The 216,687-nt window shown below is 46.3% G+C and carries 162 protein-coding genes, 1 rRNA gene, 1 pseudogene and 2 riboswitches; of the genes and pseudogenes, 34 read left to right on the top strand and 130 right to left on the bottom strand.

What is annotated here, in order from left to right; translation table 11 throughout:
- Together BQ7364_RS18235 and BQ7364_RS17470 are read right to left on the bottom strand one after the other, a co-directional pair.
- Positions 1-91, bottom strand: a 16S ribosomal RNA gene (locus BQ7364_RS18235); the annotation flags it as partial.
- A gap of 495 nt (positions 92-586) precedes the next feature.
- A complete protein-coding gene (locus BQ7364_RS17470) occupies positions 587-1,147 on the bottom strand; it encodes a DUF402 domain-containing protein (RefSeq protein ID WP_072686118.1) in 561 nt (186 codons plus the stop codon).
- A 158-nt stretch (positions 1,148-1,305) separates the two neighbouring features.
- On the opposite strand from BQ7364_RS17470, the gene BQ7364_RS17465 reads away from it, so the two are divergent.
- Both BQ7364_RS17465 and BQ7364_RS17460 read left to right on the top strand, forming a co-directional pair.
- Complete coding sequence (locus BQ7364_RS17465) at positions 1,306-1,518, top strand: hypothetical protein (RefSeq protein WP_072686116.1); 213 nt, start codon at positions 1,306-1,308, stop codon at positions 1,516-1,518.
- Positions 1,515-1,832: a spore coat protein gene (locus BQ7364_RS17460; RefSeq protein WP_072686114.1), complete on the top strand. Its 318-nt coding sequence runs from the start codon at positions 1,515-1,517 to the stop codon at positions 1,830-1,832. The genes BQ7364_RS17465 and BQ7364_RS17460 overlap by 4 nt, the downstream gene beginning before the upstream one ends.
- Before the next feature lie 141 nt (positions 1,833-1,973).
- Here BQ7364_RS17460 and BQ7364_RS17455 read toward each other — a convergent pair whose 3' ends face one another.
- Positions 1,974-2,483, bottom strand: a complete 510-nt coding sequence (locus BQ7364_RS17455; protein WP_072686111.1) for an energy-coupled thiamine transporter ThiT — start codon at positions 2,481-2,483, stop codon at positions 1,974-1,976.
- Positions 2,484-2,511: 28 nt separating this feature from the next.
- Positions 2,512-2,611: riboswitch (TPP riboswitch) on the bottom strand.
- A gap of 80 nt (positions 2,612-2,691) precedes the next feature.
- Between BQ7364_RS17455 and BQ7364_RS17450 the strand changes: the two genes are divergently transcribed.
- On the top strand, positions 2,692-3,174 hold the full coding sequence (locus tag BQ7364_RS17450; RefSeq protein WP_072686109.1) for a GAF domain-containing protein: 483 nt from the start codon (positions 2,692-2,694) through the stop codon (positions 3,172-3,174).
- 205 nt (positions 3,175-3,379) lie between these two features.
- Here BQ7364_RS17450 and BQ7364_RS17445 read toward each other — a convergent pair whose 3' ends face one another.
- The 5 genes from BQ7364_RS17445 to BQ7364_RS17425 form a co-directional block, all read right to left on the bottom strand.
- Positions 3,380-4,210 (bottom strand): AAC(3) family N-acetyltransferase, encoded by an 831-nt coding sequence (locus BQ7364_RS17445; protein WP_072686107.1) that lies wholly within the window; start codon positions 4,208-4,210, stop codon positions 3,380-3,382.
- A 136-nt stretch (positions 4,211-4,346) separates the two neighbouring features.
- The gene (locus BQ7364_RS17440) at positions 4,347-5,183 is read right to left on the bottom strand and encodes a YjjW family glycine radical enzyme activase (protein ID WP_072686105.1); all 837 of its coding nucleotides are present in this window, start codon (positions 5,181-5,183) and stop codon (positions 4,347-4,349) included.
- The gene (locus BQ7364_RS17435; RefSeq protein ID WP_072686103.1) at positions 5,180-6,688 is read right to left on the bottom strand and encodes a YjjI family glycine radical enzyme; all 1,509 of its coding nucleotides are present in this window, start codon (positions 6,686-6,688) and stop codon (positions 5,180-5,182) included. The genes BQ7364_RS17440 and BQ7364_RS17435 overlap by 4 nt, the downstream gene beginning before the upstream one ends.
- A gap of 75 nt (positions 6,689-6,763) precedes the next feature.
- Positions 6,764-7,708 carry a carbohydrate kinase family protein gene (locus tag BQ7364_RS17430; RefSeq protein WP_072686101.1) on the bottom strand — a complete coding sequence of 315 codons (945 nt, stop codon included), beginning with the start codon at positions 7,706-7,708 and terminating at the stop codon, positions 6,764-6,766.
- Positions 7,705-8,286: a DUF1836 domain-containing protein gene (locus BQ7364_RS17425; protein WP_072686099.1), complete on the bottom strand. Its 582-nt coding sequence runs from the start codon at positions 8,284-8,286 to the stop codon at positions 7,705-7,707. Before BQ7364_RS17425 ends, BQ7364_RS17430 begins: the two co-directional genes overlap by 4 nt.
- Positions 8,287-8,552: 266 nt before the next feature.
- Between BQ7364_RS17425 and BQ7364_RS17420 the strand changes: the two genes are divergently transcribed.
- On the top strand, positions 8,553-9,473 hold the full coding sequence (locus BQ7364_RS17420) for a carbohydrate kinase family protein (protein ID WP_083538690.1): 921 nt from the start codon (positions 8,553-8,555) through the stop codon (positions 9,471-9,473).
- A gap of 106 nt (positions 9,474-9,579) precedes the next feature.
- Complete coding sequence (locus BQ7364_RS17415; RefSeq protein WP_072686095.1) at positions 9,580-9,855, top strand: helix-turn-helix domain-containing protein; 276 nt, start codon at positions 9,580-9,582, stop codon at positions 9,853-9,855.
- Positions 9,856-10,019: 164 nt separating this feature from the next.
- Here BQ7364_RS17415 and aroF read toward each other — a convergent pair whose 3' ends face one another.
- The 14 genes from aroF to BQ7364_RS17345 form a co-directional block, all read right to left on the bottom strand.
- Positions 10,020-11,036, bottom strand: a complete 1,017-nt coding sequence (gene aroF, locus BQ7364_RS17410) for a 3-deoxy-7-phosphoheptulonate synthase (RefSeq protein ID WP_072686093.1) — start codon at positions 11,034-11,036, stop codon at positions 10,020-10,022.
- A gap of 338 nt (positions 11,037-11,374) precedes the next feature.
- On the bottom strand, positions 11,375-12,121 hold the full coding sequence (locus tag BQ7364_RS17405) for a 4Fe-4S binding protein (protein WP_072686091.1): 747 nt from the start codon (positions 12,119-12,121) through the stop codon (positions 11,375-11,377).
- Between the two features lie 79 nt (positions 12,122-12,200).
- The gene (locus tag BQ7364_RS17400; protein ID WP_072686089.1) at positions 12,201-12,908 is read right to left on the bottom strand and encodes a hypothetical protein; all 708 of its coding nucleotides are present in this window, start codon (positions 12,906-12,908) and stop codon (positions 12,201-12,203) included.
- 236 nt (positions 12,909-13,144) lie between these two features.
- Positions 13,145-13,408 carry a helix-turn-helix domain-containing protein gene (locus BQ7364_RS17395; protein ID WP_072686087.1) on the bottom strand — a complete coding sequence of 88 codons (264 nt, stop codon included), beginning with the start codon at positions 13,406-13,408 and terminating at the stop codon, positions 13,145-13,147.
- A gap of 152 nt (positions 13,409-13,560) precedes the next feature.
- On the bottom strand, positions 13,561-15,516 hold the full coding sequence (locus BQ7364_RS17390) for an alpha/beta hydrolase family protein (RefSeq protein WP_072686085.1): 1,956 nt from the start codon (positions 15,514-15,516) through the stop codon (positions 13,561-13,563).
- Positions 15,517-15,614: 98 nt separating this feature from the next.
- A complete protein-coding gene (locus BQ7364_RS17385; protein WP_072686083.1) occupies positions 15,615-16,187 on the bottom strand; it encodes an HD-GYP domain-containing protein in 573 nt (190 codons plus the stop codon).
- Between the two features lie 452 nt (positions 16,188-16,639).
- A complete protein-coding gene (locus BQ7364_RS17380) occupies positions 16,640-17,815 on the bottom strand; it encodes a MalY/PatB family protein (RefSeq protein WP_072686081.1) in 1,176 nt (391 codons plus the stop codon).
- 96 nt (positions 17,816-17,911) lie between these two features.
- Complete coding sequence (locus BQ7364_RS17375; protein WP_072686079.1) at positions 17,912-18,454, bottom strand: DUF3783 domain-containing protein; 543 nt, start codon at positions 18,452-18,454, stop codon at positions 17,912-17,914.
- Between the two features lie 134 nt (positions 18,455-18,588).
- Positions 18,589-19,755, bottom strand: coding sequence for an N-acetylglucosamine-6-phosphate deacetylase (gene nagA / locus BQ7364_RS17370; RefSeq protein WP_072686077.1), 1,167 nt, complete (start codon positions 19,753-19,755; stop codon positions 18,589-18,591).
- Positions 19,752-20,459 carry a deoxyribose-phosphate aldolase gene (deoC, locus tag BQ7364_RS17365; RefSeq protein WP_072686075.1) on the bottom strand — a complete coding sequence of 236 codons (708 nt, stop codon included), beginning with the start codon at positions 20,457-20,459 and terminating at the stop codon, positions 19,752-19,754. The genes nagA (BQ7364_RS17370) and deoC overlap by 4 nt, the downstream gene beginning before the upstream one ends.
- Positions 20,460-20,609: 150 nt before the next feature.
- Complete coding sequence (locus tag BQ7364_RS17360) at positions 20,610-22,997, bottom strand: ribonucleoside triphosphate reductase (protein ID WP_072686073.1); 2,388 nt, start codon at positions 22,995-22,997, stop codon at positions 20,610-20,612.
- Between the two features lie 21 nt (positions 22,998-23,018).
- Positions 23,019-24,164 carry an anaerobic ribonucleoside-triphosphate reductase activating protein gene (locus BQ7364_RS17355; protein WP_072686071.1) on the bottom strand — a complete coding sequence of 382 codons (1,146 nt, stop codon included), beginning with the start codon at positions 24,162-24,164 and terminating at the stop codon, positions 23,019-23,021.
- A 304-nt stretch (positions 24,165-24,468) separates the two neighbouring features.
- On the bottom strand, positions 24,469-29,784 hold the full coding sequence (locus BQ7364_RS17350) for an InlB B-repeat-containing protein (protein WP_072686069.1): 5,316 nt from the start codon (positions 29,782-29,784) through the stop codon (positions 24,469-24,471).
- The gene (locus BQ7364_RS17345) at positions 29,774-30,304 is read right to left on the bottom strand and encodes a hypothetical protein (protein WP_072686067.1); all 531 of its coding nucleotides are present in this window, start codon (positions 30,302-30,304) and stop codon (positions 29,774-29,776) included. Before BQ7364_RS17345 ends, BQ7364_RS17350 begins: the two co-directional genes overlap by 11 nt.
- A gap of 202 nt (positions 30,305-30,506) precedes the next feature.
- Between BQ7364_RS17345 and BQ7364_RS17340 the strand changes: the two genes are divergently transcribed.
- Both BQ7364_RS17340 and BQ7364_RS17335 read left to right on the top strand, forming a co-directional pair.
- Complete coding sequence (locus BQ7364_RS17340; RefSeq protein WP_083538689.1) at positions 30,507-31,220, top strand: acetate and sugar kinases/Hsc70/actin family protein; 714 nt, start codon at positions 30,507-30,509, stop codon at positions 31,218-31,220.
- Positions 31,221-31,445: 225 nt separating this feature from the next.
- A complete protein-coding gene (locus tag BQ7364_RS17335; RefSeq protein WP_072686065.1) occupies positions 31,446-32,804 on the top strand; it encodes a M14 family zinc carboxypeptidase in 1,359 nt (452 codons plus the stop codon).
- 322 nt (positions 32,805-33,126) lie between these two features.
- Here BQ7364_RS17335 and BQ7364_RS17330 read toward each other — a convergent pair whose 3' ends face one another.
- Positions 33,127-34,806 carry an FMN-binding protein gene (locus BQ7364_RS17330; protein WP_072686063.1) on the bottom strand — a complete coding sequence of 560 codons (1,680 nt, stop codon included), beginning with the start codon at positions 34,804-34,806 and terminating at the stop codon, positions 33,127-33,129.
- A gap of 429 nt (positions 34,807-35,235) precedes the next feature.
- Between BQ7364_RS17330 and BQ7364_RS17325 the strand changes: the two genes are divergently transcribed.
- A complete protein-coding gene (locus BQ7364_RS17325) occupies positions 35,236-36,840 on the top strand; it encodes a sensor domain-containing diguanylate cyclase (protein WP_072686061.1) in 1,605 nt (534 codons plus the stop codon).
- Positions 36,841-37,192: 352 nt separating this feature from the next.
- On the opposite strand, the gene BQ7364_RS17320 is transcribed toward BQ7364_RS17325, so the two are convergent.
- Together BQ7364_RS17320 and BQ7364_RS17315 are read right to left on the bottom strand one after the other, a co-directional pair.
- Complete coding sequence (locus BQ7364_RS17320; protein ID WP_072686059.1) at positions 37,193-39,064, bottom strand: serine hydrolase domain-containing protein; 1,872 nt, start codon at positions 39,062-39,064, stop codon at positions 37,193-37,195.
- 154 nt (positions 39,065-39,218) lie between these two features.
- A complete protein-coding gene (locus tag BQ7364_RS17315) occupies positions 39,219-40,007 on the bottom strand; it encodes a ZIP family metal transporter (RefSeq protein WP_072686057.1) in 789 nt (262 codons plus the stop codon).
- 195 nt (positions 40,008-40,202) lie between these two features.
- On the opposite strand from BQ7364_RS17315, the gene BQ7364_RS17310 reads away from it, so the two are divergent.
- From BQ7364_RS17310 to BQ7364_RS17300, 3 genes are all read left to right on the top strand, one after another.
- Positions 40,203-41,210: an acyltransferase family protein gene (locus BQ7364_RS17310; RefSeq protein ID WP_072686055.1), complete on the top strand. Its 1,008-nt coding sequence runs from the start codon at positions 40,203-40,205 to the stop codon at positions 41,208-41,210.
- A 171-nt stretch (positions 41,211-41,381) separates the two neighbouring features.
- Positions 41,382-42,386 (top strand): phosphodiester glycosidase family protein, encoded by a 1,005-nt coding sequence (locus BQ7364_RS17305; protein WP_234973205.1) that lies wholly within the window; start codon positions 41,382-41,384, stop codon positions 42,384-42,386.
- Between the two features lie 12 nt (positions 42,387-42,398).
- Positions 42,399-43,754, top strand: a complete 1,356-nt coding sequence (locus BQ7364_RS17300; protein ID WP_072686054.1) for a hypothetical protein — start codon at positions 42,399-42,401, stop codon at positions 43,752-43,754.
- Between the two features lie 239 nt (positions 43,755-43,993).
- On the opposite strand, the gene pduL is transcribed toward BQ7364_RS17300, so the two are convergent.
- Both pduL and BQ7364_RS17290 read right to left on the bottom strand, forming a co-directional pair.
- The gene (pduL, locus tag BQ7364_RS17295) at positions 43,994-44,569 is read right to left on the bottom strand and encodes a phosphate propanoyltransferase (RefSeq protein WP_072686052.1); all 576 of its coding nucleotides are present in this window, start codon (positions 44,567-44,569) and stop codon (positions 43,994-43,996) included.
- Between the two features lie 67 nt (positions 44,570-44,636).
- Positions 44,637-46,019 (bottom strand): NAD(P)/FAD-dependent oxidoreductase, encoded by a 1,383-nt coding sequence (locus BQ7364_RS17290; RefSeq protein ID WP_072686050.1) that lies wholly within the window; start codon positions 46,017-46,019, stop codon positions 44,637-44,639.
- A gap of 111 nt (positions 46,020-46,130) precedes the next feature.
- Here BQ7364_RS17290 and BQ7364_RS17285 point away from each other — a divergent pair, with 111 nt between their 5' ends.
- Entirely contained in the window at positions 46,131-46,877 is a 747-nt protein-coding gene (locus tag BQ7364_RS17285; RefSeq protein WP_072686049.1) for an alpha/beta hydrolase, read from the top strand.
- A 164-nt stretch (positions 46,878-47,041) separates the two neighbouring features.
- On the top strand, positions 47,042-48,562 hold the full coding sequence (locus tag BQ7364_RS17280; RefSeq protein WP_072686047.1) for an arylsulfotransferase family protein: 1,521 nt from the start codon (positions 47,042-47,044) through the stop codon (positions 48,560-48,562).
- Positions 48,563-48,678: 116 nt separating this feature from the next.
- On the opposite strand, the gene BQ7364_RS17275 is transcribed toward BQ7364_RS17280, so the two are convergent.
- The 23 genes from BQ7364_RS17275 to BQ7364_RS17165 form a co-directional block, all read right to left on the bottom strand.
- Positions 48,679-50,736: a LamG-like jellyroll fold domain-containing protein gene (locus BQ7364_RS17275; protein WP_072686045.1), complete on the bottom strand. Its 2,058-nt coding sequence runs from the start codon at positions 50,734-50,736 to the stop codon at positions 48,679-48,681.
- On the bottom strand, positions 50,733-52,277 hold the full coding sequence (locus BQ7364_RS17270; protein WP_072686044.1) for a polysaccharide biosynthesis protein: 1,545 nt from the start codon (positions 52,275-52,277) through the stop codon (positions 50,733-50,735). Before BQ7364_RS17270 ends, BQ7364_RS17275 begins: the two co-directional genes overlap by 4 nt.
- Positions 52,278-52,292: 15 nt before the next feature.
- Entirely contained in the window at positions 52,293-53,252 is a 960-nt protein-coding gene (locus BQ7364_RS17265; protein ID WP_072686042.1) for a glycosyltransferase family 2 protein, read from the bottom strand.
- Between the two features lie 31 nt (positions 53,253-53,283).
- Positions 53,284-55,809 (bottom strand): YfhO family protein, encoded by a 2,526-nt coding sequence (locus BQ7364_RS17260; RefSeq protein WP_072686041.1) that lies wholly within the window; start codon positions 55,807-55,809, stop codon positions 53,284-53,286.
- Between the two features lie 4 nt (positions 55,810-55,813).
- Positions 55,814-56,836: a glycosyltransferase family 2 protein gene (locus BQ7364_RS17255; protein WP_072686040.1), complete on the bottom strand. Its 1,023-nt coding sequence runs from the start codon at positions 56,834-56,836 to the stop codon at positions 55,814-55,816.
- Between the two features lie 32 nt (positions 56,837-56,868).
- Positions 56,869-57,846 (bottom strand): glycosyltransferase family 2 protein, encoded by a 978-nt coding sequence (locus BQ7364_RS17250; RefSeq protein ID WP_072686039.1) that lies wholly within the window; start codon positions 57,844-57,846, stop codon positions 56,869-56,871.
- Positions 57,839-59,293, bottom strand: a complete 1,455-nt coding sequence (locus tag BQ7364_RS17245; protein WP_072686038.1) for an oligosaccharide flippase family protein — start codon at positions 59,291-59,293, stop codon at positions 57,839-57,841. Before BQ7364_RS17245 ends, BQ7364_RS17250 begins: the two co-directional genes overlap by 8 nt.
- A gap of 235 nt (positions 59,294-59,528) precedes the next feature.
- Positions 59,529-60,713, bottom strand: a complete 1,185-nt coding sequence (glf, locus tag BQ7364_RS17240) for a UDP-galactopyranose mutase (RefSeq protein ID WP_072686036.1) — start codon at positions 60,711-60,713, stop codon at positions 59,529-59,531.
- Positions 60,714-60,725: 12 nt separating this feature from the next.
- Entirely contained in the window at positions 60,726-61,748 is a 1,023-nt protein-coding gene (gene rfbB, locus BQ7364_RS17235; RefSeq protein WP_072686035.1) for a dTDP-glucose 4,6-dehydratase, read from the bottom strand.
- Positions 61,745-62,647: an NAD-dependent epimerase/dehydratase family protein gene (locus tag BQ7364_RS17230; protein ID WP_072686033.1), complete on the bottom strand. Its 903-nt coding sequence runs from the start codon at positions 62,645-62,647 to the stop codon at positions 61,745-61,747. Before BQ7364_RS17230 ends, rfbB begins: the two co-directional genes overlap by 4 nt.
- Positions 62,648-62,657: 10 nt before the next feature.
- Positions 62,658-63,548, bottom strand: coding sequence for a glucose-1-phosphate thymidylyltransferase RfbA (rfbA, locus tag BQ7364_RS17225; protein WP_072686031.1), 891 nt, complete (start codon positions 63,546-63,548; stop codon positions 62,658-62,660).
- Positions 63,549-63,703: 155 nt separating this feature from the next.
- The gene (locus BQ7364_RS17220; protein ID WP_072686030.1) at positions 63,704-66,199 is read right to left on the bottom strand and encodes an LCP family glycopolymer transferase; all 2,496 of its coding nucleotides are present in this window, start codon (positions 66,197-66,199) and stop codon (positions 63,704-63,706) included.
- A gap of 11 nt (positions 66,200-66,210) precedes the next feature.
- Positions 66,211-66,897, bottom strand: a complete 687-nt coding sequence (locus tag BQ7364_RS17215) for a hypothetical protein (protein WP_072686028.1) — start codon at positions 66,895-66,897, stop codon at positions 66,211-66,213.
- A 17-nt stretch (positions 66,898-66,914) separates the two neighbouring features.
- The gene (locus BQ7364_RS17210; protein ID WP_039864845.1) at positions 66,915-67,844 is read right to left on the bottom strand and encodes a glycosyltransferase family 2 protein; all 930 of its coding nucleotides are present in this window, start codon (positions 67,842-67,844) and stop codon (positions 66,915-66,917) included.
- A gap of 105 nt (positions 67,845-67,949) precedes the next feature.
- On the bottom strand, positions 67,950-68,912 hold the full coding sequence (locus BQ7364_RS17205; protein WP_072686026.1) for a glycosyltransferase: 963 nt from the start codon (positions 68,910-68,912) through the stop codon (positions 67,950-67,952).
- Positions 68,913-69,049: 137 nt separating this feature from the next.
- A complete protein-coding gene (locus BQ7364_RS17200) occupies positions 69,050-70,630 on the bottom strand; it encodes an O-antigen ligase family protein (RefSeq protein WP_072686025.1) in 1,581 nt (526 codons plus the stop codon).
- On the bottom strand, positions 70,627-72,240 hold the full coding sequence (locus BQ7364_RS17195) for an O-antigen ligase family protein (RefSeq protein ID WP_072686023.1): 1,614 nt from the start codon (positions 72,238-72,240) through the stop codon (positions 70,627-70,629). Before BQ7364_RS17195 ends, BQ7364_RS17200 begins: the two co-directional genes overlap by 4 nt.
- An 82-nt stretch (positions 72,241-72,322) precedes the next feature.
- Positions 72,323-73,846 carry a DUF6056 family protein gene (locus tag BQ7364_RS17190; protein ID WP_072686021.1) on the bottom strand — a complete coding sequence of 508 codons (1,524 nt, stop codon included), beginning with the start codon at positions 73,844-73,846 and terminating at the stop codon, positions 72,323-72,325.
- A 13-nt stretch (positions 73,847-73,859) separates the two neighbouring features.
- A complete protein-coding gene (locus BQ7364_RS17185) occupies positions 73,860-75,032 on the bottom strand; it encodes a glycosyltransferase (protein ID WP_072686020.1) in 1,173 nt (390 codons plus the stop codon).
- Positions 75,010-75,996 carry a glycosyltransferase family 2 protein gene (locus tag BQ7364_RS17180; RefSeq protein ID WP_072686018.1) on the bottom strand — a complete coding sequence of 329 codons (987 nt, stop codon included), beginning with the start codon at positions 75,994-75,996 and terminating at the stop codon, positions 75,010-75,012. Before BQ7364_RS17180 ends, BQ7364_RS17185 begins: the two co-directional genes overlap by 23 nt.
- Positions 75,997-76,072: 76 nt before the next feature.
- Positions 76,073-77,296: a hypothetical protein gene (locus BQ7364_RS17175; RefSeq protein WP_234973204.1), complete on the bottom strand. Its 1,224-nt coding sequence runs from the start codon at positions 77,294-77,296 to the stop codon at positions 76,073-76,075.
- Positions 77,297-77,387: 91 nt separating this feature from the next.
- Complete coding sequence (locus BQ7364_RS17170; RefSeq protein ID WP_072686014.1) at positions 77,388-79,685, bottom strand: YfhO family protein; 2,298 nt, start codon at positions 79,683-79,685, stop codon at positions 77,388-77,390.
- A 23-nt stretch (positions 79,686-79,708) separates the two neighbouring features.
- Entirely contained in the window at positions 79,709-81,502 is a 1,794-nt protein-coding gene (locus BQ7364_RS17165; protein ID WP_072686012.1) for a hypothetical protein, read from the bottom strand.
- Positions 81,503-81,652: 150 nt separating this feature from the next.
- Between BQ7364_RS17165 and BQ7364_RS17160 the strand changes: the two genes are divergently transcribed.
- Complete coding sequence (locus BQ7364_RS17160; RefSeq protein WP_072686011.1) at positions 81,653-82,711, top strand: NAD-dependent epimerase/dehydratase family protein; 1,059 nt, start codon at positions 81,653-81,655, stop codon at positions 82,709-82,711.
- Between the two features lie 8 nt (positions 82,712-82,719).
- Here BQ7364_RS17160 and BQ7364_RS17155 read toward each other — a convergent pair whose 3' ends face one another.
- The 16 genes from BQ7364_RS17155 to BQ7364_RS17080 all read right to left on the bottom strand — a co-directional run bounded on the left by BQ7364_RS17155 (position 82,720) and on the right by BQ7364_RS17080 (position 109,400).
- Entirely contained in the window at positions 82,720-85,008 is a 2,289-nt protein-coding gene (locus BQ7364_RS17155; RefSeq protein WP_072686009.1) for a YfhO family protein, read from the bottom strand.
- A complete protein-coding gene (locus tag BQ7364_RS17150; RefSeq protein ID WP_072686007.1) occupies positions 84,992-87,307 on the bottom strand; it encodes a YfhO family protein in 2,316 nt (771 codons plus the stop codon). Before BQ7364_RS17150 ends, BQ7364_RS17155 begins: the two co-directional genes overlap by 17 nt.
- Positions 87,308-87,351: 44 nt before the next feature.
- Positions 87,352-89,178, bottom strand: coding sequence for a DUF6020 family protein (locus BQ7364_RS17145; protein ID WP_072686005.1), 1,827 nt, complete (start codon positions 89,176-89,178; stop codon positions 87,352-87,354).
- Positions 89,175-91,469: a YfhO family protein gene (locus BQ7364_RS17140; RefSeq protein ID WP_072686003.1), complete on the bottom strand. Its 2,295-nt coding sequence runs from the start codon at positions 91,467-91,469 to the stop codon at positions 89,175-89,177. Before BQ7364_RS17140 ends, BQ7364_RS17145 begins: the two co-directional genes overlap by 4 nt.
- Positions 91,441-94,005 (bottom strand): YfhO family protein, encoded by a 2,565-nt coding sequence (locus tag BQ7364_RS17135; protein ID WP_072686001.1) that lies wholly within the window; start codon positions 94,003-94,005, stop codon positions 91,441-91,443. The genes BQ7364_RS17140 and BQ7364_RS17135 overlap by 29 nt, the downstream gene beginning before the upstream one ends.
- Before the next feature lie 11 nt (positions 94,006-94,016).
- Positions 94,017-94,949: a glycosyltransferase family 2 protein gene (locus tag BQ7364_RS17130; RefSeq protein WP_072685999.1), complete on the bottom strand. Its 933-nt coding sequence runs from the start codon at positions 94,947-94,949 to the stop codon at positions 94,017-94,019.
- Positions 94,950-95,007: 58 nt separating this feature from the next.
- On the bottom strand, positions 95,008-97,563 hold the full coding sequence (locus BQ7364_RS17125; protein ID WP_072685997.1) for a YfhO family protein: 2,556 nt from the start codon (positions 97,561-97,563) through the stop codon (positions 95,008-95,010).
- Positions 97,560-99,263: a thiamine pyrophosphate-binding protein gene (locus tag BQ7364_RS17120; RefSeq protein WP_072685996.1), complete on the bottom strand. Its 1,704-nt coding sequence runs from the start codon at positions 99,261-99,263 to the stop codon at positions 97,560-97,562. Before BQ7364_RS17120 ends, BQ7364_RS17125 begins: the two co-directional genes overlap by 4 nt.
- Positions 99,264-99,346: 83 nt before the next feature.
- Entirely contained in the window at positions 99,347-100,690 is a 1,344-nt protein-coding gene (gene rfbH / locus BQ7364_RS17115) for a lipopolysaccharide biosynthesis protein RfbH (RefSeq protein ID WP_139248680.1), read from the bottom strand.
- A gap of 2 nt (positions 100,691-100,692) precedes the next feature.
- The gene (gene rfbG, locus BQ7364_RS17110; RefSeq protein WP_072685992.1) at positions 100,693-101,757 is read right to left on the bottom strand and encodes a CDP-glucose 4,6-dehydratase; all 1,065 of its coding nucleotides are present in this window, start codon (positions 101,755-101,757) and stop codon (positions 100,693-100,695) included.
- Complete coding sequence (rfbF, locus tag BQ7364_RS17105; protein WP_006059955.1) at positions 101,739-102,512, bottom strand: glucose-1-phosphate cytidylyltransferase; 774 nt, start codon at positions 102,510-102,512, stop codon at positions 101,739-101,741. The genes rfbG and rfbF overlap by 19 nt, the downstream gene beginning before the upstream one ends.
- A 5-nt stretch (positions 102,513-102,517) precedes the next feature.
- A complete protein-coding gene (locus BQ7364_RS17100) occupies positions 102,518-104,434 on the bottom strand; it encodes an MFS transporter (protein WP_139248679.1) in 1,917 nt (638 codons plus the stop codon).
- 182 nt (positions 104,435-104,616) lie between these two features.
- Positions 104,617-105,711, bottom strand: a complete 1,095-nt coding sequence (locus BQ7364_RS17095; protein ID WP_072685988.1) for a DegT/DnrJ/EryC1/StrS family aminotransferase — start codon at positions 105,709-105,711, stop codon at positions 104,617-104,619.
- Positions 105,708-106,118, bottom strand: coding sequence for a sugar 3,4-ketoisomerase (locus BQ7364_RS17090; protein WP_072685986.1), 411 nt, complete (start codon positions 106,116-106,118; stop codon positions 105,708-105,710). Before BQ7364_RS17090 ends, BQ7364_RS17095 begins: the two co-directional genes overlap by 4 nt.
- Entirely contained in the window at positions 106,118-107,053 is a 936-nt protein-coding gene (locus tag BQ7364_RS17085; protein ID WP_072685984.1) for a glycosyltransferase family 2 protein, read from the bottom strand. The genes BQ7364_RS17090 and BQ7364_RS17085 overlap by 1 nt, the downstream gene beginning before the upstream one ends.
- A 46-nt stretch (positions 107,054-107,099) precedes the next feature.
- Positions 107,100-109,400, bottom strand: a complete 2,301-nt coding sequence (locus tag BQ7364_RS17080) for a YfhO family protein (RefSeq protein WP_072685982.1) — start codon at positions 109,398-109,400, stop codon at positions 107,100-107,102.
- Positions 109,401-109,763: 363 nt separating this feature from the next.
- Between BQ7364_RS17080 and BQ7364_RS17075 the strand changes: the two genes are divergently transcribed.
- The gene (locus BQ7364_RS17075) at positions 109,764-111,635 is read left to right on the top strand and encodes an LTA synthase family protein (protein WP_072685980.1); all 1,872 of its coding nucleotides are present in this window, start codon (positions 109,764-109,766) and stop codon (positions 111,633-111,635) included.
- 222 nt (positions 111,636-111,857) lie between these two features.
- On the opposite strand, the gene BQ7364_RS17070 is transcribed toward BQ7364_RS17075, so the two are convergent.
- The 8 genes from BQ7364_RS17070 to BQ7364_RS17035 all read right to left on the bottom strand — a co-directional run bounded on the left by BQ7364_RS17070 (position 111,858) and on the right by BQ7364_RS17035 (position 122,314).
- Positions 111,858-112,838: a glycerophosphodiester phosphodiesterase family protein gene (locus tag BQ7364_RS17070; RefSeq protein WP_072685978.1), complete on the bottom strand. Its 981-nt coding sequence runs from the start codon at positions 112,836-112,838 to the stop codon at positions 111,858-111,860.
- Positions 112,839-112,840: 2 nt separating this feature from the next.
- Positions 112,841-113,782: a glycosyltransferase family 2 protein gene (locus tag BQ7364_RS17065; RefSeq protein WP_072685976.1), complete on the bottom strand. Its 942-nt coding sequence runs from the start codon at positions 113,780-113,782 to the stop codon at positions 112,841-112,843.
- Positions 113,779-115,458, bottom strand: a complete 1,680-nt coding sequence (locus BQ7364_RS17060) for a 6-pyruvoyl-tetrahydropterin synthase-related protein (RefSeq protein WP_072685974.1) — start codon at positions 115,456-115,458, stop codon at positions 113,779-113,781. Before BQ7364_RS17060 ends, BQ7364_RS17065 begins: the two co-directional genes overlap by 4 nt.
- Positions 115,451-117,526, bottom strand: a complete 2,076-nt coding sequence (locus BQ7364_RS17055; protein WP_072685972.1) for a DUF6077 domain-containing protein — start codon at positions 117,524-117,526, stop codon at positions 115,451-115,453. Before BQ7364_RS17055 ends, BQ7364_RS17060 begins: the two co-directional genes overlap by 8 nt.
- Positions 117,527-117,615: 89 nt before the next feature.
- Positions 117,616-118,026: a GtrA family protein gene (locus BQ7364_RS17050; protein WP_072685970.1), complete on the bottom strand. Its 411-nt coding sequence runs from the start codon at positions 118,024-118,026 to the stop codon at positions 117,616-117,618.
- Positions 118,027-118,163: 137 nt separating this feature from the next.
- Entirely contained in the window at positions 118,164-118,616 is a 453-nt protein-coding gene (locus BQ7364_RS17045; protein ID WP_072685968.1) for a DUF2383 domain-containing protein, read from the bottom strand.
- A 33-nt stretch (positions 118,617-118,649) separates the two neighbouring features.
- Positions 118,650-120,368: a hypothetical protein gene (locus BQ7364_RS17040; RefSeq protein WP_072685965.1), complete on the bottom strand. Its 1,719-nt coding sequence runs from the start codon at positions 120,366-120,368 to the stop codon at positions 118,650-118,652.
- Positions 120,369-120,382: 14 nt separating this feature from the next.
- Positions 120,383-122,314 carry a phospholipid carrier-dependent glycosyltransferase gene (locus BQ7364_RS17035; protein ID WP_072685963.1) on the bottom strand — a complete coding sequence of 644 codons (1,932 nt, stop codon included), beginning with the start codon at positions 122,312-122,314 and terminating at the stop codon, positions 120,383-120,385.
- Between the two features lie 172 nt (positions 122,315-122,486).
- On the opposite strand from BQ7364_RS17035, the gene BQ7364_RS17030 reads away from it, so the two are divergent.
- The 4 genes from BQ7364_RS17030 (at position 122,487) to BQ7364_RS17015 (ending at position 127,749) form a co-directional block, all read left to right on the top strand.
- On the top strand, positions 122,487-124,490 hold the full coding sequence (locus tag BQ7364_RS17030; RefSeq protein WP_072685961.1) for a hypothetical protein: 2,004 nt from the start codon (positions 122,487-122,489) through the stop codon (positions 124,488-124,490).
- Between the two features lie 155 nt (positions 124,491-124,645).
- Positions 124,646-125,893, top strand: a complete 1,248-nt coding sequence (locus BQ7364_RS17025) for an MBOAT family O-acyltransferase (RefSeq protein WP_159432841.1) — start codon at positions 124,646-124,648, stop codon at positions 125,891-125,893.
- An 18-nt stretch (positions 125,894-125,911) separates the two neighbouring features.
- Positions 125,912-127,348 carry a hypothetical protein gene (locus BQ7364_RS17020; RefSeq protein ID WP_072685957.1) on the top strand — a complete coding sequence of 479 codons (1,437 nt, stop codon included), beginning with the start codon at positions 125,912-125,914 and terminating at the stop codon, positions 127,346-127,348.
- A gap of 71 nt (positions 127,349-127,419) precedes the next feature.
- Positions 127,420-127,749: a glycosyltransferase family 2 protein gene (locus tag BQ7364_RS17015; protein ID WP_072685955.1), complete on the top strand. Its 330-nt coding sequence runs from the start codon at positions 127,420-127,422 to the stop codon at positions 127,747-127,749.
- Between the two features lie 163 nt (positions 127,750-127,912).
- Here BQ7364_RS17015 and BQ7364_RS17005 read toward each other — a convergent pair whose 3' ends face one another.
- Entirely contained in the window at positions 127,913-129,004 is a 1,092-nt protein-coding gene (locus BQ7364_RS17005; protein ID WP_072685953.1) for a glycosyltransferase, read from the bottom strand.
- A gap of 157 nt (positions 129,005-129,161) precedes the next feature.
- On the opposite strand from BQ7364_RS17005, the gene BQ7364_RS17000 reads away from it, so the two are divergent.
- On the top strand, positions 129,162-131,348 hold the full coding sequence (locus BQ7364_RS17000) for a glycoside hydrolase family 9 protein (protein WP_072685951.1): 2,187 nt from the start codon (positions 129,162-129,164) through the stop codon (positions 131,346-131,348).
- A 192-nt stretch (positions 131,349-131,540) separates the two neighbouring features.
- Here BQ7364_RS17000 and BQ7364_RS16995 read toward each other — a convergent pair whose 3' ends face one another.
- From BQ7364_RS16995 to BQ7364_RS16970, 6 genes are all read right to left on the bottom strand, one after another.
- Positions 131,541-132,083 (bottom strand): hypothetical protein, encoded by a 543-nt coding sequence (locus tag BQ7364_RS16995; RefSeq protein WP_072685949.1) that lies wholly within the window; start codon positions 132,081-132,083, stop codon positions 131,541-131,543.
- A 235-nt stretch (positions 132,084-132,318) separates the two neighbouring features.
- A complete protein-coding gene (pheT, locus tag BQ7364_RS16990; RefSeq protein WP_072685948.1) occupies positions 132,319-134,712 on the bottom strand; it encodes a phenylalanine--tRNA ligase subunit beta in 2,394 nt (797 codons plus the stop codon).
- Between the two features lie 23 nt (positions 134,713-134,735).
- Positions 134,736-135,770 carry a phenylalanine--tRNA ligase subunit alpha gene (pheS, locus tag BQ7364_RS16985; protein WP_072685946.1) on the bottom strand — a complete coding sequence of 345 codons (1,035 nt, stop codon included), beginning with the start codon at positions 135,768-135,770 and terminating at the stop codon, positions 134,736-134,738.
- A 427-nt stretch (positions 135,771-136,197) separates the two neighbouring features.
- Complete coding sequence (locus BQ7364_RS16980) at positions 136,198-137,361, bottom strand: phosphoglycerate dehydrogenase (RefSeq protein WP_072685944.1); 1,164 nt, start codon at positions 137,359-137,361, stop codon at positions 136,198-136,200.
- Positions 137,355-138,437: a 3-phosphoserine/phosphohydroxythreonine transaminase gene (serC, locus tag BQ7364_RS16975; protein WP_072685942.1), complete on the bottom strand. Its 1,083-nt coding sequence runs from the start codon at positions 138,435-138,437 to the stop codon at positions 137,355-137,357. The genes BQ7364_RS16980 and serC overlap by 7 nt, the downstream gene beginning before the upstream one ends.
- A gap of 269 nt (positions 138,438-138,706) precedes the next feature.
- Positions 138,707-141,319 carry a calcium-translocating P-type ATPase, PMCA-type gene (locus BQ7364_RS16970; protein WP_072685940.1) on the bottom strand — a complete coding sequence of 871 codons (2,613 nt, stop codon included), beginning with the start codon at positions 141,317-141,319 and terminating at the stop codon, positions 138,707-138,709.
- A 506-nt stretch (positions 141,320-141,825) separates the two neighbouring features.
- On the opposite strand from BQ7364_RS16970, the gene BQ7364_RS16965 reads away from it, so the two are divergent.
- Positions 141,826-142,098 carry an acylphosphatase gene (locus BQ7364_RS16965; RefSeq protein WP_083538686.1) on the top strand — a complete coding sequence of 91 codons (273 nt, stop codon included), beginning with the start codon at positions 141,826-141,828 and terminating at the stop codon, positions 142,096-142,098.
- A 233-nt stretch (positions 142,099-142,331) separates the two neighbouring features.
- On the opposite strand, the gene BQ7364_RS16960 is transcribed toward BQ7364_RS16965, so the two are convergent.
- Positions 142,332-144,371: a peptidoglycan-binding domain-containing protein gene (locus BQ7364_RS16960; protein ID WP_072685938.1), complete on the bottom strand. Its 2,040-nt coding sequence runs from the start codon at positions 144,369-144,371 to the stop codon at positions 142,332-142,334.
- A 116-nt stretch (positions 144,372-144,487) separates the two neighbouring features.
- Between BQ7364_RS16960 and adhE the strand changes: the two genes are divergently transcribed.
- On the top strand, positions 144,488-147,115 hold the full coding sequence (adhE, locus tag BQ7364_RS16955) for a bifunctional acetaldehyde-CoA/alcohol dehydrogenase (protein WP_072685936.1): 2,628 nt from the start codon (positions 144,488-144,490) through the stop codon (positions 147,113-147,115).
- A 393-nt stretch (positions 147,116-147,508) separates the two neighbouring features.
- On the top strand, positions 147,509-148,207 hold the full coding sequence (locus tag BQ7364_RS16950) for a GntR family transcriptional regulator (protein WP_229056778.1): 699 nt from the start codon (positions 147,509-147,511) through the stop codon (positions 148,205-148,207).
- Positions 148,208-148,394: 187 nt separating this feature from the next.
- On the opposite strand, the gene BQ7364_RS16945 is transcribed toward BQ7364_RS16950, so the two are convergent.
- From BQ7364_RS16945 to BQ7364_RS16885, 12 genes are all read right to left on the bottom strand, one after another.
- A complete protein-coding gene (locus BQ7364_RS16945) occupies positions 148,395-148,814 on the bottom strand; it encodes a PTS sugar transporter subunit IIA (RefSeq protein ID WP_072685932.1) in 420 nt (139 codons plus the stop codon).
- The gene (locus tag BQ7364_RS16940) at positions 148,807-149,604 is read right to left on the bottom strand and encodes a BtpA/SgcQ family protein (protein WP_072686156.1); all 798 of its coding nucleotides are present in this window, start codon (positions 149,602-149,604) and stop codon (positions 148,807-148,809) included. Before BQ7364_RS16940 ends, BQ7364_RS16945 begins: the two co-directional genes overlap by 8 nt.
- Complete coding sequence (locus tag BQ7364_RS16935) at positions 149,604-150,575, bottom strand: IF-2B domain-containing protein (RefSeq protein WP_072685930.1); 972 nt, start codon at positions 150,573-150,575, stop codon at positions 149,604-149,606. The genes BQ7364_RS16940 and BQ7364_RS16935 overlap by 1 nt, the downstream gene beginning before the upstream one ends.
- Positions 150,566-151,327 (bottom strand): amidohydrolase family protein, encoded by a 762-nt coding sequence (locus BQ7364_RS16930; RefSeq protein WP_072685928.1) that lies wholly within the window; start codon positions 151,325-151,327, stop codon positions 150,566-150,568. The genes BQ7364_RS16935 and BQ7364_RS16930 overlap by 10 nt, the downstream gene beginning before the upstream one ends.
- A gap of 12 nt (positions 151,328-151,339) precedes the next feature.
- A complete protein-coding gene (locus BQ7364_RS17575) occupies positions 151,340-152,923 on the bottom strand; it encodes a PTS system mannose/fructose/sorbose family transporter subunit IID (RefSeq protein WP_083538685.1) in 1,584 nt (527 codons plus the stop codon).
- A 21-nt stretch (positions 152,924-152,944) separates the two neighbouring features.
- A complete protein-coding gene (locus BQ7364_RS16915; RefSeq protein WP_072685926.1) occupies positions 152,945-153,436 on the bottom strand; it encodes a PTS sugar transporter subunit IIB in 492 nt (163 codons plus the stop codon).
- Between the two features lie 2 nt (positions 153,437-153,438).
- On the bottom strand, positions 153,439-154,170 hold the full coding sequence (locus BQ7364_RS16910; RefSeq protein ID WP_234973209.1) for an amidohydrolase family protein: 732 nt from the start codon (positions 154,168-154,170) through the stop codon (positions 153,439-153,441).
- Positions 154,171-154,415: 245 nt separating this feature from the next.
- Entirely contained in the window at positions 154,416-156,476 is a 2,061-nt protein-coding gene (locus BQ7364_RS16905; protein ID WP_072685922.1) for a PTS sugar transporter subunit IIC/EAL domain-containing protein, read from the bottom strand.
- Positions 156,477-156,543: 67 nt separating this feature from the next.
- Positions 156,544-157,284, bottom strand: a complete 741-nt coding sequence (locus BQ7364_RS16900) for an alpha/beta hydrolase (protein ID WP_072685920.1) — start codon at positions 157,282-157,284, stop codon at positions 156,544-156,546.
- Positions 157,281-158,018, bottom strand: a complete 738-nt coding sequence (locus tag BQ7364_RS16895; protein ID WP_072685918.1) for a TrmH family RNA methyltransferase — start codon at positions 158,016-158,018, stop codon at positions 157,281-157,283. The genes BQ7364_RS16900 and BQ7364_RS16895 overlap by 4 nt, the downstream gene beginning before the upstream one ends.
- A gap of 84 nt (positions 158,019-158,102) precedes the next feature.
- Positions 158,103-159,497, bottom strand: coding sequence for a polysaccharide deacetylase family protein (locus BQ7364_RS16890; RefSeq protein WP_072685916.1), 1,395 nt, complete (start codon positions 159,495-159,497; stop codon positions 158,103-158,105).
- Positions 159,498-159,853: 356 nt separating this feature from the next.
- Positions 159,854-160,666 (bottom strand): MerR family transcriptional regulator, encoded by an 813-nt coding sequence (locus BQ7364_RS16885; RefSeq protein ID WP_072685914.1) that lies wholly within the window; start codon positions 160,664-160,666, stop codon positions 159,854-159,856.
- 238 nt (positions 160,667-160,904) lie between these two features.
- On the opposite strand from BQ7364_RS16885, the gene BQ7364_RS16880 reads away from it, so the two are divergent.
- The 3 genes from BQ7364_RS16880 to BQ7364_RS16870 are packed head-to-tail and all read left to right on the top strand — an operon-like array spanning position 160,905 to position 163,046.
- Complete coding sequence (locus BQ7364_RS16880; protein ID WP_234973203.1) at positions 160,905-161,231, top strand: rhodanese-like domain-containing protein; 327 nt, start codon at positions 160,905-160,907, stop codon at positions 161,229-161,231.
- The gene (locus BQ7364_RS16875; protein ID WP_229056775.1) at positions 161,195-161,698 is read left to right on the top strand and encodes an RrF2 family transcriptional regulator; all 504 of its coding nucleotides are present in this window, start codon (positions 161,195-161,197) and stop codon (positions 161,696-161,698) included. The genes BQ7364_RS16880 and BQ7364_RS16875 overlap by 37 nt, the downstream gene beginning before the upstream one ends.
- On the top strand, positions 161,682-163,046 hold the full coding sequence (locus BQ7364_RS16870) for an FAD-dependent oxidoreductase (RefSeq protein WP_072685907.1): 1,365 nt from the start codon (positions 161,682-161,684) through the stop codon (positions 163,044-163,046). The genes BQ7364_RS16875 and BQ7364_RS16870 overlap by 17 nt, the downstream gene beginning before the upstream one ends.
- A 125-nt stretch (positions 163,047-163,171) precedes the next feature.
- On the opposite strand, the gene BQ7364_RS16865 is transcribed toward BQ7364_RS16870, so the two are convergent.
- From BQ7364_RS16865 to BQ7364_RS16850, 4 genes are all read right to left on the bottom strand, one after another.
- Positions 163,172-164,875 carry a phosphoenolpyruvate carboxykinase (ATP) gene (locus BQ7364_RS16865; protein ID WP_072685905.1) on the bottom strand — a complete coding sequence of 568 codons (1,704 nt, stop codon included), beginning with the start codon at positions 164,873-164,875 and terminating at the stop codon, positions 163,172-163,174.
- A gap of 361 nt (positions 164,876-165,236) precedes the next feature.
- Positions 165,237-165,956: a TrmH family RNA methyltransferase gene (locus tag BQ7364_RS16860; RefSeq protein WP_072685903.1), complete on the bottom strand. Its 720-nt coding sequence runs from the start codon at positions 165,954-165,956 to the stop codon at positions 165,237-165,239.
- Complete coding sequence (locus BQ7364_RS16855; RefSeq protein ID WP_072685901.1) at positions 165,953-167,170, bottom strand: peptidase U32 family protein; 1,218 nt, start codon at positions 167,168-167,170, stop codon at positions 165,953-165,955. Before BQ7364_RS16855 ends, BQ7364_RS16860 begins: the two co-directional genes overlap by 4 nt.
- Positions 167,167-168,081 carry a peptidase U32 family protein gene (locus tag BQ7364_RS16850; RefSeq protein WP_072685899.1) on the bottom strand — a complete coding sequence of 305 codons (915 nt, stop codon included), beginning with the start codon at positions 168,079-168,081 and terminating at the stop codon, positions 167,167-167,169. The genes BQ7364_RS16855 and BQ7364_RS16850 overlap by 4 nt, the downstream gene beginning before the upstream one ends.
- Before the next feature lie 326 nt (positions 168,082-168,407).
- On the opposite strand from BQ7364_RS16850, the gene BQ7364_RS16845 reads away from it, so the two are divergent.
- Both BQ7364_RS16845 and BQ7364_RS16840 read left to right on the top strand, forming a co-directional pair.
- Positions 168,408-169,346, top strand: coding sequence for a calcium/sodium antiporter (locus BQ7364_RS16845; protein ID WP_072685897.1), 939 nt, complete (start codon positions 168,408-168,410; stop codon positions 169,344-169,346).
- Between the two features lie 43 nt (positions 169,347-169,389).
- Positions 169,390-169,486: riboswitch (THF riboswitch) on the top strand.
- A gap of 61 nt (positions 169,487-169,547) precedes the next feature.
- The gene (locus BQ7364_RS16840) at positions 169,548-170,159 is read left to right on the top strand and encodes a folate family ECF transporter S component (RefSeq protein ID WP_072685895.1); all 612 of its coding nucleotides are present in this window, start codon (positions 169,548-169,550) and stop codon (positions 170,157-170,159) included.
- 227 nt (positions 170,160-170,386) lie between these two features.
- Here BQ7364_RS16840 and BQ7364_RS16835 read toward each other — a convergent pair whose 3' ends face one another.
- The 12 genes from BQ7364_RS16835 to BQ7364_RS16780 form a co-directional block, all read right to left on the bottom strand.
- Positions 170,387-171,427, bottom strand: coding sequence for an Rpn family recombination-promoting nuclease/putative transposase (locus BQ7364_RS16835; RefSeq protein WP_159432840.1), 1,041 nt, complete (start codon positions 171,425-171,427; stop codon positions 170,387-170,389).
- Positions 171,428-171,786: 359 nt separating this feature from the next.
- The gene (locus BQ7364_RS16830) at positions 171,787-172,350 is read right to left on the bottom strand and encodes a VanZ family protein (protein ID WP_072685891.1); all 564 of its coding nucleotides are present in this window, start codon (positions 172,348-172,350) and stop codon (positions 171,787-171,789) included.
- Between the two features lie 144 nt (positions 172,351-172,494).
- Complete coding sequence (locus tag BQ7364_RS16825; protein WP_139248675.1) at positions 172,495-173,667, bottom strand: CapA family protein; 1,173 nt, start codon at positions 173,665-173,667, stop codon at positions 172,495-172,497.
- Between the two features lie 87 nt (positions 173,668-173,754).
- Positions 173,755-174,864 carry a DUF362 domain-containing protein gene (locus tag BQ7364_RS16820; protein ID WP_072685889.1) on the bottom strand — a complete coding sequence of 370 codons (1,110 nt, stop codon included), beginning with the start codon at positions 174,862-174,864 and terminating at the stop codon, positions 173,755-173,757.
- A gap of 25 nt (positions 174,865-174,889) precedes the next feature.
- Entirely contained in the window at positions 174,890-176,056 is a 1,167-nt protein-coding gene (locus BQ7364_RS16815) for an amidohydrolase family protein (protein ID WP_072685887.1), read from the bottom strand.
- Complete coding sequence (locus BQ7364_RS16810; RefSeq protein WP_072685885.1) at positions 176,056-177,192, bottom strand: amidohydrolase family protein; 1,137 nt, start codon at positions 177,190-177,192, stop codon at positions 176,056-176,058. The genes BQ7364_RS16815 and BQ7364_RS16810 overlap by 1 nt, the downstream gene beginning before the upstream one ends.
- A gap of 188 nt (positions 177,193-177,380) precedes the next feature.
- Complete coding sequence (locus tag BQ7364_RS16805; RefSeq protein WP_139248673.1) at positions 177,381-178,154, bottom strand: hypothetical protein; 774 nt, start codon at positions 178,152-178,154, stop codon at positions 177,381-177,383.
- Between the two features lie 11 nt (positions 178,155-178,165).
- Positions 178,166-178,645 carry a PTS sugar transporter subunit IIA gene (locus BQ7364_RS16800; RefSeq protein ID WP_234973202.1) on the bottom strand — a complete coding sequence of 160 codons (480 nt, stop codon included), beginning with the start codon at positions 178,643-178,645 and terminating at the stop codon, positions 178,166-178,168.
- 5 nt (positions 178,646-178,650) lie between these two features.
- Positions 178,651-179,853: an N-acetylglucosamine-6-phosphate deacetylase gene (nagA, locus tag BQ7364_RS16795; protein WP_072685879.1), complete on the bottom strand. Its 1,203-nt coding sequence runs from the start codon at positions 179,851-179,853 to the stop codon at positions 178,651-178,653.
- A gap of 3 nt (positions 179,854-179,856) precedes the next feature.
- Positions 179,857-181,191, bottom strand: coding sequence for a family 4 glycosyl hydrolase (locus BQ7364_RS16790; RefSeq protein ID WP_072685877.1), 1,335 nt, complete (start codon positions 181,189-181,191; stop codon positions 179,857-179,859).
- Positions 181,188-182,747 carry a PTS transporter subunit EIIC gene (locus tag BQ7364_RS16785; RefSeq protein ID WP_072685875.1) on the bottom strand — a complete coding sequence of 520 codons (1,560 nt, stop codon included), beginning with the start codon at positions 182,745-182,747 and terminating at the stop codon, positions 181,188-181,190. Before BQ7364_RS16785 ends, BQ7364_RS16790 begins: the two co-directional genes overlap by 4 nt.
- Before the next feature lie 210 nt (positions 182,748-182,957).
- Positions 182,958-183,716 (bottom strand): MurR/RpiR family transcriptional regulator, encoded by a 759-nt coding sequence (locus tag BQ7364_RS16780; RefSeq protein ID WP_072685873.1) that lies wholly within the window; start codon positions 183,714-183,716, stop codon positions 182,958-182,960.
- A gap of 195 nt (positions 183,717-183,911) precedes the next feature.
- Between BQ7364_RS16780 and BQ7364_RS16775 the strand changes: the two genes are divergently transcribed.
- Positions 183,912-185,897, top strand: a complete 1,986-nt coding sequence (locus tag BQ7364_RS16775) for an alpha/beta hydrolase family protein (RefSeq protein WP_072685871.1) — start codon at positions 183,912-183,914, stop codon at positions 185,895-185,897.
- Between the two features lie 109 nt (positions 185,898-186,006).
- Complete coding sequence (locus tag BQ7364_RS16770; protein WP_072685869.1) at positions 186,007-186,186, top strand: hypothetical protein; 180 nt, start codon at positions 186,007-186,009, stop codon at positions 186,184-186,186.
- 20 nt (positions 186,187-186,206) lie between these two features.
- Here the strand turns inward: BQ7364_RS16770 and BQ7364_RS18465 are convergent.
- The 14 genes and pseudogenes from BQ7364_RS18465 to BQ7364_RS16695 form a co-directional block, all read right to left on the bottom strand.
- A pseudogene (locus BQ7364_RS18465) lies at positions 186,207-186,761 on the bottom strand (GNAT family N-acetyltransferase).
- A gap of 66 nt (positions 186,762-186,827) precedes the next feature.
- On the bottom strand, positions 186,828-188,417 hold the full coding sequence (locus tag BQ7364_RS16755; RefSeq protein WP_072685863.1) for an ABC transporter substrate-binding protein: 1,590 nt from the start codon (positions 188,415-188,417) through the stop codon (positions 186,828-186,830).
- 222 nt (positions 188,418-188,639) lie between these two features.
- Positions 188,640-190,220 (bottom strand): ABC transporter substrate-binding protein, encoded by a 1,581-nt coding sequence (locus tag BQ7364_RS16750; RefSeq protein ID WP_072685861.1) that lies wholly within the window; start codon positions 190,218-190,220, stop codon positions 188,640-188,642.
- Between the two features lie 199 nt (positions 190,221-190,419).
- Positions 190,420-191,988 carry an ABC transporter substrate-binding protein gene (locus tag BQ7364_RS16745; protein WP_072685859.1) on the bottom strand — a complete coding sequence of 523 codons (1,569 nt, stop codon included), beginning with the start codon at positions 191,986-191,988 and terminating at the stop codon, positions 190,420-190,422.
- Positions 191,989-192,092: 104 nt separating this feature from the next.
- On the bottom strand, positions 192,093-193,685 hold the full coding sequence (locus tag BQ7364_RS16740) for an ABC transporter substrate-binding protein (protein ID WP_072685857.1): 1,593 nt from the start codon (positions 193,683-193,685) through the stop codon (positions 192,093-192,095).
- A gap of 236 nt (positions 193,686-193,921) precedes the next feature.
- Positions 193,922-195,517, bottom strand: a complete 1,596-nt coding sequence (locus tag BQ7364_RS16735) for an ABC transporter substrate-binding protein (RefSeq protein WP_072685855.1) — start codon at positions 195,515-195,517, stop codon at positions 193,922-193,924.
- Between the two features lie 192 nt (positions 195,518-195,709).
- Positions 195,710-197,092 carry a M14 family zinc carboxypeptidase gene (locus BQ7364_RS16730; RefSeq protein WP_072685853.1) on the bottom strand — a complete coding sequence of 461 codons (1,383 nt, stop codon included), beginning with the start codon at positions 197,090-197,092 and terminating at the stop codon, positions 195,710-195,712.
- Positions 197,093-197,182: 90 nt separating this feature from the next.
- Positions 197,183-198,790: an ABC transporter substrate-binding protein gene (locus BQ7364_RS16725; RefSeq protein WP_072685852.1), complete on the bottom strand. Its 1,608-nt coding sequence runs from the start codon at positions 198,788-198,790 to the stop codon at positions 197,183-197,185.
- 164 nt (positions 198,791-198,954) lie between these two features.
- Entirely contained in the window at positions 198,955-200,550 is a 1,596-nt protein-coding gene (locus tag BQ7364_RS16720) for an ABC transporter substrate-binding protein (RefSeq protein ID WP_072685850.1), read from the bottom strand.
- Positions 200,551-200,705: 155 nt separating this feature from the next.
- Positions 200,706-201,725, bottom strand: a complete 1,020-nt coding sequence (locus BQ7364_RS16715) for an oligopeptide/dipeptide ABC transporter ATP-binding protein (RefSeq protein ID WP_072685848.1) — start codon at positions 201,723-201,725, stop codon at positions 200,706-200,708.
- A gap of 3 nt (positions 201,726-201,728) precedes the next feature.
- Positions 201,729-202,697 (bottom strand): ABC transporter ATP-binding protein, encoded by a 969-nt coding sequence (locus BQ7364_RS16710; protein ID WP_072685846.1) that lies wholly within the window; start codon positions 202,695-202,697, stop codon positions 201,729-201,731.
- Positions 202,698-202,711: 14 nt separating this feature from the next.
- The gene (locus BQ7364_RS16705) at positions 202,712-203,563 is read right to left on the bottom strand and encodes an ABC transporter permease (RefSeq protein WP_072685844.1); all 852 of its coding nucleotides are present in this window, start codon (positions 203,561-203,563) and stop codon (positions 202,712-202,714) included.
- Between the two features lie 13 nt (positions 203,564-203,576).
- Positions 203,577-204,542 (bottom strand): ABC transporter permease, encoded by a 966-nt coding sequence (locus BQ7364_RS16700; protein WP_006059835.1) that lies wholly within the window; start codon positions 204,540-204,542, stop codon positions 203,577-203,579.
- A gap of 302 nt (positions 204,543-204,844) precedes the next feature.
- Positions 204,845-205,732, bottom strand: a complete 888-nt coding sequence (locus tag BQ7364_RS16695; RefSeq protein WP_072685842.1) for a PHP domain-containing protein — start codon at positions 205,730-205,732, stop codon at positions 204,845-204,847.
- Between the two features lie 52 nt (positions 205,733-205,784).
- Here BQ7364_RS16695 and BQ7364_RS16690 point away from each other — a divergent pair, with 52 nt between their 5' ends.
- Complete coding sequence (locus tag BQ7364_RS16690) at positions 205,785-206,426, top strand: YggS family pyridoxal phosphate-dependent enzyme (RefSeq protein ID WP_072685840.1); 642 nt, start codon at positions 205,785-205,787, stop codon at positions 206,424-206,426.
- A gap of 58 nt (positions 206,427-206,484) precedes the next feature.
- Here BQ7364_RS16690 and BQ7364_RS16685 read toward each other — a convergent pair whose 3' ends face one another.
- The gene (locus BQ7364_RS16685) at positions 206,485-206,835 is read right to left on the bottom strand and encodes a hypothetical protein (RefSeq protein WP_072685838.1); all 351 of its coding nucleotides are present in this window, start codon (positions 206,833-206,835) and stop codon (positions 206,485-206,487) included.
- 131 nt (positions 206,836-206,966) lie between these two features.
- On the opposite strand from BQ7364_RS16685, the gene BQ7364_RS16680 reads away from it, so the two are divergent.
- Positions 206,967-207,548 (top strand): manganese efflux pump, encoded by a 582-nt coding sequence (locus tag BQ7364_RS16680; RefSeq protein ID WP_072685836.1) that lies wholly within the window; start codon positions 206,967-206,969, stop codon positions 207,546-207,548.
- Here the strand turns inward: BQ7364_RS16680 and BQ7364_RS16675 are convergent.
- The gene (locus BQ7364_RS16675) at positions 207,532-208,662 is read right to left on the bottom strand and encodes a pyridoxal phosphate-dependent aminotransferase (protein WP_159432838.1); all 1,131 of its coding nucleotides are present in this window, start codon (positions 208,660-208,662) and stop codon (positions 207,532-207,534) included. The genes BQ7364_RS16680 and BQ7364_RS16675 overlap by 17 nt on opposite strands.
- A gap of 97 nt (positions 208,663-208,759) precedes the next feature.
- On the opposite strand from BQ7364_RS16675, the gene BQ7364_RS16670 reads away from it, so the two are divergent.
- Both BQ7364_RS16670 and BQ7364_RS16665 read left to right on the top strand, forming a co-directional pair.
- Complete coding sequence (locus BQ7364_RS16670) at positions 208,760-209,995, top strand: pyridoxal phosphate-dependent aminotransferase (protein ID WP_072686148.1); 1,236 nt, start codon at positions 208,760-208,762, stop codon at positions 209,993-209,995.
- A gap of 244 nt (positions 209,996-210,239) precedes the next feature.
- Positions 210,240-211,484, top strand: coding sequence for an MFS transporter (locus BQ7364_RS16665; protein WP_072685834.1), 1,245 nt, complete (start codon positions 210,240-210,242; stop codon positions 211,482-211,484).
- A gap of 135 nt (positions 211,485-211,619) precedes the next feature.
- Here the strand turns inward: BQ7364_RS16665 and BQ7364_RS16660 are convergent, their stop codons facing one another.
- The 4 genes from BQ7364_RS16660 to BQ7364_RS16645 form a co-directional block, all read right to left on the bottom strand.
- The gene (locus BQ7364_RS16660) at positions 211,620-212,198 is read right to left on the bottom strand and encodes an ECF transporter S component (protein WP_072685832.1); all 579 of its coding nucleotides are present in this window, start codon (positions 212,196-212,198) and stop codon (positions 211,620-211,622) included.
- Between the two features lie 272 nt (positions 212,199-212,470).
- A complete protein-coding gene (locus BQ7364_RS16655; protein WP_072685830.1) occupies positions 212,471-213,835 on the bottom strand; it encodes a radical SAM/SPASM domain-containing protein in 1,365 nt (454 codons plus the stop codon).
- Positions 213,836-213,930: 95 nt separating this feature from the next.
- Complete coding sequence (locus tag BQ7364_RS16650; protein WP_159432837.1) at positions 213,931-214,494, bottom strand: TetR/AcrR family transcriptional regulator; 564 nt, start codon at positions 214,492-214,494, stop codon at positions 213,931-213,933.
- Between the two features lie 91 nt (positions 214,495-214,585).
- On the bottom strand, positions 214,586-216,178 hold the full coding sequence (locus BQ7364_RS16645; RefSeq protein ID WP_072686146.1) for an ABC transporter substrate-binding protein: 1,593 nt from the start codon (positions 216,176-216,178) through the stop codon (positions 214,586-214,588).
- Positions 216,179-216,687 lie beyond the last annotated feature (509 nt).

The raw sequence follows: 216,687 nt of genomic DNA, 5'->3' as shown, positions 1-216,687 counted from the left end.
TTGAAGACAAGTCCTCAAGCAAGCGTTCGACTTGCATGTATTAGGCACGCCGCCAGCGTTCATCCTGAGCCAGGATCAAACTCTCCATTTGTCAGAGTTTGTTAGCTCTTTGTTTTATCTTCACTATTCCTTAGAATAGCTGCTTTATGAATTGACGTTGTATTTGTGCTTTTCTTCCTGTTTAGTTTTCAAAGATCGACGCCCTCTCGCGAGGTGCTCATTAATATTACCAAATCACCCCTTTTCTGTCAACATCTTTTTTTATTTTTTTTGCATTTTCTCCCCTCACTTTGTTTCCCCCTTATTTTAAAGGCTTTTTAAGCTTTTCCCTCTCTGCTCATTTCCAACGTACCCGTTTTTTTCAGTTATATACAGTCTTCTTAAAACTTCGATTCTTTTTTCATTGCCCAACGATTTAATCCATTCCGCTTCATAAGATTTGACTTTTCCATCTTTTCCTGTTTTCTGATTTCCTCATATTCATTCTGATCATTTCAGCGGCGTTCCGTGAAAGCAGTTCATCCTAACTGCCCTCTTGTCAGAAACTGTCCCGACAAACAAAAAAACTCTGACCGATTTTATCAAGTCAAAGTTTCTCACGTTCTGAATCCTGCAGTGCCGTGTGCAGCAATTCCAGATATTCGTGGTACAGACATTCAATTTCTTTTTGATTGAACGGCGATTCTTTTCGTTTGATCTTGCCGATCAGCACGTCCATCTCTTTTTCTACGGCATGCTTCAGCGGTTCGCTGTATCCCATTTCACGGCCATGCTGCTCATATTCATCTTCATCCAGAATCTCAATGCGTCCATCCGGAAACAGCTTGACATCCAAATCATAATCAATATTCTTGATTGCCTCACCGTCATACAAACTTGGAGAAGCAAGATTACAGTAATAATAGATGCCGGTCTTCCGAATCATCGTGATCACATTATACCAGTGATCAGGATAGAAGAAGCAAATCGCCGGTTCCCGTGTAAACCAGCGGCGGCCATCCGCCTCGGTGACCCATGTTTTATTGGTAACGGCAATCACCCGGCGCACCCCAGCCTCAATAACGAAGCCTTTAGCCCATGTCCGATGCAGCGAACCGTCATGCTTGAAACTCTGAATGTAGACCTGCGATCCCACTTCAGGCAGCATGGAGATTCACCTCATTTCTTCTTTTTTACAAAATCTTATTTATTATACCTCTTTTTAGTCTGAACGAAAAGAGGGGAATCCAGTCGTTTGATTCGCCAGGAAAATACGCATAAACCCATCCTGTCTGACCATACTGTCAGAAGAAAGGAGGCTGGATGATGAAAACACCGCCAAAAATGCTTTCCCCGAAGGATTGTTCTTATCTGGCAGATATGCTGGAAACGCTGCTGACCACAGCGAAAAAAGCGGAGAATTACAGCCGGAAAATCGAAGATAAACAAGTCAGCGACTTCGCCGCTCATTACTACGAAACTCTGAAAAGTCAGTATTCCATTCTGACTGACGAATTGAAAGGAAGTGTCAACGAATGAACAGTCCGGAAGTTATGAATCCGAAGTCTGAAATTTTACCGGATGAGAAACGTTTTAACGACCGCGACCGGCTGAATGATTTACTGATCTCGATCAAACATATCACCTATATGTATTCCTTAGCCTGTCAGGAAGCCAGCAACAACGAGTTATATACCAAACTGTTCGGTCTGTTTCAGGAAAGCAGCCAGCTGCAGCGGAAGAACTACGACCTGATGTTTGAAAAGGGTTGGTACAAGCTGGAAAATGAACAGGCGCAAAAGATCGACACGAAGCACCAAACCTTCAAATCAGAAGAAAGTCAGCTGAGCTGAATTCCGCCAGTCTCTCCCTTATTGAAATAAAAAAACGCCGATCCAAAAGTCTTCTGAAAGGCTCCTGGAATCTGCGTCTTTTTGTAATTAAAGCGGCTGATTGCTGAGTTTTTCGATTCTGATCTAATTGCAGACAGGACTTTATTTCTTGTTCATCAACGGTTTGATGCGCGGCATGACTAACGGCAGCAGAACCAGGCACAGGATCGTTGTCGGAATCATGTAAGTGGCATTGTAGACCAGCGAGGCCCACGGCGCCGTTTCCCAGACGAGAATACCGGACAGCGTACTGGAGATCAGCCGGACAAGGTTGGTGATCAGCACGCCGGAGTAAAACCATTTGTAGTTAGGAAACAGACTCGCCAGTCCGTAAACGGAAAAGGCGAAGAAATAGTCGAGCAGAAAGCCGATCAGGTCCGGAGTATACATCGGACCGGTGACATACTGCAGCAGAATCGAAAGTACGGCGACGACCGTGCCTTCCTGCCAGCCCAGATGATAGCTGGCCATTAACAGCGGAATCACCGAGACGCCAAGCGAACCGCCGTTGGGCATCTGTAAAATTCCGAGGGTGTTGACGGCGACGTCGAGTACGATGAATAATGCAGCGTACAGCGCCATGTAGACGAGATCTTTGGTTGTCCATTTCATAAAAAAACACCTCCAAGTGTGAGGCGTAAGGAAAAATCAGTAAACTCCCTACGCTAGTTTTACCTAGATCAGGTGATAAGGGTTTGTTCCATCGTTGGATCTCAGCATTTGCTCCCCTGTTCACGAGAAATATTATAGCACATTCTTTCAGGATGCGTTCCTTTTTTCTGTCGATTCCGTTAAAATAGAGAAAAGCGGAGGAAAAAGGATGGAAGAAAAATTAACAATGCGCATGGAAACGCTGCTGGATAACGCGAAAGCCTTGTGTTTTGAGGAAACGGACCTGATCTGCTGCCTGGCCAATCTCAGCGCGCTGATCATGCAGAGCGTTCCCAATATCAACTGGGCAGGATTTTATCTGATGAAGCAGGGTGAATTGATCCTGGGTCCGTTTCAGGGAAAACCGGCGTGTACGCATATCGCCTTAGGGCAAGGCGTGTGCGGAACAGCGGCGCAGAAAAATACATGCTTAGTCGTCATGGATGTTCATCAGTTTCCCGGCCATATCGCCTGCGATCAGACCAGCCGCAGTGAAATCGTCGTCCCGCTGGTCTATCAGTCCGAAGTTGTCGGCGTGCTGGATATCGACGCCCCGATCCCGGATCGGTTCAAACCGGCAGATGAAGCTGTCCTGTGCGAACTTGGCGCCTGGATTGGCGAGTTATTTGCACTGAACCCGCATGAGCGCTGATCTGACTTTGGCGGATCCGTGCCGCAAAGCCTTGTTTCAAAAGAAATTGAATCGCTGTTTCAAAATAACATCTCGTAAAAAAGCAACGGCATAAGACATCCGCTGCTTTTTTCATTCTTGTCATCGTCGTTTTCCAATTCACCCTTGCCAAAGTGTTCTGTTATCACAGAGTTATGAAAACGGGACTGCCGCTTTTTGTTTACCTTCAAAAAAGCGCAGGTTGAAGATATCGGGCATACGGGTGTTCCTTGGCCAGATAGCGCATGGCTTCATCAATCGCGGCGTCCGCTTTGAACAGCCGCAATTCAGCCATACCGGCCTTGCCTCTTTTGACAAAGCCTTTTTCCTCCAGGCGTTTGCCTATTTTATTAAAGATCTCACTGTCGATATCCAGATCCAGATATTTCTTCCACATCCGCTTGCCTTCCAGCTCGACCGCCGCACCGCGCAGGATCACCGGCCGGATTTCACTGCGGTATTCCGCTAAATGCATTGCCGTACAGCGGGTATAATCGACGCCCATTAACAGCACCGAGCCTTTCAGCTCATACAACCGGGCGGCCGGGGATTCCTCAGACAGCGGAAAATGCAGCGACTGATGGTTGCAAAGCAGCTTGGCATATTTACCCCAGGCGACATAAGCGCAGTTGGGATGATGAGAAACGACGATCCCATCGCGCCGCCGCAGATTCTCGACGATCGCCCCCATTGCCCGGGTATCCGATTCTTTTTTATTAAACGCCGGCATCTGTTCGCGCACGGCTTTGATCAAATGACGTTCGATCGGCGGATTTTCCCAGGCCGAGGGTTCAGTGTTGTCCGAACATTGCATCGCCATCAGCAGCGTACCAGAGTAGCCGACCGCTTCAATCAACGCGTTAACGACCGTTTGGGCGCCCCCGCAGACATATCCGAACGCGCTGAGCGACGCATGAACTTCAAGGATCATGCCGGCGCCGACGCCGAGTTCTTTAAGCTGTTCTAAAATTTCCTTCTGCGTTATCAGCTGCGATATCGCTTTTTGTGGTGTTTTCATCCCGCCCGATCTCCTTTGTTGACTTGCTTTCTTATTATATCACGCGCGCGTTGGTTTTATAAAGAGGACAGCCGACAAAAAGGAAGCCCTTACGGACTTCCTCTTACAAATTCATCTAATTGCACCCTGATTTTGTTCAGATAACGACACAGTTATGAAAACCGCGGTCGCTTTCAGCCTGCGCCAGACGCTCGGCTTCTTCCAACGGCGTGATCGTCCGGCCGCAGAACCGCAGTCCTTCCTCGCACACCCCAAACGGCCGATAGCGCAGCAGCTTATAACGAATTTTTCCCTGCAGCCTTTCATTTACCGCACGGACCGTCTTCTGATTTTGTTTGGGAAACTGTGGCAGCAGCACCGTACGGACTTCTTCCAGCTTCCCAGCCTCCAGCAGCAGTGTCAGATTATCCAGTACCTGTCGATTGGACGCGCCGGTGAGCTGGCGGTGAAAGTCGTCGTCGATGGCTTTCATATCAAGCATCACGCCGTCGCACAAAGCGAGCAGTTGGGGATATTGCCCAAAATCAATGACGCCGTTGGAATCGATCAGACAGGTTTTCCCGGCCGCCTTGACACGGCGAAACAGCGCCGTCAGAAAATCAGCGTAAAGCATACATTCCCCGCCGCTGACCGTAATTCCCTGAATAAACGGAAAGGTTTCCGCAATCTTCTCAAACAAGGCCTCGGGCGTCAGCTCGCTGACTTTGCAGGAAGCGTGATGGGGACAGACATGGATGCATTGATCGCAGCCTGCGCAGCGGGTTTCATCCCAAACCACTTTTCCTTTACGCAAAGCCAGCGCCCCGGCTGGGCAGCCGGCGACGCATTGACCGCAATGATCGCAGACCTGCCAGGTTTCCGGATTGTGGCAGTATGCGCAATGCAGCGGGCAGCCCTGGAAAAAAATCGCGCAGCGGTTACCGGGTCCGTCAACGTTGGAAAAGGGAATGATCCGGTTGATCAACGCCTTCATTGTCCGCGCTTTTCCACCCGGCGGTCAAGCGCATTGCCTTTGTCGCGGGCGCCCTGGCCGAAGATGCTGACGTTGTTGAGCGACTGCTTATGCTGATCGAGCTTCGCCAGTTCGCTTTTCTTGACTAAATAGCCGGTCACGCGGACGACATCGTTGTTCTCGAGATAGCCGGAGAAATAGCGCATTCTGCTGGCCATTGCGCCCTTGATGATATCGCCCAAAGCTTCCGGCGTGTTCAGCCAGGTTTCCTCAAACTTAAAGATATCGCCGATCCCGGTCGGGAAAAAGCCGTGCATCCGCGCCGCATGCTGAATCTGCTTCAGCATGCCCGGTTCTGCGCCGACTGGAATCCGTGCGCCCGGAGAGTTCTCGCGGCCGTCGGAATCAATCCCAACCTGCGCGTGCAGACGGAAGTGGTGATTCGTACAATCGCAATAGGCCGAAGTAAAACCCGCGACCAGATCGCTTAAGCGTTGTAAAATTCTGACGCCCAGATCATCCGCAGCAGCGTTGTTGCCATAACCCCGCCGCGGATCCTCAATCCCCAGCAGGTGGTTGACGCACTCCGCCAGGCCGACCATGCCGAACATGCCGGTGAAGTTCTCAAGCTTGACAAACCCTTCCGTGACCAGGAAATTGGCCTTGAAGAACGCGCTGGTTTCAACGATGAAGCGGATTCGGTCTTCCATCATTTCCAGCATGATCTGCACATAGTGCGGCAGCACGTTGTCCAGGAAATCCTGCGGATCCTTCGCTTTCAGCGAGCATTCGTACAGCCGGATCCGCGGCAGCGTGAAGCCGCCTCCGCCAACTTTCAAGCCATTGTAACAGGAAGCGATCGCATAGTTCTCGCCCCACTCGCGGGTGAACATCGCGTGGTTGGCAAACGAGGGCTTGGCGGTCTTTAACATGCACAGCGCGCAGCGCTTCAGAAAATCATCACTGGTAAGCAGCGGATCATATTTCAGCGTCAGGTTCGGCATCGCGCACTGCATTTCCTCGCTCAGCTGCAGAATCAGCTCGCCAGTGCGAGTCGCCTCTGGGCCAAGGTCGGCATGCACGAACGAATCGGTCAGCGTGCGGTCGATATGCAGCAGAAACATTTTCAGGATCTGCTTCGCCCGCTGCGGTGTTTCCTTCAGGACAAACGGTTCCAGCAGCTGGTCGAGATTGCCCAGATAGACTGGAAACGAGGTAATCGAAGGTACGTGATGATACATGATCAGCAGGGCGTTGGTCGCTTCCAGCAGATCCTGCGGCGGCGTCAGATCGAGAAATCGGGATCCTTTTTCCATCAACTGCGTATAATCCGGGCAGATATAGCGCGGCCGATACGGCGCCAGCCCCTCGCCCAGGTCGCAGAAAATGCCGTCTTTCTGTCCTTGCCGATATTCCGGGGAACGCTGCAGCGTGTCGTCCATATTCTCCGCCAGACGGGCTAAGGCAAGCAGCTGTTGTTGGTAGGTCAGCGTTTCATCGCGAATAATATTCAATACTTCTTCCATAATCATGCTCCTTTTTCTTTCTTCATCGGGAGTTAGGTTTCGATTGCGGCTACGCGCGAATATCGAAAGAGAAGGTTAAATTTGGTTCAGGTCAAACCAGCGGCAAGACTGCCGTCCGCGCCGCAGCGCAAGCGACTGCCGGCTCAGCAAAGGGCTGACGGACAAGGGATCGCTTAAGGTCAGCGCCGCCCCGGCCGCCGCGGATTCAATCGCGTCTTCAACCGCCGCACCCTGCGCGCGAAAGCTTAGATACACCGCAAAGAAGCAGTCGCCCGCGCCGGTAGTGTTGACGGGGGTCAGCGGATCCACCGTCATCAAAAGCCGCCGCTGTCCGACTGCTACTGCAGTTCCCTGCGCCCCCAGGGAAAGCACGGTTTCCTTAACCCCCTGATTAACAAACCAGTCCAGAGCGGCACGGATTTTTGCGGGCGTCTGAATCGGAAATCCGCACAGCCGTTCCGCTTCCGCCCGATTTGGTTTGAAATATGTCAGCCGATTTAAAATCGGCCGCGCTTTCTCACTTTTGGATGCGCTGAGCGGATCCATCGCCAGCGGGCAGGGAGCTTCCGTCACAATCCAGCGGATCAGTTCGGGATCCAGATTGGTATCGCAGATTAACAGATCCCCCCGCTTCAGTGAGTTCAGCACCGGCTGCAGGGAGGCTTGATCCAGCTGATGAAGAATGCTCATGTCCGCAATCGCGCTGTGCAAATCGTGATCAGGATCAAGGATGGCCAGAAATGCCGATGTCCGCTGTCCCGGAAGCGATCGGACCCAGCGCATATCCACGCCGCATTCGCGGCCTTGTTTCAAAATCCAGCGGCCGAAGCTGTCGTCCCCAACCACGCTGACCAGACTGACCGCCTCGTCTAACCGCGCCAGATTTTCCGCGATGTTGCGGCCGACTCCGCCCAGCGTCGTGCGGATCGTTCCGGGATTGGAATCCTGCGAACGCAGCGCCTGATCGGCAATTCCCATGATATCGACGTTCGCTCCGCCGATGACGACGAAGCGGCTCATTTCTGCAGGCTGCGGCTGTGCTCTTCCTGCATCTGCTTCAATTCCCGCTCCTGCAGCGCAACCGCTTTTTCAGCGACAATCTTCTGCGCGAACGCCCCGGACGCCATTTTCAGCGCCAGATTATCAAAAGAAATCGGTTCTGACTGAGCCTTGGACACCAGCTGCGGATCGATTTGGGCCGCGACCTTCTTCAATTCGTATTCCTGCTGCGAACAGAACAGATTATACGCGTTGCGGGTGCCGCTTAAATGGGCCTGATACAATATGCCGACGCGAACCTCCTTGATCGTCACAACCTGTTTTAAAATTGTAATCGCCACCAGATATGCCAGATGGACACGATTGTATTGTTTCTTATGCGGGGCGGGGATCAGGTTCAGCTTGACATAATTGTTGACCATCGCCGGTGTGATGATCTTTTCATGGTTCTGACCTAAAAGCAGATCAAGATACCGGTCCATCAGCGTCATGACCTGATCCATATACAAGTCAATATCCGGCAGCTCCTCCCACCGCGGCAGATGGACGGCGTTAAGCTGCTGCGCCCATTCTTTCATTTCCTGTTCAGATTGTTTCATTTTATGACCTCGCTTTAGTTTTGTCTCCCACCTTTTTCCCTGAAAAAAGCGGCGAAACCGGAAAGGTGGAAATCCCTGACAGCGGCTTGACCGGAAGAAAAAAGCAAGCCGGAAAGGCCGCGGGTTTTCGACATCTTCATTTTATCATAGAACGTTGGCGCAATGGTACCAAATTTCGTCGTTTTCCGCTCGGGTTCAATGGACTTTCATGCCTGAGTTCACTATAATATATCCGTTATGGTAAAAATAAAGCGAGGAAATCAACCATGGAGAACCCTGTATTAATGCTGGGCGGACTGTGTCTGGACCGGTATTGCCTGCTGAGTCAGTTTCCTGTCAAGGGCCAGGACACGTTGATTCAGGATACGTTTGAACGGATCGGCGGCTGTCCGATCAACGCCGCGTTCACCCTGAAAAAATTCGGACTGGATCCGGTTTTATATTCTGCGGTCGGAGCGGAGTCGATCGAAAAGGTCCGGGCTTTCTTCCACCGCAACGCCTTGGCGATGGACGGTTTGTTTGTGATCGAGGATCAGAAGACCGGTTTCTGCATGATCCTGCTCGATGATCAGAAGGAACGGACATTCATGACCTACCGCGGCTGTGAAGGAGTATTTGATCCGGCGCGGATTCCGGCGTTGAATTACCGGGCCTGCTGCCTGACGGGTCTGTATCTGATCTATGGCGCGGACAGTGAAAACGCTGTTGCCTATCTGCATCAGTTCTGCCGCGGCGGGCGGGATTTGTTTTTTGATCCGGGGCCGCTGTGCGATCAGATCGATCCGGAGTTGTTGGAAAAGACGATGCGGTTATGCACGCATCTGAAGGTCAACGAAGAGGAGCGTCAGCTTTTAGAACACGTGCTGGGCCAGCCGCTGACTACTTATTTTCAACATCGCCTGCAGGCGATCGTCGTGACCTGCGGTTCACGGGGAGCGCAGCTGATCCAACCGGAACAAACGCAAGGCTTTGCCGCCCTGCCGATCAAACTGGCCGATTCCAACGGCGCCGGCGACGCCTTTTTCGCCGGTTACGCCGCATCAGTGCTGCAGGGAAAAACGCTCAAGGAGTGTATGCGGCTCGCCTCCGCCTGCGGCGCCCTGACGGCAATGACGCTGGGTCCGCATGCCGAAGGGGGCTTAAAAGAGATCCTGCAGCTGGCGGATGACGGCGCCATTTCCTGTTGATTGAGGATTTCCGGGTAATTTCGCATGAGAAAAGCTGTCCACCGTGCGGCTTTTCTGGTAAAATAAAAACGGAAGAATTAATGATAGGAAAAAAGGAGAGATGAAGATGAGCAACGAGCTTTCCCATACGATCAAGCTCAGAATTCAGGCGTTGGCCAAAGAACAGGGAATGTCCCTCTACCAGCTGTCCCAGATCAGCGGTATGACCCAGTCGACGGTCAATAATCTGATGAACCGGGAAACGAGTTCCCCGACGATCGCCACGATTAAACGGTTGTGCGACGGATTGGGAATCACCCTGGCAGAGTTCTTCGACACGGATGATTTCACCGAATTGAAAACCAAGCCGACGCCGAAGGAAAAGAATAAAGATAAGAAATAAAAAAAGCTGCTTCCCTGCGGGATTTGGAAAACCCGATGGGAAACAGCTTTTTGTCTGGTTTTGACGCCGCTGTGAAGTCCTGCAGGTCTATACTTTCACAGCTTGCGAATATCAACGCCCCCGCTTCTTGCGGCAGCGCTTTGCAGATATTTGTGAATTCCGGCTTACAGCTCGCGTCCGATGACCTTGGCAATCGCGCGGCCCTTTTCGATCAGGGAGGCAAACTTCGCCGGCTTCAGCGACTGCGCCCCATCGCTCCAAGCACATTCCGGACAGGTATGGACTTCGATGATCAGACCGTCCGCTCCGGCCGCAATCGCCGCCAGGGACATCGCTTCCACCAGCTTCCAATCCCCGGTCGCATGCGACGGGTCGATGATGATCGGCAGATGCGTGCGTTCCTTGATGATCGGCACGACGCTCAAATCCAGCGTGTTGCGCGTGTATTTCTCAAACGTCCGAATGCCGCGTTCGCACAGGATCACGTTCTTGTTGCCCCCGGCCATGATGTACTCCGCCGCCATGATCCACTCCTCGATCGTATTCGCCAGCCCGCGCTTCAACAGCACCGGCTTGTCAATCTTGCCCAGCGCTTTCAACAGATCGAAGTTCTGCATGTTGCGCGCTCCGACCTGAATCAGATCGACATGCTCGACAAATTCGTCGATCTTATCTGCACTCATCAATTCGCTGACGATCGGCAGACCGGTCTTTTCCCGCGCCTTGACCATCGCGAGAATCCCTTCGGTGCCCATCCCCTGAAAAGCGTAAGGTGAGGTTCTCGGCTTGTACGCGCCGCCTCGTAACATCACGCCGCCGGCGTCTTTGACCTGTTGGGCGATGTCGCAGATCATTGCCTCGCCCTCGACTGAGCAGGGGCCGCCGATCACGGCGATCTTTTCATGACCGCCGACCTTGACGCCGCTGACGTCGATCACGGAATCTTCCGGATGGAACAGCCGGTTGGCTTTTTTATAAGGAGCCTGAACGCGGGTTACCTCCTTGACGCAGGTGAAGCTTTTCAGCCAGTCGACGTCCAGCGCGGTTGTATCGCCGACCAATCCCAGAACGATATAGTTGGCGCCTTCGCTGAAATTGAGTTCCAGCCCCTTTTTCTCCAGCTGATTCATCAGCCGCTGCAGTTCATTGCGATCACAATCTTTTTTTACGGTTAAAATCATACGTTTTCTCCTCTTTTCCGTTAAAAAATAAAAAACATCAAATCCGCTTTGATGTTTTCTTGAACCAATATAACGCGAAAATTCCAAGGAATCTTGGGTTACATTGGTCTATCAATAATAATAATAAGAGTGGTTCAATTTGATTTTTAACATGGAATATCACTCCCTGCTTCTTAGTTTACATGACTTTCAAATTGAAAGCAATACTTTCATTTATTTTTTGCAAGAATTTTACATTTTCAGGTTTCCCTTTCTTCCATCTCCAGGAAACCGGTAAGCGGATATTCCGCCTCTTCAGCGTATCCCCAAGGTTCTACATCCTCCATTTAAAAGCGTGCTTACAGGAACCACTCCGGCTGACGGCGTTGTTTCATCTTCTGCCGGAAAACAAGCTGCGCTGGGTAATAGAGCGCCGGCGGAAACTGACGTGCACCGGCAGGACAGACATGGATGCAGGCTGTACAGGACACGCAGCGCGCCTTATCCGTGATGTGCGGTTGGGCCGGGTCAATGGCCTGAACCGGACAGACCACAGCGCAACGACCGCAGCGAAGACAACGAGAATTCGTCTGGGGCTTCAGCGGCAGCGCCGTAATTTTCCGGTAAGGGCGCTGACCGGGAATCGAGGAAATCATCGGGTGCGCGGCATCCAGCCCCTTTTCAAGCAAAGCTCGGGCAAAGTGGGCAATTCCAGCGAAATCAGCGGCATCCGGACGGCCATTTGCGACCGTCGGAAAAATCGAATGCTGTGCGACGACCGCAGCGGCGCCGACCACGGTGAACCCGGCGGCACTCAGAGCATCGCTCAGTTCCAATAGCGCGTCCTCATACGCTCGGTTGCCGTAAACGACGACCGCAACCGCAGGCGTGTTTCGTCCCTGAATCTGATTCATCCAGGCTTGGAAAAACGCCGGCAGCCTTCCGCTGAATACCGGAAATGCCGCAATCAGGCAATCCTGCGGCCCCAGACTGACGCCCTCGTTCAGATTCAGATCTTTCCGCGGCAGTCTTAACCCGGCGCACAGCTGATCAACGACCCTTGCCGTAGTTTGAGAAGCGCTGAATTTCATCGTGACTAAACGCATCGAACTTCCTCCTTTATCCGCAGCCGGATTTATAAAAAAGACGGAGATGGATTTCCCCGTCGATGGATTGTCGTTATGGTTAGCGATATTCTTTCACTTTTCCCTGATGATTCACAAAAATCAACGAAATGCCCAGGCGGCTTTTCATATAATCGCTCAACTGTTTCCATTCCTGCTTGGAGGAAATCTTAGACTCCATCAGGATCGAATATTTGGCGATCGCCGGATCCATCCTTTTGATCAGCGAGTACATTTTCGAATTAAACGTCTGCTTTTTGCCGCGCTTTTCATAATCCACCTCGATCAGCCATTTTCCTTCCGGAGTATCGACGAGGTACGCGTCTTCCAATTCTTTATAAGTCAGCTTTTTCTTATCCAGCCAGTTCTGCAGGGACAGGGTCATATAGGCCTTGTTAAACTTTGCTTCCAGCTTGCCCGTCTTCGGGTTACGCTTGAGACCTGGAGTTTTCTTCAATGTGGATCCGGCTTTGCGGCCGCGTTTTTTCGGAATATACGCGCTTTCGCGGCTGTCCAGATCATTCAGGTAATAACGAATCTTCATCTTGGTGCTGACGTTCTTCTTGCCGGTCGGCGCAACGATCATTTCGTCGCCGCTGAGCATGCACTGGCGCATCGCGCTGCAGCAGGTAATCAGCGTCGCATTGCCTTCATTCAGCTTGCCCATTAGTTCTTTCGCCGAGCATTCCAAATAAGAATCGCCGGTCTGAGCCGCCTCGGTTTTCAGGTTCTCAATCAGCGATTTGTAATCTGTGATTTTAGCTCCCATTCCATTACTCCTTTAATTATAATTAACGCCAGATAAATTATATCAGCAACCCCTGAGAATGAAAATAACAAATTACGGTAATTGTTTTGTTTTTACAGCGAGAAAAGACTAAAAAAGTGACAGCCGTCACTTTTTCAGCCTGTCAGATCAGATTAAAAAGTCGTTTTTCAAACCTCGTATTCTTTTTCTGGAAGTTTCGATCGTTTTTTAATCCTTTAAGCTTGCGGAAATAAATACTATTTCATCATTTGACAAGTTTTATTCCGTTCATCTTCATCAAATCGGATAAAAAATTCATGTAAAGACAGGTCCAGAGCGCTCGCCAGAGCGAAACAATCCTGCAGCGTCGCTTCCTCCTCCTTCCGTTTCAGCCGGCCCATCCAGCCGGGTGATTGCCGGGCTTTGCGGCACAGCTCGTCTTCATCCATGCCGGTCTGACGCATGACCTCCTTGAGCAGCTTGATCGTCCAATCCTTTTCCACCGTGTTTTTTTCGTGCATGTTTAATCCCTACCTTTCTTTGGAATTCATATCTCCATTATTAATATTGCGGAAAATTCCAAAATGCCTGCCAAAAAGGTTAAAAAAGTTCAAAATTTTTATTTCTGACGCGAAAAAGCCGCACAGTTTGACGTGTGCGGCCGGTGTGCTGCTTATTTCAGATGGCTGTCCATCCAGTTGAGCGTTTCAGAATAGGAGCGTTCGCGGTGCGACGGCTTGCCGAAATGATTCAGTCCATGATGATCGCCGTCAAAGCAGACGACACGGGTCTCCACACCCTTGTCCATCAGTGCCGTGATCATCTGCAGGCCGTCGGAAAGATGGCAGCGGAAATCCGCCAGCGGCTGGATAAACAGCGTCGGCGTCACCGCGTTGCACGCGTATTTCAGCGGCGAGCGGTCCCAATACGTCTGCGTTTTCTCAAAGATCGAGCCGCCCATCTGATCCGGAACGAATTCCATACTGATGTCGGACACGCCGTACATCGAAACCCAGTTGACAACCGAGCACTGGCTGGAGGCCGCCTTAAACCGGTCGGTATGGCCGATGATCCAGTTGGTCATGTAGCCGCCATAGGAAATGCCGGTGACGCCCATCCGCTGCGGGTCGATTTGCGGATAGCGCTTGAGCACTTCGTCGGTGAAGTTCATGATGTCTTCATAATCAATGGTGCCGTGTTTTTCCCGGATTTCCGCAAACTTGTTGCCGCGGCCGTCAGAGCCGATCGGATTGCAGAAGAAGACGAAGTAACCGGCGGAAGCCCAGGTCTGCATATCGACCCCAAACGTGCCGTGATAGGCGCCCTTCGGCCCACCATGGATCGTCAGAATCGCCGGATAGGTCTTTTCCGGATCAAAGTCGGCCGGCTTCATGACCCAGCCGTCGACGTCCCAATCGTGACTGGCAATCGTCAGCGGTTCGCATTTGCTGACCTGTCTGGTCTGTAAGAATGAACGGTTGAAGTCGCTGAGGCAGCAGGCTTTCTGCGTTTTCAGATCAATCGTCCAGACCTCGTCAAAATCGGTTCCCTGCTTGCCGGCGATGACAGCCTGATCGCCAAAGATATCGAAGCTGCCGATATCGCCGCTCCAGTCGGACATCTTTTTCAACTCATTGTCCCCGCCGAAGCAGAACAGATTATTCGAAATCCGGTCGCTGCCGTTGATCCACAGCGCGCCTTCTTTGGGTTTGGCAAGATAGTAGGACAGATCCGCTTCCGCCAACAGCGCCAGCGTTCCTGATGCCGGATCGAGTTCGTAGAAATTCGGATGCTCGTTTTGTCCCCAGGTTTCGCCCTTGGCAGCGCAGAACAGCACCCTTGTGCCGTCGGTCGCAACGTTCTGACTGCGGTTGCCGAAGCCTTCGTTGACGTAGACCTGCCGGTTTTCACCGGTATCCAGATCGTAACACCAGACGTCCTTCTGCAGCTTGGTGCGCAATGTGTACGCGCAGCCGGAATAATAGATCTTCCGGCCCACGACAGCGCTGGCTTCGACCTGAAACAGCGGTTCGCTGCATGGGGTCAGCTCGGCTTTTTTCTCGTCGTAAACAAATAAGCGCGTGCGCATTTTGCTCGTAAAGCCCGGCGTGCCGTTAGACCAGAACGGAGTTTCATCCAATACGTGAAACTCGGCGTTCTTTTTCTTATCCTCGGCAACCTGCTTGCGCTCCTCGGCGTTCATCTTATAATAATCCGGCACGTTCGCATCGCAGCGGGCCGTGACCAGATACAGGCCATTCTTCAGCTTTTCCAGCTTTCCCGCCTGTATCGGCAGCGTAAACGCCTTGATCGCCTCGCCGCCCTCCAGGCTCAGGCGGTAAACGCCGGTCAATTCCTCGCCGGCCTCAGCGCGCTTTTGATCCGCCGGATCGCGCAGCGATAAAAACATCATTGTTTTCGCATCGTCCCACAGATAGCTGCTTTCCTTGCCGAAGCTGGTCAGCTGGCGGAATTCCCCATCCTCAGGGCGCGCCCAGATCGTAAAATCATACCCGTCCTGCTCGTTGCAGGCTTTGACGACGACGGCAATGTGCCGGCCGTCGGGGGAGAAAGTTACGTCGCTCAACTCGCGAAGTTTTCTAAAGTCGTTCAGTTCAAATTTTTCCATTCGATATTCTCCTTCTGATCCTCAGTTTACAATGGGATGAAAGCGATGTCAAACTGAATCAGCCGACTTTCATTTTTATTCATTTACTTTTCAAAAGATCAGCGCAGAAGCCGATGCAGCGACAAAAAGGAATCGGTCAGCTCCGGATCAAATTGCGTTCCCCGGCCCTCTTCAATCCGGCGCAGAACCTCCCGCTGCGGCAGCGGGTCATGATAGCGGCGGCGGCAAATCATCGCGTCATACGCGTCGGCCAGCGCCAGCACGCGGGCTTCCTCACAGATCTCAGAAGCTTTTAATCCATAAGGATATCCCCCGCCGTCCCAACGTTCATGATGCTGCAGGATGATCGGCGTCAGATCGTTCAGCAGCGTTACGCTGATCAGACGCGCGCCTTCAGCGGGATGTTTTTGCATCTGCCGCCATTCCCCCTGGTCTAAACGATCTGGTTTTAACAGCACGGCGTCGGGCGTTGCCAGCTTGCCCAAGTCGTGCAGCAGCGCTCCTTCTTTCAGCTTGCGGCAGCGATCCTCGGACCACGCCAGTTCCTGCGCCATTTCGTAAGCCAGCCGGCTGACGCGCAGACTGTGGCGGCAAGTCTCCAAATCCCGCAAACGCAGCGCCGACAAATACGCTTCCATGGCGGCCTGCCGCGGCGTCAGTTTATTTTTCATGTGTGATCCCGCCCTTCTTTTTTAGCAGTATGGGCGAAAAACACGCTATTTAAACAAGCGCAGATGAACCGAACCAACACATTTTTGACAGGGGCTGAAAAACTCTCCCATTCCGCCAAGCACGATGGAAACAGACGCAAAAAAAGATATGCCCTCAGAGAAAGGGAGGAGACTCTGACTGCATATCCTTTGGATGACAATTCCATTTTATCATAACGCTTTTGCTTTTCGAGGCAATGTTTTTCCTGATTGAAAAGGAAAAAAGTGCGTGGAAACCTTCGGATCGCAAATCCACCGCAGCGCCTGCCTTTTTCGCCATCACCAGCTCAGCCCCTGCTTTGGCATCGCGCCGCACAGTGCTCTTTATTGTTTATTCCATACAGTGTCCGCAGACAAACTTTATATGAAAGAAACAAAAAAAAGCGGCGTTCACCGCTTTCGTTGTAAGGTTGTTATTTCTGATGCGCCAGCACCATTTTTTCCAACTTTTCCAAACCCGTCTGCAGCTGGGCGCGCGGACTGGCCAGGTTCAGCCGCTCAAAGCCCAGATAGTCTTCGCCGAAGAATTTGCCTTCGGACAGATAGACATGCCCTTCCTCGATGCAGGTCTGGTTCAGCTTGTCCCACGCAATGCCGCAATTCCGCATGTCGAGCCAGAAGAAATACGTTCCTTCCGGTTTGCGCGTCTTGATCATCGGCAGCCGTGTGCGGAAGAAGTCATCAGCGTAATCCCGGTTGGCCTTGATGTATTCCAGCAGCTGATCCATCCAGTCTTCGGAATACTGATACGCCGCTTTCATCGCTTCCAGTGCGAAGATGTTGATGCTCGCGATGCCGACGTTGACCGCCTCGGCCTTAAACGCTTTGAACAGCTCCGGATTTTTGATGATCACGCCGGAAATTTTCAAGCCGGCCAGATTGAACGACTTCGTGCAGGAGACACAGGCGATCGTGTTCTGACGGGTGTAGTCGTTGATATTGATGATCGGCGTAAATTGACCGTCAAAGATGAAATCGGCATGGATTTCATCGGCGATGATCTTCAGCTGGTGCTTCTCGCAGAACGCGGCGATCTGTTCCAGTTCCCTCTTCGTATAAACGCGGCCGGTCGGATTCTGCGGATTGCACAGAATGAAAATCTTCGTCTGCTCGTCAATTTTCTTCTCCATGTCCTCAAAGTCCAGCGTATAATACCCATCCTCTTCGTGCATCGGACACAGCGTCGGCACGCGGCGGTTGGACAGCGTCTTGTCGACAAACGGCTCATACGCCGGAGTCGGAATCAGGATCTTATCGCCTTCCTGGCTGAACAGCCGGATCGCGGCGGACACTGAGTACATGACGCCGGTCGACATCATCATCATTTCCGGATCCGCGCCGTATTGATAGCGGCGGTTGAACCAGTCGGCCATGACCTGCGTATAAATCGGACCGCGTTCCGTATATCCGTAAGCCGGGCACTCCATGCGCTTTTTCAGCGCGGCCTGGATCGGATCGGAAACCGCGAAATCCATATCCGCGATCCACAACGGCGTCACATCCGGGATATCCAGCGTTTCCTGTACAACAAACCACTTCGTGGCGTCGGTATGGCTGCGGTCGGTCACTTGATCAAAATTATATTTCATATTTATTCACCTCTGCTCTCCCAGTTTAGCATAATTTATTCAAGATTGGTAGCTTGCCTGCGAGTTTTTAAGTCAAATTAAAAGGGAGAATGAAATTCACTCCCCCATCGCCTGCGTCAGTTCGCTCAGCGTCTGATCGAGCTGCGCCTCGTCAAACCGGCCGCTCTTTAACAACATATAGCCTTTCATCAGCGCGATGTTCAGGCGTTCCGCCTGCTCAGACGGCCAGCTTTTCAAATCCAGCTGATCCGCACGGCGCAGAATCGCAGCCACCTGCTCGGCTTTGGCAAACAGGTGATGTTCCTTCATCACTTCGCCAAACAGCGTTTCCAGCGTCCACGAACGATTGTGCTCAGTCACGAACATTTTGATCGGATCAAAGTGCCAGTGCGCCTGTTCGCCAGCGCTTAGAATCTGCTTCATCTCTTCGTCGCTCAGCTCATCCATCAGCATAAACGAAATATCGAACCGCGTGCAGTCCTGATTGCTGGCAGGCTGCCGCTGCAGGATTTCCTCGACCGTCAGCTTCAGCATGCCGTCGTCCAACAAGCCCAGCTCAATGTTCATCGGGGCTGTAATCGTCTCTAAAATATGCTGATCGACGTCGTCGATGTTATAACAATAAATCGCTTTTTTCATAGTTTTATGCCTCCAGTGGTTTGTATTATACCCGAAGCTGGAAAGAATATCCAATCTTAAACCCGAAATTTTAATTTTTTACCAAGGGAAGCACTTTCTTTGGACACGGAGTTCGCCAGACTGTTCCGCTGTGATCAAGGGCGGTAAACCCAACGCCCTTCCACCAGGGTTCCCCGACATTGCCACTGCTTGTCAAACAGCGCCAGATCGGCGTCCATACCGGCTGCCAGACGGCCTTTACGATTTCCGACCTGGGCTAAGGAAGCCGGGTTGACGCAGGCCATCTGAACCAGCTCGCACGGCGTGCAGCCGCACATCTCACCCATCATCCGCACCGCGTCGTTCATGCCGATCGCCGATCCCGCGCGCCGGCCGGTTTCCACTACCTGAACATGCTGGCCGTGCTTGCGGCAATGCAGCCCGCTGAATTCGAAGTCGCCGTCCGGCATCCCTTTGCCCAGCATCGCGTCGGTGATCAGCACCAGCCGCTGTGAACCGAAATGTTTCCACGTCATCCGGACAACCTCGGGATCGACATGGAAGCCGTCCGCGATCAGCTCCGCCTTCATGCCTTCCTCTAAAAACGCGCCCGTGACCGTGCCGGGATCGCGGTGCAGATGCTGGCTCATCGCGTTGTATAAATGGGTGAAGCCGGCAGCCCCGGCGAGACTGGCGCGGTGAACGTCGGCGCTGGTCGCGTTGGTATGGCCGACCATCACCGTGATTCCCGCCTGCACCGCGGCCTGAATAAAGCCATCCATGCCCGCCCGCTCTGGCGCGACGGTCATCACTTTCAAGCGTCCCTGCGCCGCTTCAACCATGTCCCGCAGTTCCTTTAACGACGGATCGCGCAGGTAGCGTTCATCCATCAGCGCCTTATAATCCGGGCTTAAATACGGGCCTTCCGAATGAATGCCCAGCATCGCGGCCCCCGGCAAGTCCGCCACCGATGCCAGGCCGCGCAGAATTTCCAACAATCGTTCATGCGAAACGACCGTCAGCGAAGCCATGAACGCCGTACAGCCGTCCATCGCGACGTTGCGGCTCACCGCTTCCGCCGCCTCAGCCTTCCCGCTGATCAGATCTTCCCCGGCCGCCCCGTGGATGTGAATGTCGATCAAGCCCGGCGTCAGCATCAACCCTTCCGCGTCGATGACCTCGTCCGCGTTCTCCGCCTGCGCAGACCAATCCGCTTCCGGCATCAACGCGGCGATCTTTCCCTCCTCGACCAGCACCGCGCCGCAGGGAATCTCGCGAAACCCGTCGGCGATCACATGCGCGTTATGGATCAGCGTTTTCACAGCGTACCACCTTCTTCCAGCAGCTTCCGGGCTTCTTCCATGATCTTGATCGACGAGGAGGTGCCGAAACGTGTCGCTCCCGCCTTCTTCATTTCCAGCAGCGCCGCTAAGGAACGGATGCCCCCGGCCGCCTTGACCTGGACGTCCTCGCCCGCTTCATGCTTCATGATAAACACGTCCTTGGCTGTCGCTCCAGCCGGACCGAAACCCGTCGAGGTCTTGATGAAGTCCGGCTTCACCTCGCGCGCAATCTGCGCCAGGCGAATGATTTCTTCCTCGCTCAGATAACATGTTTCAAAGATGACCTTGCAGATCTTGCCATATTGGTGACACAGCCGCGTGATCCGATCCATCTCCTTGCGCACAAGATCCCAGTTGCCGCTTTTCAGCTCCGTCAGGTTGACGACATAATCGATCTCGTCTGCGCCCTGGCGGATGGCATGCTCCGTTTCCAGCAGCTTGACGTTCAGTTCAGTCTGGCCCAGCGGAAAGCTGATCGCCGCTCCGACATGCACGCCGCTGCCCTTTAAGGCATGGTGACACAACGTCACCTGACAGGAGTTGATCGCGATCATCTTGAAATGATAATCCCGGCACTCCTGGCAAACCTCCAGCACTTTCTGTTTTGTCGCGTCCGGCTTGAGTATCGTATGGTCGATCATCCCGGCCAATTCGCGCAGCTGCGCTTCCAACTTTTCTTCCATCTTCCTGTTCCTCGCTTTCTTTTCAATCTCCGTTCTGTCTGCTTTCATTATAACGAAGCGCTTTCACGAATGCCAGTATTATTCATAGATTGACTCAATTTTCAGAATAAAAAATCCCATCCTCCTGACATTGGAAAATGGGATTGTTCCTCAGCGCTGCCGCGTGATATATTCCTGGACGTTATTCGTCTTGTAGACGCAGTTGGAATTCTGATCTACGACGACCAGCGTCGGCGCTTGCATAATCGAGAAGCGTTCGCTGAGCTGCGCCTGTTCCTGGGCGTCGATCAGCTCATAGGCGATCCCGGCTTTCTCCAGCAGCCGGCCGGCCATCTTGCAATTCGGGCAGGTCTTCGTCGTAAACAACAGGACACGGCCTTCCGCGGAAGAGGACGGCACACTCTTTTCCTCGCGGCTTTCCGGCTGGACCGGGGCTTCTTTCAGCGCCTGACGGCCTTTCAGGACGGAATGACCGATATCATAGACCTTACGTTCCTTGTATTCCTGCGTCTTGCCGGCATTCCAGTTCTGAACCGGCCGGTAGTAACCCGTGATCCGGCTGTAAACCTCAGTTGTACGGCCGCAGATCGGGCAGACATACTGCTCTCCCGCGATATAACCGTGGTCTTTGCAGATCGAATATGTCGGAGACAATGTATAATAAGGCAGTTTATAATTCTGGGAAATCTTGCGGACGAGGGAAGCGGCGGCTTTCCAGTCCGGCAGCTTTTCGCCTAAGAAAGCATGGAAGACGGTACCGGAAGTATACAGCGTCTGCAGCTCGTCCTGAACGTCCAGCGCCTCAAAGATATCCTCGGTATAACCAACTGGCAAATGCGAGCTGTTGGTGTAATACGGCGTGTTGCCGTCCTCCGTCGCGGTGATGATGTCGGGATACAGCTGCTTGTCATGCTTGGCCAGGCGATAGGTCGTCGATTCCGCCGGCGTGGCTTCCAGGTTATACAGATCGCCGTATTCTTCCTGGTACACGACTAACCGTTCGCGCATGTGGTTCAGCACTTCCCTGGCGAATTCCTGCGTTTCCTTATGCGTCAGATCGGCGCGCAGCCAGGCCGCGTTCAGTCCGACCTCGTTCATGCCGATCAGTCCGATCGTTGAGAAATGGTTATCAAACGATCCAAGATAGCGCTTGGTATAAGGATAAAGCCCTTCATTGAGCAGCTTGGTGATGATCTGACGCTTGACCTTCAGCGACCGCGCGGAAATATCCATTAAACGATCCAGCCGGGCATAAAAATCATCTTTGTCCTTGGCCAGGTAAGCGATCCGCGGCAGGTTGATCGTCACGACGCCAACCGAACCGGTGCTTTCGCCGCTGCCGAAAAAGCCGCCGGACTTCCGCCGCAGTTCGCGCAGATCCAGCCGCAGCCGGCAGCACATGCTGCGGACGTCGCTGGGCTGCATGTCGCTGTTGACGTAATTGGAGAAATACGGCGTGCCATACTTCGAGGTCATCTCAAACAACAATTTATTATTTTCCGTGTCCGACCAGTCGAAATCTTTCGTGATCGAATACGTCGGGATCGGATACTGGAAGCCGCGGCCGTTGGCGTCGCCCTCGATCATAACTTCAATAAACGCCTTATTGACCAGATCCATTTCTTTCTGGCAGTCGCCATAGGTGAAATCCTGCGGCTGACCACCGATAATCGCCGGCTGCTGCGCTAAATCCGCCGGCACAACCCAATCCAGAGTGATGTTGGAAAACGGCGCCTGCGTGCCCCAGCGGCTCGGTGTGTTGACGCCATAGACAAACGACTCGACGCATTTCTTGACTTCGTCATAGCTCAGCTGATCGACCTTGACAAACGGCGCCAGATACGTATCAAACGAGGAGAACGCCTGTGCGCCCGCCCATTCGTTCTGCATGATGCCCAGGAAGTTGACCATCTGATTGCACAGCGAAGCCAGATGTTTCGCCGGTTTGGAGGTAATTTTGCCCGGTACGCCGCCTAAGCCTTCCAGAATCAGCTGCTTCAGCGACCAGCCGGCGCAGTAGCCCGTCAGCATCGAAAGATCGTGCAGATGGATATCGCCGCTGCGGTGTGCGTTGGCGATTTCCTCGTCATAGATCTCCGAAAGCCAGTAGTTGGCGGTGATCGCACCGCTGTTGTTCAGAATCAAACCGCCGACCGAATAAGTCACGGTTGAATTTTCTTTCACGCGCCAGTCCGTCGCTTTGACGTAGCTGTCGACCAGTTCTTTATAATCGAGAATCGTCGATTTCATATTGCGGATTTTTTCCCGCTGTTTGCGGTATAGAATGTATGCCTTGGCGACGTCGGAATATCCGGATTGGATCAGAATTGATTCCACGCTGTCCTGAATATCTTCCACCTGGATCAGATCGTCTTTGATTTTGCTTTCAAAATCCGCGGTTACCCGCAGCGCCAGCATATCAATCACGCTGGAATGGTATTGTTTCTGCTGAGCCTCAAAGGCTTTGGTGATCGCCAGTGAAATCTTGCTGATATCAAATTCCGTAATCATGCCGTCGCGTTTAACTACTTTATACATACGTCTCTACCTTTCTTTCCTCTATAACCCCCGGAGCTCGGTGTCCGGTACCCACGAAAGCAGAATCTTCCGAAACGCTTCCATTTCTTCTTTGGTGCAGGCGTGCAAGCCGGGCTGAATCACCCGCTCGCTGTCGACAAACTGCTGCAGAACCAGCTTGCGGGCGCCCTTGATCCACTCGCCCAGACGCCGCATATCCTCAGCGGTATGCAGCTCCTTGACTACTGTCGTTCGAAATTCATACGGAATCTTCTCCTGCATTAACAGCGCGACACTTTTTTCAACAGCCGCAAGATCCAGCTTTGTCAAACCGACCGTTTCGCTGTAGCGTTCACGGCAGTTTTTCAGGTCCATCGCCACGTAATCAATCAATCCCTCGTCGATCAGATGCTCCAGCTGATCTGGGAAACTGCCGTTGGTATCCAATTTGATCGGATAACCCAATTCCTTAATCCGGCGTAAGAAAGCTTCGATCCCCGGCTGCAGCAGCGGTTCCCCGCCGCTGATACAAATTCCTTCCAGAATTCCCTGACGGCGGGTTAAAAAGTCGAACAGTTCTTCCCTGGGAATCTGTGCCATATTCTCCGCCAGAAACACCAGATCAGAGTTCTGGCAGAACGGACAGCGGAAATTACAGCCACCGGTAAACAGCGTGCATGCGATCTTGCCGGGATAATCGAGCAGCGTCATTTTCTGAATGCCGAAAATTCCCACCCGCTGCGATTCCTGTTCTTCTTCCGCCAGATAATCTAATGCGTTGGCAACCGCCTTACTTTGCAGCTTTTCAAACAGCGCCGCTTCATCCTCGCTCATATTCTGCGTGATCTGATCCCACCACTGTTGGCGAATCAAATAGATCTGACCGATAATCTCTTTCGCTTTCGCCGTCGTTCGCAGCGTGCGCACGCGTTTATCCGTTGGACTGACCTCGATCGTGACATATCCGACTTCTTCCAGCCGCTGAACGCCTTTGGTTACGGTTCCTTTGTCATAACAGCCCAGCTGCGCCAGACCGTTCATCGTAATGCCTTCGTTCTCATAAATGAAAATTAAAAACGGAAGCTGTCCGGAACCCAGCTGATAGGCGTCCAGCACTTTATCGTAGTATTTTTGCGAACAGCGATACAAAATAGACGAGTCCGTCAACAGCCGTCCTGTCTTTTTCATCCCCTCACCTCAATTAGTTGGAAACTCAACTATTGAAATGATAGCACGTATAACCTGCTCCATCAAGCCTTGTTCTCCTGAATTTTTTATTCAGATTTCGACTGAGTTCACTCAAAAGAGCTAAGTCCTTTAACCAGGCGGATTTTGACAGGTTAGCCCCTTCTAATCTTGAAATCATTTTCAGTTTTCCATAAACCGGATTGATGACTGACATGCGTTTTCATTTTAATGATGGTTATTCCAAGCTTGAAAAGCAAAAGAAAAGCCGAGCGTATGCTCGACCTTTCCGTTAACTTTGTGATAATTACGCCTGTGTTTGTTCTTCGTCATCCTCATCTTCATGCCATTTTCTGCCTAAGTACAGCGTTACGGCATTGATCAGGAAGAAGACGACCATCAACAGCGTCCACTTATCTACCAAGACCATCGGCAGCCGCATGTTTTCGGTCAGAACGAAGACGATGACTGAGATGACAGCCGTTAAGCCCGAGATCCACTTGTAGATTCTCTTGCGCTTCAGCTGTTCCGGATCTTCTTCTTCATTCATCGCTGCGGTCTGATTCTGATCATCCTCGTCGTCATCCTCTTTCGAGTGCTTCGCGAAAATCAGGAACAGCGCCGCTAACAAGCCAAGCAAGCTGGCGATCAGGTTGATCAGAGCCCAAGAACCCTTGTGGCTGACCTGCGGCTGTTCCGGTTCTTCGATCTCTTCAACTTCCGGCGTCGGTGTTGGCGTTACTTCTCCGCCGCCTTCCGGTGTTGTCGGTTCAACAATGACTTCTTCTTCCGGTTCAGGATTATTTGGACCTGGTCCCGGAGGTACAACTGGTGCTGGCGGAACGACTGGCGCTAAGCAAGCCTGGGCTTCTTCGTTCCATTCCGTTCCTGCCGGACAGCCTGGGTTAACAGGATCCGGATCGACTGGATTTGCTGTAAAGGTAATCGTGAAAGTAATGTCCTCTGTCAGATCCAGTGCAGTCGTCGGAGCCATTGGACTCCAAGTACCACCCCGATATCCGTTATTCGGACTTGCCTTCGCAATTTGATCGTCGCTCAGATGAGCGATGCCATCAACCGCATATTCGCCTTTCTCGTTGACCTTATTCAAGGTAAACGGACCCTGGTTAGCAGTGATCGTACCATTCACCGCATTGTAGTATACGTGAATCTGATACTTATCCGGAATCTCGTCATGATTTTTATCTGCGCTGTAATAAACGTTGACAATCATTCCGTCTTCCGTGATTTCCTTGCTTTCCGCATAGGTATAAACGTAATCTTCGATGTTGATCTTATGATCCGCACCATTGATCGTTTCCCCATGCTTCGCTGTGACTTCCTTCGCTGTCCCGATTTCTTCCTTTGTATCTTCATCAACGTACTTCACTGTCGCTTGGTATTCATTAATGACGAATGTCGCTACGAATTCCGTATCTTTATTCAATGCGATTTCTGTTGTCGGTTCTTCTGGTGCCCAACTTGCCAGATGATAACCTGAATAAGGTTCAACTGTTGCGATCTGATTTTCAGCCAGATAAGCGACTCCATCCATTGCATATTCATGATTGGCATTGTATTTCGTCAATACAAATGGCCCCTGATTAGCAACAACTTTGCCGTTTACAGCGTCATACGTAACCGTGATTTGATATTTATCTGCGATTCCATCTCCTTCTTCAGGATCTTTCTCACCGATATTATCTGCATCATAGTAGAACGTGATTGTCAGATTTTCAGCTGGCATGGTTCCCGTAATATTGCCTTCTTCATCTGCCTGCAATGTCGATTCATCAACACTGTCAACTTCGATATTCGACAGAACGAAATTGCCATTTGCATTTTCTGGACCTCTTGGAGATTCAGAAATAGCAGACAGGTAATCACGTTTCTCGTCAGCTGCCGTCGTTGTCAGTTCTTCAACAACATTGTTATCAGCATCACGGTAGACATGGGAAACTTTGTAGTTATAGGAGTTGACAGCAAAGTTTGCAGTGTACGTTGCCGCTACATTCAATCCATCAACTTTTTCTGGTGTAAAGTGAGCGTCTGTGCTGACTTCTGTGCCTTCCGCATTCGTCCAATTCACGAAATGGTATCCTGCGCTTGCTGTTGCTGTCGAGCCCTGAGCTTCGCCCGTTGCCGGTGCTAAGCTTTCACTTGAACGATCCACGCTTCCACCTGTTGTTGCTGCGTAGTTGATCGTTACGTTCGCATCTTCCGCAAAGTTTGCAGTGTACGTTGCCGCTACATTCAATCCATCAACTTTTTCTGGTGTAAAGTGAGCGTCTGTGCTGACTTCTGTGCCTTCCGCATTCGTCCAATTCACGAAATGGTATCCTGCGCTTGCTGTTGCTGTCGAGCCCTGAGCTTCGCCCGTTGCCGGTGCTAAGCTTTCACTTGAACGATCCACGCTTCCACCTGTTGTTGCTGCGTAGTTGATCGTTACGTTCGCATCTTCCGCAAAGTTTGCAGTGTACGTTGCCGCTACATTCAATCCATCAACTTTTTCTGGTGTAAAGTGAGCGTCTGTGCTGACTTCTGTGCCTTCCGCATTCGTCCAATTCACGAAATGGTATCCTGCGCTTGCTGTTGCCGTCGAGCCCTGAGCTTCGCCCGTTGCCGGTGCTAAGCTTTCACTTGAACGATCCACACTTCCACCTGTTGTTGCTGCGTAGTTGATCGTTATTTTTGCAGCTTCTGCATAAACGATATTAATGACATTATTTGCGGCAATATTAGTTATCTTTTCCGGTCCTGTTACAGTTCCTGGAGCAACATATCCTTTAGGTAAATACTTGCCGTTTTCATAAGGAATGGTTGTTCCTATTCTCCCAGTTCCTGTTTCAGATTTGAGTAAATTTGATTCATCTGTCGAATCTTTGTAATAATTCACAGTATAACCAACATTGCGTTTTACATAATTAAATGTTACAACATTTTCTGTTTCGTTATCAGAAACAACTAATGTTTTTCGAGCAGTCTCTCCATCAGCAAGAATATAATCATTAATTGAAGGGGCATCAATTACTACTGCAGCACGATCTGTTTTGTTATCTCCGTTACGAATTAACTCAACTGGTTTTTCAGGATCACTTACATCCATCGCAATGATCGTATATCCTCTTTCTTTTGCCTGAGAGTAATAGAATATAATTTCATTATCTGTCTGTTTTAAAGTTAAGCTTTGACTTGACAATAAAGGAATATAATTTTCAATACTCTTTGCAAAAACAGTAATTGTTTTACCTACTCTTTGATTATCAACTTTTATCGAATCAGCAAGTTCCGTATCAGTACCTTCTAATAAATAACGAATATTATAAGAGGTATAATTCTTAGCCTGCCAATGAGCATAAAGTGTGATGTTATCTTTTATTGGTGTCCCAAAATCATACTTAACCAAAGTGTCAGATTTGATTGACCAACCTAAGAAAGTATATCCATCACGTTCTGGAGTATCAGGAATTTTGACAGGAGTATTATAATTAGCATTTACAGCAAAACCTGTTCCGCCTTCATAATTCACGTCAAATTCAACTTGATAAGTTTTAACTGTCCACCCTGCATACAATACTGTATTATGAGCTGGCATTTTATCTTTATCAAAATTAACTTTTTCTTGAGCTCCTGGATCATAATACCAGCCTGTGAACTCATAGCCTTCTTTAACTGGTTGTTTTACCGGAACTTTAAGGATACTTTCAAATTTTTTAGTTTCTGGTGATGGAATATCAGATCCGCCATTTGCATTATAACTTAGAGTATAGTTATTTCTTGTATAATACAATGTTTTATATCGCGTATCCATTCTTTCATAAGAGAAACCTTCTATTTGAATAATATCTCCCTCATTTATAGTCCAACCATCAGGTAATACCCCTTCCATATAAGTGGAATAGCCGCTACCAGATAAGTTCTGTGTTAGGTATTTAATCTTCGTTGTATTAACTTTATTACCATAACGCGATAAGTTTTCAGCGGGCATGGTTTTCATTGCACCTACACTCGTTTTACAACTTGATGATGTATACCACATGTATTCTTTATGATCTACATCATTCCAAACTGAAGAAACATCCGCACCATATTTTGCCGTTATAGTTAATTTGGGTTGAATTTTCCAATTAGAATACCAAGATTCTTTTACATAAAAGGTAACTGTAAAAATTTTTCTGTTTAATCTAACATTTAAAACAGTACTGCCATCTAGCGCAACTGTTTTACCAGATTCCATGTCAGGCTTTTCAAATCCAGCTTCATCTAATCCAATATCTGAAAGTTTAGTACTATCAAATGTAGGATAGTTCTTAATTTCACTGCCTACAATTGCATCATGAATGGTCTGACTATATAAGAAATCATATTCATTAGATTCTGCTTTTTCTACCCAGAAAATAACTTGATAATCAGCTTTCTGATTTGCTTTTAATGTCCAATGAGCAGTTAAAGTTATATTTTCCGTCAAACTAACAGATCCTTCAACTTTAGAATCTCCATTATACCATCCAGCAAAATCGTAGCCTGCTTTCGTCGGTACTTTCGTTGATAAATCAACTACTGTTTCGAAAGGTGCTTCCACAGCGCTGATATAGTTACCTCCATCAGAGTCAAATCGCACTGTATAATTGATTCGTGTATACTCAATTTCAACAACTGTGTTCGCCGAAATTAGAGTGTTTTCGATTACACCAGCTTCAAAGCCATTGACTTGCCGGGCAACTGCCTGAGTTTCTGTTCCAAATTTGCCATACAAAGTTTCTGACTCCGTAATAAATGAACCATCAAGTTGTATGAATTTATGATTAACAGTATACGCAGTCTCAGTAGGATGATACGTAACGGTAATCGTCAGATCTTCCGACGGCATTATTCCACTTACAAGGCTTTGACTTGCCTCATATCCTTGAATTTCTTTAGAAGTAACTTTGTATTCATTTCCAGCAATTACATCTGCATAATACGTTGCTTGCGCTGCCGTGTTCGCAATTTCTGGAGCTGCATCTTCCCCATAAACATAGTATATAGTGAGAAGATATACATCATCACCTTCAATATTTTGAATAATGGCGTTACTTGTTGGAGGAATAAATTCCGTTGGTCCTTCCGTTACCTTCGGTGTTTCCGTAACCACTGGAGTTTCCGTGGTCTTTGGCTCCTCACTCGCCTCTGGTGTTGGATCAGGAGTAATCGTCGGTGTTGGTTCCACCGTCGGATCCGGCTGTTGGTTTTCTTTAGATTTATCAATCTGAGAAGTTGTTGTGTGAGCCGTGATGTTAAGAGAATGTTCCCCCGATTGAACGTCTGTGGATTCGCTAAATTCCACGCCGTCCAAAATCATTGAATCAATTTCAAAACCATCGTTGGCCCTTACGGTCAGAGTACCCGATGCGACTGATTTTTGCGCTGTTGCTGTCTGACCATTGACAGTAACGCTTACAGCTAAGCTCGCTTCGCTATCATTCACATCGGTCTCGTTGTTGTGTGATTCAATGCTGATTACAGAATCGACGTCAAAGCTTTCCGCTACAACCCGAATCGGCATGTCCACAAAGCAGGACATCGTCATCGCGAAGACGGTCAACATCTTTAATACTCTGTCAAACCTGTTTTTAATCTTCATTCTCGTTCCTCCCTTCTATTTTGATCATTCTTCCATTAACGCCGACCTTCTGATTTCCCGCAATCCATTCGATTTCAGTTTCGTCGTTAATGACCGTAATGATAGCGTCTTTGTGGATACCTGGTTCAAATTCTGTCGGCTCTGCTTTTTTCAGGACGATCGCAGTGCCTCGTTTTATTTTCAAACCGGCTTCATCCTTGTCGTATTTGATCTTGGAATGCTTGGGATTCTTATAACCCCAGGTGACTGTATAACTGCCGTCTCCATTGGAATCCACTTGATTGACAAACAAACTCAGATTCTGATTTTTTGTTTTCCAGGCTGCGGCAATCACAACGATGCCGGCGCCAAGGAAAGCAAAGAGGAGCGCAGAGTCCTGATTTCTGCGGGCAGCCCGCGGTGTTTCTTCATCGTCAATTTGTTCAGTTTCCGGCTCCGGTGTCGCAGAATCCGCTAAAATTTGTATCGGACTCATTACCAACATCGCTGCCATTAACCCAAGAACTAACTTTTTCCGCATACGCTACACCTCCAAGACATTTTCATTCTATCAGCAGGCGGTTATAAAATGGTTAGATATCTGGTTTTGCAGGGAGAAAGATTGAAAAAATAAAATAAATTAATTTCTCCTTTAGTGGATAATCAGTTATTCACGCTTGCGAAATTTTACAGTCCACGATATAACTAACTTATTATAAGAGAACAGAAACGGGGGATAACCTATGACTATCAGAATCGGAATTGACCTTGGTGGTTCCACAACAAAACTGATCGCTGTTCACCCCGGCAGTCAAATTGTGGCCGAAACGCAGCTGACCGCATTGCGCAGTCCGGTAAAACTGGATGCTGCGCTCAGTCATTTTCTGGCGTCACACTGCGGCAATCAGACGGTATCCGGAATTGCTTTAACAGGAGTCGGCAGCTCATTTATCGAAGATCGGCCAGGCTGGCTGAAAATCGACGAAATGCAGGCAGTGGGCCGGGGTGCGCAGGCTTTGGCAAAGCAGCGGGACATTCTGGCCGTCAGTATGGGCACAGGGACAGCGCTGGTTCGGGCTGATCATGAAAAGATCAGCCACATCGGCGGAACCGGCGTCGGCGGAGGAACCCTGGCGGGATTGGCGCTGCGGTTAAACGGAACTGCCGTGCTGGCCGATTTTATTGAGCTGGCCGGGTCCGGTAATTTGAAAAATGTCGATCTGAAGGTGGGCGATCTGACCCGCGATGAAACACAGTCGCTGACCGCCGATCTGACGGCCGCCAATTTGGGAAAGCTGAACTCCATCGGCAGTCCCGCAGATCAGGCAGCGGGCGTGATCAATATGATTCTGGAGACCATCGGCGTCATGGATTCTGGCTTTGCGCCGGGACACCACTCAGACGATCGTGCTGACCGGTGCTCTGACGGCTTTGCCGCAGGCCAAACCGCTTTATGAAAGAATGAGCCAGATTTACAATGTGAACTTTCTGATTCCCACACATGCCGTCTATGCCGCGGCGTTGGGCGCAGTGCTAGCAATTCCTTAACACTTCAGATTGAAAATTGTTACAGATGAAAAAGGAGAATTTTCGTTTTTTCGTCTTTCTTTTTTCAGAAAGCGCCGCCCAAACTGAATGACCCATGATAAAATGAATCTACTTGCTGAAAGGAGAAACAAAGTATGGACTTTAAAAAACTCATCGACGAAATCCCGGCCTACGATCATTTTCTGACCGTGGATGAAATGGATGCCAGCACCCTGAAGCTGGCCGAAGAATATCCGGATCTGGTCACGGTCACAAAGGAGGGGACTTCCCGCGGCGGCCATCCGATCTATTGTCTGAAGATCGGCGACGGCCCGAAGAACGCCTTTATGTTCGGTTGTCCGCATCCGAACGAACCAATGGGCGCGATGATGCTGGAATATTTCTCACGCCGCTTATGCGAGGATGAAGCGCTGCGCAGTGAACTGGGGTATACCTGGTATCTGATCAAAAGCATCGACGTCGACGGCACAAAGCTGAATGAAGGATGGTTCAAGGGACCGTTTACGATTACCAATTACGCCCGGAATTTCTTCCGTCCGGTCGGTTCGGAACAGGCAGAATGGACATTCCCGTTCACTTACAAAAATTACAGCTGGACGACGCCGATCCCGGAAACTCAGGTGCTGATGAACATCATCGACCGTGTCAAACCGGAATTCATGTACTCGCTGCACAATGCCGGCTTCGGCGGCGCATATTGGTATGTATCCGGCGATGAGCCAAGCTTATGGGACGGCTTCTACAAGGCGGCGGAAAAGCAGAATGTACCGCTGAATCTGGGCGAACCGGAAATGGTTTACGTCACCCAATACGCCCCGGCCTGCTACAAAATGACCGGCTCCAAGGATTCCTACGACTATTATGAGAAAAGCATGGAACATCCGGAAGCGATGATGAGCTGCGGCACCAGCTCCGACGATTATGCTTCGCAATACGGCACTTACACGCTGGTCGCCGAGCTGCCGTATTTCTTCTCCCGCAAAATTGTATCCGATACGATCATGCCGTTCACCCGGGCGGAAGCGGCGATCCAGGGCGAACAGGTCAAACATGATCAGATCGAACAGATCGGCAAGATCCTAAAACCGGTTAAACCATGGTTGACCGAGGATAATCCGTTCCCGAAGATCGTTTTGCTTTCCGTCGATAAAAACGACGCGTCCACGCAGGCGCAGATTGATTATTATAAAAAGACGGAAGCTTACCAGCAGCCGTGCAAGGAATCGGAAGCCTTCGACTGTCTGGACATCACCCGTTTCTACACACTGTTAAGCTGGGGGCTGAGCGTCCGCGCAATCAATTACGCAATCGAGCACACCGACATTGATCCGCACCTGGCCAAGACCGCGCTGGATCAGGCACAGGCCGGCTTTGACACTCTGGCGGCGGCACTTGAAAACGACATCGACTATTCTGTCGTTCCGATCCGCAGCCTGATCGGCGTGCAGCTGGAAAGTGGTATGCTCGTTGCCGATCTCCTTCGTTCTAAATAAAGGAAAAAAGGAAAATCGTGTTTCAGATTTTCCTTTTTTATATTTTTCTTTTTTATCCACCGCTGTTTATGCGGCGGCAGTCCCGATCAAACGTCATTGCGCCTAAGGCTGCCTGAACTCGCATCGCCGCCACACTCATTCCATTCTCACTCTTCATTGCGGGATAGAATTTCGATCCTTAGTTTTGATCAAACCTCGGGCTGGTCAGGACAGAAGTAAAAAAGACGAAGAAATTGAAGTTCGTCTTTTTGCGCCAATAACCATCATACCCGTGTTTAAAAGGGGTGATTTGAAACTTCCAGCTGATGATTCCCGTTGGTTGTTATTCGCTTTTCAATGTGATCGGACGACGGTTTTCGTAAGCGTTTTTAATCGCCTGGATGAAGTCGCCATGACCGTCTTTTAAGGAAATCGTCGCGCCGGTGCGGACGTCTTCCAGCATCTTCTTTTCCTCATCGCTCAATGCGCTGAATTTTGCCTTGTCCTCGTCGCTCTTGGCTTCCGCCTGCAATGGCCGGCCGTTGGCGTCGGTATACTTGGCAAACCAGTCTTCCACTTCCGCGACCGTCTTGCCGACAAACAACTTCTCAAACACATCGGCTTCGCTGGCCCAGGTGCCGCTGTTGAGCTTATAGCTCTCGCCGCGTTCGCGCTTGGTCTTCCAGGTATCAAACTCAGCCAAGAACTGTTCCTCACTGTCGGCTGTCTTGCCTTCGACCTTGCCGTCGTGATTTTCATCATTGTTGTATCCGCCCTGACCCGGGAATCCGGAGAACTGCGGCATATCCGCACCGTCGTAATTCGGCGTCGCGACTTCCAGTTCATCCAGCTTCAACGATACGATCCGGCCTTCCGCATCAAACAACGCGCTGGCCACCAGCGTATTAAAGCTGTAAACCTGAACCTCCTGATCATCCTTGCCCGGTCCGACACGGCCGTTGGAAGCGACGCCCAGCCCTTCCGCCGCGGCTTCCCTGACGTCTAACGGCTGGCGCAGTTCATACGCTTTTTTCAATGCCGTAATAAAATCGCCGTGCGCATCTTTTAAAGAGATCGTCGCGCCGGTGCGGACGTCTTCCAGCATCTTCTTTTCCTCATCGCTCAACGCGCTGAATTTTGCCTTGTCCTCATCGCTCTTGGCTTCCGCCTGCAATGGCCGGCCGTTGGCATCGGTGTACTTGGCAAACCAGTCTTCCACTTCCGCGACCGTCTTACCGACAAACAGCTGTTCAAAAACATCCATCTCACTCGCCCAGGTACCGCTGTTGAGCTTATAGCTCTCGCCGCGTTCGCGCTTGGTCTTCCAGGTATCAAACTCAGCCAAGAACTGTTCCTCGCTGTCAGCTGTCTTACCTTCGACCTTGCCATCGTGATTTTCATCATAGTTATAGCCACCCTGACCCGGGAAACCGGAGAACTGCGGCATATCCGCACCGTCATAATTCGGCGTTGCAACTTCCAGCTCGTCGATATTCAGATCCAGAATCTTGCCGTCCTTATCAAATAAAGCGTTCAGCACCACTTCGTTGAAGCTGTAAACGGAGACTTCCTGATCATCCTTGCCCGGACCTAACCGGCCGTTGGATACGATCGCAAGTCCCTGATTCAGATCGGATGCCACGACTTCCTTCGGCTGTTCTTCTTTTTCCGCCTTTGCCACATACGGATAGGCCTGCGGATCCAGCGCGTTGTTGACTGCGTCTTTAATTCCCTGACTGGAGAACGTCGCTCCGCTGACATTATCGACGTCGGTGGAGTTCGCCTTGACGATCGCCTGCGGCAGCTGTTCGATCGCCTGGGAGCCGATTCCCTGCGTCTCCTGATCGCCCACCGCCTTGACGTCTGTGATCTTGCCATCTTTGCGCGTTACAGTGACGGTGATCAAACCACCGAACCCGTTGCCTTTGCCTTCCAACGTTTCGGTTTTGGCTTCCGGAGTGCTGCACGCCGCTGCGGATATCAACAGTACGGCTGCGGCCAGAAGCCGAGTCCATTTTTTCATAATTTTTCCTCCCTGTGATGTTTTTAGCATAGCATGTCGAAGCGGGGCGGGACAGCCGTTTGCTTCACACAGTATGGATTAACATAGAACTATTATGGATAAACACTAGATGAGGAAGGGTTAGATATAGGGAATAGAAGAAAGCGTTTACTTTTTTCTTTGCGGGGACCGGGGATTTTGTAATCCAGTCTCTTTGACTTCCTTAAAAAAGCTAAATTGTGCTCGTAATCGAACAAATTTCAAATAACGTAAGAATAAATTGGCTTTTTTTCTAACAAAGGTCTATGATTAAATTATCTTGATCCCTTCGATTTTTATACAATATCTCATCTTCTGTTTTTCTGCCGTCCGGATGTCGATGGCTGTCGTTTTCCTGCATCGCCTCGCGAACCGGGCCGTTTCTGTGTTTTATAATAAGGGGGAGTTTCATTGAAAGCGTCAAAAAGCAAAGTACAGCACCGCCAGCTTGTTCTCGTTCTGTTTTTCCTCGGCGTGAATCTGATCGCCGGCAGTTTAATCGCCGTTCAGGAATCACGCCACGTTCAGCAAGTCTTAACGCATCATGGGGAGCAGGCTCAGGAAAAACTCGGCAGCGTCATGGCAGATTACACTCATTCATTCCAGTTGTTTGCGCAGCTGCTTCAGCAAACCGTAAGCGATCATCCGGATCCTGATTTCATCTGGGACCATCTGAAAACGTTGGACCGGCCGCTGGCGGCGATTGAGGGCGACACCTTCGACGGTGTTTACATGGTGTATCAGGACCGCTATCTTTACAGCTGGGATACGCCGTATTCGCAATATGAGAGCACCGGTTACCGGCCGCAGGACAGGCCCTGGTATCAGAATGCCGTCAAGGGTCAGGGCGCGATCGTCTTCACGCCACCCTACATGAGCTATGCCAACCATTATATTCTTTCGACGATCTCGCAGCTGCAGCCGGATCAGAAAACGGTCTTCGCCTACGATATCAAAATGGGCAATATCCAGCGGTTAGTCAGCGAGCTAGGCAGCTATGCGCACGAACAGCTGTTGGTCTACGACGCCAATGGCACGATTATCGGGAGTACGGAAGAAACATATCTGGGCAGCACACTGAGTCCAAACGCCGCTCTTGCCCCCGCTGCCCTGCAGCAGGCGCAGGCTGCGGTCAAAACGTTGGAAGAAGGCACTGAAGCGTGGCAGAAAGCCAAAGAACAAGCCGACGCCGCCGAAGCCTTCGCCCACTTCCGCCAACAAGGGGACGCCGGTTTCCAAAAGCTGCTCGCCCGGCCGCAGCAGGCCATGTTGATCAAGCTGGGTTCCCAACAGGTTTATGGTTATCTGAGTCCCGGGAAAGATTATCAGATCCTGATTCTGGTCCCGCTGGGCGCGATGCTCGCCGCAACCGCGCAGGTCTGGCTGCTTCCGTTCTTATTGCTGGAACTGGTGCTGGTTTACGGATTGAGCCGCATCCGCAAGGAATGGAACACCCGCGAGCTGCAGCAGGCCTACGTCGAGCTGGGCCAGACGCAGAAACGTCTGGAAATCGCCTTGAAAGCCGCGCAGAAAGCGGCGGCCATCGACGACTTGACCGGCATGATGAATTTTAAATCGTTCCGGCAGAACGTGACAGATCAGATTCAGAGCATGCAGGAAACCGACAGCGGTATTCTGATCCTGTTGGATGGCGATCACTTCAAGACGATCAATGACAATTACGGGCATCAGATGGGCGACGAGGTAATCAAGCTGGCCGCGCAGATGATCATCGGCCGTATTCGAACCGTGGACTCTGCGTCGCGTCTGCATGGCGATGAATTTGCAATCTTTATCGCGAATACGCAGGATTACACCGTTGCCGAAAAGATCGTCGGCGATATCAACGCGACGTTGATAGCAGAATCCGCCCGCCGGCACATGCCGAACATCACCTTATCCGCCGGTGCGGTGATCGCACGCCGGGGAAGCAATTACGCTCAGCTGGCGAAAACCGCGGACGCCGCCTTGTACCAAGCCAAAACAACTCACGACGGCGGCTTTGCGCACGCTTAAGACTCAGAATTTGATGTGAGACGGATGGTGCAAGTTTCCAACCAGTTTATCTGCCGCAAGCAGACAGCGAGCCGCCTGATGGTCAGGCGAATGCCTTCAAATTTCAAGACCGCCTTATATAAAGCAGATCATAAAAAACAAGTATTTTAATGAGAAGAAGGCATATCGTCTGTTTTTCATAAGAATTTAAAAAATCTCACTCGCTAAAAAACAATGCAAAAAGCGCTGAACGGCTGGAATGAACCTTGCCGCTCAGCGTTTTACTTTCCTTTCTCACCGCCAGCCTCACATGGCTGACAAAATCCTCCGCCTGTCCTTTTACGTAAAAAGAAAATTGTGAAAATTCTGAGCATCAGATCAAAAGCAGGTAGCCCGCCTCTGCCGGCTGGATCTTTTCATCGCTTAAGGTATCCCCGATTACGTTGAGATCGTTATCCAGCACCATCAGACGCCGGCCTTCCGGAACGCTCAGCGTACCATCAAAGCGATGATCCAGACGGAACGTCTGCGGCTGATCGGCAAAGCCCTGCCCTTCATAGACCGGCAGCGTGTCTGCCCGCTGATAGCGGTAGGACGCGACATCGCAGAATTCCGCCTCTTTCTGCGTGAAGAAATACGGATCGATCAGATCCCGGCTGCCGTTGCATGGGGTGCGCAGGAAACCCCGGCCATGATTTTCGTCCGCCGGTATAAAGCTGCCGTCAAAGCCGCCGCTGTACACATCACTGCCCTGCCGTCCGCTGAATGAAGCGACGAGGACGCCGTCGAAGTCCGGCAGCGCCTGCAGACGAAAACCGGTCATGATCTCCCCGATGACTAAATCCTCCGGCGTCGGATTGACAACGACATACGGATGATCCAGCCGTTGTTTCCATGTTTCGCTTAACGGGCTGAAGGCTTTCGCCTTCATTGCGACCGGATAGGTCTGACCGTTCATCCCGCTCATCAGATACAGGTCGCCCTGCGCTTCGGCAAAGAAATAATTCACCTTTTCACTGGCGATCCAGCGGCTTCCGTCATAGCGTAAGTAGGTTTCCCACGGATAGGCCTGAGCTTTTAACGGCGTGTCCTGAAAGTGAGCGATGGCGCCCCGCATCGCGACCTTGGCAATCGCGCTGGGCATCAGATACGTTCCGCTGAAGGCGTCGGAAATTGCCTGCGGAATTGCCTGTGCCCGGCGGTAAATCGAAATTCCCCGTTTTTCCAGCAGCCACTGCGCTAAAATATGCAGCGCGGCCTGCGTGACGTCGATCTTGCAGTCATGCGTTTCGCTGATTGCCAGCACGGCGTTGTACTTCGGGATGACGATCAGCTGGGAGGTAAACTGAAAGCTGTTGCCGCCCTTGCGCAGCACGCCTTCGCCCAGGTCAAAATCCGGATCGCTGAAACACACCGTATCCCAGCCTAAGCCATAAGATGGGCTTTTCTGATCCTGCGGCAGAAAGGAAACGCCCTGTTTCTTTGCCATTTCCTGCTTGGACGTTTCCGTCAGAATAGGATTTTCAGAGAGGAACAGCTGACCGAACTTGCACAAATCGATCATCGACGTCGTCAATCCGCCCGCGCCTTCGACTAACAACAGCTCGGCCGGTTTCTTCTTTTCATGGACCAACGGATATTCCGGATTGCGGTCTTCAATCGTGCGGGTTGATTCGGCGCCGATTAAAGCGGTGATGTTCTCACGCAGAAAATCGCAGTAGCGCTGATTGCTGACGCGTGCCACGACAATTTCCGCCAACGTGAAGCCGTCATTGCAGTAAACCGAATATTCGCCCGGCTGCGCTTTCAGATGACTGACCGCCAGATAGTCGAGCACTTCTTTATAATAATCCCGCTCTGTCTGCGCGGTGACGGAAAAGCCCTTCCACTGCGTTCCCGGCAGACCGCTGGCATGGTTTAACAAATGCCGCACCGTGATTTTCTTATAATCGTCATCGAGCATTTTAAAATCCGGCACATACTGAACGACCGGCGTATCCAGATCCACCAGACCCCGCTGGACTAATACCATCACCGCCGCCGTGCAGTAAATCTTCGATACCGAAGCCACGTTGTAAGTGCAGCGCGTGTCCGCCTTCACGTTTTCCGGCTGATCCTGCCAACCCAGGGCGTCCGCAGCGACCAGTTCGCCATTGACCTGCAAAGCATACGAAACCGACGTATAGTCCTTCGCCAGCGTCATGCTTAAAAAATCCGAGGTTCTTTTACTCCATTCGCAATCCATATCTTTTCACTCCTTATTTTTTTCCATTATACCGCAAACAAAAAAGAAAAGACAGGACGGACGGCATCATCAGCCGCCGGGGTTGTCCTGCCGGTTATTTCTGCAATGAAAAAGTCAGCGTTCCTGCCTTGTCGAGCATTCTTTATTTCTTCGCTCAGCCCAGCGCGACGTCGAGAATCATCATGATCAGAAAGCCAAGCATGAAGCCGAGCGTGCCAATATGAGTATGCTCGCTCAGGTGGGCTTCAGGAACCAGTTCCTCGACGACGACAAAGATCATCGCCCCAGCCGCAAACGAAAGCAGCCACGGCATCAATCCGGCGATCTGCGAAGCTGCCAGCACTGTCAAAATCCCGAAGATCGGTTCGACAATCCCCGACAAGCTCCCGTACAGAAATGCTTTAAAACGGCTGAAGCCTTCCTGCCGCAGCGGCAGCGAAATCGCCGCGCCCTCGGGAAAATTCTGAATCCCGATGCCGATCGCCAGCGCCATCGCCGCCGACATCATCGCCGGATCCTGATGCTGGGCCGCCATCGCGAACGCCAGACCGACGGCCATGCCTTCGGGGATGTTGTGCAGCGTCACCGCGGAAACCAGCAACGTCGTCTTCTTCCAGCTGCTGCTCAGCCCTTCCGGCTGTTTCTCTTCCAGATGCAGATGCGGAAGCAGATGATCCAGAGCATACAGGAACACGCCGCCTGCGACAAAGCCGATCGCCGCCGGAACCCAGCCGATCAAGCCCATCGCCTCCGCCTCGCTGATCGCCGGGATTAAAAGCGACCACACCGAAGCCGCGACCATCACGCCCGCCGCGAAGCCAAGAAATCCCTTCTGGATATTCCCGCCTACCTGATTTTTGAAAAAGAAGACGACCGCCGCGCCGGCCGAAGTCAGAAGAAACGTAAATCCGGTGCCCAGGGCCGCATAAGCTATTGCATTCATCTTCACTCCTCCTTGAGTTTGTTAGATTTATTTAACTTTATGAATTCATTGTAAAGAAAGCGGCGCAGAAAGTCAATTCAGACGCTTTCCGGCTTTAATTCTTTCATCTTTCTTTCAGAGCTGAAGGTTTTATTCCCACCGGTTTCCTAAATGTGGTATCCTAATGAAAACAGAGTAGATTAAAGGAGCGATACCATGACCTCTGCCAAAACCCGTCAGTATCCTGCCGTCGACATGATGAAATTTATCTGTGCTTTCCTCGTCATCGTCGTTCACACTTATCCCTTCTATGAAGTCTGGCCGGATCTCGGCTTTGTGACAAGCAATATATTAGGAAGAATCGTCATTCCGTTTTTCTTTATTTCGGCCGGATATTTCATGCAGATCGGCCGCTGCCACAAGGATGAGAATTACTTCCGCAGCTATATCAAGCGGTTAGTCAAGCTGTATCTGATCTGGAGTGTGATTTACATCCCCTTCGGCATGCACAAGCTGGGCACCATGATGGAAATCAGCGGCGCGCTGTGGCTGGCGGCCTTGCCGATCGCGCTGTTCAACATCGGCACCTACTTTCATCTGTGGTATATGTCGGCGCTGATCTTCGCGATGGTGTTCTGTCATCTGTTTTTAAAAAAATTTTCAATGAAGGCTTTATTGATCACCGGCGGCGTGTTGTTTTTATTCGGTTTGATCGAAACCTACCACGGACTGATCACTAATGAAATCCTGCTGCAGTCAGTCAACACGTACTTTCTGTTGATGTTCACGACCCGCAACGGCCTGTTCTTCGGTGTGCTGTTTGTCGCGCTGGGCATGGCGCTGGCTGATCAGAACCGGGTAGAAGCGATCCGCCATCCGTTTGCCAAGGCGGCCGCGGCGTTTGGGCTGCTGGTGATCGAGGCGTTTACCGTGCGGCATTTTCACTGGGCGCTGGATTACAACATGTATTTCATGACAGTGCCGTTTACGTTATACTGGTTCGCGGGATTATTACGGATCCCACTGAACTGGAAACTGAACTTCAAAGCTTTGCGCGAGTCGAGCACCGTCATTTATTTTTGTCATGCGATGTTTCTGGAGCTGGGCGAAATCTTGCTGGGTTCCTTGTATTTAACCAACGGCGCGGTGCGGTTTTGCTTTGTTTTCCCCTTGACGATGATCATGACGGCGATCATCCGCAAATGGCTGCCGTTTCTGAAATAGCCCGATCCTTACAAAAGTGTTCGCGGAATGAAAGCTTTTTCCTATGACAATTTCTCTCTTTTATACTATAATGATACACGAATCTGTTAAAAAGCCTGATCTGAGCCGGAATGTAAACTTTCGCCGGATCAATTAATCTAAAAGTTCCAACAGATAGAAAGGTGGGATTGGGTGGCAAAGCGAAAGCGAAACCGCACGCGGAAAATCAAACCCTTTACGATTTTACAGAAAACATATATGATCGCCGGTGTTTTTGTCCTGGCCGGCATGATCACGGTTTACGGCTCGGCTATGATCGTGCTGAAAGGGCCGTCAGTCACCGTCAGCAACCTGCTGACGAGCACGATGATGGAAACCCGGACGTTAAAGAGTATCGCCCGGCTGTTTTTCTCGGAAGAGGAAATGGAAACGATCATGAACCGCAACTCCGTCAGCGACACGGATGAAATCACCGATTCGGAAACGGATTTCGTGATTGACGAAAGCAAGAAAGATAAAATTGAAATTATTGATATCAAGGGTCCGACCTATGAGGGGAAGCTGATGATCGTCTACGATCCTTCGCGAATCCATCTGGCGGTCAATTCCGACCTGGGCAATGGCAACGAGGGGTACTTCGTGGAGGAATACGTCAAGGCGAACGACGCGATCGCCGGCATCAACGCCGGAGGCTTCGACGATCCCAACGGTCAGGGAACCGGCGGAATTCCTTACGGCATCGTCATTCAGGACGGCGAGCTGGTCAGCGGCAGTCTGGATGATTACAATTCGGTCATCGGCTTCAATGAACAGAACAAACTGATCGTGGGCAACATGACAGGGCGGCAGGCGCTGGAATACGGCCTGCGCGACGCCGTTACTTTTAAACCGATCTTCATCGTCAACTATGTTCCGGTTGAAGTTACCGGCACCGGCGGCGGCGTGAATCCGCGCACTGTCATCGGCCAGCGGGAAGACGGCGCGGTGCTGTTGTTAGTCATCGACGGACGGCAGACGACCAGTCTGGGCGCTTCCTATTCCGACTGCATCGACATCATGACCCAATACGGCGCAATGAATGCGGCGAACCTGGACGGCGGTTCTTCGTCCGTCATGGTCTACGACGGTCAGATTATCAACAACGTGGTTTCCATGAACGGCGACCGCAAAGTGCCGACCGCCTTTATCGTGAAATAACAGGAGGGCCTCATGAGCAACAACGACGAACAAAAAAAACCCGCGGCCGCGCCGAAAAAGACAAGACCCGCAGGCAGCCCGACCGCCAAGCGGCCGGCAAAACCGGCTAAAGCGGCCGATCAGCCGGTTAAGAAAAAAAAGAAGAAAACCGAAACCGTCCTGCATCACAGTCCCGAAGGCCATATCGGCGGGAAACAGGAAACCACCGATCTGTGGCATTTATCGGTCGAGCGGATTCGCGAAGCTTCCGAGCGTGAGCGCAGGAAGATCAATTCTTCAAACCAGCAGTTCCTCTACTTTCTGCTCAAACTGTTTTTAGCCTTGATGATTCTGGGCAGCGCGATCATGTTTCTGACGTGGAAGGTATTGGAAAACTACGAAAAAAGTACGCCCAACGGCGCGATGAGCGCTTACGTTCACCTGCTTCAGGCAAACAACTATGATAAGATTTATGAAAACTCAACCGTGATCTTCACGCAGTTCAATGAGAAAGAGCCCTATATCGAGTATCTGAAGTCGATCTATGAGGACGTCAATCTGAAAAAGGCGGTATTCTCCAAAAAGGCTTACTCCAATGATACCTTCCTCTATTACGACATGATCGTCGACAAGCAGAAAATCTCGACGCTGGAGCTGATCTACAATGAAGAGGCCCGGCAATGGAATGTGCGGACGGTCATCGACGCGCGCAATTTCTACATCGAGGTCTTCGGCGATGCGCAGGTTTATGTCAACGGAATCCGGCTGAATGAGCATTACATCAGTGAGCGCAACGTCAGCTCCGACGCCTATTCCAATTTATTCGATCTGAATCAGGCGCCGCTGGTTACCCGTTATCACATCGACAATCTGGTCACCGTCCCGGCCGTTACGACTCAGGACGATACAAAATACAGCGTCGTCAAGGACGCGCTGCAGGATCGCTTCTATATCGCCGAAAAACCGGGCGGAGCGATGGAAGAGATTATGCGGACACGCATCCGCGACACCGCGATGACCTATGCGAAGTACATTTCCGAGGACACCCGCTTCTCTGATCTGCAGCAGTATTTATACCGCCGCACAGATTATTACAAAGCGATCTCCAGCTTTGTCAACCGGTACTTCTCCACCCATGATTCGTATCGTTTCGATAACATGCATATCAGCGATCTGATCAGCTATGGCGAGGACGTCGGTTTCACCGGCACGATCTCATTCGACTACGTCGTCACGATTGAAGGCGAGAAGTCACAGACTTATTCCAACACGTATCAGATGACGTTCTTAAACGTCAGCGGCAAATGGCTTTGCAGCAATCTAGTGATCGCCAATCAAAGCCAGCCGGAAACAGAGACAGAGACAGAGACGGAGATGGAGACGGAATAAGCAAAGCTCAACCATCCCAGTAAAACAATCCTCCTCATGGAAAACCGGAAATCCCGGTTTTCTTTTTTTGCTTCGCCGCACTTTATGGGAATTGTCTGTGCAGAACCTTGTTTGGCAGAGCAGGCGGCGCTGCTGCGGAGGGAACGCGCAAGCTCAGGATCAGACAAACATCCAATCACACAAAAAAAAGCGGACTCGCCGCTTTTTCAAGGGATAGACAAAATTGAAATCCTGATGCCTTATTTGATGATTTCGCCCATGGCGGAACCGGAAATCGCCGCTGCATTGGCTTCGTCGGTATCAATATGCATCGCCAGCGCGTACTTTTCAGAAACGCGGACAACCGTATCGCCGAAGGTCAGGCTGCGGCCGTCGGTATCAATCTTAACGGAAACGATCTGACCGTTGGTTACGCCGTACTTTTCAGCATCGGCCGGAGTCATGTGGATATGCCGCTTCGCCGCGATCACGCCTTTGGAAACCTCGATCGAGCCGGCCGGACCGATGATCGTGATGCCCTGTGTGCCTTCGATATCGCCGGATTCGCGGATCATCGCTTTCACACCGACCGTGCGCGCATCCGTCAACGACAGCTCAACCTGCGTTTCAGGACGGGTTGGTCCCAGAACGGACAGCTTCATTTCGCCGCGCTCACCCTTGATCGTTACCTTCTCATTGGAAGCGAACTGACCTGGCTGAGACAGCTCTTTCTTGACCGTTAATTTGTATCCTGGACCGAACAAAGCTTCAACGTCGGCATCGGTCAGGTGGATGTGCCGTGCGGAAACTTCAACTAATACTTTTTCTTCTGACATAATTTTACTCCCTCTTTCTTTCATGTTCATTATAGTCAATTTATGGGCCTTCGGCAATGGAATTGATTTATTTTTTAGTCAAAATTTCGCCGATGATCAGCCCGTTGGCCGCCGCCTGGGACAGCGAGCGGGTAAAGCCTGCGCCGTCGCCTAAAGCGTAAATTCCCGGACAGTCTTTGATCTCAAAGTCAACGCAGTCCGGACGGGCGGAGTAATACTTGCATTCCACGCCGTACAGCAGCGTATCATAGTTTGCGGTACCCGGTGCAACTTTATCGAGCGCGTGCAGCGTTTCAATGATGTTGTCAAGCTGGCGCTTCGGCATGCACAGGCTCAGATCGCCCGGCACGGCGTTCAGCGTCGGTCTGACCGTCGACTGCTTCAAGCGTTTCTCATCCGTACGCCGGCCGCTTTCCAGATCGCCCAAGCGCTGCACGAGCACGCTGCCGCCGGAAATCTTATTCGCCAGTGAGGCGACGTAGCGGGCATAATCAATCGGATCATTAAACGGTTCGGTAAACCGGATCGTGCAGAGCAGAGCGAAGTTGGAATTGTCCGTCTTGCGGTCGAGCTCCTTGTATGCATGGCCGTTGACCGTCAGCACGCCGTCGGTATTCTCCGTAACGACCAAGCCACGCTCATTGAAGCAGAACATCCGCGTCGTATCGCCATATGCTTTCGAGCGGTACAGGATCTTCGGCTCATAAATTTTCCTGGAGAAGTGTTCCCACACCATCGCCGGCAATTCGACGCGCACGCCGATATCGACCTGATTGTTCGCGCAGGCCACGCCGTTGCGCTTGCACCAGTCCAGGAAAACCCGGCTGCCCGCCCGGCCAACCGCAAAGACCACTTTATCGCCGACGACGCTGTATTGCTTGCCGCGGTGGGTAAAGAAGACCTCGTGGGTTTCCTTGTTGACATCCGTGACGGTGCACAGCGTTTCAATCTGAACGCGCTGCTTCAGATCGTCGACTAAGCGCTGCATCGTCTTCAGGTTGGCGTCCGTTCCCAAATGCTTCAGCTGCGCCTGCTGCATGTGCAGATCGTAGCGCAGGCAAAGCTGCTTTAATTCATCGTTCGGCACAAATCGTTCCTTCTGCGCCCCAAAGCGCATCAGCACCTGATCCGCCTGTTCGATATAATCCATGACCTTGGCCGGTTCCATGAAATCCGGCAGCCATCCGCCGTATTCCGTTGAAATGATATACTTGCCATCGGAAAACGCGCCGGCCCCGGCGATGCCTTCCATTACGGCGCAAGGCTCGCATTTCAGGCATTTATCCGCCTTTCCTGAAATGATCGGACACTGGCGATGCTCTAAATCCAATCCTCGCTCCAGAAGCAAAACCGACGCCTTTGGATCCCGCTCGGCAATGCGATAAGCGCACATCAGTCCGCCGATGCCGCCGCCGATGATGACGACATCATACTTGTTGTTACAATTCAACCCTCATTCCTGCCTTTCTGTTAAGACCTTTTCCCGACCTTCATTTTAGCACAAAAAAGAGGGATTCCCAATGTTTGTATGATATAATAGGACAAAATTGGAGGAAACAAAATGATTCTTGAAAAACAGCTGAAAGGAACGCGCGCCAAACGGCCGGTCATCATCTTCCTGCATGGCTTTGGAAGAAAACGGACAGGCGAGCTGGAGGCGTTTCAAAAAGCGTTTGAACATGATTACGATATTCTCATGCCCGAGCTTTTCGATCCCGAAGATCCCAGGGATTCCAACGGAATCCTGTGGGCCAACCGGGCGCTGCACGTCGTTGAGAAGGAACTGTTAAAACAACGTCAGGTCATCCTGGGCGGATTTTCGATGGGCGGCGTGATCGCCAGCTGGATCGCCTCGATGCTTCCGGTGGAAAAGCTGATTCTGGTCGCGCCAGCCTTCGATCTGATCAATCTGAAAAATACCGGAAATATTCTGGCGTCGCTGATCACGCATTTCACGCATCTGGATTCGCCGCAGGAGATCGCCAACTTCAACGGCCTGCCTGCGAATTTCTTTCAGACGCTGATCGACGTGGTCGTTCAATTCCGGCCTTATGCTTCACGGCTCACCTGCCCGGTGTTGTTAATTCATGGTTCTCAAGATGGGATTGTCTCCCCGCAGAGTTCCAAAATCGCGTTTTCACGGATGCCGGCAACGCAGAAACAGATGTTTATCATTGAAAATGGTCATCATGTGATGTTTGAGGATGAAGGTGTCTGTCAGGAAGCGCTCGCCTTGATTCAGTTGTATCTGAACGATCAGATCGTGATTCGTAAAGCGACGCCAGCGGCAGAAACCGTTGAAGATTAAAATTACCCGTATGAAATATGAAATTGGTTTATCCCAGTCTTTTCTCAGGCTGCGGATAGCCAATTTCTTTTTTAACATTTATTTCGAAATTATTACATTTTTATGACATATTTCACACGAAATTCATGATTGTTTTTTATAATAATTTCATGAGGTGAACAGACATGAAATTGGATCGATCCCTTCTGCTTCGAATTTTACCCTGGGGGTTATTCGGCGCTGCTTTGTTTTTTTTCGCTGTTGTGGGCTTTTCGTCCAAGGAAGCTGCGGGCTGTGTTGTCAGCATCAGCGCTGACGGCAGCCATCTCGGCGACCTGTTGACGACCAGCGATCTGGAAATTCAGATCAATGGTCTGCCGCTCTCGCTGGATCTCTCCCAAACCGCACCGATCGCCGCGCCAGTGTCCTTAAGCTGTGAGACGGCGAACATCCTGACCTGGACGACAAGCGACCGGAATCTTCAGCTCAGCTGGAATGGTCAGAAGCTGTCATCCCCGGCCATGATCGAAGTGGATCAGCTCAGTCCGCAGACAACCGCCACGCTGACGATCCGCAAAGGAGACTGCCAACGCAGCGTCACCATTCAAACGCTGCCGGACAGCTTTCCGACCGTGCAGTTTACGGGTCACAGCCGCAGCGAAGGGGATTTCTATGGGGATCTGATGAATGATGACGGCGATTCCTACATCTTTAAAATGGATAATGACGGACAGCTGTTGTATTACTACCGCGGATTCTATAATAAGAGCGGCTCGGTCATGAACTTTCAAAAACATGAAATTGACGGCGTTATCTATTACTCCTTCTTTGAACCAACGGCAGATGTCTCCAATCATCTGTTATACAGGGGCGTGCAAGTGGGTCACATCAACATTCTGGATAATCAATATCAGCCGGTTAAACAAGTTGAACTTCTGCCTTCCAAGGCGCTGCCATCAGGCGGAATGTGTGAAAATCATGAATTTCTGATGCTGGGAGAAAATCATTATCTGATCACCGGTTCTGTGGATCAGAATATATGGATGTCCAGTGAACGGCGGTATGTCCGGATCAAGGCGGCGCTGATTCAGGAAATTCAGGATGACGAGGTCATCTTTGAGTGGTGCAGCAGCGATCATCCGGCCTTGTTGAAACAATCTGTGGAAAACAACGACTATACCAATACCAACGATACTTATTATGCCGCGGATTACGCGCATATCAACAGCCTGTGCGTCGACCCAAGCGACGGCCATGTGATCGCTTCGTTCCGCAATCTGGACGAGGTATTAAAGATCGACCGGAAGACCGGCGAGATTCTCTGGACTTTAGGCGGTTTGGGCGATGATTTCGGGTTAACCGAGGACCAGCGGTTCTCCCGTCAGCATTACGCCAAGCTGACGGATGCGGGAACACTGCTTCTGTTTGATAACGGCAACGCCAACGAACAGACGCGGATTCTGGAATTCAAGCTGAATGAAAAGAATCAGTCCGTGACATCGTTTCAGGAAAGGATCGTTGCGGGAAAATATTCGTTTGCGACCGGCTCGGTGATGAAGACCGAAGCGGACACCTATGTGATCGGCTGGGGCACGGGCAGCGTCCATTCCTTAATGAGCGAGATCGACTTTGAGAACCGGGAGGTCATTGCGGAAATGATTCCGGCGTATGGACAATACAGCTACCGGGTTGTGAAGTTCAAGTAGAAATGCGTTTTTACATCCACAGGAAAGAACTGGAATTCTCGTACTTTGCTTCCATTTTTTTCATATTAAAAAGCCAGGCAAAGAAGTGGTTTTTTCTCTTCCTGACTTTTTTCATTTTAATCGATCAGAGCTGGCGGATAGGCTTGAAGCAGCCGCTGCAATTCCTGCTCCGTCACCGGCGTGGCCGATCCATGTCGGACATCCTCATTCGGCAGCGTATATTCCGATTCTTCCAGCCAGCGCAGATCACTGTCTTCGCCCAGCGTTGAGAACTGCGCGACATGGAAGGTTCCGTACGGGTAATAGTCCTCGTACAGGTAATATTGATCTTCGCCGTTGACTGGGAAGACGAACGGACCTTCCATAAACCGCAGCGGAAACAGGAATTCCTGATCATAGGCTTCGCCGAACAGCTTGGACAGCGCGTCCGTCGACGCGTAATAAATCGTCTGCGCCGCTTTTCGTTCATCCTTATAGAACAGCCAGTATTTTCCCTGTGTCTGCAGCACCGTTCCGTCGATCACGGTATAGCCCGGTTTAAAGAAATTGCCCGGATAGCTGTAATGTTCGAAATCCCGCGTCGTCACATAATACAGCGCGCTTTCATCCTTTTCCGTCGGATCAGAGAAATAAATGTAATACAGATCCTGCTGCGGGTCGTAGCTCATTTCCGGAGCCCAGGCACGGGTCCCGCTCATCTTTAAAAACGGATCCCACAGTGAAACCGGCACCAGTTGATGATCGGTAAACGTCACTAAATCCGAACTGCGCCAGAGATAAATATCCGGATTGTCAAAGCCCTCCGTTGCCAGCAGCACAAAATTTCCATCTCGATCCCGGCCGATAAACGGATCGCGGATCCGGCCATTGCCCAGCTCAGAGCTCAGCACGGCTTCCCCCTGATTCAGATCAGTCCAATGCAGCCCGTCGCGGCTGTAAGCCAGCTTGCCGCGCTCCTCGCCCAGCTCGCCGTTAAAATAGGAAAGCACATACCCGGTAAACGCGTCAAGCACGACGACATCACGTTCGATTGTTTCGCTCAGCTCTCCCTGCCGGATTGTAACCCGCAGCCGGGCGTTAACCTTTTCCGAAGCCGCGGTTTTAACAATCCGGTTTTCCTGCAGCTCAATCCCGCCGGACAGCACTGTCCATTCGAGCAGTGAACCATTTTCCGCCGCAGCCGGCAGCACATCGTTTTCGTTCATCAGCGGCTGGAAGTCGTTATTCACGGCGATCCGGTCACGCTTTAAACGCGTCTTCGGCGAATCCGCCAGCACCGCGAATTTGAAGTCCTTGGTAAAGATCTGCCCTTTATGTTCCACCTTCGCGGTGATCGTTACTTCCTGATCGCCCTGCGCCGCCGTCGGTTTCGTCAGCTTGCCTTGATCAGTAATGATCTTGGGCTTATCGCTGGACCAGCTGAAATACAGATCACGCACCGGATTCTCGGCAAACCAGAGATTGCCGGTCAGATCGTCCTGATTGCTGAAATGGAACGTATCCAGCACAGCTTTCGGATAGAAACGGTCAAACTCCGCCAGGACCTCCTCGGCGGTCCAAGCCTGATTGATAATCTGGAAATCCTGAAACGTGCCTTCCGCCTGCGGGTCGTTGTAGATCAAACTCTTGCCGATGATCAGCTCGTCTGTCCGCAGTTGTTTCACCTGCCTGGCCACATTGCCCGACGCGGTTTCCTCGCCGTTGAGATACAAGGTGACCGTGTTGCCCTCCTGGGTCAGCACGATATGGTTATAGATGCCGGTTTCAACCGTCGCTTCCTTCGCAGAGATAACCCGGTACGCTTTGTTTCCCGACTGAATCGAATAATTCAGTCCGCAGCGCTCGCCGGTTGGATTGCCGGAAGTCGCCAGCTGCATCACATGCCGGTCGTCGCGGCCCATCGAAAGCAGCGTCGTCCACTCAAAGTTCGCTTCCGTTTTAAACCAGAACGAAATCGTAAAGCTCTTGGAACTGCGCAGAATCTGCGATTGAACCCGGTGTTCGGTCTGGGCATCCAGACGATAGCCCTGCGCGTCGATTCCCGCGATGCTGAACAGCTCCGGATCCTCCGGTGCGTAGATCTCCACCTGATCCTGAATAAACTTGGTATGACAGCCGCTCAGCAATCCCGCTAACAGACAAAAGCCGCACAGCCATTGAATCATTTTTTTCATGCCTGCACCTCTTTGTTCTTGTTCATCTTATGCCGGATCAAACGCCAGCCGCGCTGGATCAGTTTGCGGAAGGAGGCGTAGGAGAACCAGTAAACAATCGTAAAGACAACAAACACGATCAATCCCAAGGCAACGCATCCCATCAAAAAATGCAGGGTCGAAGACGTCACGAACGCCTGTTGGGTCTGCCAGCCGGCATACGCCGCAGCGCCGATCAGGATCGCTACGCCCAGCCGGGTAAACACCATCTTGTAATAGCGCAGCGGATTCAGATGGAACACTTTTTTATAGACCAGAACCGGATTGTATAAGAAATCAACAGTCCAGTTCGTCAGCATCGTCGCCGCCAGCACGCCCGCGATCCCCAACGGCTGGATCAGCGCAATCGACAGGACGACCTTGGAAATCGCCAGTAAATAAGCATTGTTTTTCGCGTCTTTGAACAAGCCGTTGGCGTCACGGCAGATGATGATCGGCTCGCGCATCGTCATGTAGAAAATATTGATCGCAAACAGGAAGGCAATCAGAATCGTCACCGAATACTCCGGCCGCATCTTCATCCAGATCAAAACGAACCGTCCGATCACAACGAAGATGCACACGCCGATGATCGATGCGATATACACGGCGAAGTTAAAGAACTCCGTAAAGACGCTGTACGAATCCGCGCCGGAATCGTTGAACAGGTTGCCGAAGCTGTTAATCGGCGAGGTGATCGCGGAGTTGATGATCTTGGATACCGACTCGGTCAGATAGCTGTAAGAGCCATAGACGCTGGTCATCGTATAGCCCATGAAAAAGGTAATCACCAGGTTGTCCGTATTGTTGGTGGCCAGCGTCGAGAGGCGCTGGATAATCGTATACTTGGCGTTTTTCTGGAACGCGTCGTCATAGGGCAGCTGCTTGTTTTCCTTCAGCCACGGATAGTTTTTCAAAGCGATCCGGCGGGCGATGAAGTTGGCGATGAACACCTGCAAGCCTTCGATCAAGAAGATATAAATATACGGCAGCTTCAGCAGGATGACGCCGACCATCAGCACCATCCGCAAAATGGCGATCGTCTGGATCCAGATGTTGATTTTGTACTCCTTTTGATCGGCGATGATGACAAAATTCGGTCCCATCAGGAAATAAGACAAACCAAAAGGAACACAAAGGATTAAAAACATCGTCACCGTTTCGCCATAGCCCAGCGGCGATTCGGCGAACATCGGGAACAACAGCGCGGTCAGCGCGCCGACAGCCAAGACCGCCATGCCGGTAAAACGGAACACCTTGACGGCGCCGTTATAGATCGACAGCACCCGATCCCGGTCGTTCTCGGCCAGCGGCTTAAACAACAGCTGGCGGAAAGCCAGCGAATAGCTCAGCTCAAAGACATTCAGAAAGGTGATGACGTTCATGATCGTCAGCTGCAGACCATTGAGGTCGCTGCCGTACAAGTCGATGAACATCCGCACCTTGATAAATCCGAAAATCGGAAGAGCGACGCTGGTGATCAGGCTCACCAAAAAATTGTAAAACGAATATTTTGTGCGCATAAGCTCCTCCTAATCTTAATGAATCACGTATTTGTAGAGCGGCAGCGTCAGACTGCCGAAGGTTTTCAAAAACAGCTGATCCTTCCAGCCTAAATTGCGGATGTAGGGATTCTTTTTCCAGTTTGGGTAAAACTCCGCCATCACGGCGTCGCTCATCGCTTTCAGCTCGCTGGTTAGCGGCGAGCGCAGAAAGCGGAACATGCCGTACAGACGCAGATGCTCAATATGTAAATATTCCAGCTCATCGTGATACCGTTCGCTGAGGCCCATTTCCGCAAACTGATCGCGGACCTGCTTCATGACCGGAAAGATTTCCTTCAGCCGCTCGCTCTTGGTGACGGACATGATCGAACCTTCCCGCTGGCGGTAATGAATCCGCGCCTCGTGCTGAATTCCGATCGTTTGGGATTGCGCGAAGATCGGCATCGTGACCGGGATATCCTCATACCAGGTGCCCAGCGGATAGCGATAATGCTTCCGGGTGAAAAAGTCCGCGCGGTAGAGCTTGTTCCATGCGAACATCGGCGATAGAAACGCCTCCTTTATTGGGCTGTCGAAGACATGCGGATTCAGCCCCGGCATGATCCAGGACGGCTGGCCGTTTTCATAAAAATATTCGATATCGCTGACCACGACGTCCGCGCCCCGCGCCATGACTTCCGCCATTTTCGCGTAATACTCAGGATCGGCCCAGTCGTCGCTGTCAAGGAAGGCAATCCATTCGCCCTCGGCCTTGCCGATCGCGAAATTGCGGGCGTCCGACAACCCGCCGTTGGGTTTATTCAACTGCGCGAAACGATCCGGAAACCGACGCACATAGTCTTCAATAATCTGCGGGGAGGAATCGGTCGAACCATCGTTGACCACCAGCACCTGCAAGTTTTTATAGGTCTGGCCGGCTAACGAATCGAGACATTCCGGCAAGTATTTTTCCACGTTGTAAACGGGCACAATCACAGTAATTTTGGGTTCCACAGCGTTCCTCCTGTCTGATGAAATAAGTATATCATAATCGTGACTTCACAGTTCGTTTTTTTCGTTCTGCCCCCGCGCAGGCCAGCGCTGTCAGGATGCCGCCGGCGGTGATCACCAGCCCCAGCGTCAGTCCGCGGGGACGGAAAACAAGCTTGATTTCATGGGTGCCCTCACTCAGCGGCAGTTCGATGAACGTGTTCTGAAACGGCGTGACCGCCGCCGGCTGCCCGTCGATTTCCGCATGCCAGCCTTTATCATAGGGGACCGTTGTCAGCAGCCGCTGCCCCGCTTCCGCCTGAACGTGCATCGTAATCGTTGAGCCGTGAATCTGAATATCCTGTGCCGCCTGTTTCTGCAGCTTCTGTGTCCATTGCGCTAACGCCGAGATATCCAGGGAATAAACCTCGGCCCGGGTTAAGCGCAGCAGCTGATCGCGCACGACCAGCTGAATCAGGATATCCTGTCCCGGCGGATAGGCGCCCAGATACAGTGCGCCGGCGTTGATTCCGGTATGATCGTCTTGGGCATAGTTCTGATTGATCCACAGCTGAAACCATGTTTCATCCGTTTCAAAAGGCAGCTGAAGATAGAGCGGATCTTCCTCATTCAAGGACTGGGTGTAAATCGCGACCGAGGTTTCCGCCTCCGGCCGCTTCGCCACAATCAGCGGCGAGCGGCTCAATTCATCCCCATCCCACACAAACAGGTCGGGATCATCCAGCCGCGTGATCAGCGGTTCGCCGCCGCACAGCCGAATTAGCTCGTTTTGCGCGGCAATCGAATAGGTCTGAGGCACCGGCGTCTCATCATGATCGTCAATGACAAATCCCAGCGGCAGCGCGTAGGGATTTTCCAGCACCTCGAAGGTTTCAGTCTCCGCAATTTTCCGGTAATGATCGGTCTGGACCTGAACGTGAACGGCGCCTTTTTCCCGCAGCACATAGCGAATGCCCAGAAATGCGTCGAGCGCCAGCGTCGTGCCGTGATAGGTGCTGCCGAACATCCGGTGGCTGACGCCGTAATGTTCCAGGAAATCGCTGACCTTCTTATCGTAGGTTGACGAGTAATGTGAGATGCTCGGGTAGTTATAGCCCAGCCCTTCGTTTTGATTGCGCGCTGACAGATTTTCAATCCGGTAGCCCGGCTCAGACGCAAAGCTTGCCAGGGCGGTCCGCACTTCGTTTTGATAGTCCAGCACTGCCTGGGCCGAGGCATAGCCGTCATAGACGTTATCCCGATCCAGTGAAATGAATGTGGCAGCGCCCGCGAAAGTCAGCTCGGCTGCGACGGTGACCGCCAGCGCTTTCTGAAACCCCAGACACAGCAGCGCCGTGATCCCGGCGATGAACCCGGCGGCGATCAGCTTGGCCGGCAGCGTCATCGTTCCATTCGCGACCAACAGAAGCAAGACACCAAGTGCCCCGCAGGCTAGCGACTTCTTGTCGCGCGTGTCCCACGCGTCCGCCGCCGCGGCGATCAGCCAGAACACGATCACAAAGCTGAACCGCGTTGGGAAACCATAGGGCATCGACAGAAAATGCCAGAGCTTATACAACGGCGTGAAGAACACCGACGCCGCAAAGAAAAGCAGCGTCAGACCATCGACGAGCTTCTTCCGGTTTGATCGCAGCCGCTGGAAAAATGAAGAAAAGACGAGGATCAGACACAACAATCCGGCGTAATCAAACGTGATCTCCTGCCCCAGCGTCACAGCCGGCACACCTGGAAACGCATTGTTCAATCCTGCCAGCCGGGCGAAGCTGAAAAGCGGCAGCGCCTCTGCGGGCTGGGCAAGCCGGTTGTTGATCACAGATAAGAAGCTGGGCATCAGCAGCCAGCCGTTGCAAGCCAGGCCGATCGCCATGCCGAGTATGCCCTTCTTCAAGACTGTCCAAAATGAAACCGCGTGTTGGTCCTCACTGAAATAGCGCGTCAACGCCATCAGACAGGCGAACATCAGACCCATGATCGCCGTGTAGTAATTGGAAAACACGCTGGCCGCTACCGCCAGCGTAAATCCCTTGGCCGATTTCCCCCGCAGGATCTGTTCAACACCACTCAGCACCATCGGCAGCCAGATTAAACCGTCCAGCCACATTAAACATTGAGAATACGCCAGCGCTGCGCCGCTCAGTGCGTAACTCAGCGCGAACAAGCCATGAACCCGGCGCGGACCAAAACGATCCTCCAGATAGAACATCATTGTCCCGCAGCTCAGGCTCAGCTTCAGAAGGGTCGCCAGACTGACGGAAAGCAAAATGGCATCGTTAGGCAGCAAGGCCAGAAGCAGCTGCAGCGGACTGGAGCAGTAGTAGGAAAAAATCGGGATGAAGCTGCCGCCCATGCCCGCCGCCTGCGCATAAGTCAGGCTGTTCTGCCCGGTGACGACCGTATGCAGATATTTCAAATATTCGACATATTGAATGTTCAGGTCGTTGATCAAAAGCGAACGGCCGCCAAATGGAACGAAGCCCAGCGCCGCGAAAATTCCGCAAAGCAGGACGGCTGCGCCCAGAAACGCGAAAAACGGCCGGCGGATGGATCTCAGTCGGCGCATTCCGTTACTCCTTAACGAAGGATTTCACCCAGCGGCGGTAAACCGGATGCGAAATCCCCGCCGTCAGAACCAGCTTATCCTTCATCCGCTCGCGGCTGCCGGTGTAGCCGAAGCGCGCCATCCCTTCCAGGATCGCGGCCCGGTGAGGCATCAGCTTTTCAACCAGCCGGTACAGAACTTCGGCATGTTCCAGTTTTTCCGCCGGTGTGCCCTTGATCCGGCGCAGCTGATAAAATGAGAATTTATAGGCTTCAAAAATCCGGTAATAAAACAACGCTGGAACCGCAGCGCAGCGCTCCGCCTGATCCAGAATCGTGGAGAACACCTGGGCGTGCGCGTCGATCACCTGCGGCTTCAGATCGGTCATCGTGTTGCCGGCCCGGTCGATCAGATAATACGCCAGCGCTTTGTCGGTATAGACGACTTTCTCAGCGTTTAACAGACTGATGTAAAACAACAGGTTATCGGTGTAGCCGATTTTATGCGGAAACTGAATGTTCGCCGCCAGGGATCGCCGGTACAGCTTGGCGTGCGGCGAGGGATCCACAAAGAACAGATTCTCAAATTCCGGCGTGCCCTTTACATACCCCTGGCCCGGCTGCAGCGTCGCAAATTTTGTGTTGTAGGCCGGATCGTACTTCTGTTCGTCGCTGTCGGAATAAATAAAATTCTTCGCGCCGATCACCAGATCCGCCTGGTTGGCATCCGCCAAGCCGACCAGGGTTTCCAGCGCGTCGTCCGCTAAGTAATCATCCGGATCGCAGACGAGGAAATATTCCGAATCCAGCCGTGCGATTGCCATTTCCAAAACAGAACCATAGCCGCCGTTTTCCTTGCGGATGGCGACGACTTTCTCCGGATACGCCGCAGCGTAGCGGTCGATGATCGGCTGTTCATTTTTCGGTGATCCGTCGTTGACGGCATAGATCACATAGTCGGAATAGGTTTGCCGCAGCAAGGAATCCAGACACTTGGCGACGTATTCCTCAACATTGTAAATTGGCACGATAATCGTAACTTTACTCATGGTCAGTTTCTCCTTTACTTCACGATCCAGCTTTACCGGCGGATCCAATTGCGGGTGCACAGATAGCCCTTCAGCACCTGTGGGCGCATGTAGATCCAGTCGTTTTTCTGGCGGTTGATCGGGTATTTGCACTCCGGATAGTCCGGAAAATTCTTATGAATGAACGCGAAACACGCGTCGATGTATTCGTTGACCAGCTTCCGGTCTTTGACCGTGCGGGTCTTCTTCAGGTTTTCGATGATGTTAACGCAGGCCAGATACTTCAGTTCTTCATAGTATTGGTCGTAGACGCCTTCCTGCCGGTAGTAATTCATCGTTTCCTCAGCCATTGTCAGAATGTGATAAGCCTTCTGATTAAAGGATTGGGTGATATTGCCCGGCCGGTCGGCGAGGTAGTTGTACAGCGGCTCATTGACAAACGCAATCGATTTGGCTTTCAACAGGAGCTTATAGGTTGTGCCCAGATCCTCGTACAGATAACCGAACGGGTAAGTGATGCCGTTGTCCTCAAACAGCGAGCGCCGGTACATCTTGTTCCAGGCGGCGTTAAGGATGCGCGTGATCATTTCGGGATTTTCTTTCAGCGTATAGACGCGGTCGCCGGAATAGCGGTTGGCAATCACTTCCTTGGTCTGCGTTTTCATAAAATATTGATAAACATCGAAAATCACGAGATCCGCACCGGTTTCATCCAGCTTCGCCGCCGCTTTTTCAAGTGCCTGCGGTTCAAGGAAATCATCGGAATCCACAAACAGGATATACGGCGCGGTGGCAAATTTCATGCCATAGTTGCGCGCGTCGGACAATCCGCCATTAGGTTTTTCCAGCACCTGAATCCGCGGATCACGGTTCTTATAGATGTAGAGCAGTTCATTGGAATGATCGGTCGATCCATCGTCGACGCACAGAATCTCAATCTCTTCGAGTGTCTGATGAATTAAGGAATCCAGGCATTTTTCCAGATAATCTTCGACGTTATAAACCGGAACGACAACGCTGACTTTACTCATGGGCGGCTTCTCCTTTACGATGGTTTAACACTTTATGAATCAGATTCATGTGGAAATCATCTTTCATCAGCGTCAGCAGACCAAAATACACGATGACGCCGGCTGCGATCTGAATGAGGTTGGTCGTAAATCGCGGACCCATCGCTTCCCCGATGAAATGGACGGGAAGCATCATGACGAGCGAAGCGATGACATACTTCGTCACTTCTCTTACGCGAAAACCCAGATCCAGCTGACCGCGGATTGACAGCCATTGCGTGAACGTCACCATCAACTCGGCGATGACTGACCCGGTGATCGCGCCGAAAGCGCCGAACTTCGGCATCAGTAAGGCATTCAGGCAGAAATTCGTCAAGGCGCCGAGGATCACCGAGCGGGTATATTCCTTCGTCCGGCCGATCGGCAGAAGGTATTGCGTACCAAAGACGTTGCTGAGGGAAATAAACAGGATGATCGGCGTCGTAAAGATGATCAGCGGCGTCACGATCTGATAAGTGTCGTCGAGGAACCAGCCGATAAAATAAGGAATCAGCGAGATGATTCCGGCGATCATCGGAATGGCCAGATACAGCGCCATCCTTAACGTCGTGCGCAAAAACCGCAGCACTTCCTCATCCTGCCCCTTGGCGTGGATGTTGGCGATGCGCGGCAGCATGACGCTGCCGATCGACGTGATGAAAAACAGGAACATCTTAATGAACCGCTGGGCCTGGTTATAAAAGCTGACGTGACTGACGTCGGCGTATAAGTAGCCTAACATCGAAACATCCAGCATTGTATAAACGCTGGTCGCAATCTGCGGGATGAAAAGCATGAGATTGGGTTTGAAATGCTTGAGCACATCTTTGAAATGAATCGGCGTCCACTTGACATATTGCTTCAGCTGGGTCCACATGATCAACTGGCCCAGCACGCCGGAGCCGGCGTTGATCACGATGAACAGTGCCAGATCAGAAGGTTTCTTCACGAACGCAAAGATCAGGATAATCCCCAGGATCTTGATGATCATGTTGCGGATCGAAGCCGTTTTGAAATCCTCGACGCCATAGAAAAACCAGGTGATATCCAGGGCAACTGACAACAGCGAAATCGTCTGGATCGTCGCGTACAAGCGCACGCTGTCCTGCACGGTAAACAAGTAGAGGAAATAAACGAGCGTGGAGGCGCACATGCTCAAAAACTGCATTGTGAAGATCTCAAAGAACGTCTTTGACATCTTGGTCTGGTCGTCGCGGACGCGCGCGATCTCCCGGTTGCCGTAGATCGAAACGCCCATGATTCCAAACAGCACGAACCACTGAACATTGCTGCCGGTCCAGTCACTGATGCCCAGCATCGTCGCGCCCAGCGTCCGGGTCACATACGGCACCGTAATCATCGGCGCCAAAACGACTAACAGTTGATATAAAATATTATAGAAATAGTTTTGCAGTATCTTTTTATCCATAAAATCACCTTTATTTAGTATAGCATGAATAGAAGAAAACTGCGAATTGTTAACGCAGTTTCCCTGTTTCTTTCTTTTTTTCCAAGCTTCTGGTTAGGGGATTGATCACGCATCAGGACAGGCCAATGTTGCTGCTTAGATTTCCGTTTAGCGAATTCGATTGACCACCTATCCCTGGGAAAATCCGTGCTTGGCGTTTTCGTTCAGCTTGTTTCCGTGATCAAATCGCTCTCGATTAAGAGTGCGAGGTTTCGTTTAATTTGTTGAACATTTGCAAGGCTTTCGCAACGATCGCATCCATGTTGTAGTATTGATATTCTGCCAGTCGGCCTAAGAGATGAAGATTGTCGATCCCGCGGATCAGCTCGCAATACGCCTGATACTGCCGGCGGCATTCTTCTTTGGCGATCGGGTAGTACGGGATGTTCCCGGTTTCCCCATCATGATGGTAAGTCAGCGGGTATTCGACAGCGATGGTCGTCGCTTCCGGCTGCTGATCCGCCTGCATCAGGAGTTTGTATTCCGTGATGCGGGTAAACGCGTTCTGCTGGGCCGGGGTCGGATAGTTAACAGTCGCCGCTTCCTGATAGGTATGCGGATGGCTCTGAATATCGAATTCCAGCGAACGGTATGGCAGCTCGCCTAACGGATAGTCAAGCAGATCGTCGATCGCACCGGTGAAGATCACCGGCCCCTGGAAGACTTCGCCTTCAAACAGAATCTGCTTGTTTTCCAAATCGACCTTCAGACATGACTTCGCGTCGGTCTTCAGGCGGACTTCGATCTTTTCATTTTTCAGCATGTTTTCAAAGATTCCGGTAAATCCATGCGCCGGCATCATCTGATAGGTATCCTGGAAATAGCGGTCGTCATAGGAAATATGAACGGGAACGCGGCCGGTGACCGCCGGATCGATTTCTACCGGCGTCTGTCCCCATTGTTTCATCGTGTAGTATTTGAAGACATGTTCGTAGATGTATTCCGCCAGCTCGTTAATTTCCGGATTGGCATTGGCGCGCAGCTGCAGGATCGGCACCTTCTTTTCCATCCCATATTCGTTGATCAGCAATGTTTTTAAACGCTCAGCTTTTTCTTTGGGGAACGAGCGTTCAATCGTTGTCAGATTGAATGGAATCGGTGCAACGACGCCGTTAATGTGGCCGAGTACGCGATGCTGATAAGGATACCAGTCTGTAAACTGGGAGAGGTAATCGACGACCTCGCGGGAATGGGTATGGAAGATATGCGGGCCGTATTCGTGACGGCGCACGCCGTTTTCATCGATATAGTCGTACATGTTGCCGCCGACATGGGCGCGTTTTTCCAGGACGAGCACACGTTTGCCCGCAACATGGGCAAAGCGTTCCGCGATGACGCTGCCGGCAAAGCCCGCGCCGATAACAATAACTTCTGGTTTCATTCCGATCTCCTTTTACAGTCTGTCCTTATACATGGTTTTGTAGTAGTTCTGATAGTCGCCCTGCAGGATGTGCTCCCACCAGTCGCGGTGCGTCAGATACCAGTCGATGGTCTGCGGAATCCCGGTCTCAAACGTATATTTAGGCTTCCAGCCGAGTTCCGTTTCAATTTTAGTCGGATCCATCGCATAGCGCAGATCATGACCCGGGCGGTCCTTGACGAAGTGGATCAGTGATTCCGGCTTATTCAAAGCGGCGAGAATCGTCTTCACAACTTCCAGATTGGTCTTTTCATTATGGCCGCCGATGTTGTAGACTTCGCCTACGCGGCCCTTGCGCAGAATCAGATCAATCGCCGTGCAGTGATCGTAGACGTGCAGCCAGTCGCGCACGTTCATTCCATCGCCATACACCGGCAGACTTTCATCGGCCAGCGCGCGGCTGATCATTAAGGGGATCAGCTTTTCAGGAAAATGATAAGGGCCATAGTTGTTAGAGCAGCGGGAAATCGTTACCGGCAGCTTAAATGTGCGGTGATAGGCCTGAACTAACAGATCGGCGCCGGCCTTGGCCGCACTGTAAGGGCTGGAGGTATGGATCGGCGTTTCCTCGGTGAAGAACAGATCCGGACGATCTAACGGCAGATCGCCGTAGACTTCGTCGGTCGAGACCTGATGGTAACGCTGGATGCCGTATTTGCGGCAGGCGTCCATCAAGACCTGAGTGCCGAGAATATTGGTCGTGATGAAGACCTCTGGATCCTCTACAGAACGGTCGACATGAGTTTCCGCAGCAAAGTTGACGACCATGTCGAATTTTTCTTCGGCAAACAAGTGATCAATCAACTCGCGGTCGCGGATATCGCCTTTGACAAATTTAAAATTCGGCTTTTCCATGATCGGCTCCAGGGTTTCCAGATTGCCCGCATAAGTCAGAAGGTCTAATACGACGATCTGGTCTTCCGGATAGGTGTTGACCATGTAGTGAGCGAAATTGCCGCCGATAAAACCGGCTCCGCCTGTAACTAAAAACTTCATTTACGAATTCCCCCTTGTTCTTTTTTTATCCGTTTGATTTCTTTGGCAATGCCTTCCTGAATCGTCGTCTGAATTGTGAAGCCGGTCAGACGTTTCAGTTTTTCGATATTGAGGACAATCTGATCGACGACTGGGACTTCGCTGTTGACATGTTGAATCTCGATCGCCTGGCCAGTTTTTTCCTGGACTTCATCCAGGATTTCCGTCAGGCTGGTCGCTGTTTGCGAAGCGACATTGACGACTTCATTCTGGATTTGATGTTCAAGAAGCAGCTGGATCGCCCAGGCAAAGTCTTCGATATAAATGTAATCGCGGCTGCTGTGCGGAGAAGCCCACATTTCAAAGGCTTCGTGGTTCAGCGCTTTTTCGATCAGGATCGGGATAACGCCTTGTTTCTTATCCGTCGTCTGATGCCCGCCGTAAGGGTTAGCGAGACGCAGGATCAGATAAGGCAGACCGGATTGGCGGATCACCTGTTCGCAGCGGGTCTTGCTTCGGGCGTAAAGAGTGATCGGATGCAGCGGTGCGTCTTCGCAGATCGGCTCCGCGGCATTGCCGTAAACCGTGCCCCCCGATGACATAAAGATGAACAGCCGCGCGCCGCGCTGCTTCAGCTGACATAACAGAAATTCGTATTTTTCTTCAACTCCGCGGAGTGTTTTTTCCTCATCCTCGCTGCGGGCGTTGTTGGCAAGCAGCGAAATGGTATCAATGACGACAGCGTCTTCAAAATCGACTTGATCGAGATCTTTAGCCGAAAAGGCGTTGATTTCTTTAAAGTTGGAACACAGCGGCGTGTAGGGACTGGGTAACCCGATGACCTCAGTTTCTGCTTTCTGACTCAGCAGGGATGCGAGATTGTAGCCTAAATAGCCGCAGCCTAATAGTATGATTTTCATTGCGACTCCTTTATTTGTTGTAGCTGGTGACAAAATTTCCGGAAGCAACCGTTCTTAAATGTTCACCATAGGGGGATTTCCCATAAGAAGCGGCGGAAGCCAAAAGTTGGTCGGTGTCAATCCAGTGATTGTAGAAAGCGATTTCTTCAGGAACCGAAATCTTGATTCCCTGAACTTCCTCGATGGTTTTGACAAAGTCACTGGCCTGAGCAAGCGAACTGATCGTCCCGGTATCCAGCCAGGCAAAGCCGCGGCCAAAAACGACGCAGTCAATTTCGCCTTTTTCCAGATAGACTTTATTCAGATCGGTGATTTCATATTCGCCGCGGGCTGAAGGCTTTAGGTTCTTAGCGTATTCAACAACGCGGTTGTCGTAGAAATAGAGGCCGACAACGGCATAATTGGATTTCGGAGTTTCCGGTTTTTCTTCCAGAGAAAGGACTTTGCCGGTTTTATCGAATTCGACGACGCCGAATCGCTCTGGATCCGGGACGTATTGCCCGAAGATCGTTGCGCGGCCTTTGTTATTTTTGGCTCTTTCCAGCATCTCACTGAAGTGGTTGCCATGGAATATATTATCTCCCAAAATCAGGCAGACATCCTCATCGCCGATAAATTCTTCGCCTAGAACGAAAGCTTGCGCCAAACCGTTGGGCGATGGCTGAACTTTATAGGACAGCTGAATTCCAAACTGGCTTCCGTCGCCCAGCAGGCGTTCGAAATTGGGCAGATCCTGGGGTGTGGAGATGATCAGAATATCGCGGATTCCTGCCAGCATCAGCGTCGACAGGGGATAATAGATCATCGGTTTATCATAGACGGGCAGCAGTTGTTTGGATGTGACTTTCGTCAGGGGATACAAACGGGTGCCGCTGCCTCCTGCAAGAATAATTCCTTTCATGGATTTCCTCCCAAACTCTTTAATTCCTCATTATTTTATCATAGTTAAGCATTGAATACCATTCATTCATTGAATTCTGAAAGTAGTTCAGCGATTCACTTTCGGTGACGCATAAAGAAAAGAAGACCGAATACATCAGCCTTCTTTTGATTTAATTACTTAAAGAGTTTTGAGAATAGATTGAAGAATCGGTTCGGGAAGATAAAACCTGTAGGTGGATTTTCCGGGTTTTGAGTCTGTTCCCCACCTTCATTATTTCCGTCTTCAGATCCATCTGAAGTATCCGTTGTTGGGTCGGGAGAAGCTTCACAATCCGTTCTCTTTGGAATCACATCTTGTTTTGTTTGACCACAAGTACAAGTGTAATTAATATAACCGTCCGCATCACAAGTGGCATCCTGCCGTCCAGTTTCCGTCCACGCATGTTCATGTGCTTTACAACTATCTCCCGTTAATTGTGCAATGACTTCGGTTTCTGTGTGTTCAGGATCTTGTGTGCATACTCGATGTTTTTTACCCGGAGCGTCACAAGTTGCCTCTTGATCAATGATCCATTCTCCCCAAGTATGTTCATGAGGCTTATTCGTTGGATCCGTCGTTGGTTTAGTTGTAGGATCAGTGGTTGGCGTTGTTGTCGGGGTTGTTGTTGGAGTTACTGTAGGAGTTACCGTAGGTGTCGTTGTCGGATTTGCAATACATCCTGCACCTCCGGTGTTCAAATCAGAATCATTCTTAGCATAATATCCATTCTCACAGACGCAGGCGTTTTTACCTGAATCATAGTAGGAATTCGCAGGACAATTCTTCGTTGCCCCTTCATGCGTAATAACGCTGACCGTAATTTCCGTTACATTTTCCGTCTTGATACCAGCGCGGACACTTTGGGCGATAACCATATTTTCCGGATAGGAATCAACATAGCCTTCTTCACCTTGATGGACCTTGGTGACATTAACTGTAATCCCTCGAGTAGAAGCCCAAGCCTGTACGTCTGACAATAGTTTTCCGCTGAAGTTAATCACAGTATCTGGAGCCTCATCATGAATAATCGGCTCTGAATACGTTTCATTCGATAACGTCGGTGCTGTGAAGACCCAGTTTGCACTAAACGAAATTGCTTTCGGCGCGTCGATCTTAGAATCCAAGTTAATATTTCTTAAGATTGCATTGCGGTTATCCGTAATCGATCCCTGATATACACGATAAATGTACAGATTCAGCTGCATGCTTTCATTCCATTTCGAAGATCCATAGCCGGTTACACGAGAACCTACCATATTAATAACGTTAGCGTTTTTGACGTAACTGCGATTCATCTTCTTAATCGAATAATTAAATAAGCTGATCAGCTGATCTACAGTAAAGTTCGTAGAAACATTATCTCCGGCCGCATCCAATACTTTTAATGCCTTATTCACGTCAGTCAGTTTCATGGCTTCCGTTAAAATTGCCTGAATGACCTGCTGCTGATTCGCCTGCCGCTGAAAATCACCGTTAGCGTACAGATGACGTTCACGAGCATAGGCCAGCGCCTGTTCACCGTTTAATCGGTTAGTTCCAGCCGGAACCCAGACCGTCATCTTCCCACGAGCATCGGATCTCTGACCTACAAATTCGTACGGATTCGTAATGATGATACCACCTAAAGCATCAACCATCTCAACGACACCTGCAAAGTTACTTTCAAAATAAAAGTCAATATCGATATCCATCAGATCTTCAACAGTGTCAATCGTACACTGACGGCTGCGGACACGGGCGTGCGTGATCTTATCTTCTGATTTCCCTGCATAACAGGCGATCGGCACATAGCTGTCACGAGCGATCGAGGTCAGAGTTACCTGCATGCTAAGCGGATTGAAAGAAGCCAGCATTAAGGCGTCAGAACGTTGTTCATCGGTACCGATGATCAACACTGTAAATGGTTCTTTTGTAATATCTTTATCCGAACCGGATTCCGTTGTTACTGTAATGTTCTTATCAAAAGTCAAAATTGCTTTAGTATTGTCTAAGAACTCACTGTATCCATCATTCACTTCAAACATCGCAACATAGTTGCTTGGCAGGGCTGCCGCGTCAATCTCCCCACCGAACAGTCCCATCAACATACTGTTGTAATCGTCATATTCGTGATAAGTAACATTGATTTTTTTCGCTTCTAATTCTTTCTTAGGAAGAATATAGCCGACTTGTTCTTCCGTATTCGATAAGATACCGAAGGTCTTGCCTTCAAGATCATTAATATCATTGACCGTGAAATTTCCATTTTCACTGTAAACAACAAAGGAAACTTCAACTTTTTCACTGGTTGTCCCCGTGTTGATAATCTTATCAATATTTTTGTTTACCCGGGTCGTAATATAGGTTAACGCACCACCGGATAAAAACGCAATCACCAAGACGCCGATCGTCACATAGAGAATACTCTTTTTCATCGCATAGGCGTTGTAAGCAATTAAGCCGTTTAATACCAGCAGAATTACCAGAATCACAACGTTAATGAGGACGAAGATCGACTTGCTGAAGTTACTGTAACGCGTAATGTTGAGGATGCCCAAGACCATCAAAATATCAGTCAGAATCGCGATGGCAGCCAGAACAAGATTAATGTTGGAAAGTTTACGTTTACTCATTTTATTCTGTTTCGTCATAACCAACCTCCTTAATCATAATGGTCGAAGAACTGCGCGATTTCATAGCGTCCATCGTTGTCTACGACTGTGAAATACCCTGTTTTCTGAAAACTATTAACATCGATTTTTGAACTTGGCTTATAATTCCACGTTGCTTCAACATAATAAGCTTCATATTCTTCTCCAGAATAATGTTCAAATTTTCCTGCATAAACTACATCTGTTAATGTAATATCGGTGACTTCTAATAGATTTTCGCGACCATACTGACTGATGTATAAATCTAAATCTTTATAAAACTCCCAACGGGACTGTTCTTGAAAACTGGTAAACATTGGGCCATAAATATATTGCAGACCCCCGACTTCATAATTACCATCTTTGTTCGTCCAGGTAAAATAATCGGCAATAAAATTACGAACAACCGCGGCTGTTATCTCTTGTGGATCATCGCCTTTTAATGCCTCTGTCAATTTCTTGAACTCATCCTGCTGAAACTGCGTCGGATTATTTCCAATGACATACTTGTCATTCTTCATCGATGAGGTATTCGTCTTTTCAACGACCTCTCCGCTACCCGCGGATTTCTTTAACGAAATCCGGACGATGTTAAAGCCCATAACCGCAACGACGACTAAAGAAGCCGCCAACATCATATAAATAATCTGTTTATTTTTCTTTGCGCGTTTTGCTTTTGCTTTATCCTGCTTACTCACTAACATTCCTCCTTTTATTACTCGTATTTTTTACGGACGATATATTTCGGACGTTTCTTGGTCTCCATGTACGTTTTCGACAGATATTCACCGATAATGCCTAAGCTTAACAGCTGAATTCCTCCCAAAAACAGAATGATGACGACCATTGATGGATAACCCGCAACCGGATCGCCTACGATCAAGGCCTTCCCAAAAACAAAGATCATATAAAGGAAAGCGATGATAGAAACGAAGATTCCAGAAATCGTCGCCATTCGCAGCGGGGCAACAGTAAAGGCAACAATGCCTTCAATCGCGTAAGCGAATAACTTCCAGAACGACCAGCTCGTTTCCCCGGCGACACGCTCCACATTCTCATACTCCAAATAAACCGTTTTATAACCAACCCAGGCAAAGATGCCTTTGGAGAACCGGTGATATTCCTGAAGTGAAAGAACGCTGTCGACAACCTCGCGGGTCATCAGCCGGAAATCCCGCGCGCCGTCAACAATTTCGACTTCAGTAAATTTATTGATCAGTTTATAAAATTGCCGTGCAAAGAAGGAACGGATCTTCGGTTCCCCTTTTCGCGTAACCCGGCGGGTACCTACAATGTCCACATGCTGCTGATTCATTGCTTCAAACATCTTTGGCAAATATTCCGGCGGATCCTGTAAATCAGCATCCATGACTGTAACGTAATTGCCCGTCGCGTTTTCCAATCCCGCTAACAGGCCGCCCTCTTTGCCAAAATTCCGGCTGAAGTCAATGACCTTGACAATACCCGGATGCGCGTCATGGAGCTTCACCAATTCTTCTAAGGTATTATCGCGGGAACCATCGTTGACAAAAATAATTTCATAATCCATGTTCATGGCATCCACTACTTTTGTTGTTTCGCGGTAAAAGATGTTCACCGTTTCCTGTTCGTTATAACAAGGAACTACGATTGAAAGCTTATCCATATCTAACCTCCGCAAATTCACCATTTAATTATAAAGGAGAAATTCAAGAAGTACAAATACTTTCCTAAATTGTCATGATTCCTTAATATTTTAAATTCAGTGATCTTATTTTTTAAATCTGTGAAATAGTTCGGAATAAAGCATAATATTCCAATTGCTAACGGTTTTGAAATAACGATTTTTCATTCCGCCCAGCGACTTCAGATACGGGTTCTTCTTCCACTGCGGGAAGCTTTGATTCAACCGCTCCCACCCCATCTGAATCGTCGTTTTCCGATCCTGCCGATCCGCAATCTTCGTGCTTCTTAAGAAAGAGTTCCCTAAAAAGAACTTAATATGCAGATATTCCAGTTCATCATGATATTCCTGATCCCATCCCTGGACCTTAAAATAATCCGTAATGATTTCAAAAACATGAATCATATCCTTCACTTCATGATTGTTCGTATGCGTAATTGAATTTCCCAATTGGATATAACTGACAAAAGCTTCGTCCACAAAGGCTAATTTTTTTACATGCGGCGCTAAGCAATAAAGAAAACACGCATCCTCATAGCGATAGCCCGTCGGAAACTGCAAGCCGGTTTCCCGGACAAAATCAGTGCGGTAAATTTTATTCCAAAGCGTGGCAAATAAATGAATCATCATTTCTTTACCCGGAGCGTACGGACCTTCCTTTTCCAGCCGCTTCTGTTCGCCATAGACCCAATTAAAATTGGAAACAACGACATCCGCATTCTCTTTCTCTGCCGCCGCGACCATCTTCTCGAACATATCCAGTTCTGTAAAGTCATCGCTGTCCAGAAAGCCAAAATACTCTCCCTGCACCTGCGCTAAGCCAAAATTGCGAGTCTCTGCAATCCCGCCGTTCGGTTTCTTAAATGGACGAATTTGCGGATACCGCGCAGCATAGTCATCAATAATCTGTTGGCTGTTATCTTTTGTTCCATCGTTGATCACGATAATTTCCATATTTTTGAGCGTCTGATTCACTAAGGAATCAAGACACCGGGGCAGATACTTTTCAACGTTATATACCGGTACAATCACACTGAGGATGGGTTTCATTTTCCACCGCCTGCCTTTCTGATCAATCCTTTAATTTTCATTCTGTTTGTTTAACCTATTATACCATCGCCGCAGGTTTACAACAATAGACCTGTTAAAATTTTCATTGAAATAAAAGCCATGGTTTCCCATGGCGATCAATTTTTCTGTTCTTTCGGGCGCATGACGAGATCCAATAAAACACCCATCAGCAAAGCCATAAACGAAGACGTCAGAAACTGATCGATCGTATGTCCGCTGATATAAGAAGACACTAACCCGCAGCCCAGTGCCATTGCGTAGACTAAAACATCCAGCCGGAGCATCTTTTTCCAACGAAGCAGTACGATAATGGCGCCGAAGCAGGTCACCAGCAGCCATGGCAAAACCGTCAGCGCGGCGCCGGCATAGCCCATCGTATAAATCTGCTGGGCAAAATCCCGTTCCAACAAAATCGAGCCGTTATTGAAGGTTGAATAGCCCATACCTAAAAACTTTTCGGAGTTAGAAAGTTCCCCCCATTTGTAGCTCATGAAAATCTTTTCGATCTGCCGGCCGTTCACCCGCTGTTCCAGCGGCAGCTCCAGGACGTCAACCCAGAACTTCGGATCCGCTGTGTAATAGTACCACTCCATATAATACTGAGTCGGCACGCTGGCCATCAGATTTGCGCGGATTCCATAAGCTTCAAACATAAAACGATAATAATCGCTTGTTTTTAATTCCGTCGTATTCTCCAGCGAAGTTCCCAGCTCTTTGCGCAGATAATCATCCTGCAATAAGATCGCGGTGTTCGCTGAGTCAATATTCTGATTGACAACCGCCGGTGAAAATGGCAGGATACAGCCGCTGATCGCTGCGGCAGCAGCGCAGAAGAACAAGACCGTTTTTTCCAGCCGGTATTCCTTCATGATCAAAGTCGTAAAAAGATACAGAACAAGGAATCCGATCGGGATCAGCACCGTGCCAAACGTGGCGACCCGCGTCGAAAGAATGATCATCGACAAACTATGAATTCCGATCAATGCGCCTAATGCAATCCGCTCTTTCTTCGAAGTGCTGCGCTGGAAAAACAGATACAATAACGGGAGCAGCATAAACATTAAAATACCGACCGTATTTCCTTCTTCAAAGAAAAACTTGGAAGCTAGCTGACGAGGATGAATCTTCGTTGGATCCGCATAAATTCCTAAAAACCAGCTCAGAAACGGAGCCGCGGTCATTCCGGCATACGTCGATTCGCCAAACACAAACAAATCGCCGATAAAGATCGGCAGCGCAGTCAGGCACGATAAAGCGACGGTGACCCCTTTTACAATTTTTTCCGTTAATCGAAGATGAACAACTGCATAGATCATTCCATACGGAATGACCAGCGTCAGAAAATAGGTGATTTCCTTTGATAACTGGAAAAAGAAATTCGGCGTCAGATATAAGCCTTTGTAAATCTGAGCCCCCTGCCGGATATGCAGCAGAAAATAAACCGCCAGCGCCAAACCGTACAGGCCGCCAAATAACAACGTTTTCTTTTTATTTTTATCAGCCAGAAAAAACGTCCATAACACGGCCAGCGGAATGATTAAAAAGCGGATAATCGTCGACGGCCGGGGAATTCCAAACTGATCAAGAAACGGATAGATTAAGTAATCCAGATCGATCAAAGGCTGGATGATAAACAAAAGAAGAACAAAGCCTTTCATTGCCTTATGCGAATGAAAAACCGATTTTATTTTCGTCATTGTTTACCCTCCCTTTCCGAATCATCATGAAGACCAAAAACCCGATCCAACAGAATCGCCGCGATCAGCGCCATGAACATCGTCGTAACAAACTGATCTAACGTATGACCGCTGAGATACGCTGCCCCCAAGCCGCAGCACAGGGATGTAGCCAGAACCATAATCTCCAGATTCATGCACTTCTTCCATCGCAGCAGAACAAACACAGCACCGAAAGCCGTCAGAATCAGCCAAGGTCCTGCCAGCAGGAGATCGCCTAAATAGCCGAGCGTATATTTTTGTTGGATAAAGTCCTGCTCAAGCAGAATGGAACCATTCATAAACGGTGTATATCCCATACCAAATAATTTCATCTTGGAATCCGCCATTCCCCATTTCACATTCATGAAATAGGTTTGGAACTGGCGGCCCGTTAAGCGTTCTTCCAACGGCACGGTGAACAACAAATCACTCCAGAAGACTGGATCAACCTTGTAGCTATACCAATCCATGTAATACATCTTGGGAATACTGGATATCAGATTATCCTCAATTCCGGACTTCTCAAAGGCCTTTAAACAGAATTCTTCATAGGCTTTCGAGCCTGGCGTCAGGTTTAAACGGCCTTCATAGGCTAAAATTCCTTTTTGCAGCAAATCATCGTCGCCGCGCACCGCATCATCGCTTTGAGCATCACGCTTTTGATTTTGGATGGCCGGCGTATAGGGCAGAATCACCACGCTGACTAACGATACAGCAGCGCAGAAAATCAGCACTATCCCTTTTATTTTCTGATGCCGAAACAGCAGACCGTCAAAGAGATAAAGTCCGACAAAGGCGATCGGGATCAAAAACGCGCCCAGCGACGCTACCCGCGTCGACAAAATCAACATGGACAAGCTCTGAACGATGATCAGCATTGCCCAGGAAATTTTTCCCTTGTTTTCCTTGCTCCGGGAAAAGAAATAATACAATAACGGCAGCAGCATAAACAAGAGAATCCCAATCGTATTTCCTTCGTCAAAGAAAAATTTACACGCTAACCGCCGTGGTTCCACTGTTTCATATATTCCGGTAAACCAGCTGAAGAAACTGGCCGCAGTATTGCCCAGATAGGTCGACTGTCCAAACACAAACAAGTCGCTGATTAAAATGGGAAATGAGATCGTCGCTGATAAAATCGCCGTGATCTGCTTCAATAATTTCTCATTGACCTGCAGCGTCGTAAAGGCGGCGATCAGCCCAAAGGGAATGATCAGGGTTAAACAATAGACCAGCTCGCCGAACAAGGAGAACTGGAAATTGGTAGTCAGACGCAGCAACGCCGCGGCATTTCTCGTCACCTGGACATGAATCAGAAAATAAACCGCGAAAACCGCGATATACAATCCGCCCAGAATCAACGTTTTCCGACGATTTTTACCCTTGTTGTAAAAACATCCGACGATTAAAACGGGAATTAGCAAATACCGGACGATCGTTGAAGGACGCGGTAAGCCAAACTGATTTAAAAAGGGATAAATCAAATAGTCCAGATCTATCATCGGCTGAAACGCCAGAATTAAAAGTAAAATTCCAATCGCTGTCCCCTGCGTAAACCAGGGACGCAGAAACTCTTTGATTTTTCGCATCAGTCAGCCTCCTTTGTGCGGTTCGGTTCTGTGACATTGTACCGGTTTTCGTTCCGATTGTCTAATTTTTTAACGATTGAGTTTATTGTTTCTTATAAAAAACTAATTTTGTCGTTTCCGGCAAACCATAATATTCTCTGAAACTATTCTGATGATAAGTATCGCCTTCCTCAATGTCCGCGGAATGAATGCTTTCTTCCGGCATCCGCGGGATCCAGGCTTCATCATCCTCCGGATGTTCGCGATAATACTGCAGAACGGATTCCCGTTCCGACTGAACTTGCGCAACCTGAGTATAGATCCGTTTCCAGGATAAGCTGCGCTGCAGACACATCCCTGAGCAGCAAATCAGAATCACCGCAGCCTCAGCGGAACTGATTTTAATTTTTGAAGCCACCGAGGCCGTCAATAAGATGATAAAGTACACCGTATACAATGAACTCCGCGGACCATAAATCGGTGAAAGCAGCATTGCTAAATTACACGTTCCCGCCATCATCACCATCATCAATTTTTCTAATCGTTCTTCATCCTGATATAAAGTAAATAAGATCCAAAACAGATTGACGATATAAAGAATATAGAAGATCGAACAGAAGATCAAGCCCTGAGGCGTTCCCAAGTCATAAAAGAAACTGAAAACCTCAAGGTTCATTTTCTCGACGAATGTCGGGGCAAAGCAGGCCACGATCGCGATCGTCAGGATGAATCCTTGAACGAACGCCGCCAGCTTATCTTTTTTATTCATCCAGATCCGGTCTACCCAATGATGAATCAAAGCCAGGAATGTGATCAGACTCAGAATCAGCATCATATATTTATTCGCAATAAACGTGTAATTCAGGAAATTACCCCAGTTCTGCTGGATCTGACCAAACAAGCCCAGCGCAATCCATGCCTGGTTATCCCGCGCCAGCCGGAACGCCGCGCCCGGCGACATCCGGATCAAGGCAAAGCCAAGCACGCTGACCACGAGTCCCGCACCCGTTAACTTCAACGCGTCTTTTCGCTTGAAATATGCGTAGAGCAGCATCAGAAGATTCAGCAAAATACTGGCCGCTGAACAATTTTCCATAGCCAAACCGATATAAAAATTAAGAAGGATCAGCGCGGCATAATGTCCTTTTTTTATTTTCCGTTCCGAAAACAAGATATTTTTCATCATCCAGATGATCAGCAGAATCAAAAATAACGGCACGACGTAGGTTGTCCCCATAATCCATGTATAGGTTTCCATCCGCAGCCGGTCCGCAACCGTTAACATCATCGCGGCAATCAAGACCGCTACGGATAGCGGATTACGCTTTGGATTCACAATTTGATATAGCAAAACATAGATTCCCGCGAATAAGGCAGGATTCAGGAAATTCCACAGACCTTTTCTCGGCGCGACGATAAAGCCCCAAAGCTCCGCGAAATAACGCCCCGACCAGGTGAAATAGAATTCCCACGCTTTGACGAACGGATTTCCGCTCATCCCATTGACTGCGTAGCCCCAATCATCTCCCGCCAGGGGCGTCCTGACGGTCATGTAGTAAAACAGGACAAAGATGAACAAAGCGCCTAACAGCCAGCACCAGGACTTTCCTTTTTTTAATTTTTCCATACATCCGCCTCCGTTATAAAACTTCTGTAAACTTTCGGATGATTTCATCATTCGGATAATGATACCCCTGCAGCTGCCGTTTCATCTCCTGCAACTGATCCTTCGATTGCAACGCGTTCAGCAAACCTTCGTTCAAGCCTTTCTGGCTATTCTCAACAATCCATCCATAATGCGGAGCGGTGATCTGTTCATGAACGCCCGCAACCTCCGTCGACAAGACCGGCGTTCCGGCAATAAACGATTCATTGATCACCGTCGCGAAGCCTTCATACAAAGAAGGCAGAACAAACAAATCGCAAGCCCGGATATCAGCATACGGATTTGTTTTAAAGCCCAGGAAATGAAGGTGTGTCAGATTCAGATCTTTCTGCATTTTCAACAACATCGCTTCCTGCTCGCCGCCGCCAATTAAATAAAGTTCATGTTCAATCCCTTGATCCAGCACATATTTATGCGCCTGCAGCAATCGATCCGCCGCCTTTTGCGGATGAAATCGGATCACCGAAATCAAATTCAGTTTTGAAGGATCAATCTCTGCTTGATCTTCTGTTTTTGTCTTTCCTTTTTCTACTTTTTCAGTATTCATCAGATTATGAATCGTTATGACATTCTGAATTCCAAAGACCTTTTTATAGGCCTCCGTAGCTTCCGCTGAATCCGCAATATTCAGGTCAATCTTCTGCAGAGCAGACTTCACCAATCGCATATGATTCGCGGAGTAATTGCAGACACTGTAATCAGTCAATACCCAATTGACTTTCCGCTTACTATTGCCATAAGCGGTAAAGATTGTACAGAATCCCTCTTTCGCCGCCATTTCCACATCATAGACGCCGGACAGCATCTTTTTTCGCTCCTTGAGGATTTTACTGCGGATCAATCCTGTTTTCATGTACAGCAGCAAGCGCAGCTTACTGAAAAGATGCGGAAGGTCTCCCTTTTTCAGTAATTCTTTGAGCGGGCTGTCCACGGCGTTAAAAAACGATGTTCCTTCAATCACACGCACACCTTCCGGGATATCCTGAAGCAGTGTGCCTGTTTTATGTAAGACCAACAAATCGATTTGATATACCTGCTGATCAAGATTTTTCATCAATGTATTTAAAACGCGGGCGACGCCGCCCATTTCCATTTCATCGTTAACAAATAAAATTCTGCGTTTGTCACGCTGATTTTGACCGGTCATAAATGCCGAGCACCGCCTTCCATTGTTTCCTCTTCAACAGCGCAATGATCAGTTTTTTCTTCAATCCCGCTGATTTTACGAATGCATCCTGCTCCCAATCCGGATAACACTGTTTTAATTGCTTCATGTTTTCCGCCAAATACTTTTCCCTGTCTTCCGATTCATCAAAGTCCTTGATCCGCAGCGTCGTTAAATCTAATCCATGGATGATATAGCAATGCTTCATTTCCAGAATAAACTGGTTTTTCAAAGATGTATCATCGCAATGAATCTCTATATATTCAATGACACGCTGAATCGCTTTATAGATATCAAATATTTTAGGATTTGCGCTGTGCGCGATCGAACCTGACCGCTGATAATAAACATAAAACGCTTCGTTCACTTTCACAATCCGTTCCGCATTAAAGCAGATCATCGGAATCGTTGCCAAATCTTCATACCATTTTCCAACCGGAAATTCAATGTCCTGAAACAGAGAACGAGCGAAAAGCTTATTACAAGCGCTGTTATTCATACGAATTAATTCCGGATGGGTTTTCACATCCCCCACAGCAAACGCTCCGCCGCTGGCAAATTCGACCCGGCCGTCATCATAGAGATACTCCATATCGCAAACACCGATTTGAGCTTGCTGCTCGACCATCGCCGCCAACATTTTTTCGATCATCGCCGGGCGAATAAAATCATCGCTGTCGATAAACGCTAAGTATTCTCCCTGCGCTCTTTGGATTCCAAAATTCCGGGCATCGCTTAATCCGCCATTTGTCTTTTGAAGCAAATGAATTCGTTTGTCTTTTTCAGCCCAGTTCTGCATTAATCGATATGACTCATCCGTTGAGCCGTCATCAATTAAAAGAATTTCCAAATTTGAATACGTCTGATCTACAATTGACTGAACACATCGGTCAAGATAGGCTTGCACGTTATAGACTGGAACAATGACACTGACAAGATGTTTCAATTTTCATCACCTTTTATAGTATACCAGAATTTAATTCGGGTTGTGAATTTTTCAGAGAAGAAAACACGCTATAAACTTACTCTTCAGCATTTCGCAATAATGACAGGGTTGAAAAAGCAGCGCACTGAATTGCGAATGAAGCAATAATTAAAATACGATACGTATAAAAATAATGCATAAATGAATGATTCCGCAAAACAAGAATCCAAACTAAGGGGACACATACGAAACAGGCCATTATCAGTATTTTCTGAAAGAATACCCGTTGATCGTGAATCAGTAAAGCGACGATTGAAGGAATTTTCGTTATTAATGGAATATAGAATAAAAGAGCATAGGGTAAACGCTGCAGCAATTTCAGATTTTTTTCTAATACCATGGAATAGGTTAGTTCCAAATTCTTCACTTCATCGTTAGTACGCAGAATAATCTGTTGGATCGCATCCAGATAAATATTCTCATGAAGAACCAGCGTAGCTACAGTCCACTTCCCCACCCACATCAGGGCATAACCACCGATCCAGGCGCAGGCTATCGCCGCAAAAGTGATCAAAGATTCTAAAATAGTCGTTTTCTTTTTACCGCTGAATAACAAAAGAACCGCCGGAATTCCAAACGTAATCAGAGGATAAGTCAACAGGTCAAAGTAATTGGTCACCACTCCGATAATGAAAAAGAAATAAATCGCATTTTTTCTTTGATCCAGGTTCTCTCGGAAATGAAATAATAGAATCGTCGCAATCAATGTGATATACACAATAAACGAATACTGTAAGCAATAGGCCGTAGCGACAGGCATTAGAAAGACAAAAGCAACTAATAAGGGGATCACTAGCTTCCTGCCGCCCTGTTCCGCCATTGTTTTTACAGCCAGACCTAACAAAAGGATTTGTAAAAACAGGTTTAAGATGCGAAAGTCGAGATAGGTCATTGAAGACAATGCCAGCTTTAGCGGCAGCAGGTATCCATGCCAATATCGTGCATAGGCGTAGACCTCTTTCCCTTCTGTCTTTTCTTCAACAAGATCCAGAAAGCTTTGTTGCATCGTTTGTTCCTCGTTGAAATAATGATGTGCTGCCACAGCATTAATAAAGTTACTTTGATCACTCTCATAAATCATCGTATTCATCATCAGAGCATCCGTATATAAATCCAGCATGGTGGCGTCATCGTTTTCGATAACCCTGAAATATTCCGACTCCATTTCCTTTTCAAAAACTTCCAGGTTCTCTGTAAGATTTTCTTTTACGGGCTGAACAGGAAGTGAAAAAGCGATAGTGTTCAGAGCCAGCCCGCTCACTATCGCTATCAATAAAATCAAAATCAGATTTCTTATTATTTTTAATGTGTTCATGTTTGTCATTATAGGAAACTTATGAATGCATGTCAAATTAAGATTTTCTAAATTTTTTTAGTGTCTTACTTTTAATTTCCTTGTGTTCATTTAAGATTACAATGACGAATCCAAGTCCGCCAAGTAAACTCAAAACAGATCCACCTTTAAAACCATAGGGTGTAAAATTTAACTGGATTTGATGATAACCTGGCTCTAACAACATTCCTATAAATCCATTATTCACTTTATAAATAGGAATAGAATTGTCATTATCAACAGCTTTCCAGCCTTTACTGTAGGGTATTGAAAAATATAAAATCGAAGGCTCATTTACTACCTCTATATAACCTTTTATTCCATTGTTATACTTCTCCGTAACAGTAAACGAAACTTGCGGTTCCTCTGAATTAGCAACTCGATTCATTAAAATCTCTGGAATAATTAATGTTGTACTCCATGTCCACGACGTCATTTGATCTTTTAACGATTCATCCCAATCCCAACTTGCTAAATGATTCGGATTTACTTGGTTTTCACTAACATATGAAGAATAGGTTAAGCCAATGGACTTAAAGTCCTGAAGCTTCCAAGCTTGATATTCATTAATATCAAACGCCTTTGTTACGCTTAATTCTTGAGGCAGTTCCTGTTGGTTTTTAACTAAGATATATTTTACACCTAAAGATTTTAATTGTTCCTCTGAATTCAGGTTAACATTATGCCAGTTTATTCCATTGTTCTTCAAATATTCTGTTAACTCTGGTTCATAAGTAGAATCATAAGTAGCAGTTGACATATATCCCAAAGGTAAGGATTGATTTTTATTCATATCACTGATCGGCATCAGTTCGTCTGGATTGATATAAATTCTAAACATAAGGTCTTCATCTACATCCTGCCAATATTTTAATATATTTCTATCAATAGACGGAATAAACGAACGATAATCCTTACTTAAATTCCAACATGTCAATGTCATGCTAAAACACAATTCAAGGTATACGCAAAAATATAAAAACTTAATCAGGCCTTTCTTTATGAATATGCAGTAAATTCCGCCAACCAGTAAATAAATTAAACTCAGCAATAAATGATAATTATGATCAGGCAAAACAACGGTTTTGTTCATAAAGCCAATGACTAAATAGATTATATACAAAATCACATAAACAGCATAACCTTTAATCAATTTGTTTGTCCAATCATGAATATGTTCTAAGACATAACCAGTCATTAACAATCCAAAAGTAAATATCAAAAACGACCAGCGAAATGAGGGTTGGGATAAACCGTGCATAACAGAATTAAATGGTTTATAGAAGGCTATGGTCAGCAAAATTAGATAAGGAATTACCGTCGTGATTCTAAATTTTTTATTACTAAAAATCAGCGAGCTAAACAATGTTATACAGCCTAGTACAGAAGCATAAATTGAATACCAATAGTCATGTCCATTAAAACCACTGACAAAAATATAAGGAATGGTTGTATAAAGTGTCGCAGGAGGTGTAATATAACTAAAAAGAAAACCCATATAAACTCGAAATTCCCAAAAATTATTCCACGTATTATATTCACCTAATCGGGAATTCCCTAACATATACAAAATTGCAGGTAAAACAATAATACATCCCATGAAAAAACCTATAAAATAATAAAACACTAAAATGAAAGCTTTTGCAAAAAACTTCTTTATATTAAACGAATATCTGCGTATCCACGTATGCCAGAAATATAAAGGCAAAAACAGTGTGGTCGGAAACATTAAATAATAATTGGTTATAAACAAAAGAAAAACTGAAAAGATGAATAAACACTTTTTATTTCTGTTGAAATAGCATTCAATCCCCCAAAGCAACAACGGAAAAAAAGCATAAAAGCGATGAAACATATATTGACCCACAAAAATTGTAGATGTACCTGATAATGCATATATTAAAGAGAGCAACAGAATAACATTATTATTTTTAAAACCATATGCATTAAGATAACCCGAAAAGAATAACCCCGATAAAAAAATTAGCGTTAATGATTCGATCATCAGTGCTACATCCAAATTGCTGCGCATTAAAAAGAGAAATGGAAGAAATATATCGCCAACAACATAATACGCTTTTGACGCGTAAAAATTATTCCCTAAAAAGGTATTCCACGAATAAAACGGGAATTCTCCATTTGTTATAAACTTTTCAATTAATCTCAGCCATTCATCATAAAAATAATTATACTGCAGTCGCTGATCAGCATTAAATAAGAATTCACGTCCGCCTAAAATATATATGCCAAAAATCATAAATATGGCTGCTAACAACATAAATATTAAGTTTTTATTTCTGGATATCCATGCTTTCATATTAGCTATATAACGCTCCCTACTTATTCTGATAACAAATTAAACTCATAAAGTTCTGGATTATGTGGGTAAAAACTCCGATAGCGATCACTAATTTCTTTTCGCATTTCATTTGGAACTTGTTCTACTCTTTGATAAATATTGATATGCACATCATTGTCTAAATCATATTCTCTAACTATACGATAATAAGGACCAGACTCTTCAGAATTCAGCATAAATTCTGCTAATATACTGACACATTTCTGATTTTCTGCACCAAACTGAAGTTGAATAGGATCCGCAACAACAATATAGTAATACTGAAAAAAATCAGCGGGTATTCCATCGCGGTAATCATAAGCATCAGCAACCAACAAATTTGCTACCCCTTCATTCTTCTCTGGAAAAAAGGCATTTCTTAACATATCATCGTTAAATAATACAGAATTAGATAAAACATATACGTATTCATATTCATTAGGCGTCTTATCTAGAAATTCTGCCATATTTCGGATTTGATCAAGATCATTACGGATTCTCAAATCAGGAAAAGGCGCTGATATCAACACATTTAATTTATCTAAGAATACATCAACTTTGGGATTTTTGCCAAATACCACTGTTTTTGAAAAATTTATACAAATTAAGCAAGCAGAAGCCGCAAGAAGTGCAACACTCTTCTTATCAGATAAACAATCAAGAACCTTCTTTAAACCAAAAATCATCAGAATCATCACAGGGCCATTAATAATGTAATAATGATGAGATCCAAAGCTTTGTACACGATTAAATAAAATAACAGCAACTAATGTTTGGATAACACATAAACAAGTAATTAGACGATGTTCTTTCGATTTAATCCCATAAAAGAACCCGATGATTAGCAAAATGATTAAAAGCCAACCGTAAAATTGAATGAACCAGCCAATAACATAAGCAGCCCCACCAACCTTTGCTACAGAATATGCTTCAGCATAGTTATAAGTTGTGATTGTTTTAAATAAAGGGAAGAATAAAGTTAATAGTATGGTTAATGGAATGATGCCGCAAACAAGCATATTCATAAATTGTACTTTTATTTTTGACTTTGTAAGAGAGTGCGCAGACCCTTCCTTTATTAAATATGCTAAAGTATAAGCAATATAGAAACCTACAATCCAATAAGCAAACCATCGTCTAACTAATAATAGAATTATCATAGATATCCCAATAAAGACATTATTTTTCCACTCAAATGTATCTAAGCCGCCTGCATAAACTAATAGCAAGATACTGGTAATGATAGGTAAGCCTGCGCTGCCGATATATCCGAAAACCATGGAATATAAATTACCCGCAAAGGTAGCGATAAACAATCCCAGGAAAGCTTTTTTCAGCGTTGATTGTTTATCTCCTAAAACCATCAAGCTAAAAATATACAATATTAAATTAGCAGGAAGTACAAAACTATTAAACATTGCTAAAATAAATCGCGGATAAGAGCTTCCTAATAACTGCGTTGGCAGATATAAGAACCATTCAGGTAAATATGAGTATTCTGAATAGTTCAATGAAAACCAAAGGTTATCCATGGCTTCTTTTACACTTCGATCCATCATCTGATTAAATTCAACTGATTTACGCCAAAAACCGCCAAAATCCCAATAAGCAATAAACTGTTCTTGTCGCAAATGAAGAAATAACATAACATTAATCATTACGAAATTAAATAAAAGAAACAGCAAAATAGATTTTTTATTAGTTTTTACTGTTTCCCTGATTTTATCATTATGCCATAAAACAACAGCGATCAGTATTAAGAGAATTGGATATACACTGCCCACAAGATATTTCATAATTTCACCTCAATAAATCTTTTCTTATTTTATCCTTTAACCTAATGTTATGCAAGTTTCTAAAATAAGCTCTAGAAAATTAAAGTTTAGTCGAAACAAAAGTAGTTATACTATATAATATATTATAGCTTGTTTTTATGGGAGGATATCATGGACTTAACTACTGATTTTCAAGAATTAGTTTCGCAGAATTTAGATTATGAGTTCTTAAGAAATAAAACACTTCTTATAACCGGGGCAACAGGAATGCTTGGGCGATATTTAACAGAATACTTTATTTATTTAAATGCAGTGAAAAATCTAAATTTAAGGATACTGCTTATTGTTCGAAATTTAAAAAAAGTTGAATTATTGTTTGGTGATAAATTAAATAAAAATATTCATTGTTTAGTTTCAGAGTTAAACACACCTTTAAGAACAGAAGAAAAAATCAATTATATCATTCACGCTGCATCATTGGCAGATCCTCAGTATTACAAAACTAATCCAGTTGATGTTACACTGCCCAATATCTTGGGTACTTATTATCTTCTTGAATTAGCTCGCAAGAAAAAAATTGAACATTTTTTATATTTTTCAAGCGCTGAAGTTTATGGTAAAATTTCTAATTCTCAGCTTATTACAGAAAACACATTGGGTACAATTGATCCGTTAGATATCCGCAGTTGTTATAGCGAAAGCAAACGGATGGGTGAAACTCTTTGCAAATCATATTATGAACAATACCAAATCCCTGTTACTTGCCTAAGAATCTTTCATACTTACGGTCCAACATTAGATTATCATCATGATCAACGCGTATTTAGTGAATTTGTTAAATCTGTAATTGAAAATAACCAGATTATTATGAAATCAACCGGAGAAGCAAAACGAGCTTTTTGTTATGTACTAGACCTGGTTTCTGCTTGTCTTACTTTATTGTCTCACGGACTTCCCGGAGAAGCCTACAATATGGCAAATGATGAATGTTTCGTTTCTATCAAAGAACTAGCGCAAGAAATAATCAAAGCTTTTCCAGATAGAAATATTAGGTTTTATAAGGAAAAACGTGAGACAAATTCCTCTTATATTGAAAATAAGGTAACTACCTACATAAATGTATCTACTCAAAAGCTGAGAGCTTTAGGTTGGAAACCTACGATTTCCATTCAGGATGGTTTCCGACGCACAATAGATATGATTGAAGATGAATTAGCCCTCAGAAGATAAAAAGCAGATTACAAGTTCTGCTTTTTTACTTTCTTTTGAATTTTCTTGGCTATAACTAAAATAATCAGTAAAAAAACACCGGTTAAACTTGCCACCATTCCCATCTTAAAACCTTGTGGGATAAAAATCATATGAATTTCACTATACCCCTTCGGAACAGAAAACCCAATCATGCCTCCATTTACTGAATAATATTGAATTTTCTCTCCGTTAATTTCAATATTCCAGCCTTCATCATAAGGAATAGGTATTGATATAAACTCTGAATCGGAAGAATTAATTCCTGCATAGATCTGGTTTGATTGACGATTGATATAGGTACATTCTACATTTCCTGATAAATTAATTAAATTTTCCAACTGATCAAGATCTTCTTCATGACATATTACAGTATTTAATAGTTCTTTGCTTTGAATATTCTCATGATTCAGCGTTATTATATTATGATAAGTTCGGACAAAATTTTGATAATTCAAATTTTCAAATATTAAAAGATAGTTAAATTCCCCTACCTGTTTAAAATTCTTATGAGGAAGTTGTGAAATATCTGTAACCACCGCATACTTTGTGCATAAAAAATCTATCAGATAGGGATCTTTGATCTCATAAGACCATGGTAAATATGACTCTATGTCAGCAATCCGATTCATATCTACAATTGAAGAAGATACGGTGGAATCATATGTCATCAATCCCATAACATTAAAATTTAAATTTAAATTCGTAGAATAATCCCAATAAACAGCACTAGGATCAATATAAATACGATAGAATTGTTCACTATTTTTCTCATCTAATGTTAAAAGATATTGATTCAAATCATTGCGATTCTGTAGTACGTGAGTAACACCTTGAATTGTTTCTTTTGTAAATTGCCGATAATAACTGTTAGAATACACTGACATATAAGACACAAACAACACCTCAACGAAAGTGAAAACAATGAATATCCATTTTTTCCCTTTTAACAAGACAAAATAACCTATCCATAAAAAAGGTAAAGCAATTAATATTAAACTATATTCGCGGCTATATTTTTGAAAAGGAATATTACACAAAATTCCTAATAAAGGTGTTCCTAAAAGAAGGATCAAAGATATAAATAAAACAGACAAGAACAAACATTTTCTATTAATAAGTTGATTTTCATCTAAATAAGGCAGAATCAAAGTAAGATTAACAAACAAAGGAAATTGAAACCAACGAAAAGCCGGTTCACTAAAGCCATGCATAATTGAAGAACCAAACGGTATTATCATAATTAATAAATTAACCAATAAAAAGATTATAATATTTTTGTTCTTTCCTTTTTTTGAAAATATTTGCGGAATCAATAGAGAACAAAATGATCCTGCCCAAAGGCATACATATAATACAGTGTTATTATCAGAAACATAAGTATAGATTGACGAAAATTCATTGGTGCGATTGATGATTATACTTGATGGAAAAAACAAACCAGATAAAATGTAAAAATATGTCTTTATACTATCATAGAATAAGAAAGCAGATGAATTTCCAATTCTTTGATTCGTAAGAATATTAAAAAACTCAGGAATTAATGCGAATCCCGCAAGTAAAACAGCGATAATATAAGTACCAATTAAAGGGATTGCTTCTTTAAAAAAGCCTTTTAATGTATTATGCAAACATGAATATCTATACATAAAATAAATAACACTGAAAACACTAAGTGAATAAAAGTGATAGTAATTTGTTATTGCTAAAAATGCAGTAATTAAGATATATCCTATTTTCTTTTTCTCAATTAAATACCGATCTATTGACAGAAAATATAGTGGGATAAAAATATAAAATGACAGGAAAAATGGATCTTTTAACGCTTCTAATGAATACGAAGAAAACGCAAATAGCAATGAGCCAATAATGCTTGTAGAACTGGAATAATGATGATATTGACAATAGCGATAAAAACAAACCCCTGCAATTCCCAATTTCACAAAAGTCTGTAGCATAATAACTCGATTATAATCAAAATTAGGAAAAATCAATAATGATAAATAATCAAATATATCATGATAATAGAAAAGTTTACTTCCCCAGAAATTATTACCCAGGAATGCAGACCAAGAATAAAATGGAAGTGAACCTGTATTTTTCATTTCTAAGAACATTGTTTTAAGATTTTCATAGAAAGAACTATATTGGGTCCGCATATCCCATCCCAGCATAAAAGGCGTATCTGTAAGAATATATGGAAGGATGATACTGCCTGCTAAACAAGAAAGGAGAATAATTAATAAAATCCATGGCCGCTTTCTAAATACTTTGCTCATTTTTATATCTCCTGCTATTTCTAGTTTTTAATTTTTCATGAATAATTAATACAACATATCCCATAATTCCAATCAAAGATATTATTGCTCCTTGTTTAAAGCCTACAGGTGTAAAATACATTTCAATTTGATTATTACCCGCTTCAACCTCAAATCCAACAAAGCCACCATTAACAGAATATGTTTTTACATTTTGTCCATTTACAAAGACATTCCAGCCTTCATCATAAGGCAGCGACAAAACAAGAAAACTAGACTCGTCTGTATCACATGTGCCAGTTAGATAGTTTCCTTGATATTTGATATTCTCTAGTTCAGCCCTAGAAGTAGATTTCATTTTTTCTTGAATTGTTTGCAACTCTTTTGAGCTGCATAAAACAGTATCAGTTAGTAAAGATAAAGGATTTCCTATATTATAATTTTCATAAGATATTATTTTATTATACGTTGTACCTAGCGGTCGATAATCATCATTTCTATAAACTAATAAACCAGACCTATAATTGTCTGTCAGCAATCGCCAATTTAATCCTTCAGGCAACTCTGAAAAGTGTGTGACAATAGCGTATTTCACGCTTAAAAATTGTAACACATTAGGTTCTTTAATGTTAAAAATCCATTCAGAATCATAATCTTTTACTTCTGGTACAATCTCTTTCATCTTATTAAAACTTGGTGCATAGGTAGAATCGTAAGTCATTGTTCCTTGCAATTGGACCATTAAACTCATATTATGACTAAAGTCCCAATAAATTGATTCTAAAGGAATATAAATTCTATAATATTGCAAACAATTGATCGGTTCAATGTTTTCCAAAAAAACATTTAATTCATTATCTTCATCTTGTAATACATGCGTAACAGAATCAATGAATTCATAAGTTATTCCTTCACTATGCATCCGAGAATAATATAAAGTAAATCCTGAAAAGGAATATTCAATACACAACACCGTTAAGATCCATATATAAGATTTTTTATTTAATAAAAGCCAAGTGTTCAAAATCACAAAAATAATAGCAGCTAAAAACAGCAATATTTGATTTCTATAAGCAGATATTGTATTTCCCTTTGAAAGGATCACAGTCAGCGGAATAACTGCAATTAATACAAAGATCGAAATACCCATTGTTATCTTTAAATTTTTAATATTTAATTGATTGATATTTTCCAAATAATTACATACAGTCAAAATTTGAACAAGGATTAATATCATTGTCCATCGAAAAGTTGGATCACTAAAACCATGAGCCATTGAACTTAAAAATGGGAATATCAAAAATAAATTCAAAATTATATAGAATATTAAAGTTACTTTTCTGAAATTTTTATCTTTATCCGAAAAAATTTGCGGTAGCAAAACAGCAGTTAAAGTTCCGCTATATAAACATAGTTCTCTAGTTGTATGGGTAGCAGTTTCAAAAACGTTAGTTCGATAAATATAGATATAATTCGGTACTAACCGAGCGCATAATTCGTGAAGATAAATACTTGGTTGTTCAAAAAACAGTTTCAAAGAAAATTGACCAACACGGTCATTTTGAAGAATATATGCCATTGTCGGCAATGTTAACACACCGGTCATAAAAACACCTAGCAAATAACAACCAATTAAAACTAGGGTATCTTTTATAAAATTTTTAAAATTATCTTTTAACAAGCTATAGCGATAGATATAATAAATTGGAGTAAAGAAAGATAGAGTATAAAAGAAATAAAAATTTGTGAATAATAAAATCATGCAGATAAAAGGAAACATCAGCTTTTTCCCTTTTCGCAAATATAATTCTATGGACGCAAAATATAATGGCATCCAGCAATAGAATGAAAGAAATGATAATTGCCCGCTATAAAAAATTGCCCAAGAACTGAATGTATAAGCAATAGAACCAATAAATTTAACTTTAGAATTCAGTTTATAGCATCCTAGCAAATAATACATTGTCCATCCTGAAACTAAAAATTTTATTACTTCTAATATTTGAGCAACATCAAAGAAGTTCAAAGGGATTAACAAACCTATGTAACTAAATATATCCCCCATCAAGTAGTAACTTTTAGAAGCATAGAAATTATTGCCTAAAAATAAATTCCATGAGTAAAAAGGTAATTGTTTTGTTTCAAAAAACTGTATTATCAAATTCTTAAATTCAGTATAAAACTCAAACCATTGTGGTTTTATATCAGTACCGTATGTCAATGGCATCTGATTTAATAAATAAGGTGACATCATAAAAAAGCTTATAAAAAGAACCAATAAGCTTAATAAGACTATCTCTTTTATTTCTTTTTTTAACATATTACATCCATCCTTTACATGCAGTATAACAGATAAACCTGAATTTAGTACCTTTCTTCTAAATTTTTTCTATTCCAATAAACTAATGTAAAAATTACCGGGGCTGCAGCTATTACAGGCAGCACATATCTAATATAACCAGATATAGGAGAAACACAGCATACCAAAATATTAATAATTGATGGCATTATGCAAATTAATTGTTTTCCTTGCTTATGAATTATCAGATAAATAAAGGCACTAATAACAATCCAAGCATAAAAGCCACAACTATATAGTATTCCAGTTATAGGAAAATCACGCAGAAAATAAGCTGTTCCTTCAAGAAATGAACGAAAAGATTTTGTTTCCGCAGCATCAGAATAATGAAAAACTTCTGATGCTGGATTTATGGATCTATACCAGCCAAGGCCTTCATAAGCTTCTTTAATATCAGGATAATAATAACCATATGAACTCTCGATAAAAGAAGAGATATAACTCATCGGATGTTTCGATAGTTGATTTAACCAAATTTTCAAATAATCTCCCATTCGATCTTCCAAAATGTATTTTTCGCTCTCTTCATCTACTCTCAAACAATTTTTAGCGAAATCAGCATTTCTAGGATTATACTCATATGGTAATCTCCAATACTCAAATATTTCATCCAAACTTTTATACTCTTCCGGTGTTACATCATCCAGATGTTCAGCACCATAACGAGCCGTCTGTTGCAGCATTACAGTAAACATATCTATTTTGAAGTTTAACTTTTTTATTCCCATACTATAAAATTTTTGGTTAATCCCGGAAGTTATACATAAAACGCATAATAAAACTAAGCAAAGTTGAATTTTATATTTCTTTGTAAATAGTATAAATAATGGGAATGATAATATAAGCGTATAAATGCCATTATTTCTTGTCAGAATCAAGAATATTAAAGTTATTACCAAACCTACATAATAGAACTTCTTATTAAGATACTCATCAGGAAATAGAACACCAAAGCATAAGAATACAGTATATATGAGTGTTAACGGATAATATAATGAATCTTTGATAATCGTTACTGTAAAAACAGGAAAAACTGTAAACAAAGAATAAAAAAGCAATGTAATCCATCGAACCTTATAAGGTAACTTACATTTTTTCATTAATTTAAGCACAAGAAGTATAGCTATTACTAATAGAATAAGTTGAATAATAACAAGGAAAAATAAGAAGATTTCACTCTGGAATTTTTCATATAAATTAGCAAAGTAACCATATAATAACGTAACAAATGGAGGATGATGATCTGTTTTCGCAAACAAATTCAAATACTCTCCAATTTGGTAGGCCCCATCATAAGAAATACTAGCTGGATAAAAGGCAATAATATAAGGTAAATAACAAAGAAGCAGTGTAAAAATTGATAATAAAATATAATGTTGATCAAAAACAAATTCGTTGAACTTAAATCTGTTTTCATCCTCAATATTATCAAAAAGATGTAATAGCATTTTTATAACTCTTTTAAATAGGTAATAAAACCCTAAATATAAGATAGGAATTAAAAAAATTTGAAAATATAATATCCAGCTTGTTTCTGTTGACACCACTTTATATTGAAAATATCTTCCGATTGCCATTATTATAGCAAAAATAACTGATAAGGTTATAATATAGTTTGTATCATTTTTATATTTTTGTTTTACTCTATCAACATAATTATAAAAAAACATTAATAGTACTGGAATTAATATTCCATTTATTCCGTAGCCTTTGAATGCTTCAGTGAAATTGTCCAACCATATATATTCACCTTCAATGACTCTAGGTCCACAATAAACTAAAGCCATATAACCAAGAATACTCTGAAATACAATCAATGCTTTTCTTTTCATAATCTACCTCTTGAAATTTTGTTGTTTAATCGACCATATAAATAATGAATTATAATCGTAATCAAAGTAATACTAGAAATAATAAATCCTAGTTTTTTACCTGGTACACTGTAGTTAAATCTTAATTTATGCTCCCCTTTATTAAGAATCACTCCAATAAACCCACCCGCAACATTTAGCATATCCAAATTTCTATTGTCTTGATCATAAACTCTCCAACCACGATCATAAGGAATAGTGAAAAGAGCAACTACATCAGTCTCGTTCGTTATATTAATACTAATAGTATTGTCAGAAACATCCAATATTTCATAAGAACAATTTAACTCTGGCTCTATATCCTGAAATTTTTTCACAACACCTTCTGAAATCGGTAAATATTGACTTATTGTATCAGCAATTTCATATAAATATGTTCGTTCCCTATTATTTGCCATCTCTTTTATAACATCAATGGATATCATTTTATTGTAAAATTTTACAATATCGCTTTTACAATTTAGTTTATACACTTTAAACTTTTCATTGCTAACTTCATATTCTTCCTTGCCCAAATAATCCCACAAACTTATATCAGAATTTTCCGTAGTTATAACATATTTTACCCCTAAAAAATCAAACAATTCCGGCTCATTTATATTAATAAGCCATGTTGTTTCAGGGTAATGTCTAATCATACCTAAGAAATATTTTAGTGCGTATTCATAAGTCGAATCATATGCCTTAATTCCTGGGTATTCAAAATACATTGGACTATTATAAACTTCATCATCTATATATAATCTATAAAAAGTTGGATCCTTTTCTTTTAGATAATGTACGATTTCAGATATTTCTTTTTCATGTATCAAATAACTCATTTCACTTTCATTTACTTGCAACTGGAAAAACAAAGATATTTTCGCAAACAGAATACATTCTATAATAGAGATTATTACACAAAGTGAAATCATTTTTCTATTCTCTTTTGAGTTATATAAAAATAAAAATTCAATCGTAACAAAACATAAAGCAACAAACAACAATACTAAATCTTGGTAATTTTTAATTACACTATGTTTAATACAAATAGGTATTAAAACACATAAACAAAGTAACAAAATATAAATTAGGAAAATGGTCTTCACTAAGACTCCCTTATCAAAATTTCCTTTTATTAAGCCATCAAAAGCTTTTGCTCCTTCTAATAATAATATAATAGTTATAATCCAAGTATAACGTAAACTATAAGTGAAATGAAATATAAGTCCTATTAGTGGCGAGCAAACTAATATAATAGATATAAATAAATCAAGAATCAAAATTTTCCTATTTATATTTTTTTTTATTAAATTTTGTGGAATAAGTAATAAAGATAAGGAACCTATATAAAGTCCAATTTGATAAAAATTATATTCACTAACTCTATAAAAACTTTGATCACATTTAATAACAGGAACAAATATACTTGAAATAATCTGCAAAACATTTTCAGATTTCCATCCAAACATAGGCGTATCATAAGAATTTAATCTTGGACTAGATAACATGTGTAACAAAGAAGGCAACCAAACAAAAGATGACAATAATACACCTACTAAAAAAGCTTTGAACACCTTCAATGAATCCTTAAAAAAAGGCAATATTCCTATTGGATGCTTTGAAACATAATAATTGATGCACCAATAACCAAGTATAAAAAAGCACAAAGTCCAAGCTAGGTAATAGTTTGTGCTAATAATTAGCATTATTGAAATAGAAAATATTGAATATTTATCTTTCCTTAAAATTTTTTCTATTCCTATTAAAACCAAAGGAATCCAGCTATAGAAGCTAATAAAAACAGGTTGCTCAATAAAAATTAAAACCCAGCCAGAAAACATAAAGAAAACAGCAAATATTAAACAAGTTTTAAAAGAATAATTAAAATTTCTTAAAAACTTATAAAACAGATAACAGCCAATAAAAAGTTTTAATAAAGTAACATAAAATAAAGACCATGCTACATCATTAACAAATAAATAAATTATATAGGCAATCCATGCAAATATATCGCCTACCATATAATAGGCTTTAGAACCATAAAAATTAAGGCCTAATAAACTATTCCATGTCCAACCAATGTTTCCGGTCCCTATTAATCGAAAAAACTCTTTATAAAAAGGAATGTGTTGTGAATTATAATCATCACGTAAGATAAAAGGACAAATCCCATTGCTATTTTTGATATAAGGAAAAAAAATTATAAAAAGAATTAAAATAATAATAAAAGCAGCTACTATATCAGTTTTCTTTTCCTCTTTTAAACGCATTCATTCGTCCCCCTTCAAAAGTTTTATTCTGTAAACAACAAAGCCAAAAAAGCAAAATAATAATCGATAAAATGGTTACTAAACCGCCAAGCTTTAATCCCCTCGGAATATATATCGCTCTGATATTATGAAATCCCTTATCTAAATAAAGTGTACTATAAATACCTAAACTTTCATAGCTATTAACTTTATTACCATCAACATAAAATCTCCAATTTTGATCATAAGGTATTTGTAAAATTAGATTTGAAGGCTCTTTGACCTCGATATGCCCCGCAATATAACCATTCTTTTTATTCTCTATCATGAAGGTATTATTATTAATCAAACTTGTAAAAGCTTCCTCAAAAACATCCATATCCTGATAAAACAAATTTACAGACTGAATATCCAGTTGTTCTTCCTCAAGTTTCAATTTCAAAGTAACTATCTCATCTTTATCATACTCCCCTAAACGAATCATTTGATGTTGTCCATAAGTGAAATAATCACAAAGATATTCATTATTTATAAACAGCTTTACTTTTCTCTCATCATTGGATGTTAAATAAATGAAAACTGGTCCTTTTTTTGGCATTGCAAACTGATATTCAAGAAAAGGATCTTCACCATTCACAATATAATTAAAATAATCATCGTTCTGAATAATGTCATTTTTGATAATACTAAATTCCAGACTTTTCATAATTTCTAAATTTTCATTATTACTAAGAACTTTCCAGATATTATTTTGATTTGATAACCACGAAAAGTCGACAGGATAATATGTATGTACAGGCCCAGAAGTCAAAAAACCAAACGGTAAAGTAAAATCATTTAAATATAGAGTAGAATCACCATAAGTATTTAACGCGGTATATCCCATACTTATTTTTTGCTGCGTCAAAATATACTTAATCCCCAGTAATGAATCATTCGCATACGTTGTCCCACTATTATAATAAGTCCAATTATCTTCTGTGCATAACCCTAATTGAGAATATAAATAGCTACGCACAAAAGAAGCTTCTGCCGAGCTGTTATGAGATAAACCAGAATAATTTAAAAGCATAGGATCATTCTGCGTTCTTTGAAAAGTCTTTTCAAATCTATAAAAACCACTATCTTTTTTTCTAATACTTTTTATGATTGGCTCTACCTTATCAACGTAAGTTTTATACTCATTTAAAGATAAATACGGTATTTCCTTCAAACTAAAATAACCATTTACAGTAAGTTCTAATACTAAAACTACCAACAATGTTCCTTTGGCTTTCATATTTTTAAGAAAATACAAAATTATAAAAGAAATAAAAATAAGGCTGGCTAAAAATTTATAAATATTTAGATAACTAAAATTTCCCATATAACCAATTAAAATAAATAAACTTAGCATGCCTGCACTTAAGAGAACAATTCCTTTATTATTGCCTTCGAGAGTTGTATTCAATCCTTTATGACCAATTAATAATACAAAAAAAGCAAATATAAAACTATAGCGATAAGGGAACCAATTTGGCTTACTGAAGCCATGCCAAATCAAATTAATAGGTTCGAAGATAAAGGAAACTAAAAACAACAATAATATTAGGAAGCATCCTGTTTTCTCTCTTTTATCAATCTTCTTATTAAGGAAATAAAAAACAAAGCTTAATAAACCGATATAACTACAATAAATGTTAGGCTTTCCAGACATAGCTTCATTAAAATTATAACAGCCTAATATTAATTTACTAAATAAATCCCTTAACGTTAAGTTAGCTTGCCACTGTATACTTGATAGATCAAATAATCCTTTTGTCGTTTCCAATGAATACTTTACAGGAATCAGCAAAACCGCTGCCAAACCACCTGAAATAATCGATGCAAAGCAAAAATTAATAAAAACTTTGCTGGATCGTAGTGATCGAGTCTCCTCTTTGAAATAAAAACAATAGAAAAAATAAATAACAGAAAAAATACAAAGCATGTAGCCTATATAATAATTAGTAAAGATGCTTGCCGACAAACTAAAAATATAAAAAGCCGGAGATTTTCCAACTATAATTTTTTCAATTCCCATAGCAATTAAAGGCAAGAGTATGATTCCATCTAGCCAAATTACATTACTATAATTAGCGATAACAAAAGCCATCAATGCGTAAGCGGTTGAAAAAATTAACGAAGTATATCCATTATTTTTTAGAAAAAGATTAAATGTATATCCTGCCGAGCCTATTTTTAAAATAATTATAAGCGTCATCGCAATAGGCAAATTGCTTGTAGAAAAAAACAGAGCAATGAGGTTAAAAGGACTCATCAGGTAATATGAAACCAAGCCTATCATATCTCCGCCTAATGTTTTTGAGAAAGAATAAAAGAGAGTCGTAGGATCTCTGAAAATTTCTTTTAAATAACTGAAAAACGAAATATATTGAGAATCTAAATCAAGGCTCACTATCGTTTGCTCACCAAAGGGCCATAATTTAACTGTATAAAGGATTAATAAAAAGCAAAATATTGGAATAAGTAAAGAAAGTAAACGTATTTTTAGCTTTTCAAAATTTATCTTATTCATGTTTCACCGCTTTAAAAATTTATTCTTTCTTCTTCCACAACTAACGGACGATTCATTAAACGTTTGTTCATTGCTATGATATATTCTCCAATCAACCCTATAAAAAACAGTTGAAGCGACCCAAACACAAATACGCCAATTAAAATAGGCGCCTGCCCCATGGGGAATGTATACCAATTTATTAACTTAAGCACTAAATAGAGAAAGGCGACAAATAAACTCAATATAGAAAAGATAAATCCGATAAAAGTTGCAGCTCGTAACCCTATTGTCGTATAAGAAGTAAAGCTTAACATTGCTAAGTCATATAACCGAAAGAAATTATTTTTTGTTTTTCCCGCTCTGCGCTGTTGCTGCGTATAAGCAATTTCCTTTCTTTCCGGTCCCAACTCGGCCACAATACCTCTTAAAAATGGCGTTGGATCTTTTAACTCTCGTAGTGTTTGCACAAAACTAGCATCATATAAACCAAAGCCAGTGAAATGCTCTATTTGTTCAAAGTCTGAAAATTTATTTAACAACTTGTAATAGAGGCTGCGGAATGTATACATTACTTTATTTTCTTTACTTGTTGTCTTTCTTCCTATTACGATCTTATAGCCTTGTTCCCATTCTCGAACAAATTGGTGAATCATGTCGATCGGATCTTGGAAGTCAGCGCAGATAAGAATAGTACAATCTCCCGTGCTCGAAAGTATCCCATAGAATGGAGAATTAGCCTGTCCAAAATTTTTAGTATTAAATATCGCTTTTATTTTAGGATTTTCATTGCATAAATGTCTGATAATGCTTCGAGTGTTATCCCTTGAATTATTATCAATGAATATTAATTCATAATCATATGTATTACAGTTTATACTCAATTCGTTAATAATAGCTTCTGATAAAGGCTTTACATTTTCCTCTTCATTATAAGTAGGGACAACTATACTAATCTTTTTCATGTTATTTCCGCCTTTCTCAACCTATTTATCTTACGTTATCTTTTAATCATTTACAATATCAGCTTGCTTTTACCTTCTTATACCCTAAGAATATAACGATTATACATGCTCCAAAGCTAATTCCCAGCCCAAGCTTCAAACCTGAGGGCATAAATTTAAATTGGATTCTATGAACTCCCTCATCTAATTCAAAACCAATAAATACTTCATTCACTTCTTTGACATCCACTATTTTACCATTATCCCAGACTTTCCAGCCTGGATTATATGGAATAGTGGTGGCAACCCATTTTTTTTCATTGTTAATTGTTATATCCGCAGAGAGATCTTCACCTAAAACTAAAACATTTTCAAAGTGATCTTCTGAAGCTAAGCGAGAAAAGCATTGGTCGATAACCTTATCAGAAATCCAATATACATTAACAGGAATATATTCATTTATATTATTAAAATTCTTGCAATAGATATATACTTCATCTATATCTTGATCAACACGGATGGCAGTATATCCATATTCATAATTTTCCTCGTATTTTACTTGTTTTCCATTTTTATAAAATTCGTAAGCAACTATGCCATAAGGATTACTTTGACTGTAATCAACAAACAAATAGCCCTCTTTCTCATGCCAAGGAAAACCAGAATTAACTAAGTTCTCAGCAATTAATGGATAAATATCATTAATATTTGATTCGTTATTCTTTGCCTCTGGAATTACAATTGAATTTAACAGAACAATGTCTTCCTGAGATTTGTCAAGATCTTCCAGGATATTGAATCCCGATATTTTTGAACTAGCATAACCTAATGACATATCGAGAGAATTTTTATAAACTTTTTGTTTTGATGACTCATAGATCAAATCATAGGTATGAGGAATTAAAAATTGATTATCTTCCCACGTAATCATATACTTTGAGCCTAATAAAGACTTAAGTAAAAACTTTGAAGGTTGATAACCTAGAAACCAATTATCAGTACTTCGATTATCATACAAAGGCCTTGTTTCATGATTATAGACATTAAAATAGGAAGTAAAACCATTATATCGTTTCACTATTGGATAATTATAAGCAATGCTTGAATTATCTGCAAAATCGATACGATAAAATCCAGAATCCTGTTTTTTTATAAAATCAACGGCATCTGTGTTTAACATTTTCTGTTGATATTCATTCCAACTCTCGGAATTAGCAACTAAACTATTCGTACCATTGACAACTCTCAGACACATACAAAATACTGCTTCGACAATCACGGTACTTATTAATAAAGCTTTACAAAACTTATTTTTATTCTTTAATAAAGAAAATGTATAGAGAACAACACAACCGGAAACAACAACACAGACTCGTTTAATCACACTCTGATTTATTTCTGTTGTCCAGCCTAATTTCATGCTCAACAAAGAAATACCAATAAGAACTAAAATGCATCCCCCTCCCGATACAGCTAACAGCCTTTTATCAAGTTGTTCTTCATTCTGTAGGATATAGGCAATAAGCATAACATTGAAAACAATATAATAAAAACTCCAGCGAATTGACGTGTTACCGTTAAAAACTAAATAAAAGACCGGAAACAGAAGCATCGCATATAAAACTAAACTTGTTATTATTAGGGGTTTCTTCCCTCTAAACTTTATTTTCAAAAGTTGAGGCAATAAGAGAACAAATAGAATAAATGAATAATTATAAACAGTATAAACACGATTATCCAATTTTAAGAAAGGAGAACTGAAAATATTATAATCATAATCATTAATTACTGGTGAAAATAATGATGTTATAACTCGAATCAAATCCCCGCCTAACAAAGGATTGAATAATGACTCCGTTCCACTTCCTATGCGATCAGTTGATAATAACATGAGTCCTGCAGGTAATAATGCAAAGGCTGACAAAGCAACTCCTAACAAATAATAAACAAAAACAGATAAGAATTTCTGAAAGAAAAACTTAAAAGTCACTTTTTCATATTTCATGAAAAGTCTGCATATCATGTAGATCAATAATAGCCAAGAAAACATATATAAAATATAGGGACTGATAATTGATGACAAACAAATAATTAGAGTGAAACCTAACTTTTTCCTTCCTTCAAGAATTTCTTCGCTAAAATACAAAAGAAAAGCTAAATAGAGATACGCATCTAGAAAATAGCTGAAATGCAGCCAGTACATTGCCCAGCCGGAGAAGGTAAAGATTAAAGCCCCGATGAGTTTCGCTTTATCACTGCAAACTAATTTGTCTAGCCATAGCCAAGCAGCAGTTCCAATTAAGAAGAAACGCAAGCTATCCAGTACAGGAATAAAATAAGGAATCCAGTCACTCGTGGGCAGTAATAAATTTAAATAGAAGGAAGGCGAACCTAATATCGTATAATAATAGACAAGGTTACTTGCACCTAATCCGATGGAATGATTCCATAGAGTAAACCCACTCTCTTTAAACTGCGTATACAAATCAATCATATAAGGGATTAATGCCTCAGTCTGATCTCCCCAGAAAACTAAAGTATAATGATTGATTACATAAACATAGGTATAAAATGCACAAAGAATCAAAGTCAAACAGCCCCACAAAGGCAGGATTTTTCTTATTTTTACACTCATAAATCCATCAACTTTCTATAAAGAACACGATCTAATGGTGGTTCTTGATCGGTATTCGGTTTCCCAACAGATAATTTAGGTATAACATAAGTTTCTTCTGGCAGACTGATTTCAATCAAGCATGGTCCCATATCGTCAAAAACATGGTTTACTGTAAAATCGCTATCAGAGAATTCATAAAATGGAATATTATAAGCCTCTGAAATTTTCCTCAAGTTACAACTAAAATAGTTTCCAGAAGCTATCGTTTGCGCATATCGTGAATCAAAATACATTTCTTGAAAATGTCTAATCATACCTAGAGAATGATTATTAAATACTATTATCTTTATCGGCAGATGATGACTGGCAATAAACTGTAATTCCTGAATATTCATTTGAAATCCACCATCACCATTAAAACATACAATCGGTTTCCTAGAAGCATAATAGGCGCCAATTGCGGCAGGCAAAGAATATCCCATTGCCCCATGTCCCCCAGAAAATAAAATTCTTTGATTTTCTTTCACCTGAAAAGATTGTGAAATCCATACCTGATTCTGTCCCACATCTGTGGTAATGACTACATCTTCAGGAATCTTCTCGCTTAAAGAAGTAACAATTTGATTAGGTAATTGATCATCAATACTGCTCAGTTCATTCCTAATCGTGTTACAAAGTTTAATCCAATCCTCATTTTCATTCAAATAATTTCTTAAAATTTGTGATAATACTGGAATTGCTTCTTTTAAATCCAAGTTAATATCAATCTCATCTGTTTTGATTTTATTTGTGCATTCCTGACGATCAATATCCACACGAATAAGTTTAGCATGCGGTGCAAAATTCTTTTGATTCACACCCGTTTGCCGAATATCTAAGCGACTTCCCAATGTAATTAACAAATCACACTTCTCTACAATAAAATTAGCTGTACGATCGCCATAGGCGCCAATAAAGCCATACTTCATAGAATGATTACTAGGCAAAGTATCGATTGCGATCATACTAGTTACTACAGGTATACGATTCTCATTGATTAACTCAACGAATTGGTTCAATGAACCACTTTGACGAATTCCAGCCCCCGCTAGAAAACAAGGCCTTTTAGCAGTTTTGACAATATCAATTATAACCTGCAGCTGATTTTCATCTATCAAGTTCGGTACTTGATTCTGCGCTCCGTTTATAGAATAAACAATGTCAGCACGTTGAACATTCATTGGAACATCTAGTACTACAGGTCCACAACGCCCATCCATCGCAATGGAATAAGCTTTTTCTAATTCTGGCAATAAGTCTTCCGGTTTTTCTATATATGAACAATATTTCGTAACAGGCCTGACAATTCCTAGAATATCAGTTTCTTGAAATCCTTTTTGCCTGCAGGAAAGACCTTTGCCTGACTCGTAGGTATTGACCTGCCCTGTTATAAATATTGCGGGAATTCCATCAAAATAGGCATTGCAAATACCGGTAATCAAGTTCGTCGCTCCCGGACCACTCGTCGCATAAGCGACTCCTGGCTTTAGACTAACTTGGGCGTATCCACAGGCCGCAAATGACGCGCCTTGTTCATTATAGGTAACATGGGCGGAGATTTTATTTTTATATTTATCAAAGGAATCCATTAAATGAGTTACCATACCTCCTGGATATCCAAAAATATCAGTAATCTGTTTATCAATAAAAAATTGAACGATGGCATCAGAAGCTTTCATAATCATTCTCCTTTTTCTTCTCTTATTTTACACTAAGAAGAATATGAATAAAAGTCATTCTCCCTTATGAAAACGAGAAGAGATCAGCGCTCTTCTCGTTTACTAAAATAATTATGAATAATTTTGCTCATAAAATCCAACTTTTGCTTATTCATTTTCGGTGAAACACCAATCCAAAATGTGTTTTCCATAATGTGATCCGTATTTTTTAAATCACCAACAACTCGATATCCCGATTGTTGTTCTCGTAACTGGTCAAAACATGGATGTTTAATCATATTCCCTGCAAATAACATTCTTGTTTGAATATTATTTGATTCGATAAATTGAACAAGTTCGTTTCTATCCACGCCTTCTTTCACTGTTATAAGAAAGCCAAACCACGAAGGATTTGAATTTACCGTAGCTTCAGGAAGAATCAAATAAGATTCAAGATCTTTCAAATTATCTTTCAAATACTCAAAATTCTCTCGGCGTTGTTTTGTAAATTCATTAAGTTTCTTTAGCTGGGCAACCCCTATCGAAGCTTGCATCTCTGTCGCTTTCAGATTATATCCAAAGTGTGAATAAACATATTTATGATCATAGCCTTTTGGCAATAATCCGTATTGCCCATCATAACGATGCCCGCAGAAGTTATCATGTCCGCTTGGACAGATACAGTCTCTACCCCAATCTCTAAACGACAAAGCTATTTTATAAAGCAAAGCATTATTAGTATAAACAGCTCCCCCTTCGCCCATTGTCATATGATGAGGCGGATAAAAGCTAGATGTTCCAATATCGCCAATGGTTCCTGTTAGTTTTTCTTCCCCATTAAGGTAATAAGTTGATCCTAATGCATCACAATTGTCCTCAATCAACCAGAGATTATATTTATCACAGAATGCTTTTACTTTCTCTAAATCAAACGGGTTTCCTAACGTATGTGCTATCATAACAGCCTTTGTTTTCTCACTAACAGCGGCTTCCAATTGACTAACATCAATATTATAGGTAGGGATAGTAACATCTACAAAGACCGGAATAGCCCCATACTGCAAGATAGGAGAGATCGTCGTAGGAAAACCAGCTGCAACCGTGATTATCTCGTCTCCACGCTTGATTTGTCTTTCTTTCAATAATGGAGAGGTCAGCGTCATAAATGCAATCAAATTTGAGGATGAACCTGAATTCGTTAACAAACAATGCTTAACCCCCAAGAACTTTGAAAAATCTTTTTCGAATTGTGCGCAGTATCTGCCCGATGTAAGCCAGAAATCTAAAGCACTATCAACCAGATTAACCATTTCTTCTTCATCATAAACTCGTCCTGCATAAGCAATTCGATCTCCTTCGCTATACTCATCAGTGTCTTTATGATGATGATTGTAGTACTCTTTTACTAATTCTAATATTTGCTTCTTATCTTCTGACATTGAATTCATAATCATTCCTCCATATATTCTAAAATTTGATGACTTGTAATTTCTTTAAGATCTCCGTTATTTACAAATACTTTTGACCATTCTATAGTCTTCTTTACAGCCTCAGCCACATGCCAGCGTGGATACCATTTTAAAATACTTTTTGCTTTTTCACAATTTAATTTTAGAAAATTAGCTTCATGCGGCCCTTGATAGTCCGTTGCTTTCCATTTAGCACCTTCCCAAAAATGACAAAACAGCTCACAAAGCTGACTTGTTGTTACACAATCGCTATCATCTGGCCCAATATTATAATTTCCTGCATAGCTTTTATTATTATATTGTTTCATAGCCAACATTAAATAGAACATATCTGCTTCCAAAACATGTTGATATGGCCGGACTGAATTTGGGTTCCTAACAATAATTGGTATATTTTTTACAGTGTATTTTATACAATCAGGAACTATTCGATTCTCCGAGAAATCTCCGCCTCCGATAACATTTCCTGCCCGGCATGTTGAAACAGCTAAATTTCGATCACTAAAAAACGATTTACAGTATGACGCGGTAACCAGCTCTGAACAAGATTTACTATTAGAATAAGGATCATAGCCATTCAATCTATCAGTTTCAACGTAACCGTAACTTTCTTGTTCCTGATTCTCATAAACTTTATCTGTGGTCACATTAACGAACGATTTCACACAAGGATTTAATCGAATACATTCCAAAATATTAACAGTTCCAATAACGTTAACATCGAAGGTGTAAACTGGATTTTTATAGGAATCAATGACCAAGGGCTGAGCTGCTAAGTGAAAGACAATTTCTGGTTTAAATTCATCAAAAATCCTTTTAACGTTTTGAAGATCCCGAATATCTAAAATATGCGACTGAATACGATTTTCTAAATCTAATAAATTAAATAATGAGGGATCTGTATTAGGCTGCAATCCAATACCACATATTTCTGCGCCACATTCTAAAAGAATACTGCATAGCCAGCTTCCCTTAAAGCCAGTATGTCCGGTAACTAAAACTTTTTTCCCTTTGTAAAATGATTTCATCAATCCCATACTTTCCATGGTGCTTCCTCTTTTTCTAGAAGTTTCTCTAATTTATTCTTATCATTCATCGTATCCATGCATTGCCAAAATCCATAATGTTTATAAGCTTGTAACTGTCCTTGATTTGCTAAAGCTTCCAAAGGCTCCCTTTCAAAAACACAAGAATCTCCATTAAGATAATCAAATATCTGTGGCTCTATCACCATAAATCCGCCATTAATCCATCCACCATCATCAATATTCTTTTCCTTGAAAGATCGAATTTCATTAGATTCAGATAATTCAAGTGCTCCGAATCTACCTCCCGGGCGAACTGCAGTTAAAGTCACAGTTTTTCTCGCTTTTCTATGGCATTCAAGTAATGAAGTGATATCTACATCACTAACACCATCTCCATAGGTCATCAGAAACGACTCATTGCCAATAAACTTTTGAATTCGTTTAATTCTTCCGCCTGTCATTGTATTCAAACCGGTATCTACACAGGTTACTTTCCAAGGCTCTGAACTGTTATTATGGATTTCCAGTTTATTGTTCTGCAAATCAAATGTGATGTCTGAATTATGGAGAAAGTAGTCAGCAAAGAATTCTTTAATTACATAACCTTTATAACCACAGCAAATCACAAAATCATGAAAACCAAAATGACTATAATATTTCATAATATGCCACATAATTGGTTTTCCCCCAATTTCAATCATCGGTTTTGGCTTTAAATGAGATTCTTCACTGATCCGTGTTCCATACCCACCTGCTAAAATTACGACTTTCATTTAATTCACTCCTTTAACCAGTCATAGTGCATTTTAAAAATACGATAATTATGCATTTCGAATAATTTTTCCCCACAATAACCGATACCTGTTTCTAATTCCCAATTATACTGTGCGTCTAGTATAACATATTCTACATCTTTTTCTTTTGCAAATTCGCAAGCTTTTAAATAATCAGCACCAATATCTTCCACAGCAGGAGATCTGCGATAAAAAACTCTTTGAAATTGATGATCAAAGTCATTAAATTTAATCATTCCATCCAAATCAGCAAAATTTTTTATTGTATTCTTTAAGTTGGCAGTTGTCAGTGATTCAGTACTATATATTTGCGAAGCAATAATAATCGGTTTATCACTAGGGCTTAAAAACTTTTCAGTGAACTCTTCTAAAACTTCTATTTCCTTGTTGCTTGTGTGATACAAAGGGTTAAAATCTTCATCTTTTTTAGAGAATATTGACCACCAAACAGGATTAAATGTTAATTCATTGATCACAAAAATTAAAAGCAATACGCCAATTAACATAGGTTTTTTTAAATCTTTAATCAAATAGTAAAACAAAGCAAATAGAGTAAACGAGTTAAATATTAAATCATAGATCCTAAAATATACTACATTTGTTATATTATCAGCAACGAATTGAAATACTAACGGGTTAAAAAAAGTTAAAAACATTGTAAAAAGATAAAAAGGAAGGAACGATAATTTACTTTTTTTATAAGAATTATATAAAAAGTAAATAACCGCCAACCAAATTAATAAGAAAAAGAAATTTCTAATGAAACTTGAAACATTATAAACTGAAAAATTTAAATAGTTTGGTACAGATTCAAAAGCATGGGGATCAAAAAAATTATAATTTTCAAGTTCAAAACTACCAGAATTAAATTTCCTTTTTACGTAAAAAGGTAAAAAAGGCACGATAGTAAAGAGCATGGGTACGCCAATAAAAAAATATGCTGAAAATTTATTCAAATATTTTTCGATATAAGGGAGTATATGAAATATTTTAAAAACGAAATAAACTAAATATAATAAAATTACAAAAATAGAAATCAATTTACTTTTTATAAATAAAACCATAAAAATTGCTGGAAAAATTGAGATTAAAGCAATTTGTTCTATATAGTTTTTACTCTTCGAATTCATAAAATATAATAATAAACAATAAATTATCATTGCGCTAAAAAAGAAACCTGTAGAAGTAAAAGAAATTAAAGAACCAAAGAGCAACGATACTAAGGCTGTTATTTTTAAATTGTGATCTTTTGAAATAATCCCACATAATGGGATTAACAAAATAACATTTATTCTGCGCATCGTATTACCATAATAAGGCTGAGATAGATACCAAGCAAAACTAAAATTATAGATAACAAGTATTAACAGAAGAAAAAGATTTAAGCGGTGATTATCTGTATTTTTATTCATTATATTGTAAATATCGATCATTATTTCCGTTAACAAAAAGTAAAACAAAATCGCCATTATCCAAGTAATTGCTCCGATAGGAAGATAATCGTAATTAAATCTGATTGTATTCAACTTTTCTAGTAAAAATATAATCGATGCTATGAAATGATAATACCCTTGATAATCATACTGAACATTGTATACCGTTAAATGTTCAGTATGAATATTTCCAGAAATATAAGGTACATAAAATGTCAGATCATCTGTTCTTAACGAAATCTCCGTTTTATAGTAAAACACAAAACATAAAAGCATTATGAATAATAAAAATAATATTTGTTTCTTATTCTTTATCAATTGCTTTATTTGTATCACTATACTATTTCTCCTTATTATTGCCAGCATCACAATAAGGAAAAAAACTAACATTGTGGAAAAATGAATCAGCCGTGAATCTCCGTGTGTTATTTGAATAGGGTAATAACAAACCTGCAATAAAGCGATCATAACAAAAAAACCGAATGGAGCGGTGAATCGGAATCCATACTTTCTTAGCCCGCAATAATCAACTATGACCGATCCAAGCAAAAACGATAAGACTAATAACACTATAGCTGATAATATATAAATTCTCATTGTCAATTACACTAAATAATATATATTTATTCCTTTCTAAGCCAACTTATTCGTTAGTAATTATTTAAACATTCAATAATGTATTTCATTTGAGATAGATTTATCCCATTGTACAAAGGTATAGAAACTATATGATCAGCCATCATTTCAGTAATTGGGAAATCACCATTTTTGTAACCCAAATCTCGATATGCTTCGCTTAGATGTGGGGGCTGTGGATAATGAATCTTTAAACCTATTTCATGATTTTCACAATATCGCATGAATTTATCTCGATCTTCTACTTCAATTACAAACAAATGAAATACATGACCTAACTCACCAAACTGCATCTTAGGTAATTTAATTTTAGGATTTTTGATTTCGGTTAAATATCTTAAAGCATCTTTTTTTCTTTCAGCAGTAAGTTCATCTAAATGTTTTAATTTAACCCGCAATAGCCCAGCTTGAAGTTCATCCAGTCGAGAATTATAACCTACTTTTTCAAAATAATATGTTTTTTTAGAACCATAATTTCTCATCATTCTAACTTCTTCAGCAATGTCTTTATTATCTGTAATAATGGCGCCCCCATCGCCGAAACCGCCGAGATTTTTGGTTGGATAGAAGCTAAAACAACCTACATCACCCCAGGTGCCACATTTCTTCCCATTAATAGAAGCACCATGAGATTGTGCGCAATCCTCAATAACTTTAAGATTATATTTTCTTGCAATCTTCATTATTTCCGGCATATTTGCTATCTGTCCGTACAAATGAACAACACAAATTGCTTTTGTCTTAGGTCCTATAGCGGCTGCAATCTTCGAAGGATCCAAATTATAATATTGGTCAGGTTCAACAAATTTAGGCACTAAGCCATTTCTGGTAAATCCCATAATTGAAGCTATATATGTATTTGCTGGCGCAATAACTTCATCTCCAGGATTCAAATGAAGCGCTTCAAAAGCTAAAATCAAAGCATCAAGTCCACTGGCTACACCTACACAATATTTTGATTGATTATATTCAGCAAATTCTTCTTCAAAACACTTCACTTCATTACCGAGCACATACCATCCGCTATCTAAAACCTCCTCGACCTTTTTTAGATATTCGTTTTTAAATTTCAAATATTGCGGAAGTAATTGATTATTTTCTATTTTCATAAATTTCCTTCTTTCAACATCTTAAATGTATCATATTCTCTTATATAATCAGATTCATCATAGCCTTCGCTGGCTAATACCATCAATATTGCATTATCATGATAAGTTAACGTATGCCAGATTTGAGGACCACACACAAGCCCTACATGAGGATCGTTGAGTTCAAAGCACTCTTGATTACCATTTATATCTTCGCAGTGGACAACAATTTTTCCGCTTAAAGCAAAAAATATTTGAAATAAACTTTTATGTGCGTGATAACCTCTAACATTTCCCTCTTGAGTATTAATCACAGTATAAACTCTTCGGATATCGAACGGAAGTCCTGTATTTCTTTCTATTGCGCTAAGATAACCATCATTCGCACTGCCATGGGCCTTAAAAGCTTGCAAATAAACATTCTTCATTACTTTTTATCCTCAATTATTTCATCTATGATGTATAAAGGGCGTTTTCTAGATTCATCAAGATTTCTCCACATATACTCACCGATAATTCCAAGCATAATCATTTGTACTCCCGCCAGCACCAAGACAACAACCATTAAAGATGTCCATCCAGCAACATCTGACCCATGAACCAATTTATCATAAACTAGAAGCAAAGCTGAAACAAAGCCACTTATGCTCATTAGAAAACCTAATCCACTAATCCAACGAATTGGAGTATGTGAGAAAACAATAAAAGTATCGATAAAAAGATCAATTCTTTTTTTATAGGACCACATTGATTTTCCTTTTTCTCTTGCTTGTCTCGTGTACTCTATAACTTTTGGGTTAAATCCAGTCCAAATCAATTGAACGTAAATCGAAGAGTTCTTTTCCTGCATATTAACCAAAATCTCTGCTACACTCTTATCCATCAAAAAGAAATCAAAGCCCTGCTTAGGATAATCAGCAATAACCAACTTTCTTACAATACGATAATAAGTATTAGCGAAGAAGTTCTTTATCCAAGGCTCATCGCGTTTATTTCTGGCTGCAATGACTACTTTCTCGCCTTGCTGCCAATATTGAATCATTTCTGTAATTAAATAAGGAGGATCTTGTAAATCTGCACTCATCACAGCAATCGCATCGCCAGTAGCTTGACTCATGCCAGCAACTATCGCACGGAATTCTCCAAAATTACGAGAAAGTTTAACAATTTTCACATGATTATCATATGTTTGAACTTTCTTTAATTCATCTAATGTTTTATCTCTTGATCCATCATCAACAAATACAATTTCAAATTCAATATCTTTTCTTTTTTCAAAAACATCACGAACTAATACTTTATAAGTCTCAGCTATATTCAGTTCATTGAAATAGCACGGAATAACTATAGATACTTTTGACATATTTAACTCCTCTTGTGATACTAATTTATTATAGCAAAAAAGTCCTCTATATACTGGACTTTTTTCTTTCTTTTATGCTAAAAATGAATAAAACCGTAGCCATAATACTTCCAATAACACTCATTATCAAACCAAACTTAAATCCTTTTGGTACGAAATACATCTCAATATGATTTTCCCCCTGATTAATTGGTATTCCTATAAAGCCGCCATTAACTTCATATTTTTTCACTTCATTCTCATTAACCAGGATTTTCCATCCTTCATCATAAGGTAATGTTATGACCATAAATCCTCCATTATCAGATTTTATGTCGCCCGTAAGCTGATTTCCTCCATATTGAATGTTATTTAATTCGGATTTCGTATCACGTTTAACAAGTGCCTTTATTTCTTCAAGATTTTCATTATTACATATTACTATGTTATTCAATTCATAGAGGCTTTGATTAGTTTGCATAAATTCTTCATAAGTTAATGCAGAATTATAAGTAGTTCCCAACGGTCTGAAGTCTTTGTTTTCATATATTGAAATACTTCCTCGATAGTCATCTTGAATTAATTCCCAATTAACTCCGAAAGGAAGTTCTTTAGAATTTAACACTAACGCATATTTAACATTCAAAAACTTCATTAAGTCACCATTCTTAATATTAAAAATCATTCCTGAGTTAAACTCCCTGATTTCTGGAGCAAGTTCCGCAAGTTTGTTGATTGATGGTGAATAAGTCGAGTCATAAATCATCAATCCATTTAATTGATAAGCTATGGACATATTATGACTATAATTCCAATATAACGAGTTATGTGGTACGTAAATTCTATAATATTCAGTATAATTTTCTGGATCTAAATAATCTAGATAATTATTTAATCCTTGATCTTCATCTTGCAATACATGGGTTACCTCATTCGCAAAAGCATAACTTCCTCTTTCTGAAGTATCCATTTTACGAATATAATGAATCCCTCCTGATAATGCAAATTCCAAAACAGACAAAATAAGCAACGCATTAATTGCTCTGCGCTTTAGCAAAAACGCAAAAACAAAAATTAATATAGCACACCCAGCAAACAAAATAATTTGCGAACCATATTCATTAAAAACAATGTTAAATTTGCCTTCTATTATTGCAGATAAAGGAACAATAACGATGCAAAAAGCAGCTATAAGAGTAGCTATTGGATATATTTTTTTGATATTTATAATTTCTAAATGATCAAAGAGATAACAGGCTGTAATTATATTAAATAAAGTTAACAAAAAAGTCCATCTGAACGAAGGTTCACTAAATCCGTGTAACGCTGCATCTCCAATCGGAAAGATTGCTAGAATAATTAGACATAGATAAAATAACAAAGTTTTCCTTTGATATGATTTATCAGTTATACAAAATACCTGACAAACAAGCAATGCAGTTAAACTTCCTGCCCATATACAAATTTCACGTGTTACATGCCAGTTTGTTTCAAATACGTTTACGCCATAAATGTATTGATAATTTGGAACAAACATAGAAGCAAGAAAGTGTAAATAGACCTGCGGATCTTGAAATAATAATGAAATATTTAATCCAATTCGATTATTTCCGCTCATATAACTAATTGTTGGAACTAATACGATTCCAGCCATCATTACTCCAATTAAATAAATTCCAATTAACTTCAAAGTATCTGGTATAAATTTACTAAAATTAAACTTTATCTGACTATAACGATAAATATAAAAGAAAGGTGTTAAAAATGATAATGTATAAAAGAAATACCAATGTGAACTTAGTAAAATAGCAGTAATCAAAAGAAACTGCATTTTCTTCCCAGTAATAAGATATTTTTCTATACCACAGAAATAAAGTGGCACGAGACAATAAAAAGAATGAAACATTAATTGTCCACTAAAGAATATAGCCCATCCACTAAACGCATAACATAAGCCTCCGAAGAAACTAACTTTCTCTGAGATTTTCATCGTTCTTAACAAATAAAACATTGAAAATGCACTGATGAAGAATTTTCCAATTTCTAATAACAAAGTTCTATCAAAGAAATTAAGATTTTGAAATAGCAAACTTGCCCAAGTAAAAGGATCGCCCATAATATAAAAGGTTTGCGAAGCAAAGAAATTAGTACCTAAAAACATGCTCCACGAATAAAAAGGTAAGGTTCCTTTGGTAAAGAATTGATTCATTAAATTGGTAAATTCCATATTAAAGAAAAACTGTTCAGGTTTTAAGTCTGTACCATATGTTACCGGTATGTGCGCTAGCAAATTAGGTAAAAACATACATCCACAGATTAGAGTTACTGCTCCTGCAAGTAAAAGCGGGTACTTATATTTTTTTAGCATAAAAACCTCCATTGACACTGATCCATTATATCTTATAATTCAGCAACTAACTATGATAAAAATTCTTAAATATTTTTTTTACATGGTGTTATGCAATAAAACTCCATTCCTTATTCTAATTCCTTATTGGCAATGAATTCTTACTTTAAATACTCCAGCATAATACGAATGTTTTTAGCAAACACAATATTTACAGGATTATGATAAAAATATCATTTCAATTAGATTTCTCGATGTAATATGACTCAGTCACGCCCTTTTAGTATAATTAAAATCGTTTGTGATTATAAAATATATTAGAAAAACTTATTCATACTTTTATTTGTTCTTAATTTTGCTTATAATAATTAACAGGTGATAATAATGAAAAAAATAAAAAAGCATTTATTAAGCAACATTGATATTTTAATCTTTTTCTTCTCTGTCTTATTTTTTGATTATTACTTTCGTAATCAATTGGGTATGTCCTCAGCTAACGCTAAAATAATTTTTGTAAATATTTTTATTGCTATTTTATTAAGTTCCTTTATGTTTCTCATGGGGCGAAAAATGAGATTAACTTATGGAATAATTTTGATAAGTACGATGGCCTTACTTTGCTTTTGTCAAAATCTCCATTATAATTATTTCTCTACTTTCTTTTCTTTTTCTAAAGCTAGTATTCTAAAAGAATTTTTCCAAGTGAAAAATGAAGCTACCGGAAAATTAACATTAGATCTCTTTGGATATTTTTTGCCTCTAATCCCTTTTATTCTTGTTAATTTATTTAAAGGAAAGCAATATAAATATAATTATATTCTAAGAATATGTATTTCAAGTTTTTTATGTATATTAAGTATTGTCTGCCTTTTCTTAACATTCTCAAATTACCCGGAGAATATCAAGAAAAGTGAGAGTGATTCGTACCTTTACCATACACTTTACAATAAAGTCAGAGCCATTGATCGACTAGGCTTGTATTCATACACCATTAAAGATGCACAGTTAACTCTGAATCATAAAATAGAAAATACTGACGAACAAAAAACAATGATTGATCTTTATATAGAAGAACATGGATATGTTTCAGAACCTAATGATTATACAGGGATATTTAAAGGTAAAAATTTAATTCTTATCTTATGTGAATCTTTATCCACAATTGTTATTGACGAAGAACTGACTCCTACCTTATACATGATGAAAACGCAAGGAATCAATTTTGATAACCATTATGCACCAGTATATCAATCTGCTACAGCGGATAGTGAATTCATCAGTCTTACTTCCCAAATTCCTTCTATTGACAATGGTCCGCTTGCTTATGATTTTTATGAAAATACTTTCCCAAGCGCACTTCCTCAATTATTTCGAGAAATAGGATATTCAGCTAACTCATTTCATTCTTTCAAAAAGGAATTTTATAATCGTGAAACTTTGCATTACACCTACGGATTTACCTACCTCTATGATTGGGTTGATCTTAATTTAGAAAAGCGTCCAGAATTTGTAGAGGCTTATAACTGGATTCATGATCGTGAACTTTTCACTAAGGCTCTGGAAGCGACAAATGAAAATGCTACTGAACCATTCTTTGATTTCTTTATTAGTGTTTCTGGGCATGTACCTTATGTTCGTGAACGTTATGAATTGGAATATGATCTTTGGCAAACTATCGTTCTCCATGGTGAAGCTGGTGAAAAGTATTCTACAGAAGCACTTTGTTATCTAGCAGCACAGAAAACGCTTGATAGTGGATTGGAAATTTTAATTGAAGATCTTACAAAAACCGGTCAACTCGAAAACACTGTTATCGCTGTCTATGGAGACCATTATCCTTATGGGTTAACAAAATCCGCGACAAAAGAATTATTCACTGACCTTAAAAATGACTATGAAATTTATAAAGTTCCATTCATCATTTGGACTCCAAGTTTAGAGAATAGTACAACTATCGAAACAGTGACCTCAACATATGATATTATGCCAACTTTATGTAATTTGTTTGATATAAACTTAAACGGTCATCTCATCACTGGTCGTGATGCATTATCAGATAAAGATGGACTTGTTATCTTTGAAGATCGCTCCTGGCTTAATGATCAAGCCTATTATAATGCAACGAAAGGAACAGTCATTAAACTAGATCCATCTATAACTGATGATGAAATAGAAGAAATAAATAACAAAGTTTTCGAAGAAATCCAAATTAGTCAGAATATTCTAACATCTGATTATTTCGCTGAAAAGAATTAAAAAATTTAAAAAGCGAACTTCCATTACCCTGCTGTAAACTCAACATCAGTATTAAAGAAAATATATTTATAAACTAGTAATTCATTTATACCAAAATCTGCGATGGTTGAGTTAATAAATCTCACAATGGTCATATGTATATACTTCATCAAAAAATAGAGCTATCTTAAGAATCATATCGATTTCTTAAGGATAGCTCATTTTATTCTAATTCAGATATTTTCAAGATATCATAGCTTGTTGCAGCGCCTCTTCTGTAATAAAATCTGAATAAACACCAAAGAAATGATTATCATTAATAATTTTCAAAGCTTTATCTATCTGGTTAACTGTATGAATATAGATTGTAAACTGATCTTCATAATCCTGCATTTCAGCATAAGCATAAATATCAGTAATTACTTTTGTAGCCCATTCATTATCCATATGCATAACAACTACCGGCACTTTATGTTCCTTAACAAATTGATAAATTTTTTGTCCATCAGAATCAACATAATAATGGTAAAGAGTGAATATGATTTTATTAAAGTCATAATTCTCATCTAAGAAAACATACATATCTGGAGTATAGGCTTGAGGTATAATTCTATTGATTAAGTCTGGATTAACTGAATTTACTTCGTCTATCATTTTGTTATACATCACTCTCGATCCATCAATATCAAAAGTTTTAGAATCAATGATAATATAAAAATCCGGAATTTCGTTCATAAGTTTCAGAAGATCTTTAAACATCACTGTTTTATATTTTCCATGAATCTTAACTTGCTTAAACTCGTCCGTAGACATTGGCCAATCTCCGCCAATATCCGTTAATTTATTACGAAAATCTTCCCAAGTATGAATTAAGCATATATCCCCATCCGACGTTGTATCAAGATCGATTTCAAACAACCGTGTACCTTCATTATAATTTTGATAAAAAGCTTCTAAAGAATTCGTGTAATCATACTCTCCAATGCCACCTAAGGCATGTGCCATAACTCGATACGTATGATTCCAATCTTCAACTAACTCTCCAACGTCAGAAGTGATTTTTAACACTTGTTCTGTTTCGTCAATATTAACAACAGGAGCATTATCTCTATAATCATCAAAATTTCCTTTATCTTGATATATGTTGTTAAATAAAATAAAAGCAAAACTGCCGAACGCTGTGAGCACTAATACACTGATTGCAAGAATTAACAATTTTTTCATATTTACCTCACTTTACACTTTTCTTGATATTCAAATTGGTTCAACTGACATTCAAATAAAATACACATCTGATTTTTAATAGCATCTAAGATAATTCCAACCATAAAAAGCAGAAAAGCTATAATAAACAAAGAAGCTGCAAGTACTGCACTTGGAATTTTAGTAATGAATGCAGTTTTAACAAACTCTGTAATGACCGGTATCCCTATTAGCAGACCTAAAGTTACAAACAAAAAAGATATACAACTAAAAAATAACATAGGTCGATAGTTTTTAAACAAATCAAATAGCTTTACTAAAACCTTAAAGCCATCTGAAAATGTATTTAGTTTTGACTCGCTTCCTGCTGGCCTATCTCGATATGTTATCGGAATTTCAACAAGCTTCATGCGGTAAACCAGTGAGAATATCGTCATCTCAGTTTCAATTTGAAACCCCGAACTCATAACCGGCATATTTTTTACAAATCTACGGCTATAGACACGATATCCGGTCATGATATCGTTAATATTACTTTTGAACAGAAAATTAATCAGATTTTTAACTAAATTATTACCAAATCCATGAAAGCCTCGTTTATTCTCCTCAAAATATGTTCCATTAGAAAGGCGATCTCCTATAACCATATCCGCACATCCTTCTAGAACTGGTTGAATCAATTTATGTACCTCATCAGCAGGGTAAGTATCATCACCATCAACAAGAATATAAACGTCAGCATCAATATCTTTAAACATTGCGCGTACAACATTTCCTTTTCCCTGTGCAGTTTCTTTTCTAACTATCGCGCCTGCAGCTAATGCCAAAGTTGCAGTTTTATCTTTAGAGTTATTGTCATAGACATAGATATCCGCGGTAGGCAATTCTTTTTTAAAATCTTTTACAACTTTTTCAACTGTTAGTTCTTCATTATAACATGGAATTAAGACTGCAACTTTACTCATAAATTTATCCTCCTCTTTATATTTTTAATATTTGATTCATAACACTTCATGTAAATTAAAATAAATATACTTATGATAGATACTATTTTACTTAAGCTTTGAACTAAAGTGCCAGAATATTTTATTTCATAGTGTACATTTGTTAAAAGAGTGTTATTTGAAAAAGAAACAAACCCTTCTTCATTTGGATATACATTCAAACTTTGTTCTTTGTCATCAAAAATTTCAACAACTTTATAACCTTTATAATAGATTAAAGGAAGTACATATTCAACTAAAGACTCTCTCTCATCCTCAAATGTTAATAGATTATAATCTTGCTTATAATTTAAAATTCTCTGTCCATCATTTACTAATATACTTTTCTCACGAGTTTGTAGCTGATCGTAAATTGTTATAGGCATATAATCTAAAGCTCCTAAAGCCCAAATTTCTTCACTTAATCTGTCCCCTTGACCATTATAGTATAAATCTAATGTTTTTAGATTATTTTCATCTATTTTTGATAATGAAATCAAAGGATAGATTTGAAATAACCCGAAGCCTACTGCTAACATTATTATTAAAACGGATGAACGCAAATTTGACTTAACCAAAAACCCTCCAAGAATAGCACATAGAGGTATAGCTATAATTAATAATCGACAACTAAACTGAATAAAATTAGGTTTAAGCAGATATTGCCATGGAAAATAACGAGTTGTCATCAAGATTACAATCAATATAATCACCGCATAAAAGAATGCTCGCTTATTTTCTTTATATTTTGATAAAGAAATTAAAATTATAAAAATTTGAATTATTCCAATGCTCATATTAATTTTGTTATCCTCTATTCCCCAAATCATACCGGTTCCTGGAAAAATAGAGATCGCTTCTGAAAACGTCAATAGACTTTTAGCAAAACTATTATCCGAAAAATAAGATGATACTCGATAGATCCCTACGTTCAATTGTTCTAACATTGGGAAAAGAAAAAATGCGGTTAACCCTATTGAAAGTATCACTGCTTTAAACAAATTTAACAATACACGTTTTGTTAGAAACTTCCTTATATTAATCATCAGATATAATCCAAAAGCAAAACATATTAAAATAAAACTGATATTATGAACCAATAACAGACACGAAAACCCAATGGTAAGCAAAAACCAATCATTTCCTTTACCTTCAATCAGATTATAAGCACCTAACATGATTATTGGGACAATCATAAATGCAAGTACTTCTCCCAAAGCGCCTCTATAGAATACATCTGTTATAAAGTAGTTTGAAAAGATATATAAAACACTAGAAACTGCAGCGCTTTTACAATCTTTAAAGATACGATATGAACACCAAAACATTAAAAGCGACGTTAGGTACACACATATAAAAATGAACATTTTATAACTTGTTGTAATATTTACTCCGATTGCATTTAAAACTGCTGGTATATAGATTAAGAAATTTGAATAAAAAAGAGGCGAAGCATATCCATATCCATAACTTTGAAGGTAAAATAAAGATGGAAAATAATCGTGATATTGGATTGCTTTAGATAAAGAATAGATTCTAGCTATATGATAATCAGTATCATGACCTGAATAGAGCGATACCGAAGAAAACAACGGTATGCAGAACACCACAGTTAAGCACAAGCAAAATAATAAAATTAATATTCGTTTTCTATTCATTTTTTGTCACACTCTTAATCTTAAACTTCGCTGTAGTTATTTCTGTTATCGCACAAGCATCTGTTGCCTTATCAAATTCTGGATTTTCCCAATACTGAATAATAAGATAATCAACGTCATAATAATCCAAATAACCACAGGAACGAGCATAATCTTCTGTTGCTGGAGCTTCCCAATCATAATGTCTGCGGGCTAAATCATAGAAAATCCAATCAACTCGATTCCAAATATAATAATAATCCCGTGCAGTAAATATCTGATATACATTAGGAAGAAAAGTTCTTACCCCTTCCGCATGAGAAATAATTGTCGGTTGATGCTCATCGTTAAATCGATTTCGGTCACGCTTAATTAACCCCTCAAGAACATGTATCGCCTCAATTTCCTCATCACTGATTTTATAGATCGGATTCACTGTTTTCCCTCCATTTACATGAAAGGTATATAATCCCCAATCAGAATCCAAATAAGAAGCAACATGACCGACAACAATCTCGACGCAAAGAATAACTAATAACATCCGTTTTATCCATTCTCGCTGATCAAGCCATTGAATAACAGCTAATAAAATCAACATCTCTGTAAATGGATTAAACAAAACTTCTACAGTACGATAAAATACATTAGAGGCAATCAAGTAGGCTACCGCAGTCGTCGCTAATGGATTTAAAAATAAAATCAACATCATAACAAATAAAGATTTTATATAGTTTTGTTCTTCTGATTGAGCTTTCCAAAGAATCAAGATAACGCCGATCCATCGTATAATGTTAAGAATATTATCGAAAATATGGGAATAAATGAAATAATAATCTTTAACCATGTCATAATCTTGATGATTATTGAAATAATAGGCATAATCATATAAATAATCAGGTTTAAAGAAATTAACATAAGCCGCAAACACCATCATAAGAACAGGAATAAGAATAAAGAAAATAAATTTACCATGTTTGAAAAAGAATTTTTCAATTATATCAATAATTTTCTTCATCCACTTTGTGAATCGCAAACTATAATAAGCTATAAAAATTAGAGCTAGTGCGGGAGCGATCCAGGGAATTTCCTTATTCCGACTAAACATCGCAACCGCATAGATCGCCATAGGTAAAACGATGATTGACATATCAACAAAGGCATTCTCTTTTTTACTAACAAAAAGATAAGCAGCCAAACTAAATAAAATCGCAAAGGAAATAAACAAGTAAGATGAGGAACAAGCTAAACCCGCTCCGACGATGAACATCATGACATACTTTAACGAATCTTCTTTATCACGCAGCCAACAATACGCTGTATAGATTAAATAAGCAGCTAGCAGAGTGCGGTAAGTATTCCCATAAAACGCAAAGGCAACACGCCAATAGTAGAAATTACTGAAAAATAATGTAAATGCAATAAGCACATACTTAACACTTTTTTGTTTGATCTTTAACCCTTCAGCAAAGTTAACTATTAACATGGAAGAAATCAACGAATAGATCATGCCTAATCCCCACGTAGAGATTACAATATTATCAATTTTACCGCCAATTCCTAATAAAACTGACGGAACATTAATTATATGGCATAAAAAAGTACCGAAATGATAATAACCCTGGAACAAATACAGCGCATCCCACTCAGCGCCCACCTTTCCAGAATACAAATTAAATAAATTTAAATGTTGATTATCAATATTCTGAGCAATGTAATTCAAATACATTGGTGAATCTGAGAAACCAATATCGATAAATAACTGGTAAAATACAGCGATGAAAGCAAGAAATGAAGCTATAATCCAAAGGGTATTCCATTGCCAGTAACGTTTAAATAATTCCTTAATATGAAATAACGAATATAGTAGTAAACAGCCGAATATTAGATAACTGCTAGCATAACTCCAAGATACAGACCCATTAAAGAACTGTACAGGATAATAACATAGCTGCAGCGTACATAATAACAAAACAAAGCCCAAAGGAGCGGTAAAGCCCGTCGGCTTTAATTTTAATAATTTCTCAGCAAACAATCCATAACCAGCACTGCAAAATAAAACAACACCTACAGCTAATAATATTTTAATCATAACCTAATCACCTTGTAAATCATATCATAGATCAAACTGACTTTCTATAAAAGCCGGCCCAGAAAACACTGGAACCGGCCGTACTCACCTTAATTTTTATCTTTATTCGATGTTAATTTTACGATTAAGGACATTGTCAAGTAATTAATAGGAATTGTCAGCGGCAAGGCGAAAGCTTTGGCAAAAAGTTTGTCCACGCCGATCCAATTAACGAAGATTACAGTCATTACCATATTAATGATAATTCCCGGAAGATAACTGATTGGAAATGAAATAAAGCTTTTCCAATTCGGTTTTTCATGATAAGTAAAATGCATGTTTAAAAAATAAGAAAAAAACATAGGAACAATATCTCCAAGTAAACTTGAAGTCGATACTGCGATACTGAAACTAACGAAAATCATATATAATATCTGAGATAAAATCGTATTGAACGCACCGATAAAAGCAAACGATAAAAAACTTCTATTTAAAAATTTTTCTTTTATTTTTTCTAACATATTGAACTCCTTAACTCTTTAACCTTATTTAGTTTATCATATTTTGATTCGTAAAGCTTCATTTTCTTCTTCAAACAACCTATAAAATTAACGATTTCTTCTAAATAAAAAACTTGAATGCGTTAAGCAATCAAGCCTTAATAATTATTTAACTTTAATTCAGTCAAATCATGATAAACCTTTTTGTAATCCGCTTCAAGATCATGAATGACAAATAACAATTCTTCAGGTACCTGTTTATGTCTATCAATAAAATCATGACAAGCCTTTAATCCCATGTCCATCGCTTTGATTGATTGATTCAAAATTTCTTCGTCACTATCTGCCATCATCGTTTTAATCTTCTCAGTCATTTCAGATAAGACAGCCATGATCCCAGTAGAATCCGCCGCATCCTCACCATAGGAATTAATTCTGCTTGTCAATTCAGTTTCATGTTTCTGAAAAATATCTAACGAATGCTTTAATGTTTCTCTTAACTTTTCTGATTGCGCTTCGACTAAATACTCCTTAAACGTCGATGCCCCCATATGACACCCTCTTAATAATTCGTTTAAATCTTTAACAATTTCGTTATCCATAGAATTCATTTCATTCACCTCTAAAAATAGTATTCCCCATTTTTATAACGATCTATCCTTTTTTCTATAGATAAGTTGAGTGCAGGTCCATAAACAACAGGTTAAGAAAGTAAGCAGCACAGAAACTTTTTGGATCCAGGTTCCTGAATAAGTTATAGTAATTATTCCCGATGTAACATTCTTATTATTTACTTCAACCAATCCGCTGTCTTTATTCTTTATTACAGGGAGTTTGAATTGTTTACCATTCGTATCCACCGCCGCAGCAGTATACCCCTTATAATAAGTCACCGGTATTTGCATCCATGTATTGGTTCCCATCTTGGTAATTTCAAAACTTGTTTTGTTTCCTTGTTTTTCAATGCCGCAGGCAACTTCTTTATTCTCGACAGTCACACAACGGGATGCTATACGATAATCGGTTTGAGCTACTGGCAAATAATCTGCGCCGGCGATTTCAGGTCGGACATAAAAAGAATCGCCATAGTATGGATCCAATAAAGTTCCATCAATCAAAGCTTCATACGGCATGTCTGTCCCAAAAACAATTGGTCTTTCAGCAACAGGCATAATCCGTATAAGTCCCACCACTATTCCACAAACAATTAAAAACGGAACAACTATGATGCCCGATCTTCTAAAAAATCTTACGGAGATAATCGCTGCAGCAGGACATAGAAATAAATCAGCAAGACTCATCAATCGCCACGGAAACTGAATAATTCGCATCCACGCAAAGTATTCCCAGGGAAATAATCGGCTGCATAAGAAGTAACAAAGATAACCCAAGCCGCAAATCAGATAAAGAAAATTACTTTCTTTTGTTTTTTCTTGATTAAAGAAAAATACGCCGAGCAAAGGTAAAATAGGTATCAAAACGCCCAGATTGGTCGTCATTGCCTGACCTGGATCATAAGCAACATTAGAAACGGAAAAATTCATCGTCATTTCGGTATATTGCCAGGCATTTAATGCGGTCGATGCCAAATCAGAGCTTCCCGCATAATAATGTAAGTATAGCTCCTGACTTGTCATTTGTTCCAGCATTGGCCACAGATAAAAGGAACATAAGCCGATTGCCCATAAAGCTGCTTTGGTGATCGCTGTTCCCCTCTGTCTCTGCTGATTTAACACATGCCAGCGAATAAGGATGAAAACAATCAAAATTAGAACCATCAGATAAAAGGATAGCGTGTGGGAAAGAAGTAAGCCTGAATAGCCCGTCATTAGCCAAGACCACTTTTTTTCATCACCCCAAAGGACTTCATAGATTCCAATTAAAGCCACAGGCATAAAGACAAAGGCCAGCACTTCCCCTAAAGCTCCGCGAACATAAATATCGGTGAATCGGTAGAGTGAAAAAACATAAAGAAATGCAGCCAAATACATTGCCGGCTGCTGCCGGCTAAGCTTCATTGTTAGCTTTCCCATATACCAAGCCGAAAAAAAGCTGCAAAGCAAGAGTAAGAATTGATAGCTGCGCGCCAAGCTTAAGCCCGCATTATAGAGTAAGGCGGGTATGATTAAGAAAAAATCACAGTAGAACAACGGACTGGCATATCCAAAATTATTATTCTTATAGGGATAAATTCGCGGCATGTAAATTCCGTCTTTAAAGCTTTGCGCCAAACCTTCAATCCTGCTTAAGTGAAAACATGTGTCATGTTCCAAATTAACTCCATGAGTCCAATAAGGAGCTAAAGATAACAAGGCAATAACAAAACAGAATAGAACAAAAATCAGTTGTTGCTTTCGCTTCATCTTTTGCCCTCCTTTTATCCAAAGTACCAACTTGGAAACCATCGCATAAATCCATCAATATAAGCTTGAGTTGTGCCAAAGCCAGCTGTCGCAGGTAAAAATAAAACAAAAAGCAAAATACAAGCAAGGGCAAAAATTTTGATCCGCTTTTCGTAACGAACATCCTTGTCAACCAAGCATTTCAATCCGTATACAAGCGCGACGATTAAAAATGGAACTGAAGGATAATAGTGATAAATAAAAACACAGCGAGTGACTAACATCCAAGGAATGAGCTGAGCAAAATAACAGACTGAAATCATTCCCGCTGTTTTTGTTTTATTTCTGATAAATTCATAGGCACAGAAAAGAATCGCAATAAACCCAGACCACCAAATCAGCGGATTGCCAAAAGCTGAGATGGTGTAAACAAGATTCTCACTGATATGATGATAATACCAAATTGGACGGGCATCCAGTATCCATTGCCACCATACCGATTGAAAAGGATGGGTTGCGTCAAGATTCGCATGATAGTTATACATCCCCATAGTCTGCTTGAAAACTCCGGCCAGACTCCATCCCTCGCCGCGATTGATTATACATGGCAAATAAGATAAAGCATAGATGATCAAAGGAATCAAAACAAACCACAGGCAGCACCAAAGAAGGGTAATCCAACAGTATTTAGGGAAAACTTCAATTTTATGTTTTTCTAATGCAGTTAGATCTTTTGATCGTTTCGCCTGTCTGTATTCAACATAACGGCTGATTAAGCTGCTGAAAAATAATACGGTAAGTCCCATCCCGGCATAAACACCTGTCCATTTTACGGAAACGCCAATTCCCATGCTAATTCCAGCTGCGGCTAATAAACCTAATGATTTCTTAAAATCATCCACATAAAAGTTCATCAAGCAATAACGAATCATGAAATAAGTCATCAGTAAAATAAAGAAAACAGAAAAAGGTTCCAACGTAGCGATTCTCGCCGTTGTTAAATGCATAAAATCACAGGCCAGGAAAACAGCTCCCAGAGCTGCGTAAAAAGTCTTATTAAATAATCTGCGGCAAAGATCATACAACAGAGGGATCATCGCGGCGCTGAAAAGAACCCCGCCAAATCGCCACGCAAAAGGATTATTACCTAATAATTTGATAAAAAACGCAATAACTTGCGTTCCCAAAAGCGGATGGACGAAAGCATACATAACCTGACCTTCAGCAATTTCCTGAGCATTGCGGACATGATAGATCTCGTCAAAATAAGTTTCATTCAGATACAACGGATCGATCTTCAGCTTAGACTGCTCGTCAATAACCAACTGCGGATCGTAAGTGCCTTCAGGATTACTCGAATAAACAGTCAATGGTAAAAAATCATTAAATCCCGCTCGCTTCAATCCAATTTCATTAATAACATTATTCTTTTCTCCAGCCGTGATACGAAGATAGCGATAATTCCATTGTCCTTCGATAATTTTCCACTGGAGATAACTGCTGTTATCAATTTGCGAAATATTATCCCAATCTACTAAATCATTGGATCCTTCAATTAAGACATTTCTTAAACCAATTTGATAACCGCTTTCCAATGCATTATTATCCCCCTCACCAGAAAGCAGATAAATTCGATCAAAGGCACTGCTTCCATCCGCAATCTGTAAAATAAAAGATTCATTCGACTGGGTTGGCTGCCAGCGCGTTTGCGGCATTTCAGTGTCCCCCAATTGCCAGAATGCAACAGCCAGGAACATAAACGTTATTGTTCCGCATATTAAACTGTCGAAAGCATTCCAGACCGCCTTTCCAGCGGATGTTTCTTTTGAATGAGGCTTTATTATTTCATCTTTTTTCTTTAAACTCTTATATATCATAAAAGAAACAATCAGGATAACACCTTCAATTAGAAGCAAACTAATTAATTCTTGATTATGAAAAAGCGTTAAACTTATTTCTTTTAACATGTTTCAGGACTCCTTTTAGCTAATAGTATATCAGAATCAAACCAGGCTTTCTACATACTTCATACTTACATTTCTTTTACAACTTTACACTAACTATAGAATTTCTTGAATAAATTGTGTATTATTTTTTTAAGAACTATTTCGGGGATTTATTTTTACAGGGGAGAAGAAAATGAAGAAAAAGAAATTCTATCCTTATTTCATTTTTTTACTTGTTGTCATGGCCATTGAAGTTTTCATTTTTAACTGGCGCACTTGGGAATCACTTACATTTCCTCAAAGTAAACCTGGCTATCAAATTTCTATCGACGGAAATTCTATATCCGATAAATTAGTATTCCCAGATCAAAGTTTACAAACAATACAATATAATTATTTAAATCAAAATGTCCAGAATATAAAAATCAATCTGCACTGTGAAGGAAATGGCTGCCCGACTACGCTCGATTTAAAAATCAATTATAGCGATGAAGGTCATTCCCAAATGAGTTATAAAGGGAATCAAACTTATATTGAATCTCTGGAAGAAACGCACATCATTAGAATACACCCCTATGGTGATGTAAAAAGTCTACTTATTTCTTTCTATAATCCAGATAACGCCAAATTTACTATAATCGCTTCTGAAATAAATGTTCGAGTTCCCTTGAAAATACAAACATTAAGAATTTTAACGTTGTTCATCCTCTTCATCCTTATTTATCAATTATATCAGCATCGCAGCTTCTTTACTCTCTCTTTTAAAGGAAATTCAACAAAACGGAAGACTATGATTATTGTAACTGCTTCATGCCATATCCTGTTATTTGTTCTTGTGCTTTTCTCTAATCCCTTCTTCTGGAAAGATACAGCCTATCCTCATCCTCAAGAATATCATTATTTAGCTGAAGCATTAGCTAAGGGACAGACATCTTTACTCGTCGATCCTTCTGAAGAATTAAAACAACTATCAAATCCCTATGATAGTTCGCTCCGAATCAAGAAAGATGTCTATTATTTCTGGGATTTTGCTTATTATAAAGGTAAATATTTTGTGTATTTTGGAATTGGTCCGGAACTGGTCTTCTATCTTCCTTATTTTTTAATTACAGGAACTTATCTTCCTAATCCCATTCCAATTATGATCTCTGAAATTTTCTTCATTCTTGGAGTTTTCTTGTTTTTTGAAGAAATTGTTATTCGTTATTATCAAAGAAAAATACCACTCGGTTTAAGTCTATTACTAAGTTCAGCCACAATATTGGGCAGCGGGGCTTTTTTCATAGCCAGACGTCCTGATATTTATTCAGTACCCATTATGATGGGATTGGCGCTTACGATCTGGGGACTATTTTTGTGGCTGAAATCCAAGCAAACTGATCATTCGCTTAATTGCAAAATTTTGTTTATAGGATCTTGTTGTATGGCCTTCGTTGCCGCCTGCAGACCGCAACTGATTCTCGGTTCTTTCTTAGCATTCCTCTTCTTCCTACCCGAATTAATGAATCTAAGAGAAAAACAAAACAAAAAATACCTTATGGTTGCCTTACTCCCCTATGTCATCATCGCTGCAGGATTAATGTTCTATAACTGGACACGCTTTGATTCTCCTTTTGATTTTGGATCAAGCTATAATTTAACGACCAACGATATGACTCGGAGAGGTTTTGTTTTTGATCGATTCTTTATAGGAATTTTCACTTATTTATTTCAGTTTCCGAATATACAATCTGTCTTTCCGTATCTTCAATACGTTGAATTTAATACAAATTATATAGGGGAACTTACTCGAGAATCAATGACAGGAGGGCTCTTATCTTGCAACCCTATTCTTTATTTTTCATTTTTATTACCAAATTTAAAACGAATAAAAAAACCTAAAACTTTAATTAGCTATCTTACTTTTCCAATCCTCGGTATTCTTATTATATTTATTGATATTCAATGTGCAGGGTTATTACAACGTTACATTTCCGATTTTGCAATCTTTATTTTTATAGGAACCACGCTTATTCTCTTTGCTCTTTATATTCAAATGAAAGATAAAGAAGTAAGAAAAATATTCATATATATAGTTTTATTTCTATGCCTGATTGGTATTTTATATAATTTATTTTTATTCTTTCTTCCGGACTCAGACAATATTGCGCTCACTAATCCTCAGTTGTACTCGCAATTCTATAGATTATTCCATTAAAGATAAGGAGAACAACCATGCAGCCTACCTCATTAAATTTTGCAGCTTTCTTAATAATCAGTTTAGTTATTTACTATATGATACCTAAACGGATTCAAAACTATTGGCTCACTCTGATTAATTTATTTTATGTCAGTTCATTCGGGCTATTGAGCGTGATCTATTTATTTGTAGTAAGTCTTGTTGTCTATATTCTTGGACTGCGCCTAAGTAAAACAAAAAGGAAAAAGCAAAAGTCCGAATTATTAATTGCACTTGTTGTGTTAGCAGCGGGGTTAGTTATTTTCAAATATTATAAATTTATATTTCCTTTCTTCCATTTTTCCTGGCTAGCGCCCGTTGGCATCTCCTTTTATACCTTTAAAGCAATCAGCTATTGTATTGAAGTTGCTAAAAAAAGGATGGACGCAGAAACCAGTTATCTAAATTGCTGGCTTTATCTTTCCTTTTTCCCAGTTTTTACAGCCGGGCCGATTAATCGACCAAAATCTTTTTTTACACAGTTAAAAAAGCAGCGTCCCTGGAAAACATCCCGGATTGAATCAGGTTTGATCCGTACAGCCTTGGGTTGTTTTGAAAAAGTAGTGATCGCTGATAATTTATTAATATTAGTCGATTCCATCTACTTCCAATGGCAAGAAGCCTCAGGAGGTTTACTATGGATTGCCATGATCTTATACTCTTTTCAAATTTATCTAGACTTTGATGTCTATTCCAATATGGCAATTGGTATCTCGAAATGTTTTGGATTCAAGATTGAAGAAAATTTTAAAACACCTTATCTTGCCGAGAGCATCTCTGAATTCTGGCGGCGCTGGCATATTTCCCTTAGTTCATGGCTGCGGGATTATATTTATATTCCCTTAGGCGGGAATCGCAAAGGGACGGCAAAGAAATACAGGAATTTGATTGTTGTCTTCCTGATTAGCGGTTTATGGCATGGTGCCTCTTGGTCGTTTGTTCTCTGGGGACTCTTCCATGCCCTTTTACAAATATTTGAACAAATCATACATTTATCGAAGAAAGCTTCGAATTCAATAATCCGGTTTTTAAAGATTATACTTAACTTTGTTTTAATTGCTATCTCATGGGTATTCTTTAAAATAACAGATGTTAAACAAGCACTGGCAATATTACAGAAAGCATTATTTTTCCCTTCCTTTAAACTCAACTTAGATTTACTTAAAATCTCTTCAAAAGAACTCTCCATCGCTTTGTTCTTCATTTTGATTATTGTAATTTTAGATCTCCTGCGAAATCATTTCGATATGATCAAATGGTTTAGAAAAAGAAATTTTGTATTTCGTTTCTTAATTTATATTCTCTTATTCTCCACTTTCCTTATTCTTGGCGTGTATGGAACAGGATATGATGCGAATCAATTTATTTACATTCAGTTTTAATTAAAGAAGGTAATGACAATGAAGAAAACAATTCAGTTTATATTTAAATGTATGTTATTAGTGATCACAGCTTGTCTGCTGATGACTTACTTTTCAATCGTTTTGCATCCAAAATACTATGAAGCGCCGGATGATATGACGAACAAAACAGAAGGTTTCTATGCGCTCGAAAAAGATTCGTTAGATGTCCTTTTCCTTGGCTCCAGCCATTCTTACTATGCCTTCAATCCAGCAATTCTCTGGAAAAAAACAGGAGCTTACAGTTATGTTTTCGCAGGCGAGTGTCAACCCTTTTCACAGACCTATTACTACCTCAAGCAAGCGTTAAAGACACAAACACCTCAAGTTATTGTCCTCGATGTCTTCGGTCTTCTGGAAAGCTCTAAAGCCTGCCAGACAGACGGAATTTATAAAAAGAACTCTGAAGGTTTGCGAAATGAGATCTATCGAGCTCAATCTCTAAAAGAAATAAGCGATAAATCACTGAAATTGGATTATTTGTTAGATTTGAGACTCTATCACTCACGATTGAATGAAATGACACTGGATGATTTTAAATTTCCTTTTGAAAAGCACTTCAATCCTTTTTTCGGTTGGACTATGGGCTATCCTGAATCTGATAAAAAAATAGAACGAGATACCTACCATCAAACAGAAACTGTAAAACCCGATGAAACCAATCTGCAATATCTTGATAAAATTATTGATCTATGCAGGAAAAAGAATTTACCGCTCTTATTAGTCAAAACCCCGTTCTATGTCACCCAGCAAGAATACAATATGCTTCAATATATTAAGCAATATACTCAAAGAAAAGAAATTCAATTCATCGATTTTAACGATCTCTATGAAGAAATGAACTTTCATTTTGATCAGGATGGCGATATCTGGCATACTAATATCCGCGGTTCTACAAAACTCATGAATAAGTTGATTGAAGTCTTAAAACAAGATTATCACTTAAGCGCTTCAAAGCCGAAGAAAATTGAATCGTACGAAACTGCTTTAGATCAACTCTACAATGATACGATGGAAAAATTATTACAAAGTGTCGATGATATTTACAATTACTTTGATTATATTCAAGAATCAGGGTTTACATTTGCAATTAGCTATAATGGAACCGATGGACGTTCTTTTATTGGAGAATATGAAAGTCAAATGTTAAATAATGTTGGTATTCACTTTGATTTTATCAATAATAAAGACAAAGACTTCATTATGGTAACTCAAAATGATCAAGTATTATTTTATGAAGAGGATAACAGCTTAGTAAAAGAGTATAAATCTAAAAATGCAAGTGTAAAATTTGAAAATAATAATATCATCATAAACGGGAAACAAGAAACCTCGGAAGATCCAGGACTTAAAATTGTTATAATTGATACACAAGGAAGAGTACTTGATTCATTGTATATTAATTATTCAATGGTTTTTTGGTTAAAAAGTCGTTGAATTTTCATAAAAATTGAATTTTATATAATTTAAAACTTAAATTATGATATTATTAACTACGGGGTGAAAAAATGAAACTTCTTGTAATTATACCTGCATACAATGAGGAGTCTAACATAGACAAAGTAATCAGTAATTTAAAAGATAACTTTAGCAATTATAGTGATTTTGGATATGTCATTATTAATGATGGTAGTACAGATAACACAAAGGAATTACTTGATGAAAAAAAATACAATCATATCGATCTACCTTGCAACATGGGATTAAGCTGTGCAATGCAGCTAGGCTACAAATATGGTTATGAAAACAACTATGATTGTGCCATTCAATTTGATGGAGACGGCCAGCATCAAGCCAATTTTTCATTACATGTAAATTATAATCTGGTATTATCTTAAAAACATCTAAAACAGATGACAACATTTCTTTGTGCTGTCCAGTTACACAAACAATTGTTTCTAATCTGTTCCTATGTTTTAATTCATTTACCAATGGGCACATTTTAATAGCCTCTGGACGAGTTCCAAATATTACCATTACCTTCATTTATTCTATTTCTCCTTAAAATAATCTGTCTTCAATAAGTTTATAATAATCTTCAAAATATTCAATATTTTCTAAACAGTTTTCTCTCATATTCTTTAATTTATCTTTTTCTTTCAGTAATTGTTCAAAAAATCTTTTTATTGATTCTACATCATAGCCGTCAACAATGAAACCAACATCTTTTTTTACAGCAAGTTCACCGACTTTACTCCGAAGATCAAAAACACACGGTCTCTCATAATATATAGACTCAAAATATTTATTACTAATCGCTAATTCTTCGTTTAAGCCTTTTGCTGGATATACTGACCAAATTAAATCTGATTCAAAATATATTTTCTCTAAATCTGTATTATTATACCATCCCCAAAATTTAACATGCACATAATTATTTTCCTTGCAAAAATTTTCTAAATATACTTTATCCATACCTCCTCCATAAATATTTATCAAAACTGGCAATTTATGAGTAGCTTTAAACAAATTAATTAATATATCCTTGTATCTCACAATTCCAATAAAGGATATTATTAACTTATTTACTTGTTTTTTCCTAGCATTCACATCAGAATAATATAAATTTTTTTTGTAATTTTTTGTCACCCTATTCTCTATCACTATAGTTTTACTTTTATAGTTTTTATAATAACTTGTAAAATATCTAGAACCCAAAAATATCACATTTGCCTTTTCGCTTATCATTCTATCGAAAAATCTTAAACCCTTATCAATAAAATGTTTTCCCATAACAGGTAAATCTGCAGCGTCATAAATTGTGAATAAATCCTTCTTATTTAAGCAACTAAATGCCATTACTATTGCTGAATCTATATTGAAAGCATAAATAGAATCAATTTCTTTCTCCTTAATTATCTGTCTTGCTTTTATAATCATATTTTTTGAATCCAAGGCTTTTTTTATCGGATGTCCATATCCTATTTTTTTAGAATGATAGATTATATTGTCAGATAAAAACTTATTTTGATCATTCTCACAATCCCACACCAAATAAGTTAAATCAATTTTCATTTCTTTAAAAATTTGTGATAATTTATAAATTCTTGGTTGAATTGGGGTTGAATTAGTAATAATTAACATTTTTCGCATATAGTTTCCTCTTACTACTATTTCTAGTAGCTGAATACATTATAACAAAAAAATCATAAAAATTAAAAATATTACAATTTTCAGTCAATCAGAATTTTCCACCCCTTTCTTTTTTTATTTGTTGTATCATAGTACTATTCATCGAAGGAGGGATTCAATGAAAAAAATTCTGATTTCCATGCTGGCCTTGCTATACTTAACGACCGCCTGCTCCAAGGCTGAAAATAAACCGACGTCCGAACCGAGCTCCAATCCTGTCATCAGCGTCGTGGATTTACCCGTCACGCAAGCTCCCATCGCCCAGCCGGAATTTGAAACAACCTGGGCCTTAACGTCCACCGACGGCTATGGCATTCTCGAAAGCACCTTTTCCAACATTAAAATTATTATGAACTCCCCCGGCACCGAGATTTTCGGCGTCCAGACCTATCACGAAGGCCTGCCGCTGATTCACGGCGTCACCTACCACCTCAGCTTTGATCTCAGCGCTACGATCGAGCGTCCGGTCGAGGTGTTCGTCATGAACGTCGACGACAGCGCGATCGAATTCACGCAGATGCTGACGGCCACCGAAAACGGCACGCATTATGAATTCGACATCAAAATCCAGGGCAACACCTCCTGGAACGGCCGTCTCGCCTTCAATACAGGCGCGCCAACACCCGAAACTACCTACGACTACCATGAAGTCACCATCTCCAATTTAATCCTTCAGGAAGCCTCTGATGGCCCGACAGAGCCGAATATCAAAATCAACCAGACCGGCTACCTGCCCAACGCTCAGAAAAAAGTTGTTTTCCCGTTCGATCAGGGGGACTGCTTCCAGGTGATCGACGCCAACACCAACGCCGTCGTCTACACCGCCCCGATTCTGCGGAAGCTGTACAACGAAAGCACGAAGGAAACAACCTTCTACGGCGATTTCAGCGATTTCACAACCCCTGGCCGCTACCGCCTGCAATCCCAGCTTAACGGAACCTCCTACGAATTTGAAATTCAGGAAGACCTGTACCACAACCTGCTGGATCAGACCGTCAAAATGCTCTCATTGCAGCGCTGTGGTCAGACGTTAACCGCCGACTGGGCCGGGGCCTTCGCCCATGAACAATGCCACACCCAGATCGCTACGATCTACGGCACTTATCAGCAGCTGGATGTCAGCGGCGGCTGGCATGACGCCGGCGATTACGGCCGCTATGTGCCGACTGGGACAAAAGCAGTCATCGACCTGATGCTCGCCTACCAAATGAACCCGCATCTGTTCACCGACGCGATCGGCATTCCGGAAAGCGGCAACGGCGTCGCGGATATTCTTGATGAAGCCCGCGTCGAGTTAGAATGGCTGTTAAAGATGCAGAACGGCTGGGGCGGCGTTTATGATAAAGTCGTCACCGCGCAATTCCCGGATTTCATCATGCCGGATCACGATCAGGCTCCGCTCTATATCATGCAGGAAATGACAACCTCCACCGGCGATTTTGTCGGCGCAATGGCTTTGGCTTATTTTATTTATCAAGATATCGATCCTGAGTTCGCCGAGCGCTGCCTGGACGCCGCGAAGCTGTCTTGGGACTATCTGCAGTCAGCCAGCCTTTCTGTCTACACCAATCCGGAAGGCTTTTCCGCCGGCCAATACAGCGACGACAACGATACCGATGAGCGCTATCTCGCCTCGGCCGCTCTCTACGCCGCGACCGGCGAACAGAAATACCTCGATTCCGTAAAAACGATATTCCAGGCCAGCGCCGATCAGCTGACCGGTGTGCAGTGGAAAACGATGGGCTCTTATGGCACCTACCTGATATTAAAACTTTCCAATGTTCAAAACGCCGATTCCACTTTCTATCAACAACTGCTGTCCAAGCTGATCACCGATGCCGAACAGGTCCTCAACGCCACGTCCAACGACGGCTATTTTGTTTCCCTGTATTCCGCATACGCCTGGGGCAGCAATGCCGATATCGCCAACAACGGTTTAATTCTGGCCTTGGCCAACGATATCCGCGCCAACGTCAACTATGTCAACAGCGCGGCTGACCATCTCCATTATCTGTTGGGCCGCAACAGCCTGAATCTCTCCTTTGTGACCAATTCCGGAATTCATTCACCTCAGCACCTCCATCACCGTCCTGCCTCCGCGGCAAATGCTCTGCTGCCCGGCGCGCTGGTCGGCGGTCCGGATTCCGCGCTCGAGGATCCTGTGACCCAGTCGCTGTTTAACGGCGACACCGCACCGGCCAAGTGTTATGTCGATGATGCGGAAAGCTATTCAACCAACGAAGTGGCGATCTATTGGAATTCCCCGCTGGTGGCTCTGATCAGCGCCGTAGAAAACGCCAACTAACCAGCCTTTCCAAAAAAATAACTTTCTTCCCTCTCGTTCACTGTCCAGTTTAGCTGAACACGAACCAAGGCGAACTTGTCCAATCCCGGACGATAACGAAAAAAAGATCAGAATATCCAGCCATTCCTGGAATCTGATCTTTTTATTAGGTTCATCATTGAGCCTCGTTCTTGCATTTGCATCCTGTGTGAATCAATCACGATGATCTGCCTGCGGCAAGGCTTCCGCCTGATTGATCTGAAAATACGGCGAATCCGATTTCGTGATCGCGACGACGCCATCCACCGCTTCATACAACACCATCATTTCGCTCAGCATCTTCTGCTGATTCAAATTTAAGCCCTGCTCCGGAGCTTCGATGATTAACTTCGCTCCTGTTTCAAACATCGTCATATAATATAACAAAGCAACCAGCCAGGCCGTACCTTCCAGCGAAGTTTCCTTCAGTAAAATCTGTCTTTCTTCACTGACCAACCAGTCTTCGCCTTGATTCCAGACCAAATGGCCGCCTAAAATTGCCGTTGCCCGAACTAAGGAAGCCCGGTACAAATAGGGATTCAGCGTTCCGCACTGCGTCATCCGCTTTTCCGCAAACCCGGCAAATCCTCTTTTTAATAAGGGCCGAAGCTTCTCCCGGACACTGTTTAACGCACTGTCCTCACCAAAGCGATCAGCCTGGATAACAAAGGTCTCACGTCTTTCACCTTGCATCTCTTCATTGTTAAATTCAACCACAAAACTTCCCTCTCTTTCACCAAAAACGTGAACTTCTTCATATTACCGCACTCTTGAATCAAAGACAAGAGGGGATTTCAGAGTTTTTCAGAGTTTGGAAAAAAATATATCGACGGATGAACGAAATGATTAACCACGGCTTCATCAGGGATTCCATGCAAGCTCAATTTTACATCTTTTTGCATAAATAAAGACCCGATTTTCACCGGATCTTGTTCGAAAACTGAATTGTGAATCAACCGCGCAGCACAGCCTGGCAATCCTTTTCCAGACGAGCCAGAACCGTCTGATGCACGTCCTGAATTTCCTGATCGGTCAGCGTGTGATCTTCCGATTGATAGGTGATCGACAGCGCTACCGATTTCTTGCCGCTTTCGACATGTTCACCCTGATAGACGTCGAAAACCTCGACCTGCTTGACCATGCGCTTGCCTGCCGCCTTGATCGCCTTCATCAGCTGCTCCGCCTTCACTTCTTCCCTCACGACTAAAGCGATGTCGCGGTGAACAGCCGGGAACCGATTGATCGCACTGAATTTAACCTTGCTGGCCTTGCTGGCCAACAACAGCTCCAGGTTGAATTCCCCATAGACCGCTTTGCCGATCCCCAGCTCCTTCGCCAGGACTGGATGGATTTCGCCCAGGACGCCCAGCAGCTGATTTCCCAGCATGACGCAGGCACTGCGGTAAGGATGGAAATGTTCCACATCCTGATCATTTTCCTTAAAGCTTAACCGTTCCGCCGCAAAGCCCAGTCTGCGCAGCGTCTCTGTCAAGACGCCCTTAGCCGCGAAGAAATCGCTGCGGATATCGATCCGGTTCAGCTTGGAATTCTGCAATGAATCCGACATCACGATCGCCAGCCGTTCCTGCTGGGTATTGACCGCATAGACGTTGGAGATTTCAAACAGATTCACGTTTTCATTCTTATGATTCTGATTGTAAGCCAGACATTCCAGCAGGCTCATAATCAGCGAGGTTCGGACATATTTGCGTTCCTCGCTCATCGGCGCAGCCAGAGCGACTGCCTCGCCCAGCGGCATCAGTGCATTGTCGATCGCTTTCTGCGATACCAGCGTATAGGTGATGACTTCGGAAAGTCCGAGCCCATTCAGGGAGCTGCGCAGATTGCGGCGCATCGCCTGCCGGTCCGTCAGCTGCCCGGCCGTCGCTTCCATCGTCGGCAGCGTGGTTTTCAGGTCTTCATAGCCTAACAGGCGGATGATTTCTTCGTCGATGTCTTCGCGGATATTTAAATCTGTGCGGTAAGATGGGATCGTGCAGGTAAAGCAGTCGCCGTCCTGGACGGGATTGAGATCGAGATCCTTCAAAACGCCCAGCACCTGATCCATCGTGAATTCTGTGCCTAACAACGTATTGCAGTGAGTCAGCGTTTCACTCACGGTTTTCACCGGATCCTCAATCGTTCCCACCAGAACATTTTCTTCAAAACCGTCGGCTTCCGCCAGTTCTTTTAACAGCTGAACAGAACGGTCAACCGCTTTGATCGGCGCCATCGGCTCCACGCCTTTGGTGAAGTGCATCGCGGCTTCCGTGCTCAAGCCCAGCCGGCGTGAAGTGTTGCGGATTGATACCGCGTTGAAAACGGCGGCTTCGATGAAAATACTGGTCGTCGATTCGTCGATCTTGCTTTCCTCGCCGCCCATAATCCCGGCGATTCCCGTCGGTTCGCCGCCGGTTGTGATCAACAGATCGCCCTTCTTAATTTCATAGTCTTGTCCATCCAGCGCCTGCATCGTCATCTCAACGTCGTCCACAACGGTAATTTCATGATGCGGCAGCTTGCTTAAATCATAGTAGTGCAGCGGCTGGCCGGTTTCGACCATGACGAAGTTGGAGATATCGACGACGTTGTTGATCGATTTGATGCCATAGGCATGCAGATAGTTGGACAGCCATTTCGGCGAAGGGCCCACCTTCACGTGATTAACGACCTTGCCTACGAATACCGGACATTTTTCCGTCTTGCTGGCAACTTTGAAATTGCCGGGCGTGCCGATCTGACTGGCGGACTTGCAGTCTGGCCAGGTCACCTCGCGGTGCAGCACCGCGCCGACTTCCTTCGCCAGATTCCACATCGCGTTGCAGTCTGCACGGTTCGGCGTCAAACCGATATCCAGGATCGTATCGTCCAATCCCAGGTATTCCAGAACCCGGGTTTCACCCACCGGCGCTTCGTCGTCAAAAACGTAAATGCCGTTCAGCTGTTCTTCCGTCTGGGCTTTTTTATCCACGCCCAGCTCCGACAGGCTGCAGATCATGCCGTTGGATTCCACGCCGCGCACCTTGGCCGGTTTAATTTCAAAACCGCCGGCCAGCACGGCTCCGACCTTGGATACGATGACTTTCTGTCCCGCCTGGACATTCGGCGCGCCGCAGACGATATTCAGCACTTCGTCGCCGACATTGACCGTCGTGACGTGCAGATGATCGCTGTCGGGGTGGTTCTCGCAGGTCAGAACCTGACCGATGACCAGATTCGTGCCTTCGGCCACTTTTTCGATGCCTTCGACTTCCAGTCCGGCAATCGTTAATTTCTCAGCTAAGGCTTCCGGGGTGACGCCGTCCAGATTGACGTACTCCTTCAGCCAGTTCATACTCATTCTCATTTTCTTTTTTCCTCCTTCAGCGATTAGTCAAAACGATCGAACATTTTGAGGAACCGGGTATCGTTAATATAGAAATTACGGATATCGTCAACGCCGTATTTCAGCATCGCGACACGCTCGATGCCGACGCCGAAGGCGAAGCCGGAGCATTTCGTCGAGTCAAAGCCCGCCATTTCCAGCACGTTCGGATGCACCATCCCGGCGCCGAGCACTTCGATCCAGCCGGTGCCTTTGCAGACCGGGCAGCCCTTGCCGCCACAGATGTGGCAGCTGACGTCGACCTCGACGCTTGGTTCGGTGAATTGGAAATACGAAGGACGGAAACGGATCTGGCGGCCTTTGCCGAACATCCGGTCGGCCATGAACTGCAGCGTGCCCTTCAGGTCGGTCAGCGTGATATTCTCGCCGACGACCAGACCTTCCGCCTGCATGAACTGATGGGAGTGAGTCGCATCGTCGTCATCGCGGCGGTAGACTTTACCCGGGCAGATGACCTTGATCGGCAGCTGGCCATGGGCCTTTTCCAGCTCGCGCATCTGAATCGCCGTGGTATGCGTGCGCAGCAGCTCCTTCGGATTGATGTAGAACGTATCCTGCATATCGCGGGCAGGGTGATCGGCCGGGATGTTGGCGCGTTCGAAGTTGTAGAAATCGAGTTCGACTTCCGGACCTTCGGCGACGGTGTAGCCCATGCCGATGAACAGATCTTCGATTTCCTGGCTGATCAGCGTCAGCGGATGCAGCGTCCCGGTGCGAAACGGCACGCCCGGCAGCGTGATGTCGATTTTTTCTTCTTCGAGCTTACGGTTCATCGCCGCTTTTTCAAGCACCGCCATTTTCGCTTCAATCGCGGCGGCAACGGCTTTCTTGCACTCGTTGACTTCCTGACCGAAAGCCGGTTTTTCTTCCGGGGAAAGATCCTTCATCATCGTCATTAGCGACTGAATTGGGCCTTTCTTCCCCAGCGTCGTCACCCGGATCTGCTGCAGCTGCTGCAAATCTTCGCAGGCTTTGATTTCTTCCAGCGCCTGAGCCTGGACTTGCTGAACTTTTTCCATAATCGGTTCTCCTTTGTTCCTTTACAAAAATAAAAAACGTCGTTCCTGATTCAGGAACGACGGCTCGCGGTACCATCCTGATTTATCCTTGCCCTGCCTGCCGACACCAACGCGTCCGCCGGCGCAAAGATACACCTTAATTTTCCCTGTAACGTGAGGAAGACGGGGATCATTACTCCCACTATAAAGGTGAATTCGCAGAAACCTGCCGGGCAGAACGGCTCTCAGCGGGTCACCGTTCCTCTCTTTTCCCAGGTTCTTCTGTTACTAATCCTTTAGTTAAACCGCTTTCTAGTAGTTATTATAGCCATCTGAAATTTTTTTTGCAAGCTTTGATTCAAATTGAATGATTTTTTCATGGAAAAGGAATGAAAATCTACCGAGGGACACCCTCGCAGAAGATGACCTGTTCTTTTCCCAGACACTTTTAAACTAAAACCCGCACGCGCAGGATCTCAGGCTGCTGACGCAGCGTGGCGGCGATTTCCTCCACCGCCAAAGTATCCACATCCACTAACGTATAGGCAAACTCCCCTTGCGAGCGGCTGAGCAGATTTTCAATATTGATCCCCTGCTTCGAGATCATGCCGGAGATGTGCGCCAGCATGTTCGGCACATTCCGGTGGAAGCAGCAGAGCCGCGCCTGACCGCTGCGCTCCATGACAACGTCAGGCAGATTTACAGCGTTCCGGATGTTTCCGTTCTCCAGATAATCGATCAATTCCTGCGCCGCCATCACCGCGCAGTTTTCCTCCGCTTCCTCCGTCGAAGCGCCTAAATGCGGGATTAAAGTTACGCCCGGCTTCCCAGCCAAAGCCGGACTTGGGAAGTCCGTAACGTAACCGCGGATCTGCCTAGCTGCCAGCGCCGCCAGCACGGCGTCTTCCTGAACCAGACCGCCGCGCGCAAAGTTGAGCAGCACCGCTTTAGTCTTCATCAATTTTAACTGGCCGGCAGCGATTAAATTCTTTGTCTGCGGCGTCAGCGGCACATGAATCGTCACATAGTCCGCCGTCTTCAGCACCGCTTCCAGACTTTCCGCGTGCCGCACTTGACGGGAAAGCTTCCAGGCCGCGTCAACGGAAATATAAGGATCATAGCCAACGACCTGCATATCCAGCTCCGCCGCCAGATTGGCGACCAGGATTCCGATCGCGCCCAAACCAATCACGCCCAGCGTCTTCCCCTTCAATTCCGTTCCGACAAACCGGCTTTTCTCTTGTTCAACCCGCTGCGCTAAATCCGCCGCGCTGCCTAGCGATTCGATCCAGTTGATCGCCGGAATGACCGGCCGGCTTGACATCAACAGCCCCGCCAAGACCAGTTCTTTAACGGCATTGGCATTCGCGCCCGGCGTATTGAACACGACGATTCCCGCTTCGCTGCACCGGACAATCGGAATGTTGTTTGTTCCTGCCCCGGCCCGGGCGATCGCTTTCAGACCGGCTCCGAAATCCATTTCTTTTAAATCCGCGCTGCGCACTAAAATCGCGTCTTCCGCACCAGCTTGTTCTGTGAACTGATAGGAGGCTTGCGGAAACTGCACCAATCCCGCCTCCGCAATTTTATTCAGACAGCGGATTGTTAACATCCTCGATTCTCCTCCTCAAAGCGCCGCATCAGATCGACCAGCTTTTGAACCCCTTCCAACGGCATCGCGTTGTAGATTGAAGCGCGCATTCCGCCAACCGAGCGATGGCCTTTTAAATTGACCAGTCCTTCCGCCTCCGCCGCGGCGATGAATTTCGCGTCCAACGCAGCGTCGCCAGTGACAAACGGCACGTTCATGATCGAACGATCTTCCGGACGGACCGGATTGGTAAACAGCCGGGATTGATCGATCTGATCATAAAGCAGCGCCGCTTTCTGTTGATTGTGCGTCTTCAGCGCCGCTAAATCATAATAGCGGTTTTCGATCCATTCCAGCACCAGTCCCAGCAGATAAATCGCAAAGGTCGGCGGTGTATTGAACATCGACTTGTTTTTCGCCTGCACGGCATAGCTCAGCATCGACGGAATCTCTGGACGTTCCTGAATCAAATCTTCCCGCACGATCACAACCGTCAGACCCGCGATCCCCATATTTTTCTGCGCCCCCGCAAAGATCAGACCATAGCGGGAAATCTCCATCGGTTCGCTTAAAATGCAGCTGGAACAATCCGCGATCAGCGGCACGCTCCCGCATTCCGGCAGTTCCTTATATTTTGTCCCGTAGATCGTGTTGTTCTCACAGATATGCACATAGTCCAGATCCTGCGGAATTTTCACGCCCTTCGGAATTGCCGTGAAGTGTTCCGCCTCGCTGCTGGCTAAGATCTCGCAGCCGCCGATCTTGCGGCATTCCGCAATCGCTTTTTTCGTCCAGGCACCAGTATGGATCACGCCCGCTTTTCCGCCTGGTTTCAACAGGTTCATTGGTACCATCGTAAACTGCAGCGACGCCCCGCCCTGCAGAAACAGCACTTGATAATGCTTTGGAATCCGCAGCAGCGAGCGCAGCCGCCGCTCCGTCGTTTCAATGATTTCAAGGAAAGAGGAGGAGCGATGACTCATCTCCATGACGGATTGCCCGGAAATTCCGTACTCCATCAGTTCGGCAGCACATTTCTGTAAGACCTCGGTTGGCAGCTGGCTGGGTCCAGCGCTGAAATTGTAAACTCGTGTCATCGTTGTCATCCTCTTTTCTAATATCCCCATTCTAGCACTACTGGTGTATGCTCACAACGAGTTTTTCAGTATTCTTTCATATCAATTACATATTTTCATGAAACAAAATGTAAATAACCGGATATTGAGTTTAAGCGCGGGAAAGCAATACTGAGAAAAACTGAATAATGAAAAAATCAGAGAAGAAGCCTCCTCATCGGTCCGCTTTTCTCTGATCTCTTTTTTTATTTCTGATATTTGCTGAAACACCCTTGCAAGCTGAGTCCCGATTACCGTTGGGACATTCGGTGCGCCAGCTTTGTGATCTCGACGACGATTACCGGCACAAATGCCAGTCCGACCGCGATCATCAAATGACTTGGATCCAACGCCGCCATTGAGAAGGCACTCGCCAGGAACGGCACATACATCACTAACAGCTGCAAACCGACGCCGACCGCAAACGCACCCCACAAATACTTGTTGGAGAAGATCTGCCTGGAAAAGATACTGTGTTCGCTCTTGACATTAAACGAATGGAACAGCTGCGACAACGCCAGCGTCACAAACGCCATCGTCATGCCGATCTCATGTGCGTCCCGGTTGCCTAAAATATAGGAAATCAAGGTCAAGGTACCGATCATCACGCCCTGCCAGGCAATCGTCCAGCCCAGGCCGTGTGCGAAGAAGCTTTCATCCTTGCTGCGCGGCTTGCGGTTCATAATATCCGGTTCCGGTTCTTCCATCCCGATCGCAAAGGCCGGCAGGGAATCGGTGATCAAGTTGATCCATAACAGATGCACCGGCATCAGCGGAACACCCAGATTCCATCCCGGAATCAGAGATATACAGGAAGCGCCGAAGATTGTCAGCACTTCGCCGATGTTGCTCGACAACAGGAATTGAACGTCCTTGCGGATGTTATCGTAAATTCCGCGGCCCTGACGCACGGCATGAATGATCGTCGCAAAATTGTCGTCAGTCAGCACCATGTCCGCCGCACCCTTGGCGACATCCGTACCGGTAATGCCCATCGCACAGCCGATATCCGCCGCTTTTAACGCCGGCGAATCGTTGACGCCATCGCCCGTCATCGCAACGACATGCCCTTTGTCCTGCCATGCCTTGACAATCCGCACCTTATGCTCCGGGGCTACCCGGGCATACACGGAAATCTGTTCGATCTGAGCTTCCAGTTCTTCATCGCTCATCGCGCTCAGTTCAGGGCCGGAAATGGCCTTCTGGCCGGGTTCGAGAATTCCTAAATTCTTCGCGATCGCCGTCGCTGTGACAACATGGTCGCCGGTGATCATGATCGTCCGGATGCCGCCATGCTTCGCCTGCGCAATCGCATCGCGGACTTCGTCGCGCGGCGGGTCGATCATGCCGCACAAGCCGACAAACGTCAGATGATTCTCAACATTTTCACTGTCCAGATTTTCCGGAATCGCATCCCAACGCCGCACCGCGACCGCCAGCACCCGCAGCGCGTCTTTCGCCATCGTGTCGTTGGCTTCCTCCGCCGCCGCTTTGCCCGCGAAATTCTCACACCGGCCTAACACGATATCCGGTCCGCCTTTGGTAATCGCCAGAATCCCCTCGTCCGTCTGATAGAACACGGTCATCATCTTCCGGGAAGAATCAAAGGCCAGCTCCTCGCTGCGGACATACGTCTTCGCCAGCTCCGGCTTGGTTTCGCCCATTTTATAGCTGGCTTCCACCAGCGCGGTTTCCGTCGGGTCGCCGATCATTTTCAGTTTCCCCGCTTCCGGAATCACTTCGCCATCCGAGCACAGCGTGAACCAGCGCATTAATTCTTTTACGTCATCTCCGGCGGTTTCCGCTTTGAAATCCTGAATGCCCGCTTCCGGCAGATAGGTCTTCACGACCGTCATTTTGTTCTGCGTCAGCGTGCCGGTTTTATCCGAACAGACGATGCTCGCCGAACCCAGCGTTTCGACCGCCGGCAGTTTCCGGACAATCGCGTTGCATTTGACCATCTTGTTGACGCCCAGCGCCAAAACGATCGTCACGACAGTGGCCAGTCCCTCCGGAATCGCCGCCACGGCCAGCGCTACTGCGGTCTTAAATGCTTCCAGCACGCCCATACCGCTGAACATTTCCATACCAAAGACGACCGCGCAGATCACTAAGCAAAGCATGCCGATCGTTTTGGAAATCTGCGCCAGCTTGTTCTGCAGCGGTGTGGTTTCCTTGCCGCTGTTCATCAACATGCCGGCGATCTTGCCGACTTCGTTTTCCATGCCGATCGCCGTGACGACCATCGTGCCCCGGCCATAGGTAACCACCGTGCTGGAGAACGCCATGTTCTTGCGGTCGCCTAGCGGAACATCGTCCTGCCCCAGCGCTTCGCTGGTCTTATTGACCGGCACCGATTCGCCGGTCAGCGCTGATTCGTCGATCTGCAAATTAAAGGATTCTACAATCCGGCCGTCGCTGGGAATAAAATCGCCCGCTTCCAGCAGCACAACGTCCCCGACGGTCAGCTCCCGGGACGGAATCACTCTTTTCTGTCCCCCGCGGATAACCTTCGCCTGCGGCGCGCTCATCTTCTTCAGCGCTTCCAGCGATTTCTCCGCGTTATTTTCCTGCACGACGCCCAGTATTGCGTTGAACAGCACGACGATCACAATGATCAGGCTGTCGATCCACTCGCCCGGATCCACAATAATGGAAATCAGTGCCGCCAAGATCAAAACGATGATCAGCGGATCGGTAAACTGCAGTAAGAAACGTTTCAGCAAAGAATCCTTCTTGACTTCCTGCAGTTCATTATACCCATATCGTTCTGTCCGTTCCTTTGCTTGTTGCTCGGTAAGCCCGGCGCTCAGATCGCTGCCTAATTCCTCGATCACTTCCTGCGCGGTTTGACTGGTTTTCATCTACATCTTCCTCCTTCGCTGCCTTCACAAAAAAAGGCAAGCCTACCTTCAAAACCTGAAGATAACGGTCTTGCCCATCATTTCTGATTGCTGCATCCGGATCTGTAAGAACAGATCGTGATGACGAATACAGCACGCATCGCTGCGCAGCTACTCCCCATTGATCCAATGGCAAGCGTAATATATCATTCAGTTGAAGAACTGTCAAGCATTCATCTTCCAGATTTAGACATTTAAACACAAGTGTAGCCCAATTCATTTTCTGTTTGCGGCCAGGAGCTCTTTGATCAGGCTGATCAGATTTTTAAAGTCTGTTTTGCGCATCCATCTTCCAGCAGATCGGATTTTTGACCTCAATCTTATTGTAACCGGAAAACAGAAACTTATCATCTTGAAAATTCATATTTTCAGCACGTTCTTCGCTGGACAGGCCTTCCTTCTTCGCAGTACAATGAGATTAAACAAGGGTGAACCATATTCATAAAAGCAGAAAGGGCGGAGACATCATGGAAAGAATATATGCCGTAGTTCAGGGACAGGTCCAGGGCGTGGGCTTTCGATGGTTTGTCCAGTCGCTGGCCAATTCGCTGCAAATTACAGGCTGGATCCGCAACATGGAAAACGGGATGGTGGAAATGGAGCTGCAGGGCGAAACCGCAGCTTTGCATCAACTGCTGAGCCGGATCCGCAGGGGCGACCGGTTTATCCACGTCGAAAACCTCAGTTGCAAGCCGATCCCTACTCAATTAAAAGAAAAACGGTTTACCGTTCGTTATTGACTTGGAAATTCATGAAGCTTTATTCTGGATGCCCGACTTGCGGCATCTTTTTATTTTTACAGGCCGCCCGCACTTAAGCCTCCTGCAGCATCCTCCGCCGCAGTCTGACGTATCGCGAATGCGATTGTTCCTCATGCAATCCAGACAGAAAAAGGTCCGCGCTTACAGGCGAACCTTTTTCATGGCTTAATTCAATTCCTGCCGTGAAGATTCTCGTTACGTGAAGATTCTCGTTATAAATTCGACTGATCGTTATCCACGGAATACATCAAGCTTGTATAGTTCTCATATAAGAACCGGTACAACTCGAAATTCTGTTCCGACAAAGCCACCGCGTTGTTGGTCGCAATGCTGTACTGTTCGGAAATCGCACCCCAGGTATTTCGTCCGATGATCCCGTCAGCCGTTAAGCCCACGCGGGTCTGGAACGCCCGCACCGCTGCTTCCGTCGCCGCACCGAAGATGCCGTCGACGACCAGCTGATTGGAATTGCCCCAGCCCTGATTGATTACATTCAGCGCCATCTGCATGATGCTGACATTCTCACCGCGGCTGCCTAAGCGCAGCGACGTTCCCGGATAGGCCGGAATCTTCTGTGAGAGCGGCGGGACGATCGACTGCGTTTCCCGATACGCCCGCACCAGGGTATCCCAGGTCTGCCGGCCCACGATGCCGTCCGGCGTTAAGCCTGCCAGCCGCTGAAATGCCACGACAGCGTTGCGGGTCGAAGCGCCGAAGCTGCTGTCGATCTTCACCGTCGGCACGCGCGAGGTAAACAGCGCGATCTTCTGCAGGTAAAACTGAATTTCCTGCACATAGACATTGCGGTCGCCCTGGCGCAGCGCTCTTCCCGGATAAACGCCCGGCAGCCGGTCCTCAACACCTTCAGAACTCAGTTCGGCCAGCTTTTTCACCGCCACATAGATATAGGAAATTTTATACCACGTCGCTTTGCCGACAATGCCGTCCGCCGTCAGCGAGAACTGACGCTGAAACGCCCTGACCGCATTTTCCGTGCCTTCCCCGAAAATGCCGTCGATCGGATAGGTCGGCGGAATGTTCGGATAGTTCACGGCAATCCGGTTCAGCTGATTCTGGATGATCGCCACGCTGTCGCTGCGCACGCCGCGCTGCAGATTCAAGCCCGGGAACGATCCGGTAACCCCTTCGATCCGGCTTGTGTCAATCAATTCAATATCGTCGCCATAATAATATTGCAGGATTTCGAAAGCGTTGAGTCCCTTGTTCGCCTGATCGACGGTGCCCCATTGCTTTAAGCCTTTGCACCATACCTGCCGGCCGTCGCAATATTCCGCATAATACGGATTGACCGTGTTTACCTTGCGGATATATTCGTTGAAAATATCGTCGACGATCTTGCTGATGCTGGTAAAAATATCCCGGCCATACACGAAATACTGATCGAACGCCGTGCTGTTGGTGATATCGAACGAATAACCGCGGCTGCGGTACCATTCGGTATACACACGGTTCAAGCACAGTGAAATCTGACAGTAGATATTCGCGCGCAGACTCTGTTCCGGCCAGGTCGGATAAATTTCGCTGGACGCTACATTCTTAATGTAGTCCTTGAAGGTTACCGTCACATTCTGGGCATTGGATGTCGGCCGGCCCAGATGCACGGTTACATATTTCGGGATAATCGGATAATCCAGAATGTACGGCGCGATTGATTCCTCGGCATCGCCCGCGGCAACACTCTCGTTAAAGCCGCAGCAGCCCCCGCGCGAGCAGCCGCAGGAACGGGCCATGGAACGGGTCAGGGCATGTTCGGGAATCTCGATGAATTCCTCAAACTGCGGGGCCAGTTCCTCGTCGGCATTGAGCAGGTCCACCTGCAGCAGCGCTTCCTCCTGCGCAAAAATCTGAACGTTGCGGAATGTCCGGTCCGCAAATCCGGCCTTGGACACCGTTACATGCACCTGCGCGTACGGGGTTGTCTGGTTGTCGGGATTCAAGCTCAACTCGCGGTCGGGCGCTTCGATTCGAATTACCGGACTCTTCCCGTTCGCTCCGCTGCTTAACCGCAGGTTGATGGTCTGATCTTCGTTAGTCACCAAGATCGCCGCGCCTTCGATCGGCAGTGCTTGCTGAGCGACGGTTACTTCTACGATTAAAGTACCATATTGCATCGCTGTCACCTCCACTGCTACGATATGCGGCGGCGGCTTTTTCAGCTGGGCAGGCCGTCGGAATTCTGTCGATTTCTGAAGAATTTTGATGTAAGCGGTACCGGAAAAACTTTTTTTCAATGTAACCGTTTACTTGTGAAAAAGTTGTCATAAGCCTATTGCAACGTCCATTTCGACATGCTATAATCACACCCGTAAAGACAAGTGAAACAATTCACAACAAGGAGGATATTCTGATGGAAGAAACACTTAGCCCGGCTCAGGCGGAAGTCAATCAATTAGTTGAAAACGGCTTGAAAGCCCTGGATGACTTTTTAAAGCTGGATCAGGATCAGGTCGACTACATCGTCGCCAAATGTTCGGTCGCAGCCCTGGATAAACACGGCGAATTAGCCAAACTGGCGATTGAGGAAACCAAGCGCGGCGTCTTTGAAGACAAGGCCACCAAGAATCTGTTCGCCTGCGAATATGTTGTCAACCATATGCGGCATCTAAAATCGGTCGGCGTCATCAAGGAAGACGAGGTTCAGGGATTAACCTATGTCGCCGAACCAGTCGGCGTCGTCGCCGGCGTCACCCCGGTCACCAATCCGACGTCCACCGCGATTTTCAAGAGTTTGATCTGTCTGAAGACGAGAAACCCGATCATCTTCGGTTTCCATCCGAATGCCCAGCAGTGCTCCGTTGCGGCCGCCAAGGTCGTCTATGAAGCGGCGGTCAAAGCGGGCGCGCCGAAAAACTGCATTCAGTGGATCGAACATCCGAGCATGGAAGCAACCTCGGCGCTGATGAATCATCCGGGCGTCGCAACGATCCTGGCTACCGGCGGCAACGCGATGGTCAAGGCGGCGTACAGCTGCGGCAAGCCGGCCCTGGGCGTCGGCGCGGGCAACGTTCCAGCCTACATTGAAACGACCGCCGATATCAAACAGGCGGTCAACGACATCGCGCTGTCCAAGGCGTTTGACAATGGCATGATCTGCGCATCGGAACAAGCCGTCATCGTCGACAAGGAAATCTATGACGACGTCAAGGATCAGTTCAAAAATTACAATGTCCACTATGCAAATAAGAAAGAAAAAGAAATGCTCGAGCAGTACATGTTCGGCGTCAAGGCCTTCACCAAAAATGTCGGCGCAGCCAAGCTGAATCCGGATATCGTTGGTAAGTCCGCCGCCTGGATCGCCGAGCGGGCCGGCTTCACCGTCAATCCGCGCACCAGCATCATCATCGTGGAATGTAAGGAAGTCGGACCGAACGAACCGCTGACCCGCGAGAAATTATCGCCGGTGCTGGCCATGCTGAAAGCGGAATCGGTCGAAGATGGGTTCGATAAGGCGGAAGCGATGGTCATGTTCAACGGCATCGGTCACAGCGCCGCCATCCACACCGCCAACGCGGATTTGGCCAAGCGCTTCGGCGAACGGATCAAAGCCTGCCGGATCATCTGGAATTCACCGAGCACCTTCGGCGGCATCGGCAACGTCTACAACTCCTTTATCCCATCCCTGACCCTGGGCTGCGGCTCTTACGGCCACAACTCCGTATCGGACAACGTCAGCGCCGTCAATCTGCTGAATATCAAGAAGATCGGAAAAAGGAGAAACAATATGCAGTGGTTTAAAGTGCCGTCCAAGATCTATTTTGAAAGAGATTCCATCGAATATCTCCACAGCATGCGGGACGTGGAGCGGGTCTTCATCGTTACCGACCGCTCAATGGTCGATCTGGGCTATGTCACCCGCGTTACCGATCAGCTGGAACAGCGCCGCAACAAGGTTCAGGTTCAGCTGTTCTGCGACGTCGAACCGGATCCGTCCATCCAGACCGTCAAGAAGGGCCTGAGCCTGATGCAGGCGTTCCGGCCGGATACGATCATCGCAATCGGCGGCGGTTCCTCAATGGACGCGGCGAAGGGCATGTGGTTATTCTACGAACAGCCGGACGTTAACTTTGACGATCTGAAGCAGAAGTTCATGGACATCCGCAAGCGGGCCTTCCGCTATCCGGAACTGGGCAAAAAGTCCAAGCTGGTCTGCATCCCGACGACTTCCGGCACCGGTTCAGAAGTAACGCCGTTCGCCGTCATCACCGATAAAGAGGAAAACAAGAAATACCCGCTGACCGATTACTCCCTGACGCCGACCGTCGCGATCGTCGACCCAGCCCTGACGATGAGTCTGCCGGCTTCGATTACTGCCGACACCGGCATGGACGTGCTGACGCATGCGACGGAAGCTTATGTTTCCACGCTGGCCTCTGATTTCACCGATGGTCTGGCGCTGCAGGCGATCAAGATGGTCTTCGAATATCTGCCGCGGGCGGTTGCCAACGGCAAGAACGATCCGGAAGCGCGCGAAAAGATGCATAACGCCGCAACCTTGGCGGGCATGGCCTTCGCCAACGCATTCTTAGGCATGAATCATTCTCTGGCGCACAAGATCGGCGCTGAATTCCACGTGCCGCACGGCCGCGCCAACGCGATCTTACTGCCATACGTCATCCGCTATAACGGAACCAAGCCGGAAAAGCCGGGCGTCTGGCCGAAATACAACTATTACAAAGCCGATGAGAAATACGCGGAACTGGCCCGCTTGATCGGCCTGAAATTCAACACCGTTGAAGAAGGCGTCGTCGCCTATGCCAAAGCCTGCGCGGATCTGGGCGCGGACTGCGGCATCAAGATGAGCTTCAAGGAACAGGGTCTGGATGCAAAGGCCTGGGACGGCGCGAAGGAAAAGATCGCTTATCTGGCTTACGAGGACCAGTGCTCCCCAGCCAATCCGCGCGTGCCGATGGTCAACGATATGATCGACATCCTGCGGGCTTCCTATGAAGGCGACACCAGCTATTACACGAAATAAACGAGTCCGCCTTTCCCTTCTTCATACCAATCATTTCTGTTGGAACTGATATTCCTCAGTTCAGACGTTCCACCTTTCCTGAATCCCGTTCCGGCGCCGCTTCGCCGGGTCGGGATTTTTCTGTTTACGCTTAAAAGTATACCGGATTGAGAAAACAAGGCAGTCCGTCAGACTTTGTTTTCGTTCATCGTTCAAGCTTATTTTAAAATTTGCCGCATAAAACCCGCGGACATTGTAACTTTCCGCAGCGTCAGAACGGCCGGGTTACATTGAAAACCCACTTTATCCATGGTATAATGAGGCCAATAAAATTGATCTACCATGCGGAAGGAATCTTATAGAATGACCTCGGAAATCAATGGGAATGCGTCGGAAAAAAAAGCGCCTTTATACATGAAAATTTATGAGATTATCCTGAGTCGGATAGAAACAGGGCAATATCCTGAGAATTCAAGTCTGCCTTCGGAACTCGATTTTCAGAAAGAATTCAATGTCAGCCGGATCACTATCCGCCGATCGCTGAAAGATCTGGAAGACGCCGGCTATATCAGCCGCAAACGGGGAAAACTGGCAAAAGTGATGCCGTTAAGAACCTACAGCAACCTTGGCGAGGTCGTTGGTTTTTCAACTTCGCTTAAGAAATCCGGCGGCCGGCCCTCGTCGATCATTCTGCAGTTTAAAACCGAGCCTGCCAATCCGCTGGTCAGCGAATATCTTCAGCTTCCGTTAGGCGGGGAGGTTTACTTTTTAAAACGGCTGCGTTTAAAGAACGGCCGGATTATCGGCGTTCATGACACGTATATTCACCCGCAGATCGGCTGCCTGATCAAACCGGAAGATCTGGATGAAAATACCTCGCTTTATGAGTTATATGAAACGTTGGGAATTCAGATCGGCTGCGCGGATGAAATCATAGAAGCCCGCATCGCCTCGCGCCAGCTGAAACAGGAACTATTCATCAGCGAAGATGAACCGATCATGTATCGGGAGCGGATTACCTACACTGCGGACAACAAACCGATTGAGTTTTCGCAAAACAGCTATCGGGCGCTCGATTACAAATATGTCGTCCATTTAAATAACACACGTTAGCGAGATCGTTGAGAAAGCAGCGCGCGGAGAAACCGGCGTGATCGCCCTTGAGAAACCGGCTTGCGACGAATCTTCAAGCTCCAGTATTCCTGTTGGAGCTTTTTCGTTTTATAAAAGACCTGAGGTCAAAACAAAAACCCCATCAGCGGCTTAAACACGTCAAGCCGTCGATGGGGTTGATTTCCGGTTATACTGAATCGGATGATTTCATCAGAGCTGCCGGATCATAACAACGAATTTGATCCTGCGCCTGCTCGATCAGCGTTTTCAATCGTTCCTGCGTCATCTTGGATGCGGGCAGCGTCAACAGCTCCAGAAGCAAAGCCAGATTCACGCCGGTTACAACGAAACCTGTCTCTTTCGCGCAGACCTGCATCGCGGCGTTAAAGGGAGAGGCGCCGAACAGATCAGTGACGATGCAGTAAGTTTCGTTCACCTGACGAAACCGCTCTGTTTTTTTCCGCATCTGTTCCATCAGCGTTTCAATACTGCAGCCATCTTCAAAGCAGAGAATTTCCAGCGACGGCGCGGCGCGGACGATCATCATCACCGCACGCTCAAACCCTTCAGCGAGGGTGCTGTGGGTACACAAGAGAACATTACCCATGGTTTTTCCTTGCCAGCCAGCCGCGGCGGGCTTCGTTATAAAAGAACCGCGCTTTGTCCAGATTGACAGGATTGCGCATATCGCCGTCTTTTATCCAGGTTGCGACCGACACGCCGTCATAAACTTTCATCAATTCATAAATATTATCGCCGGTTGCCCGGCCGCCGAGAATAACCGGAGTCTGCGGAAGCTTCGGACGAAGCTTTTCAAGCAACGCCAGACTTTCCTGCTGATCCTTTCCGCTCAGAAACAGGCCGTCGGCATAGGCCCGCTGCACGATCCGCACCGCTTCTTCAATCTTATCCGGCGCTCCCAGAAAATGCCCGCTGACTTCCTGCGCATCCGCATACACAGGCATCGTGCTGCCCAGCTTTTTTTTCAATTCCAGAATCTCGGCACATTGCCCTTCAACCAGACCGCATAAGCTGACGCTGAGACCGGTATATAAATATTCGACCCGGATAAAATCTGCCTGCGCCGCTTCCGCGACCGCTAATGAAGCGACGCCGTCCCAGTTTACCAGAATTCCCAGAAGCTTATCGGGAAATGTCTTCCGCAGGGTTACCGCCAGCGCCGTCATAAAGGTCAGAGTCTGGGGCTGAGCCTGTTGACGCAGCGGACCGTCATGCATATTCTGCAAAATAAAACCATCATAGCCAATCTCCGCCAACTGCCGGGCTTCCGCCATCAAATTGGCAGCAATCTCCGGAAAACGCCGGCCCTGATTCAAATAACTTCCCGGCATGGCCTCCGGCTGCAGCATCGCCAGGATGCGCGATCGTTCAGACATCATTCCGTTTCTTCCCTCCTTCTGAAATATTCCGGCTTCCAGGCCCATAAAGCGCTGAACAAGGCCGCCGGCGGCAGCACGCCCAGTTCCGTGATATAGGCGGTGATGAACTCCGGCGCAATCGGAACGCACCCCTGAACATGGAAATCAAGACGTTCAGCATCCGCCTCCGCCATTCCTGCGGCCATTTTGAAGCGCAAATCTTTCGGTTCGATCACCTTGCCGCCGCCCTGCAGCGCCCTCATATCCGCCTTTTGAGCCGTTGTCAGCACATAATATGGAACATGCTGCCAATGCGCCAGCAGCGCAGCCATCTCCGAACCCGCCGTATTCAAGGCCGTTCCGTCTGGATAAAAGGTTTCCGCGCCGATCAACACGGCGTCGCACCCCTTCAGCCCCTGGCAAAGCGCCGCATCCGGAATGAATGAAACAGACTGATGCGTCTGAACACAGGTTTTGACAAACGGAAGACCGCCGCTGATCGTCCGGCTCTCCGCGATGACAATCTCCGTATCGGAAGCCAGCTGCTGAACCACCGCATCCACCGTGCTGGAATAATCATAAAGCAGAATTTTCCGGCAGTTTTTCAATAATGCGGAAGCCGTGGCAATAATTGCCTGACGATGCGCGCGGCCGGCGGACTGAAATTGTTCCACAGCCGCCTGCACTGCGCGGCCGACCTCAAAGTCCGCCTGAAGCTGAGTCTGGATCCGGGCGCTCAGCTCGCTGACGGCGTTGATGATCGCATAGCTGGACTGGCCCCGGGTCGCGCAGCAATAATCAAGCAGCTGGTTGATCAGGATCAGGCCGGCCGGCGAGGAATCCTGCCGGCCGATCTCCCCGACGATCTGACTGATCCGGTCGATATGCGCCGAAGCGCCCAGCACCCGCGGGACTACGATATCGTCAAACAACGGCCGGGCTGCTTCCGGCAGCGCGTTCCGCAGCGCTTCCTTTTCCATCAGCCGCATACATTCACCGCTTTCGCATTCTCAAACAAATCCGGAAGCAGCCGGCGGGCATTTTCCGCATAGATGTTTTGCAGCTGCGTCTTCGTTAATCCATAATAATTCAATTTCATGACCTCCAGTTCTGTAAAATACTCCGGGAAGTCGCTGCCGAACAGAAATCGCTCAGGCGCCAGCACGCGCAAGGCTTTCTGCAGGGCCGGGGCTTCGCAGGCGACCGAAGTCTCCAGCATCAGATTGGGAACTTCTTGGCACAGATCAACCGTTCCGTATTGGAAATCGCCTGCCCCCATGTGCAGCAGAACAAATGTCAGCTGCGGAAAGCGCCGGAAATACTTCAGCCACTGATCGGGCGCTCCGCGGTGTGTGGAACCGGTAAAAATTTTGACCACCGCCTGATGCTGCGCGCAAACGACCAGGATCGCATTGATCGTGGATTCCAGCTTTTCCGGCAGGAACCCGCACTCCAGAGAATCCATTTCGATCAGCCTCACCTGATGATCGCTCAAAACCCGGCGGGTTTCCGCAACGGCTTCGTCCTGTTTCGGATTGATGACGGCACAGGGAATGATCTGCGGATATTGCCGATGCAGGGCGATCACCGCATCGTTGGCCGACGCCATGGACGCCCCTTCGAAAGTGGAAAGAACACGGTAAGCGATATGATTCGCCCGCATATCCTCCAGTTGTTCTTCAATCTCGTATTGATGGGACTGCGCATTTCTGCGCAAATGGGCATGAAAATCAAAAATCATAATCGCCCCTCCTTAAGCCAGAATGCCAAGAGCCACCCCGGCAATTCCCAGCAGGAAGACCGCGATCATCAAAACGATCATGTTCACTTTCTTCCGTCCCATTAACCAGACCATCAGCAGCGTCAGAAGCAGCGGAAGCAAGTTCGGCATTAACCCGTCGAGCACTTCCTGAAGCTGGATCACGTCGTCGCCCGCCGCAAACTGAATCGCCAGATTGATCGAAACCAGCGAGGAGATAAAACCGCCGCAAATTAACGACGCGGCGATTCCGGCATATTTTGTAATTTTATCCAGGATGCCGCCCATCTGCAGCCGCGCGACTAAATTCAAGCCGCCCAGATAGCCTTTGAAAATACCGAAATAGCGAACTAACAGCTGAACAAGCGTCATCACCAGGACAAACACAACCGCTCCCGCGGCGCTGGTGTAATGACTGGCCATGATCATTGAACAGCCCAATCCGGCCATGATCGGCCGCAATGTGCCATGGATGAGGGAATCGCCAATGCCGGCTAACGGCCCCATCAGCGCCACTTTAATCTGATTGATCGATTCCGGATCGATATCATGGCTGCGGGCATTCCGCTCTTCCATCGCGGCGGAAATCCCGATGCAGAAAGACGCCATCCGGCCCTCCGTCAGAAACAGCTGCGTATGCCGCTGATAGGCTTCCGCCTTGTCCTTCGGATCGGTATAGACCTCTTCAATAACCGGAATCAGGCCCTGGACAATCCCCGGCGCTTCCTGTTTTGTATTGGAACAGCCGCTTTCAATCGCCAGAGAATACATGTAGGTTTTCCACAGCGTCTTTTTGCTCAGATGATTCGGCGCTCCTTCCTGCGCTGAGGAGGACAAAACGGTCTGCGGCGCGTCTTCTTTTTCCACATAGTAATTCAGGGCGACGCAGACTAGCGCAATCGCCGCCATTCCGATCATATTGATTCCCAGATACGCCGCGATGATAAAGCCCAGGACAAAATAAGGCCAGGAACTCTTGTTTTTAATCGTCCCCAACAACAATGCAACGCCCACGGCGCCCAACATGCCGCCGCCGGCGCGCACGCCGCTGGTCAGCCAGGCCGGGATGACGTTCAGGAAATTCTGAACGACTTCCGCTCCGAAGTAAACGGCGATGAACGTCGGCAGTCCGAATAAGATATAATTGACGATTGCCGGCATCAGCGACGTCCAGATCTTAATCCCCCGGACATCCGCTTTCTTTGCGGCTTTTTCTACCTGACGGGTCGTGAATTCCTGCAGTGTTGCGTTCCGGAATTGACGGCCGATCAGACCTAACAATGAAATCGGGATCGCCGTCGTAATTCCCAGCGCGGCGCTGCCGGACAGACAGGCCAGAGCCGTAGCGATTCCCGCACTGATCACCTCATCCGGCGGAACTGCGGTCCCGACATAGACGACAGCCAGAAACATCAGTTCAATCGTGACGCCGACCTCCAATCCCATCGGCAGATTATTGAAAATCAGACCGACGATCGGCCCCAGACAAATTGGCCGGTAAATGAAAGTCGACAGAAAGGCTTTATCCAAAAATCCCAGCCAGACGACGAGCGAGACTAAAAATGCTTTCAGTAACATAAGTTCTCCTTTCCGGTTTGTTTATTTTTGTTGCAGAATCTTAAGCTCTTTTCCCCGTTCCTCTGGAACGGCTTTAATGGTCATTTTAGCGCAGGACGCCGCCAGCGCTTTCAGCGTTTCGACATCCTGATCGTTGACATACAGATAGTCAAGAACATGCCGGATTCCGGCTTTTTTCTCGTCAAAGCTCATATTTCCCAAGATGATCTCCCGGGATTTCACATCCAATCCTGCCCGGACCATGTCCAGCATCGCCTGCGGCGTGCGGACAATCATCAGCGTCCGCCGGGCGGAGGTGTCCACATTGATCAGCTTCAGGGCAGCCTCCTGCGACAGGACTTCCAAATGAATCCCCGACGGGACCGCCAGCGCCAGAATCATCCGGAGCATCGGATCCGCGGCGCTCTTCTCGTCTACAACCAGAATTTGTTCCGCCCTCGCTTCCGCAATCCATTTTGTAATGATTTGCCCATGAATTAACCGATCGTCAATCCGAATCACGGTAATCTCCATCTTTATCCCTCCGCTTTCTGCCATAATTCTTCAATGTTGCGGTAATAAACGTCTTCCAGTTCAGTTTGCGAAAAACCCAGCAGCTGGATTTTGCGGACTTCGGTTTCGATCGGCTTATATGGCCAGTCAACGCCGAACAAGATCCGCCGGGATCCAATTTCGCGGGCAGCTTTAAGCAGCACGTCGCGCTGGTATTGCACGGATGTTTCAAGGTAAATATTGGGAACATCGCGCACCGCCTCAACGACGGTATAACCAAACTCCCGGCTTCCCATGTGTGTGAAAACAAACGGATGATCAGGAAACATCTTCGCGTAGCGGATCCAGGCAAACGGGGTGCACAGCGGACTGGTTCCGACATGAACCTGGACCTGAACCGGATATTCAAAAATATGCGCGAGGACCTCCTGCAGCTGCGGTGTATTATCAGAATAATACCCATGTTTCCAGGGATGAAATTTCACGCCGACCATGTGCCGCTGCCCCAGATCCAGATCAATTTCCTGATGGACATCGGGCGCCTTGGGATTGATGAACGCATAACCCCGAATCTGTTCTGGATACAACTGCATGGCTTCATAGACAAGGTCGTTCTGGCGGCGATTATCGGTACCGGACAGACTGCTGATACCGGTTTGCGTGATGCCATGGCTGAGCATGTCCTTTACGAGCTGATGAACGTCATGAGGATCGCCAGAGCTGGTTGTCCCCAGATGAGAATGAGCGTCGAGCATTTTCAAACGGATCACCTCTTCTTTCGTCAAGCAAGCTGCGCATCTTGTTATACCTTTATACTAACATGTCATATAAAAATGTCAATTATGAATACATGATATAACAAGTTTATTCGCAATTATTCTATGTTCCGCTTGAAATTTGAGGCAATTTTGCGTTCCTGTCACCAAATTTCGTCCCGCTGAACAAAAAAAGACAAGGCTTGATAGGATGATGCCTTGTCCCAAACTTTGCGTTTTTCAGTTTACCGCTGCGCTTCGATCTCCCGGATTACCGTCCGCAGCTGTTTCAGCGGCACCGCCGGACTGTATAAATACCCCTGATAATGCGTACAGCCCAATTCTTTCAGCAAGTCGCGCAGTTCTGCAGTTTCGACATATTCCGCGATGACCGTGAAGTTCATCGATTGGGCCAGATACAGAATTGACTGGATGATCTGCCGTCCGCTCGCGTTCACCCGGGCATTTTTCACCAGACTGCCATCCAGCTTGACAAGCTCAAACTGACTGCTCTGCAAATACTTCAGCGACGTACTGCCCATTGAGAAATCATCGACTGCCAGCGAATAGCCCAGATCTTTAAACTCCTTCAGCCGCTGGCGCATCGCCTCGTCCAGAAGCAGCGTGTTCTGCTCCGTCACCTCAATGCAATACCGGCCTTTCGGCACCGGATGTTGCCGGAGAAAATCCGCGAACACCTCCGATTTCAAGGTATCGACGGTGACGTTCATCGAAATCACCGCGTCGATCCCGCTGAAATCCGCCTGCAGCACCTGCGTGAACACCGCCATCTCCAGCGCCTGCAGCTGATCGGTTTCCTTTGCCAGATCAATGATCAGCGGCGGGGGAACCTTGCCATAGCGGGGATGAGTGTACCGCAGCAGCGCTTCCACGCCGAAGCAGTGGTTTTCCGCGTCAAACTGCGGCTGATAGCCCATTTCAATATGGTTCTGCTGCAAATCGTTGTTAATCTCCGCCGCCAGCAGCTTTGCGAAATTGCCAACGGCGCCATGCATCCCGATCAGATTCGCCGGTTTGCCCTGCTCCATTTGGGCGTCCAGCGTTTCGATCAGCTCGCTCATCTGCCGCTGCGACTGGCGGATCAGCATCTTATCGTAAAGCAGCACAAACGGCGCGTAAATTCCTACGCCCAGCGCAATGTTCACAATCTGAAGCAGCGCTCCTGTCCACGATCGGGTTGCCAGATAGCCGCTGATCAACGCTGGCGTCGTCCATTCCACGCCCTGCACGCACACCGGAACCCATCCCATCCCCATCGCCAGCGACGAGGTGAACAGACAGACTAAGGGCGTCAGTAAAAACGGAATTACAAACACCGGATTAAACACAACCGGCAGGCCGAAAATCATCAGCTCATTGATATTGAACAACATCGGAATGACCGCCGTTTTTGCCAGCGTCCGGCTGACGCGCTGACGGCTGAACAACATCAGCGCGATCAGCAGACAGATCAATGTCCCACAGCCGCCGATGAATACAAAATTATCCAGAAATGTCTTGGTAAAGATCTCCGTCGGCGCCATTCCGGCCGCCGCCGCGGCAACGTTGATCTGCATTCCCTCCTGAAACAGGGAACGTGAAACATTCTCCAGAACGTTGGCGCCATGGATTCCCAAAAGCCACAGCACGGAAGACAAAAACACAAACAGCGCCGAACTGACCAGTCCCCGTCCCATGTGCCGAAACAACGTATTGGACAACAGCACGAACACTTCCTGGAAACTTTCAATATGGAACACCAGCCGGATTCCCTCGTTGAACACCGCCGCCCCCAGCAGCACCGCCAGCATCGGCAGAATCGCCGTCAGCGCCTGATTGAAATTGTAATCCGCGCCGGGGGTAAAGAAATGCTCGTCAGGCAGCTTCCGCCGCAGCCCGCAATACGTAAAGCTTGTAAAGAATGCCGCGCACACCGCGGTAAACGTTCCGACCGCTCCCGCCGATTCCAGCTTGAGGCCGCCGTTGAGAATGATGAACACCATGACAGCCGCCGGCGGAACGATCCAATCCCCGGCCAGCGGTTTCTCCTCGGTCTGCAGCGCGCCCCAGGCCAGACACCCTGTCAGCAGCACCGACAGAATGCCGAAGGTACATTGATAAAGCAGTTCCGCCAGTTCTTCGATAAAAGCCAGCGCAGGAAAATAACCCGCAAACGTTCGAATCAATAACGAAAAGGACCCGATCATTAAAATCGGAATCGCGATCGTCAATCCCGCCCTGACCGCGCGGATCAGTCGGCAGGATTCCATTTTCGCCAAGCCGGCGCTGAACTTCTCTTTCCGCATGTTTTTCTCCCTGATTTCTTCTATTATACCGCATTTCATGCGGAACGTCCGGCTTTCTTTGTCCAAATTACGAACGGGAATGCGGTTTTGCGGATGCCTGACCCCAGCGATCGTCGATAAACTGCCGGATCAGACTGAACGCGTCCTCGCGGCAGCCCTCGTTTTCCAACAGCTCATGACCGCAGGCCTCAAAGCAGACGAGCTGTTTGCGCTCGCTTTGAATTTGATGATAGGCGTATTGCGAAGACGACAGCGGCACAAATTCATCCTGCAGCCCCTGCAAAATCAATGTCGGACAGCTCACCTTTTTCACGGCCGGCTTCAGCTTTTTCACCAGCTCAAAAAACTGCGGGAAATACTCATATTCCAACAACCGCTCCTCCATATACGCCTTGAACTGCGATTCGCTGTGCTTCAAAATCGCGGCATATTTGGGAATCAGCCGGCTGACTGTTTCCAGATTCATATACTCAAATGCCGGCGCGACCAGCACGAGTTTATCCACCGCCAGAAACGAAGCCAGAAACGCGGCGATCACCCCGCCCATCGAAAACCCCAGCAGCGTCACCTCATATCCTTTTTCCAGATAGGCCGTGACCTCCTGGTTGGCGCGCGCCACCCAGATCAGCCATTCCTTGTCATTTTTATCTTCGTCGTACAGATCAAAACAGCGATATTCCAGTCTGGAATCCGTCTCGCACATCGTTTTCAGGTAGTGAAAATCTTCCTGCTTGCGCCGGCCGAAGCCATGAATCGCGATCAGAACCCGTTTTCTGCGGCGCCTGGCAAATAAGCCAGGCCGGATCATCCGCGCCTCCGATAGCGATACAGGCAGATGCCCGCCGCGACCGCAACGTTCAGCGATTCAAAGCTGGACATTTCGATAAACGCCCGCTGATCGCAGATTTCCAGCGTCGCCGGCCGGATTCCCTGTCCTTCATTGCCCAGCACCAGGGCCACGTTTTCAACGATCGGCAGTTCGCTCAGGGGCTGCGCTTCATGCAGCGCCGTCGCGATCACCATAACCCCTTTTTCCTTCAGCGACCTCAGCGCCGGGATCAGTTCAATCCGCGAAATTGCGATGTGAAACAGCGCGCCCTGGGTGGAGCGCACGCATTTTTCATTGTAGACATCGGCGCAGTCGGGCGAAAGCAGCACCTGATCGAAACCAAACGCCACCGCCGTACGGATGATCGTTCCGACGTTGCCGGGATCCTGCACCCCATCCAGCGCCACAATCCGCGAATTCCTCGATTTCCGGCTGACCTTCTGCGCACAGACGGCGATCAGCCAGGCGCCGGACACATTGGCGCTGAGCTTGCGCATGACGCTCTCGCTGCAGACGATCGCTTCCTTTTCCTGATGAAACGGATTTGTCCGGCCAGCTTCGACCAACAGCAGTTCAACCACGCCTGCTTTCAGAGCCTCACCGATCAGATGTTCGCCCTCGATCAGAAACTGACCTGTCTGATCACGATATTTTTTCTGCTGGAGCTTCGCCCAGTTTTTTACTTTCTCATTCATCGGGGAATTGATTTCCATAAATCCGCCTCCTGTTGTCTCTCTCATTATGATAATCAATCGGCGTGGAAAAAACCAGAATCTTTTTCGATTCCGGTTTCATTTTTATTCTGACGCCGCTTGACGGTCCGTGTGCGGATACGCGCAATTATAGGTTTTCCCGGGCTCCAGCTGGATTCCGCGGGCTTCAAACAATTCGCTGACGGTCACCAGCTGATACCCTTTCTCACTCAGCCATTCGATCACCCGGACGCTGGCCTGGGCCGTCGGCTCATACATATCATGCATCAGGATGATATCGCCGTCCTGAACCTCGCGCATGACCACATCCACTGATTTATCGGCATTCTGATGTGCCCAGTCGCGCGTGTCAATCGACCACAGGATCAGCGGATACGGCGAGGTTTTCTTCAGCATATCGTTATATGCTCCATAGGTTGGACGAACTAACAGTTCCTGCTGCTCCAGAGATCCCGCCTCCCCGATCGCATCCCAGGTCGCGCTGAATTGATCGAGTATGCCCTGGCTGCTCTGCTTGGTCAGATCGACATGCCCGAACGTATGGTTGCCGACTTCGCTGCCTTCCGTAAGCATCCGCGCGACGATATCCTTGTGATTTGCGACCCGGCTGCCCAGCACGAAGAAAGTTGCCGCACCGTCATGTTCCTGCAGCGCGTCCAGAATCACCGGCGTCACCTGTCGGTTCGGTCCATCGTCATAGGTCATCGCAACCATCGGCCGGGTCGGGTCGATGATCCGGCCCCGGGCCTGCAGCCCCAGCAGATTGCGCGTATCCTCATCGACATAGCCGATGACTTTATTCAGCGGAATCACCGCGATCAGCTCCTCGCTCTGAGCAGGTAATGTCTGCGGCGGCAGAACGACGCGCAGTTCGTCTTCGTTCAGAAACAATTCCGCCTTGTTATCAATCAGCACGTTCTCATCGACTTCATAATCCGGATTGGTCGTTTCCGGCACCAGTGTTGTCAAGAAGCTGCGCATTAAAAAAGCCAGATGCTTCATGCCGTCCGCTGAAAACAGATCGCTGAAGCGAATCAGCCGATCCTGCTGCAGATCGAAGGTCCAGGCCCGGACTTCTTTCATGTTGATGGCGCCGGTCCGCTCAAAGCTGATCTGCACTGAGCCGTACCGTTCGTTCAGCTCATAGGATTCATAATCAGCATATAGGGTACACAACCCTTCGACACCCTGATTTTCCTGTTCAAATCTTGCGATTGCTTCGTTGACGGCCGCTTCGATATTCGCGTCGATCTCCGCGCTGTTTAAATGCGGATAGTACACCGCGATCGCCCGCTGGCCAGTCACCTTGATCTTCTGTTTCATCTTTCCGATACGATGATTTTCCTCAATCGTCTGACGCATCGCTTCCGGCAGACGCCGCCGCTGACTTTCCCGCTGCCACGACTGGCCGATCAGAACACAGGCCGCTATTAAAATGAAAAGACAAATCCCCAACCGACATTTTGTTTTTGTTTTCACGCTTCTCACCTTCGTTATCACTGTATGTTCTTAGCGAAGAAAAAAGACGTTGAAACAACCCCGGGTGCTTACTCCGTTCAGGGCAAACCTGGAATTTCCCAACACGAAGCAGACAGGATGAAATGTGATCTCTCCCTTCATCCTGCCTGTTTTATCTTTGTCGGTATTCAAATAAGAATCCAAACTCTCCCAGCTTTCATGGCTTGATGAAAAGATCAGCGAGAACCCTTTTGATCAGCAAAAAAACATCAGAAAGTTTGCTTTTCCTTCCTGATGTTTCTCGCATTTCAAGCCTTGATTGAACTGTTTCCTGTCCCTTTCAGCAGGGTTCAGCAAACAGCATTGAACAGACTCTTTCAGCCCCGGCGGATCGGGATCTGAACTTCTGTCAGCCAGTCTTCTTCCGAGTCCTGATTCCAGATACCGTCGATATAGCTCTCGCGTGGTTCACCGATGATTTCGGCGTGATTGTCCTCCACCCACTGCATCAAAGCGGCATAAACCTCGCTGAAGCCTTCATAGCCGCCTTTAAACAACGCGCAGGCCGCTTCCACCGCCGGTTCTTTGCGGAACTGGACGTCGTCGAAATCCGGCTTCATCACTTCGACCGCCTGACAGATCTCGGCGTGAATGTCCTTTTCCCGGTATTCGCCATCCAGTTCTTTTACGAAGCAATATTCCGGCTGTGTGCATTTCAGATCCGGATACCGTGAGGCAACCTTCGCTCCCGTCGCCGGGATCTCGCCAAGCAGATCACGATACGCGGGCAGGGCCACCTTGCGGGCCATCACGATGCATTCCGGCAATTCTTTGACGATAACATTGATTTTCATAACGCTCTCCTTTGCGCCTGTCGTTAAGACGCGTTCAATGCGGCGAAACTGATGCTGCAGCGAATCAAGATCGGCGGCGATCTGACAGCGGCGCTGGCTCAGAGCGTCGTTTTCACTCACTTCGCCATGCAGAATCCTGCGGATCAGCGCCACGCCAAGTCCCAGCTGCCGCCATTGCTGAATCTGAGCCAATGCGATCAGCTGTTCCGTCGAATACCAGCGGTATCCAGTCTCCTCGTCGATCTGCTTCGGCCGCAGCAGACCGATCGAATCATAATACCGCAGTGTTTTGACCGTCGTCTTTCCCATTTTTGAAAAATCTCCTATTTTCAGCATCTTGTTTCCTCCTCCGCAAACAAAGCATAGATCCTCCCTTAACGGGAGAGTCAACTGTTTTCTCAAGAAAAGTTGATTTTTTCTATCTTATCATGAATTTATGTGTTTTTCTGCTTTTCAGAGTGTGTTCATGTTGACAGAATGAACTGTAACTATTATGATTACAGTATTAAAAGAACATTTCGTTCTTTCGGAGGAACTCATGTTGCCATTCTTTTCCCGCTTCTTCAACAAAACGATGAAGAAACAACCCATCCGGCTGACGCCCGCGCAGGCGAAACAGAAAATGGAGAGCGAACCGGTTACGATCCTCGACGTACGCCAGCCGCAGGAGTTTGCCCAGGGGCATATTCCCGGAGCGATCAATCTGCCCAACGAAACGATCGCACACACCGCGCTGGCCACTTTGAGCGATGAGGACGCCGTGCTGCTGGTGTATTGCCGGTCAGGTCATCGCAGCGCGCAGGCCGCAAACAAACTGGTCCAGCTCGGCTACAACCATGTCTATGATTTCGGCGGGCTGCTTCAATGGCCTTACGAAACGGTTCGCAAGGGGCAGAAATGACCAGCGAGCTGACCGTCGCGATTCACGCCGCGGTGTATCTGGCGCATAAAAACGCCCCGCAGTCCAGCGAGGAACTGGCTGTCAACATCTGCACCCATCCAGTGCGGGTCCGCAAGATCATGGCTGCCTTGTGCCGGGCCGGGATCGCGATCTCCCAAGAAGGCAGCGAGGGCGGCTACCGCCTGTGCCGCAAGCCTCAGGAAATTACGCTGCGCCAGATTGCCGACGCGCTGCACGCCGCGTTGGTGGAAAGCCGGTGGCAAAGCGGCGATCCCGAAATGAGCTGTCTGGTCGCCTCCGGCATGGCGCGGGAAATGGATAAAATCTACCGCCAGTTAAACGAACAATGTCTGGAAAGTCTGGATCGGCTGACGCTGTGGGATCTGCTTCAGGATCTCTTTGTCACGCAGCCGGAACAGATCATCATGAATAAAAAGGAGGAACCCATTCATGAAAACATACGATAATCTGATCATCGGCTTCGGCAAAGGGGGAAAAACGCTGGCTGCCAGCCTGGCGAAAGCCGGCCAGCGCACAGCGCTGGTTGAAAAATCACCGTTAATGTATGGCGGCACATGCATCAACGTCGCCTGCCTGCCAACCAAATCCTTAGAAAACAGCGCCCGCCAGTCTGCGATTCAAGGTGGGGATGACGCTGCCCGGCAGCTTCATTTCCGGCAGGCAATCGAGGAAAAACGCCGTCTGACCGCAATGCTGCGGAAGAAAAATTATGACAAGCTTGTTTCCTCCGGCGTCGAAGTGATGGATGGAGAAGCGTCCTTTCTCGATGATCATCACGTCCAGGTTTTGACAAAAGAAGGCCCGGAAATTCTTGAAGCTCACCGCATTTTCATCAATACCGGAGCGAAGCCGTTTGTCCCGGACATTCCCGGATTGAAGCAGAGTCCGCGGGTTTATCTCAGCGAAAGCATCATGGAATTGGAAACGCTGCCGCGGCGGCTGGTCATTTTGGGCGGCGGCTACATCGGACTGGAATTCGCTTCGATGTTCGCAAATTTTGGATCTCAGGTCACCATCCTGCAGCCCAACCAGCGGTTTCTGCCGCGTGAGGATCTTGAGATCGCGGATGCGGTGGAAACGAGCCTGGCCCGCCGGGGCGTGCGGCTAATGCGCAATACGGCGTTAAAGGAAGTGCGGGATGAAGCTGCGGAAACCGTTCTGATTTTAAAGCAGGACGAAATGGATTCAGAACTGCGCTGCGACGCACTGTTAGTCGCGACAGGCCGGCGTCCGCAGCTGGACAATCTGCATCCGGAAGCGGCGGGGATCGCCCTGACTTCCCGCGGCGCAATCGCCGTCAACGAACAGCTGAAGACCTCGGTCGATCATATCTGGGCGATGGGCGACGTCACCGGGGGTCTGCAATTCACCTATATCTCGCTGGATGATTCACGGATCGTCACCGACGCTCTGAATTCGGGACCGCGCACCACCGCCAATCGAGGTGCGGTGCCTTACAGCGTCTTTATGGATCCGCCGTTCTCCCGTGTCGGTTTGAGCGAAGATGAAGCCCGAAGCGCCGGCTATGATCTTAAAATTGCCAGAATTCCGGCCGCTGCCATCCCGAAGGCGCAGGTATTACGCAAGACCGACGGCCTGTTAAAAGTAATTATCGACGCGAAAACCGATCAGATACTCGGCGCGCACTTCTTCTGTGAGGAATCGCATGAAATGATCAATCTGATCAAGCTGGCGATGGACGCCAAACTTCCGTATCCCGTTCTGCGCGATGGCATTTACACTCATCCGACGATGAGCGAAGGTCTCAACGACCTGTTCGCCGCCGTGCTTTAAGTCTAACCTTCCTTATATATTATAATAAAACGCCGGCGAAACCCGGCGTTTTTTCTGACGTTATTTTTTATTGAGCCTGCGGACTTTTTACAATCCCCTTCGTTCGCGCAGTCTGACAGGCAGTTTTATTCTTTTTCACTGATTTTGGCCAACAGTTCCTTCGCCGCGATTTCCAGCGCATTGCCGCCCTTTTCCGGCAAGCCCAGGCCGGTGTAAATTTCACCCAGGAAAATATGTTGTTTCAGCAGCGCCGCAAACATCTGATCAATAATTTTCAGACATTCCGGCTGTTTCTGCATCGGCCCGAATGGATTGGCGAAGAAGGTGGTGGACAATCCTTTTTCCTGCGTCGTGCCCAAAGCGAACCGTTTGCCCTCAATAAAGGTCTGAACCGCTTCTTCCTTACTATCGAAAGCCCGCAGACCGCGCCGGTCGGTATAATTGTTGGCGTAGAGGAACAGATCAACCTTCTGGTCGGTGATGATCGTATCATACGGCGAAGCGGGGATGACGACACGCGCGTTGGCGCTCTCCGGATTAAAGAAGATCGAACGATCCATATCGCGGTAAGCACTGCCCTTATCCAGATCATCCAGCCGGACAAACGCGCCGATTTCCGTGCCCTGAGCGCGGATCTGACCGTGTTTATCCAGATGCAGCGAGCCCATGTCGTCGAAGATGATCTCCCGGCTGACGATCACATCCTCGCTTAAGTTGGTCAGCGCTTCGATCGTTTCCGACTTGCCCGCGCCGGAGTCGCCGATCATGATTACGCCTTTTTTCGTACCGTCCTGCAGCGTCAGATTGATCATCGCGCCATGCAGCGGCAGCCAGCCTTTTTCAATCATCGCCAGATTGTGCAGCGTCAGGATCATCTTTTTTAAATAACCGAAGTATTCGATCACATCAGCATAGGATACCTTGCCGACCCACATCGCATTGGCCTTATCATGATAGAAAACCGTATCGTTCTGGCCGTCCGGATTGCCGAACAACAAAAGCAGATCCGGTCTGGCGCCGATGCAGTCCTCGTCGGAAGCCAGCTCAAACAGATTCGCCAGCGCCACGGCTCCGGCGGTAAAATCGCGGTGGAAATAAGTGTAGCATAACAAGGAGCCGACCTTTAACGGGAAGCACATCCACTCCTCATCACCTTTAACCCACTCCGCCATCGGGTTCGCATCGACCTCGGTAAACATGCCCAGGCGCTTGTTGCTGCGGGGATGGATGATCAGCGGCGTGCGCATCATGATCGTATGCACAAACGGAATGTCGCATAGCTCGCGATACCCCTCCGGCGCCGGCCATGGGTAATCACGCAGCAGCAGGCTGGCGTTGGTTCCGGCCTGAAGCTGACGGTATACGCGGTTCTTCGAACCCTGGGTCTTCTGCTGGACCGTGCGGTAAAAATCCAGGATCATCTGATGGAATTTCGCGTCGGCCTCCATAAAGTTCGCCAGCTGCAGCCCTTCCTCATTGCGCGTATAAATGACGGAATAACGCTGCATATTCCGCCAGAAATGATAACAATCCTCAATCACCGCCAACATCTTCTGACGTTCTTTAAAATACGGATGGGCGATTTCTTCCACCTCCAGCACCTGCATGACCTTTAACAGGCGGATCAGATCTTTTTTGACTTCTTCGATCGGAAGCCCGCGGCGCAGCCACGCAAACAGCTGGGGATTGGTATGGGAACAAGAATTTAAATATAAATCCAGAAACATCGAAAAACTTTCGCTCGACAACAGTTCCTCCGCTGTCGTGTAGTACGCTTTGGTGTAGTTGATCAACGCCATATTGCGTTTGAGATAAATCGCTTCTTTCATGCCGGGCCTCCTTCAACACCAGTCCATTATATCACTTTCAAAAAGAAATGAAAGTTCTTTCTTAACACTTTCATTTCTTTCATATTTTTTGTTATGTTTTCTTATATGATTTATGGTATGTTCGTCGAATCAGAGACAGACTGGTTTCATTCCTTTTCCAAGCGGCAGATCTGGCTGCTGATAGGAGGAAGAAAACAATTCTTCCCGCATTGGATAGCAGGCGTCTGACCGCTCTGCTTTAGTCTATGCTCAAAGTCCGGCTGACGTCGCAGTTTTTTCAGTTTTGTCAGGGAAGCACTCAATTCGCCATTACCACTACGGGTCCGGCTGATGTTTTTATTTCATTCTGTTGGGGGAAGGGTCAGCGGCGCTGACGCACGACTTCAAAGCTGATCGCGGCGACGGCGCTGGTGCCGTTTAACGCGCTGCGCACAGGCCGGGCATAGGGAATCACGATGTTCTGATCGCTCTGCTTCAGCACGTCGCGGCTCAATCCCCGCAGCTCGCCGCCGATCGCCAGCACAATCGGCTGGTTGAAATCGGCGTCAAAATAAGCAATCGCATCACTGCGCTGGGCACAGTATAAGACACACCCCGCCTGGCGGCATTGGGAAACCGCCGCCCCGAGATCCTCGCACAAACACCAGGGGAGCTGTTCGCTTGCGCCCGCGCTGGACTTCACGATCGTAGCCTGCGCACTCTGCCAGTCCCGGCTGCCCATCAGCACGCCGGTACAGCCGGCGGCATACAACGTGCGAAACGCATAACCGAGGTTAAACGGGTCTTCAATTCCTTCCAAAACCGCGACAAACGGCTTGGGATTTTCCAGACAATCCGAAACCGATTGATAGATCCGATCCCCTGCCAGCGCCAGAATCCCGCCATGCGTCCGGCCGGTCGCCTGTTGATCAATCTTCTCGCGCGGCCAGCGTTCTACCGGGATTTCTCGCTGGGCAGCCTGACGCAGAATAAACGCCGTATCCTTATCTTTCTTCTTCTGATCGACGACCAGCTTCATCACGGGACGGCGGCCCGCCATCATGACGGCTTTGACACTCAGCGCGCCTTCAAACCAGTTCATAGTTTACGCTCCTTCCGGCGAATCAAATCATACGGATGCAAAACTGCCGGAGTATTGATCCAGCAGCGCTGCAGCGGCTTATTGGCGATTTCGACGACCGCGCCTTCCTCATCCCTCATCGTTTCCAATACAAAGGGCGTATTTTCCAGATGCGGCCCAAAGGCTTCCAGCGTTTCCCCGATTTCAAAGTGATTGCGCACCTCGATGAGGGCTTGTTTGTCATCTGGATTGTAGTCCAGCACCTGCGCCAGAAAATCGTGAGTTACCCGCGAAGGCGCATTGTCGTACAAATGATCCTGCGGACCGGGAATGCCCGCCAGAAAGCCCAGGCAGGCAGGCCGGTTTTCTGCCCGCATCAGTTCGCGCTGAGCTGCCAGAACGGCCGGCTGCGGGTCTTCTTCAGGGTGCTCAAGAAGCCAGTCGATCAGTTTCCGGTAAGCCCGGACAACGACCGCGATGTAATAGGCTGATTTCATCCGGCCTTCTATTTTCAAGCTGGCCACGCCTGCGCGGATCATGTCATTAACATAAGCCGCGGCCATCAGATCTTTCGAGCCCATGGAGAACAACAGGCTGTCGTCGCTCAGCTTCTGCGCTCCGTTATAAAGATGATAGCGCCAGCGGCAGGACTGAGCGCAGCCGCCGCGGTTGGCGTCGCGCAGCGTCATCGCGTTGCTTAAGGTGCAGCGCCCGGAATAGTTCACGCACATACCGCCATGGATAAACGTTTCAATCGGGACTTCGCTGTGATCGCAAATCTGCCGGATCTGATCCATCGTGCATTCGCGGGCCAGCACAACCCGGTCCGCCCCCAGCTGTTGGTAAAACCGGACAGCCTGAGAATTGGTGCTGGACATCTGCGTGCTGAGATGAACCTCCAGCTTCGGCGCAACGGTTTTCGCATGCCGGACAATCGTCGGTGAAGCGACGATCACGGCATGCACACCGATCCTTTCCAGTTGGCGCAGATAATCGTCCAGGCCGTCAAAATCGTCTTCGTGGGGAATGATATTGACCGTCACATGGACATGCGCACCGTATTCCCGGGCAAAGCGTACGCCCTCGGCGATATCTTCGATTTCAAAATTACTGGCGCGGGATCGCAGCGAAAAGCGCTTGCCGCCCAGGTACACTGCGTCCGCACCATAACGGACTGCCGTTTTCAAACGAGCCAGATCGCCGGCCGGAGCTAACAGCTCAATCGTTTTTCTCATGCCGCGTCCTCCTTGGTTAAATTGGTCTTCTGTTGATAATAGCCGGAGCCGTAATTCAGATCAGGCCAGCGTTGCTTCAGCTGTTCTTTCACGACGGCCGGGTCCGCGCCTTCCAGCACCGCGCCGCAGGCTTTCCGGGCGTCGATCAATTCCGCATCGCAGGAAAACAGACTATCAAATGTAAAATGACCGATCCCGCTGGCTGCCAGCTGTGAAATCTGATCCAGCGAACAGAGCGTGCTTTCCATATATACCGCCGTGCCTTCCGCTTCTTCCAGAATCGGCATTTTCCCAGTTCGGGTTGCTTCAATTAAATACAGTTCACGACGATCATACAGATCGTCGATTGTCTTGCCGATCACCTGCAAATAGTTGGATACCAGCTTACGGCGCGAATAAGCCATCACCTGCCGCCCATGAATCTGCAGTTCCAGCCGGGCGCCGTCGGTCTTGCGGGCGATTGAGAGAATTTCTTCCAGCGTGATCTCCGCAGCCAGGACGACGCGGCCTACGCCCAGCTTTAGCATTTCCTGAATATCCCGGGAATTGGTCATCAGCGTGTCCGGCGCGTAGATCAGCCGGTCTTTCAATCCCAACCGCTCCGCACTCATGAAAACCGCCGGATCCATATAAACAATTCCCTCCGGCTGCCAGGCTTGGATCTGCTTCAATTTCATTTCCATTTCCGCCAGTTCTTCTTCCATCCACAGGCGGTTGAAAACAATCTCGCACCGAAGTCCTGAAGCGTGAACGCGGCGGACTAACGCTTCGGCTTCAGCCGGCGAAAAACACCGGGCGGTGCGGACGGAGCAACCTTCAACCCCGATCCGGATCGTCGTCATCCCGCTGTTTTTCATTTCTTCCAGCGACGCTGCCTGCTGCAGCGCCGCAATCCAGTTGATTTGTTTCATGTTTATCTTTCGTTCCTTTCCGCGCATTGGGACAGCTTGCGCTTTAATTATACGGTCAGGGTTTCAAAAGTCAATCATTCTGCGGGGTTGTGCGGTTTTTCACCGGGATTTAACATTGACGCTCAACGTTCTTTTTGTTAAAATATTCGAGATTGATAAGGGAGTAGTCACCGCGGGTAACCGCGTTGCTAAGTCAACAACCTGACGAAGTTTTTTCGTCTGGCTTAGAGGTAATTGACAAGACTTGTCTGACGCTTGAGGAGAACAGCGTAAGACAGGTCTTCTTTTTTTATCGGAACCTGGGAAATGAAAGAGGAGATTGAACTATGAGCATTGAAGTCGCAGTTATTTTATTTATTGCCGGGGTTTTCCTGGTCGTCAAGGGTGGCGATCTGTTTGTCGACGCCGCCAGCTGGATCGCAAAAGCCTCCGGGATCCCTTCCTTTATTGTCGGCGCGACGATCGTCAGTCTGGCCACCACGCTGCCGGAGATGATCGTTTCGGTTCTGGCGGCACTGCAGGGAAAAACAGAAATGGCGATCGGCAACGCGGTCGGTTCTGTTACGGCCAATACCGGCCTGATTCTGGCAGTGGCGATGCTTTTTATGCCGATCGCTATCCGGCGTAAGGATTACATCAAGCATTGCGGCTTGTTGATCGCTGCCGCGGCGGTGCTGCTTGGATTCAGCTTGTCGGGAGCCTTGAGCTTAGCCGGCAGTCTGATTCTGATCGCGATCTTTTTGATCTCGATGGCGGAAAATGTCCGCAATGCGATGAAGCAGCAGGAAGACAGCGAACGGATCCAGACAACCCGCAAAGAAACAGGACGGCGGATCGTGATGTTTATATTCGGAGCGCTGGGCATTGTCGCCGGATCGCAGCTGCTGGTCAACAGCGGCAGTGCGCTGGCGGCTTTCTTCGGGGTACCGGAACGGATCGTCGCCGTCACGATGATCGCGATCGGCACATCGCTGCCGGAGCTGGTCACCACGATCACCGCGATTGTCAAAAAAGAATCGAGCTTGTCGATCGGCAACCTGATCGGCGCGAACATTCTCGATCTGACTCTGATCCTGCCGGTTTGTTCTTTTGTTTCCGGTCAGGCGCTGCCGGTTTCCGCGCAGAGTCTGGCAGTGGACATGCCGGCGTGTCTGCTGATCACCATGCTGGCTCTGCTGCCGTTGCTGCTGAAAGAAAAGGGATCAAAAATGCAAGGCCTCAGCTTGATTTTAGGTTACTCGTTGTATCTGTTCTTTGTTTTATAAGTTTCATTTGACATCCGGGTACTTTCGGGGTATATTCTTCACAAACAGAGTAGGTTCCTGCGCGTTAAGTGCTTTCTGAACGGGGAGTTGTCAGAAGGACGAAAAGGTTTCTTGCGGTGCAGGTTCCGCATCCCGCTGACCCGAAAATCGAAGGCATGGCCTTCTCTTTTACCTGTCAGAGGGAAAAGAGGAGGTTTTTTTATGGCTCAGTTTTCCAAAGCTCTCTTTTCTCATCCGTTTTCCCATGCTTACTGGCAAGAAGCGTCCGCCGAAACGCGGCGTGTCCGGATTCTCGCGGTCGCTGCGCTGTGCATGGCCTTAAAAATGGCCATCGCTTCGTTTCGGATTCCGGTGGCCGACAATCTCTATGTTTATTTCACGTATCTGATCACCGCTGTGCAGTGCGCGGTTTGCGGACCGGTCGTCGGCGTGCTTTGCGGCGGAATCGGCGACCTGATTGAATTCGCGATTCATCCCAACGGTCCCTTCTTCCCGGGCTACACGTTATCGAGCATGGCCGGCGCGTTGATTTTCGCTTTATTTCTTTACCGCACAAAAATTACCGTGCTGCGTCTTGCGCTCAGCCGTCTTTTGATCAATCTGTTCGTCAATGTCGGTCTGGGATCCTTATGGAGCTACATGTTATATTCCAAGGGTTATCTGTATTATTTCGCAAAAAGCCTCGTCAAAAACACGATTATGCTTCCGATTGAGATTGTGCTGCTGGTGTTGTTTTTCCGGATGTTGATCCCGTATCTGGAAGGGAAAAACTGGATCGCGCCGCAGGGAGAGAGAAAATTACCCTGGTGGTAAACAGAATTGAGATTCGCTAAGAAATTTGATATTTCTATGCGTGAGAACAGGCAGCGATGAGAAAAACAAACACTGGCTGGACAAAGTTAAGCTTTGCCGGCCAGTGTTTTCATCTGGAATGATAGACGCACCTTAAGTTATGGCTGATTGTTCATAGATTGAAAATCTGGGATAGTTTAAATGAATTTCATTGATCTTGAAAGTCAGATCTGCGGATCCAGGAAAGTCTAGTTTCCTTCATTAAAATTGACTTCGTTATGCAGTGCTGCCGGATAAACAAACTCGCCGAGAATCTTCACTGCAATCTGCATCTCAGCAGCATCTGGAAATTGTTGTTTAAGTTTCAAAATTGTTTCTATCAAAGCCTCTTCTTCCTCTAAAATGTCCGCAATTTCTTTGGCTTGCATTCCCTTCTTTGCCTTTTTCAACGTGATTGTAACGATCTTCAACAAAGAACCCAGATCTTTGCCCTGTTCTCTGCCTTGTTCCATGCCTTCTTCTCTGCCTTGCTCAATGCCCCGTTCCAGCCCCTGCTTTAAGGCCAGTTCGCGAGCTTCCTTTACAGCCCTTTCCCGTTCCTCGCGGATTTCTGTATTTCGCATCAGTTCTCTGTCCAGTCGCTTTGTTTCCCACATGTACTCGATCATACTCATCGGAATCTCCATCATTTTCTGCACCGCCCTTCTGCATCCTTCATCCATCGCTATGATCTGTTGAATCCACACTTCTTTTTCAGGATCACCCGCAAATTTCAACACCACACGCCACCGATCCAATGGCGTTAAATCCTTGACCGGAATTCGCTGTAAATATTCTACTCCCGCCAGCTCAATAATATTCACTTGAATATGTTTTGTCAAGGTTCTTCCTGTTTTTTCACCAACTAAATGGAAAACATCGTTGCTGATATCCCCCTCGCCAAAAAAAGAAAAATTCGTGATCATCATGACCCGGACTGGTTTTAATTCACGGTAATCTTTTCCTTTTGTTTTCTGCCCGGAGAACAGCCGTGACAGATAAAAAACTATCCGGATACCCTGATCCACGGGATTTCCATTTTGCTGGATTTCCAGATCAAAATAAATTTCATCATTGATCATTCCGCAAATATCATAACGAATCGCTTTCATCAGGGGATGCCCCACACTTTCTTCACCGGGAAACAAACATACCTTTTTGAAACTGGGATCAATAGCCTGAAACAGACAGGAAAGACACAATGTATCTTCCGGATTTCCAAGCACCGCTTTAAATACCCAGTCATCCATCAGGGAAATCCTTTTATGCTTCAGTTCTTTCCGCTTTCGTAGATCGATGGACATTCAGCCACCTCCTCTACAAGTTAATATTGCGGTAATTTTAAAAATGCCTTCCTCCTTTCCAAGAAAATTTTACTTTTTTCGAATTCTTGACAGAATGTTTTGTAACTATTTTCAAAACACATTCCTTGAATCTGAAATTATAAACAAATGAAAAGAGAATAAAAGATAAAAAAGGATTGTTCCCCGGTTTAAAGCAGACTGGACATTTTTTAAAAGATCAGGCCGTATAAAGCTTTCCATAATGCTTTATAGGCCTGATCTTTTTATCTTTACCCGGCTGCAAGCAAGAACCTGAAAAAGAGCTTTCAATCTTTGCCTTGTTTATTCCGGCTGCCAAAGCGTCCGGATTTTCGAATTTCCCGCCACCCCCACTGAAACAAAGCGAATCCGATCGCTGCGCCAAGACTGTTCATCAGCACATCGTCAATATCCGCGATCCGACCAATGAAGAACTGAATAATTTCAATCGCGGCTGAACATCCTGCGCCGCATATCACAATTCCTTTCCAATGACGGATACGCGGACAAACCACAGCTAATAAAAAACCGCCTGGAATAAACATCAGAACATTGGCCATCAACTGCTTTGGAATATGCCAAATTTCAAGCAAGACTGACTTTCCACTTTGAAGTTCCTGAATCATTTCCCCTATCCATTGGAAAGGAATCAGATTCCAGGCAGAAAACGGATGATCAGAATAGGGACCGTTCAGCGTCACTGAAAATATAAAAAACAACCAGGCCGCAAGACAGGTCGCTCCGCATAACGCCCACAGCCTGCGGTTTTGCCATCGGAATATCATGATGGCGGCCGACATCACGATGGTCATTTCCAATAAAAATAAGCCGATTCTTGCGAATAAATTCATTCCGTCATGCTCCTTCCAACAAACCTTTAAATGCACTCCTGAAAGCAAAAGAAAAGACAGATTTCCTCGGCGAATGGGAAATCTGCCTATCAGCCCGGCCTTCCAATAAAAATCCCCTCCGGGAATTTGGGATACAGAAATTTCCTACAAGCCGCCCAGCTGACTCACGGCGCCGCCATCCGTTACAATCTTGCCATATTGATCGTAAACACCCCAGGCGTCCTTCAGCTCGCTTTCTTCAATTTCATCAAAGAATTTCAGCTTGAAGTGATGATATCCCCTGGTATACTGCGTATAAACCATATCTGCCCGCGGCGCGCTCAGCTGGATATGACTTTGCCCCTCGAAGGTTGTCTTCGTGATTGTCACGCCCGCTAACAGCCCTACCCGCTTATAGGTTCCATCCTGAGCGGAAATCAGATTTCCCAACGAATAAATACATAACGTATCGTCGATCCATTCGATCGGCTGAACGACATGCGGATGACTGCCGATGATGAGATCGACGCCCAGATCCGCCAACAGCTGCGCTAAACGCCGCTGTTCAGCAGTCGGCTCATGCGTGTACTCTTCGCCCCAATGCATCGCCACCATCAGGACGTCGACTTCCCCACGCGCCTTGGCAATGTCTTCCGCCAACATTTCATCCGTATACACATTGACCAGATATTCCTTGCCTTCCGGCACTGGAATTCCGTTGGTCCCATAGGTATATGAGAGCAGCGTATAGCTGATCCCGTTGATTTCACGAATCCGCAGTTCTTCCCGGTCATCGAACGAGCTGTACGATCCGGCTGTCAGCGCGTTTTGGTTTGACCAGTAATCCAGTGAATTCAGGATGGCCTGCTCGCCCCGGTCCAGCGTGTGATTGTTTGCCAGTGAAACAAGGTTAAATCCCAGCTTCATCATCGTATCGCCGAATTCCTGCGGCGAGTTAAAGCAAGGATAGGTCGACAACCCCAATTCCGTTCCGCCTAAAATCGTTTCCTGGTTATAATACTTCAAATCATAATGATTCGTAACGCGGTTCAGCGTACTCATCATATCGGTAAAATCATAACTTCCCTCAGAGGTCCTGGCATCGGCATACACTGCCCCATGCAGCAGCGCATCTCCCGCCATGATCAGCTCGGCCTTTTCCACAACCGGCGTCGGCTGCGGCGATAGGGTCGGCTGCGGCGTAAAGGCAACCTGCACCTCACCATCCCGGGGTTTCTGCACCGTAATCACAGCCAGCACCATCAATAAGGCGCCCAAAATAATCAACAGTGCAATTACCGTGCGCATCAGATTTTTCATCGTTTGTTTCTGACTCATAACATTTCTCCCATCGCTGGTCTTATTATACCTTTTTTTCACTGCCCGCTTGTGTTTTTCGCTGACAATTAAGATTTTTGTAAGGTTTTAACGTTTTATTTGAACAACATGAACCGGACAGACTTCCTGACAACAGTAGCAGCGGATGCAGCGGCGGCGGTCGACGACAGCCTTGTGCTCAGTCAGCGTCATCGCCTGAACCGGACAATCCCGCACGCATTCTCCGCATCCCAGACAGCGCGAAGGGTCCGGCTTGGGATAGGGCGCAAAATGCCGGCGCAGCGCTGCCAGCGGGGAAGGAATCAGCTGTATCAGACCTTTCATCGTTTCCGGCAGTCTGAAATCACTGCGGCATAAACTTTCCCAGGTTTCTTCCAAAGCAATCAGCTCAATCTCAGCTGGATTCACCAGCCCGAGTTTCACAGCTTCCCGATGAACAGGCGTCCAGTCAGGCTCAACTCCAAACAGTTTCAGCGCACCATAGTCCAGCGCAAAGGGATCCTTCGCCGCTAACAGACGCTGACCGTCATACCGCTCGCCGCCGCTGGGACCGTTGCCCTGCATGCCTTCGATGGCATCCATCAGACACAGTCCGGGTTTGACATTTGCGCACAGCTGGCATAAAAAGCGGCAAAAGGATTCACGCTTAGCAAGACGGGCATGCATCTGCGCCTTCACCAATCCCGGAATGACGCCGAACATATTCTTCACCGCACCGCTGGTCACAGTATAGCTGTGACTTTTGAACTTGCAGCAGTCGATGATCAAATCTGCCTGAGCAACGCATTCCAGTATCGGCACCGGCTCGCTGAGGACGTTTAATCCGCTTTCAACGCTGGTCAGATTTTCATTTAATGAACATTGTTCCTCCTGTGCCAGCGCCCGCAGTCCTGTTTTCTGATATATCCGCCGGATTGAATCCAGCGTGAACCGGCCGGCCGGACTGTCAGCCAGCGTCACGATCCCGCCGCGGTTATGAACGTAGCGAATTAATGCCCGCAGGACCTCCGGATGCGTCGTTGTGAATTCCTCCGGCGTTTTCGCCGACAACAGATTCGGCTTGATCAGCACGTTCATGCCTGGCTGAATCAACGTATCCGCGCCGATGGCCGTCATTAACAAATTCAGTTGTTTTCCGATTAATTCCTGATCATAACGGGCGCAGCGCACAGCCGCGACCTTCTGTTTCCCACTCATTTACCTCACCTCACAAGAAAAGGGCTTAACAGCCCTTGCTTTGATACACGACCTCGCCGTTAACCAGCGTCATTTTCACAACTGCCGCCGGATCCAGCGCAGGCATCCCGTCAAACAACGCGATATCGGCATCCTTGCCCGCTTCAAGCGAACCGATCCGCTGATCACAGCCGATGATTTTCGCCGGATTGATCGTCAGCATTGCGATCGCCCGTTCGACCGGCGCTCCATAGCGCACGACTTCGCCAGCCTGTTCGACGATCAGCCATGGATGATAGACCGGACCATCCGTCATGATCGCACACAGCACGCCGCGCCGGTCCATTTCAACCACGCTGTCGATATCAATTTTAATCGACTCGCCGAACCCTTTGGCCACGGCAATCGGACCGAAAATCACCGGACAGCCGGCCGCCACGATCGGTTCCATATAATCCGAAGCGCCCCACGCATGATCGAGCGTGAATTCAAAATTGAATTCCTTTGCCAGTTCGATCACGGTGATCATATCAAACTGCGTGCAGTGCATTTTAACCGGCATTTCATGCCGCAGCACCTTTGCGCCGTTCTCCATCGCGGGATCCCATTTCGGCATTTTTGCCGGATCGTTCTGCGCTTCTTCCTGCTTCTTCATGTATTCCTGAACATCGCGGAAATACTGGCGCAGCACGCTGGCTACGCCCATCCGCGTCATCGGCGTCTGATTGCGCTTGCCATAGACACCCTTCGGATTGCCGCCCATCGCCGCTTTCAGCGCGACATGCCGGTTGACGCACATCGACTCAACTGTGCCCTGACCCGCGCTTTTTACCGCGCAGACCACGCCGCCGATCACGTTGCCGCTGCCCGGAGCGATCGCGCTGCAGGTTACCCCGGCGGCCAGTGCTTCCTTAAAGGAAGGCGACAGCGGATCGATCCCGTCGAACACTTCAACTTCGGCAGTCACATTCCTGACCATTTCATTGACGTCCTGCGCCCCAGTCGCAATCTCAAACCCGCCGATATGACTGTGTGCATCGACGATCCCCGGAATGGCCGTCAGTCCCGCAGCGTCGATGACTTCAGCGTCTTCGCAGTCCAGCTGTTCGCCGATCGCCGCGATCTTGCCATTTTCTATTAAAATATCGCCTTTTTCCAGCGTGCCCTGCGGCCCCATCGTCAGAATCTTGGCGCCGCGGATCAATCGTTTCATCACGCTTTTTCCCCCTTTACTATTTCCCCGGAAATAACGACAATTTCCGGCAATGCGCGGAAGGTTTCCAGCGGATTTCCCGACCAGACCACGATGTCGGCATCCTTGCCCTCAGCCAGACTCCCGATCCGATCCGCCACGCCCAACAGCTGCGCCGGAATGCTTGTCAGCATTTTCAGCACATCCTCACTGGACAGATCGGCACCTAAACGCCGCGCCTGCGCCATCAGGCCGTGCGCGTTCCACATCAGGATCTCCCGGCCCGGTGAAACCGCATCGCCAAAGGCGCTTAGCGCCACCGGCTTGCCCGCTTTGATCAGGGAAAACAGCGCGGCATAGTTCACCGCCGCATTGTACTTGTTAAACCCATCGGTCAGATCGCCCAGAATGAAACCACAGTCCTTGTCCAACAAACTTTCATTCAGCTGATACAGATTCGCCAGCACCAGCTTAACCGGCATGTTTTCAAACAGTTTCAGGACTGCGTCGGCTTCCGCTTTCGTGTTGCAGCTTAAGATCAGCGGCAGCTTGCCTTCCAGCACCGGCTTAAACGCCTGAACCTTCGGATCCTTCTGGTCTTCGTCTTTCTCAGAGCCGCACTTCGCGATCAATTCACGCAGCGCGGAAAAGATCCCCATTTTTGTCATCGGAGCGCTGTTGCGCGGACCATAGGTCTGCTTGACCTTCTCATCAACCGAGCCCTTCATCGCGGCGTTTGCCTTGACGCACATCGTCTCCGTCGTTCTGCCATACGCCTTGAACACCGCCGCGCTGCCGCCGAGAACATTGTTATTGCTCGCAGCGACGCCCGCCGCCGTAATTCCATAACCCCACAGCTCCTGATACATCATACTATCCGGATCAAACGCGTAAACGACGTCCAGCTGCGGCGTCAGCGGATCGCTCGTTTCATCGTTGTCGCGCGCCTGCCCGCGCCCGGCCGCCGTGCCCCAGCCGCTTAACGGATCGATCCAGCCCGGCATGACGCACTTTCCTTCCGCGTCGATCACCTGCGCCCCCGGCGCCTTCAGATTCTGTCCGATCTGAACAATCTTGCCCGCGTCGATCAAAAGATCCGTATTCGCTAATACCTGACCTGAACCATCGTGGACTTGGCCATTTCGTATTAAGATCAAATCATTACCCCCATTCTTTTTCTGTCTGTTTCCATTATAATGATTTCTTCCGCACTTTCCTAGCCTGCGATGAAGTTTTTCCAACAACTTCCCGCCTGCGGAAAATAAAAAAAGAAGATCTCAATCTCTTTTTCAGAAATCTTGATCTTCCCCATTAGCTGAACATGAGACTCTTCGAATAAATTCCTTTATCTCGTTATTGCTTTCCTTTGCTTTAAATAATAGACGCCACAGGTCATGCCTGACACGATTGCGATATAACTGACAACCAGCTGCATGCCAACGCTTTGAATCATATAACTGAGATTCGTTGAGAAATAAGGATCGATCAGGGCTTCCGTGATTTCCGGCGTGCTTTTCAGCACAGCGTCGATCTGCGGAGCGTAAACAAACACATTGAGCACATACACCGCCAGACTTCCCAACAAGATCAGCACAATCGTTTTCAAAACAATGTGCATGATCAGTTTTCCGGATTGAAAAAACAGCTTTGTCCCGCCTTTCAAGGCTCTCCATGCGCTTTGATGCGTTTCAATCATTGAAAACAGCGTCAGATGATTGATGCAGTTAAGAAAGATCACGCCCACCCCCAGCAGCGCGGGCAATACAAGAAGGACTGCCCCCAGATGGATCATTGCCTGGAGGGCAAAGACGCCGCCGGCCAGAATCAGGCCGTAGATTCCAAATAACGGAAGCAGGGACTTGAGATAACCTGTGAACTGGCTGAAATCATGGAGAGAATACGGTTCGTCATGCAGTGCTTTCAGCATCAGTAAATCCAATCCGAACAGAAAAATCAGATTGATCGCCAGCGTTGCGGCCAGCGGGATCAGATTATTGTTAAACTGCTGCGCAGCCAGCGAGATCAGCGAGCACAGGCAAGCCACGGCCAGACAGTATTTCATTAAGGGCAGCCGATGCCGGACGATCGCAGCGCGGGCAGATTCCAAAATTACGTTCATCTCGCTGTGATTCATGCCGTGATCGCAAGGAAGTCTTTTTCCTGTGACTGGACGACGCCCTCTTTCAGCAGGCGGATTTTACGGCTGTTGGCATTGACGACCAGAATCGGACAAATCATGGAAACCTTATGATTTTTAAAGAATTCCAAATCGACGTCGACTAGCGGATCGCCCGGATTCACCCGCTGATCCAAAACGACATGCGCCATAAAACCTTCACCTTTGAAATTCACGGTATCTAATCCCAGATGGATCAGATATTCGTTGCGGTCATCCGCCTTGATGCCGATTGCGTGGCCAGTCGGAAAGACCGCGACGATCTTACCCGCCACTGGCGACAACACCTTGCCCTCCAACATTTCCAGCGCAAATCCATCCCCCATCGACTTGCTTGAGAACACCGGATCGGGAACTTCTTCCAGTGTCATCAGCCGGCCCTTGAACGGGGCGGCGAAATCTGTCGGTTTGGGCTTGAACAGATTTTTAAACATGACCATCACTCCTCACTTTTATACAATTTTCCCATGCAGTAGGTTGCCTGAATTTCAAAAGCGTCGTTGACGACAAGAATATCGGCGTCCTTTCCTGCTTCCAGACTTCCCTTGCGGTCCTCCACACCGATATAACGCGCCGGATTTTCCGCCGTGATCTTCATGATCTCATGAATGGACGGATGGACGTTGGCGATCAGATTGCGGATTGATTTGATATAGCTCAGCTCCAGATTCCGCACCGCCTTGTAATCATGAATATCAACGTGTTCCTCGCTGCCGTCGTCATTGCGCAGAATCAGCTCGTCGCCGTTGGGAATAAACGTCTGCTTCCGGATATAATGATACTTTTCTTTTTTTGTCAGCGCAATCCCGCCGCAGTCCGTCGTCATGATAATTTTATCCTTGCTTTTTAAACGCCAGGTCAGGGCGAACACTTCCGGCCGTACGGTCATGCCGGTCTGCTTCGCGAATTCGCAGTTCAAATCGTCGAAATACAGCGCTGCGCCAGCCACCCCCGGCTCCCGGTGATGCAGCCCGCGCATGCCGCTGAACATGTGGGTTACGCCGCCTAAGCCATATTCCTTTAAATCTCGGATGCAGTCGAAGGTCGCCGCGCTGTGGCCGATATTGATCTGAATTTGATGCACATGGCAGAACTGAATCAATTCTTTCGCCCCCGGAAGCTCCGGCGCCAGCGTCATCAGACGGATGATCTGCGGGTGGGACTGAGCGTCCATGAACCGCCGCATGATCGTCATGTCCGGGTCGATGCAGCAATCTTCCCGCTGCATGCCCTTGTACTCCTTATTGATAAACGGGCCTTCCAGATGAACGCCCAGCAGCGTCGCGCCGTCCTCTTTCTGATGATCGACAACCCAGCTGGCATTTTTGATGCCCTCAACCAGATCCTCGACCGGTTCCGCCCCGGAGGTCGCCAAAAAACTCGTCACCCCCTCATACGGCAGGTTTTTCTTCATTTCCTGTATCGAATGGACAGATTTATCGTTGTTGAAGCTGCCGGTGCCCCAGCCATGAATATGCTGATCGATAAAACCCGGAAGAAGCAGATGATCGCCATAATCAATAACCTCGGCGCCGACGGGCACTTCCGTAGAGAATCCCCGGATGACCTCACCCTCCACTTCCAGATAACCGCTGCGGCAGATCTGATGGGGAAAATAAATTCTTGTCGATTTCAAAAACATCGCTTAATCCCTCTTTTCCAATGTCCAGTAATCCTTGTTGACCTCCATGAGATCGTCCAGCACCGCCTTCGCCTTGTCAAAATCGTTGACGGTCCGATTCAGCGTCAGCGCCTGCAGCGCCTTGGTATAGTCGTTTTCCATCCAGGCCTCGCAAGTCAGTTCTTCATAGGCATATTGATTTTCCATCAATCCTTTATAGAATGTTTTCACCGGGCCGTACGGAATTCCCCGCACACCATCTTTCCCCAATGTTCCGGCGACTTCCACAACGGCTTCCGCCGGGAAGTTGTCAATCAGTCCCGTGTTGCGCGTCATCACGATGAATTCCTGATTTAAGTCATAGGCGATGGATTCCGCCACCTCAACCATCATTGAACCAAACACCGGTGAGGTCAATACCGGAATCCCGCCCAGCTCGGTTTTTCCTCGAGCCAGCGCGCAGACGTCCCAGACCTCTTTTTCCCGGGTCTGGATCGTCTCATCAGCGCGGGTGAAATGCGGATCGCTTTCTTTCACGATCTCGTCCGCGTAGAAATAATATTGCAGATATGTCGTCGGGATATATTCTGAAACACAGTTCATCATCTTGTTAACGCGCAGATAGGTATCCAGCCAGGACTTTGTGCGCTGTTCCGCATTGTAAGGCTTAAAATCATGATTCATCAGGTAATCACGCAGCGTATTAAAATAGTCATGACCTTCCGTATCGTAGAGCGCGGTGAACCAGCCGAAATGATTCAATCCGAAATACCGGGCCCGCAGCGTTTTAACGTCGACGTTGAGGATCTTGGCAAAGCTGACCATCATCGAATACGGCTGGTCACACATATTGATCAGACGGTGATCGTCAGGATATAACCGATCCAGCGCCAGACCGACGATCGCCGCCGGATTGGTGTAATTGAGGATCCACGTTTCTTTGGAATATTTGCGGACGCAGTCGACCATTTCCTTCATCCCGCCGATTGAACGCATGCCATAGGCGAAACCACCCGGGCCGCAGGTTTCCTGTCCGACCAGTCCATATTTCAGCGGGATCTTTTCATCATACGAACGCATCGTGTTCTGACCCACCCGCATCTGACAGAAAACAAAGTCGCAGGCGCAGTAGGCTTCATCCATATCGCCGGTCACCACGACCTCAGTTTCCGGGGAAAAGGTATGCAGCAGCAGGCGGCAGTAATCTTCAATTTTGCCGAAGCGATTCAGGTCCTTATCAAAAAAGATGACTTTCTTTACCGGGAACCGGTCTTTCATCTGCATCAGCGTCCCGATCAAGGCCGGCGTCCGGCAGCTGCCGGCTCCGGAAATAGTTATCGTGTACGGTGTTCTCCTCATGCGTGCCGCCCCAGTTCATCGTCAACCGCATTGCGGACAAATTCGACTAACGGTCCGAAAACAATGTGAATATGCTTGGTCGTCGGGAAGAAGATTCCGGCGCACCCGGATTTTTTCAAAAGATCTTTGTCAATCTTCTTGTTGTCGTTGATATCAATCCGCAAGCGGGTAATACAGTTGTCGACCGTGCCGATGTTGGATGGCCCGCCCAGCGCTTCGATCACAATCTTCGCGATTTCGTCATACCGCTTTTCCCGGATCAGCACGTTATCCGCGGACGGCTCGTCTTCCCGTCCCGGCGTCTTGACGTCAAATTTGACGATCCACCACTTGAACAGGAAGTAATAAACGACGAAGCTGATCACGCCGACGATCACGATATTGATCCAATGGGAATTCTTCATCATGACGCCGAAGATGACAAAGTCAAACACCGTGCCGCGGATATAGCCGACGGCCGTTCCCATGAAATAGAGAGCCAGCGAGCCAAGCGTTCCGATCAGCGCGTAAATCACATACAGTGCCGGCGCGATGAACAGGAACGTAAATTCCAGCGGTTCGGTCACATTGCCCAGCGCCGCCGTCAGCACCGAGGTCAGAATCAGAGACTTCGCCAACGCTTTGTTCTCCGGATACGCGGTCTTGTACATCGCCAAGCCGATTGCCGGGAAGACGAACATCGTTCTGACCATCTGATTCTGCGCGCCAAAGCGGGTCAGCTCCGGCATCAGCGCCCAGTATTCGCTTTCCGGTCCAAGATTAAACAAAATTTCATTCATCGCATCAAGATAACCAATGTAAGTTTGGCCATTGATCACATACGTGCCGCCGGCTTCCGTGAAGCGCAGCATCGCGTTCCAGACGTGATGCAGACCAAACGGAATCATCATCCGGTTGACAAAGCCTGACAGCACCGGTCCGAGAATCTTATGCAGAAGCAGGCCGGACAAGCTGCTGCAGAAGGCAATGAAATATTGCCAGAAGAACGGCAGAATCAAACCGATCACCACCGTCACGCCCATCGAGATTAACGGGACGGATTTCTTGCCGGAGAAGAAGGCAAATGCAATCGGCAGTTCCAGATTATAGAACTTGTCGGAAGCCCAGGCGGCGACCAGACCGGCGATGATGCCGCCTAAAACGTTGACGTTTAACGTCTGCATACCTAAGACCATCGCCTGACCCCCGACGGCGATATTGCCTTCGGTAATCAGCTGTCCTGAAGCTGACAGCCAGATTTTCATCGTGATCAAAAGAATCAGATACGCCATCACGGACGAGAAGACCGCGATTCCCTTATCACGTTTCGCCATCCCATAGGCGACGCCCATCGCAAACATAATCGGAATGTTGCCGAAGATCAGATCGGAAATCTGACGGATGCTGGTAAAGATCAGCTTGACGGTTGGATTGCCCAGAAAGGGCAGCAGATCGATCATGTACGACTGGGTGAATGCCGCGGACAAGCCCAGCAGTAAGCCCACCGGCGCCATAACCCCGATCGGCAGCAGCAGTGATCGACCGAAACGTTGAATCTGCTCACTATACTTTTTCATAGCAGTTCCTCCCTGCCTACTAAATTACCGGAGATTGAAAGCGATTTCAATAAAACAACCGGTTATTTCCGACAGTCTTTTTTACTCTGGTCACTGAAAATGACCACGGTCACAAATCCAGGCAAAAAGCTTACCTGATCGAAGAGCACAAAAAAATAACCACGGACAGTCCCGCGGTTAAAGTTCTTTTTCAATTTACCTTCGAATAATTTAAAGTCCTGTTTTATGCTGACGCAGCTGCTCGACCTGAACATAATGGACTAACAAATCCACGACCGCGAACATGCCGATCCGCGTTACGATATCGTCGATTTTGGTATCGGTCGTGCTCGAGGAACAATACAAAGCCAGATCGCTGTACTGGACCAGCGGACCGTTGACAAAAGCGGTCAGCGTGATCAAAGCGTTGCCATACGCCTTGACAACCTTCGCTGTTTCCACGATAATCGGCGTCTTCCCGGACAGTGAGATGGCGATCAATACTTCTTCATGCGTCATCTGCCGGGCAATGATATTCAGCAGGTTGTAATCCGGAATGTTGATGCACTTGACGTTGAGCGTCAGCAGCAGATGCTCCAGATAGCTGCCGACTGCTTTGGACGTCCCGCGGGAAATCACATAGACACATTGCGAATTCACGATGGACTGCGCCGCCTGCCGCATGGTTTCCGGTTTGTTAAGCTGCATCGTTTTCGTCACGTTGCCGGTGATCTCGGCTTCCACGGATTCCACGCTCGCAGCCGGCAGCGTCTCTTTCGCCCGGTTTTTCAGGAAAAAACGCAAATCGTTATACCCTTCAAAGCCCAGCTTCTGCGACATGTTGATCACAACGGTTTTGGACACACCGCATTGATCCGCCAGCTTCTGACACGTCATTTTTGAAATTGTCTCGGGATGGTCCAGAATATAGTGCAGCAGCGTCCGCTCGCTGCCTGTCAGCAGATCGTAATTATTGGAGTAAAAATCCATCGTGATTCCCCCTCGCTGAATGTGATTGGACATATTATACCACGAGATGAAATCCAGAAAACAGCCTGTTCTGACAACCTGTTCTTTTTTCTGTCCTCCCTTTTCCCCGATTCAAAATTTCATCCCTCTTCCTGTCATTTATCCTTCATTCCCCGGCGGCTTGTGATAGAATAGACGATAGATGGGAGAGAAAGCATGAAAAAAGTACAGATTCAAGATTTTATGGATTATCGCTATCTGGGCAGCCTGCAGGTCAGCCCCGATCAGCAGCACGCGGTATTCACCGTCATCACCGGCGATCAAGATGCCGACAACTATCCTGGCAATTTGTGGCTGCTCGATCTGGCCACTCAAAAAACACGCCAGTTAACCTCCGGCGGCGAAGAAAAGAAAGCGATCTGGTGGGATGACGAAACAATCGTATTCACCGGCTGCCGCGATCCGAAACTGAAGGAGAAAACCGCAGATGGCGAAAGCATGACGGTCTTCTATAAGCTGAACATTCACGGTGGGGAAGCTGTGGAATGGTTCCGTCTGGCGATGCCGGTCGGCAGCTTCCAGAAAGTCAACGACAACCAGCTGATCCTGTCGGTTGCCTACCGCGCGGACGGCATGAATGATTTTGAATGCCAAACCGACGACGAGAAAAAGAAATGGAAAAAAGAACGTGAATCGCACAAGGATTACGAATGGTTCGATGAAATTCCGTTCTGGGCCAACGGTCAGGGTCTCACCAACATGAAGCGCACGCGCCTCTATCTGCTGGATCTGGATACCCGGGCGGCAACAGCGATCTCCGAACCGTCCGCCAACGCCTCGATCGCGCACATTCAGGACAACAAGCTGCTTTATATCAGCAATCCGATGAACTCCGTCCGGGAAATTCCAAGCTCGCTGCATCAGTTCGACTGCACGACAAAAAAAGATCTGACGCTGATTCCGGATCATGAGGTCAACGTCAGCTGGGCTTTCTATATCAATCACAAGATCATCGCCGCGATCTCGGATTTCAAGGAATATGGTCTGCATCAGCATGCCACGCTGTTTGTCGTCGAGGAAGATCAGCAGCGTACGCGGTTAGTGCATTATGACAATTCCTACGGCGCCTCGCTCGGCTCCGACTGCATTCAGCAGTTCGGCACGGCGGTCAAAGCGTATAACGACAAGATCTATTTCAGCTGCACCGATGAAAACGACGGCTGTCTGAAATGCTTCGATGAACACGGCCAGCTGCAGCGCTTATCCGGTTATCATGGCGGAATCGAGGACTTCGAGGTCACGGACGAGGGGATCGTCTTCATCGGTCTGCGCGATCAGAAGCTGCAGGAGATCTACTTCCTGCAGAATGAAGCGGAAACGCAGCTGACGCATTTCAACAGCGAGTATCATGCGGCCACCGCGGTTTCCCCAATCGAAAAAATCGAGTTCTACAACGACGGTATCCGGCACGAAGGCTTCGTGATCAAACCGGCCGATTTCGATATCAACAAGAAATATCCGGGCATTCTGGAGATTCATGGCGGTCCGAAAGGAACCTTTGGTCCGGTTATCAATCATGAAATGCAGGTCTTCGCCGCCAACGGCTATTTTGTCTTCTATTGCAACCCGCGCGGTTCTGATTCCCGCGGCAATGCCTTCGCCGATATCCGCGGGCGTTTCGGGAAAGAGGATTACAGCGATCTGATGGCCTTTACCGACGCGGTGCTGGCGCAGTATCCGCAGCTGGACGGCGAACGTTTAGGCGTGACCGGCAGCAGCTATGGCGGATATATGAGCAACTGGATCATCACGCAGACCGACCGGTTTAAGGCGGCGATCCCGGAAGCTTCCATTTCCAACTACGTCACGAAGTTCTTATGCACCGATATCGGCTTCACCTACAACATGGACAATCAGGCCGCAACCCCATGGTCCGATGTCGCGCTGGTATGGGAACAGTCGCCGCTGAAATATGCCGACCGCGTCAAAACACCGACGATGTTCATTCATTCCGATCAGGATTACCGCTGCTGGATCGCCGAACCGATTCAGATGTTCTACGCCCTGAAGCTGCATGGCGTGGAAACCCGGTTCCTGTTGTTCCATGGCGAGCACCATGGCCTGCCGATCTTTGGTAAGCCGTCGCACCGCATCCAGCGCTTAACCGCGATGGTCGAATGGTTCGACAAACATTGTAAATAAACCGAAAGGGAGAACGCAAAGCTCTCCCTTTATCCATTTCACCTGTTTTGTCGTCTTCTATTTGACCGTCGATCAGGCTATAATAGGAAGTATAAGGAGTGTGAATATCATGAAGCAATCCCCGATGGAAACGGTTTATCAGTCGATGATGATCGGCTTAATGTCTGTGGTCGCCGCTTCGGCTGTCGTCTTCCCCGTTATTTTCCTGACTCAGTTTCACAAATATCGTAAAGAAAGCGCAGCCAAAAAAATTAGACTGTCAATCCAGACTGAAAATGAATCCGAATAAACCGGATTCATTTTTTATTTTCACGCATTTCCCGTTATTGGAGCTTGATTTTGCAGGGCCTCAAATTCAGCCCGCGTTATGGAATAACATCGGCAATCCTTAACCTCGCCGGTATACAACCGCACTTTCTGCCGGATTGTTCCCTCATAATGAAAGCCGTTCTTTTCGATCACTCGCCGCGAACCCCAGTTCTCTACGAAATGATCCATCGCGATCAATTCCGTTCCCGGATCGTCAAATAGATGCCGGATCATCAGACCGACCGCTTCCGTCATGATACCCTAATTCCAATATGCTTCATCCAGTGCGCAGCCGATCGTCTTCGCCGCCAGGTTGCGCCGCGAAGTATCGACGCCCGCGCTGATCATGCCGACGACTCGCATCGTGGATTTCAGCACAACCGCAAACGCGTCGGGAGTGGTCATCATCCGGCTTAAGATCTGACTGCTTTCTTCTTTACTTTGATGCGGCCGCCAACCGGCCTGCGGCCCCACGGCTGGATTCTTTGCGAAAGCGTAAAGATCCTCCAGATCCTTCCTATCCCAAGGTCGTAACCTGATTCTGTCGGTTTCCATTTCCATTCGCTGATTCCCGCTCCTTTCAAAAGAAAGCCGTCAACCAACGGCTTTCTGAATTCAGACTTATTTGTAATTCGCGTACGTGAATTCCGCGGCGCTCGTCAATTCCGGAACGTCTCTCGGCGTACCGTCAAGATTGACCGCAACCGGCAGACAGTCGCCGTTTTCAAACAGGAAGACCATCGGCATATCTTCGCTCATCAGCCGCTGAACCTCGCTGTAAGCCTTGGCCCGTTCTGCATCGTCGTCAGTTTCAACGCCAGCCTGCAGCGCGGCATCCATTTCCGGATTGTTATACAATCCGACGTTGGTTCCGCCATTGGAAGCGACGCGTCCGGCAACACCGGAGACATCCGGTCCCTGATAGCCTGCCAGCATCGTCATATCAAAGTTGGAATTGGTAATGACTTTATCCTGCCATGCCGCCATTTCCATGATATTCAACGTGACGTTGATGCCGATTTCCTTCAGGTTTTCTTTCACGATCTGCGCGATATCCTTAAAGTTTCCGCTTTCAAAGATATCCATCGTCATATCGAAATAGAACCCGTCGTCGCGCAATGTATAACCGGCTTCTTCAATCAGCTTCTTCGCCGCTTCTACATCGCGGGCCGGCATCGTGTACTGTTTATCCAGATACTTGCCTTCCCATAACGGCGAGATGAAGTATTCAGCTAACGCCCCGGTTCCGTTGGCAACCCGATCGTAAATGCCCTGACGGTCAACGCCCATCGCGACAGCCTGGCGCAGACGAACGTCCTTGAAGATGCTGGTTTCCATGTTGAAGGTAATATACGTTCTGTTGATCGACAGATAGTGGAAATGCTTATAATTCGGATCGTTGTCCAGTTCATGCTTATTCGCCGTCGGAACGCTTACGCCCAGATAGTCAACTTCGCCGTTCAGGAAAGACTGATAAGCCGTCGTCTGATCCGGAATGACCTGGAAGATCAATCTTTCGATTGTCGCTTCCGTTCCAAAGTAATCTTCATTTTTAACCAACGTTGTCCCAATCCCTGCGTCATACTTTTCAAACTTGTAAGGACCCGTTCCGACTGGATTCCATGTCGCCGGGTTGGATACAAAGTCAGAATAAGCCGGATCATTCCAGATATGTTCCGGCATGATGAACGTCGCATACCAGCCTAATTTAGGAACGATGCCGACGTCGCGCTGGCTGAGATTCAAAACGACGGTATTGTCATCCGGGCATTCAATCGAAGTCACTGCTGCCAGCGAATCCGATTTTGTCCAGGAATTCTGTTTCATCGTATCAAACGTCCATTTGACGTCTTCCGAAGTAAACGGTTCGCCATCATGCCATTTCACACCTTCCTGTAAATGGAAGGTTAGCGTCAGACCATCTTCGGAAAACTCCCAGCTCTTTGCCAGATCCGGTAAAATCTGGTCGTTTGCATTCAGCTTGATCAACCGGCTGTAAACGTTCTGATTGATTTGATAAGCATAGTCATCAGACTTCATATCGGGATTAAAACTTTGCGGATCCCCGTTAACGGCATAGATTAAAACATCCTGTGCCGGTGTTTCCCCTGTTGTCCCATCCTTGTCGGTTTTCTTTTCATCGGTGCCGCAGCCCGCCAGCATTAAACACGCAATCAATAAGGCTGTCAGCAGTTTCGGTAATTTTTTCATACCCTTTCCCTCCTTGCGTCTTCCTTCATTTTAGAAGAATATAGTTTGAGTTTACACGGAGGAAAAGCGAACGTCAAGATGATATTTTACATTTATTTCAGTAAATGTATATTTCTATCATTTTCTTTTGAAACATTTTTCAATTCTTATTGAGCAAAGCAAAGCGCAGGTTTATCTCAAACCTGCGCTTTTGCGCATAATTCATAAAGAAACCTGCGTTATTTACTTAAACATCGTGTATGTAAATTCATTGGAAGCCGCTTTATCCGGCACATCTCGAGGCGTACCGTCCAGAGAGATCTTGACCGGCTGATGATCGCCGTTTTCAAATAAGAAAACCATCGGCATATCTTCGTACATCATACGCTGAACTTCACTGTAATACTTGGCCCGTTCCTGCACGTCGTCTATTTCGACGGCCGCCTGCAGCGCCGCATCCATTTCAGGATTGTTATACATACCGACATTGGTCCCGCCGTTGGAGGCCACGCGTCCGGCCACGCCGGATACGTCCGGACCCTGATAGCCTGCCAGCATTGTCATTTCAAAGTCCGGGTTTTCTCCCATTACTTTATCCTGCCAGGCAGCCATTTCCATGATATTCAGATTAACGTTAATCCCGATTTCTTTCAGATTTTCTTTGACAATCTGGGCAATATCTTTAAAGTTTCCGTCATCGAAGCTGTCCAGTGTCATCGAGAAATAATACCCGTCTTCATCCATCGTGTAACCGGCTTCTTCAATTAACTTCTTTGCACCTTCGATATCTCGTTCCGGCATTCTATACTGCTTATCAAGGTATTTGCCTTCCCACAGAGGCGAAATAAAGTATTCTGCCAAAGCGCCAGCGCCATTGGAAACCCGATCGAAAATCCCCTGACGGTCGACCCCTTTCGCCACCGCCTGCCGCAGACGCGGATCTGTAAAGCGGCCTTCTTTCATATTAAACGTCAGATAAGTCCGGTTGATTGAAATGTAATCGAAGAAACGATAATCCGGATTATTATCCAGATCATGCTTATTCGCCGTCGGAACAATAATGTTAAAGTAATCAATTTCACCGTTGACAAACGACTGGAATGCGGTTGTCGAATCCGGAACGATTGTAAAGATTAATTTTTCAACAATCGGCTCACCGTCGAAATAGTCGCTATTCTTGACTAACGTCGTCGCGACTCCGCTCTTATAATTATCAAACTTGTATGGTCCGCTTCCTACTGGCTGCCAGTTTGCCGGATTGGATGTAAAATCCTTATATTGCGGATCATTCCAGATATGTTCCGGCATGATAAACGTTGCATACCAGCCCAGCTTGGAAACGATAGAAACATCTTTTACTTTCATATTTAAGACAACAGTCAGATCATCCGGACATTCGATTGATTCAACCGAAGCCAGACTGTCAGATTTCGACCATTTATTGGCGATCATCGTATCGAACGTCCATTTCACGTCCTCTGAAGTGAGTGCTTCGCCGTCATGCCACTTCACATCTTTCTTCAAATGGAATGTCAATTTCATTCCATCGTCGCTGAATTCCCAACTTTCAGCCAGATCTGGAATCACCTGATCGTCGCTGTTGAGTTTTACCAGCCGGCTGTAAATATTCTGATTGATCGGCCATGCGTAGTCATCTGATTTCATATCCGGATTAAAGCTTTGCGGATCGCCTGTAACATTGACGATCAGAACATCCTGTGGTACAGCCTGGTCTTTCTGATCAGTGCCGCCCCCGCCGGCGCATCCGGCCATCATGAGGCAGGCCACCATCATGGCGGCTAAGAGCTTTGTCAGTTTCTTCATAATTTTCCCTCCTTACTTGTGAAGAATGAATGATAATTTTAAGTTTACGCTTGTTGGAAAACATCGTCAATCCATTTCACGCCATGTTTCATCATTGCGAGAAAGTTTCATTATTCACAATGTAAATTTTACATAAGCAAACATAGAAAAACTGCAGTGCTCTTCATGATTTTCATTGAGCTTACTGCAGTTCTTTGTTCTATTCTTTTACAAATTCAACGTAAGTTAATTCACTGGAAGCGGCTTTTGTCGGTTCCTGATAAGGCGTGCCCTTCAGTATCTTTTTAACCGGGACTTTGGCGCCATTATCCATAAACAGAATAAGCGGCATCTCTTCACTCATAATGCGCTGAACTTCACTGTATACGGCTTTTCTTTCTGTTTCATCAGATACCTGAACACCTTTTTCAAGTAATGCGTCCAATTCAGGATTGGAATAACCCATGAAGTTCATCGACGTCCCTGTGCCAACACGTCCGGATATTCCTGAAACATCGGGTCCCTGGTATCCAGCGGCCATCGTCATTTCGAAATCATGATTAACTTTTACATTATCTACCCAAGCGGCATATTCCAGCATCGTTAATTTAACGTCAATTCCGACTTCTTTTAAGTTACTCTGGATAATTGTCGCCGCATCCTTGAAATAACCACTTTCAAAGAATTTCATTTCAGTTGAGAAATAAATTCCGTTTGCATCTTTCTTAAAACCAGCTTCTTCAAGAAGTTGTTGAGCCTTCGCTACGTCACGTTCCGGCATCTGGTATTTTTCATCCGCAAAACCGGTATTCGGAGCGATGAATGTCGAAGCCACGGCGCCTGTTCCGCCAGCACAGCGATCCCAGATCATCTGCCGGTCAATTCCGTAAGCGATTGCCTGACGAACACGAGCATCTTTAAAATTATCGTTCGTCATATTAACTGTAACGTAAGACCGATTCATACCGATGACTGGATAAACTTCATAATCCGGGTCATTATCAAAATCATTGGCATTCTGAGAAGGAATGGCGGTATAGTAATCCACTTCACCGGTACGGAATGCCTGATAAGCTGTTGTCGCATCCGGAATAATCGAATAGATGACCTTCGCTACTTTTGCTTTATCACCCCAGTAATCTTCATTTCTTTCCAGAACAACACGGACACCCTTCTGGAATTCAACAAACTTGAATGGGCCTGTGCCAACTGGTTTCATGTTATATTCATTGGTTGCCGTATCGGTACCTTCATACAAATGTTTAGGCATGACGAATGTTCCGTACCAGGACAATTTTGCGATCAGAGAAACATCCGGATATTTTAAATTCATGACAACGGTGTTGTCATCTGGACATTCGATCGATTCAACAGAAGCAAAGCTGTCGCTTTTATTCCATTTTTCCGCGATCAACGTATCGTAAGTCCATTTCACGTCCGCCGAAGTAAATGGTTCACCATCATGCCATTTCACGCCTTCATGCAAATGGAATGTAACCTGAGTGCTGTCGTCGTTCCATTCCCAGGTTTCCGCCAGATCCGGAATCGTCTGATCATAGGCATTCAATTTAACCAAACGGTTAAAAATATTCTGGTTTGGTCCCCAGGCGTTATCATCAGACTTAAAATCTGGATGAAAATTGACCGGGTCCCCTGATGAAACGACAATTAATGTATCATCGGAGGTTGTTTTTGCTTCATCACTGCCTGTGTTATTCTGCCCGCTGCAAGCCGTCAGCGCCAACGCCGCAACCAAGCCTACCGTAAGCAGTTTGAGAAATTTTTTCATAAATTTTCCTCTTCTTTCTTAATTTCATTATATCAGGAATGGCGGCGAGAAAAAACAGTGAAAACGGAGCATTTCTGTAAAAAACGCTCCGTTTTGAACATTTCCTATTTTTTTAATGTTACATACGTAAATTCGCTCGTCGCCGCCTTATCCGGAACCTGATATGGCGTACCGTCAAATTTGGATTTAACCGGGATGACCTGGCCGTTGTCGAGCAGCAGCACCATTGGCATATCCTCGCTCATCAAGCGCTGAACTTCGTCATAGGCTTCCTTACGAATCGCCGGATCCGAGTTCTGAGCACCTTTTTCCAGCGCAGCTTCCATGATGTCGCTGGCATAACCGGTAAAGTTGTTCGATCCATTGATCCCAACGCGCATATAAATACCTGAGATATCCGGTCCCTGATAGCCCGCAAGCATCGTCATATTAAACTTACGGCCTTCTTTGACCTGATCCGTCCAAGCCGCATATTCCATCAAATTCAGATCAACCTTAATACCAGCTTCCTTTAAGCTGGACTGAACGATCGCCGCGACATCCTTGAAGTTGCCGCTTTCGAAAGCGTCTAAAGTGACTGTCATATAATAGCCGTCGGAATTCTTCTTTAATCCGCATTCTTCCATCAAAGCCTGCGCTTTCGCAATATCCCGTTCCGGCAGTTTGTAATCATCATTCAGATAATCTTTAAACAGCGGAGAAATGAAATATTCCGGCAAAGCGCTGACGCCGTTGCCCATCCGGTCAACGATCGCCTGACGGTCAACCGCATACGCGACAGCCTGACGCAGCTTTGGATTGTTAAACGGTTCCTTCTCCATATTGAAGGTCAGATACGTTCTGTTAATGCTTAAGAAGGAGAAGACTTCATAATTCGGGTCATTGTCGAAATCGTGCAGATTCGCCGTCGGCAAGCTCGTAATGTAGTCGATTTCACCATTTTTAAACGCTTCTAACGTCGTATTCAAATCCGGCATGATTTGATAGATCAGACGTTCGATTTCCGGAGCTCCGCCAAAGAAATCTTCATTGCGTTCCAAAGTAACGCTCTGTCCGCTCTTATACTCAACAAACTTAAACGGACCGGAACCGATTGGCTTCTGCATTGCCGGATTCTTTGCGAAATCCGGATAAGCAGGATCATTCCAGATGTGCTCCGGCAGAATGAATGTTGCATACCAGGCTAACAGAGGAACAAGCCCGGCGTCCGGATTTTTCATATTGAAGACGACTGTCAGGTCATCCGGTGCTTCAATCGTATCGACATTGACAAAAGTATCAGACTTCGACCATTTATTTTCAATGATTGTATCGTAGGTCCATTTTACGTCTTTGGATGTTAATGGTTCGCCGTCATGCCATTTTACGCCGTCACGCAAATGGAAAGTCAGCGTCATATTATCGTCGCTCCATTCGTAGGAAGTCGCTAAATCTGGAATTGGAACATCGCCCGGCGCCAGCTTATACAAGCGGTTAAACAAGTTCTGAGCCATCGGCCACAGATAATCATCCGATTTCATATCCGGATTAAAGCTCGATGGATCTCCCTGTACCGCCGTGATAAATGTGCCGATGGTTTCTGTATTTTCGGTTTTCGAATCTGTCGTCTGCGCCGATTTTTCGCCGCCGCCCTGACATCCCGTCAGCAAGAGTGCGGCGCTGAGTAAAGCTGCCAAAATCTTAAAACATTTTTTCATTTCTAAACTCCCTCCCTATCTAAATGAAAAACTATGGTGCATTATCACTTTCCAATAGAATCCCTCCCATTCACATAAGTGTATGATACAGGACGATGAAAAATTATTCAATACTTTTATGTAAATAATTTCATCATTTATGAAAAGTGTTTTTCATTGGACGGACAGAAGTAAAAAAATGACCATGAGAAAAAGACACGCTCCTTATGAGCATGTCTTTAAGAATCTAATATGAATTATTCAGCGCGGTAAGTGTAGGTGTATTCCGAAGAAGCTGTCTTATCGTCCAGTTCCATTGGCATACCCTTCATTTCCTTCTTGATTGCATATTTGTAGCCGTTGTCGATGATTGGGATGATCGGCAGATCAGCACGCATGATCTTCTGAATTTCCTTGTAGCATTCGATTCTTTCTTCTTCATTCGACAGCGTAACGCCCTTGTCTAATAAAGCGTCCAGTTCCGGATTGGAATAGCCAGCCATGTTCATGGATGTTCCAGTCTGAACACGTCCGGATACACCGGAAATATCCGGTCCCTGATAGCCCGCTAACATTGTGATTTCAAAGTTACGGTTAACCTGAACCTTATCCTGCCAAGCAGCCATTTCCATCATGTTGATCTTCAGATCGATGCCGGCTTCTTTGACATTCTGCTGGATAATCGCAGCCAGATCTTTCCAGTTGCCGCTTTCGAACGCATCTAATGTTACATGCAGGTAATAGCCGTCAGCATCTTTCGTATAACCAGCTTCTTCCAACAGCTTCATGGCCTGTTCTACATTCCGTTCAGGTAATTTGGAATCTTCATCTAAGTACTTAGTAAAGGCATGCGAAATCATATACTTGGAAGGTTCGCCATTGCCGCCAGCGGTTCTATCCCAGCAGCCCTGGTTGTCGATCGCTAAAGCAAAGGCTTCGCGGACACGCTGATCCTGGAAACGTTCATCCTTCAGATTAAATGTGATATAAGTCCGGTTGATGCCCATTTCAGAATAGAATGTATAGTTATCATTACCATCCAGATCATTCGCATGAGCAGCTGGGATCATCTGGCACAGATCATCAACTTCACCGTTCATGAAAGCTTCCCACAGAGTATTATCATCAGAAATGATCGCAAACTTCAGCGTTTTGGCAATCGCCTTATCGCCCCAGTAATCTTCATTGCGTTCCAACGTTACATACTGGCCTGCTTTGTATTCAACAAATTTAAACGGACCCGTTCCGACTGGATTCTGGTTGTATGGGTTAGTCGCCGTATCGGTGCCTTCATACAAATGCTTCGGCATAATGAATGTGCCATACCAGGCCAGCTTCGCAATAATCGAAACGTCCGGCGTTTTCAGATTCATAACAACCGTGTTGTCATCCGGGCATTCAATGCTTTCGATATTCGACAGGTTGTCAGCTTTTGACCACTTTTCAGCGATCGCAGTATCGTAAGTCCACTTGACGTCAGCCGAGGTAAACGGCTCGCCGTCATGCCACTTAACGCCATCATGAAGATGGAATGTCAGCTGCATGCCATCTTCGCTGAATTCATAGGATTCAGCTAAATCCAGGTTGATTTTTGTGTTGTTGCCCAGTTTTACCAGACGGTTGAAAATATTCTGGTTGATCGGCCAGGCGCCGTCATCGGACTTGAAGTCCGGGTTGAAGCTCTGCGGATCCTGCTGCGTGACCATGATCAGAGTCTGATCCGTAGGAATTCCGCTGGTTTCGCCGTCTGTCTGTCCGCCTTCATTGGCAGTGCCGCCATTGTTGGATCCACATCCAGCAAGCATCATCGCCATGGCCAGACACACGACTAAAACTTTAAGCAGTTTTTTCATGTATTCTTTCCTCCTCTATCGATTGTTTTAAAGCAACCGTTAGTTTAATAATAAACGATTTTCTCAAAAATGTGAAGTCTATGTGTACGACTGGTATGTGAAATTTAAGCGTTTTCTTTACAATCTTTGAAAATATTCATAGAAAAATGTAAGAAATGAAAACAAGGAAGATCAACTTCCTTGCTTCGACGGTTAACGATGCTTTTGCAGATAATCCGCCACCAGCATGCCGCTTTCCAGCTGCACGGCGATCAGCTTGCGGATCGGAATGACCTGATAATGCAGTTCTTTCTCCGCGATTTCCGCCCGTTTCGCAAATTCTTTTTCTCCCTCGTCATGAATGCGCTGCAGCCGTTCTGCGACTTCCGGACTTGGGTTCTTCGCCAGCTCATGCTCGCAGGCACGGATTAAAAGCGTCCATTGAAGCAGCACGCGGTACTTCGGAATCTCCAGGTTGTCGAACGCTTCGGACTCCTTGCACAATTCGTCGTAATTCGGGTCCTGACGGATAAAATCACATTCCTGACGATAGTCTTCCTCAAAATGTTCATACCCGTTGCTGACCATCTTGGCGAAGCTGTTGTCGGCGCTGATCAGATCCGCAATCTGATCATAACGAGCTTTGACCGCCTTGCGGTTTTCATGCAGGACTTCGCAGCCTTTCAGCGCGGCTTCCCGGCGGGTGAAATCCATCAGCTTATCGCTCTGAATGCGTGGTTCGTAGAAATAAGGCAGCTCGGTGACCAACGTCGTCGTATCGTAGCCCTGCTGGCTGGCATAGTCAGCGCTGCTGGTGCCCGTGGACATCAGCTTTTCCGGCGCAACCGTGCCGTATTTCTCATTGTAATCGTAGGTATCCCTGGAGCTGATCATCGGATAGATCGCCTGAGAGAACGGCGTGATGTAGTTGACTTCCGGTTCGCCCAAGTGCAGCGGAATATTCTGCTTCGCGGTCGCGGCATAGAACTTATCCCACAATTCCGGAATCTCCCGGGTCAGATACCAGTACGTGCCACCGAAGCCGGCGTTATGCAGCGAATACATAAACTGCGGCTGAATCTTGTCGATCAAATTCATCAGGCAGACGGTCTCCGGAATCGGCTTGTCGTAGGTATAGTTTTTATAGTGGAACGGGAAATTCCATTCAACCTGTTCATACCCGGCCGGGCGGAAGTAATGACGGGTAAAGTTGGTCAGCGTGATCGGTCCCTTGAACCAGCCTTCGTTGAGCTGCGTACCGTCGAGGTCGATGCTTTTGATCAGATACCAGGTATAATCCAGCTCTTTGCGCAGATCTTCATTTTCGGCCAGCGCCCGTGAGAAATACTCCAGCAGCATTGCGCCCATCGGTTCGTTGGGATGCGGACAGCCGAACATCAAAGCGTTGCGGCTGCCTTTGCCAATCTTCAGGCAGTAAATCGGATGTCCCTTGCGTGATTTCCCGGCCTCAAAAATTTCTACGATCCCCGGAAATTCTGCTGCCAGCCGCTTGGAATTTTCATCCATCTCATCCACAGTCAGAAATTGTTGATAATCCGGAATGTTGTCGATCAGTTTTTGAATAAAATCAGCCATTTCAATTCTCCTTTTTTTGTTTTTTATTTTCCGATAACCCGGGAAACAGGCAAATCGACTGGATTTGCCTGTTCTTTTTATGATTTTCGATTATTGGGGATCCATCCAGACCTTGGCCATTTCATACGTGCCGTACAAGCTGGCCATTTCCGGCTCAAACGGACTGTTGTGAATGTAGCTCTTGACAGGATAAACTGCGGTGAAATCTTTCAGAATGACGATTGGAACATCGTCGTGCATGATCTGCTGAACTTTCTTGTAATAAGGAGCACGTTCTTCCTGCGTGAAGACCTGTACGCCCTGATTGAGCGCTTCATCCAGCTCCGGATTGACATACTTGTCAAGATTCAGCGAGCCTTCCGAATGCACGCGGTTGCGGATCGCGGAAACGTCCGGTCCCTGTCCGCCTGAGCATAAGGCGATATCGAAGTTGTAATCGTCGATCACTTTCGTCATCCACGCGCCCATTTCCAGAATATTCAGCTTCACGTCGATACCGACCTGTTTCAGGCTGTCCTGAATAACGATCGCGGAATCCTTGAAGTCGCCGGAATCAAAGGTTGTCAGCTCACAGCTGAAATACATTCCGTTGGCGTCCGCAGTGTAGCCGGCTTCCTCAATCAGTTTGCGGGCCGCCTCCACATCCCGGGCCGGAATTCGGGCGTCCTCGTTGAGCGCCCACGGGTACATCGGCGAGATGTAGTATTCAGAAACCGCACCGAAGCCTTTGGCCGCTTTGTCCAGGACTGCCTGACGGTCGACCGCCATGTCGATCGCCTGACGGACGCGAACGTCGCTGAACGGTTTATCTTCGCCAAGATTGAACGACAGATAGGTTCTGGAACTGGAAACATACTGATAAACAGAATAATGTTCAGGATCGTCGATCAGCTCCTGCAGATTGGAAGTCGGAACGCCGCTCTGCATATCGTCGACTTCGCCATTGAGATAAGATTGATAGGCGGTGGAAGCATCCGGAATGATCGAAATGATCAGCTTGTCCAAATACGGTGCGCCATCCCAATAATCGTCATTACGGACCATTTCAATCGAAACGCCCGGCGTATATTTTTCAAATTTGAACGGACCGGTTCCGATCGGATGCATATTGTGTTCGTTCTGCGTCCAGTCCGTGCCTTCGTATAAATGAGCCGGCATAATCCAGGTTCCCAGCCAGCTCAGCGCGCTGACAACCGAGGCGTCCGGCTGTTTCAGATGGAAGACAGCTTTATAATCTCCGTCGGCCGTAACCGAATCGATCATGTTCAATGTATTCGATTGATAACCGTCTTTAAGCACCTGCGTAAACGTCCAGACAACGTCGTGGGATGTAAATGGTTCTCCATCATGCCATTTTACATTTTCGCGTAAATTGAAAGTCAGCGTCATTCCGTCTTCGCTGAATTCCCAATCTGTCGCCAGATCGGGAACGACGCTGCTATCAACCGTCATCTTAACCAGCCGGTTAAAGATGTTGTAAGTCGCGGGCAGCTGCAGATCGTCAGTTTTCATGTTCGGGTTAAACGAGTTCGGTTCGCCGTGACTGCGCATCACATACGTTCCTCCCTGCTTGGGTTCGCTGATCTGCGAATTGTCGTCCGTTGCCGGTGAAGCCGCTGGCTTGCCTTTCCCATCGCACCCGGTCAGTGTCAGCGCCAGAGCCAAGATCACCGCCAGGCTTTGAATCAGTTTCTTCATAAACTTATGATCCTTTCTTTCTCCCCTAGAGATTAATTTCAGTTTATCCCTTCCTGTAAATCAAGTCAATCTCTTTTTCATCATTCTTCGCAGTTTTCAGAAAGTTTTTCAACCCAATGAAAAAAAGAGTCTGATCACAAACTCTTTTTCCTGAATATTTCTGCTTATTCTTCGACCCAGACACGGGAGAATTCATTGGAAGCTACGGTATGGATGCCTTCCTCAGAATAAGGATGCCCATGGATCGTATTGCGGACGGCGACGGTAAAAGTCGCTTCCTTGACCGGAACGATCGGCAGTTCTTCCGCCAGGATGACCTGCGCCTGCTTGTAGATCTCAGCCCGGGCCGTCTGATCCGTCGTGATCGCGCCTTCGTCTAACAACGCGTCCAGTTCTGCGTTTTTGCAATGCGCCAGGTTAAATGCGCCGGCGGAATGCACGCGCATCGAAATCGCTGAAGCATCCGGTCCCTGCGATCCCGAAAGCATCGCCATCTGGTAATCGCTGTCGACCTGAACCTTCTGCTGCCAGGTGCCCATTTCCGTGATGTTCAGCTTCACGTCAATCCCGATTTCTTTCAGATTCTGCTGCAATACCGTCGCGGTATCCTTGAAATCGCCGCTGTCAAACAGATCGAGCGTTACGCTCATGTACATGCCGTTAGCGTCGGCGGTATACCCGGCTTCTTCCAGCAGCTGACGAGCTTTTTCCACATCCCGTTCCGGAATCGTCACCGCGTCGTTCATCGCCCAGGCAAAGACCGGCGTCATGTAATACTGCGGCACTGCGCCGATGCCCTTCGCCGCCTTATCCAGAACTTCCTGGCGGTTGATGCCGAGGTTGACCGCTTCGCGCACGCGCACGTCGTTAAACGGTTCTTCGTCAAAATTAAAGGTCAGATAGGTACGGTTGTTGGATGCCCGTTCGTAAACGGTGTAGTCCGGATTGGCTTTTAAGCCGGCGATTTCATTGCTTGGGATATTCAGCATCAGATCGTCGACTTCACCGTTCATGTATGCCTGGAAAGCCGTGTTGGCATCCGGAATAATCGTGATGACCAGCTTATCCAGATACGGTGCGCCCATGAAGTAATCGTCATTGCGGACTAACGTGATCGCCTGACCCTTTTCATAGCTTTCAAATTTGAACGGGCCGGTGCCGATCGGATGCATGTTGGCGTCGTTGGCCGTCCAGTCGGTGCCTTCATAGATATGCTTCGGCAGAATAAACGTCCCCAGCCAGCCTAACGAACTTAAAATAGCGGCGCTCGGGGAGCTCATCTGAATGACAACCGTGTTGGCGTCCGGGCAGGTGATTTCTTCAATCATTTTGAAGCTGTTGGACTGGAAGCCTTCGGTGCGGATCATATCCAGCGTCCACTTGACGTCTTCCGAGCTGAACGGTTCGCCGTCATGCCACTTCACATTCTCATAGAGATGGAATGTCAGCGTCTTGCCGTCCTCACTGAATTCCCAGCTTTCAGCCAGGTCGGGAATGATTTCGGTCGACGCCGTTGTCTTTACCAGCCGGTTGAAGACATTGGTCGCCGTGTAGGTCGCCATATCGTCGCCCTTGACATCCGGGTTAAAGCTGCCTGGATCGGTAGCCTGACGGATGATGTAGGTTCCGCCCTGAACGGGCGTCTGTTCGCCCTCGGACGGATTTTCCGGGTTGGCAGCCGGTTCTTTCGGTGCAGAAGAACAACCGGCCAGCATCGCCAGCGCCAACAGCGCAGTCAGTGCTTTTCTTGCAAATTTCATCTTTCTTTCTCCTTGTCTTCTATTTCAGCTTCCTTGCCGGAGCGGTAAACTCCCCACCCTCAAGGTCGTTTCCCACGCGGCCTTGCTCGTGAATGAAGGAAGAAAAGTTCGAAAAAAGGCTCATCCGTCAATCACAGATGAGCCTGAACCGCTGTTTATTTTTCAGCGTCGTTGCCGACAAAATGACAGGAAACGATATGTCCGTTGCCCAGATCACGGGCTTCCGGATATTCTTTAAAACACTTCTCGCAAGCCTGATAACACCGCGGGGCAAAGTAGCAGCCCGGGCCAGTGTTGATCGGGGTCGGCGGTTCGCCCTCAATTTCGATGATTTCGCGTTTTTCCAGCGGATCCAAAGATGCGCAGTTGGAAATCAGAACCTTGGTATACGGATGCTGCGGATTGTGCAGAACCTCGTCGGTAATGCCCGTTTCCACAATCCGGCCCAGGTACATGACCGCAACCCGGTCGGAAATATAACGGGTTGTCGCGATATCATGGCTGATGAAAACCATCGCCGTGTTTTCTTCCTTGCTTAATGTCTGAAGCATATTGATGATATCCGCACGGATCGAAACGTCCAGCATGCTGACCGGTTCGTCCGCAACTAAGAACGTCGGGCGCAGCAGCATGCTTCGCAGAATCGAAATACGCTGCAGCTGACCGCCGGACAGTTCATGCGGGTGACGGTAGATATAATCGGTGGCCGGCGCCATTCCGGCGTCTTCCAGCGTTTTGATCATAATGTTGTGCCGTTCTTCATCATTGGCGCCAATTTTGTGAAGCTTCATCGTGCTCATGAAGATTTTTTCGATCGTGTACCGCGGATCAAATGTATCAAACGGGTTCTGGAAAATCATCTGGCAGGTCCGGCAGAAAGCCAGCCGATCCTTCTTTTTCAGCTGAGTGCTGGAAACACCGTGATATAAAATCTCACCGGCCGTCGGATCTTCCAAATGGATCAAAACGCGGCCCAGCGTCGACTTACCGCATCCGGATTCGCCGATAACGCCTAAGGTTTCGCCCCGTTTCAGTTCAAAGCTGACGCCGTCGACAGCCTTGATCGTCTGTTTCTTGCTGACCTTGCCATCCTGCTTGGTCACTTTTTTCTGGATATACCAGCGGGTCAGGTCTTTGACCTGAATAACTACATCTGAGTTTACTGTATCCGACATCGCTTATTCACCTCCTACCTTGTGGCAGGCAACCTTCCAGTTGCCCTTCTCGTTGACCGTCTTCAATTCCGGCTCAACCGTGCGGCATTTCTCAGTCGCAAACGGGCAGCGCGGCGCGAAGACGCAGCCTGGAATTTCCTGACTTAAATCCGGCAGCGAACCCGGAATCCCGCGCAGATCGTTCTTGGCGCCCTTAAAGGACGGGAACGATTTAAGCAAACCCTGCGTGTATGGGTGCTGCGGATTGACTAAGACGTCCTTCGTCTCGCCGCTTTCCATCAGTCGGCCGGCATACATGACGGCGATCTTCTTGCAGGTCGAGGCGACGACGGAAACGTCGTGGGTAATCATAATCCGGGTTACGTTCAGATTCTGTTCCAGACTCATGATCTCGCGCAGGATCTGACTCTGCGTAACGACGTCCAGCGCCGTTGTCGCTTCGTCCAGAACCAGTAAGCGCGGATTGTGAAGCAGGCTCAGCGCGATTGAAACACGCTGCATCATGCCGCCGGACAGTTCGTGCGGATATAACTCGTAAACACGGTCAGACAGGTTGACGACCTTGAACAGATCGTAAACCCGCTGCTTGATTTCATTCTTGTCCGCATTCGGGAAATGCACGCGGTAAACGTCTTCCATCTGCGCTCCGACCTTGTGAACCGGGCTCAGCGCGCTCATCGACTTCTGGAATACGATCGACAGATCGGTCCAGCGCAGCGCATCCATTTCATCCTTCGTTAACTTTAACAGATCCTTGCCGTTGTACAGAATTTCGCCGTCGACCTGCGTGATGCGATGCGGCAGCAGGCGCAGAACGGCACTGGCCAGCGTGGATTTGCCGGAGCCGGACTCGCCGACGATGCCGATCGAATCCTGTTCCTCAATTTCCAGGCTGACATGCTGGCAGGCATGGACCTTCTTGTCCTTCATAATATAACGTACATTGACGTTTTTCAGTTCTAATAATGCCATTTTTTCCTTCCTCCCTAGTTATTGGCGTCCATCTTAGGCGAGAGCACGCGGTTGAGGCCGTCACCGATGAGGAAGAATGTCAGAACGGTGAAGACAACGGCAACGCCGGCGAAGGTGGAAATCCACCAGCCCTTCGGCATGTACTGTTTGCCATGGTAGATAATCTGACCCCAGCTGACGACATTTGGATCGCCTAAGCCCAAGAATGACAGGCCGGCTTCGGACAGGATCGCGCTGGAGACGTTCATCGTAGTCTGCGCGATAATCGGGAAAATCCCGTTTGGAATGATGTGCCTGAACATGATGCTGAAGCGGCTTTCGCCCATCGCCTGCGCGCTCTTGACGAACGTTCTCTCCTTTAAGGAGATCGCCTGCGCACGCATTAAACGCGCATTGCCGGTCCACGAAGTCAGGCCGATAACAATCATGATGTACATGATGTTGCTGCCAAACAGCGCGACGATGATCAGAATCAGGAAGAACGACGGCGTCATCAGGAAGAAGTTCATGAATTCCGAAATGAGCCGGTCGATCTTGCCGCCGAAGAAACCCGCGATGCCGCCGATGCAGGTACCCAGAATACCGGAAATACTCGCGGCGACGACGCCGATCATTAACGACGTCCGCGTCCCATAGATAATCTCACTTAAAACGTCGCGGCCCAGACCGTCGGTACCCAGGATATGTCCCGGCGTGCCCGGTCCGGCAACCAGCGCATCATATAATTTATACGGATCGCACGGAGCGATAATCGGCGCGAAGAAAGCGATGCACAATAAGACGATCAGAAGAATGACGCCCATGCGCAGCTGGGAGTTCTTTTTCAACACCCGCATCGCAGCCTGAAAAACATTGTCTTTTTTCATTGTACTGTTCCTCCTAGTCGTAGCGGATCCGCGGATCGATAAAGCCGTAGAGGATATCGACCAGAATCATCGCGATACAGATAACGACGGATGTGACCAGATAAATCCCAGTCAGCACCGGATAGTCACGCTTGGAAATCGAGCTGAACATCAGACGTCCCATGCCCGGCCATGCGAAAACCGTTTCGATTAAGACGGAACCCGAAAGCAGGAATGCCAGCGACATGCCTAAAACCGTAACAGTCGGCAGGATCGCGTTGCGCAGAACATACTTGTTGAAGATCCGGCTTTCTTTCATGCCGGTCGCCTTGAACGTCGTAATGAAATCTTCCGACATCACCTGTAAGACGGAAGAACGCGCAATTCGGAAATAATACGGCGTCTGCGTCAGCACCATCGTCGTAATCGGCAGCACCAGATGGCGGCAGACGTCGGCGAAGTACGCAAACCCCTTATAATTGGCTCTCAGGTTCACCATGCCCGAGGTCGGGAACCATTTCAGCGTCGAAGCGAAGATCAGAATCATCATTAACCCCAGCCAGAATCCCGGCGTCGCGTCGAACACATACGAGATACTGCACACGAACTGGTCAAACTTGGACCCGTTCTTTCGCGCAGCGTAGATTCCTATCAATGTACCAATGGTGACGGACAGCAGCACCGCGGTTAACGACAGCGCCAGTGTCGGGCCGATCTTCTCGCCGATCAGTTTAATGACGGATTCGTCGCTGATGTAAGAATACCCCAAGTCCCCCTTCGCTACATTGCCAAGAAACATGACGAACTGCTCCGGAATGGATTTGTCCAGGCCATATTTTTGCTGCAGTGCTTCGATCATCTCTTCGTTTGGATTATCCGTGCCCGCCATAATGCGGATCGGATCGCCCGGAGCCAGACGGATCAACGTAAAGTTGAAGCAGACTGACAACAGGACAACGAGAAGACCACTCAATGCACGTTTTCCAATATAACGTTTCATTTCAAGATTTCCTCCTTTTACCTAAAAATCTTTTTCCTCTGTCCTCTCAAACGGGAAAATAAAAATGTAAAATTTTCATAATTTTACATTCAATGAAACATAATTTCATTGCTTTCTATTATACACGAAAATCTGTCAAATGGAATAACCTGAAAAGAATTTTCCCGTTTTTTTTACCATTTTGCGCCGTTTTTCTTATTTTTTACATTCGTTTTCAGAAAGCGCTTGTAAACGGAACTTGTTCAAATTTGCCGCCGGATATCTCCTTTTTCAGCCCCTGAAATAAGCCGGGCGCGCCTTGTTCAGCGCGCCTGCCAGTACGCGATCCGGGCTTTCAGAAGCGCGATCATCGCCGCGCAGTCGCCGTCAAAGCCCGTCTTTCCCAAATCAATATTCGGTTTGGTCGCCCCATGAAAATCACTGCCGAAAGTTTCGGCCAGTCCCCATTTCCGGCAGAATTCATGATAAAACCGCCGGCCTTTCTCATCATGGTAAGAACTGTAAACTTCAAAACCGTCCGCTCCGCCTTCGCGCAGTTCTTCCGCCGCCGCGGCGTCCAGCTTCAGATTCTGCATCGGATGAGCGACGATCAGCGCTCCGCCGCAGCGATGCACATAATCCACAACCTGCCGCCAGTCCGGCAGCCGCATTTCGGCATAGCCCCAACACCCCACCGCCAGCTGATCCCAATAGAAGTTGGCGATCGGATTGGCGCTGCGTGCGCCTGTCTGATATGGCTTCAGATCAGGATGAGCCTGAGTTTCAAGCAGCTCCTGCGTAATTTCAACGTTGGTATACGGCCGGCCGTGCGCCCGTGCGATGATCGCCGCTTCGTTTAGCTTCAAGCCGTAATGCTCCTCGATCAATGCCAGCCGCTGACGTCCGGTGCGCCGCAGCTCTTCGATGTAATGATTCTTTAAGCGCGTGAAGCCGGGATCACGCAGATCGCAGCCGTAACCTAACAAATGTACGATATTGCGGCCGAAGAAGCAGTCGATTTCAATGCCCCGCAGCGTTTCGATCCCCGTTTCCTGCGCCTTGGCCTCCAGCTTCAGCGCGCCGTCGATCTCATTATGGTCGCTGATCGCGATCAGGTCCAGATGCTTTTCCCGCGCCAGGCGCAGGATCGTTTCCACGGATTCCGTGGCGTCAAAACTGGCTGAACAGTGGATGTGCAGATCTGCTTTCATCGTTCATTCCTCCTTTGAAAGTGGTATAATATCCCAAGAAAAGAGGGATAGTATGCCGCAGCTTTATGAAACCATTCTTCATCAATGTCAAGACCAATGCGAGCTTTTAATCGTCTCCAAGCATCGCTCCATCGCCCAGATCCAGGCTTATTACGATTGCGGCGCGCGCGATTTCGGGGAAAACCGGGCACAGGAGCTGCTGCAGAAGGCGCCGCAGCTGCCATCCGATATCCGCTGGAATTTTATCGGCCACCTGCAGCGCAACAAGGTCCGCGCCGTTTTGCCTTATCTGCACCGTGTCTGTTCGCTGGATTCGCTGGAGCTGGCGGCCGTGCTGGACAAGGAAGCCGCCCGCCTCAGCCGGACAATCGGCGTGCTGAGTGAATTCAATCTGGCCCAGGAGACGACCAAAACCGGATTGGCAGCCGCCCAGGCCGACGCTTTCTTTGAAGCACTCAGCCAGTTTGAACATCTGATTCCCGAAGGGATCATGGTGATGGGGCCGCATGTGGAGGATGAAGCCGCCATTGCCGCCGTCTTCCGTCAGGCCCGCGCCTTATTTGATCGGCTGAAAAAGAACTACGGCGGCCCGCAGTTTACGATCTGTTCGATGGGGATGAGTCACGATTACCCGATCGCCCTGCGCGAAGGCTCCACGCAGCTGCGCCTGGGGACGATTCTGTTCGAAGATTAAGCCTTCGTACATCCCCGGGGCTGCGCTTTTCGTTTTTAGTGGGAACAACGGCAGCGGATCAATCAAAAAACGCCCAGCCGCAGTACACATAAACCATATAGATAACAAACCCCTGGATCCCCAGAAAGTTGAAAATGGATTTCAGCTGCGGGAAGACGATATAGCCCAGATCCCATAACACGAAAAACATCAGAAAGAACGAGATGACGAGTTTTTTAAACCATGACTCATCTCGTCTTTTTTTATGGATATGCAAACTCAGGCCGAATGCGAACAAACTGATTGCGATCGCGATCGTCACCAGCGTCGAACGGATCGAAACCGGCAGATACATATTGAACAGCCGCACGATCAGGCCGCTGACGATCATGATCAGAAAGGGAATGCCATATCTTCTGGCAAAGCTCATAAACTCACTCCTAACTTAACGTCCTCTATTATACATGACTTCGACGGAATCTGACAAAGAAAACTTCCCGGGTTCTTCGCCTGGACAGCGCGGCCGGGCCGCTCATACCCTGACGATAGAGGAGGAGTGTTATGGCCCATCTGATCTTTTTAAGCCTGTTGGTCAGTCTGGACGGTTTTTTCAGCGGATTCACCTTCCGGCTGAAAAAAATCCGCATCTGTCTGCCGCAGCTGCTTTTCATCTCGCTTTGCCCGCTGGTGATCGTCAGTGCGGTGATGTTGTCCGCGCGGCGAATGACGGCCGCCATTCCCCCGGGCGCCGCCCGGGGATTAGGCTTTGTGTTGTTTTTCTGTCTGGCTTACCTGTCGTTTGCAGAGGCGTTAAAAAAACGCAGATCCGGTTCACCCACGCTGATCACGATGATCAACGACCCGGCCAGCTCCGATCTGGATCACAACCAGCGTCTGAGCAGCCGCGAAGCGTTGTTATTGGGGTTGGCGTTAAGTCTGGACAACGCCGTGCTGGGATTCAGCTTCGCTCTGGATGGAGCGCCGGTGGGCTCGACAGCGCTGTGTTTTGCGCTTGTGAATTTCCTGTTGGTTATGGCCGGCAATCTCTGCCCAGTGCTGCCGTTTGTCCGAAGAATTGAAAAAGGCAGTGAATACCTGCCTTCGCTGCTGTTTCTGCTTTTGGCCTTCAGCCGGCTGCTTTAACGAACTTTTCGATCTGATCCAGCGCCCAGTTCAGCGTTTCCCACTCGCCGCCGACCGATATCCGCACATGACCTGCTCCGCGCCTGCCGAACAGCGTTCCCGGCAAGACGGCGACGCCGGCCTGTTCCGCCAGCGCAAGCGCAAATTGTTCGCTGGTCAAACCGGTTGAGACGATCGACGGAAAGCAGTAAAAGCTGCCTTCCGGACAAAGACAGGATAAACCGATTTCATTCAGCCGCCGCCAGGCGTGTTCGCATTGTTTTTCAACAGTCTGCCGCCAGGGCGCAGCCGACAGCGTCAGCGCGGTGCAGCCGGCCTTCTGCACAAATCCAGCCACGCCCGAGACCAGCGCCTGATGTGTTTTCAGCAGTGCCGGATTCCAGCGCCGGGGAGCGCTGATCCAGCCCAGCCGCCAGCCGGTCATCGCGTACGTCTTGGAAAAGCTGCCGACGAAGATCACGCGGTGACGGGCAGACCGCAACACCTTGAAATTCAGCGGTTTCCAGCTTAACTGTTCGTAAGCCGCATCCAGGATCAGCGCCAGATCAAACTTTTCCGCCAGGGCCGCCAGATGCTCTAACGCGTCGGCAGATAAAATCTGACCGGTCGGATTATTCGGACTGGCGGCGATAATCGCCCGGGTCCGCGCGCTGACCGCACGTTCCATCGCCGCAAACTCCGGCTGAAATTGATCGTCGGTCAAACAGAACACCGGTACGGCAGACGCCAGTGCGATCGCGCTGAGCGTGCCGGGATAGCCGGGATCCATCACCAGCACCTCGTCGCCGGGATTCAATAACGCCAGGCAGCAGACTGCCAGCGCCTCCTGTGCCCCATTGGTGATCAGAATCTGTTCCGGATGAAACGTCCAGCCGCGCAAAGCTCGTTCGCGCTCTGCCAGTTGTTGTAGCAGCGGGGCCAGTCCGGCGGCTGGGGGATAGTGCGTCAGGCCCTGCCGCAGCGCTTCCGACGCGGCTTCCGCGATCCTCAAATCCGTGTTCTGCGCCGGCTCGCCCAGCGTCAGCTGCGCCCGCGCACCGGACTCATGCAGCCGCGCAGTCCAGGTCCGGATCGGACTGACCGGCATTTTTCGTACTTCTTCATGAATTCGCATAATTGCCTCCTTTCTTTTCATTGTATGAAAGGTTCTTTTCAATTCTGTGCAATTCAGTTATAATCAAGACATTAATCAAGGAAAGAAGATGATCCCGATGTCTTTTATGAAACAATCCGCCGATCTGCAGCCGATTGAAGATACCGTCTTCGCCGTCGTCTCAATGGCGAAGCAGGATATCGCCGAACATGGCGCAGAGGCCGTCGTCGACGCGACGATCGGCTCCCTTTACGATGAACAGGGCAGACTTGTCGCCTACCAGAATGTCTTCGATCACTACAACGCGATTGCCAAGGAAGTCAAAGCGGCTTACGCCGCCAGCTTCACCGGCAATCCTGGCTACCGGACTCAGGTCAGAAACTGGGTGCTGCAGGATCAGCCGATCAAATTAAACGCCTCCGTCATCGCTACCCCGGGCGGCACCGGCGCCGTCAACATGACGATGATCAATGTTCTGGAAGCGGGACAAACCGTCGTCCTGCCGGAAATCTGCTGGGGATCGTACAACTTGATGGCCGCCCAGGCCCGGCTGAAGACCGCTTCCTACGCGATGTTTGACGGCGATCACTTCAACTTCGCTTCGTTTGAAAGCGTCTGCCGCCAGGTGATGAGCGAGCAGGGACGGCTGCTGGCCGTGATCAATGATCCATGCCACAACCCGACCGGCTATTCCATGAGTCTGACGGAATGGCGGCAAATCGTCCACTTCCTCAACGAGCTGAGCAAACAGGGACCGTGCGTGATTCTCAACGATATCGCTTATATTGATTACAGCTATCAGGGCCTGCACAGCCGCGATTATCTGAGCTGCCTTAATGAAATAAATGAAAACGTGCTGGCCGTGATCGCGTTCAGCTGTTCCAAAACGCTGACCTCTTACGGCCTGCGCTGCGGGGCGGCATTAATTCTGGGACAAAACGCCCGGCGCGTGCGCGAAGCCGAGATCGTTTTCGAAAAGACCGCACGCGCCACATGGAGCAACATCCCCAACGCCGCGATGGAAAACTTCACCTGGATCACGACGGAAAACCGCGCTGGCTTCGAGGCAGAAAAACAGCGCTATGTCGATCTGCTGAAACAGCGCAGCCAGTGCTTCATCGAAGAAGCCGCCGCCTGCGGTCTGCTTTGTTATCCTTATAAAGAAGGTTTCTTTGTAACGCTGCAGATGAAGGATAACGCGCTGCGTGATCAATATCACCAGAAGCTGATCGACAATCATATCTACACCGTCAAGGTCAACAAAGGAATCCGCGTCGCACTCTGTTCGCTGAGTCTGTCGAAAGTGCAGGGACTGGCCGGGCGGATGAAAGCGATTCTGGATTCGCTGCAATAAAGTTCACATTTTCTTTGGATTCAAACAAACCCTGCCGAGACATTGGCAGGGTTTGCTTTACCCTTCGCTCAAACCGGCCCCCGCTTGACCCCTTTATTCGAATAAGCAACTTTTCTTTCATCATTTTTATTTTAAAAATAAAAATTTAAAAGAATAAATTAATTATTTTTATTTTATAATTCATAATTTTAATTGACAGTTTAATCGCTTTGTCATATTATGGAACTAACAAGAGGTGGACGTCATGAATGAAACGAAAACACTGAAGCTCTGGAATAAAAATTTTATCCTGCTGTGGCAGGGTACGCTGTTCTCCACGTTCGGCGATGTGCTTTACAGCATCTGCATCGGCTATTGGGTCTATGAGAAAACCGGATCCACCGCATTAATGGGTCTGCTGACAAGCATCTCCATGTTTGTTGCAATGATCCTGGGACCCTTCTGCGGTGCGATCATCGACCGCAGCCACCGCAAATGGATGATCGTCGGCACGGACCTGATCCGCGGCTTAACGATGATCGGACTGGGCCTGATCGCGATGAGCCAGCACTTGGAAGTCTGGATGGTGCTGGCTACAGCTTTCATCGCCGCCCTGTGCAACGCGTTTTTCACACCGGCTTCAATGACCGTCATGACCGATCTGGTGATGCCGAAGGATCTGGTCCGGGCGCAGTCGCTCTCCGGCGGCATGCGCTCGCTCGTCGCGATGGCCGGCAAAGGCTTGAGCGGAGCGATCATCGCGTTTCTCGGCGTTCCCTTCGTCATCCTGCTCAACGGGGTCTCCCTGTTGATCTCCGCGTTCACCGAATGCTTCATCGACGTGCCGCGGGCGCCCAAGACAGGCATGCCGATCAACCTGAAAACATTGTTTGCCGATTTGAAAGAGGGCGCCCAGTATGTGTTCAACGACCGCTGCTTCCGCCTGATCGTCATCATCGCGGTGTCCGCCAATTTCTTCGGCTCGGGCATGGGCGCCGTGTTCCTGCCGTTTTGTCTGGGCCGGGGGCTGGACGTCGTACAGTATGGCTATCTGATGTCGCTGCAGTCGATTTCCGCGCTGATCGGCACGATTTTCATGGGCACGCTGAATATCAAACCGGAGCTGCGGATCCGACTGATGTTGTTCGGTTTTCCGTTAAGTTCCCTGTTGTTTGCCGTCTGTTATTCGATGCAGACGTTCAACTCGCTGGCGTTCACCTTTCTGATCACCTATTTTGTCAGCGCTGTGGCCAACGCAATTCTCAATGCCGCGTTCATGTTGGTCATCCCGCGGGAAAAGCGGGCGATGATTTCCGGCTTTATCATGATGGCCTCCAGCGGTGGTCAGGCGTTATCCTCGCTGGCTTTCGGGTTCATCGCGGAATTCGTCGATCTGAGCGTACTGGGCACCGTTTCCAGCCTGATCTCGATTCTGCCGTTTATTCTGTTGTTTGTCTATCCGGAAATCAAGGAACGCTTCATCCAGGCGGAATTGAATCCGGAAGTCTGAAATCCCGCGGGTCCACAAAAAAACCACCGAATGGAATCCTGCTCTCTGCCCGCATGACAGAAGCTTGTTCCTGCGGTGGTTTTTCTTTTTTGTTTGAGAGAACTTGTTTCCTTTTCCGCCCAGACGCGTTTTGCCTTAACTCTCCTTCCGCCCGTAAATACTGGCGAACGGTTTTCTTAACGCCATATACAAGAATACGGAAACAAAGACGCAGATCACGGCGTTGAAGGCGGTAACACCGCCGGTCCAGGTCAGGATGATCGCCGCGGCTTCGGCATTGATCCCCAGAATAAACCGTTTGAACAAATAACCGATGATCGGATCAAAGACCACGTTGAAGCCCAGGCCTGCCGCCGCGCTGATCGCTGCGATTTGAGCCGCCTGTCTGGAATCTGCGGCCTGCGCCAGTCCCAGCTTCTGTCCGACTTTTCCGGAGAGATAGCCGATGCAGAATTTCAGGAAAAATGTCTTCGGTGCGGATGCGACATAGCGCGGATCCAGCAAGTCGGCAATCGACAAGCCGATCGCTCCGGCAACGCCCCCCTCGGCTGGTCCTAACAAAAAGGCCGACACCACCACGATCGCATTTGCGACGTGGATCGCGACTGAAGATCCGGCCGCCAATGGGATGTCGATCTTCAAATAGCTGAAAACAATGTAATTGATCGCCGCAAAGATAGCGATAAACGCCATCGTCCGCGTCCTTTTTTTCATTTCAAATCCCCCTTTTTGTTTCAGAATACCGCGTAGAAAATCCGCTTCCTACAGGATTCCCGAGGAAACCGGCGCCGCGGTCTTCCTTATTGTAATACAAAAAGAACGGCGGTGGAAAACTTTTTTATTATTTATTGAGGGGTTATACGACTGATTTTCCAAGCGTGAGCCCCCGGCCAGATTAACGCGGGACAGTTCGGCCAAGCCACAGGGAAAAAAGAGAAAAACCCGCGCCGATTCTCATGACCGGCCGGGTTTTCTCAGCAAACCGCTTACTTGTCAGAGTTTCCCTGCGGATGCAGTTCGTTTGCGATCTGTTGGGAACGAACCGCCCACACCTGCGCGTAGTTCTGACATTTCGCGCACAGATGTTCCGCGCTTTCCGGCGATTGCAAATCTGTCGAAACAGCGCCGCTTTGCTTGACCAGCCGAGGCAGGATTTCCGGATTTTCCAGCATCGGACATGGCCGCAGCATGTTTTCATTAAACGGCTGGTTGTGATAATAAGCCATAAACAAAGGGCTTTGCAGAGCTTTTAGCAACGTATGCTCGCGGATATTCACATTGGAATAATGGATGAACACACACGGATCGACATCGCCGTTGGCATTGATGTGCAGATAACGCCGGCCGCCGGCGATGCAGCCGCCGACATATTCGGCGTCGTTCTGGAAGTCGATCGTGAAGATGGGCTTCGTCTTGCGGAAGCCGCGGATCTGCTGAATCATCCAGGCCCGCTGGTCCGCAGAAGGCAATAACACCGGCGCCGCTTCATTGCCGACCGGCATGTAGTGGAAGAACCAGGCGAACAACGCGCCGTCCCGGATCATCTGATCGAAATACCGCTCGCTGCTGACATCCTGCACATTCGCGCTGGTATAACACGTCGATACGCCGAAGGGCAGCTTGTATTGCTTCAGCAGCGCCATCGCCGCGCGGACCTTCGCATAACACCCCGCGCCCCGGCGGCTGTCGTTGGCTTCTTCAAAGCCTTCCAGTGAAATCGCCGGTACAAAGTTCTTCACTTCCAGCATCGCTTCGCAAAACGCCTCGTCGATCAGTGTTCCATTGGTAAACGCCAGAAACTCGCAATCCGGATGCTTCCGGCAGAGCGTAAGCAGATCCGCTTTGCGCATCAGCGGTTCCCCGCCGGTATAGATATACATAAAGGTCCCCAGAGCTTTGCCCTGAGTGATGATGTTGTCAATTTCCGCCACGCTGAGATTCAGCTGATGGCCGTATTCCGCCGCCCAGCAGCCGGTGCAGCGCAGATTGCACGCCGAGGTCGGATCCAGCAGAATCGCCCACGGAACATTGCATTGATTTTCAGCCGAGGCTTCAATCTGACGGGCGCTGCCTCTGAGGGAGGCGTTGATAATGAAATTGGTGAAGAATGTTTTCCGGACGCCGGCGTCCAGATCATACAGCTTCAGCATCAGGTCATACCAATGATTCTTCTGTTCGATCACCTCGCGCACCGCCCGGCGCTGAGACGCGTACCAGTCCTCAGGGCAAACCTGATCCACCAGCTTCATCACCTTGGGAATATTGGCCTCCGGATCCCGTTCCAGATACGCCAACGCTGTTTTAACAGCGGTTTCCAAAGCAGCGGATTTCATTTTTTCGATCGTTTTCATAAATTAGCTTCTCCTTTTTCCACTGGTTTCATTATAGGAAAGCCAGAAAAAGAAACCCAGCGACAGATTTCGCCAGGTGTAAAACGATCAGACAATCAAGGCTGTTTGCCTGAATATTCAGATGGCAGCAGCGCGCCGTTTTCCGCCAGCGTGATCAGACTTCGCGCTTCCTCCTTGAGATCATAGCGCATATCGTGGTCCAGCCAGTCCAGCGTTACCCCCAAAAGCAGGCAGCGGTAAAAATGCAGCACAGTCTTCAGAGCTTCCGGTTCATATTTTCCATCCAGTCCCGCCTGACAGGCATAAGCGTCCAGCGTATTGCCGATCAGATCGGTCAGATGCTGCTGAAACAATTCGCGGCTGGCCGAATGATAAATATGCAGGGCCGCCTGCCGATACTTCTGACACCAGGCCAGCGCCTGATGCAGACTGTCCAGGAGCGAAAGCGTATCCCGCTGCTCGGGAAGCAAAGCCGCCGCCTGCTGGGCAAAGATTGCTTCCACCAAAGACGGGATATCCTCAAAATAATAATAGAACGTGTTTCGATTTAATCCGCAGCGTCCTACGATCTGCGCTACGGTGATCTTGTTCAGCGGTTTTTCCTGCGCCAGCGCCATAAAGTTATCCATGATCCATTGCCGGGTTCTGATCATTCCCATCACCTCGCCCGCATTATAGCACGATGCGAAAACCAAAAGAAATCCCCGGAACGACACAACCGGGGATTTGTTTAGATTCATAGTTTTCGGCTTACTGCTCGATCCAGACTTCAGAGAACTCGTTGGTCCCCAGCGTCGTGGACTTTTCAGTGGATAACGGATGGTTATGAATTGTCGCCTTGATCGGATAGCTGTAGATTTCATCGGTAACGATGACCATCGGCAGATCACGCTTCAGGATTTCCTGAATCTGCTTATACACTTCCCCACGGGCCGCTTTATCCGACACGGCGATGCCCGCTTTCAACAATTCGTCAATTTCCGGATTGGCATATTTGGAGATGTTCAGCGAACCGTTGGAACCGATCCGGTTTTCAATCGCGTTGGCGTCCGGGCCCTGCGAACCGGAGTTCATCGCCATATCGAAGTTGTAATTATCCAGCACCTTGGTCTGGAAGTTGGCGATTTCTGAAATATTCAGCTTCACTTCGATGCCGATTTCTTTCAGCTGCGCCTGAATGACCGTCGCGGTATCCTTGAAGTTGCCGCTTTCAAACGTGTCAAGCGTGCAGGTGAAATAATAGCCGTTTTCGTCCTGGGTATAGCCGGCTTCCTCAATCAGCTTCCTTGCCGCTTCCCGATCCATCTCCGGAATCCGCGCAGTGTCGCTCATCGCCCAGTCAAAGACCGGCGTCATGTACGTTTCCGGGACGCTGCCGATGCCCTTGGCCGCCTTATCGAGAATTTCCTGACGATTTAACGCCATGTCAACCGCCTGACGAACGCGCACGTCCGCAAACGGACCTTCTTTCAGATTGAACGAGAGATAAACGCGGCCGGTGGCGACATATTGGTAAACGTTGTAATTCGGATCCTGCTTCAGCGCGGCGATTTCCGAAGACGGGGCTTTGCCGAGAATGTCGTCGACTTCGCCATTCTGCCATGCCTGGAATGCCGTTGATTCATCCGGAATAATCGAAACGATTAATTCGTCGATATACGGCGCGCCCTTGAAGTAATCCTCATTGCGCTCCATGCGGATCGCAACGCTCTTTTCATACGAAACAAACTTGAACGGACCGGTGCCGACGGGCTGGAAGTTGGCTGGATTGGTCGACCAGTCGTACTCCGGCGTATCGTAGATATGCTTTGGCATGATGAAGGTTCCCAGCCAGCCGATCGTGGCGACAATCCCGGAATTCGGCTCGGAAAGATGGAATACGACGGTATTTTCATCCGGGCAGGTAATTTCGCTCAGCTGCTTGAAGCTGTTGGACTGATATCCTTCGGTACGGATCTTATCAAACGTCCACTTGACGTCCTCGGAGCTGAACGGCTCGCCGTCATGCCACTTCACACCTTCGTGAAGATGGAACGTCAGCGTCAGGCCATCTTCTGAAAATTCCCAGCTTTCCGCAAGATCACCGACTACTTCATTGGAAATCGTCTGCTTGACCAGCCGGTTGAAGATATTCTGATAGGCGACGACGCCCCAGTCGTCGACTTTCAAATCCGGATTGAAGCTGTACGGATCGCCCGCCCCGCGGACGATGTAGGTTCCTCCGCTGACCGGTTCGTCCGACGCGGTGGCGGCAGGTGCGGCGCTGTTCTCTCCCTGAACAGCACAGGCTGTTAACATGACGGCGCAGACGCCGACGATAATTTTCTTTACCCAGTTTTTCATCATTAATTTTCTCCTTTTCTGAATTTCGCTTAACCCTGCAGTTCAGAAAAGCAGTGCTCCGGAAACTCCGGTTTGTCTCCCCAGTTTCACGCCCTCAAGCCCCCTTTAATCAAACACAAAAAATCCGCCTTCCAATTAGAAGACGGATGATCAATCCGTGGTACCACTCCTATTATCCTGTCTGTTAAAACAGGATCACTCTGCGGACATCGTCGCACTTGCGAGAATGTCTTCTTCTATAACGGGAATTCCCGGCTTCCCCTACTCGGCCAGGCCTTTCAGTTCGCTGCTAACAGGGCAGTTGTCCCCGGTGTCCGTACTGCCTCGCACCTTCCGGCAGCTCTCTTAAACCCGACGTTCCAGTTTCTCATTTCCTGATCTATGCATTTGTGTTGATGGGATTAGTTTACCGCAGACCGAAAAACTTGTCAATTCTTTTTCAGTATTTTCTGAAAATTAATTCTCCATGTTCGTTTTCTCTATTTCAGCTTTCAGAAAATCGCAGTTAG

It is taken from the genome of Holdemania sp. Marseille-P2844 (genome assembly GCF_900120005.1).
In the GTDB taxonomy this organism is placed as follows: domain Bacteria; phylum Bacillota_I; class Bacilli_A; order Erysipelotrichales; family Erysipelotrichaceae; genus Holdemania.
The sequence above is the reverse complement of the archived record's forward strand: the minus strand, read 5'-3'. Positions and strand labels throughout refer to the sequence as shown.

Bases quoted from the DNA above. Each gene is read 5' to 3' on its own strand.
- BQ7364_RS17075 (WP_072685980.1), top strand. From the start codon at position 109,764: ATGAAAAAAATAAAAAAGCATTTATTAAGCAACATTGATATTTTAATC.
- deoC (WP_072686075.1), bottom strand. From the start codon at position 20,459: ATGGAAGAAAAGTTGGAAGCGCAGCTGCGCGAATTGGCCGGGATGATC.
- BQ7364_RS17315 (WP_072686057.1), bottom strand. From the start codon at position 40,007: ATGAATGCAATAGCTTATGCGGCCCTGGGCACCGGATTTACGTTTCTT.
- BQ7364_RS16850 (WP_072685899.1), bottom strand. From the start codon at position 168,081: ATGAAACAAATCAACTGGATTGCGGCGCTGCAGCAGGCAGCGTCGCTG.
- BQ7364_RS17055 (WP_072685972.1), bottom strand. From the start codon at position 117,526: ATGATTAAAATATTATTAGCTGTAGGTGTTGTTTTATTTTGCAGTGCT.
- BQ7364_RS17060 (WP_072685974.1), bottom strand. From the start codon at position 115,458: ATGAATAGAAAACGAATATTAATTTTATTATTTTGCTTGTGCTTAACT.
- rfbH (WP_139248680.1), bottom strand. From the start codon at position 100,690: ATGAATTCAATGTCAGAAGATAAGAAGCAAATATTAGAATTAGTAAAA.
- BQ7364_RS16775 (WP_072685871.1), top strand. From the start codon at position 183,912: ATGAAAAAAGTACAGATTCAAGATTTTATGGATTATCGCTATCTGGGC.
- BQ7364_RS17000 (WP_072685951.1), top strand. From the start codon at position 129,162: ATGAAAAAAATTCTGATTTCCATGCTGGCCTTGCTATACTTAACGACC.
- BQ7364_RS16730 (WP_072685853.1), bottom strand. From the start codon at position 197,092: ATGGCTGATTTTATTCAAAAACTGATCGACAACATTCCGGATTATCAA.
- BQ7364_RS16965 (WP_083538686.1), top strand. From the start codon at position 141,826: ATGGAAAGAATATATGCCGTAGTTCAGGGACAGGTCCAGGGCGTGGGC.
- BQ7364_RS17415 (WP_072686095.1), top strand. From the start codon at position 9,580: ATGAGCAACGAGCTTTCCCATACGATCAAGCTCAGAATTCAGGCGTTG.
- BQ7364_RS16665 (WP_072685834.1), top strand. From the start codon at position 210,240: ATGAATGAAACGAAAACACTGAAGCTCTGGAATAAAAATTTTATCCTG.
- BQ7364_RS16900 (WP_072685920.1), bottom strand. From the start codon at position 157,284: ATGATCCGGCCTGGCTTATTTGCCAGGCGCCGCAGAAAACGGGTTCTG.
- adhE (WP_072685936.1), top strand. From the start codon at position 144,488: ATGGAAGAAACACTTAGCCCGGCTCAGGCGGAAGTCAATCAATTAGTT.
- BQ7364_RS17355 (WP_072686071.1), bottom strand. From the start codon at position 24,164: ATGAAAAAGACAGGACGGCTGTTGACGGACTCGTCTATTTTGTATCGC.
- BQ7364_RS17260 (WP_072686041.1), bottom strand. From the start codon at position 55,809: ATGCGCCGACTGAGATCCATCCGCCGGCCGTTTTTCGCGTTTCTGGGC.
- BQ7364_RS16945 (WP_072685932.1), bottom strand. From the start codon at position 148,814: ATGGGTAATGTTCTCTTGTGTACCCACAGCACCCTCGCTGAAGGGTTT.
- BQ7364_RS17065 (WP_072685976.1), bottom strand. From the start codon at position 113,782: ATGAGTAAAGTTGCAGTCTTAATTCCATGTTATAATGAAGAACTAACA.
- BQ7364_RS17200 (WP_072686025.1), bottom strand. From the start codon at position 70,630: ATGACGAAAATAAAATCGGTTTTTCATTCGCATAAGGCAATGAAAGGC.
- BQ7364_RS17160 (WP_072686011.1), top strand. From the start codon at position 81,653: ATGGACTTAACTACTGATTTTCAAGAATTAGTTTCGCAGAATTTAGAT.
- BQ7364_RS17575 (WP_083538685.1), bottom strand. From the start codon at position 152,923: ATGTTACTGAAAGCATTTTTAGTCTCGCTCGTCGTCTGGCTGGGATTT.
- BQ7364_RS16805 (WP_139248673.1), bottom strand. From the start codon at position 178,154: ATGAACGTAATTTTGGAATCTGCCCGCGCTGCGATCGTCCGGCATCGG.
- BQ7364_RS16840 (WP_072685895.1), top strand. From the start codon at position 169,548: ATGGCTCAGTTTTCCAAAGCTCTCTTTTCTCATCCGTTTTCCCATGCT.
- rfbG (WP_072685992.1), bottom strand. From the start codon at position 101,757: ATGGAAAGTATGGGATTGATGAAATCATTTTACAAAGGGAAAAAAGTT.
- BQ7364_RS16780 (WP_072685873.1), bottom strand. From the start codon at position 183,716: ATGGATTTTTACTCCAATAATTACGATCTGCTGACAGGCAGCGAGCGG.
- BQ7364_RS17210 (WP_039864845.1), bottom strand. From the start codon at position 67,844: ATGGATAAGCTTTCAATCGTAGTTCCTTGTTATAACGAACAGGAAACG.
- BQ7364_RS17280 (WP_072686047.1), top strand. From the start codon at position 47,042: ATGAAATTGGATCGATCCCTTCTGCTTCGAATTTTACCCTGGGGGTTA.
- BQ7364_RS17085 (WP_072685984.1), bottom strand. From the start codon at position 107,053: ATGTCAAAAGTATCTATAGTTATTCCGTGCTATTTCAATGAACTGAAT.
- serC (WP_072685942.1), bottom strand. From the start codon at position 138,437: ATGACACGAGTTTACAATTTCAGCGCTGGACCCAGCCAGCTGCCAACC.
- BQ7364_RS16910 (WP_234973209.1), bottom strand. From the start codon at position 154,170: ATGCTCGACGCTCATTCTCATCTGGGGACAACCAGCTCTGGCGATCCT.
- BQ7364_RS16825 (WP_139248675.1), bottom strand. From the start codon at position 173,667: ATGAGTCAGAAACAAACGATGAAAAATCTGATGCGCACGGTAATTGCA.
- BQ7364_RS16700 (WP_006059835.1), bottom strand. From the start codon at position 204,542: ATGAAACGTTATATTGGAAAACGTGCATTGAGTGGTCTTCTCGTTGTC.
- BQ7364_RS16655 (WP_072685830.1), bottom strand. From the start codon at position 213,835: ATGAAAACGATCGAAAAAATGAAATCCGCTGCTTTGGAAACCGCTGTT.
- BQ7364_RS16895 (WP_072685918.1), bottom strand. From the start codon at position 158,018: ATGGAAATCAATTCCCCGATGAATGAGAAAGTAAAAAACTGGGCGAAG.
- BQ7364_RS17230 (WP_072686033.1), bottom strand. From the start codon at position 62,647: ATGAAAATCATACTATTAGGCTGCGGCTATTTAGGCTACAATCTCGCA.
- pheS (WP_072685946.1), bottom strand. From the start codon at position 135,770: ATGGAAAAAGTTCAGCAAGTCCAGGCTCAGGCGCTGGAAGAAATCAAA.
- BQ7364_RS17255 (WP_072686040.1), bottom strand. From the start codon at position 56,836: ATGAGTAAAGTTACGATTATCGTGCCAATTTACAATGTTGAGGAATAC.
- BQ7364_RS17145 (WP_072686005.1), bottom strand. From the start codon at position 89,178: ATGAAAAGAAAAGCATTGATTGTATTTCAGAGTATTCTTGGTTATATG.
- BQ7364_RS17465 (WP_072686116.1), top strand. From the start codon at position 1,306: ATGAAAACACCGCCAAAAATGCTTTCCCCGAAGGATTGTTCTTATCTG.
- BQ7364_RS16785 (WP_072685875.1), bottom strand. From the start codon at position 182,747: ATGAAAAAGTATAGTGAGCAGATTCAACGTTTCGGTCGATCACTGCTG.
- BQ7364_RS17395 (WP_072686087.1), bottom strand. From the start codon at position 13,408: ATGCACGAAAAAAACACGGTGGAAAAGGATTGGACGATCAAGCTGCTC.
- BQ7364_RS16740 (WP_072685857.1), bottom strand. From the start codon at position 193,685: ATGAAAAAATGTTTTAAGATTTTGGCAGCTTTACTCAGCGCCGCACTC.
- BQ7364_RS16715 (WP_072685848.1), bottom strand. From the start codon at position 201,725: ATGTCGGATACAGTAAACTCAGATGTAGTTATTCAGGTCAAAGACCTG.
- BQ7364_RS17270 (WP_072686044.1), bottom strand. From the start codon at position 52,277: ATGCGCACAAAATATTCGTTTTACAATTTTTTGGTGAGCCTGATCACC.
- BQ7364_RS17380 (WP_072686081.1), bottom strand. From the start codon at position 17,815: ATGAAATATAATTTTGATCAAGTGACCGACCGCAGCCATACCGACGCC.
- BQ7364_RS16915 (WP_072685926.1), bottom strand. From the start codon at position 153,436: ATGGAGATTACCGTGATTCGGATTGACGATCGGTTAATTCATGGGCAA.
- BQ7364_RS16830 (WP_072685891.1), bottom strand. From the start codon at position 172,350: ATGAATTTATTCGCAAGAATCGGCTTATTTTTATTGGAAATGACCATC.
- BQ7364_RS17015 (WP_072685955.1), top strand. From the start codon at position 127,420: ATGAAACTTCTTGTAATTATACCTGCATACAATGAGGAGTCTAACATA.
- BQ7364_RS16745 (WP_072685859.1), bottom strand. From the start codon at position 191,988: ATGAAAAAATTTCTCAAACTGCTTACGGTAGGCTTGGTTGCGGCGTTG.
- BQ7364_RS16770 (WP_072685869.1), top strand. From the start codon at position 186,007: ATGAAGCAATCCCCGATGGAAACGGTTTATCAGTCGATGATGATCGGC.
- BQ7364_RS16710 (WP_072685846.1), bottom strand. From the start codon at position 202,697: ATGGCATTATTAGAACTGAAAAACGTCAATGTACGTTATATTATGAAG.
- BQ7364_RS16800 (WP_234973202.1), bottom strand. From the start codon at position 178,645: ATGTTTAAAAATCTGTTCAAGCCCAAACCGACAGATTTCGCCGCCCCG.
- BQ7364_RS17095 (WP_072685988.1), bottom strand. From the start codon at position 105,711: ATGAAAATAGAAAATAATCAATTACTTCCGCAATATTTGAAATTTAAA.
- BQ7364_RS16690 (WP_072685840.1), top strand. From the start codon at position 205,785: ATGCCGCAGCTTTATGAAACCATTCTTCATCAATGTCAAGACCAATGC.
- BQ7364_RS17185 (WP_072686020.1), bottom strand. From the start codon at position 75,032: ATGACCGGTCAAAATCAGCGTGACAAACGCAGAATTTTATTTGTTAAC.
- BQ7364_RS17330 (WP_072686063.1), bottom strand. From the start codon at position 34,806: ATGAAAAAATGGACTCGGCTTCTGGCCGCAGCCGTACTGTTGATATCC.
- BQ7364_RS16650 (WP_159432837.1), bottom strand. From the start codon at position 214,494: ATGGGAATGATCAGAACCCGGCAATGGATCATGGATAACTTTATGGCG.
- BQ7364_RS17455 (WP_072686111.1), bottom strand. From the start codon at position 2,483: ATGAAATGGACAACCAAAGATCTCGTCTACATGGCGCTGTACGCTGCA.
- BQ7364_RS17030 (WP_072685961.1), top strand. From the start codon at position 122,487: ATGAAGAAAAAGAAATTCTATCCTTATTTCATTTTTTTACTTGTTGTC.
- BQ7364_RS17435 (WP_072686103.1), bottom strand. From the start codon at position 6,688: ATGGAAGAAGTATTGAATATTATTCGCGATGAAACGCTGACCTACCAA.
- BQ7364_RS17205 (WP_072686026.1), bottom strand. From the start codon at position 68,912: ATGAAACCCATCCTCAGTGTGATTGTACCGGTATATAACGTTGAAAAG.
- BQ7364_RS17390 (WP_072686085.1), bottom strand. From the start codon at position 15,516: ATGGAAAAATTTGAACTGAACGACTTTAGAAAACTTCGCGAGTTGAGC.
- BQ7364_RS17320 (WP_072686059.1), bottom strand. From the start codon at position 39,064: ATGGATTGCGAATGGAGTAAAAGAACCTCGGATTTTTTAAGCATGACG.
- BQ7364_RS16950 (WP_229056778.1), top strand. From the start codon at position 147,509: ATGAAAATTTATGAGATTATCCTGAGTCGGATAGAAACAGGGCAATAT.
- BQ7364_RS16875 (WP_229056775.1), top strand. From the start codon at position 161,195: ATGGCCTTACGAAACGGTTCGCAAGGGGCAGAAATGACCAGCGAGCTG.
- BQ7364_RS17275 (WP_072686045.1), bottom strand. From the start codon at position 50,736: ATGAAAAAAATGATTCAATGGCTGTGCGGCTTTTGTCTGTTAGCGGGA.
- nagA (WP_072685879.1), bottom strand. From the start codon at position 179,853: ATGTTTTTGAAATCGACAAGAATTTATTTTCCCCATCAGATCTGCCGC.
- BQ7364_RS17335 (WP_072686065.1), top strand. From the start codon at position 31,446: ATGGACTTTAAAAAACTCATCGACGAAATCCCGGCCTACGATCATTTT.
- BQ7364_RS17450 (WP_072686109.1), top strand. From the start codon at position 2,692: ATGGAAGAAAAATTAACAATGCGCATGGAAACGCTGCTGGATAACGCG.
- BQ7364_RS16885 (WP_072685914.1), bottom strand. From the start codon at position 160,666: ATGCTGAAAATAGGAGATTTTTCAAAAATGGGAAAGACGACGGTCAAA.
- pduL (WP_072686052.1), bottom strand. From the start codon at position 44,569: ATGTCAGAAGAAAAAGTATTAGTTGAAGTTTCCGCACGGCACATCCAC.
- BQ7364_RS17140 (WP_072686003.1), bottom strand. From the start codon at position 91,469: ATGCGTTTAAAAGAGGAAAAGAAAACTGATATAGTAGCTGCTTTTATT.
- BQ7364_RS16865 (WP_072685905.1), bottom strand. From the start codon at position 164,875: ATGAAAGAAGCGATTTATCTCAAACGCAATATGGCGTTGATCAACTAC.
- BQ7364_RS17155 (WP_072686009.1), bottom strand. From the start codon at position 85,008: ATGAGCAAAGTATTTAGAAAGCGGCCATGGATTTTATTAATTATTCTC.
- BQ7364_RS17070 (WP_072685978.1), bottom strand. From the start codon at position 112,838: ATGAAAAAATTGTTAATTCTTGCAATCAGTGTATTAGTGCTCACAGCG.
- BQ7364_RS17125 (WP_072685997.1), bottom strand. From the start codon at position 97,563: ATGAGTGTAAAAATAAGAAAAATCCTGCCTTTGTGGGGCTGTTTGACT.
- BQ7364_RS17120 (WP_072685996.1), bottom strand. From the start codon at position 99,263: ATGAAAGCTTCTGATGCCATCGTTCAATTTTTTATTGATAAACAGATT.
- BQ7364_RS16880 (WP_234973203.1), top strand. From the start codon at position 160,905: ATGAAGAAACAACCCATCCGGCTGACGCCCGCGCAGGCGAAACAGAAA.
- BQ7364_RS16870 (WP_072685907.1), top strand. From the start codon at position 161,682: ATGAAAACATACGATAATCTGATCATCGGCTTCGGCAAAGGGGGAAAA.
- BQ7364_RS16725 (WP_072685852.1), bottom strand. From the start codon at position 198,790: ATGAAGAAACTGATTCAAAGCCTGGCGGTGATCTTGGCTCTGGCGCTG.
- BQ7364_RS16855 (WP_072685901.1), bottom strand. From the start codon at position 167,170: ATGAGAAAAACGATTGAGCTGTTAGCTCCGGCCGGCGATCTGGCTCGT.
- BQ7364_RS17385 (WP_072686083.1), bottom strand. From the start codon at position 16,187: ATGAAAAATAAACTGACGCCGCGGCAGGCCGCCATGGAAGCGTATTTG.
- BQ7364_RS17035 (WP_072685963.1), bottom strand. From the start codon at position 122,314: ATGTTAAAAGAAATAAGTTTAACGCTTTTTCATAATCAAGAATTAATT.
- BQ7364_RS17350 (WP_072686069.1), bottom strand. From the start codon at position 29,784: ATGAAGATTAAAAACAGGTTTGACAGAGTATTAAAGATGTTGACCGTC.
- BQ7364_RS16820 (WP_072685889.1), bottom strand. From the start codon at position 174,864: ATGAGTGGGAAACAGAAGGTCGCGGCTGTGCGCTGCGCCCGTTATGAT.
- BQ7364_RS17245 (WP_072686038.1), bottom strand. From the start codon at position 59,293: ATGGATAAAAAGATACTGCAAAACTATTTCTATAATATTTTATATCAA.
- BQ7364_RS16685 (WP_072685838.1), bottom strand. From the start codon at position 206,835: ATGAGCTTTGCCAGAAGATATGGCATTCCCTTTCTGATCATGATCGTC.
- BQ7364_RS17340 (WP_083538689.1), top strand. From the start codon at position 30,507: ATGACTATCAGAATCGGAATTGACCTTGGTGGTTCCACAACAAAACTG.
- BQ7364_RS17425 (WP_072686099.1), bottom strand. From the start codon at position 8,286: ATGAAACAATCTGAACAGGAAATGAAAGAATGGGCGCAGCAGCTTAAC.
- rfbF (WP_006059955.1), bottom strand. From the start codon at position 102,512: ATGAAAGTCGTAATTTTAGCAGGTGGGTATGGAACACGGATCAGTGAA.
- BQ7364_RS16860 (WP_072685903.1), bottom strand. From the start codon at position 165,956: ATGAACTGGTTTGAAGGCGCGCTGAGTGTCAAAGCCGTCATGATGGCG.
- BQ7364_RS17250 (WP_072686039.1), bottom strand. From the start codon at position 57,846: ATGAGTAAAGTCAGCGTTGTCGTTCCGGTTTATAACGTCGAAGATTAT.
- pheT (WP_072685948.1), bottom strand. From the start codon at position 134,712: ATGAGAATGAGTATGAACTGGCTGAAGGAGTACGTCAATCTGGACGGC.
- BQ7364_RS16695 (WP_072685842.1), bottom strand. From the start codon at position 205,732: ATGAAAGCAGATCTGCACATCCACTGTTCAGCCAGTTTTGACGCCACG.
- BQ7364_RS16940 (WP_072686156.1), bottom strand. From the start codon at position 149,604: ATGTCTGAACGATCGCGCATCCTGGCGATGCTGCAGCCGGAGGCCATG.
- BQ7364_RS16980 (WP_072685944.1), bottom strand. From the start codon at position 137,361: ATGTTAACAATCCGCTGTCTGAATAAAATTGCGGAGGCGGGATTGGTG.
- BQ7364_RS17190 (WP_072686021.1), bottom strand. From the start codon at position 73,846: ATGGAAAAATTAAAAAAAGGAAAGTCCTGGTGCTGGCTGTTAGGCGCT.
- BQ7364_RS17135 (WP_072686001.1), bottom strand. From the start codon at position 94,005: ATGAATAAGATAAATTTTGAAAAGCTAAAAATACGTTTACTTTCTTTA.
- BQ7364_RS17150 (WP_072686007.1), bottom strand. From the start codon at position 87,307: ATGTTAAAAAAAGAAATAAAAGAGATAGTCTTATTAAGCTTATTGGTT.
- BQ7364_RS17195 (WP_072686023.1), bottom strand. From the start codon at position 72,240: ATGCGAAAAATCAAAGAGTTTCTGCGTCCCTGGTTTACGCAGGGGACA.
- BQ7364_RS16970 (WP_072685940.1), bottom strand. From the start codon at position 141,319: ATGAAAACCAGTCAAACCGCGCAGGAAGTGATCGAGGAATTAGGCAGC.
- BQ7364_RS17360 (WP_072686073.1), bottom strand. From the start codon at position 22,997: ATGTATAAAGTAGTTAAACGCGACGGCATGATTACGGAATTTGATATC.
- BQ7364_RS16930 (WP_072685928.1), bottom strand. From the start codon at position 151,327: ATGATTTTTGATTTTCATGCCCATTTGCGCAGAAATGCGCAGTCCCAT.
- BQ7364_RS16705 (WP_072685844.1), bottom strand. From the start codon at position 203,563: ATGAAAAAAGACAATGTTTTTCAGGCTGCGATGCGGGTGTTGAAAAAG.
- BQ7364_RS17310 (WP_072686055.1), top strand. From the start codon at position 40,203: ATGACCTCTGCCAAAACCCGTCAGTATCCTGCCGTCGACATGATGAAA.
- BQ7364_RS17420 (WP_083538690.1), top strand. From the start codon at position 8,553: ATGGAGAACCCTGTATTAATGCTGGGCGGACTGTGTCTGGACCGGTAT.
- BQ7364_RS16815 (WP_072685887.1), bottom strand. From the start codon at position 176,056: ATGAAACGATTGATCCGCGGCGCCAAGATTCTGACGATGGGGCCGCAG.
- BQ7364_RS16755 (WP_072685863.1), bottom strand. From the start codon at position 188,417: ATGAAAAAATTACCGAAACTGCTGACAGCCTTATTGATTGCGTGTTTA.
- BQ7364_RS17040 (WP_072685965.1), bottom strand. From the start codon at position 120,368: ATGAAGCGAAAGCAACAACTGATTTTTGTTCTATTCTGTTTTGTTATT.
- BQ7364_RS16935 (WP_072685930.1), bottom strand. From the start codon at position 150,575: ATGCGGCTGATGGAAAAGGAAGCGCTGCGGAACGCGCTGCCGGAAGCA.
- BQ7364_RS16835 (WP_159432840.1), bottom strand. From the start codon at position 171,427: ATGGATGACTGGGTATTTAAAGCGGTGCTTGGAAATCCGGAAGATACA.
- BQ7364_RS16680 (WP_072685836.1), top strand. From the start codon at position 206,967: ATGGCCCATCTGATCTTTTTAAGCCTGTTGGTCAGTCTGGACGGTTTT.
- BQ7364_RS17020 (WP_072685957.1), top strand. From the start codon at position 125,912: ATGAAGAAAACAATTCAGTTTATATTTAAATGTATGTTATTAGTGATC.
- BQ7364_RS17400 (WP_072686089.1), bottom strand. From the start codon at position 12,908: ATGGGAGCTAAAATCACAGATTACAAATCGCTGATTGAGAACCTGAAA.
- rfbB (WP_072686035.1), bottom strand. From the start codon at position 61,748: ATGAAGTTTTTAGTTACAGGCGGAGCCGGTTTTATCGGCGGCAATTTC.
- BQ7364_RS16845 (WP_072685897.1), top strand. From the start codon at position 168,408: ATGAGCATTGAAGTCGCAGTTATTTTATTTATTGCCGGGGTTTTCCTG.
- BQ7364_RS16645 (WP_072686146.1), bottom strand. From the start codon at position 216,178: ATGAAAAACTGGGTAAAGAAAATTATCGTCGGCGTCTGCGCCGTCATG.
- BQ7364_RS17460 (WP_072686114.1), top strand. From the start codon at position 1,515: ATGAACAGTCCGGAAGTTATGAATCCGAAGTCTGAAATTTTACCGGAT.
- BQ7364_RS17170 (WP_072686014.1), bottom strand. From the start codon at position 79,685: ATGAAAGCATGGATATCCAGAAATAAAAACTTAATATTTATGTTGTTA.
- glf (WP_072686036.1), bottom strand. From the start codon at position 60,713: ATGAAACCAGAAGTTATTGTTATCGGCGCGGGCTTTGCCGGCAGCGTC.
- BQ7364_RS17440 (WP_072686105.1), bottom strand. From the start codon at position 5,183: ATGAAGGCGTTGATCAACCGGATCATTCCCTTTTCCAACGTTGACGGA.
- BQ7364_RS16750 (WP_072685861.1), bottom strand. From the start codon at position 190,220: ATGAAGAAACTGACAAAGCTCTTAGCCGCCATGATGGTGGCCTGCCTC.
- BQ7364_RS16905 (WP_072685922.1), bottom strand. From the start codon at position 156,476: ATGCGGAAAGAGAAGTTCAGCGCCGGCTTGGCGAAAATGGAATCCTGC.
- BQ7364_RS16735 (WP_072685855.1), bottom strand. From the start codon at position 195,517: ATGAAAAAACTGCTTAAAGTTTTAGTCGTGTGTCTGGCCATGGCGATG.
- BQ7364_RS17100 (WP_139248679.1), bottom strand. From the start codon at position 104,434: ATGATCGCTTTATTGCAGGTTTGTTATTACCCTATTCAAATAACACAC.
- BQ7364_RS16675 (WP_159432838.1), bottom strand. From the start codon at position 208,662: ATGCGAATTCATGAAGAAGTACGAAAAATGCCGGTCAGTCCGATCCGG.
- BQ7364_RS17005 (WP_072685953.1), bottom strand. From the start codon at position 129,004: ATGCGAAAAATGTTAATTATTACTAATTCAACCCCAATTCAACCAAGA.
- aroF (WP_072686093.1), bottom strand. From the start codon at position 11,036: ATGATTTTAACCGTAAAAAAAGATTGTGATCGCAATGAACTGCAGCGG.
- BQ7364_RS16790 (WP_072685877.1), bottom strand. From the start codon at position 181,191: ATGAGGAGAACACCGTACACGATAACTATTTCCGGAGCCGGCAGCTGC.
- BQ7364_RS17050 (WP_072685970.1), bottom strand. From the start codon at position 118,026: ATGTTAGAAAAAATAAAAGAAAAATTTTTAAATAGAAGTTTTTTATCG.
- BQ7364_RS17430 (WP_072686101.1), bottom strand. From the start codon at position 7,708: ATGAGCCGCTTCGTCGTCATCGGCGGAGCGAACGTCGATATCATGGGA.
- BQ7364_RS17090 (WP_072685986.1), bottom strand. From the start codon at position 106,118: ATGAAGAATGTTTATTTGCAAGCTTTTAAGGCCCATGGCAGTGCGAAT.
- BQ7364_RS16720 (WP_072685850.1), bottom strand. From the start codon at position 200,550: ATGAAATTTGCAAGAAAAGCACTGACTGCGCTGTTGGCGCTGGCGATG.
- BQ7364_RS17165 (WP_072686012.1), bottom strand. From the start codon at position 81,502: ATGAAATATCTTGTGGGCAGTGTATATCCAATTCTCTTAATACTGATC.
- BQ7364_RS17375 (WP_072686079.1), bottom strand. From the start codon at position 18,454: ATGAAAAAAGCGATTTATTGTTATAACATCGACGACGTCGATCAGCAT.
- BQ7364_RS17220 (WP_072686030.1), bottom strand. From the start codon at position 66,199: ATGACGAAACAGAATAAAATGAGTAAACGTAAACTTTCCAACATTAAT.
- BQ7364_RS17285 (WP_072686049.1), top strand. From the start codon at position 46,131: ATGATTCTTGAAAAACAGCTGAAAGGAACGCGCGCCAAACGGCCGGTC.
- BQ7364_RS17045 (WP_072685968.1), bottom strand. From the start codon at position 118,616: ATGAATTCTATGGATAACGAAATTGTTAAAGATTTAAACGAATTATTA.
- BQ7364_RS17470 (WP_072686118.1), bottom strand. From the start codon at position 1,147: ATGCTGCCTGAAGTGGGATCGCAGGTCTACATTCAGAGTTTCAAGCAT.
- BQ7364_RS16670 (WP_072686148.1), top strand. From the start codon at position 208,760: ATGTCTTTTATGAAACAATCCGCCGATCTGCAGCCGATTGAAGATACC.
- BQ7364_RS17445 (WP_072686107.1), bottom strand. From the start codon at position 4,210: ATGAAAACACCACAAAAAGCGATATCGCAGCTGATAACGCAGAAGGAA.
- BQ7364_RS17130 (WP_072685999.1), bottom strand. From the start codon at position 94,949: ATGAAAAAGATTAGTATAGTTGTCCCTACTTATAATGAAGAGGAAAAT.
- BQ7364_RS17345 (WP_072686067.1), bottom strand. From the start codon at position 30,304: ATGCGGAAAAAGTTAGTTCTTGGGTTAATGGCAGCGATGTTGGTAATG.
- rfbA (WP_072686031.1), bottom strand. From the start codon at position 63,548: ATGAAAGGAATTATTCTTGCAGGAGGCAGCGGCACCCGTTTGTATCCC.
- BQ7364_RS17300 (WP_072686054.1), top strand. From the start codon at position 42,399: ATGAGCAACAACGACGAACAAAAAAAACCCGCGGCCGCGCCGAAAAAG.
- BQ7364_RS17080 (WP_072685982.1), bottom strand. From the start codon at position 109,400: ATGCTAAAAAAATATAAGTACCCGCTTTTACTTGCAGGAGCAGTAACT.
- BQ7364_RS16660 (WP_072685832.1), bottom strand. From the start codon at position 212,198: ATGAAAAAAAGGACGCGGACGATGGCGTTTATCGCTATCTTTGCGGCG.
- BQ7364_RS17405 (WP_072686091.1), bottom strand. From the start codon at position 12,121: ATGCGTTTAGTCACGATGAAATTCAGCGCTTCTCAAACTACGGCAAGG.